The 230,686-nt window shown below is 65.2% G+C and carries 193 protein-coding genes, 2 tRNA genes and 7 pseudogenes (1 of these 202 only partly in view); 113 read left to right on the top strand and 89 right to left on the bottom strand.

All coding sequences use genetic code 11. The features are described 5' to 3' along the window. Nucleotides 1–30: 30 nt before the first annotated feature. Complete coding sequence (locus BLV92_RS00270) at nucleotides 31–234, top strand: DUF3185 family protein (RefSeq protein ID WP_090546711.1); 204 nt, start codon at nucleotides 31–33, stop codon at nucleotides 232–234. 123 nt (nucleotides 235–357) lie between these two features. On the opposite strand, the gene BLV92_RS00275 is transcribed toward BLV92_RS00270, so the two are convergent. Beyond that, entirely contained in the window at nucleotides 358–1,119 is a 762-nt protein-coding gene (locus tag BLV92_RS00275) for a phytanoyl-CoA dioxygenase family protein (protein ID WP_090541118.1), read from the bottom strand. A 624-nt stretch (nucleotides 1,120–1,743) separates the two neighbouring features. Here BLV92_RS00275 and BLV92_RS00280 point away from each other — a divergent pair. Then, the gene (locus BLV92_RS00280; RefSeq protein WP_090541121.1) at nucleotides 1,744–2,106 is read left to right on the top strand and encodes a hypothetical protein; all 363 of its coding nucleotides are present in this window, start codon (nucleotides 1,744–1,746) and stop codon (nucleotides 2,104–2,106) included. Between the two features lie 183 nt (nucleotides 2,107–2,289). Here BLV92_RS00280 and metK read toward each other — a convergent pair whose 3' ends face one another. After that, nucleotides 2,290–3,480, bottom strand: coding sequence for a methionine adenosyltransferase (gene metK / locus BLV92_RS00285; protein ID WP_090541123.1), 1,191 nt, complete (start codon nucleotides 3,478–3,480; stop codon nucleotides 2,290–2,292). 259 nt (nucleotides 3,481–3,739) lie between these two features. Here metK and BLV92_RS00290 point away from each other — a divergent pair, with 259 nt between their 5' ends. The 9 genes from BLV92_RS00290 (at nucleotide 3,740) to hslU (ending at nucleotide 13,158) form a co-directional block, all read left to right on the top strand. Continuing rightward, on the top strand, nucleotides 3,740–4,624 hold the full coding sequence (locus BLV92_RS00290) for a lipid A biosynthesis lauroyl acyltransferase (protein ID WP_090541126.1): 885 nt from the start codon (nucleotides 3,740–3,742) through the stop codon (nucleotides 4,622–4,624). A 150-nt stretch (nucleotides 4,625–4,774) separates the two neighbouring features. Next, complete coding sequence (dapF, locus tag BLV92_RS00295) at nucleotides 4,775–5,665, top strand: diaminopimelate epimerase (protein ID WP_090546713.1); 891 nt, start codon at nucleotides 4,775–4,777, stop codon at nucleotides 5,663–5,665. A gap of 91 nt (nucleotides 5,666–5,756) precedes the next feature. Further along, complete coding sequence (locus BLV92_RS00300; protein WP_090541129.1) at nucleotides 5,757–6,428, top strand: DUF484 family protein; 672 nt, start codon at nucleotides 5,757–5,759, stop codon at nucleotides 6,426–6,428. Nucleotides 6,429–6,456: 28 nt separating this feature from the next. Beyond that, the gene (xerC, locus tag BLV92_RS00305; protein WP_090541132.1) at nucleotides 6,457–7,380 is read left to right on the top strand and encodes a tyrosine recombinase XerC; all 924 of its coding nucleotides are present in this window, start codon (nucleotides 6,457–6,459) and stop codon (nucleotides 7,378–7,380) included. Nucleotides 7,381–7,450: 70 nt separating this feature from the next. Then, nucleotides 7,451–8,656, top strand: coding sequence for a class I SAM-dependent rRNA methyltransferase (locus BLV92_RS00310; protein ID WP_090541135.1), 1,206 nt, complete (start codon nucleotides 7,451–7,453; stop codon nucleotides 8,654–8,656). Nucleotides 8,657–8,884: 228 nt separating this feature from the next. Continuing rightward, nucleotides 8,885–9,964 carry a CobW family GTP-binding protein gene (locus BLV92_RS00315; protein WP_090541139.1) on the top strand — a complete coding sequence of 360 codons (1,080 nt, stop codon included), beginning with the start codon at nucleotides 8,885–8,887 and terminating at the stop codon, nucleotides 9,962–9,964. 541 nt (nucleotides 9,965–10,505) lie between these two features. Next, on the top strand, nucleotides 10,506–10,925 hold the full coding sequence (gene dksA, locus BLV92_RS00320; protein WP_090541141.1) for an RNA polymerase-binding protein DksA: 420 nt from the start codon (nucleotides 10,506–10,508) through the stop codon (nucleotides 10,923–10,925). A gap of 319 nt (nucleotides 10,926–11,244) precedes the next feature. Next, nucleotides 11,245–11,781: an ATP-dependent protease subunit HslV gene (gene hslV, locus BLV92_RS00325; RefSeq protein ID WP_090541144.1), complete on the top strand. Its 537-nt coding sequence runs from the start codon at nucleotides 11,245–11,247 to the stop codon at nucleotides 11,779–11,781. Between the two features lie 30 nt (nucleotides 11,782–11,811). After that, nucleotides 11,812–13,158 (top strand): ATP-dependent protease ATPase subunit HslU, encoded by a 1,347-nt coding sequence (gene hslU, locus BLV92_RS00330; RefSeq protein WP_090541147.1) that lies wholly within the window; start codon nucleotides 11,812–11,814, stop codon nucleotides 13,156–13,158. A gap of 185 nt (nucleotides 13,159–13,343) precedes the next feature. On the opposite strand, the gene BLV92_RS00335 is transcribed toward hslU, so the two are convergent. Next, nucleotides 13,344–13,886 carry a response regulator transcription factor gene (locus BLV92_RS00335; RefSeq protein WP_090541150.1) on the bottom strand — a complete coding sequence of 181 codons (543 nt, stop codon included), beginning with the start codon at nucleotides 13,884–13,886 and terminating at the stop codon, nucleotides 13,344–13,346. A 15-nt stretch (nucleotides 13,887–13,901) separates the two neighbouring features. Then, entirely contained in the window at nucleotides 13,902–15,278 is a 1,377-nt protein-coding gene (locus BLV92_RS00340; protein WP_090541153.1) for a sensor histidine kinase, read from the bottom strand. Between the two features lie 1,441 nt (nucleotides 15,279–16,719). Between BLV92_RS00340 and argB the strand changes: the two genes are divergently transcribed. From argB to BLV92_RS00385, 8 genes are all read left to right on the top strand, one after another. Then, nucleotides 16,720–17,619 (top strand): acetylglutamate kinase, encoded by a 900-nt coding sequence (gene argB / locus BLV92_RS00350; protein WP_090541158.1) that lies wholly within the window; start codon nucleotides 16,720–16,722, stop codon nucleotides 17,617–17,619. A gap of 124 nt (nucleotides 17,620–17,743) precedes the next feature. Continuing rightward, on the top strand, nucleotides 17,744–18,544 hold the full coding sequence (locus tag BLV92_RS00355; RefSeq protein WP_090541160.1) for a pyrimidine 5'-nucleotidase: 801 nt from the start codon (nucleotides 17,744–17,746) through the stop codon (nucleotides 18,542–18,544). Continuing rightward, nucleotides 18,511–19,179 (top strand): nucleoid occlusion factor SlmA, encoded by a 669-nt coding sequence (gene slmA / locus BLV92_RS00360; RefSeq protein WP_090541162.1) that lies wholly within the window; start codon nucleotides 18,511–18,513, stop codon nucleotides 19,177–19,179. Before BLV92_RS00355 ends, slmA begins: the two co-directional genes overlap by 34 nt. A gap of 154 nt (nucleotides 19,180–19,333) precedes the next feature. Next, nucleotides 19,334–19,912: an HdeD family acid-resistance protein gene (locus BLV92_RS00365; protein ID WP_090541164.1), complete on the top strand. Its 579-nt coding sequence runs from the start codon at nucleotides 19,334–19,336 to the stop codon at nucleotides 19,910–19,912. Between the two features lie 290 nt (nucleotides 19,913–20,202). Next, nucleotides 20,203–21,348 carry a homoserine O-succinyltransferase MetX gene (gene metX / locus BLV92_RS00370; protein ID WP_090541166.1) on the top strand — a complete coding sequence of 382 codons (1,146 nt, stop codon included), beginning with the start codon at nucleotides 20,203–20,205 and terminating at the stop codon, nucleotides 21,346–21,348. Further along, nucleotides 21,345–21,953 carry a methionine biosynthesis protein MetW gene (gene metW, locus BLV92_RS00375; RefSeq protein ID WP_090541168.1) on the top strand — a complete coding sequence of 203 codons (609 nt, stop codon included), beginning with the start codon at nucleotides 21,345–21,347 and terminating at the stop codon, nucleotides 21,951–21,953. Before metX ends, metW begins: the two co-directional genes overlap by 4 nt. A 56-nt stretch (nucleotides 21,954–22,009) precedes the next feature. Continuing rightward, nucleotides 22,010–23,404 (top strand): AmpG family muropeptide MFS transporter, encoded by a 1,395-nt coding sequence (locus BLV92_RS00380; RefSeq protein ID WP_090541170.1) that lies wholly within the window; start codon nucleotides 22,010–22,012, stop codon nucleotides 23,402–23,404. Further along, nucleotides 23,401–24,492 carry a M48 family metallopeptidase gene (locus tag BLV92_RS00385; RefSeq protein ID WP_244283722.1) on the top strand — a complete coding sequence of 364 codons (1,092 nt, stop codon included), beginning with the start codon at nucleotides 23,401–23,403 and terminating at the stop codon, nucleotides 24,490–24,492. The genes BLV92_RS00380 and BLV92_RS00385 overlap by 4 nt, the downstream gene beginning before the upstream one ends. Nucleotides 24,493–24,514: 22 nt before the next feature. Here BLV92_RS00385 and BLV92_RS00390 read toward each other — a convergent pair whose 3' ends face one another. The 5 genes from BLV92_RS00390 to gatC all read right to left on the bottom strand — a co-directional run bounded on the left by BLV92_RS00390 (nucleotide 24,515) and on the right by gatC (nucleotide 29,760). After that, on the bottom strand, nucleotides 24,515–25,294 hold the full coding sequence (locus BLV92_RS00390) for an exodeoxyribonuclease III (RefSeq protein WP_090541172.1): 780 nt from the start codon (nucleotides 25,292–25,294) through the stop codon (nucleotides 24,515–24,517). A gap of 46 nt (nucleotides 25,295–25,340) precedes the next feature. Further along, nucleotides 25,341–26,177, bottom strand: coding sequence for a PPK2 family polyphosphate kinase (locus BLV92_RS00395; protein ID WP_090541175.1), 837 nt, complete (start codon nucleotides 26,175–26,177; stop codon nucleotides 25,341–25,343). A gap of 113 nt (nucleotides 26,178–26,290) precedes the next feature. After that, on the bottom strand, nucleotides 26,291–27,763 hold the full coding sequence (gene gatB, locus BLV92_RS00400) for an Asp-tRNA(Asn)/Glu-tRNA(Gln) amidotransferase subunit GatB (protein ID WP_090546716.1): 1,473 nt from the start codon (nucleotides 27,761–27,763) through the stop codon (nucleotides 26,291–26,293). Then, nucleotides 27,763–29,331: an Asp-tRNA(Asn)/Glu-tRNA(Gln) amidotransferase subunit GatA gene (gene gatA / locus BLV92_RS00405; RefSeq protein ID WP_090541176.1), complete on the bottom strand. Its 1,569-nt coding sequence runs from the start codon at nucleotides 29,329–29,331 to the stop codon at nucleotides 27,763–27,765. Before gatA ends, gatB begins: the two co-directional genes overlap by 1 nt. Nucleotides 29,332–29,460: 129 nt before the next feature. Next, nucleotides 29,461–29,760, bottom strand: coding sequence for an Asp-tRNA(Asn)/Glu-tRNA(Gln) amidotransferase subunit GatC (gene gatC, locus BLV92_RS00410; protein ID WP_090541178.1), 300 nt, complete (start codon nucleotides 29,758–29,760; stop codon nucleotides 29,461–29,463). A gap of 365 nt (nucleotides 29,761–30,125) precedes the next feature. On the opposite strand from gatC, the gene BLV92_RS00415 reads away from it, so the two are divergent. From BLV92_RS00415 to rodA, 5 genes are all read left to right on the top strand, one after another. Then, nucleotides 30,126–31,169 (top strand): rod shape-determining protein, encoded by a 1,044-nt coding sequence (locus BLV92_RS00415; protein WP_004189550.1) that lies wholly within the window; start codon nucleotides 30,126–30,128, stop codon nucleotides 31,167–31,169. A gap of 122 nt (nucleotides 31,170–31,291) precedes the next feature. Continuing rightward, entirely contained in the window at nucleotides 31,292–32,434 is a 1,143-nt protein-coding gene (gene mreC / locus BLV92_RS00420; protein ID WP_090541180.1) for a rod shape-determining protein MreC, read from the top strand. Next, a complete protein-coding gene (gene mreD / locus BLV92_RS00425) occupies nucleotides 32,434–32,949 on the top strand; it encodes a rod shape-determining protein MreD (protein WP_090541183.1) in 516 nt (171 codons plus the stop codon). Before mreC ends, mreD begins: the two co-directional genes overlap by 1 nt. Nucleotides 32,950–33,030: 81 nt before the next feature. Next, complete coding sequence (mrdA, locus tag BLV92_RS00430; protein ID WP_090541185.1) at nucleotides 33,031–35,517, top strand: penicillin-binding protein 2; 2,487 nt, start codon at nucleotides 33,031–33,033, stop codon at nucleotides 35,515–35,517. A 9-nt stretch (nucleotides 35,518–35,526) separates the two neighbouring features. Then, nucleotides 35,527–36,693 (top strand): rod shape-determining protein RodA, encoded by a 1,167-nt coding sequence (gene rodA / locus BLV92_RS00435; protein ID WP_090541187.1) that lies wholly within the window; start codon nucleotides 35,527–35,529, stop codon nucleotides 36,691–36,693. A gap of 154 nt (nucleotides 36,694–36,847) precedes the next feature. Here rodA and BLV92_RS00440 read toward each other — a convergent pair whose 3' ends face one another. The 14 genes from BLV92_RS00440 to def form a co-directional block, all read right to left on the bottom strand. Beyond that, entirely contained in the window at nucleotides 36,848–37,549 is a 702-nt protein-coding gene (locus BLV92_RS00440; RefSeq protein ID WP_090541188.1) for a tetratricopeptide repeat protein, read from the bottom strand. After that, nucleotides 37,546–38,328, bottom strand: a complete 783-nt coding sequence (locus tag BLV92_RS00445; protein WP_090541189.1) for an HpcH/HpaI aldolase family protein — start codon at nucleotides 38,326–38,328, stop codon at nucleotides 37,546–37,548. The genes BLV92_RS00440 and BLV92_RS00445 overlap by 4 nt, the downstream gene beginning before the upstream one ends. 387 nt (nucleotides 38,329–38,715) lie before the next feature. Next, nucleotides 38,716–39,162 carry a 6-carboxytetrahydropterin synthase QueD gene (gene queD, locus BLV92_RS00450; RefSeq protein WP_090541191.1) on the bottom strand — a complete coding sequence of 149 codons (447 nt, stop codon included), beginning with the start codon at nucleotides 39,160–39,162 and terminating at the stop codon, nucleotides 38,716–38,718. Nucleotides 39,163–39,168: 6 nt separating this feature from the next. Continuing rightward, nucleotides 39,169–39,801, bottom strand: coding sequence for a 7-carboxy-7-deazaguanine synthase (queE, locus tag BLV92_RS00455; RefSeq protein WP_090541194.1), 633 nt, complete (start codon nucleotides 39,799–39,801; stop codon nucleotides 39,169–39,171). A 177-nt stretch (nucleotides 39,802–39,978) separates the two neighbouring features. Beyond that, entirely contained in the window at nucleotides 39,979–40,710 is a 732-nt protein-coding gene (gene queC / locus BLV92_RS00460; RefSeq protein WP_090541195.1) for a 7-cyano-7-deazaguanine synthase QueC, read from the bottom strand. Between the two features lie 356 nt (nucleotides 40,711–41,066). After that, nucleotides 41,067–41,142, bottom strand: a tRNA-Phe gene (locus BLV92_RS00465). Nucleotides 41,143–41,234: 92 nt separating this feature from the next. Next, entirely contained in the window at nucleotides 41,235–41,924 is a 690-nt protein-coding gene (esaR, locus tag BLV92_RS00470) for a response regulator transcription factor EsaR (RefSeq protein ID WP_090541197.1), read from the bottom strand. Next, on the bottom strand, nucleotides 41,925–44,339 hold the full coding sequence (locus BLV92_RS00475) for a sensor histidine kinase (protein ID WP_090541199.1): 2,415 nt from the start codon (nucleotides 44,337–44,339) through the stop codon (nucleotides 41,925–41,927). Further along, nucleotides 44,329–44,919, bottom strand: a complete 591-nt coding sequence (locus BLV92_RS00480) for a DUF4390 domain-containing protein (protein ID WP_090541201.1) — start codon at nucleotides 44,917–44,919, stop codon at nucleotides 44,329–44,331. The genes BLV92_RS00475 and BLV92_RS00480 overlap by 11 nt, the downstream gene beginning before the upstream one ends. After that, a complete protein-coding gene (gene rsmB, locus BLV92_RS00485) occupies nucleotides 44,916–46,409 on the bottom strand; it encodes a 16S rRNA (cytosine(967)-C(5))-methyltransferase RsmB (protein ID WP_090541203.1) in 1,494 nt (497 codons plus the stop codon). Before rsmB ends, BLV92_RS00480 begins: the two co-directional genes overlap by 4 nt. Nucleotides 46,410–46,561: 152 nt before the next feature. After that, nucleotides 46,562–47,419: a zinc metalloprotease HtpX gene (htpX, locus tag BLV92_RS00490; protein WP_090541205.1), complete on the bottom strand. Its 858-nt coding sequence runs from the start codon at nucleotides 47,417–47,419 to the stop codon at nucleotides 46,562–46,564. A 107-nt stretch (nucleotides 47,420–47,526) separates the two neighbouring features. After that, nucleotides 47,527–48,174 carry a LysE family translocator gene (locus BLV92_RS00495; protein ID WP_090541207.1) on the bottom strand — a complete coding sequence of 216 codons (648 nt, stop codon included), beginning with the start codon at nucleotides 48,172–48,174 and terminating at the stop codon, nucleotides 47,527–47,529. 104 nt (nucleotides 48,175–48,278) lie between these two features. After that, the gene (gene fmt / locus BLV92_RS00500) at nucleotides 48,279–49,283 is read right to left on the bottom strand and encodes a methionyl-tRNA formyltransferase (protein ID WP_090541210.1); all 1,005 of its coding nucleotides are present in this window, start codon (nucleotides 49,281–49,283) and stop codon (nucleotides 48,279–48,281) included. A 49-nt stretch (nucleotides 49,284–49,332) separates the two neighbouring features. Continuing rightward, nucleotides 49,333–49,836: a peptide deformylase gene (def, locus tag BLV92_RS00505; RefSeq protein ID WP_090541213.1), complete on the bottom strand. Its 504-nt coding sequence runs from the start codon at nucleotides 49,834–49,836 to the stop codon at nucleotides 49,333–49,335. Nucleotides 49,837–50,082: 246 nt separating this feature from the next. Here def and dprA point away from each other — a divergent pair, with 246 nt between their 5' ends. The 3 genes from dprA to BLV92_RS00520 all read left to right on the top strand — a co-directional run bounded on the left by dprA (nucleotide 50,083) and on the right by BLV92_RS00520 (nucleotide 54,680). Beyond that, nucleotides 50,083–51,291, top strand: a complete 1,209-nt coding sequence (dprA, locus tag BLV92_RS00510) for a DNA-processing protein DprA (RefSeq protein WP_090541217.1) — start codon at nucleotides 50,083–50,085, stop codon at nucleotides 51,289–51,291. Between the two features lie 64 nt (nucleotides 51,292–51,355). Next, entirely contained in the window at nucleotides 51,356–51,733 is a 378-nt protein-coding gene (locus tag BLV92_RS00515) for a thioredoxin family protein (protein ID WP_090541220.1), read from the top strand. A 289-nt stretch (nucleotides 51,734–52,022) separates the two neighbouring features. Continuing rightward, nucleotides 52,023–54,680, top strand: a complete 2,658-nt coding sequence (locus BLV92_RS00520; RefSeq protein WP_090541225.1) for a DNA topoisomerase III — start codon at nucleotides 52,023–52,025, stop codon at nucleotides 54,678–54,680. A gap of 111 nt (nucleotides 54,681–54,791) precedes the next feature. On the opposite strand, the gene BLV92_RS00525 is transcribed toward BLV92_RS00520, so the two are convergent. Next, nucleotides 54,792–55,892, bottom strand: a complete 1,101-nt coding sequence (locus tag BLV92_RS00525; protein WP_090541228.1) for a LysR family transcriptional regulator — start codon at nucleotides 55,890–55,892, stop codon at nucleotides 54,792–54,794. Between the two features lie 340 nt (nucleotides 55,893–56,232). Beyond that, nucleotides 56,233–58,089: a phosphoenolpyruvate carboxykinase (GTP) gene (locus tag BLV92_RS00530; protein ID WP_090541231.1), complete on the bottom strand. Its 1,857-nt coding sequence runs from the start codon at nucleotides 58,087–58,089 to the stop codon at nucleotides 56,233–56,235. 406 nt (nucleotides 58,090–58,495) lie between these two features. On the opposite strand from BLV92_RS00530, the gene BLV92_RS00535 reads away from it, so the two are divergent. Beyond that, nucleotides 58,496–59,509, top strand: a complete 1,014-nt coding sequence (locus BLV92_RS00535; protein WP_090541234.1) for a D-2-hydroxyacid dehydrogenase family protein — start codon at nucleotides 58,496–58,498, stop codon at nucleotides 59,507–59,509. Nucleotides 59,510–59,570: 61 nt separating this feature from the next. On the opposite strand, the gene BLV92_RS00540 is transcribed toward BLV92_RS00535, so the two are convergent. Together BLV92_RS00540 and BLV92_RS00545 are read right to left on the bottom strand one after the other, a co-directional pair. Continuing rightward, nucleotides 59,571–60,437: a patatin-like phospholipase family protein gene (locus tag BLV92_RS00540; protein ID WP_090541236.1), complete on the bottom strand. Its 867-nt coding sequence runs from the start codon at nucleotides 60,435–60,437 to the stop codon at nucleotides 59,571–59,573. Nucleotides 60,438–60,469: 32 nt separating this feature from the next. Beyond that, nucleotides 60,470–60,874: a PaaI family thioesterase gene (locus BLV92_RS00545; RefSeq protein ID WP_090541239.1), complete on the bottom strand. Its 405-nt coding sequence runs from the start codon at nucleotides 60,872–60,874 to the stop codon at nucleotides 60,470–60,472. 245 nt (nucleotides 60,875–61,119) lie between these two features. On the opposite strand from BLV92_RS00545, the gene BLV92_RS00550 reads away from it, so the two are divergent. Together BLV92_RS00550 and BLV92_RS31290 are read left to right on the top strand one after the other, a co-directional pair. Continuing rightward, a tRNA-Lys gene (locus BLV92_RS00550) sits at nucleotides 61,120–61,195 on the top strand. Between the two features lie 32 nt (nucleotides 61,196–61,227). After that, the gene (locus BLV92_RS31290) at nucleotides 61,228–62,175 is read left to right on the top strand and encodes a site-specific integrase (RefSeq protein WP_143040624.1); all 948 of its coding nucleotides are present in this window, start codon (nucleotides 61,228–61,230) and stop codon (nucleotides 62,173–62,175) included. On the opposite strand, the pseudogene BLV92_RS00555 reads toward BLV92_RS31290, so the two are convergent. Then, nucleotides 62,172–62,285 (bottom strand): annotated as a pseudogene (locus BLV92_RS00555) (integrase core domain-containing protein); the annotation flags it as partial. The gene BLV92_RS31290 and the pseudogene BLV92_RS00555 sit on opposite strands and share 4 nt — an antisense overlap. A 294-nt stretch (nucleotides 62,286–62,579) precedes the next feature. Here BLV92_RS00555 and BLV92_RS00560 point away from each other — a divergent pair. Continuing rightward, nucleotides 62,580–63,917 carry a CatB-related O-acetyltransferase gene (locus BLV92_RS00560; RefSeq protein ID WP_143040625.1) on the top strand — a complete coding sequence of 446 codons (1,338 nt, stop codon included), beginning with the start codon at nucleotides 62,580–62,582 and terminating at the stop codon, nucleotides 63,915–63,917. A gap of 134 nt (nucleotides 63,918–64,051) precedes the next feature. Here the strand turns inward: BLV92_RS00560 and BLV92_RS00565 are convergent. The 5 genes and pseudogenes from BLV92_RS00565 to BLV92_RS31940 form a co-directional block, all read right to left on the bottom strand. After that, nucleotides 64,052–64,348: pseudogene (locus BLV92_RS00565) on the bottom strand (integrase core domain-containing protein); the annotation flags it as partial. Continuing rightward, nucleotides 64,347–65,723 carry an IS30 family transposase gene (locus BLV92_RS00570; protein ID WP_090541247.1) on the bottom strand — a complete coding sequence of 459 codons (1,377 nt, stop codon included), beginning with the start codon at nucleotides 65,721–65,723 and terminating at the stop codon, nucleotides 64,347–64,349. The pseudogene BLV92_RS00565 and the gene BLV92_RS00570, both read right to left, overlap by 2 nt. A gap of 67 nt (nucleotides 65,724–65,790) precedes the next feature. Further along, nucleotides 65,791–66,187, bottom strand: a pseudogene (locus tag BLV92_RS32440) (transposase); the annotation flags it as partial. Between the two features lie 258 nt (nucleotides 66,188–66,445). Next, nucleotides 66,446–67,473, bottom strand: a pseudogene (locus BLV92_RS00580) (IS110 family RNA-guided transposase). A gap of 72 nt (nucleotides 67,474–67,545) precedes the next feature. Beyond that, a pseudogene (locus BLV92_RS31940) lies at nucleotides 67,546–67,731 on the bottom strand (IS3 family transposase); the annotation flags it as partial. An 11-nt stretch (nucleotides 67,732–67,742) separates the two neighbouring features. Between BLV92_RS31940 and BLV92_RS00585 the strand changes: the two are divergent. Next, a pseudogene (locus BLV92_RS00585) lies at nucleotides 67,743–67,955 on the top strand (IS110 family transposase); the annotation flags it as partial. 44 nt (nucleotides 67,956–67,999) lie between these two features. On the opposite strand, the gene BLV92_RS00590 reads toward BLV92_RS00585, so the two are convergent. The 6 genes from BLV92_RS00590 to BLV92_RS00615 form a co-directional block, all read right to left on the bottom strand. Continuing rightward, nucleotides 68,000–68,692, bottom strand: a complete 693-nt coding sequence (locus BLV92_RS00590; protein ID WP_090541253.1) for a GNAT family protein — start codon at nucleotides 68,690–68,692, stop codon at nucleotides 68,000–68,002. Nucleotides 68,693–68,708: 16 nt separating this feature from the next. After that, nucleotides 68,709–70,046: an aminotransferase class I/II-fold pyridoxal phosphate-dependent enzyme gene (locus tag BLV92_RS00595; RefSeq protein WP_090541256.1), complete on the bottom strand. Its 1,338-nt coding sequence runs from the start codon at nucleotides 70,044–70,046 to the stop codon at nucleotides 68,709–68,711. Between the two features lie 341 nt (nucleotides 70,047–70,387). Further along, nucleotides 70,388–78,007: a type I polyketide synthase gene (locus BLV92_RS00600; protein ID WP_090541259.1), complete on the bottom strand. Its 7,620-nt coding sequence runs from the start codon at nucleotides 78,005–78,007 to the stop codon at nucleotides 70,388–70,390. Further along, on the bottom strand, nucleotides 78,004–79,542 hold the full coding sequence (locus BLV92_RS00605) for an LTA synthase family protein (protein WP_090541262.1): 1,539 nt from the start codon (nucleotides 79,540–79,542) through the stop codon (nucleotides 78,004–78,006). Before BLV92_RS00605 ends, BLV92_RS00600 begins: the two co-directional genes overlap by 4 nt. 1 nt (nucleotide 79,543) lies before the next feature. Continuing rightward, complete coding sequence (locus BLV92_RS00610; protein WP_090541265.1) at nucleotides 79,544–80,329, bottom strand: SDR family NAD(P)-dependent oxidoreductase; 786 nt, start codon at nucleotides 80,327–80,329, stop codon at nucleotides 79,544–79,546. Between the two features lie 1,383 nt (nucleotides 80,330–81,712). Continuing rightward, complete coding sequence (locus BLV92_RS00615; RefSeq protein WP_090541268.1) at nucleotides 81,713–83,152, bottom strand: mannose-1-phosphate guanylyltransferase/mannose-6-phosphate isomerase; 1,440 nt, start codon at nucleotides 83,150–83,152, stop codon at nucleotides 81,713–81,715. A 419-nt stretch (nucleotides 83,153–83,571) separates the two neighbouring features. Between BLV92_RS00615 and BLV92_RS00620 the strand changes: the two genes are divergently transcribed. Continuing rightward, nucleotides 83,572–84,777: an IS110 family RNA-guided transposase gene (locus tag BLV92_RS00620; protein ID WP_110332448.1), complete on the top strand. Its 1,206-nt coding sequence runs from the start codon at nucleotides 83,572–83,574 to the stop codon at nucleotides 84,775–84,777. A gap of 236 nt (nucleotides 84,778–85,013) precedes the next feature. Here BLV92_RS00620 and BLV92_RS00625 read toward each other — a convergent pair whose 3' ends face one another. After that, on the bottom strand, nucleotides 85,014–86,219 hold the full coding sequence (locus tag BLV92_RS00625) for a capsule biosynthesis protein (protein WP_090541270.1): 1,206 nt from the start codon (nucleotides 86,217–86,219) through the stop codon (nucleotides 85,014–85,016). 816 nt (nucleotides 86,220–87,035) lie between these two features. Here BLV92_RS00625 and BLV92_RS00630 point away from each other — a divergent pair. The 4 genes from BLV92_RS00630 to BLV92_RS00645 are packed head-to-tail and all read left to right on the top strand — an operon-like array spanning nucleotide 87,036 to nucleotide 90,679. Next, nucleotides 87,036–88,178 carry a KpsE/RkpR family capsule polysaccharide export protein gene (locus BLV92_RS00630; protein ID WP_244283723.1) on the top strand — a complete coding sequence of 381 codons (1,143 nt, stop codon included), beginning with the start codon at nucleotides 87,036–87,038 and terminating at the stop codon, nucleotides 88,176–88,178. A gap of 13 nt (nucleotides 88,179–88,191) precedes the next feature. Then, nucleotides 88,192–88,980, top strand: coding sequence for an ABC transporter permease (locus BLV92_RS00635; protein WP_090546718.1), 789 nt, complete (start codon nucleotides 88,192–88,194; stop codon nucleotides 88,978–88,980). Further along, nucleotides 88,977–89,630 carry an ABC transporter ATP-binding protein gene (locus tag BLV92_RS00640; RefSeq protein WP_090541276.1) on the top strand — a complete coding sequence of 218 codons (654 nt, stop codon included), beginning with the start codon at nucleotides 88,977–88,979 and terminating at the stop codon, nucleotides 89,628–89,630. The genes BLV92_RS00635 and BLV92_RS00640 overlap by 4 nt, the downstream gene beginning before the upstream one ends. Then, nucleotides 89,627–90,679: a hypothetical protein gene (locus tag BLV92_RS00645; protein WP_143040627.1), complete on the top strand. Its 1,053-nt coding sequence runs from the start codon at nucleotides 89,627–89,629 to the stop codon at nucleotides 90,677–90,679. The genes BLV92_RS00640 and BLV92_RS00645 overlap by 4 nt, the downstream gene beginning before the upstream one ends. Before the next feature lie 75 nt (nucleotides 90,680–90,754). On the opposite strand, the gene BLV92_RS00650 is transcribed toward BLV92_RS00645, so the two are convergent. The 9 genes from BLV92_RS00650 to BLV92_RS00690 are packed head-to-tail and all read right to left on the bottom strand — an operon-like array spanning nucleotide 90,755 to nucleotide 98,583. After that, the gene (locus BLV92_RS00650; protein ID WP_090541282.1) at nucleotides 90,755–91,384 is read right to left on the bottom strand and encodes a hypothetical protein; all 630 of its coding nucleotides are present in this window, start codon (nucleotides 91,382–91,384) and stop codon (nucleotides 90,755–90,757) included. Next, nucleotides 91,381–93,174: a hypothetical protein gene (locus BLV92_RS00655; RefSeq protein WP_090541285.1), complete on the bottom strand. Its 1,794-nt coding sequence runs from the start codon at nucleotides 93,172–93,174 to the stop codon at nucleotides 91,381–91,383. The genes BLV92_RS00650 and BLV92_RS00655 overlap by 4 nt, the downstream gene beginning before the upstream one ends. After that, nucleotides 93,171–93,497: a cupin domain-containing protein gene (locus tag BLV92_RS00660; RefSeq protein ID WP_090541287.1), complete on the bottom strand. Its 327-nt coding sequence runs from the start codon at nucleotides 93,495–93,497 to the stop codon at nucleotides 93,171–93,173. Before BLV92_RS00660 ends, BLV92_RS00655 begins: the two co-directional genes overlap by 4 nt. A gap of 2 nt (nucleotides 93,498–93,499) precedes the next feature. After that, nucleotides 93,500–94,231 (bottom strand): glycosyltransferase family 2 protein, encoded by a 732-nt coding sequence (locus tag BLV92_RS00665; RefSeq protein ID WP_090541290.1) that lies wholly within the window; start codon nucleotides 94,229–94,231, stop codon nucleotides 93,500–93,502. Next, a complete protein-coding gene (locus BLV92_RS00670) occupies nucleotides 94,228–94,863 on the bottom strand; it encodes an HAD family hydrolase (RefSeq protein WP_090541293.1) in 636 nt (211 codons plus the stop codon). The genes BLV92_RS00665 and BLV92_RS00670 overlap by 4 nt, the downstream gene beginning before the upstream one ends. A gap of 22 nt (nucleotides 94,864–94,885) precedes the next feature. Beyond that, complete coding sequence (locus tag BLV92_RS00675) at nucleotides 94,886–95,527, bottom strand: PI-PLC domain-containing protein (protein ID WP_090541296.1); 642 nt, start codon at nucleotides 95,525–95,527, stop codon at nucleotides 94,886–94,888. Next, nucleotides 95,524–96,282 (bottom strand): glycosyltransferase family 2 protein, encoded by a 759-nt coding sequence (locus tag BLV92_RS00680; RefSeq protein ID WP_090546720.1) that lies wholly within the window; start codon nucleotides 96,280–96,282, stop codon nucleotides 95,524–95,526. The genes BLV92_RS00675 and BLV92_RS00680 overlap by 4 nt, the downstream gene beginning before the upstream one ends. 26 nt (nucleotides 96,283–96,308) lie before the next feature. Next, a complete protein-coding gene (locus tag BLV92_RS00685) occupies nucleotides 96,309–97,364 on the bottom strand; it encodes a WavE lipopolysaccharide synthesis family protein (RefSeq protein WP_090541299.1) in 1,056 nt (351 codons plus the stop codon). A 19-nt stretch (nucleotides 97,365–97,383) separates the two neighbouring features. Then, on the bottom strand, nucleotides 97,384–98,583 hold the full coding sequence (locus BLV92_RS00690; protein ID WP_090541302.1) for a polysaccharide biosynthesis/export family protein: 1,200 nt from the start codon (nucleotides 98,581–98,583) through the stop codon (nucleotides 97,384–97,386). Nucleotides 98,584–99,422: 839 nt separating this feature from the next. Between BLV92_RS00690 and BLV92_RS00695 the strand changes: the two genes are divergently transcribed. From BLV92_RS00695 to BLV92_RS00725, 6 genes are all read left to right on the top strand, one after another. After that, the gene (locus BLV92_RS00695) at nucleotides 99,423–100,520 is read left to right on the top strand and encodes a glycosyltransferase family 4 protein (RefSeq protein WP_243842638.1); all 1,098 of its coding nucleotides are present in this window, start codon (nucleotides 99,423–99,425) and stop codon (nucleotides 100,518–100,520) included. Nucleotides 100,521–100,607: 87 nt separating this feature from the next. Further along, nucleotides 100,608–102,530, top strand: coding sequence for a capsular polysaccharide biosynthesis protein (locus BLV92_RS00700; protein WP_167626989.1), 1,923 nt, complete (start codon nucleotides 100,608–100,610; stop codon nucleotides 102,528–102,530). A 116-nt stretch (nucleotides 102,531–102,646) separates the two neighbouring features. Then, complete coding sequence (locus tag BLV92_RS31300) at nucleotides 102,647–103,873, top strand: hypothetical protein (protein ID WP_143040628.1); 1,227 nt, start codon at nucleotides 102,647–102,649, stop codon at nucleotides 103,871–103,873. After that, complete coding sequence (locus BLV92_RS00715) at nucleotides 103,866–105,353, top strand: GMC oxidoreductase (protein ID WP_166676661.1); 1,488 nt, start codon at nucleotides 103,866–103,868, stop codon at nucleotides 105,351–105,353. Before BLV92_RS31300 ends, BLV92_RS00715 begins: the two co-directional genes overlap by 8 nt. Nucleotides 105,354–106,645: 1,292 nt before the next feature. Next, a complete protein-coding gene (locus BLV92_RS00720) occupies nucleotides 106,646–107,641 on the top strand; it encodes an SMP-30/gluconolactonase/LRE family protein (protein ID WP_090541322.1) in 996 nt (331 codons plus the stop codon). 71 nt (nucleotides 107,642–107,712) lie between these two features. After that, a complete protein-coding gene (locus tag BLV92_RS00725; RefSeq protein ID WP_090541325.1) occupies nucleotides 107,713–109,101 on the top strand; it encodes an MFS transporter in 1,389 nt (462 codons plus the stop codon). Between the two features lie 61 nt (nucleotides 109,102–109,162). Here BLV92_RS00725 and BLV92_RS00730 read toward each other — a convergent pair whose 3' ends face one another. Then, nucleotides 109,163–109,873, bottom strand: a complete 711-nt coding sequence (locus tag BLV92_RS00730; RefSeq protein ID WP_090541328.1) for a GntR family transcriptional regulator — start codon at nucleotides 109,871–109,873, stop codon at nucleotides 109,163–109,165. Nucleotides 109,874–110,340: 467 nt separating this feature from the next. Between BLV92_RS00730 and BLV92_RS00735 the strand changes: the two genes are divergently transcribed. From BLV92_RS00735 to BLV92_RS00755, 5 genes are read left to right on the top strand one after another with little or no spacing between them, the layout of a single operon-like run. Further along, a complete protein-coding gene (locus tag BLV92_RS00735) occupies nucleotides 110,341–112,965 on the top strand; it encodes a CaiB/BaiF CoA transferase family protein (RefSeq protein WP_244283724.1) in 2,625 nt (874 codons plus the stop codon). 58 nt (nucleotides 112,966–113,023) lie between these two features. Then, nucleotides 113,024–114,154, top strand: coding sequence for a thiolase family protein (locus BLV92_RS00740; RefSeq protein WP_166676662.1), 1,131 nt, complete (start codon nucleotides 113,024–113,026; stop codon nucleotides 114,152–114,154). Nucleotides 114,155–114,158: 4 nt separating this feature from the next. Further along, entirely contained in the window at nucleotides 114,159–114,569 is a 411-nt protein-coding gene (locus BLV92_RS00745) for a Zn-ribbon domain-containing OB-fold protein (protein WP_090541338.1), read from the top strand. A 35-nt stretch (nucleotides 114,570–114,604) separates the two neighbouring features. After that, nucleotides 114,605–115,606, top strand: a complete 1,002-nt coding sequence (locus BLV92_RS00750) for a dihydroxyacetone kinase subunit DhaK (RefSeq protein WP_090546722.1) — start codon at nucleotides 114,605–114,607, stop codon at nucleotides 115,604–115,606. Between the two features lie 2 nt (nucleotides 115,607–115,608). Then, on the top strand, nucleotides 115,609–116,229 hold the full coding sequence (locus BLV92_RS00755; protein ID WP_090541340.1) for a DAK2 domain-containing protein: 621 nt from the start codon (nucleotides 115,609–115,611) through the stop codon (nucleotides 116,227–116,229). Nucleotides 116,230–116,349: 120 nt separating this feature from the next. Here the strand turns inward: BLV92_RS00755 and aldA are convergent, their stop codons facing one another. Then, nucleotides 116,350–117,795, bottom strand: a complete 1,446-nt coding sequence (gene aldA, locus BLV92_RS00760; RefSeq protein WP_090541343.1) for an aldehyde dehydrogenase — start codon at nucleotides 117,793–117,795, stop codon at nucleotides 116,350–116,352. Nucleotides 117,796–117,976: 181 nt separating this feature from the next. Here aldA and BLV92_RS00765 point away from each other — a divergent pair, with 181 nt between their 5' ends. Both BLV92_RS00765 and BLV92_RS00775 read left to right on the top strand, forming a co-directional pair. Next, nucleotides 117,977–118,759, top strand: coding sequence for a FadR/GntR family transcriptional regulator (locus tag BLV92_RS00765; RefSeq protein ID WP_244283725.1), 783 nt, complete (start codon nucleotides 117,977–117,979; stop codon nucleotides 118,757–118,759). 425 nt (nucleotides 118,760–119,184) lie between these two features. Continuing rightward, complete coding sequence (locus BLV92_RS00775) at nucleotides 119,185–120,570, top strand: MFS transporter (RefSeq protein WP_090541352.1); 1,386 nt, start codon at nucleotides 119,185–119,187, stop codon at nucleotides 120,568–120,570. Nucleotides 120,571–120,631: 61 nt separating this feature from the next. Here the strand turns inward: BLV92_RS00775 and BLV92_RS00780 are convergent, their stop codons facing one another. The 4 genes from BLV92_RS00780 to BLV92_RS00795 form a co-directional block, all read right to left on the bottom strand. Beyond that, nucleotides 120,632–122,776, bottom strand: a complete 2,145-nt coding sequence (locus tag BLV92_RS00780) for a TonB-dependent copper receptor (protein ID WP_090541355.1) — start codon at nucleotides 122,774–122,776, stop codon at nucleotides 120,632–120,634. A gap of 87 nt (nucleotides 122,777–122,863) precedes the next feature. Continuing rightward, a complete protein-coding gene (locus BLV92_RS00785; protein WP_244283726.1) occupies nucleotides 122,864–123,238 on the bottom strand; it encodes a DUF2946 domain-containing protein in 375 nt (124 codons plus the stop codon). 374 nt (nucleotides 123,239–123,612) lie between these two features. Next, nucleotides 123,613–125,022 (bottom strand): ATP-dependent RNA helicase DbpA, encoded by a 1,410-nt coding sequence (gene dbpA / locus BLV92_RS00790; RefSeq protein WP_090546726.1) that lies wholly within the window; start codon nucleotides 125,020–125,022, stop codon nucleotides 123,613–123,615. A 17-nt stretch (nucleotides 125,023–125,039) separates the two neighbouring features. After that, complete coding sequence (locus tag BLV92_RS00795) at nucleotides 125,040–125,237, bottom strand: hypothetical protein (RefSeq protein WP_090541358.1); 198 nt, start codon at nucleotides 125,235–125,237, stop codon at nucleotides 125,040–125,042. Nucleotides 125,238–125,682: 445 nt separating this feature from the next. On the opposite strand from BLV92_RS00795, the gene adh reads away from it, so the two are divergent. The 4 genes from adh (at nucleotide 125,683) to BLV92_RS00815 (ending at nucleotide 131,766) form a co-directional block, all read left to right on the top strand. After that, nucleotides 125,683–127,203 carry an aldehyde dehydrogenase gene (gene adh / locus BLV92_RS00800; RefSeq protein ID WP_090541361.1) on the top strand — a complete coding sequence of 507 codons (1,521 nt, stop codon included), beginning with the start codon at nucleotides 125,683–125,685 and terminating at the stop codon, nucleotides 127,201–127,203. 85 nt (nucleotides 127,204–127,288) lie between these two features. After that, nucleotides 127,289–127,681 (top strand): DUF779 domain-containing protein, encoded by a 393-nt coding sequence (locus BLV92_RS00805; protein ID WP_090541363.1) that lies wholly within the window; start codon nucleotides 127,289–127,291, stop codon nucleotides 127,679–127,681. 356 nt (nucleotides 127,682–128,037) lie between these two features. Then, nucleotides 128,038–129,585 (top strand): methyl-accepting chemotaxis protein, encoded by a 1,548-nt coding sequence (locus tag BLV92_RS00810; protein WP_090541366.1) that lies wholly within the window; start codon nucleotides 128,038–128,040, stop codon nucleotides 129,583–129,585. Nucleotides 129,586–129,993: 408 nt separating this feature from the next. Continuing rightward, nucleotides 129,994–131,766 (top strand): SWIM zinc finger family protein, encoded by a 1,773-nt coding sequence (locus tag BLV92_RS00815; protein WP_090546728.1) that lies wholly within the window; start codon nucleotides 129,994–129,996, stop codon nucleotides 131,764–131,766. A gap of 124 nt (nucleotides 131,767–131,890) precedes the next feature. Here the strand turns inward: BLV92_RS00815 and BLV92_RS00820 are convergent, their stop codons facing one another. From BLV92_RS00820 to dnaA, 10 genes are all read right to left on the bottom strand, one after another. Then, nucleotides 131,891–132,106, bottom strand: a complete 216-nt coding sequence (locus BLV92_RS00820) for an NINE protein (RefSeq protein WP_090541369.1) — start codon at nucleotides 132,104–132,106, stop codon at nucleotides 131,891–131,893. A gap of 68 nt (nucleotides 132,107–132,174) precedes the next feature. Then, nucleotides 132,175–132,840 (bottom strand): hypothetical protein, encoded by a 666-nt coding sequence (locus BLV92_RS31945; protein ID WP_090541372.1) that lies wholly within the window; start codon nucleotides 132,838–132,840, stop codon nucleotides 132,175–132,177. Continuing rightward, complete coding sequence (locus BLV92_RS00830) at nucleotides 132,840–133,616, bottom strand: tetratricopeptide repeat protein (protein ID WP_090541374.1); 777 nt, start codon at nucleotides 133,614–133,616, stop codon at nucleotides 132,840–132,842. The genes BLV92_RS31945 and BLV92_RS00830 overlap by 1 nt, the downstream gene beginning before the upstream one ends. Before the next feature lie 67 nt (nucleotides 133,617–133,683). Further along, complete coding sequence (locus tag BLV92_RS00835) at nucleotides 133,684–136,680, bottom strand: tubulin-like doman-containing protein (protein ID WP_090541377.1); 2,997 nt, start codon at nucleotides 136,678–136,680, stop codon at nucleotides 133,684–133,686. A 23-nt stretch (nucleotides 136,681–136,703) separates the two neighbouring features. Next, complete coding sequence (locus tag BLV92_RS00840) at nucleotides 136,704–137,618, bottom strand: DUF4384 domain-containing protein (protein WP_167626990.1); 915 nt, start codon at nucleotides 137,616–137,618, stop codon at nucleotides 136,704–136,706. 170 nt (nucleotides 137,619–137,788) lie between these two features. Next, nucleotides 137,789–139,021: a caspase family protein gene (locus BLV92_RS00845; protein ID WP_167626991.1), complete on the bottom strand. Its 1,233-nt coding sequence runs from the start codon at nucleotides 139,019–139,021 to the stop codon at nucleotides 137,789–137,791. 225 nt (nucleotides 139,022–139,246) lie between these two features. Then, nucleotides 139,247–139,993 carry a glycine zipper family protein gene (locus BLV92_RS00850; RefSeq protein ID WP_090541385.1) on the bottom strand — a complete coding sequence of 249 codons (747 nt, stop codon included), beginning with the start codon at nucleotides 139,991–139,993 and terminating at the stop codon, nucleotides 139,247–139,249. Between the two features lie 901 nt (nucleotides 139,994–140,894). Continuing rightward, nucleotides 140,895–143,369: a DNA topoisomerase (ATP-hydrolyzing) subunit B gene (gene gyrB / locus BLV92_RS00855; protein WP_090541389.1), complete on the bottom strand. Its 2,475-nt coding sequence runs from the start codon at nucleotides 143,367–143,369 to the stop codon at nucleotides 140,895–140,897. A 124-nt stretch (nucleotides 143,370–143,493) separates the two neighbouring features. Further along, a complete protein-coding gene (gene dnaN, locus BLV92_RS00860) occupies nucleotides 143,494–144,597 on the bottom strand; it encodes a DNA polymerase III subunit beta (protein WP_090541392.1) in 1,104 nt (367 codons plus the stop codon). Between the two features lie 296 nt (nucleotides 144,598–144,893). After that, the gene (gene dnaA, locus BLV92_RS00865) at nucleotides 144,894–146,459 is read right to left on the bottom strand and encodes a chromosomal replication initiator protein DnaA (RefSeq protein ID WP_090541395.1); all 1,566 of its coding nucleotides are present in this window, start codon (nucleotides 146,457–146,459) and stop codon (nucleotides 144,894–144,896) included. A 399-nt stretch (nucleotides 146,460–146,858) separates the two neighbouring features. On the opposite strand from dnaA, the gene rpmH reads away from it, so the two are divergent. The 4 genes from rpmH (at nucleotide 146,859) to yidC (ending at nucleotide 149,554) form a co-directional block, all read left to right on the top strand. Further along, a complete protein-coding gene (gene rpmH / locus BLV92_RS00870; RefSeq protein WP_004198824.1) occupies nucleotides 146,859–146,993 on the top strand; it encodes a 50S ribosomal protein L34 in 135 nt (44 codons plus the stop codon). Nucleotides 146,994–147,067: 74 nt separating this feature from the next. Next, nucleotides 147,068–147,559 (top strand): ribonuclease P protein component, encoded by a 492-nt coding sequence (rnpA, locus tag BLV92_RS00875; protein WP_090541398.1) that lies wholly within the window; start codon nucleotides 147,068–147,070, stop codon nucleotides 147,557–147,559. A gap of 73 nt (nucleotides 147,560–147,632) precedes the next feature. Beyond that, on the top strand, nucleotides 147,633–147,884 hold the full coding sequence (yidD, locus tag BLV92_RS00880; protein WP_090541401.1) for a membrane protein insertion efficiency factor YidD: 252 nt from the start codon (nucleotides 147,633–147,635) through the stop codon (nucleotides 147,882–147,884). A gap of 8 nt (nucleotides 147,885–147,892) precedes the next feature. Continuing rightward, on the top strand, nucleotides 147,893–149,554 hold the full coding sequence (gene yidC, locus BLV92_RS00885) for a membrane protein insertase YidC (RefSeq protein WP_090541403.1): 1,662 nt from the start codon (nucleotides 147,893–147,895) through the stop codon (nucleotides 149,552–149,554). Nucleotides 149,555–149,655: 101 nt separating this feature from the next. Here yidC and BLV92_RS00890 read toward each other — a convergent pair whose 3' ends face one another. Continuing rightward, nucleotides 149,656–150,078, bottom strand: coding sequence for a transcriptional regulator (locus BLV92_RS00890; protein ID WP_090541406.1), 423 nt, complete (start codon nucleotides 150,076–150,078; stop codon nucleotides 149,656–149,658). A 363-nt stretch (nucleotides 150,079–150,441) separates the two neighbouring features. Here BLV92_RS00890 and mnmE point away from each other — a divergent pair, with 363 nt between their 5' ends. The 6 genes and pseudogenes from mnmE (at nucleotide 150,442) to BLV92_RS00915 (ending at nucleotide 154,961) form a co-directional block, all read left to right on the top strand. Beyond that, complete coding sequence (mnmE, locus tag BLV92_RS00895) at nucleotides 150,442–151,842, top strand: tRNA uridine-5-carboxymethylaminomethyl(34) synthesis GTPase MnmE (RefSeq protein ID WP_090541409.1); 1,401 nt, start codon at nucleotides 150,442–150,444, stop codon at nucleotides 151,840–151,842. Further along, on the top strand, nucleotides 151,839–152,099 hold the full coding sequence (locus tag BLV92_RS32845; RefSeq protein ID WP_256216024.1) for an aldehyde dehydrogenase family protein: 261 nt from the start codon (nucleotides 151,839–151,841) through the stop codon (nucleotides 152,097–152,099). Before mnmE ends, BLV92_RS32845 begins: the two co-directional genes overlap by 4 nt. Next, nucleotides 152,096–152,713 (top strand): LysE family translocator, encoded by a 618-nt coding sequence (locus BLV92_RS00900; RefSeq protein WP_090541412.1) that lies wholly within the window; start codon nucleotides 152,096–152,098, stop codon nucleotides 152,711–152,713. Before BLV92_RS32845 ends, BLV92_RS00900 begins: the two co-directional genes overlap by 4 nt. Before the next feature lie 206 nt (nucleotides 152,714–152,919). Then, a pseudogene (locus tag BLV92_RS32445) lies at nucleotides 152,920–153,096 on the top strand (Ada metal-binding domain-containing protein); the annotation flags it as partial. A gap of 323 nt (nucleotides 153,097–153,419) precedes the next feature. Continuing rightward, nucleotides 153,420–153,623, top strand: a complete 204-nt coding sequence (locus BLV92_RS00910) for a hypothetical protein (RefSeq protein WP_090541416.1) — start codon at nucleotides 153,420–153,422, stop codon at nucleotides 153,621–153,623. Between the two features lie 297 nt (nucleotides 153,624–153,920). Next, on the top strand, nucleotides 153,921–154,961 hold the full coding sequence (locus tag BLV92_RS00915; protein WP_090541418.1) for a S1C family serine protease: 1,041 nt from the start codon (nucleotides 153,921–153,923) through the stop codon (nucleotides 154,959–154,961). A 133-nt stretch (nucleotides 154,962–155,094) separates the two neighbouring features. Here BLV92_RS00915 and BLV92_RS00920 read toward each other — a convergent pair whose 3' ends face one another. Together BLV92_RS00920 and BLV92_RS31950 are read right to left on the bottom strand one after the other, a co-directional pair. Further along, on the bottom strand, nucleotides 155,095–155,412 hold the full coding sequence (locus BLV92_RS00920; RefSeq protein ID WP_090546730.1) for an ecotin precursor: 318 nt from the start codon (nucleotides 155,410–155,412) through the stop codon (nucleotides 155,095–155,097). 208 nt (nucleotides 155,413–155,620) lie between these two features. Beyond that, nucleotides 155,621–155,782: a hypothetical protein gene (locus BLV92_RS31950; protein WP_166676663.1), complete on the bottom strand. Its 162-nt coding sequence runs from the start codon at nucleotides 155,780–155,782 to the stop codon at nucleotides 155,621–155,623. A gap of 246 nt (nucleotides 155,783–156,028) precedes the next feature. Here BLV92_RS31950 and speG point away from each other — a divergent pair, with 246 nt between their 5' ends. Beyond that, the gene (speG, locus tag BLV92_RS00930; protein WP_090541422.1) at nucleotides 156,029–156,580 is read left to right on the top strand and encodes a spermidine N1-acetyltransferase; all 552 of its coding nucleotides are present in this window, start codon (nucleotides 156,029–156,031) and stop codon (nucleotides 156,578–156,580) included. Between the two features lie 25 nt (nucleotides 156,581–156,605). Here the strand turns inward: speG and BLV92_RS00935 are convergent, their stop codons facing one another. Continuing rightward, a complete protein-coding gene (locus tag BLV92_RS00935; RefSeq protein ID WP_090541424.1) occupies nucleotides 156,606–157,232 on the bottom strand; it encodes a LysE family translocator in 627 nt (208 codons plus the stop codon). Nucleotides 157,233–157,731: 499 nt separating this feature from the next. On the opposite strand from BLV92_RS00935, the gene sap1 reads away from it, so the two are divergent. Then, on the top strand, nucleotides 157,732–158,070 hold the full coding sequence (sap1, locus tag BLV92_RS00940; protein WP_090541426.1) for a surface attachment protein Sap1: 339 nt from the start codon (nucleotides 157,732–157,734) through the stop codon (nucleotides 158,068–158,070). A 310-nt stretch (nucleotides 158,071–158,380) separates the two neighbouring features. Beyond that, a complete protein-coding gene (locus tag BLV92_RS00945; protein ID WP_090541428.1) occupies nucleotides 158,381–158,935 on the top strand; it encodes a YaeQ family protein in 555 nt (184 codons plus the stop codon). 3 nt (nucleotides 158,936–158,938) lie between these two features. Here BLV92_RS00945 and BLV92_RS00950 read toward each other — a convergent pair whose 3' ends face one another. Beyond that, a complete protein-coding gene (locus tag BLV92_RS00950; RefSeq protein ID WP_090546731.1) occupies nucleotides 158,939–159,346 on the bottom strand; it encodes a VOC family protein in 408 nt (135 codons plus the stop codon). A gap of 389 nt (nucleotides 159,347–159,735) precedes the next feature. Between BLV92_RS00950 and ada the strand changes: the two genes are divergently transcribed. From ada to BLV92_RS00970, 4 genes are all read left to right on the top strand, one after another. After that, the gene (ada, locus tag BLV92_RS00955) at nucleotides 159,736–161,022 is read left to right on the top strand and encodes a bifunctional DNA-binding transcriptional regulator/O6-methylguanine-DNA methyltransferase Ada (protein WP_090541430.1); all 1,287 of its coding nucleotides are present in this window, start codon (nucleotides 159,736–159,738) and stop codon (nucleotides 161,020–161,022) included. Further along, complete coding sequence (locus BLV92_RS00960) at nucleotides 161,019–161,984, top strand: DNA-3-methyladenine glycosylase family protein (protein ID WP_090541432.1); 966 nt, start codon at nucleotides 161,019–161,021, stop codon at nucleotides 161,982–161,984. Before ada ends, BLV92_RS00960 begins: the two co-directional genes overlap by 4 nt. Before the next feature lie 223 nt (nucleotides 161,985–162,207). After that, nucleotides 162,208–163,830, top strand: a complete 1,623-nt coding sequence (gshA, locus tag BLV92_RS00965; protein WP_090541434.1) for a glutamate--cysteine ligase — start codon at nucleotides 162,208–162,210, stop codon at nucleotides 163,828–163,830. A 143-nt stretch (nucleotides 163,831–163,973) separates the two neighbouring features. Further along, nucleotides 163,974–164,447, top strand: a complete 474-nt coding sequence (locus BLV92_RS00970; RefSeq protein ID WP_244283727.1) for a hypothetical protein — start codon at nucleotides 163,974–163,976, stop codon at nucleotides 164,445–164,447. Nucleotides 164,448–164,526: 79 nt separating this feature from the next. Here the strand turns inward: BLV92_RS00970 and BLV92_RS00975 are convergent, their stop codons facing one another. Both BLV92_RS00975 and BLV92_RS00980 read right to left on the bottom strand, forming a co-directional pair. Beyond that, a complete protein-coding gene (locus BLV92_RS00975; RefSeq protein WP_090541436.1) occupies nucleotides 164,527–166,083 on the bottom strand; it encodes a DHA2 family efflux MFS transporter permease subunit in 1,557 nt (518 codons plus the stop codon). Nucleotides 166,084–166,257: 174 nt separating this feature from the next. Beyond that, nucleotides 166,258–166,776, bottom strand: a complete 519-nt coding sequence (locus BLV92_RS00980; protein WP_090541438.1) for a MarR family winged helix-turn-helix transcriptional regulator — start codon at nucleotides 166,774–166,776, stop codon at nucleotides 166,258–166,260. 206 nt (nucleotides 166,777–166,982) lie between these two features. On the opposite strand from BLV92_RS00980, the gene BLV92_RS00985 reads away from it, so the two are divergent. Beyond that, nucleotides 166,983–167,333 carry a hypothetical protein gene (locus BLV92_RS00985; protein ID WP_090541440.1) on the top strand — a complete coding sequence of 117 codons (351 nt, stop codon included), beginning with the start codon at nucleotides 166,983–166,985 and terminating at the stop codon, nucleotides 167,331–167,333. Between the two features lie 197 nt (nucleotides 167,334–167,530). Then, nucleotides 167,531–169,144, top strand: a complete 1,614-nt coding sequence (locus BLV92_RS00990; RefSeq protein WP_373681806.1) for an efflux transporter outer membrane subunit — start codon at nucleotides 167,531–167,533, stop codon at nucleotides 169,142–169,144. Nucleotides 169,145–169,510: 366 nt separating this feature from the next. On the opposite strand, the gene BLV92_RS00995 is transcribed toward BLV92_RS00990, so the two are convergent. From BLV92_RS00995 to gspG, 8 genes are all read right to left on the bottom strand, one after another. Next, nucleotides 169,511–170,290, bottom strand: a complete 780-nt coding sequence (locus BLV92_RS00995; RefSeq protein ID WP_090541444.1) for a type II secretion system protein N — start codon at nucleotides 170,288–170,290, stop codon at nucleotides 169,511–169,513. A 25-nt stretch (nucleotides 170,291–170,315) separates the two neighbouring features. After that, nucleotides 170,316–170,843, bottom strand: a complete 528-nt coding sequence (locus BLV92_RS01000; protein ID WP_373681800.1) for a type II secretion system protein M — start codon at nucleotides 170,841–170,843, stop codon at nucleotides 170,316–170,318. Then, nucleotides 170,819–172,207 carry a type II secretion system protein GspL gene (gene gspL, locus BLV92_RS01005; protein WP_090541446.1) on the bottom strand — a complete coding sequence of 463 codons (1,389 nt, stop codon included), beginning with the start codon at nucleotides 172,205–172,207 and terminating at the stop codon, nucleotides 170,819–170,821. The genes BLV92_RS01000 and gspL overlap by 25 nt, the downstream gene beginning before the upstream one ends. Before the next feature lie 31 nt (nucleotides 172,208–172,238). Further along, nucleotides 172,239–173,435, bottom strand: a complete 1,197-nt coding sequence (gspK, locus tag BLV92_RS01010) for a type II secretion system minor pseudopilin GspK (RefSeq protein WP_090546735.1) — start codon at nucleotides 173,433–173,435, stop codon at nucleotides 172,239–172,241. Between the two features lie 8 nt (nucleotides 173,436–173,443). Then, the gene (locus BLV92_RS01015; RefSeq protein WP_090541448.1) at nucleotides 173,444–174,127 is read right to left on the bottom strand and encodes a prepilin-type N-terminal cleavage/methylation domain-containing protein; all 684 of its coding nucleotides are present in this window, start codon (nucleotides 174,125–174,127) and stop codon (nucleotides 173,444–173,446) included. Continuing rightward, nucleotides 174,105–174,521 carry a type II secretion system minor pseudopilin GspI gene (gspI, locus tag BLV92_RS01020; RefSeq protein ID WP_090541450.1) on the bottom strand — a complete coding sequence of 139 codons (417 nt, stop codon included), beginning with the start codon at nucleotides 174,519–174,521 and terminating at the stop codon, nucleotides 174,105–174,107. The genes BLV92_RS01015 and gspI overlap by 23 nt, the downstream gene beginning before the upstream one ends. A gap of 1 nt (nucleotide 174,522) precedes the next feature. Continuing rightward, nucleotides 174,523–175,050 (bottom strand): GspH/FimT family pseudopilin, encoded by a 528-nt coding sequence (locus BLV92_RS01025; RefSeq protein ID WP_090541452.1) that lies wholly within the window; start codon nucleotides 175,048–175,050, stop codon nucleotides 174,523–174,525. 95 nt (nucleotides 175,051–175,145) lie between these two features. Next, nucleotides 175,146–175,622, bottom strand: a complete 477-nt coding sequence (gene gspG, locus BLV92_RS01030; RefSeq protein WP_373681801.1) for a type II secretion system major pseudopilin GspG — start codon at nucleotides 175,620–175,622, stop codon at nucleotides 175,146–175,148. Between the two features lie 158 nt (nucleotides 175,623–175,780). Between gspG and BLV92_RS01035 the strand changes: the two genes are divergently transcribed. Next, nucleotides 175,781–176,194, top strand: a complete 414-nt coding sequence (locus tag BLV92_RS01035) for a type II secretion system protein N (RefSeq protein WP_090541456.1) — start codon at nucleotides 175,781–175,783, stop codon at nucleotides 176,192–176,194. Between the two features lie 16 nt (nucleotides 176,195–176,210). Here BLV92_RS01035 and gspF read toward each other — a convergent pair whose 3' ends face one another. The 3 genes from gspF to gspD are packed head-to-tail and all read right to left on the bottom strand — an operon-like array spanning nucleotide 176,211 to nucleotide 181,384. After that, a complete protein-coding gene (gspF, locus tag BLV92_RS01040; protein WP_090541457.1) occupies nucleotides 176,211–177,428 on the bottom strand; it encodes a type II secretion system inner membrane protein GspF in 1,218 nt (405 codons plus the stop codon). A gap of 15 nt (nucleotides 177,429–177,443) precedes the next feature. Then, entirely contained in the window at nucleotides 177,444–178,979 is a 1,536-nt protein-coding gene (gspE, locus tag BLV92_RS01045) for a type II secretion system ATPase GspE (RefSeq protein WP_090541460.1), read from the bottom strand. Then, nucleotides 178,976–181,384, bottom strand: a complete 2,409-nt coding sequence (gspD, locus tag BLV92_RS01050) for a type II secretion system secretin GspD (RefSeq protein WP_090541461.1) — start codon at nucleotides 181,382–181,384, stop codon at nucleotides 178,976–178,978. Before gspD ends, gspE begins: the two co-directional genes overlap by 4 nt. A gap of 530 nt (nucleotides 181,385–181,914) precedes the next feature. On the opposite strand from gspD, the gene BLV92_RS01055 reads away from it, so the two are divergent. Further along, nucleotides 181,915–182,361 (top strand): lytic transglycosylase domain-containing protein, encoded by a 447-nt coding sequence (locus BLV92_RS01055; protein ID WP_090541463.1) that lies wholly within the window; start codon nucleotides 181,915–181,917, stop codon nucleotides 182,359–182,361. 168 nt (nucleotides 182,362–182,529) lie between these two features. Then, nucleotides 182,530–183,795 (top strand): zinc metallochaperone GTPase ZigA, encoded by a 1,266-nt coding sequence (zigA, locus tag BLV92_RS01060; RefSeq protein WP_090541465.1) that lies wholly within the window; start codon nucleotides 182,530–182,532, stop codon nucleotides 183,793–183,795. 251 nt (nucleotides 183,796–184,046) lie between these two features. Here zigA and BLV92_RS01065 read toward each other — a convergent pair whose 3' ends face one another. Further along, complete coding sequence (locus BLV92_RS01065) at nucleotides 184,047–184,460, bottom strand: HU family DNA-binding protein (RefSeq protein WP_166676665.1); 414 nt, start codon at nucleotides 184,458–184,460, stop codon at nucleotides 184,047–184,049. Between the two features lie 276 nt (nucleotides 184,461–184,736). On the opposite strand from BLV92_RS01065, the gene mnmC reads away from it, so the two are divergent. The 7 genes from mnmC (at nucleotide 184,737) to BLV92_RS01100 (ending at nucleotide 194,460) form a co-directional block, all read left to right on the top strand. After that, the gene (gene mnmC / locus BLV92_RS01070) at nucleotides 184,737–186,698 is read left to right on the top strand and encodes a bifunctional tRNA (5-methylaminomethyl-2-thiouridine)(34)-methyltransferase MnmC2/FAD-dependent 5-carboxymethylaminomethyl-2-thiouridine(34) oxidoreductase MnmC1 (RefSeq protein WP_090541469.1); all 1,962 of its coding nucleotides are present in this window, start codon (nucleotides 184,737–184,739) and stop codon (nucleotides 186,696–186,698) included. Nucleotides 186,699–187,544: 846 nt separating this feature from the next. After that, the gene (locus BLV92_RS01075) at nucleotides 187,545–188,750 is read left to right on the top strand and encodes a cation:proton antiporter (RefSeq protein WP_090541471.1); all 1,206 of its coding nucleotides are present in this window, start codon (nucleotides 187,545–187,547) and stop codon (nucleotides 188,748–188,750) included. 355 nt (nucleotides 188,751–189,105) lie between these two features. Beyond that, nucleotides 189,106–190,221, top strand: coding sequence for a YbdK family carboxylate-amine ligase (locus BLV92_RS01080; RefSeq protein WP_090541473.1), 1,116 nt, complete (start codon nucleotides 189,106–189,108; stop codon nucleotides 190,219–190,221). Nucleotides 190,222–190,939: 718 nt separating this feature from the next. Further along, a complete protein-coding gene (locus BLV92_RS01085) occupies nucleotides 190,940–191,584 on the top strand; it encodes a MarR family winged helix-turn-helix transcriptional regulator (protein ID WP_090541475.1) in 645 nt (214 codons plus the stop codon). Between the two features lie 129 nt (nucleotides 191,585–191,713). Then, nucleotides 191,714–192,439: a glutamine amidotransferase gene (locus tag BLV92_RS01090; protein WP_090541477.1), complete on the top strand. Its 726-nt coding sequence runs from the start codon at nucleotides 191,714–191,716 to the stop codon at nucleotides 192,437–192,439. A gap of 104 nt (nucleotides 192,440–192,543) precedes the next feature. Further along, nucleotides 192,544–193,656 carry an NADH:flavin oxidoreductase/NADH oxidase gene (locus BLV92_RS01095; protein WP_090541479.1) on the top strand — a complete coding sequence of 371 codons (1,113 nt, stop codon included), beginning with the start codon at nucleotides 192,544–192,546 and terminating at the stop codon, nucleotides 193,654–193,656. Nucleotides 193,657–193,914: 258 nt separating this feature from the next. Then, entirely contained in the window at nucleotides 193,915–194,460 is a 546-nt protein-coding gene (locus tag BLV92_RS01100; protein WP_090541481.1) for an SET domain-containing protein, read from the top strand. A gap of 86 nt (nucleotides 194,461–194,546) precedes the next feature. Here the strand turns inward: BLV92_RS01100 and BLV92_RS01105 are convergent, their stop codons facing one another. Both BLV92_RS01105 and BLV92_RS01110 read right to left on the bottom strand, forming a co-directional pair. Then, nucleotides 194,547–196,067, bottom strand: a complete 1,521-nt coding sequence (locus BLV92_RS01105) for a sensor histidine kinase (protein ID WP_090541483.1) — start codon at nucleotides 196,065–196,067, stop codon at nucleotides 194,547–194,549. 265 nt (nucleotides 196,068–196,332) lie between these two features. Then, entirely contained in the window at nucleotides 196,333–197,019 is a 687-nt protein-coding gene (locus BLV92_RS01110; protein ID WP_017772270.1) for a response regulator transcription factor, read from the bottom strand. A gap of 78 nt (nucleotides 197,020–197,097) precedes the next feature. Here BLV92_RS01110 and BLV92_RS01115 point away from each other — a divergent pair, with 78 nt between their 5' ends. After that, on the top strand, nucleotides 197,098–197,328 hold the full coding sequence (locus tag BLV92_RS01115) for a DUF3717 domain-containing protein (RefSeq protein ID WP_090541485.1): 231 nt from the start codon (nucleotides 197,098–197,100) through the stop codon (nucleotides 197,326–197,328). A gap of 70 nt (nucleotides 197,329–197,398) precedes the next feature. Here the strand turns inward: BLV92_RS01115 and BLV92_RS01120 are convergent, their stop codons facing one another. Further along, complete coding sequence (locus BLV92_RS01120) at nucleotides 197,399–197,743, bottom strand: 4a-hydroxytetrahydrobiopterin dehydratase (RefSeq protein WP_256216045.1); 345 nt, start codon at nucleotides 197,741–197,743, stop codon at nucleotides 197,399–197,401. Nucleotides 197,744–197,992: 249 nt separating this feature from the next. Between BLV92_RS01120 and BLV92_RS01125 the strand changes: the two genes are divergently transcribed. Next, a complete protein-coding gene (locus BLV92_RS01125) occupies nucleotides 197,993–198,484 on the top strand; it encodes an Lrp/AsnC family transcriptional regulator (protein WP_090541489.1) in 492 nt (163 codons plus the stop codon). Between the two features lie 16 nt (nucleotides 198,485–198,500). Here BLV92_RS01125 and BLV92_RS01130 read toward each other — a convergent pair whose 3' ends face one another. Both BLV92_RS01130 and BLV92_RS01135 read right to left on the bottom strand, forming a co-directional pair. Next, the gene (locus BLV92_RS01130) at nucleotides 198,501–199,022 is read right to left on the bottom strand and encodes a class IV adenylate cyclase (protein WP_090541491.1); all 522 of its coding nucleotides are present in this window, start codon (nucleotides 199,020–199,022) and stop codon (nucleotides 198,501–198,503) included. A gap of 149 nt (nucleotides 199,023–199,171) precedes the next feature. Further along, nucleotides 199,172–200,071, bottom strand: coding sequence for a LysR family transcriptional regulator (locus tag BLV92_RS01135; RefSeq protein ID WP_090541493.1), 900 nt, complete (start codon nucleotides 200,069–200,071; stop codon nucleotides 199,172–199,174). Nucleotides 200,072–200,242: 171 nt separating this feature from the next. Between BLV92_RS01135 and BLV92_RS01140 the strand changes: the two genes are divergently transcribed. The 28 genes from BLV92_RS01140 to BLV92_RS01270 all read left to right on the top strand — a co-directional run. Then, nucleotides 200,243–201,766, top strand: a complete 1,524-nt coding sequence (locus BLV92_RS01140; protein WP_090541495.1) for a CoA-acylating methylmalonate-semialdehyde dehydrogenase — start codon at nucleotides 200,243–200,245, stop codon at nucleotides 201,764–201,766. Nucleotides 201,767–202,156: 390 nt separating this feature from the next. After that, nucleotides 202,157–203,884, top strand: a complete 1,728-nt coding sequence (locus BLV92_RS01145; RefSeq protein WP_090541496.1) for a GMC family oxidoreductase — start codon at nucleotides 202,157–202,159, stop codon at nucleotides 203,882–203,884. 374 nt (nucleotides 203,885–204,258) lie between these two features. Further along, a complete protein-coding gene (locus tag BLV92_RS01150) occupies nucleotides 204,259–205,038 on the top strand; it encodes an ABC transporter ATP-binding protein (protein WP_090546736.1) in 780 nt (259 codons plus the stop codon). Further along, nucleotides 205,035–205,793 (top strand): ABC transporter ATP-binding protein, encoded by a 759-nt coding sequence (locus BLV92_RS01155; protein ID WP_090541498.1) that lies wholly within the window; start codon nucleotides 205,035–205,037, stop codon nucleotides 205,791–205,793. Before BLV92_RS01150 ends, BLV92_RS01155 begins: the two co-directional genes overlap by 4 nt. A gap of 91 nt (nucleotides 205,794–205,884) precedes the next feature. Next, the gene (locus BLV92_RS01160; protein WP_090541500.1) at nucleotides 205,885–207,099 is read left to right on the top strand and encodes an ABC transporter substrate-binding protein; all 1,215 of its coding nucleotides are present in this window, start codon (nucleotides 205,885–205,887) and stop codon (nucleotides 207,097–207,099) included. 84 nt (nucleotides 207,100–207,183) lie between these two features. Beyond that, nucleotides 207,184–208,068: a branched-chain amino acid ABC transporter permease gene (locus BLV92_RS01165; RefSeq protein ID WP_090541501.1), complete on the top strand. Its 885-nt coding sequence runs from the start codon at nucleotides 207,184–207,186 to the stop codon at nucleotides 208,066–208,068. Beyond that, entirely contained in the window at nucleotides 208,068–209,039 is a 972-nt protein-coding gene (locus BLV92_RS01170) for a branched-chain amino acid ABC transporter permease (RefSeq protein WP_090541503.1), read from the top strand. Before BLV92_RS01165 ends, BLV92_RS01170 begins: the two co-directional genes overlap by 1 nt. Before the next feature lie 161 nt (nucleotides 209,040–209,200). Continuing rightward, the gene (locus BLV92_RS31310; RefSeq protein ID WP_143040629.1) at nucleotides 209,201–209,533 is read left to right on the top strand and encodes a hypothetical protein; all 333 of its coding nucleotides are present in this window, start codon (nucleotides 209,201–209,203) and stop codon (nucleotides 209,531–209,533) included. Between the two features lie 142 nt (nucleotides 209,534–209,675). Next, nucleotides 209,676–210,842 (top strand): ABC transporter substrate-binding protein, encoded by a 1,167-nt coding sequence (locus BLV92_RS01175; protein ID WP_090541505.1) that lies wholly within the window; start codon nucleotides 209,676–209,678, stop codon nucleotides 210,840–210,842. Between the two features lie 300 nt (nucleotides 210,843–211,142). Continuing rightward, the gene (locus BLV92_RS01180) at nucleotides 211,143–212,303 is read left to right on the top strand and encodes an ABC transporter substrate-binding protein (protein ID WP_090541507.1); all 1,161 of its coding nucleotides are present in this window, start codon (nucleotides 211,143–211,145) and stop codon (nucleotides 212,301–212,303) included. A 160-nt stretch (nucleotides 212,304–212,463) separates the two neighbouring features. Continuing rightward, nucleotides 212,464–213,519 (top strand): branched-chain amino acid ABC transporter permease, encoded by a 1,056-nt coding sequence (locus BLV92_RS01185; RefSeq protein WP_090541511.1) that lies wholly within the window; start codon nucleotides 212,464–212,466, stop codon nucleotides 213,517–213,519. A 4-nt stretch (nucleotides 213,520–213,523) separates the two neighbouring features. After that, on the top strand, nucleotides 213,524–215,311 hold the full coding sequence (locus tag BLV92_RS01190; protein WP_090541513.1) for a branched-chain amino acid ABC transporter ATP-binding protein/permease: 1,788 nt from the start codon (nucleotides 213,524–213,526) through the stop codon (nucleotides 215,309–215,311). Beyond that, the gene (locus tag BLV92_RS01195; protein ID WP_090546739.1) at nucleotides 215,311–216,069 is read left to right on the top strand and encodes an ABC transporter ATP-binding protein; all 759 of its coding nucleotides are present in this window, start codon (nucleotides 215,311–215,313) and stop codon (nucleotides 216,067–216,069) included. Before BLV92_RS01190 ends, BLV92_RS01195 begins: the two co-directional genes overlap by 1 nt. Nucleotides 216,070–216,260: 191 nt before the next feature. Further along, on the top strand, nucleotides 216,261–218,222 hold the full coding sequence (mnmG, locus tag BLV92_RS01200) for a tRNA uridine-5-carboxymethylaminomethyl(34) synthesis enzyme MnmG (protein WP_090541515.1): 1,962 nt from the start codon (nucleotides 216,261–216,263) through the stop codon (nucleotides 218,220–218,222). Then, nucleotides 218,219–218,911: a 16S rRNA (guanine(527)-N(7))-methyltransferase RsmG gene (gene rsmG / locus BLV92_RS01205; RefSeq protein WP_090541517.1), complete on the top strand. Its 693-nt coding sequence runs from the start codon at nucleotides 218,219–218,221 to the stop codon at nucleotides 218,909–218,911. The genes mnmG and rsmG overlap by 4 nt, the downstream gene beginning before the upstream one ends. 97 nt (nucleotides 218,912–219,008) lie before the next feature. Further along, nucleotides 219,009–219,779, top strand: coding sequence for a ParA family protein (locus tag BLV92_RS01210; protein WP_090541519.1), 771 nt, complete (start codon nucleotides 219,009–219,011; stop codon nucleotides 219,777–219,779). Nucleotides 219,780–219,814: 35 nt separating this feature from the next. After that, nucleotides 219,815–220,702, top strand: coding sequence for a ParB/RepB/Spo0J family partition protein (locus BLV92_RS01215; RefSeq protein ID WP_090541522.1), 888 nt, complete (start codon nucleotides 219,815–219,817; stop codon nucleotides 220,700–220,702). Nucleotides 220,703–220,762: 60 nt separating this feature from the next. Then, nucleotides 220,763–221,878: an SLC13 family permease gene (locus BLV92_RS01220; protein ID WP_090546741.1), complete on the top strand. Its 1,116-nt coding sequence runs from the start codon at nucleotides 220,763–220,765 to the stop codon at nucleotides 221,876–221,878. Between the two features lie 279 nt (nucleotides 221,879–222,157). Continuing rightward, nucleotides 222,158–222,730, top strand: a complete 573-nt coding sequence (locus BLV92_RS01225; protein WP_090541525.1) for an ATP synthase subunit I — start codon at nucleotides 222,158–222,160, stop codon at nucleotides 222,728–222,730. 174 nt (nucleotides 222,731–222,904) lie between these two features. Next, the gene (gene atpB / locus BLV92_RS01230) at nucleotides 222,905–223,756 is read left to right on the top strand and encodes a F0F1 ATP synthase subunit A (RefSeq protein ID WP_090541527.1); all 852 of its coding nucleotides are present in this window, start codon (nucleotides 222,905–222,907) and stop codon (nucleotides 223,754–223,756) included. Between the two features lie 63 nt (nucleotides 223,757–223,819). Next, a complete protein-coding gene (atpE, locus tag BLV92_RS01235) occupies nucleotides 223,820–224,089 on the top strand; it encodes a F0F1 ATP synthase subunit C (RefSeq protein WP_007180033.1) in 270 nt (89 codons plus the stop codon). Between the two features lie 136 nt (nucleotides 224,090–224,225). Continuing rightward, complete coding sequence (locus tag BLV92_RS01240) at nucleotides 224,226–224,696, top strand: F0F1 ATP synthase subunit B (RefSeq protein ID WP_090541529.1); 471 nt, start codon at nucleotides 224,226–224,228, stop codon at nucleotides 224,694–224,696. Nucleotides 224,697–224,698: 2 nt separating this feature from the next. Next, entirely contained in the window at nucleotides 224,699–225,238 is a 540-nt protein-coding gene (locus BLV92_RS01245; RefSeq protein WP_090541530.1) for a F0F1 ATP synthase subunit delta, read from the top strand. 67 nt (nucleotides 225,239–225,305) lie between these two features. Further along, a complete protein-coding gene (atpA, locus tag BLV92_RS01250; protein WP_090541532.1) occupies nucleotides 225,306–226,847 on the top strand; it encodes a F0F1 ATP synthase subunit alpha in 1,542 nt (513 codons plus the stop codon). A 92-nt stretch (nucleotides 226,848–226,939) separates the two neighbouring features. Next, nucleotides 226,940–227,839 carry a F0F1 ATP synthase subunit gamma gene (gene atpG, locus BLV92_RS01255; RefSeq protein WP_090541534.1) on the top strand — a complete coding sequence of 300 codons (900 nt, stop codon included), beginning with the start codon at nucleotides 226,940–226,942 and terminating at the stop codon, nucleotides 227,837–227,839. A gap of 77 nt (nucleotides 227,840–227,916) precedes the next feature. After that, nucleotides 227,917–229,311: a F0F1 ATP synthase subunit beta gene (gene atpD / locus BLV92_RS01260; protein ID WP_090541535.1), complete on the top strand. Its 1,395-nt coding sequence runs from the start codon at nucleotides 227,917–227,919 to the stop codon at nucleotides 229,309–229,311. Between the two features lie 132 nt (nucleotides 229,312–229,443). Further along, nucleotides 229,444–229,869 carry a F0F1 ATP synthase subunit epsilon gene (locus BLV92_RS01265; RefSeq protein ID WP_090541537.1) on the top strand — a complete coding sequence of 142 codons (426 nt, stop codon included), beginning with the start codon at nucleotides 229,444–229,446 and terminating at the stop codon, nucleotides 229,867–229,869. 323 nt (nucleotides 229,870–230,192) lie between these two features. Next, nucleotides 230,193–230,686: the 5' end (the start) of an AMP-binding protein gene (locus BLV92_RS01270; protein WP_090541540.1), read on the top strand. 1,258 nt of this gene lie beyond the right edge of the window; only the first 494 of its 1,752 coding nucleotides appear in the window; its start codon is at nucleotides 230,193–230,195; the stop codon falls past the right edge of the window.

Consider the following 230,686-nt stretch of genomic DNA (forward strand, 5'->3'; position numbering starts at 1 on the left):
GCTCCGCATCAACAACAGACGGGTTATCGGATGATCAAGGCGATTTCGCTCGCGCTGATTGTCGGCGGCATCGTGCTGCTGTACTTCGGCGGCCAGTCGTTCCACTCGCTCGCGAACGACATGTCGCGCATGTTCACCGGCGCGCCCACCAACCGCACGATCCTGCTGATCGCAGGCGGCATCGCCGCGACGATCGCGGGGCTGATCGGGCTCGCGTCGTCGGGCAGGCGCTGACCCGGCGCGGTCGGCGGAAACGAGGCGCGCCGCGTGGCGGTGCGCAGCGCCGTTGCGCCGCGTCTCGCTGCGCCGTGACGGCGGGACGACCGGAGGCGGCGCATGGTGCGCCGCCCGCATCGTTCAGAGCGGCACTTCCGGCGTCGCCGCCGAGCGCGTGTTCGGCAGCGGCACGTTGCTCGCGCCGTGATAGGTGAACACGAGCGAGAACTTCACCTGGTCGCTCAGGTTCTTGCCCGCCGAATGCAGCGTGTTGCAGTGGAAGAACACGACGTCGCCGGCCGCGAGCGTCGGCGTCACCGCGTTGTCGATCCACAGCCGGTTTTCCGGCAGGTCCGCGCGGAAGAATTTCGCTTCGTCGAAGCGATCGGACGTGAACGCCGCGTCGTGCGACGCGGGCACGAGCCACAGCGCGCCGTTGTCCGCGGTCTCCGGTCCGAGCGCGAGCCACACCGATACGAGATCGTCGCGCTCGAACGACCAGTAGCGCACGTCGCGATGCCAGCCGGTCAGGCTGCCGTACGCGGGATGCTTCGTCATCATGCAGTTGTGATGCGCGCGCGACAGCACCGGCTGCTCGCCGAAGTACAGCTCCATCCAGCCGCGAATCTCCGGCGACGTCGCCCATTCGCGGAACAGCGCGTGGCGCGAATACGCGTCGAGCAGGCGGCGCACCGTATGGCCGCCGGGCGCGTCGCGCGAATCGGGCGCGCCCGGGTACTGCAGGTCGGCCTCGAATTCGACCGGCGCCGCGGCGGCGCGCAACTGTTCGGCCGCGACGGCCTTGATCTCCTCGCACCGCTGCGGCGACACGAGCCCCGGCACCACCACGAAACCGCGTTCGCGCAGCGTGCGGACCTGTTCCTTCTTCGACTGGACTGACATGGGACTTCCGTTATTCGATGTCTGGTTTGCGCGTTGCGTCCATGAAAACCACGGCTCGCGGCGCTGCGGCGCGGGCCATGATTTCGCCCCGCCGCGATCTGCTCGATTGTAAAGCGACTGCGCGTGCGTCGCGGCGCGGTCGTCGGCCGGACGGCGCTCCGCCGCCGGCCCGTGCGGACTCCGCGGCACACGCTCCGGACCGGGACGTTTGCGCACGCCGCGGCGATCCGGCCCCGATCTGCGCGCAACTGCCGCGATCGTCGCGAGCCGCACGGGATTGGGGCGGGCGCACCGCAATGGCATCAAAGGGCGGAATCGTCCGCGTCAAAAGCGCTCATGGACGCGTCCCGCCGGTGGCGAGCGCGGGTATTAACCGACTTCTCGCGGTCACGATTCGCGTGTAGCCTGCGTCGCATGTTGTTCGCTTTCTCCGACCTCCGTCTGCCCGAACAGGCCGTTCGCACGGCCTCCTGCCAGGCCGGCGCTCCGCTTGCCGCCTCCGCCTTCCGCCGGTTTCCGCCAGACCGCCTGCCGGCACGCTTACGTTTTGATTCAAACGGGCACGTTTGCTGCTGCGCCTGATCCACCGCGCGCGGCGCACTCGATCCCGGACCCGCTGACACCATGCACACTCTTTTGAATACCCGACTCACCCGCGCCGCATTGAAGGCCGCGCGTCCGGCGCGCCGTCATCTGGTTCGCGCGCTGCGCCATCATTCGGCGCGCACCCGCGCGCTTGCCGAACAGGTGCGCGACGTGCATCCCGTCGACGGAATGCGCGCGTGGTTCCATGCGTTCTTCTCGGTGCTGCGCGTGCGCACCGGCGCGCGGCACTTCTCGCTGCGCACGCTGCTGTATCGCCCGAACGCGCCGCTGCGCAAGCTGACGACCGCGCAGACGACGCCCACGCGCACCGCATCGGGCTCGCGCCGCCCGCGCCGGATGTCGGCGACGAGCGAGGGCTGGTTCGCGTTCGCGATGCGGTGACGCCGCGCGAGGTTCGCGGCGGCGGCACGCGGTAGCCACGCAACCGCTCGCCGCGAGCGACGCAGATGTGAAAAACCCCGCACGACCAACGTCGTGCGGGGTTTTTCTTATGCGCTTACTGCCAGCGGTGCGAGGGGCGCGGCCCGCTCGCCGAAACGACGGCGAGGGGCCGCGCGCAACGCGTTACGCCACCACCGCGCTGACCGGCTCGGTGCCGGCCGCTTCGGCCAGCACGAGCGCCTTGTCGGCCGCTTCCCACGAGAACTCCGGCTCTTCGCGGCCGAAGTGACCGTACGCGGCGGTCTTTTCGTAGACCGGGCGCAGCAGGTCGAGCATCTGGATGATGCCCTTCGGACGCAGGTCGAAGTGCTCGCGCACGAGCTTCGTGATCGTCGCGTCCGACACCTTGCCGGTGCCGAACGTGTTGACCATCACCGACGTCGGCTCGGCAACGCCGATCGCGTACGACACCTGGATCAGGCAGCGCGACGCGAGGCCGGCCGCGACGATGTTCTTCGCGACGTAACGGCCGGCATACGCGGCCGAGCGGTCCACCTTCGACGGGTCCTTGCCCGAGAACGCGCCGCCGCCGTGCGGAGCCGCGCCGCCGTACGTATCGACGATGATCTTGCGGCCGGTCAGGCCGCAGTCGCCCTGCGGGCCACCGATCACGAAACGGCCGGTCGGGTTCACGAGGTACTTGATTTCGCCCTTCACGAGGTCGGCCGGCAGCACCGGCTTGATCACCTCTTCGATCACCGCTTCGCGCAGCGTCGCGAGGTCGATGTCCGGCGAATGCTGCGTGGACAGCACGACCGTGTCGATCGAATGCGGCTTGCCGTCGACGTAGCGGACCGTGACCTGCGACTTCGCATCCGGACGCAGCCACGGCAGACGGCCGTCGCGGCGCAGGTTCGACTGGCGCTCGACCAGACGGTGCGACAGGTGGATCGGCAGCGGCATCAGTTCCGGCGTTTCGTCGCACGCGTAACCGAACATCAGGCCCTGGTCGCCCGCGCCCTGGTCGAGGTTGTTGTCGTGCGCGCGGTCCACGCCCTGCGCGATGTCCGGCGACTGCTTGTCGTACGCGACGAGCACCGCGCAGCCGCGGTAGTCGATGCCGTAGTCGGTGTTGTCGTAGCCGATGCGCTTGATCGTGTCGCGCGCGACCTGGATGTAGTCGACGTTCGCGGTGGTCGTGATTTCACCGGCGAGCACGACGAGACCGGTGTTGCACAGCGTTTCCGCTGCAACACGCGAGTACTTGTCCTGCGCGAGGATCGCATCGAGGATCGCATCCGAGATCTGGTCGGCGACCTTGTCCGGATGGCCTTCGGATACGGATTCGGAAGTAAAGAAATAGTCGTTTGCCACGTTGTGACTCCTGCCCCGGTTACGATTGATGTTCACGTAGCCAGCTCCGGGAGCCTGAAGTGGCGACGCTTTAGCGGATTACCTGTCCGGCTGCGCGACGCTGTCGCAGTCAACCGGCTTCGCCCCGCAAGTTGTCTATTAACTCGGCGAAGCCCGTATTATAACGACTTCGCTCATTTGTCACAGAGTCTTCGCGCGTGCAGTCTTTCGCATCCGTTCATCCCGCCTTTCCTTATTCCACGCCGTCCGGAGCCCACACATGCTAGGCAGGCTCGGCACCCGGCTCGGCATCACCGTCCTCAAACTGCTCGCGATCCTGCCGTACGGTTTCGTCGCCCGTCTCGGCGACGGCCTCGGCTGGCTGCTCTACCAGGTTCCGAGCCGCCGCAGACGCATCGTCCACATCAACCTGAGGCTGTGCTTCCCCGACTGGAGCGATGCGCGCCGCGAGGAAGTCGCGGGCCTGCATTTCCGTCACGCGATCCGCAGTTATCTGGAGCGCAGCGTCCAGTGGTTCGGCTCCGCGAAGAAACTCGAAAAGCTGATCGAACTCGACAGCGAAGTCGATCTCACCGATCCCGACCTGCCGCCGACGCTGTTCCTCGGCCTGCACTTCGTCGGCATCGAGGCCGGCTCGATGTTCCTCAACTACTCGCTGCACCGGCCGTGCGGGTCGCTGTATCAGCCGATGTCGAACCCGGAACTGGAAGCAGCCGCGAAGGCCGGCCGCAGCCGCTTCGGCGCCGAGATGGTGAGCCGCGCGGACAGCGCGCGGGTGGTGCTGCGCTGGCTGCGCGACCGCAAGCCGGTGATGCTTGGCGCGGACATGGACTACGGCGCGCGCAACTCGACGTTCGTGCCGTTCTTCGGCATCCCGACCTGCACGCTGACCGCCGTCGGCCGGCTCGCGAAGGTCGGCCGCGCGCAGGTGGTGCCGTTCATCGGCGAGGTGCTGCCGAACTACAAGGGCTATCGGCTGAAGGTGTTCAAGCCGTGGGAGAACTACCCGACCGGCGACGACGACGTCGATGCACGGCGGATGAACGCGTTCCTCGAAGAGCAGATTCCGAAGATGCCCGAGCAGTATTACTGGGTGCACAAGCGGTTCAAGACGCGGCCGCCGGGGGAGCCGGGGTTCTATTGAGCGTCGGCGCCGGGCGGCGGCTTGATCGAACGCGATGCGCGTGCGTCGCGCACAGACGATGCGCTGTCCGCCCGACCACACGGCCCGTTCGCGGGTTCGGAGCCCGTCCCGGAAACCGGCGAATCCCGCCGCGTCACTTACAATAGCGGCATGAAACTGAAATTCACCAAGATGCACGGCGCGGGCAACGACTTCGTCGTGCTCGACGGCTACACCGAGCCGCTCGACCTGACGCCCGAACGCGTGCGCGCGCTCGCCGACCGCCATTTCGGCGTCGGCGCCGACCAGTTGCTGCTGGTCGAGCGGCCGACCATCGACGGCGTCGATTTCCGCTACCGGATCTTCAATTGCGACGGCGGCGAAGTCGAGCATTGCGGCAACGGCGCGCGCTGCTTCGTGAAGTTCGTCCGCGACCGCAAGCTGACCGCCGCGCAGCGCATCCGCGTGCAGGTGCAGAACGGCATCATCACGCTCGCGATGCAGCCGGACGGCGAGGTCATCGTCGACATGGGTCGCCCGGTGTTCGAGCCGGCCAAGGTGCCGTTCGACGCGAGCGGCCTCGAAGGCCGCCGCGAAGGCAACGACACGCTATGGCCGCTCGACGTGAACGGCGCGACGCGCTGGATTTCGGTCGTGTCGATGGGCAATCCGCATGCGGTGCAGGTGGTCAACGACGTCGAGGCGTTCCCGGTGCTGGTCGACGGACCGATCGTCGAGGCGCATCCGCGTTTTCCGCGCAAGGTGAACGCCGGTTTCATGCAGATCGTGTCGCGCAGCGAAGTGCGGCTGCGCGTGTACGAGCGCGGCGCAGGCGAAACGCTCGCGTGCGGCACCGGCGCGTGCGCGGCGGTCGCGGCCGGCATCCGGCGCGGGCTGCTCGACTCGCCGGTGAAGGTGCATACGCACGGCGGCGTGCTGACGATCGCGTGGGACGGCGGCCCCAAGGGAGACCTGCTTTCGGGCGCGCCCGACGAGTCCGCCGCGCTGACGATGGCCGGCCCCGCGGTGACGGTGTTCGAAGGCGAGATCGAACTCGCGTGACGCCGCCGCGCGCCGAACCGAAACCTCCGGCCGTTGCGGCCGGCCCCGAATCACCGATGCGCGCGCCGCGCGCGTCTCTTCTGCCGAAACCATGAACGATCGCGAAGTCGCCGACTACCTGCTGGCCAACCCCGATTTCTTCGTCGAGCACGCCGAGCTGCTGTCGACGATCCGGCTCGGCAACCCGCACGGCAAGGCGGCCGTGTCGCTGCAGGAACGGCAGATGGAAATGCTGCGCGACAAGAACAAGCTGCTGGAGCGGCGGCTGTCCGAACTGCTGCGCTACGGTCACGAGAACGACAGCATCGCGACGAAGTTCGTCCGCTGGACGACGCGCATCGTCGCCGAGCGCGACCCGTACGCGCTGCCGCGCGCGGTCGCGCAGAATCTGCGCGACGTGTTCGACGTGCCGCAGGCGGCGCTGCGCGTGTGGGACGTCGCCGAAGCGTACTCGCAGGCGGACTTCGCGCGCAGCCCCGGCGAGGAAGTGCGGATCTTCGCGAACAGCCTCACCACGCCGTACTGCGGCGCGAACACCGGCTTCGAGGCCGCGCAGTGGCTCGACATCGCGGACGGCGCGCCGGAATCGGTCGCGCTCGTCGCGCTGCGCGCGCCGGACGGCGATCCGCTGGCGAACGCGTTCGGCCTGCTCGTGATGGGCTCGCCCGATCCGCGCCGTTTCCACGACGGCATGGCGACCGACTTCCTGATGCAGATCGGCGCGCTCGCGAGCGCGGCGCTCACGCGGCTGCTGCCGCACTGAGCGCGCCGACCGCTTTCGCCCGCCCATCGTGAACCCGACCGACCCGATCGCCGACTACCTGTCGAGCCTCGAACACGAGCGGCGGCTGTCCGCGCATACGCTGCGCGGCTACGCGCACGAACTCGAAGAGCTGGTGAAGCTCGCGAACGGCCGCCCGCTCGAACGGCTGAGCGCCGCCGACGTGCGCGGCGCGGTCGTGCGCGCGCACGCGGGGGGACTGTCGTCGCGGTCGATCGCGCATCGGCTGTCCGCGTGGCGCGCGTTCTACCGGTGGCTCGCTGGCCGCATCGAACTCGAAGCGAATCCGGTCGCCGCGGTGCGTGCGCCGAAGCGCGCGAAGACGCTGCCGAAGGCGCTGTCGGTGGACGACACGGCCGCGCTGATGAACGCGCCGACCGCCGACACCGCCGAGGCGCTGCGCGACCACGCGATGCTCGAACTGTTCTATTCGTCCGGGCTGCGGCTCGCGGAACTGGTCGGACTCGACGTGCATTACGTGAAGCGCGACGGCTACGAGTCGACCGGCTGGCTCAAGCGCGACGCGGCCGAAGTCGAAGTGCACGGCAAGGGCAACCGGCATCGGATGGTGCCGGTCGGCAGCAAGGCACTCGTCGCGCTCGACGCATGGCTCGCGGTGCGCGGCTCGCTCGTGAAGCACGACGACGCGCCGCTCTTCCTGTCCGTGCGCGGCAACCGGATGTCGCCCGGCGTCGTGCGCGAGCGCGTGAAGCGCGCAGCGCTCGCAGCTGGCATCCCGGCGAACGTCCATCCGCACGTGCTGCGCCACTCGTTCGCGACGCATCTGCTGCAATCGAGCGGCGACCTGCGCGCGGTGCAGGAACTGCTCGGCCACGCGAGCATCTCCGCGACGCAGGTCTATACGTCGCTCGACTTCCAGCATCTGGCGCGCGTGTACGACACCGCGCACCCGCGCGCGAAGAAGCGCGACTGATGCCATCCGGCGCGCGGCGGCGGGCTGTCCGGCCCGTCGCCGCGCGCCGCTTTTCCGTACCGAACACACGATGAATACCGTAACGCTCAAGCCGTCGAAGGAAAAATCCCTGCTGCGCCGTCACCCGTGGGTCTACGCGAACGCGATCGACCGCGTGGACGGCAAGCCCGCCCTTGGCGCGACCGTGATCGTGCGCGCGCACGACGGCCGCTTTCTCGCGCGCGCCGCGTACAGCCCGCATTCGCAGATCCGCGCGCGCGTGTGGAGCTTCGACGAGAACGAGCCCATCGACCACGCGTTCTTCAAGCGCCGCGTGCAGCGCGCGGTCGCGCATAGGCGCGCGATGGTTCGCGACACCGGCGCGGTGCGGCTGATCTTCGGCGAGGCCGATGGACTGCCGGGGTTGATCGTCGATCAGTACGACGCGGCTAACGACGCAAACGCGCACAGCCAGCTCGTCTGCCAGTTCATGGCCGCGGGCGTCGAGGCGTGGAAAGAAGCGATTGTCGCCGCGCTGATCGCGGCGACCGGCTGCCCGAACGTGTACGAGCGTTCGGACGTGTCGATCCGCGAAAAGGAAGGGCTTGAGCAGACGACCGGCGTGCTCGCCGGCGACCCGCCGGCCGACACGCTGGTCACCATCGAAAACGGCGTGCGTTATCACGTCGACGTGCGCAACGGCCACAAGACCGGCTTCTACATCGACCAGCGCGACAACCGCGCGCTCGTGCAGGCGTTCGCGGGCGAACGCGACGTGCTGAACTGCTTCTGCTACACCGGCGGCTTCTCGCTCGCCGCGTTGAAGGGCGGCGCGAAGCGCGTCGTGTCGATCGACTCGTCCGGCGAGGCGCTCGCGCTCGCGCAGCAGAACGTCGCGACGAACGGCTTCGACGCCGCGCGCGCGACATGGCTCGACGCCGACGCATTCAAGACGCTGCGGCGTCTGTACGACGACGGCGAACGCTTCGACCTCGTCGTGCTCGACCCGCCGAAGTTCGCGCCATCACGCGAGCACGTCGACCGCGCGGCGCGCGCGTACAAGGACATCAACCTGACCGGCTTGAAGCTGCTGCGTCCGGGCGGCCTGCTGTTCACGTACTCGTGCTCCGGCGCGATCGACGCCGAACTGTTCCAGAAGATCGTCGCGGGCGCTGCGGCCGACGCGCGCGTCGATGCGCGGATCCTGAAGCGGCTCGGCGCGGGCGTCGATCACCCGCTGTTGACCGCGTTCCCGGAAGGGGAATACCTGAAGGGCCTGCTGTTGCAAATCGCGTAGGCCTCCCCCATCTGCGGCGTTTTCCGGCCACGGCCGGCGCGCGCCGACCCGTCCCCGCTTTCGCCCCCCCCGTTCCGCCCGCCTCTACCGGCGGTCGGGCGACGCGGCCGCGCCGCAGTTATGGTTCAATAGGCGGTTATGTTGTAACACCGGTTGAAATCCGCGCGGCCGCAGCCGCCCGATGCGGCCGCTTAACGCAACCGATTCACGCACAGATAGGCACCCAGCATGATTCCCGTCACCATCCTGACCGGCTTCCTCGGCAGCGGCAAGACCACGCTGCTCAAGCGCATCCTGAACGAACAGCACGGCATGAAGATCGCCGTGATCGAAAACGAGTTCGGCGAAGAAAACATCGACAACGAGATCCTCGTGCAGGACTCGAACGAGCAGATCATCCAGATGAGCAACGGCTGCATCTGCTGCACGATCCGCGGCGACCTCGCGCGCGTGCTCGGCGATCTCGCGTCGCGCAAGCGCGCCGGCGAGTTCGATTTCGACCGCGTCGTGATCGAGACGACCGGCCTCGCGAACCCGGGTCCGGTCGCGCAGACGTTCTTCATGGATAACGAGATCGCCGACGAATTCCTGCTCGACGCGATCATCACGCTCGTCGACGCGAAGCACGGCAACCACCAGCTGGACGAGCACGAAGTCGTGCAGCGCCAGGTCGGCTTCGCGGACCGCCTGTTCATCACGAAGGCCGACCTCGTCGACGAAAAGGAACTCGAAGACCTGCGCCACCGCCTGCTGCACATGAACCCGAAAGCGCAGATCCGGGTCGTGAACTTCGGCGAAGCGAACATCAAGGAAGTGTTCGACCTGCGCGGCTTTAACCTGAACGCGAAGCTCGAAATCGACCCGGACTTCCTCGCGGAAGACGAGCACGATCATGCGCATCACGGTCACGACCATGACCACGACCACGCGAACTGCGACCACGATCACGGCCATTGCGACCACGAAGGCCACGATCACGGCCACCACCATCATCACCACGCGCACCACGACGACAAGATCAAGTCGTTCGTGTACCGAAGCGACCGACCGTTCGATCCGAACCGCCTCGAAGACTTCCTCGGCGGCATCCTGCAGATCTACGGCGAGCGGCTGCTGCGCTACAAGGGCGTGCTGTACATGAAGGGCGTGGACCGCAAGGTCGTGTTCCAGGGCGTGCACCAGATGATGGGCAGCGACCTCGCCGCGAAGTGGCTGCCGGTCGAGAAGAAGAACAGCAAGATGGTGTTCATCGGCATCGAGCTGCCGCAGGACCTGATCACCGACGGCCTCGACGCCTGCCTCGCGTGAGGCGCGGGAAAAGCGGTGTGCCGCGCACAATTCGTTTCGAAACCGTGCCGGACCATCGCTTTTTCACGATTAGCGGGTTATATTTTCCGGATGACGTATTTCGGTCGCCGACCGTGCTGCGACAGGGTTTTTCCGTTTGCCGGCACGGTTTGCGATTCGGTTACAATACGGCCCCACTGGAGCGGATGACCGCGTATGCGCCAGGCTGGAACGCCCGTCGGGCGCGCGCGCCGGCCTGACGAAGTTCGATGCGGCGTCCGCTACGCGACTGACGAACGGCCCCGGAAAACCTTGTCCGGAACGAGCCGATAAACCGCCGGCATAACGCGTCGCACCATGCCGCCGGTACGAAGAATGCCTCAGGAGCAGCTGAAAAACCGGTTTCCAGAGGAGTTCGGCCCCGCAGCGGCGCTTCGGCTTCACGGCAGCTCATCGTCCGTGCGTGCCGGCGCTGGCTGGCGCCATCCGAAGGCCATTGCGGGCAACACGAAAGTGCAGGCAAGATGTGCCCGTTTTGCCTCACATTGAAGAAGCAAGCCAGATGACGACGAAACGACTCTTGACCGAAGCCGAAATCCTGAAGATGAGCGACAAGGATTACATGAACGAGGATCAGCTCGCCTTCTTCAAGAACCGGCTCGAACAGTTGCAGGCGGAAATCCTGCGCAATGCGGGCCAGACCACCGAGAATCTGCGCGAGACGGTGATCGTCCCGGATCCGGCCGACCGCGCGACGATCGAGGAAGAGCATGCGCTGGAACTGCGCACGCGCGACCGCGAGCGCAAGCTGCTGAAGAAGGTGCAGCAGTCACTCGCGCGGATCGATGCGGGCGACTACGGCTGGTGCGAAGAGACCGGCGAGCCGATCGGCATCCCGCGCCTGCTCGCGCGGCCGACCGCGACGCTGTCGCTCGAAGCCCAGGAGCGCCGCGAACTGCGCCAGAAGCTGTTCGGCGACTGACCGGCCGTTTCGGCGCGCCGCCACGCCGCGCCGGACTTCCCGCCTTCGCAAGAAGCGCACGGTAAACCGTGCGCTTTTTTATTTGGCGCGCCGCGTGCGCGGCCTTCCTGGCGCCCGGACCCGGCAGCCCGCAAGCCGTTTTCTGCGCGCCGGATCTTGATAAGCCCCCGGCCGCCCTAAAATGCTTTCGACATGCGCCCGCCGCGGCCCACGCGCCGCGACAGACAGGGCGCCGCACCGGACCCGGAGCGGCGGCGCACCGCGCCGCCGCGCTCTTCCCAGTCAGCACCACCAGGCATCAACGGTAAAAGGAAAGCACATGGAGCAATTTCACGGCACGACGATCGTTTCCGTGCGACGCGGCGACAAGGTCGCGCTCGGCGGCGACGGCCAGGTCACGCTCGGCAACATCGTCATGAAAGGCGGCGCGAAAAAAGTCCGGCGCATCTACGGCGGCAAGGTGATGGTCGGCTTCGCGGGCGGCACCGCCGACGCCTTCTCGCTGCTGGACCGCTTCGAGGCGAAACTCGAAAAGCATCAGGGCAACCTCACTCGCGCGGCCGTCGAACTGGCGAAGGACTGGCGCACCGACCGCATGCTGCGCCGCCTCGAAGCGATGCTGATCGCGGCCGACGCGCAAACGACGCTCGTCATCACCGGCAACGGCGACGTGCTCGATCCGGAAGGCGGCATCTGCGCGATCGGCTCCGGCGGCTCGTACGCGCAGGCCGCGGCGCGCGCGCTGATCGAGAACACCGACCTCGAACCGCGCGAGATCGTCGAGAAGGCGCTCGGCATCGCCGGCGACATGTGCATCTACACGAACCACAACCGCGTGATCGAAACGATCGAGTAAGCGACCGGCAACCGACGAGAAGGAACCAGGATGAGCACCATGACCCCCGCCGAGATCGTCTCGGAACTCGACAAGCACATCATCGGGCAGGCGCGCGCGAAAAAGGCCGTCGCCGTCGCGCTGCGCAACCGCTGGCGCCGCCAGCAGGTCGCCGAGCCGCTGCGCCAGGAAATCACGCCGAAGAACATCCTGATGATCGGACCGACCGGCGTCGGCAAGACCGAGATCGCGCGGCGTCTCGCGAAACTCGCCGACGCGCCGTTCATCAAGATCGAAGCGACGAAGTTCACCGAGGTCGGCTACGTCGGCCGCGACGTGGACAGCATCGTGCGCGACCTGATCGAAATCTCGGTCAAGCAGACGCGCGAAGCCGAGATGCGCAAGGTCCGCTCGAAGGCGACCGACCAGGCCGAGGACCGCATTCTCGACATCCTGCTGCCGGGCGCGCGTCCGGTCGGTTTCGGCACCGCGTCGGAGAGCCACGCCGAGGGTGAGAACGCGACCCGCCAGACGTTCCGCAAGCGCCTGCGCGAAGGCCAGCTCGACGACAAGGAGATCGAACTGGACGTCGAGCTGCCGCAGGCCGGCATGGACATCATGGGGCCACCCGGAATGGAGGACATGACCGAGCAGATCCGCTCGATGTTCGCGAATCTCGGCGGCGGCAAGAAAACCCGCCGCAAGCTGAAGGTGAAGGAGGCGCTGAAAGTCCTCACCGACGAGGAAGCGGGCAAGATGCTGAACGACGAGGAGGTCAAGACGAAGGCCGTCCAGAACGTCGAGCAGAACGGCATCGTGTTCCTCGACGAGATCGACAAGATCGCGTCGCGCAACAACGAAGGCAGCGGCGGCGGTGAAGTCTCTCGCCAGGGCGTGCAGCGCGATCTGCTGCCGCTCGTCGAAGGCACGACGATCAACACGAAGTACGGGATGATCAAGACCGATCACATCCTGTTCATCGCGAGCGGCGCGTTCCATCTCGCGAAGCCGAGCGACCTGATCCCCGAACTGCAAGGGCGCTTCCCGATCCGCGTCGAACTCGACTCGCTGTCGGTGAAGGACTTCGAATCGATCCTCGTCGCGACCGACGCGAGCCTCGTGAAGCAGTATCAGGCGCTGCTCGCGACCGAGGACGTGCAGCTCGAATTCGCCGACGACGGCATTCGCCGTCTCGCGGAGATCGCGTTCTCGGTCAACGAAAAGACCGAGAACATCGGCGCGCGCCGCCTGTACACGGTGATCGAAAAACTGCTGGAGGACGTGTCGTTCGCGGCCGGCAATCACGCGGGCCAGAACGTGGTCGTCGACGCCGCGTATGTCGACAGCGCGCTCGGCGAAGTCGCGCAGGACGAGGATCTGTCGCGCTACGTGCTGTAACGTCGTGTGAACGTGCGTCGCGCGCGATGCACGTCGGCACGAAAAGAAGGGTCCCGCGTGGGACCCTTTTCTTTTGCTTCGAAAGAACGAATGGCCCGGCGTGCCGCAAGCCGGGCTGCATCATGCCGAGGCGGAACGCCGGCCGGCGGCTTCCCGTGTCGCCGCCGGTCGATGCCCGCCATCCGTCACTGACGGACCGGCCGCTTCGCGAGCTTGCGTTGCAGCGTGCGGCGGTGCATGTTCAACGCGCGCGCGGTCGCCGAGATGTTGCCGCCGTGCTCGGCCAGCACGCGTTGAATGTGCTCCCATTCGAGCCGCGCAACGGACAGCGGCATCGGATGCTCGATCGCTTCCTCGGCCTGCAGCGAACTCGCGTCGCGCTGCAAGGCGGCCAGGATGGTTTCGACGTTGGCCGGTTTCGCGAGGTAGTTGTCCGCGCCGTCCTTCACCGCCTGAACCGCGGTCGCGATGCTCGCATAGCCGGTCAGCACCAGCATCCGCGCATCGGGCTGCAGTTCGCGCAGCGGCGCGACGAGGCCCAATCCCGAGTCCTTGCCAAGGTGTAGATCCACGGTGATCTGCGAGAATTTCTGCTGGTTCGCGAAGCGAATCGCTTCCTCGCCGTTGTGAGCCTGCTGCACCTGATAACCGCGGCGCGCGAGCCCGCGGGTCAGAATGTCGGAGAACACCTCGTCGTCGTCGATCACCAGAAAATTCAAATCGCTCATGCCTGTTTCTCCGTGTTAGTGGGCGGCACCGGGCTTTGGATCGCCCGCGCCCGAACTGTTGGCCGAATCGCTGCTGCCGTCCGGACCGGCATCCGGGCGCATGCCAGGCGCGCCCGCCGATGCCGCAACGGCCCTCGCCGGCACGCGCAATACCGCGCGGGTGCCGCGCGGAACACGTTCTGCGCCCGCGGACGGAGGATTCACGTCGGACAACTCAATGGAGCCGCCGAGCCGGGCCGCCGACGAAAACGCCAGATACAGCCCGACACCATGGCCGCCCTGGGTACTGTCGACCGGCGCAGCACCAAGCGACGCCCTCAGCGATGCGGGGATGCCAGGCCCCGCGTCGCAAACTTCGAACTCCACCAAATCGTCGTGCTCCGCGCGCTGCGAGCGCAACGTCACGTGATCGCGGCTCGCGCGCGCGGCGTTGTCGAGCAGGATCGTCAGGATCTGGCTGACCGCGACGGTGTCGTCGAGGCTCGCGTCGGCCGGCGCATCGCCGACCTGCTCGAACGTCACGTGCGGATGGCGCAGCCGCCACTGCTCGACGAACGGCCCGAGCCATTCGCCGACCGCCTGCCGGCTGCCCGACGACGCGCGGCTGCGCAGCCGCGCGAGCGCCGACGTGCAGAGCGACATCTGCTGGTCGAGCAGGTCGAGGTCGGCGACGTACGGCGCAAGGCCCCTGTCGGTACGCGCCGCGTCGCGCAGTTCCTCGGTCAGCATCGCGATCGTCGACAGCGGCGTGCCGATCTCGTGCGTGACGGTGGCCGCCTGCACGCCGAGCGCGACCGCCCGCTCGTCGCGCAGCAGGCGCTGCTGCGCGTCGGCGAGCGCGTTTTCGCGCTGGCGCAGCGCGCGCGACATCCGCGCGACGAACCACACGATCAGCGCGACGCTCACCATGAAGTTCACCCACATGCCCGCGCGGTAGTAGTCGAACAGGTTCGCGGGGTTGTCCATGTTGAGCGGCACGGAATCGAAGCCGAGCAGCACGTAGCAGGTGACCGCGAACGCGGCGAGCCACGCGGCCAGATACCAGGGCAGCACGGCGGCCGCGATCGCGATCGAAGGCAGATACAGCGACACGAACGGATTGGTGGTGCCGCCCGACAGGAACAGCAGCGCGGACAACGCGCCGATGTCGACCCAGATCTGGCCGAACAGTTCGAGATTCGACTCGGGACGATCCTGGGACACGCGCAGCCACGTGACGCCGTTGAACAGCACTTCCATCGCGATCACGAACAGCATCGCCGGCAACGGCAGACGCACGCCCATGAAGAACTGCACGAACGCGATCGTGCAGAGCTGGCCGATGATGGCGAGACTGCGCAGCCAGAAAAGATGGCCGAGATTGACACTAGCGCTAACGGTTATCCGATGCATGCTGCCAGTTTACCGGTTGATGGGTTTCTTACCGATTATCTTAAATACATTTGTTTCGATCAGCTTAATTCATCGACGTTAATTGAATGTTGAACTTAGAATTCATGCGCCTTCGATACACCCCATTGCACGACATCCGAATCCGCTGTCACCGCAGTCAGGCCGCGCATTCGCCGCTATCGCGAAGCCCAACTGCGGACGCGTCATTCTAAGGTGTCCGCTGCGACGTGTCGCACCCGGATGCGCAGGCAAACTCGACATATCGCGGAGGTGCGTCACACCTGCGGCCAATTTCCGAAGCCTGCGGAATAATCCGGCCATCATGTTGACGTAAATCAGATTATGACGCGTTGAATCCGTCTTTTCTCAAAAAATTGAAAATTCAAACTTGTGCTGACAGCGAAATGTGAATCCAGTCCTGCGCGCTGTTCAGCAATGCGACTGAATCGGAACGGCGGGTTTATCGCGTACAGCGCCGTCCCGCATTGTGACCAACCTCGATCGATCCGTTGAACGCGAAACCACCGACGCCCCGCTAAAACGGCCGTCGCTCATCGCGCGCCAGTATGCGCCGGTCAGGTTCGTTGGACACCTAAATTGATGATCGCAACGCTCGCGTGTAGCGGTGCGCATACAGTGCGTCCGCACGATAGCTGCATCAGGTGGAATGGGATAGCGTGGGTACGCTGAAAGCACGTCCACTGACCGAAGTGCAACGGCGTGACGGAGGAGCAGGGTCGCGCGGCAGGCGAACTCGCGCCGCCTCGTTATGCCGATGTAGCCGCTAGCCGTAAAAACATCGTCCCGACCCGCAGCGACCTGGCGCACAAGATCGGCGGCCGACGACGCGAACTGTCAAATCCCCCCGGCGGATTCCGGACTCGTCGCCGGTCCGGCGGCGACAGCGGCAGCAAGACATTCCGGACACACGCAGCGCCCGCGCGGATCCACCTGACTCGCCGGCAGCGCGGGCAGCGTCTTGCACCAGCAGTCGAACGGCTCCGCGTGCCGGCCGCAGTCGAACATCCGTGCGCAGCGCGGGCAGCGCACGCTTTTCACATCGGGGTGAACGGGGGAAACGGAGGCGGTCATCGCACGCGCTCCTTCTAAGGCCGGAATCCGGCGGTAAGCCCATGATGCCACACGCCGCGCAGGTGACCAGCGCGTGCCGACGGGCGATCGCCGGAGCCGGCGCGCGGTCGCCGTCCCGGCCATCCGCGCCGCCTCGCCCAACCGCCGCCGCGCTTCGCCCCCGCGCGCCGCCAGCCTTCCGCCAACGACCCGGTAGCGGGCCGGGAAACCCCGAAAAGACGCTGCAAACCACCCGGCCCAGCCCGTCACCGTCGGCCATCCGGCCGTCATCTGTTCTTCGCTGTTGCGGCGCGACAGTCCTGTACAATTCGCCGTTGTTTCAACCGTTTTCGCCCATTTTTCCGCCGCCATGTCCGATCATCCCGACCTCTCCCAGATCGCGCCTACGCTGAAAGCCGAAATCCTGGCCGAAGCGCTGCCCTACATCCGCCAGTACCACGGCAAGACCGTGGTCATCAAGTACGGCGGCAACGCCATGACCGAGGAGCGGCTCAAGCAGGGTTTCGCACGCGACGTGATCCTGCTGAAGCTGGTCGGCATCAATCCGGTCATCGTGCACGGCGGCGGCCCGCAGATCGACCAGGCGCTGAAGAAAATCGGCAAGCAGGGCACCTTCATCCAGGGGATGCGCGTCACCGACGAGGAAACGATGGAAGTCGTCGAGTGGGTGCTCGGCGGCGAGGTGCAGCAGGACATCGTCACGCTGATCAACCACTTCGGCGGCCACGCGGTCGGCCTGACCGGCAAGGACGGCGGCCTGATCCACGCGCGCAAGCTGATGATGCCGGACCGCGACAATCCGGGCCAGTACGTGGACATCGGCCAGGTCGGCGAGGTCGAGGCGATCAACCCGGCGGTCGTGAAGGCGTTGCAGGACGACGCGTTCATCCCGGTCATCTCGCCGATCGGCTTCGGCGAGGACGGCCTGTCGTACAACATCAACGCGGACCTCGTCGCGGGCAAGCTGGCGGTCGTGCTGAACGCCGAAAAGCTCGTGATGATGACCAACATCCCCGGCGTGATGGACAAGGCGGGCACCCTGCTGACCGACCTGTCCGCGCGCGAGATCGACGCCCTCTTCGAGGACGGCACGATCTCCGGCGGCATGCTGCCGAAGATCTCGTCGGCGCTCGACGCGGCGAAGAGCGGCGTGCGCTCGGTCCACATCATCGACGGCCGGATCGAGCATTCGGTGCTGCTCGAAATCCTGACCGAGCAGCCGTTCGGCACTATGATCCGTTCGCATTGATGCCCCCGGCGGCGGCCGCTCCGGCGCGGTCCGCCGCGCCGTTCGCCGCCAATGCGAACGGGCGGACGGCCCGACATCCTGCCGTCCGCGCACGGCCCCGCCACCCGATCCGCCTTCCCGCCCGATGAATCCTTCCCGCCCGCGCCGACGCCGGCCGCAACACGCGGCGGGCACCCCCGTCTGGCTGTTCGATCTCGACAACACGCTGCACGGCGCATCGCGCGCGATCTTCCCGCAGATCAACCGCGCGATGACGCAGTACATCGTCGACACGCTCGCCGTGGACGTCACCGAGGCGAACCGGCTGCGGGTCGGCTACACGGTGCGCTACGGCGCGACGCTGCTCGGGCTTGCGCGGCACCATCCGGTCGATCCGCACGACTTCCTGAAGGCGGTCCACACGTTTTCGGATCTCGGCTCGATGGTTCACGCGGAGCGCGGCCTCGCGCGCACGCTCGCCGCGCTGCCGGGCCGCCGGATCCTGCTGACGAACGGCCCGGAGGCCTATGCGCGCGCGGTCCTCGCGGAACTCGGCATCGAGCGGCTGTTCGAGCGCGTCGTCGCGATCGAGCAGATGCGCGAGCGCGACCGCTGGCGCGCGAAGCCGGACCGCGCGATGCTGCGGCAGACGCTGCGCCGGGCCGGCGCCACGCTCGCGGACGCGATCCTCATCGAAGACACGCGCGGCCATCTGAAACGCTACCGGCGGCTCGGCATCCGGACCGTCTGGATCACCGGCCATCTGCCGCCGCTGCCCGCACCATCCGCGCGCCGTCAGGGAAGCGGCAAGCCGCACTATGTCGACCAGCGCATTCGTTCGCTAAAATCGCTACAACTGGGCATCCGGTCGGGGCGACTGGGGCAGTCGATGCGATTCAAGGGGCGACCTTCATGCAGCCGACCGACACGCGTGACGCAACCGTAGAACGAGAACCGCAAGGCACCGTGCGCCGCGCCGCGCGGCCGAAGCCGGGCGAGCGGCGCATCCACATCCTGCAGACGCTGGCCGCGATGCTGGAAACGCCGAAGGGCGAAAAGATCACGACGGCCGCGCTCGCCGCGCGCCTCGGCGTATCGGAGGCGGCGCTGTACCGCCACTTCGCGAGCAAGGCCCAGATGTTCGAAGGGCTGATCGACTTCATCGAGCAGACGCTGTTCGCGCTCATCAACCAGATCGTCGCGAAGGAACCGAACGGCATCCTCCAGGCGCGCGCGATCGCGCTGATGCTCATCAACTTCTCGACGAAGAACGCCGGCATGACGCGGGTGCTGACCTGCGAGGCGCTGGTCGGCGAGCACGCGCGCCTCGCCGAGCGCGTGAACCAGATGCTCGACCGGATCGAGGCGTCGCTGCGCCAGTGCCTGCGCGTCGCGCTCGCCGAATCCGAAGGGCCGGCCACCGCCGCGACGGTCGTTCTGCCGCCGGGTTACGATCCTGCTGTGCGCGCGAGCCTCGTCGTCCGCTATGTGATCGGCTGCTGGCATCGCTACGCGCAAAGCGGCTTCGTGCGCGAGCCCGGCGAGTACGCGGACGAGCAGCTTCGCATCATCCTCCAGTAGCAGCCACAGCGCGTCCGGCCGCCATGGCGGCTGTCGCGCCGGCTCCAGGGCAGCGGCCCGAACCCGCCGCCGGCGTTCCTTTTCCCGTGGTGCCGCGCCCCGCGCGGCCGCCTGCAACCGTGCGTCGCAGCATCACCTGAAGGAGAAGACCCGCATGAACCGTCCCATCAGTTCGTCTCCGCTGCCGGACCTTCCCGGCCTGTCCGCCCACTGGGGCTGGCTGATCGCGCGCGGCCTCGCGGCGATCGTGTTCGGCATCCTCGCGTTCGCGATGCCCGGCATCACCGTGGTCACGCTCGCGCTCGTGTGGGGCGCGTATGCGATCGTCGACGGCGCGTTCGCGCTGATGTACGGCGTCCGCGGCAAGGGCTCGCGGCGCTGGACGTACATCCTGATCGGCGTGATCGGCGTGCTGGCCGGGCTCGTCGCGTTCTTCTGGCCGAACGAGACGGCGCTGATCCTCGTGCTGATCATCGGCTTCTGGATGCTCGGCACCGGCATCTTCGAGATCGTCTATGCGATCCAGTATCGACGCGCGATCGCGCATCCATGGGCGGTCGGCATCTCGGGGCTGCTGTCCGCGCTGGTCGGCCTCTTCATCGTCGTGTTTCCGGGCGCGGGCGCGCTGTCGCTGATCTGGGTGATCGCCGCCTACGCCATCATCTACGGGATCTTGATGATCGTCGCCGCGTTCCAGTTGCGGCGCTGGCGCAACGCGCATCCGACGCCGTAGCGCGGCCGCGCTGCGTTGCCCACGCCCGCGTTCCCGATGGCCCCGGCGGCCGCTGCCGCCGTTTCTTCGCCGGATTTTCCGCTATACTCTGCGTTCTTCGCAGTACATGGCGCGCCGATTTGCTGACTCGATTGCGGGCGCGCGAACCCGACCGGCCCGGTCCGCCCATCATGGCGCCGGGGCTCGGGTTCATTACAAATGCGGCTAAAGAGGTCGTCAGCCGCGCAGCCCTCATTCTTCCCGCGCATCGCCGACACCCGTTTAGCCGCCCTGCAACCAAGGCGGAATGAATGGAATCGATCGGGATCGTCGCTCCACAAAAACTGCATTTCGACGAGCCGCTGCCACTGCAGAACGGCACGGCGCTCGCCGGTTACGACCTGATGGTCGAGACCTACGGCACCCTGAACGCCGCGCGCAGCAATGCGGTGCTCGTCTGTCACGCGCTCAACGCGTCGCACCACGTCGCCGGCGTGTATGCCGACAACCCGAAGGACGTCGGCTGGTGGGACAACATGGTCGGCCCCGGCAAGCCGCTCGACACCAACCGCTTCTTCGTGATCGGCGTGAACAACCTCGGCTCGTGCTTCGGCTCGACCGGCCCGATGAGCATGGACCCGGCGACGCAACGCCCCTATGGCGCGCGGTTTCCGGTCGTCACCGTCGAGGACTGGGTGAACGCGCAGGCGCGCGTCGCGGACCGCTTCGGCATCGAACGCTTCGCGGCGGTGATGGGCGGCAGCCTCGGCGGGATGCAGGCGCTCGCGTGGAGCCTGATGTATCCGGACCGGCTCGGCCACTGCATCGTGATCGCATCGACGCCGAAGCTGTCCGCGCAGAACATCGCGTTCAACGAGGTCGCGCGCTCGTCGATCCTGTCGGACCCGGACTTCCACGGCGGCGACTATTACGCGCACGGCGTGAAGCCGAAGCGCGGCCTGCGCGTCGCGCGGATGATCGGCCACATCACCTATCTGTCCGACGACGACATGGCCGAGAAATTCGGCCGCGCGCTGCGCCGCGCGGAAGGGGCGGTCGATGCGTACAACTTCAGCTTCGACGTCGAGTTCGAGGTGGAGTCGTACCTGCGCCACCAGGGCGACAAGTTCGCCGACTACTTCGACGCGAACACGTATCTGCTCATCACGCGCGCGCTCGACTACTTCGATCCGGCGAAGGCGTTCGACGGCGATCTGACGAAGGCGCTCGCGCACACGAAGGCGAAGTATCTGGTCGCGAGCTTCTCGACCGACTGGCGCTTCGCGCCCGCGCGCTCGCGCGAACTGGTGAAGGCGCTGCTCGACCACAAGCGCCAGGTCACCTACGCGGAGATCGACGCGCCGCACGGCCACGACGCTTTCCTGCTCGACGACGCGCGTTATCACAACCTGATGCGCGCGTATTACGAACGCATTGCCATCGAGGTGGGCGCATGAACCAGAGTGCTTTCGACAGCCTGTCCACGCGTTCGGACTTCCGCGCGATCGCGCGCTGGGTCGAGCCGCGCTCGACCGTGCTCGATCTCGGCTGCGGCGACGGCGCGCTGCTGTCGCTGCTGTCCGAGGAACTGGAAGTGTCGGGTTACGGCATCGAGATCAACGACGCGGGCGTGCTCGCCGCGACGAAGAACGGCGTCAACGTGATCCAGCAGAACCTGGAGGACGGCCTGCGCCTCTTCGAGGACGCGAGCTTCGACTTCGCGATCCTGTCGCAGACGCTGCAGACGATCCACCAGACCGCGGCGATCCTGCGCGAGACCGCGCGGGTCGGCAAGGAGTGCATCGTGTCGTTCCCGAACTTCGGCTACTGGCCGCACCGGCTGTCGGTGCTGCGCGGCCGGATGCCGGTGTCGAAGTCGCTGCCGTACCAGTGGCACAACACGCCGAACGTGCGCGTGCTGACGGTGAAGGACTTCGAAGCATTGGCGCCCGAAGTGGGCGTCGAGATTCTGGATCGCGTCGTGCTGCACGAGGGCCAGGTGGTGCGTTGGGGCGTGAACTGGCGTGGTAGTCTTGCGGTCTATCGCGTGAAGAAAAGCTGACGCCGCTGGCGGCGCCGGCGCCCACGCAATCCGACTCCGCCGCCGCTATCGCCGACATGCCGAACCAGCCTCACGAGGTGCCCGCCCTAACCGCTCACGAAGAACATCCCGGCTGGCGTGCGTATCTGAATATGCACATGCTGATCTGCGTGTTTCTCGGCTTCACGTCCGGGCTGCCGCTTTTCACGCTCGTGTATCTCGTGCAGGCGTGGTTGCGTTCGGAAGGCGTGAACCTGAAGGAAATCGGCCTCTTCGCGCTGATCCAGTTTCCGTACACGTGGAAGTTCGTGTGGGCGCCGCTGATGGACCGTTACGTGCCGCGCCTGCCGGGCTGGCGGCCGGGCAGGCGGCGCGGCTGGATGCTCGTCACGCAGTTGCTGGTCGGCGTCGCGATCGGCACGCTCGGTTTCGTGTCGCCGCGCGACTCGATCTGGACCGTCGCCGCGCTGACCGCGCTCGTCGCGTTCTTCGGCGCGAGCCAGGACATCGCGGTCGACGCCTACCGGCGCGAGTTGCTGACCGACACGCAGCAGGGCCTCGGCAATGCGGTCCATGTGAACGCGTACAAGATCGCCGCGCTGGTGCCCGGCTCGCTCGCGCTGATCCTGTCCGACCATCTGCCGTGGACGACGGTGTTCATCGTGACCGCCGCGTTCATGTTGCCCGGCGTCGCGATGACGCTCGTGGTCCGCGAACCCGAAGTACACGGCACGCCGCCGAAGAACCTGCGCGACGCGGTGCTGCAGCCGTTCGCGGAGTTCGTGAACCGCGACGGCTGGCGCGCCGCGCTGTTCGTGCTCGCGTTCATCTTCCTGTACAAGCTCGGCGACACGATGGCGACCACGCTGTCGACGTCGTTTTTCCTCGACATCGGTTTCTCGCGCACCGAGATCGGCGTGATCGCGAAAACAACCGCGTTCGGCGCGAGCCTCGCGGGCGGCATCGTCGGCGGCGTCGCGCTGATGAAGATCGGCATCGGCCGCGGGCTATGGATCTTCGGCTTCCTGCAAATGGTGTCGACGCTCGGCTTCGCGTGGCTTGCCCAGCTCGGCGCGGATTCGCCGTCGCTCGCCGCGATCCACGACTTCGTCATTGCGTGCGGCGACGCAGTCACGAAGGGCGCGGCGGCCGTCGGCGTCGATGCGAACCTGCGGCTCGATCCACGCGCGCTCGCCCTCGCACTCGTGTACGGCTTCGAGACGTTCGCGACCGGCCTCACGCTTGCCGCGTTCACCGCGTACATCGCGAGCACGACCGACCCGCGCTACACCGCGACGCAGTTCGCCCTGTTCACGAGCCTCGCGGCGGTGCCGCGCACGCTTGCGTCGGCGGCGAGCGGCTTCCTCGTCACGCGGATCGGCTGGTTCGACTACTTCATCGTCTGCACCGTGCTCGCGGTACCGGGTATGCTGCTGCTCATCCGCATCGCCCCGTGGAGAACCCGGTCGTGACGACGACACGCAACGCCGCGCCCCGCTCGCGCCGCCGCATGCGAGCCGTGTTCGCGCTGGCGCTCGCGGCGGCGTTGCAGGCGGCCCACGCGCACGCGGAAGGGGCACCGGCGGCAGCCGGCAGCGGCACTACGTCGGGCGGCAATCCGACGCCGAACGCGGCAGCGGACAATGCGCCGCCGGCCGCGCAACCGGCCCAACCCGCTCAACCGGCACAGCCCGAACCGCCAGCCGCGAACAGCGGCGCGGCGGCGGCGAACAACCCGTCGTCGGGCGCCGGCAAGGAAGTCCGCTTCGGCGATGCGGCGTTGTTCCGCAGCCTGATCCCGTCACCGATGCTCGAAGCCCAGGCCACCGCCGAATATGCGGAAATCGTGCGCGGCGCGGCGCACTCGGACCGTCTGTATCCGGACACCGATCCTCGCGTGCAGCGCGTGCGGGCGCTGGTCGATCAGCTTCAGCCGTATTCGCTGAAGTGGAGCGACCGCGTGAAGAGCTGGAAGTGGGAAGTCGCGGTGATCCGCTCGCCGGACATTCGCATGTACTGCCTGCCGGGCGGCAAGATCGTCGTGTACGGCGGGCTGCTCGACCGGATCAGGCCGAACGACAACGAACTCGGAATGCTGCTCGGCCACGAGATCGCGCACGCGGTGCGCGAGCACGTGCGCGAGCGGCTCGGCGAGCAGCAGGCCGCGCAACTGGCGCAGGGCACGGTGCCGCAACTGTTCGGGCTCGCGGACCTCGGCGTGTTTCCGCTCGGCATCGGCTCGCAACTGTTCGAGATGCACTACGGACGCGCGGACGAAACCGAGGCCGACGTGATCGGCAGCGATATCGCGTCGCGCGCGGGCTTCGATCCGCGCGCGGCGATCACGCTATGGGACAAGCTCGCGGCCGCGACGCGCAACGACCGCGACCAGGGGTTCATCTACGTGCACCCTTATACGCCGGCGCGCCGCCAGGACATCATGAAACGGCTGCCCGACATGCTGCCGCTCTATGCGAAGGCGATCGGCAAGCCGCTGAACGCGCTGCCCGACTATGCGGGCATCGGCGTGCCGCAGCGGCGCAAGGCCACGGAGCGTTGAGCGGCCGCGCCGCCCGGTTCACTCAGCCGGCGACCGTGTAGTCGTAGTCGATGGTCAGCGGCGCATGGTCGCTGAACTTGATGTCCCGGAAGATCGACGTGGTCTTCGCGGTCGATGCGATGCCCGGCGTCGCGATCTGGTAGTCGATCCGCCACCCGACGTTCTTCGCATACGCCTGGCCGCGATTGCTCCACCACGTGTACTGCTCGGGCCGCTGGTCGAGCGTGCGGAACACGTCCACGTAACCGACGTCGTCGAACAGCTTCGTGAGCCACGCGCGCTCTTCGGGCAGGCAGCCGGAGTTCTTCTGGTTGCCCTTCCAGTTCTTGATGTCGATTTCCTTGTGCACGATGTTCACGTCGCCGCAGACGATCACCTGGCGCTCGCGCTTCAGTTCCGCGAGATGCGGCATGAACGCGTCCATGAAGCGATACTTCGCCGCCTGGCGCTCGTCGCCGCTCGATCCCGACGGCACGTACACCGACACGACCGACAGCTTGCCGAAACGCGCCTCGACGTAACGCCCTTCCGGATCGAACTCGTCGCTGCCGAAGCCGATCAGCACGTCGTCCGGCTCGTGGCACGTGTACACGCCCGCGCCGCTGTAGCCCTTCTTCACCGCATGCTGGAAGTAGCCCTTGAAGTGATGCGGCGCGAGGAATTCCGGCGTCATGTCGTCCTGCGAGCATTTGATTTCCTGCACGCACAGCACGTCGGCGTTCTGTGCGCCGAACCAGTCGAAAAAGCCCTTCTTCGCCGCGGAGCGGATGCCGTTGAGGTTCGCGGTGATCACACGCAGCATGTCGTCGTTTCCTTGTTGTCGGCGCCGGGGTCGAGGCCCGGCGCGGTCATTCGATCTTCAGGCCAGCCAGCTCTTCCTTCGCCGGCGGGTATTCGAGCTTCAGGCTTTCCAGCAGGCGCAGCAGCAGCATCCCGACCATCACGTTGCGATGCGACTTCGAGTCGGCCGGAATCACGTACCACGGCGCGTATTCGGTCGAGGTCGCCGCGAGCGCGCCGCGATACGCGTCCTGATACGCGTCCCAGTGCTTGCGTGCATCGAGGTCGGAAATGTCGAACTTCCAGTGCTTCGTCGGATCGTCGATGCGCGCCTGGATGCGGCGGCGCTGCTCGTCCTTCGAGATGTGCAGCATGCACTTGATGATCGACGTGCCGGTCTGCGACAGCATCAGTTCGAAGTCGCGGATCTGCCGGTAGCGGCGCTCGCATTCGGCGCTGTCGATGCCGCCCATCACGAACGGCACCAGCACGTCCTCGTAATGGCTGCGGTTGAAGATCGCGAGTTCGCCGGCGGCCGGCACCTGCGCATGCACGCGCCACAGGAAGTCGCGCGACGCCTCGATCGGCGTCGGCGCGCGAAACGGCACGATGCGCAGGCCGAGCGGATCGACCTCGTGGAACACGCCGCGGATCGTGCCGTCCTTGCCGCTCGTGTCCATCCCCTGCAGTACGACCAGCACGCGCTGCCGGCGCTGCGCGTGCAGCCGTTCCTGCTGTACGTCGAGCTTCGTGCCGATCTCGGACAGCCGCCCGCGATCGGCGTCCTTGCTGCCGGCCGAGAACGGCTTCGCGGCGGTGTCGAGCGCGCCGAGAGAGAACTTGTCCGCTTTCTTGTCGCCGAAATACGGCACGCGATAATCGTCGAGGCTCGGGCCTTTTGTCATGCGTCGCTCTCCTGTGTCGGGCCACGTTATTCGCGCCGCTCCGACGCTCACGAAGCGGTGCCGCGCGTTCGTCGCGAGCCGCCGCGCACGGACGGCGGCGGCTCGCAACGCGCTCAGGATAGCTTTTTCTTCAGCAGCTCGTTCACCTGCTGCGGATTCGCCTTACCCTTCGTCGCTTTCATCGCCTGGCCGATCAGCGCGTTGAACGCCTTCTCCTTGCCCGCGCGGAACTCGTCGACGGACTTCGGGTTCGCGGCGAGCACCTCGTCGATGATCGCTTCGAGCGCGCCGGTGTCCGAAATCTGCCGCAGCCCCTTCGCGTCGATGATGCGGTCGGCCGCGCCTTCGTCGCGGGCCTGCTCGTCCCACATCGCGACGAACACTTCCTTCGCGATCTTGTTCGAGACCGTGCCGTCCGCGATCCGTTGCAGCAGCAGCGCGAGCTGCGCGGCGGAGACCGGCGAGGCGTCGATGTCGAGGCCGTCGCGATTCAGTTGCGACGACACCTCGCCCATCAGCCAGTTCGCCGCGACCTTCGCGTGCGCCGCGCCGACCTTGCCGACCACCGCCTCGTAATACGCGGCCATCGCCTTGCCGGACGTCAGCACGCCGGCGTCGTACGGCGTGAGCCCGTACTGCTCGACGAAGCGCGTCTGGATCGCCGCCGGCAGTTCCGGCATCTCGCCCTTCACGCGCTCGACCCATGCCGCGTCGATCGCGAGCGGCATCAGGTCCGGGTCCGGGAAATAGCGGTAGTCGTGCGCGTCTTCCTTGCTGCGCATCGAGCGCGTCTCGCGCTTGTCCGGGTCGTACAGGCGCGTCTCCTGCACGACGGTGCCGCCGTCCTCGATCAGTTCGATCTGGCGGCGCACCTCGTACTGGATCGCCTCTTCGAGGAAGCGGAACGAGTTCAGGTTCTTGATCTCCGCGCGCGTGCCGAACTCCTTCTGGCCGACCGGGCGCACCGACACGTTCGCGTCGCAGCGGAACGAGCCTTCCTGCATGTTGCCGTCGCAGATGCCGAGCCACACGACGAGCGTATGCAGCGTCTTCGCATACGCGACCGCCTCGGCCGCGCTGCGCATCTCCGGCTCGGTGACGATTTCCAGCAGCGGCGTGCCGGCGCGGTTCAGGTCGATGCCGGTCATCCCCGCGAAGTCCTCGTGCAGCGACTTGCCGGCGTCCTCTTCGAGGTGCGCGCGCGTCAGGTTGATCGTCTTTTCGTACGCGGCGGCGCCGGACTTCTCGTTCGCCGGCACCTGGATCGTGACCTGGCCGCCCTGCACGACCGGGATCTCGTACTGGCTGATCTGGTAGCCCTTCGGCAGATCGGGGTAGAAGTAGTTCTTGCGCGCGAACACGCTGCGCGGCGCGACGCTCGCGCCGATCGCGAGGCCGAAACGGATCGCGCGCTCGACCGCGCCGCGGTTCATCACCGGCAGCACGCCGGGCAGCGCGAGATCGACCGGACAGGCCTGCGTGTTCGGCGCGGCGCCGAACTGCGTCGAGGCGCCGGAAAAGATTTTCGACGCCGTCGACAACTGCGCGTGCGTCTCAAGACCGATAACGACTTCCCACTGATTCATCATGCCTCCCGCCGAGCCGCCTCAAGGGAGGCATGCGCCCCCGCGGGGGGCAGCGAACGAAGTGAACGTGGGGGCTCCCCACCCTCTGCCGGGGCCCGGCGATGCCAGTCGGTCGCGCGCTGGAACGCGTCGGCGACCTGCAGCATGCGGGCCTCGTTGAAATAGTTGCCGACGATCTGCAGACCGACCGGGCGCTGCGCGTTCGCGCCGGCGCCGAAACCGCACGGCACGCTCATGCCGGGCAGGCCGGCGAGGCTCGTCGACAGCGTGTACACGTCCGCGAGATACATCTGCAGCGGATCGTCGCCCTTCGCGCCGATGTCCCACGCGACGCTCGGCGCGACCGGCCCCATGATGACGTCGCACTGCTCGAACGCCTGCTGGAAGTCCTGCGCGATGATGCGGCGGATCTTCTGCGCCTGCAGGTAGTACGCGTCGTAGTAGCCGTGCGACAGCACGTACGTGCCGACCAGAATCCGACGCTTCACTTCCGCGCCGAAGCCTTCCGCGCGCGACTTCTTGTACATGTCGAGCAGGTCGCCGTACCCGGCCGCGCGATGGCCGTAGCGCACGCCGTCGAAACGCGACAGGTTCGACGACGCCTCGGCCGGCGCGATCACGTAATAAACCGGGATCGACAGTTCGGTCTTCGGCAGCGACACCTCGACGAGCGTCGCGCCGAGCACCTCGTACTGCCTGAGCGCCGCGTCGATCGCCGCGCGCACGTCGGCCGCGAGGCCGTCGCCGAAGTATTCCTTCGGCAAGCCGATGCGCAGGCCCGCGAGCGGCTTGTCCGCGTCCGCGCCGGCGCGCCACGGCGCGCCGAGATAACGCGTGTAGTCTTCGTCCGCGCGTTCGAGGCTGGTCGAGTCGCGCGTATCGAAGCCGGCCATCGCGTTCAGCAGCAGCGCGCAGTCGGCGGCGCTTTGCGCGAGCGGGCCGCCCTGGTCGAGCGACGACGCGAACGCGATCATCCCGTAGCGCGACACCCGGCCGTACGTCGGCTTGATGCCGGTCACGCCGGAGAACGACGCCGGCTGGCGGATCGAGCCGCCGGTGTCGGTGCCGGTCGCGGCGGGCGCGAGGCGCGCAGCGACCGCCGCCGCCGAGCCGCCGGACGAGCCGCCCGGCACCGCCTTCGGGTCCCACGGGTTGCGGACCGCGCCGAAATACGAGTTTTCGTTCGACGAGCCCATCGCGAACTCGTCCATGTTGGTCTTGCCGACGCACACCATGCCCGCGCGTTCGAGCCGCTCGACGACGGTGGCGTCGAACGGGCTCACGTAGTTTTCGAGCATCTTCGAGCCGGCCGTCGAGCGCCAGCCGCGCGTGACGAACACGTCCTTGTGCGCGAGCGGCAGGCCCGTCAGCGGCCCCGCGTCGCCGGCCGCGAGCCGCGCGTCCGCCGCCTTCGCCTGCGCGAGCGTCAGTTCCGGATTGACGTCGATGAACGCGTTCAGCCCCTGGTGCGCTTCGATCCGGCCGAGGTAGAGCTGGGCCAGCTCGACTGCGGAACAGTCTTTCGCCGCCAGCGCGGCGCGCAGTTCGGTCAAGCTTTTTTCATGCATTGCGTGGTTCCTGGATGGACACGGCGCGCGCAGGCGGCGCCGTCTGGAACGCGGCCCGCCCGCCGGCGGGCCGCGCCCCGAAATTCGGGAAAACCCGGTGCGGCGCGCGCAGCGGGCCGGTTCGCGGGCTTATTCGATCACCTTCGGCACGAGGTACAGGCCGTCCTGGACGGCCGGCGCCGGGCGTTGCAGCGCGTCGCGGTCGACCGTTTCGGTCACGGCGTCCGCGCGCAGGCGCAGCGCGACGTCCTCGATCTGTTCGATCGGGTGCGCGAGCGGCGCGATGCCGGACGTGTCGACGGCCTGCATCTGCTCGACGAGGCCGAAAAAGTCGTTCAGGCGGTCGAGCGTGTTGCCGGCTTCGGCGTCGGCCAGTTCGAGGCGCGCGAGGTGCGCGATGCGCTTCACATCGTTCAGGGTCAGGGCCATGCGGTCACCGGAAAATTCGGGCTGCGGCAGCGCGGGAAAACAGTGCTGCAACAGCGGGTTATCGCTTCGGATCAGGGGCTGCGGGAAAGCGGTGACGGCATCAAAAAGTGCCGTCCTGATCCTGTAAAACAGGCAAAATTATAAGGTATCATTACGCGTTCGACCCAAACCCGGACTGCCTTGCCCGCACCTTTCAACGCCGCCCCGGCTGGCAGACAGGCGGCCGGGCTGCCTCCGGTAACCATCCCCGCAGTTTCAAGCTCATCGCGGCGCCGCTCCCGCCCGGCCTGAAGCTGTTGTTTATTTCCGCTGCCGTCCTTGCCCGCATGAACAAAAAGGCCGGCCCCAGCGAGACAGGATTTTGAATGTTCGGTTTTTTGCGTAGCTACTTCTCCAACGATCTGGCCATCGACCTCGGCACCGCCAACACGCTCATCTACATGCGGGGCAAGGGCATCGTCCTCGACGAACCGTCTGTCGTCTCGATTCGCCAGGAAGGCGGCCCGAACGGCAAGAAAACGATCCAGGCGGTCGGCAAGGAAGCCAAGCAGATGCTCGGCAAGGTGCCGGGCAACATCGAGGCGATCCGCCCGATGAAGGACGGCGTGATCGCCGACTTCACCGTCACCGAGCAGATGATCAAGCAGTTCATCAAGACCGCGCACGAATCGCGGATGTTCTCGCCGTCGCCGCGCATCATCATCTGCGTGCCGTGCGGGTCCACCCAGGTCGAGCGCCGCGCGATCAAGGAAGCCGCGCACGGCGCGGGCGCGTCGCAGGTGTACCTGATCGAGGAGCCGATGGCCGCCGCGATCGGCGCGGGCCTGCCGGTGTCGGAAGCGACCGGCTCGATGGTCGTCGACATCGGCGGCGGCACGACCGAAGTCGGCGTGATCTCGCTCGGCGGCATCGTGTACAAGGGTTCGGTGCGCGTCGGCGGCGACAAGTTCGACGAGGCGATCGTCAACTACATCCGCCGCAACTACGGGATGCTGATCGGCGAGCAGACCGCCGAAGCGATCAAGAAGGAAATCGGCTCCGCGTTCCCGGGTTCCGAAGTGAAGGAAATGGAAGTCAAGGGCCGCAATCTGTCGGAAGGCATCCCGCGCAGCTTCACGATTTCCAGCAACGAAATTCTCGAAGCACTGACGGACCCGCTGAACCAGATCGTGTCGTCGGTGAAGATCGCGCTCGAACAGACGCCGCCGGAACTCGGCGCGGACATCGCCGAGCGCGGCATGATGCTGACCGGCGGCGGCGCGCTGCTGCGCGACCTCGACCGGCTGCTCGCCGAGGAAACCGGCCTGCCGGTGCTGGTCGCCGAAGACCCGCTCACCTGCGTCGTGCGCGGATCGGGCATGGCGCTTGAGCGGATGGACAAGCTCGGCAGCATCTTCTCGTACGAGTAAGCCGTCTCATGTTGATGTCAGCGGCGCGGCTCATCCGGCACCCTCGTCGGGCCGCCCGCTGAAGGCACCCCCAGCGGCGCCGCCGTCGTTTCACCCACTCGCTCACGCCCCCGGCGCCGACCATGGAATACAGTCCGCCGCCCCTCTTCAAGCAAGGCCCGTCGGCACTCGCACGGCTGATCTTCTTCGTCGTGCTGTCGCTCGTGCTCCTGATCTCCGACGCGCGCTTCAACACGCTCGAAATCGTGCGCGGCGTGCTCGGCGCGGGCCTCTATCCGCTGCAGCGCGCGGCGCTCGTGCCGCGCGACCTGTTCATGGGCGCGGCCGACCTCGCGGTGACGAGCGCGACGCTGCGCGCGGACAACGCGCAACTGCGCTCGAAAAACCTCCAGTTGTCGCAGCAGGCGAACCAGGCGGTCGCGCTGGACGCGGAGAACGCGCATCTGCGCGCGCTGCTGCAACTGTCGCAGCGGATCGCCGCGCAGGCGATGCCCGCCGAGATCGAATACGACACCCGCGACCCATTCACGCAGAAGGTCGTGATCGGCCGCGGCGCGCAGCAGGGCATCGCGAACGGCTCGCCGGTCGTCGACGAAAACGGCGTGATCGGCCAGATCACGCGGGTGTTCCCGTTGCAGGCGGAAGTCACGCTGATCACCGACAAGGACCAGGCGGTGCCGGTCGAGATCGTGCGCACCGGGCTGCGCAGCGTGATCTACGGCACGCCGAAGGGCGATCTGCTCGATCTGCGCTTCGTGCCGATCAGCGCCGACGTGCAGGTCGGCGACGAACTCGTGACGAGCGGCCTCGACGGCATCTATCCGCAGGGGCTGCCGGTCGCGAAGGTGCTGCGCGTGGACAAGCTCGCGGACACCGCGTTCGCGCGCGTCGTCTGCGTGCCGCTCGCGGCGGTGCGCGGCGCGCGCCAGATGCTGGTGCTGCACTACGAGGCGAAACTGCCGCCGCGTCCGGCCGACGAGGAAACGGCCGCCGACGCGAAGAAAAAAGCGGTAAAAGCCGCGGACAAGGCAAAGGCCGCCGATGCGAACGCGAAGCCGGCTGACGCGAAAGCCGCCGATGCGAAGGCGGCGGACGGCAACGCGAAGCCGGCCGACACGGGCTCCGCCGCGAAACCGGCGTCGGGCGCGCAGCCTGCCGCGACGCCCGCGCAGCCCGCGGCGAAACCCGCCACGGCAAAGCCGGCCGCACCGAAGCCGGCCGCACCGAAGCGCACGCCGCCCCCCGCCGCGCAGGAGGGCCAGTGATGAACAGCCGTCCGCAATACATCCTGCAGCCGGTCAACCCGTACTTCATCGCGTTCAGCCTCGCGGCCGCGTTCCTGCTGAACCTGCTGCCGTGGGGCAAGCTGATCGGCGTGCCGGACTTCGTCGCGCTCGTGCTGCTGTTCTGGAACGTGCACCAGCCGCGCAAGGTCGGCATGGGCATCGCGTTTTTCCTCGGCCTGCTGATGGACGTGCACAGCGCGAACCTGCTCGGCGAACACGCGCTGGCGTACACGCTGCTGTCGTACGGCGCAATCACGATCCACCGCCGCGTGCTGTGGATGTCGCTTGGCGTGCAGACGTTCACGGTAATGCCGATGCTCGTCGGCGCGCAGCTCGTGCCGTTCGTGATCCGCCTGCTGATGGGCGCGGCGTTCCCCGGCTGGGGTTATCTCGTGAGCGGCTTCGTCGCGGCGGCGCTGTGGCCGGTCGCGACGATCCTGCTGCTGCTGCCGCAACGCCGCCCCGTCGATCCCGACGACACGCGGCCGATCTGACGCGCCGCGCACCCGGACCCGCTTTGACCACCTCTTTCGTACCCGGCCCGCCGCGCGGTTCACGCACGCGGGCCTGATCGCATGACCGAATTCAAGGACACCCAGCAGCAGCTCACGAAGTTCCGCCTGCGCGTCGCGGCGGCGGGGCTGTTCGTGTTCGTCTGCTTCGGGCTGATCGCGTTCCGCTTCGTGTACCTGCAGGTGTGGAACCACAGCAAATACTCGTTGCAGGCGGACGAGAACCGCATCTCGGTCGCGCCGATCGTGCCGAACCGCGGCATCATCACGGACCGCAACGGCGTCGTGCTCGCGAAGAACTATTCCGCGTACACGCTCGAAATCACGCCGTCGAAGCTGAACGACACGCTCGACAACGTGATCGACCAGCTGTCGACGGTGATCCCGATCGACGCGCGCGACCGCCGCCGCTTCAAGAAGCTGCAGGAAGACTCGAAAAACTTCGAAAGCCTGCCGATCCGCACGCGCTTGACCGACGACGAAGTCGCGCGCTTCACCGCGCAACGCTTCCGCTTCCCGGGCGTCGAGGTGCGCGCGCGCCTGTTCCGCCAGTACCCGCTCGGCCCGACCGCCGCGCACGTGATCGGCTATATCGGCCGCATCTCGCAGCGCGACCAGGACCGCCTCGACGATCAGAGCGACCGCAACGCGAGCGACCCGGACCACTACGATCCGCGCCTCGACGCGAACAACTACAACGGCACCGACTACATCGGCAAGATCGGCGTCGAGCAGAGCTACGAAACCGAGCTGCATGGACTGACCGGTTTCGAGGAAGTCGAGGTGACGGCCGGCGGCCGGCCGGTGCGCACGCTGTCGCGCACCCAGGCGACGCCGGGCAACAACCTCGTGCTGTCGATCGACATCGGCTTGCAGCAGGTCGCCGAGGAGGCGTTCGCCGGCAGACGCGGCGCGCTCGTCGCGATCGAACCTTCGACCGGCGACATCCTCGCGTTCGTGTCCGCGCCGAGCTTCGATCCGAATTCGTTCGTCGACGGGATCGACCAGCAGACGTGGGACGAGCTGAATAACTCGCCGGACCATCCGCTGCTGAACCGCCCGCTGCACGGCACCTATCCGCCGGGCTCGACGTACAAGCCGTTCATGGCGCTCGCCGCGCTGACGCTGCACAAGCGCACGCCGAACTGGGGTTTCCAGGATCCGGGCTCGTACACGTTCGGCGGCCACACGTTCCACAACGACGTGCGCTCGGGCCAGGGCTGGATCGACATGAACCGCGCGATCATGGTGTCGAACGACACGTACTTCTTCATGCTCGCGCACGACCTCGGCGTCGACAACATCGCGAACTTCATGCGGCCGTTCGGCTTCGGCCAGTTGACCGGGATCGACATCGCCGGCGAGGCGCGCGGCATCCTGCCGTCGACCGACTGGAAACGCAAGGCGTACCGCAAACCCGAGCAGCAGCGCTGGTACGAAGGCGAAACGATCAGCCTCGGGATCGGCCAGGGCTACAACTCGTTCACGATCCTGCAGCTCGCGCACGCGACCGCGACGCTCGCGAACGACGGCGTGCTGATGAAGCCGCACCTCGTGAAGGAAATCGAGAATCCGATCACGCACGACGAGCATCTGACGGTGCCGCGCGAAAGCGGCCGCGTCGACGTGAAGCAGGCGGACATCGACGTCGTGAAGCGCGGGATGGAAAACGTGACGATGAATCAGTCCGGCACCGCGTTCAAAGTGTTCCAGAACGCGCCGTACACGTCGGCGGGCAAGACCGGCACCGCGCAGGTGTTTTCGCTGCAGGGCGCGAAGTATCAGGCGCACGCGCTCGCGGAGCATCTGCGCGACCACGCGCTTTTCATCGCGTTCGCGCCGGTCGAGCATCCGCAGATCGCGCTCGCGCTGATCGTCGAGAACGGCGGCTGGGGTGCGCAGGCGGCCGGCCCGATCGCGCGGCGCGTGCTCGACTACTATCTGATCGACCGGCTGAAGCCGGGCGCCGAACAGGCGGCGGTGGCCGCCGCGGCGTCCGCGACCCAGGACGCGTCCGCGCCGGTGATCGGCGTGCCGCAACAGCAGGGGAACACGGGCGATACGGGCGGCACGCAGCCGGTCCGCGTCGCGGCGGGCTTCACGCCACTGCCGGTTCCGGCCGCGCCGGCCGACGCGGCGTCGGCGGCGTCCGCGCCGGCCGGCGCGTCGAGTCCGGCAGCGGCATCGGCTGCCGCCGCCGGCCCCATTAACAGCGCATCCGTCGCAGACGCCGCGTCGGCGCTGCCGTCGACGTCGGCCGCGCACGTGCACGGTGCGCCGCTCAGCGGCAAGCCGGACGTGCGCCGCGCGCTCACGCCGCGGCCGAAGCCGGCCGTGCCTGTCGCGCCGGACGCGGGCGACAACCTCGATGCAGTCGACGGCGGCACGCGACCGGCCGGCGACGGCGCGCAGTCCGCCGACACCGCCGCATCCGCGCCGCGCCGCAACGGCCCGCGCCGTCCGCGCGCGCCGGCAGGCGATCCGGGCACGGCCGCGATCGCGCCGCCGCCGAAGCCGGCCGCGCCGGCTGCCGGCGGCATCGACGAGTAAGGAGAACCCATGCCTTTCCTCCAGTTCGACAAACTCGACCGACGCGCGGTGCTCGACCGCATCGGCAAGATGTTCCTCGGCTTCGACCGGCCGCTCGCGCTGATCGTGTTCCTGCTGCTGTGCGTCGGCATCGTCACGCTGTACAGCGCGAGCCTCGACATGCCGGGCCGCGTCGAGGACCAGTTGCGCAACATCATGCTGACGTTCGTGCTGATGTGGGCGCTCGCGAACGTGCCGCCGACCACGCTGATGCGCTTCGCGTTGCCGATCTACACGTTCGGCATCGCGCTGCTGGTCGCGGTCGCGATGTTCGGCCTGACGCGCAAGGGCGCGAAGCGCTGGATCAACGTCGGCGTCGTGATCCAGCCGTCCGAGATCATGAAGATCGCGACCCCGCTGATGCTCGCGTGGTATTACCAGCGGCGCGAAGGCGTGATGCGCTGGTACGACTACGTGGTCGGCTTCGTGATCCTCGCGGTGCCGGTCGGACTGATCGCGAAGCAGCCGGACCTCGGCACCGCGGTGCTGGTGTTCGCGGCCGGGATCTTCGTGATCTACTTCGCGGGGCTGTCGTTCAAGCTGATCGTGCCGGTGCTGGCTGCGGCGGTGATCGCGATCGCGTCGGTCGCCGCGTTCCAGGACCGCATCTGCCAGCCTCAGGTGAACTGGCCGCTGATGCACGACTACCAGAAGCACCGGATCTGCACGCTGCTCGACCCGACGTCCGATCCGCTCGGCAAGGGTTTCCACACGATCCAGGCGGTGATCGCGATCGGCTCGGGCGGGCCGCTCGGCAAGGGCTGGCTGAAGGGCACGCAGTCGCACCTCGAATTCATCCCCGAGAAGCACACCGACTTCATCTTCGCGGTGTTCTCCGAGGAGTTCGGGCTCGTCGGCGGCATCGTGCTGCTGACGCTCTACATGGCGCTGATCGCGCGCGGGCTCTACATCGCGGCGAACGGCGCGACGCTGTTCGGCCGGCTGCTCGCCGGGTCGCTGACGATGGCGTTCTTCACCTATGCGTTCGTGAACATCGGGATGGTGAGCGGCATCCTGCCGGTCGTCGGCGTGCCGCTGCCGTTCATGAGCTACGGCGGCACCGCGCTGACGACGCTCGGCATCGCGATCGGGCTGATCATGAGCGTCGGGCGGCAGAAGCGGTTGATGCAGAGTTAGGGGCGGCCGCCGCACGGGATGGATTCGCGGGAGACGCGGCGGTTGGGCCGCCGCGCTCCCCGCGCATGGCCCGATGATCTCCGACGGAATTGCATCGCGGCGCCATTGCGCCGGGTTCGATCCGGCTGGCCCGCGCGGCCTCGTTCCCGCGTGACTACTGCGCGCGCGGCGCGTTCTTCATCAACTGCGCGGTCAACTGTTCGTATTTGAGCCGCGCAGCCGGGTCGCCCTGCGCAGCCGCCGCCGCGTAGTACGCTCGCGCGACGTTCAGGTTCTTCTGCACGCCGTCGCCGCCGCGCTCGTAGAACGAGCCGGCTACGTACTGCGCAGTCATGTCGCCGCCTTCGGCCGCTTTCTTGTACCAGTAGAACGCCTTGCGGTTGTCGCGCGACGTGCCGCGCCCGTCGAGGAACTGGTTCGCGAGCGCGAGCTGCGCCTGCACATGACCCTGCTGCGCGGCCTTCAGAAACCACTGGTGCGCCTCGGCCGGATCGCGCGCGACGAAATCGCCGTCGTCGTACATCTTCCCGTACACGTACTGCGCGTGCGACATGTTCGCGTCCGCCGCCTTGCGCAGCCACTTGCGACCCTCGCCGACGTCGGTCGCGCCGCCTTCGCCGTTCAGCAGCATCATCGCGTAGTCGAATTCCGCGAGACGGTTGCCGCGCTGCGCGGCCCCGCGAAACTTCGCGAGCGCGCCGCTCAGGTTGCCCGCGTTGTAGTCGGCGACCGCCGATTCCGTCTGCGGGTCCGAGTCCGCCGACAACCCCTGCTGCGCGGCCGCTGCGCCCGCCATCAGCAGCGCCGTGGCGAAGGCCGCCGCCGTCCGCGCGAATGCCGTTTGCACCGCGCTCATGAGCGCGCCTCCTGCAATGCCTGACGCGTCGCGCGCACGAGCCAGATCACGTCGGCCGCGAGCGCGATGAAGCTGAAGCCCATTTCGCGATACTGCTTCGCGCTTGCAGCGTCCATCGCGAAGATGCCGGTCGCGACGCCGGCGCTGCGTCCGGCCGACACGATCCGCAGCATCGCGTCCTGCACCTGGGGGTGCTTCGAGTCGCCCAGGTGGCCGAGGCTCGCCGCGAGATCGGCCGGGCCGACGAACAGGCAATCGACGCCCGGCGTCGCCGCGATCTGCTCGACTTCCGCGAGCGCCTCCGCGGACTCGATCTGCACGATCGTCGCGATCTGCGCGTTCGCCCCGTGCAGATAGTCGCGCCGCATCCCGTACGCGGCCGCGCGCACGACGCCCGCGACGCCGCGTTGGCCGTCGGGCGACTGCTCGTCCGGATAGCGGGTGAGGCTGACGGCCCGCGCCGCCTCGGCGGCCGAGCCGACATTCGGGAACATCAGCGTGCGCGCGCCGGCGTCGAGCACGCGCTTGACGAGCCACGGCTCGCTCGCGGGCAGCCGCACGACCGGCTCGGTCGGCAGATGTGCGGCGGCGATCGCGCGCAGTTGCGCGGTGGTGTCGGCGCTGTCGTTCGGCGCGTGTTCCATGTCGATCAGCAGCCAGTCGAAACCGGCGTGCGCGAGCGCCTCGGCGGCGGTTTCGCAGCCCATCGACAGCCACAGCCCGAACAGCGGCTCCGACTCTTTCAGGCGTTCCTTGAGGGGATTCGTGAAGGTGCTCATTGTCAGGGACTCCTGTCGGTCGCCCTTGGCGCTTTAGCGCCTAGGGCGACCCCATGCAAAGCTGTCGGTCGCCCTTGGCGCTTTAGCGCCTAGGGCGACCCCATGCAAGGCTGTCGGTCGCCCTTGGCGCTTTAGCGCTTAGGGCGACCCCATGCAAAGCTGTCGGTCGCCCTTGGCGCTTTAGCGCATAGGTGGGACCCCATGCAAAACCGTCAAGAATGCGCGGCACATGCGCCAGTCACAGCTGGGCTTCGCGGCCGGCATGTCTCGCTCCGTTACATTGTTAAAGCCGTTATCGGAGCGATCATACCGCGACAATATAAGGCGGCCACTGGCGCGGCCCCCTTCGGACCCGGGCAACGCGGGCGCAGCGGCCCGCCCCATCCGCTAGTCGCGGATAACGTCGGCCCAGCAATTCGGCGTCTCGTACAACCGCACGCGATGCAGCCGCAGATTCACGCCGTAATGCGCGTCGTACACGCTCGCGAGGATGTCGAACGCGACCGCCGCGAGGTTCTCGACGGTCGGGATGCGATCGAGCACGACCGTCTTGTGGCCCGGCAGCGTTTCGAGGAAACCGCGCACCTGGGTGTCGCCTTCGTACACGAGGAACGCGTGATCCCAGCGATCGATCAGGTGCTGGTTCGCGAGCGCCTTCACGTCCGCGAAGTCCATCACCATGCCGCGGTCCGGCGCGCCTTCGGTGTCGACGAGATCGCCTTGCAGCGTGATTTCGAGCACGTAGCGATGCCCGTGCAGGTTGCGGCACTGGCTGCGGTGATCGGGAATGCGGTGGCCCGCGTCGAATTCGAGTTTTCGGGTAATCGTCAGCACGGCGGCTCAGGGAATGTTCAGATACTTGTGGGTCTGCATCGACAGACGCCACTGCGGATGGCGCTTGCACCAGTCGATCGCGAGCTTCGTGTTCAGATCGCGCGACGGGCCGTCCATCGGCTGCACGAGGAAATACTGGAAGTCGAGTTTCGCGTAGTCCGCGAGGCGCTGGTTGTCCTGCGGCACGACGACCTTCAGTTCGTTGCCCTTCGTGACGACGAGCGGCGCGTCGGCTTTCGGGCTCACGCAGATCCAGTCGATGGTGTCCAGCACCGGCAGCGAGCCGTTCGTCTCGATCGCGATCTCGAAGCCGGCCGCGTGCAGCGCATCGACGAACGGCGGATCGATCTGCAGCATCGGCTCGCCGCCGGTGCAGACGACGAAGCGGTTGCCTTCGCCTTCCGGCCACAGCGATGCGATCTTCGCGACCAGTTCCTCGGCGCTGCGGTACTTGCCGCCGTTCTCGCCGTCGGTGCCGACGAAGTCGGTGTCGCAGAAGCGGCAGACCGCGTCAGAGCGATCTTCCTCGCGGCCCGACCACAGATTGCAGCCGGCGAACCGGCAGAACACGGCCGGGCGGCCGGCGTTCGCGCCTTCGCCCTGCAACGTGTAGAAGATTTCCTTTACCGCGTAGGTCATGCTGCTGTCTGTGATGGTTCTACCGGGCGCCGGAGCGCGGGGTTGTCGTATTCGGGGTGCGCCGGATTCGGCGGCGCGCGGGGTCCGCAACGCCGGAACGTGAGCGGATCGTAGTAGTGCTTGCGACGCGCGGCGCGTGCCTGCACGCGCTTTTCCGCGCGCGCGTCGCGGGCGGGCTCAGACCGGTTCGCTGACCTGCTCGCCGGCGAGAAACGCGTCGTAGCCGCGCCTGCGCAACCGGCAGGCCGGGCATTCGCCGCAGCCGAAGCCCCACGGATGCAGTTCCGAACGCTCGCCGACGTAACACGTGTGCGTCTCGACGCGAACCAGTTCGACCAGTTCATCGCCGCCCAACTGCTGCGCGAGCCGCCACGTGTCGGCCTTGTCGAGCCACATCAGCGGCGTCTCCAGCACGAAGCGGCTGTCCATTCCGAGGTTCAGCGCGACCTGCAAGGCCTTGATCGTGTCGTCGCGGCAGTCCGGATAACCGGAGAAGTCGGTTTCGCACATCCCTCCGACCAGCACCTTCAGCCCGCGCCGATACGCGATCGCCGCGGCGATCGTCATGAACATCAGATTGCGGCCCGGCACGAACGTGTTCGGCAGTCCGCTCGCGGCGGTTTCGATCTGAATCTCGCGCGTCATCGCAGTGTCGCTGATCGCGCCGAGCACCGACAGATCGACCATGTGGTCGTCGCCGAGGCGCTTGCCCCAGTCGGGGAACGCGTGCGCGACCGCGCTGCGGAATCCTTCACGGCATTCGAGTTCGACGCGATGGCGCTGGCCGTAGTCGAAGCCGAGCGTCTCGACGGTGTCGTACCGGTCGAGCGCCCATGCGAGACACGTGGCCGAATCCTGGCCGCCGGAAAACAGCACGAGCGCGCCGTTTTTACCGCCTGTTCGAGTCACCGTGACACTCCGTGAAAATGAGATTCCCGCGCTGCGGGCCGCGCCGGACGGCGTTGCCGCCATACGAGCCGGGCGCGAAACCGGCTCATGCAGTATAGGTCGCGACCTTCCGCGCCATGGCCATCGGGCGCTTATACCGTCGATCCGTGCAGTCCGCGCGATGGACACCGCGGGACACTGCGGACCCGGCCGGATCGCCGCGCGGAAGACCACGCGCGCTCCACGCACAAGCGCCCCGAAAAAGGAGCGTTATGTTATCACGCACCGCAACGACGGCCTGGACACCCGGCCCGACGCCCGACAGCGCCGCCAACGAAAAAGCCCCAGGAATCGAATGATCTCCTGGGGCTGCATTCTGGTGGCCTGGGACGGAATCGAACCATCGACACGCGGATTTTCAATCCGCTGCTCTACCAACTGAGCTACCGGGCCAACGAAGAAAAAAGATTATAGACAGTTCGAACCGATACCTCAAGTCCCTTCGCGAAAAAAATCGGACCGGACGGCGGTGCGCGCTTCGCGCGTCATTCGCCCTTGCTCTTGCCGAGGTCCACGCCGAGCTGCTTGAGCTTGCGATACAGGTGCGTCCGTTCGAGGCCGGTCTTTTCCGCGACGCGCGTCATGCTGCCGTTCTCGCGCGCAAGGTGATACTCGAAATATGCGCGCTCGAACGCATCGCGCGCGTCGCGCAGCGGAATGTCGAACGAGATCGACGCGGTCTGCGCGGCCAGCACGCCGCCCGGCACGCCATCCGCGTTCAGCATCGGCAGCGCGGCCGCCGATGCGATCACCGACGGCCCGCCCGCGCTCGCCGGCTTGCCCGCCGCCGCATTGACCGGCGCCGCGGCGGTACCGCGCGCAAGCCCCTGCTCGACCGCCTTCAGCAGCTTCTGCAACGCGATCGGCTTTTCGAGAAAATTCAGCGCGCCGATCTTCGTCGCCTCGACGGCCGTGTCGATCGTCGCATGCCCCGACATCATGATCACCGGCATCGTCAACTGGCCTTGCGCCGCCCATTCCTTCAACAGCGTGACGCCGTCGGTGTCCGGCATCCAGATGTCGAGCAGCACCAGGTCGGGCACCTGACGCACCCGGTAGTCCCGTGCCTCCTGCGCATTCTCTGCGACTTCGACAACGTGCCCTTCGTCGCTCAGGATCTCCGAGAGCAGTTCCCGGATGCCCATTTCATCGTCTACCACCAGGATGGTTGCCATTTACGCTGCCCTTGTCTGCACTGTTGCTTTTGTCGTTCCCTGCGACGCGGCGGCACCCGCCGACGTCGCGCCGGAACCCGGCGTGGCGGCGTCGTCCGCCAGTTGGAGGAAGAGTATCGAGATCTGCGCGCCTTCGGTCACGTCGCCCGCCTTCGTCCGGTTGCGAATGTCGATGCGCGCGCCATGCTCGTCGACGATCTTCTTGACCATCGCAAGCCCCAGACCTGTCCCTTTGGTCTTGGTCGTCACGTAAGGTTCGAATGCGCGCGTGAGGATGCGCGCCGGAAAGCCCGGACCATTGTCCGATACCGTCAGCCTCACGGCAACGCGGGTGCGGCCTTGCGCGTCGGGATCGCCATATTCTACGGTGCGCGTTTCGAGCAGCACGCGCGGCTGGTCAACCTCGGCGACCGCATCCTGCGCGTTCTGCAGCAGGTTGTGAATCACCTGCCGCAGTTGCGTCGCGTCGCCGCGAATCACCGGCAGCGCGGACAGTTCGACCTTGATCGCGCTCTTGCCTTCCTCGATGCCGTACAGCGTCAGCACTTCGGTCACGAGGTCGTTCAGCTGCAGGCTCGCGAGCACCGCCGGCGGCGTGCGCGCGTAGTCGCGGAAGTTGTCGACCATCTGCTTCATCGCGGCGACCTGGTTCACGATCGTCGTCGCGCCGCGCTTCAGCACTTCCGCGTCGGCCGGCGCGAGCTTGTCCGACAGCTTCATCTGCAGACGCTCGGCCGACAACTGGATCGGCGTCAGCGGATTCTTGATCTCGTGCGCGAGACGCCGCGCGACCTCGCCCCACGCAACCGAACGCTGCGCTGAGATCACGTCCGAAATGTCGTCGAACACGACGACGTAGCCGGACGTCTGACGCTCGCCCGCGTCGCTGCCGGTGTCCGACACGAGGCGCGCGCCGCGCACGAGCAGCGTCAGCGGATCGGTCTCGCCGGGCACCGGCACCGAAAACTGCTGCTGCCAGTGGCCCCGGTCCCCTTCGCCGGCCCCGCTCGCCGCCTCGCGGTCGGCGAACGCCTTGCGCACCATCGCGCCGAAGTCCGACAGCACCGCGATCTGGTCGAGCGACACGCCGAGCTGGGTCTGGAACGGCTGGCGGAAGATCCGCTCGGCGCCGCGGTTCGCGGTCGTCAGCCGGAACTGGCGGTCGAACACGAACACGCCCGCGGTCAGGTTCGCGAGAATGCTTTCGAGGTACGCCTTCGAATGTTCGAGCGCGATGCGGTTCTTCTCGACCGCGAGCCGCGCCTCCGAAAGCTGGCGCGTCATCGCGTTGAAAGACTGTGTGAGGAAGCCGAGTTCGTCGCGCGACTTCACTTCGCGCTTCGGCGTGTAGTCGCCCTCGGTCACTTCCTTCGTGCCCTGCGCGAGCAGGAACAGCGGCCGCGCAAGCTGGTTGCCGAGCGCGAGCGCGAGCATCATCGCGATGAACGTCGCAAGGAACAGCGCGAGCGTCAGCGTGCCGATGTACATCTTGCGCAGCCCGGTGCGGCCGAGCGCCTTTTCCTGATACTCGCGATACGCCCGCTGCACCGCATCCGCATTGCGCGCGAGCGTCGGCGGCACCGGCAGCGTCAATTGCAGGAACCGCTCGGCCGGCTGCAGCAGAGACGCGTTCGAATCCGGAATCCGCTGCACGACGCGCAGCCGCAGCGCCCCTTTCGAGCCGTGCTCGCGCGGGTCGCCGTCCACCTCGCCTTCGATCGCCGCGTAACCCCGGCCGCGCGCCTGCTCGATCATCATCGGCGTCGGCATGTCGGGCGGCACGAGCGACGAGAAGTTGCTCGACGCCTGCGCGACGACGTGCATGTCCGGCGACGCGCCGGACATGCTGCGGCCCGGCTCGACGATCATCGCATCCTGCACGCCGAACTGGTCGCGCAGCCGCAGCAGCGTCAGCGTCGTGCCGGCCGCGTCGCCGCTCGCGATCTGCTCGGACATCAGCCGGCCCTTCGTCTGCAGGTCCGACAGCGACGCGTCCAGCATCCCGCGCCCGAGGTTCAGGCCGGCGGTCAGCGCGGTTTCGACGTTCACGTCGAACCATGACTCGATGCTGCGCGACACGAACTGGTACGACACGATGTAGATGATCCCGCCCGGCACCACGCCGACGAGCGCGAAGAAGAACGCGAGTTTCGCGAGCAGCCGCGTGCCGAACTTGCCGCGCCGCAATCGCACGGCGATCACGACGACGAGCGCCGCGACGACGAGCAGGAAGATCAGCGCGACCGCGATGTTCGCGACGTACAGCCAGCCGTAATAGCGGTCGAAGAATTCGGTGTTCGCGCTCGCGGCCGCGAGCAGCACGAGCAGCAGCGTCGCGGTGAGCGCGACGGTCGATACGAGCAGCTTCACGACGAAGCCGCTGAAGCTGGCGGCGCGGCGCACTTTACCTCGCACGTTCGGTCACCGTGAAGTTGAAACGCTTCCAGTCGGAAGAGAGATTCCAGTCGCGGTTGTTCACCGCGTCGATCTGGAACAGCTTGGGCATCAGCGCGACGTCGAGCTGCATGCGCACCGACGCGGCGTACGTCTCGCCGGGGCTCACCTGGTTGTGGTCGATCACGTGCCACGACGTCACATGGCGGATCACCGACAGCGCCTCGTCGAGTGTCGGAAAGCCGAGCTGCAGGCCGCCGCTCGACACGCGATATTCGCGCGTGAGCGGCTGGAACGACAGGCGAATGCTTTGCGATACGTTCACGGGCTGTTCATCGAACCAGTACCAGCGCGGGCGCGTCAGTTCGAAGTCGGTGGTGAAGTAGAGCGGAATGCCCTTGTTGACCGCATCCTCCAGACTGCTGTTCAGTTCGAAGTCGAAGCGGGCGTCGAGGCTCCAGCCGCTCGCGTCCGCCTGTAGCGACGCGCGCTGGACCGAAATCGAATCGGCGCGCGCCGGGCCGGCCGCAACGAAGCCGAAAACCAGCGCGATCCAGATCAGCGCCGCGAGCCGCAGCGGGAAGAAGCGTTTGATGATCACCGTTTCTGAAAGCGCGCGTAGAAGAATCCGTCGTGATCTGCGGCGCAATCCGAATCCGGGCTGGCGTCCGCGTCGGCGTCGTGCCGGGCGTCAGCGGCCGCGCCGCTGTCTGTGTCCCCGGCCGGCGCACCGCCTGACGTGGGCAGCAATTGTCCGGGCGCGTCCAATCGTACCGCATCCGGATGACTGCTTTCAAACCAGCGCGCCTGTGCGTCACCCTCTTCGGGGAAGATCGAGCACGTGACGTACAGCAGTTCGCCGCCCGGTTTCAGCAGCGGCCACAGCGCGTCGACAATGCGCCGCTGCTCGTTGACGAGCGCGCCGATGTCCGCGGGCCTACGCAGCCAGCGGATGTCCGGATGGCGGCGCACGATGCCCGACGCCGAGCACGGCACGTCCGCGAGGATCCGGTCGAACGGCTGGCCGTCGTGCCACGCGGACGGCGTCGCGGCATCGCCGACGACCACCTGCGCGGACAGGCCGAGCCGCGCGAGGTTGTCGCCGATCCGCGCGGCGCGCGCCGGATCGCTTTCGAGCGCGACGAGGTCGACGTCCGCGCGTTCGAGCAGATGGCCGGTCTTGCCGCCGGGCGCCGCGCACGCGTCGAGCACGCGCATGCCGTCGCGCGCGCCGAGCAGTTGCGCGGCGAGTTGCGCGCCGGCGTCCTGCACCGACACGTCGCCGGCCGCGAAACCCGGAATACGATCGACCGGCAGCGCGGTCGCGAGCCGCACCGCGCGTTCGCCGACGCGTGTCGCGCCGATCCCGGCCGCGCGCAGCCGTTCGAGATACGCATCGACGGTCGAACGGCGCGCGTTCACGCGCAACGTCAGCGGTCCCTGGCGATTGCCGGCGTCGAGGATCGACTGCCACGCGTCGGGCCATGCGGCGCGCGTCGCGTCGATCCACCATTGCGGGTAGCTCCAGCGCGCGACGTCGTCTTTCGCAGCGGCCGCCAGCAATGCGTCGCGCTCGCGCAGAAAACCGCGCAGCACCGCGTTGACGAGCCCCTTCGCGAACGCGACCTCGCGGCGCGCGCCAATCGCGCGGACCGCCTGATCGACCACGGTGAACGGCGCATACGCGGCGTTCGCCTCGTCGTCGAGCAGCAGCGCGAGCGCGCACGCGAGCAGATTGCCGACGTGCTCGGGCGGCGCCTTGCTGACGCGCGTGCGCAGCAGCCAGTCGACGGTCCCGAGCCGGCGCATCGTTCGGTAGGCGATGTCCTGCACCGCGCCGCGCGACTGCGCGACGCTCGCGGCGGGCAACGCGGCGAACGCCGCCGCGAGCGCCGCGGGCAGCGCCGCGCCGCCGCGCACGTCGCCGACTACCTGCGCCGCCTGGTCGAGCGAGAAGCCGAGCGAGTCCGGAATCAGAGACACGACGGAGCCCGCCGGCGCGTGCGCAGCCGGCTGCGCACCGCGCGCGGCCTGCGAGCGGCGGGACGACGCGTGCTGGGCGGCTGGCCGCCTGGAAGAACTGGATGTCATGGAAATGCGGAAAACGGGGCGCGCACGGCGCGTGGCCCAAACGCTGCATTGTAGCGTGGCGTGTCCGCAACGCCGTCTGCGCAAACGCGGCGTCCGCGCAAATGAAAAGGGCAGGCGCACGGCCTGCCCTCGTTCAGCGGTCGGTCACGCGTTCAGTCGAAACGGCCGGTCCGCGCCATCTCCATCAGCCGCGCGATGCGCTCCTCGGTGGACGGGTGCGTCGAGAACAGGTTCCGCAGGCCGCCGCCGGACAGCGGATTCATGATCATCATCTGCGCGGTCGCCGGATTCGCCTCGGCGGTCGGGAACGGAATGCCCTGCGCGTAGCGATGGATCTTGTCGAGCGCCGATGCGAGCGCCTGCGGATCGCCGGAAATCTGCGCGCCGCGACGGTCCGCCTCGAACTCGCGGGCGCGCGAGATCGCCATCTGGATCAGCGCGCCGGCGATCGGCGCGAGCAGCGCGACTGCAATGCTCGCGATCGGATTCGCCGGGCGGCCGTTCTCGTCGCGGCCGCCGAAGATCATCGCGAAGTTCGCGAGCGCGGAGATCGCGCCGGCCATCGTCGCGGAGATCGTCGAGATCAGGATGTCGCGGTGCTTTACGTGCGCGAGTTCGTGAGCCATCACGCCGCGCATCTCGCGCTCGGACAGCACGCGCAGGATGCCGGTCGTCGCCGCGACCGCCGCGTGCTCCGGATTGCGGCCCGTCGCGAACGCGTTCGGCGCGTCCTCGTTGATCAGATACACGCGCGGCATCGGCAGGCCGGCGCGCGTGGACAACTCGCGGATCATCCGGTAGAACTGCGGCGCGGAACTTTCGTCGACTTCCTGCGCGTTGTACATGCGCAGAACCATCTTGTCCGAGAACCAGTACGAGAAGAAATTCATGCCGACCGCGATCACCAGCGCCAGCACCATCCCGCGCTGACCGCCGATCATCCCGCCGATCACGATAAAGAGGGCCGTAATCGCGGCCATCAGAATCGCGGTTTTGACCCAGTTGAACATGTGTGTGCTCCTTGCCCCAGGGGTTCGAATCGTTGAATCGCCCGCCATCGAGGCGGCCGGTCATTGTAAGCGATCTGTTAGATTAAGGCAGGCAGAGGAAATTCAACTCAGCGCGTGGCCGTGGCGAGCCGGATGCCGAGGCCGACGAACGCGCTGCCGACGGTGCGGTCGAGCCACTTCCTGACGCCCGGCTTGCCGGAGAAGCGGCGCGTGACGCTGCCCGCGATCCACGCGACGAAGCTGTTCCACACCGTGCTCATCCCGACGAACACGGCGCCGAGCGTGAGGAACGCGAGCGTCTTGTGCGGGCTGCCGGCCGCGACGAACTGCGGGAAGAACGACACGAAGAACAGCACGACCTTCGGGTTCAGCACGTTCGTCCAGAAGCCCTGCAGGAACAACTGGCGCAGCGGGCGGGCCGCGCCGGCCGGTTGCTGGTCGGCTTCGGGCTGCGAGGCGGCGGCCGTCGTCTTCGTGAAGATGAGCCGCACGCCCAGATAAACGAGATAGACCGCGCCGACGACCTTGATCACCGCGAACGCGGTCGCGGATGCGGCGAGCAGCGCGGTCAGCCCGAACGCGCACGCGAGCGAATGCACGCAGCAGCCCGCGGAGATGCCGAGCGCCGACGTCAGCCCGGCGCCACGCCCCTGCGCGACGCTGCGGCCGACGATGTACGCGGTGTCAGGACCGGGCGTCACGTTCAGCAGGAAAACGGCGACGAGGAAAAAACCGAAATGGGTGATGCCGAACATGATGCTCTCAGGAAATCCGAAGCGGGTTGCAGCGATTCTAACTTGCCCGGATGACGGCGCGTCGCTGGCGTGACGACCGTCAGCGGACGGTTCCGCCGCCCGTTTTACCGCGATGCGGCCGGCTCGAAACGCTGCCCCGCCGCGAGCGGCAATCCGGCCAGAAACTCCCGCGCGGGCAGACGTTTGCCGCCCGGCTTTTGCAGTTGCGTGACACGCAGCGCGCTGCGCTCGCCGCCTTCGCCGCACGCGACGACGACGCCCGCCGGCGACACGTCGAGGATTTCGCCCGGCACCGCCGTGTCGCGCACGGCGACGTCCGCAGCCGGTTCGGCGGCCCACAGCTTCAACTGCGCGCCGTCCAGCGTCGCGAAGCCGCCCGGAAACGGATCGAACGCGCGGATCTGGCGGGCGAGCACGTCCGCCGAACGCCGCCAGTCGAGCGCCGCCTCCTGCTTGCCGATCTTCTCCGCGTAAGTGGCGCCGTCCGCCGACTGCGGCGTCGCCGGCAGCGTGCCGCTGCGCTCCAGTTCGACCAGCGCGTCGACGATCAGCTTCGCGCCGATCTGCGCGAGACGGTCGTGCAGCGTCGCGGTCGTGTCGGCCGGCGCGATCGGCGTGCGCGCCTCGACGATCATCGGGCCGGTGTCGAGGCCCGCATCCATCTGCATCAGCGTGATGCCGGTTTCGGCGTCGCCGGCCTCGATCGCGCGGTGAATCGGCGCCGCGCCGCGCCAGCGCGGCAGCAGCGACGCATGGATGTTGATGCAGCCGTGCGACGGGATGTCGAGCACTTCCTGCGGCAGCAGCAGCCCGTAAGCGGCGACCACCATCACGTCGTGCGGCGTCGCGCGCAGCAGGTCGAGCGCCGCGGCGGCCTCGGCCGGGTACTTGCCGGTGCGGCGCAGCGACGGCGGCTGCGCGACCGCGAGGCCGTGCTCCAGCGCGTAACGCTTGACGGGACTCGCCTGCAGCTTCATCCCGCGGCCGGCGGGCCGATCGGGCTGGGTCAGCACGAGCGGCACCGGGAAACCCGCTTCGTGGATCGCGGCCAGCGCCGCGGCGGCGAATTCCGGCGTGCCGGCGAAGATGACGCGAAGGGTATGGCTCATGAACGCGGCGCTCAGAACGAGGAAAGAACCGGGAGGCTGACGACGCGCATCACATCGCGCGTTCGAGCTTCTTCATCTTCGACTTGATGCGCGTCTGCTTGAGCGACGACAGGTATTCGACGAACACGCGCCCCATCAGGTGATCCATCTCGTGCTGGATGCAGACCGCGAGCAACCCCTCGCAATCCACTTCGTACGTTTCACCCTTCTCGTTCAGCGCGCGCACCCGGACCTTCTCTGCGCGCTCGACGTCGTCGTAGATGCCCGGCACCGACAGGCAGCCTTCCTCCGACAGTTTCCGTTCGTCGCTCGACCAGACGATTTCCGGATTGATGAACACGCGCAGTTCGTCGTGCGCATCGGACACGTCGATCACGATCACGCGTTCGTGCACGTCCACCTGGGTCGCCGCGAGGCCGACGCCAGGCGCCGCGTACATCGTCTCGGCCATGTCGGCGACGAGCTTGCGAATGCGATCGTTGACGACTTCGACCGGCTTCGCGACCTTGTGCAGGCGCTTGTCCGGGTAATGGAGAATGTTCAGTAGAGCCATGATCTAAAAGCGTTTTATCGGGCGCCGCGGGCCTGGAGCATCGCCTGGCCTGGCCATCCGGCCAGCTTGTCGGCCCGTTGCAGGACGGAGAGGATATACGGACTGAACGACCGGATTCAACGCGCGGTCATCCGCTCCCCGAGTGTCTGCGCGACGCTCCGGGCGGGACCGCGCACTGTAATTTCGGATGGTGAAAATTTTATCACGGCATGCGGACGGCCGCCCGCCGTCAACCGGAGCCGACCGATGCTCACGCCGTTGCCGCTGACCGACGACGAACTGGCCGCATGGCTGCGGCTGTCGATCGCGCGCGGCCTAAAGCCGGCCGCGCTGCGCGCGATGCTCGCGGCATTCGGGCTGCCGCAGCACGTGCTGGCGCAGTCGTTCGACGCGCTGGCGTCGGTCGCCGGAACCGACGCGGCGCATGCGGCGCTCGCGCCGGCGGCTCCGGACTTCGCCGCGCAACTGGCCGCGTTGCGCGAATGGTGCGCACAGCCAGGCAACACGCTGCTGACGCTCGGCGATCCTGCCTATCCACCCCGGCTGCTCACGATGCCCGATCCGCCCCCTCTGCTATATATAAGAGGCCGCCTGGAGCCGCTGCACGCGCGGAGCGTCGCGATCGTCGGCAGCCGCAACGCGACGCCGCAGGGACTAGAAGACGCCGGGCATTTCGCGCACGCGTTATCGGACGCCGGCGTGACGGTGGTGTCCGGGCTCGCGCTCGGCATCGATGGCGCGGCCCATCGCGGCGCGCTGGACTGGGCGGGCGGCACGGTCGCGGTAATCGGCACCGGAGCCGACCGCGTCTATCCGGCGAGCCATTACGCGCTCGCCACGCGGATTGCGCACGAAGGCGCGATCCTGTCCGAATGGCCGCTCGGCACGCCCGCCCGATCGTCCAACTTCCCGCAACGCAACCGGTTGATCGCCGGACTGGTCGAAGGCGTGCTCGTCGTGGAAGCGGCGATGCGCTCCGGCTCACTGATCACCGCGCGGCTCGCGAACGAAATGGGACGGGATGTTTTCGCACTGCCCGGCTCGATCCACGCGCCGCTGTCGCGCGGCTGCCATCGGCTCATCAAGCAGGGCGCGCAACTGGTCGAAACGCCGGAAGAGATTCTCGAAACGCTCAGGATGGCGATACAACAGCCGCCCGGAACGACGACGCGGGATGCCGCCGCCGCACGGCGCGGCACGCCGCCGAGAGAACCACCGGCGGCCGCTTCGACAGGCGGCGATGACGCTCCCCCGCCGAACCATGGCGTGGAACCGGACACCGACGCGTCCCAGCTCCTCGCCGCGCTCGGCTACTCGCCGGCCACGCTTGAAATCCTCGCGGAGCGCACCGACATGCCGGAATCCCGCTTGCAGGGAACGCTGCTCCGGCTCGAACTGGCCGGCCACGTAACCGCACTGCCGGGCGGCCGCTTCGTCCGGGCCGCCCACCGGTAGTTCGCGCTCATGTTACATTCGCGCCAAATGTCTCGCTCAATATAAGAGATCGCAAGGAACCGCCATGCCCGCGCTTGACCTCGACACCGACGCCGACCTGATCGCCGGGCGCATCGGCGACCACGACACGCTGTTCGTCGCGTGTCTGTGCGCGGAGTGGTGCGGCACCTGTCGCGACTACCGGGCGACGTTCGACCGGATCGCCGATGCGCACCCGGGCATCTGTTTCGCGTGGATCGACATCGAGACGCACGCGGATCGCTTCGACGACCTCGACGTCGAGAATTTCCCGACCATCCTGATCGAAGACGGCGCCACGACCCGGTTTTTCGGCACGGTGCTGCCGCACGGCGCGGTGGTCGAACGGATGCTCGCGGACCTGAGCGCGCTGCCCGGCGTGTCCGGCGCGCCGAAGCTCCGGCCGTCGCTGGTGGCCGCATGACGCGTCGCATGCGCTCCGCGAATGGCGCGGCGCCCGTCGGCGGCGACGCGGCCGAACGCTGATCGCGCTCCGGCCAGGCGCGAACCCTGCTTGCCCGCCGGCTGGGGCCGCGCTTATGATTGGGCGCCTTTCGGGCCGCGCCACGGCGCAAAAATCGCCGTCCACGCGTCCTGTGCTATAAAGCGGTCGTTAAAGAGACGTCAGGAACGCCGCCCTGAGAGGGCTGGCCGGGAAATCGAGCCCGCCCGCCGCCCGGGACGCAAACCGGATTACCCACTTACCACCAGTCATGTCCAAAGCACTGATCATCGCCGAGAAGCCATCCGTCGCGAACGACATCGCGCGCGCTCTGGGCGGCTTTACCAAGCATGACGAATACTACGAAAGCGACGAGTACGTCCTTTCGTCGGCCGTCGGCCACCTCGTGGAAATCGCCGCGCCGGAAGAATATGAAGTCAAACGCGGCAAATGGAGCTTCGCGCATCTGCCCGTCATCCCGCCGCATTTCGACCTGAATCCGATCGCAAAAAGCGAGTCGCGGCTGAAGCTGCTCACGAAGTTGATCAAGCGCAAGGATGTGGAACGCCTGATCAATGCATGTGACGCGGGGCGCGAGGGCGAGCTGATCTTCCGCCTGATCGCGCAGCACGCGAAGGCGAAACAGCCGGTCCAGCGCCTGTGGCTGCAATCGATGACGCCCGCGGCAATCCGCGACGGCTTCGCGCGCCTGCGCAGCGACGAGGACATGCAGCCGCTCGCGGACGCGGCCCGTTGCCGCTCGGAAGCAGACTGGCTCGTCGGCATCAACGGCACGCGCGCGATGACCGCCTTCAACAGCAAGGGCGGCGGCTTCTTCCTGACCACCGTCGGCCGGGTGCAGACGCCGACGCTGTCGATCGTCGTCGAGCGCGAGGAAAAGATCCGCCGCTTCGTGCCGCGCGACTACTGGGAAGTGCGCGCCGAGTTCGTGTGCGCGGGCGGCTTCTACGAAGGCCGCTGGTACGACCCGAAATTCAAGCGCGACGAATTCGACCCCGAAAAGCGCGACTCGCGGCTGTGGAGCCTGCCGGCCGCCGAGACGATCGTCGCCGCGTGCCACGGCCGCGAAGGCACGGTCAGCGAGGAATCGAAGCCGTCCACGCAACTGTCGCCGGCGCTGTTCGACCTGACGAGCCTCCAGCGCGAAGCCAACGGGCGCTTCGGCTTTTCGGCCAAGAACACGCTCGCGCTCGCGCAGGCGCTGTACGAGCGGCACAAGGTGCTCACGTATCCGCGTACCGACGCACGCGCGCTGCCGGAGGACTACCTCGGCACGGTGAAGGACACGCTCGAAATGCTCAAGGAGAGCAACAACTACCTGCCGCACGCGAAGCAGGTGCTCGACAAGGGCTGGGTGAAGCCGAACAAGCGGATCTTCGACAACTCGAAGATCAGCGACCACTTCGCGATCATCCCGACGCTGCAGGCGCCGAAGGCGTTGTCCGAGCCGGAACAGAAGCTGTACGACCTCGTCGTGAAACGCTTCCTCGCGGTGTTCTTCCCGGCCGCCGAGTATCGCGTGACCACGCGGATCACCGAAGTCGCCGGCCATCACTTCAAGACCGAAGGCAAGGTGCTCGTCGAGCCGGGCTGGCTGCAGGTGTACGGCCGCGACGCGGCCGGCGACGACGCGAATCTCGTGCCGGTCAAGAAGGACGAGAAGGTCAAGACCGACAAGATCGCCGCGCATCAACTGACGACGAAACCGCCGGCGCGCTACAACGAAGCGACGCTGCTCTCGGCGATGGAAGGCGCGGGCAAGCTCGTCGACGACGAGGATCTGCGCGAGGCGATGGCCGCGAAGGGCCTCGGCACGCCGGCGACGCGCGCGGCGATCATCGAAGGGCTGCTCGGCGAGAAGTATCTGGTGCGCGAGGGCCGCGAGCTGATCCCGACCGCGAAGGCGTTCCAGTTGATGACGCTGCTGCGCGGCCTCGGCGTCGAGGAACTGACCGCGCCGGAACTCACCGGCGAGTGGGAATACAAGCTGTCGCAGATGGAGCGGGGCAACCTGCCGCGCGACGCGTTCATGCAGCAGATCGCGCGCATGACGCAGACCATCGTGAAGCGCGCGAAGGAATACGACTCCGACACGATCCCCGGCGACTATGCGACGCTGGAAACGCCGTGTCCGAACTGCGGCGGGCAGGTGAAAGAGAACTACCGCCGCTTCGCGTGCACGAAGTGCGAGTTCTCGATCTCGAAGATTCCGGGCGGCCGGCAGTTCGAAATCGCCGAAGTCGAAGAACTGCTGCAGAAGAAGCAGATCGGCCCGCTGTCGGGCTTCCGCAGCAAGATGGGGCGGCCGTTCTCGGCGATCCTGAAGCTGTCGTTCGACGACGAAACGAAGAACTACAAGCTCGAATTCGACTTCGGCCAGGACCAGGGCGGCGAGGACGGCGAAGCGCCGGACTTCTCGGCGCAGGAACCGGTCGGCGCGTGTCCGAAGTGCGGCGGCCGCGTGTACGAGCACGGGATGAGCTACGTGTGCGAGCACACGGTCGCGAATCCGAAGTCGTGCGACTTCCGCTCGGGCAAGGTGATCCTTCAACAGGAGATCGGACGTGACCAGATGGCGAAGCTGCTCGCCGAAGGGCGCACCGACCTGCTGACGAACTTCAAGTCGTCGCGCACCGGCCGCAACTTCAAGGCGTTCCTCGTGAAGCAAAGCGACGGCAAGATCGGCTTCGAGTTCGAAAAGAAGGAGCCGTCGGCCAAAACGGCCGCGAAGACGGCGGCCAAAAAGACCGCTGCGACGGCCGTTGCGGGCGACGCGCCGGAAGCCGCTGCCGACAACGACTCGACGGAAGAAATCGCGAAGCCGGCACGCAAGACCGCCGCCGCCAAGACCGTTCCGGCGCGCAAGACGGCAGCGAAAAAGACGCCGGCGCGCAAGACCGGATCGTGATCGCTCCGGGCGGACTGAAGTCCGCCCGGAGACGGCATGTCCACAAAAAAAGGCGCAACCCACAGGATGGGTTGCGCCTTTTTTATCGCCTATACCACCGGCGATAATCGATCAGAGCGGCGAGATAGCCGACGTTCGCGTACGCGGCGCCGACGCCCGCGCGGCCTTCGGCGCGCGTTCGGCCTCCCCCGCGCCGGCTGGCGGCTCGACGCCGTCGGGTGCTTCCGGCGCCTTCGGATGCGCGCCGCTCGCGCGCGGCAGCGCGGCCGGCGCCGGACGGCTCATTCCGTCCTTCACCCATTGCTCGCCGAGCTGACTGTTCGGCGTCTGGCTGAAATGCTCGACCAGATGGTCGATGAACGTGCGCACCTTCGCCGGCAGATGGCGGCGGCTCGGATACGCGATGTTGATCTCGACCTGCGGCAACCGGTAGTCGCCGAGCAGGCGCACGAGACGCCCGCGCGTCATGTCCCGGCCGATCAGGTAACTCGGCAGGATCGCGATGCCCATGCCGAGCAGCGCGAACTGGCGCAGCATCTCCGTGTTGTTCGCGACGATCACGTTGCTCGGGCGCACGCGGATTTCGCCGTCCGGGCCGGTGAACACGCGCTCGTCACCCCAGTATTCGGACGGCAGCGACAGGCACGGATGCTCCATCAACTGCTCGGGCCGCGTCGGCGTGCCGTGTTTTTCGAGGTACGCGGGCGTCGCGCAGACCGTCATGCAGCCGGTCGTCAGACGCCGCGTGACGATGCTCGCGCTGCGCATCTGGCGCGCAGCGACGACGCCGAGGTCGAAGCCCTCTTCGACCAGGTCGACCTGGCGATCCACCAGCGTCACGTCGGGAATGACCTGCGGATAACGCTCGGTATAGGTCTGAAGCACCGGCGCGAGGTTGTGCAGACCGAACACGACCGGCGCGACGATGCGCAGCGTGCCGACCGGCTCGTGATTGCGCGCGACGACCATCTGCTCGACGTCTTCCAGTTCGTCGAGGATCTGCCTTGCGCGTTCGAGATAAACCTGACCGGATTCGGTGAGGGAGAGGCTGCGGGTCGTGCGGTTGAGCAGACGCGTACCGAGCCGGCTTTCCAGGTCGGCGATATGGCGCGTCGCGACCGCGTTCGAGATATCCATCGCGCTGGCGGCGCGTGCAAAACTGCCGAGATCCGCCACTTTGACGAATACTCGCATCGACTGCAAATGATCCATGAGACAACTCCTGCCTTGTTACGGCTTTCTGAATACCAGCAAAGCGAACCGCGAATTCTCCTACGACACGCAAATTCGTGCAGAAGTTGCCCACGAACCATCAAATTTGATTCAAATTTCTGCCACTGTAGCGTCGCACGCATTAGCGATCGTCTAATTGTTCCCATGTCAGAAACAATTGGTGCGATGCAACCGGATAGCGCGGCAGGTAGCGAACAGCGAAAGTCCGCGTAATGGGGACGTAACCGCATCGGCAGCCGCTACGCGTCGCACCTCCGGATGTGAAGAATATAAAAAAGCCGCCCAAGGGCGGCTTTACTGTTAGCGATGACTCACTTCGCTACGCGGCGAGACGTTTTTCCAGCGTGTCGCGCGCGCTCTGCAACGCCGCCGGCAGCCGGTGCGCAAGCTTGCCGAACAGTTCGGCGTGCAGTTCGAGTTCCTTTGCCCACGCGTCGGCATCGACCGACATCGCGTGCTCGAACTGCTCGCGCGTGAAGTCGAGGCCGCTCCAGTCGATGTCCTCGTAGCGCGGCGACGTGCCGAACGGATGGCCGTCACCGGCCGCGGTGCCCGCGATGCGGCCGACCATCCATTCGAGCACCCGCATGTTCTCGCCGAAACCCGGCCACACGAACTTGCCATCCGGCCCCTTGCGGAACCAGTTCACGCAGAAGATGCGCGGCAGCGTCGTGCCGGTCGCCGCGAGGCGCTCGCCCACCTTGAGCCAGTGGCCGAAGTAGTCGCTCATGTTGTAGCCGCAGAACGGCAGCATCGCGAACGGGTCGCGCCGCACGACGCCCTGCTGGCCGGCCGCGGCCGCGGTCGTTTCCGAGCCCATCGTCGCGGCCATGTACACGCCCTCGATCCAGTCGCGCGCCTCGGTGACGAGCGGCACCGTCGTCGAGCGGCGGCCGCCGAACACGAACGCGTCGATCGGCACGCCGGCCGGGTTCTCCCATTCCGGATCGATCGACGGACACTGCGACGCCGGCGCGGTGAAACGCGCGTTCGGGTGCGCGGCCTTGCGGCCGGTTTCCTTCGCGATCTCCGGCGTCCAGTCGTTGCCCTGCCAGTCGATCAGGTGCGCGGGCGGCTCGTCGGTCATGCCTTCCCACCAGACGTCGCCGTCGTCGGTCAGCGCGACGTTCGTGAAGATCACGTTCGCCTTCAGCGTCGCCATCGCGTTGTAGTTGGTCTTTTCGCTCGTGCCCGGCGCGACGCCGAAGTAACCCGCTTCCGGATTGATCGCGTGCAGGCGTCCGTCCGGACCCGGCTTGATCCACGCGATGTCGTCGCCGATCGTCGTCACCTGCCAGCCGTCCATCGACTGCGGCGGGATCAGCATCGCGAAGTTGGTCTTGCCGCACGCGGACGGAAACGCCGCCGCGACGTGATACTTGCGCCCTTCGGGCGAGCGCACGCCGACGATCAGCATGTGCTCCGCGAGCCAGCCTTCGTCGCGTCCCATCGTCGAAGCGATCCGCAGCGCAAAGCACTTCTTGCCGAGCAGTGCGTTGCCGCCGTAACCCGACCCGTAACTCCAGATCTCGCGCGTATCCGGAAAGTGGACGATGTACTTCGTGTCGTTGCACGGCCACGGCACGTCCTTGTCGCCGGCCGCGAGCGGCGCGCCGACCGAATGCACGCACGGCACGAAATCGCCGTTCTCCCCTAGCACGTCGTACACCGCGCGGCCCATCCGCGTCATGATCCGCATGTTCACGACCACATACGGACTGTCCGACAACTCGACGCCGATATGCGCGATCGGCGAGCCGAGCGGCCCCATCGAAAACGGCACCACGTACATCGTGCGGCCGCGCATCGCGCCCTCGAACAGGCCGTCGAGCGTTGCGCGCATCTCGTCCGGCGCGATCCAGTTGTTGGTCGGCCCCGCGTCCTCCTCGTGCTGCGAGCAGATGAACGTGCGGTCCTCGACGCGCGCGACATCGGACGGGTCCGACCACGCCAGATACGAATCCGGCCGCTTCTGCGGATCGAGTCGCCGCATCGTGCCGGCTTCGACCATCTGCTCGCACAGACGGTCGTACTCCTCCTGCGAGCCGTCGCACCAGACAATGCGATCCGGCTGCGTATGCGCGGCGACGCGCTGAACCCATTCGATCAGCTTGCGGTGCCGGACCCATGCGGGAACGCCGGCGGCGGCGTGGACGTTGAAGTCGGGGTGATTCATCGAGTGTCTCCTGAGGCAGGGCTGAAAATTGGGGCCGGCCTGCCGACGTTGCGCGAGAGGCACAGCGGCCGCCGTTTGCGTCGCGACGCACATCGGCGAATCCGCATAAGTCGTCAAGGCCTTGCAGCGTCGGGTTCGAAACCGTCTGTAAAGCGGCTTGCGTCGTCACCCGACAAGCTGTTAAAAAAGCGTGAAATCGCGGCTCGCCCGCGTTTGTGCGTTTACGTTTGGGTGCGTCTACGCGCGCAAGCAACTGCGATGCCTGCCGACAATCCGGCACGCGGCGGACTCGCTTTCACGCCTTTCGAGCATTGATACCAGCCTGTTCGCCGCTGCATAGTGGGATAACCCCCAGATCAGCCCAAGGCGCGCACCGGAAACCGTGCGCCACCCGACTCTTAGTGCCATGAAAATTGCCATCCTTGACGATTACCAGGACGCCGTCCGCAAGCTCGACTGCTTTCAACTGCTAGCCGACCACGAGGTCAAGGTCTTCAACAACAGCGTGCGCGGACTCGGCCAGCTCGCCAGCCGCCTGACCGAAGTCGATGCGCTCGTGCTGATCCGCGAGCGCACCCGCATCAACTCGCAGCTGCTCGACAAGCTCCCGCATCTGCGCATGATCAGCCAGACCGGCAAGGTCGGCAGCCACATCGACCTCGGCGCGTGCAGCGAGCGCGGCATCGCCGTGCTCGAAGGCGTCGGCTCGCCGGTCGCGCCGGCCGAACTGACGTGGGCGCTGATCATGGCCGCGCAGCGGCGCATTCCGCAGTACGTCGCGAACCTGAAGCAGGGCGCATGGCAGCAGTCCGGCCTGAAGACGTCCGCGATGCCGCCGAACTTCGGCCTCGGCCAGGTGCTGCGCGGGCAGACGCTCGGCATCTGGGGCTACGGCAAGATCGGCCGGCTGCTCGCCGGCTACGGCAAGGCGTTCGGGATGCGCGTGCTGATCTGGGGCCGCGAGCACTCGCTCGAAGCCGCGCGCGCGGACGGCTACGAAGCCGCCGAAAGCCGCGAGGCGCTGTTCGAGCAAAGCGACGTGCTGTCGCTGCACCTGCGGCTGCACGACGATACGCGCGGCATCGTCAAGCAGGAGGACCTGCTGCGGATGAAGCCGACCTCGCTGTTCGTGAACACGAGCCGCGCCGAACTGCTCGAAGAAAACGCGCTGCTTGGCGCGCTGGCGCACAACCGGCCCGGGATGGTCGCGATCGACGTGTACGAAAGCGAGCCGATCCTGCAGGGCTACAGCCTGCTGCGGATGGAGAACGTGATCTGCACGCCGCACATCGGGTATGTCGAGCGCGAAAGCTACGAGCTGTATTTCAGCGCGGCGTTCAGGAACATCCTGGCGTTCGATGCGGGCGATACGTCGAGCGTCGTGAATCCGCAGGCGTTGCAGGGCGGCCGCCGCCGCTGACGCACTCGCGCTGCTGTTTTTCGCGCCTGGCGCGCCGGATCGACGTGTCCGGCGCTCCTCGTCATGCGGGCTCCGCGGTGTGCAATAGCGTGGGCAGTCTCGCGAGAAACTGCTCGCCGTCCGCGCGGCCGAGATCGTATGCGTGCCGCATCTGCGACGGACTCGTGTAGTCCCAGCTCGAAATCGGCACCTTGACCGACGGCTGCACATAAATGCGCTGCTGCTCGCCGTGCGCGACGACGAAGGTCTGCGGACGCGGATAGAGCCGCGTGACCATCACGAGCACGCGGCCCGGCGACGGATCGAGCGCGCCGACCGGCACGTTGTCGACCATGCCGCCGTCGAGCACCGGCCGCCCGTTGCGGCGCAGCACCGGCGTGAACGGCGGCGTACACGACGACTGCAGGATCAGGTCGGCCAGTTCCCCGACATTCGCGCACGCCTGCGCGACGACGAATTCCGGATGAAAACCGAGCTTGCGGCCAAGCGTCGGATGCAGCGTCTTGCGCACGTACTTCTCGATGTTGTACGCGATCAGCCCCGCCGCCACCGCGCTGCGCGCGCCGAGCCAGCGCGGCAGATGCGACACGCCGATACGGATCTCGGGCGCGTTCGCAAGCTGGCCGAACGGCTCGCCGTAGATGTCGAGCAGTGCCTGCCGGTAGATCCGGTAGTGCGGAAACACCGATTCGCCGCGCAGCAGATTGCCCCAGTACGCGTTGCGTGTGTTGTGCCGCAGCGCGTCCTCGTAATAGCGCATCACCCACGCGGCGTCGCGCGTGTACAGCATGCAGGCCGTGGCGGCGCCCGCCGAGATGCCGGTGATGATCCGCGGCGAGATGTCGAGCGCCGGCTGCACGACGTTCCAGAAACCAGCCTGCCACCAGCAGCGATTGCCGCCGCCCGCGAATACGACCTGATCGAACATGCGTTGTGCGTCCTTCGAAACGATCGCGCGGCTCAGTCGAGCAGCGCGTAGGTGGTGGTCGCGTGGGCGGCCAGCCGGCCTTGGTCGTCGAGCAGTTCGACTTCGCCGAACACGAGATTGCGGCCCTTTCGGAGCACGCGCGCGGTGACGAGCACGTCGCCGTTGCGGACCGCGCGCATGAAACTGGTGTTCAGGGAAACCGTGGTCATCGGCCGGAAGCCGCCGAGCGCCGACGAGATCGCGACGACCATTGCGGTGTCCGCGGCGGCCATGAACACCTGGCCGCAGATCACGCCGCCCGCATGTCGCAATTCGTCGGAGAACGGCAGGCGCAGCGTCGCGCTGTCTTCGGTCACTTCGACTGCCTTGAGCGCGAGCGCGCGCACCCACGGCGCCAATACGCGCTCAAGCAGCGCGTCGATTGCCTTCTCGTCCATCGGTTTTGTCGTTTGCCTTTCGTTCTGGGCCGAAACGGGCTGCGCGGTGCGGGCGCGGTGGCTTTGGCAGCGCGGGTTTCGGGTGGAGACATGATACCGGGCGGGCGCGTGGGGTTGGGATTCCGGGTTGCGGCTGCGGTCCCCGCTGCTGGTTACGAGGCGAACGGACCACAGGATTTTTCATCTGCACACGAAGAAAAGGCTTGGCAAACCACAAAAATTCTTGCATAATTTCGCTTCTGTTGGGGGCGTTAGCTCAGTTGGTAGAGCAGCGGACTCTTAATCCGTAGGTCGAGTGTTCGAGTCACTCACGCCCCACCACCGAATTCTGTAGTTGAAAATCAAGCACTTACGTGAAAGCGTCGGTGCTTTTTTTCGTCCATCGGTCGGGCGCGAGGCGTCAAAAACTGGCCTTTGCCGGAAATCTGCCGGAACGGAAAAATCCAGACCAAGCGATCTCAATCTTTCGCATGGAGTCTGGAATGGCATACATCAGTCAGCGCGGGGAGTTCTGGCGCGCAGAAGTCCGTCGGCGCGGGTACAAACCGGTCTATCACACGTTCGACACGAAGCAGCAAGCTCAAAAATGGGCGCGCCGCGTTGAAGGCGAAATGGACGCCGGGTCGTTCGTGGATCGCACGGAAGCCGAACGCACGACATTAGCCGAGGCGCTGAAACGCTACCGTCAAGAGATCGTTCCCGAAAAACGCCATCCCTACCAGGAGCAACGGCGCATCGCCAGATGGCTGGTTAACGACCTGTCGTATAGGACCCTCGCCAACCTCCGAGGCACTGACTTTGCCAGGTATCGAGATAATCGACGCGCGGCTGGTCGGGCTGAGAATACGATCCGCCTAGAGCTTCAACTCATCCGCCATTTTTTCGAGATAGAGCGCAAGGAATGGGGCATGGAGGGACTTCCGAACCCGCTCGACAATATCCGCAAGCCGTCGGGCAGTCGAGCACGCGACAGGCGTTTGCGGCCGGGCGAGTTTGAGAAGCTCATCGCCCTATTGTCGTCCAGTCGCAATCGGTGGATAGCTCCAGCCTTCGAGCTGGCAATCGAGACAAGCCTGCGTCAAGGGGCGCTATTCAGCCTGCGATGGGAATGGATTGATCTTGACCCGAGTGATCCGCATCCCCGTAGGAGCACGTGGCGCGGACAACAAGGGCGTTCCGCCGGTGCTGCCGCTATCGACACGTGCAGTCAATGTCTTCCGCAATCTGGCCGCCATATCGGAAGGTGCCGACGCTCGCCTGGTAATGCCCCGTTTTCCACGGCAGGCAGAAGTAGAAACTAAGCGGCCATGAGCAGCCGCTGCTTCGGTGTAAAACCGCCCAATGCCATATTCGGGCGCTCGTGATTGTAAGTCCACATCCAGTCGGCCGCCGCTTTGCGAACCTGCTCCAGGTGACCTGCGGCGGGTTAACAGCCCCCAACTCTCATTTTGTTAGAGTTTTTTACGCCGAGCACGCAGGATGCCAATTTCCTAGCTGTTCAGATATGATCCGATCGAGGCGAATCTGCGGGCAAGCGGTTAGTCGCCACCCACCCCGGGATTTCATTCCCGAGTTAGCAAAATGAAAGAATTGAGAAGCGCGGCCGCCATCGAACAGGAAGCATCAGTGGCTCGGTAACAATTCCGCAGTGGTCTTTAACGAAACTGCGGGACTGAGACAACGTGAAGCGCGGACTCCCACTACGGTGGCAATCCGCCTGGTTCACTCGCCAGTGATCGCGACGTGTAACTACATCTGTCAAACACCTATAAAATCCATGCTCATAAATATAAAACTAACCAGCACGATTCTGAATGCCCTTCAGGACCTCAGAATCTACTCTACTCACCGGGGAAACGGACGTCGCTTCTCAATTGATCAAACAATTAGTTTTGACAGCAAAGCACGTATTGAACCGTACGTTGGATTCTGCGTCGGCCAAAAATTATTCAGCGCAGGGGCGTTTTCATACGCCCATAGCGAGCTCGACCCACTCCAAAGAATTGGTCGTTACTGTTCCATCGCATCCAGCATCAAGAATTTTTCAGCCAAACATCCACTTGAATTTCTATCGACGAGTCACTTCAATTTTTGCGACATAGAGTTCTATCGCCAGGCACTAGAAGATCTGAACAAGGAAAAATACACCGAGTTCAATGTCTTTCCATATAAGACGTACGACGCACCGGCCCAAATTGGGCATGACGTATGGATTGGAGACAATGTACTGCTGGGCCGAAATATCAATATCGGCACAGGATCCGTTATCGGCGCAAATTCAGTGGTAACCCATGATGTCCCGCCATATGCAATCGTCGCTGGCGTTCCAGCCCGAATCATCCGCTATCGCTTCCCCGATAATTTGATTGCAAAATTACTTGGGTTGGAGTGGTGGGACTATTCATTTACCGATTTTTACAACCTACCCTATCCCGAACCTGAAAAATTTGTAGATCATCTGCAGAATCTAATAGATTCTGGCAAGATCAGCAAATTCCAGCCGGATAATCGTCCATTTGCAGAACGCCTTATATCAAAACTCGACGAGCTTGGCGAGCCGGTACCGGACAGCCTGTCAAAAGCGCTAATTTTCGAAAAGGAAAGAGAAGCGCTGAACGACCGCTTTCCTGTCCCAGAGTCTTGCACCAATTGGCATCGCGCAGAGCTCGATCCTCGCGACGGCGCATTAATGCGCTTTTTTGCATATCAAGCATGGACAGAAATCGATGTCACAGAAGATACCAGCGCAATAGAGTTCCTAGTCAATTTCCATGTTAGCACTGAAGCAATCGATAAATTCGAAGTTAGCGTCTCCGGATATAAATTAACTAAAATACTCGCCGGGCAGGATTCTCTTGGTCGCCATCGAGTCAGATTTGAAATACCGTTTCATTCGAACACTGGCAAGCGCGTTGTGCGACTTGATCTGTTTTGCCCCATCTCGCGCAGGCCATCGCTACAATATGCGAACTCAAAAGACTCAAGAATATTGTCCCTCGCCATATCAAAGCCTAAGCTAATCAACACAACGAGATCACAATAGCATCCGCTCACAGCGGACAGAGGTGGCCGCGCAAAATCGGACAGCGGGATAAGTGGAGCGGCCGGGGCCTGAGAGAGATGGCGCCGCTTGTTCGGACAGGGTCCCGAGATTTTTAATAGGAACGTCCGGGGCGATCATGCTGCCGATTTGATCGCTGGCAGCGTCGGGAAGTATCCCTCATCGGGCGTCTGATCCGCTAGGCTCGAATGGGGACGTTTGCGGTTGTACAGCTCAATGCATTGGCCAATGGAACGCCGGGCGTGGTTGACCGACTCGTAGGCTCTCAAATAAATCTCTTCGTACTTGATGCTGCGCCACACCCGTTCGACGAACACGTTGTCGCGCCAGGCCCCTTTGCCGTCCATCGACAGCCGCACGCCCCGGCTCAGCACGGCCTGGGTGAACGCGCCCGCCGTGAACTGGGCGGATTCAACCGGTCGTCGCAACACGAGATTGTTGAACAGATTTTAGGTGCTCGTCCAGAGCTTCGGCCGGTGTCTTCCAGCCAAGCGTCTTCCGGGGCCTGGTATTCAGTGCAGTGGCGACAGCCTGGATCTCTCGAGCACTCCAACGGGATAAGTCTGTGCCCTTTGGAAAGTATTGCCGTAGAAGGCCGTTCGTATTCTCGTTTGTGCCACGCTGCCATGGACTGTGCGGGTCGGCGAAGAATACCTTCACGCCGGACTCGACCGTGAAGCGGGCGTGATCGGATAGTTCCTTGCCACGATCCCAGGTCAATGACCTCCACAGTTGGGCAGGCATGTCAGCCACGGTCTTCTTGAGTGCATTGGCCATCGTGATAGCTCCGTAGCCAGCCAGCGCAGGACCATTCTTTGTCCTGGGAATCAACCCATAGCCTTCCTCGCGAGGCAGGTGGACAAGCATGGTGAATCGGCTTGCGCGCTCGACCAGCGTACCGATCGCGGAGCGGTTCAGGCCGATGATCAGGTCACCTTCCCAATGCCCCGGCACAGCACGATCTTCTGCCTCCGCAGGGCGGCTGGAGATCATTACATCCTCGCTAACGTGCGCCCATGCCTTGGCTTGTGCCCTGGCCCTTGGCACGCGCAACGCCCGCCCAGTGCGCAGACAGCTGACCAGCTCGCGCTTGAGAGCACCTCGGCCCTGGATATAGAGAGCCTGATAAATGGCCTCGTGAGAGATGCGCATGGATTCGTCATCCGGGAAGTCGATCTGCAACCGGTTGGAAATCTGTTCGGGTGACCAGCCATTGACCCATTTACGATCACCGCGATGCGGTTTGTTTCTCCCTATGAACGGCGCTGGACGCGGCCCGGAAATCTCACGGCCATCTGCGGCGCGAACCTTGCCCTCCAGACGGTCTTGCACGTAGTGGTGCAGCCGTGGGTTAGTCACCAGTTTCGAAGGTTTGGGTCGTTTGGCAACCATTTCCGCTTTCCACTGCGCAACCGAAGCTCGATACTCAAGCCGGCCGCGACCAGTTGCAGCGTTACGGGTCAGTTCCCGGGAGACCGTTGATGGGCTGCGTCCGATACGGCGAGCAATCTCGCGTATCCCAACGCCCTGGAACGAAAGTAGCCCAATCTCTTGTCGCTCCGCAAACGACAAGTACCTTCCGGATACCGGGCTCGACATGGAAAGTGGCATGCCACCATTATGACGAAACCAGCGAGTGCCTACTGCCTGCGACACGCCAACCGCCTCTGCAGCCTTCTCGCTTGTAATGCCTGTTGCGATTTGCTTCCAGAATCGCCGCTCAATCTCACGCCGATGCGACGGCGCACCCGGCGATCGCATCGCTCCTCGCCCTGTCAACTTCTGCATCCACCCCGCTGGTCGCCCCATAAACACCTCCTCGATTAAGGTGTTGCGACGACCGGTTGAATCCGCCCTGGCTGCCCTGATCGGTGTTCACGATGTCGGGGTTTCCATAGCGGGCGAACGCTTCTTCCAGCGCTTCAACGGCATGCACGGCCTCCAACGTGATCGCCACGCGGTGCGCGAGGACTTGCGGCTGGCCCAGTCCACCACCGCCGTCAGATACACGAATCCGCGTGCCATGGGAACGTAGGTCGTGTCGAGTGCCCAGGCCTGGTGCCCGCTCGATCTTCATGCCGCAGCAGATACGGCCAGACCTTGTGCTGCGCGTGGCGTCGACTCGTGCCCGGCTTGCAGTACAGCGCCTCCACGCCCATGCGCTTCATGAGCGTGCGCACGCGGCGGCGGCCGACCTCGTGGCCTTCCCGGCGCAACAGTCGCGCCAGCATCCGTGCACCGGCAAACGGAAACTATGGTCACCCCCGTTTTTGCAACCTTGATTTTTGACGGTGTGGTTGGCTTGCCTAAATCTATCCGGCGTCGTTGTAGGGATAGCTCCCCGTGCCACGATGAGAATCGCGCCTGACGGTCCTAAAACTCCATCGGCTTCAAGAGCCATTTCCGTTTTCGGGTTTTCCGTCAGGCCGGTGTACCGTTCACATCATCAAATTTCAGCGATCGCAAAACCTGGTGGGGGTACTCCGGTAAATCGTGTGGGTCGTCGGTGTTCAAGCCGCCATAGTACCTGCTGCCGCATCAAAGGTCATGCGATGCGCAGCGAGCGCCCAGGCTGTTCGCGCCAGTTTGTTCGCCATGCACAGGCCACTACGTTCGAATGTCGGCGGGTCAGCATGACCCGCACCCACTCGGCTAGGCGGCCGCTCTGCCGGTCGAGTCGCTGCATGTAGGCTCTGGCGCATTGCACCAACAAACGTCGGATATTCTTGTCGCCTTGCTTACTGATCCCCAGCAGGTTGGTTCGCCCACCCGTGCTGTACTGGCGGGGAACCAGCCCAAGCGAAGCCGCAAAATCCCGGCTGCAGCCGTACTGCGCGGCATCGCCCATCTCGGCGGCGAGCACGCTTGCCGTGACGGGGCCGACGCCGGGAATTGAGAGCAGACACTGGCCGAGATCGTCGTCGGCGAGCTGCCGGGCCATTTCTTTGTCGAGCTCGATGATCTGTTCGCTGAGATATTTGAAATGGGCATGGAGCCGTTCGAGAATCGCGATCAGGGGCGGGGGTAGTTCAGCGTGCTCGGCCAGTACCGCCGGCAAGCGGGTGATAACGGCTTGACCGATCGGTAGGCTGATACCGAACTCGAGCAGGAAGCCCTGCATCTGGTTGGTGGTCTTGGTGCGATCACGAATCAGCGATTCGCGCACCCTATGCAGGGCCGATAGCGTCTGCTGCGATTTTGTCTTTGGCGTCACGAATCGCATGACGGGGCGGGATGCCGCCTCGCAGATCGCTTCGGCGTCCACGAAGTCGTTTTTGTTACTCTTGACGAAGGGCCGCACGAACTGCGGTGAGATCAGCTTGACCTGGTGGCCGAAGCTAGCCAGCTTGCGCGCCATACAGTGCGCTCCGGCGCAAGCTTCCATGACCACCGTACAGGTGTGAAACGTGGCCAGGAACTCGATCAACTGCTTGCGGCTCACTTTCTTGCGAAATACGGCTTTGCCGTGCTGATCCTGACCATGGTGATGGAACGCATGCTTGCCCAGATCGATCACAACCAGCGTGACGCTTTGCATGATGACCTCCCGAAAATGAAAACACCCTACAAAGCGTAACCCGCTCGTAGGGTGGGGGTGACCATCTCATTACTCCAGATGCAGTTCGTCGATCCGGCGCATCAGCCGTTGATCGACCTCGTTGACGGGCCGCGCCCGGTAATACGCGCTCGATCTCGCGATACCAACAAGCCGGACCTGCTGCGAAACAGGCAACGCATGACCACAGTCAATCATCGCTTTGCGCTCAGCAATCCCGCCTTGGTGAGCGCGCCGCTTAAGACATGATGAGGATCAAGACTGACCGTCGCGACGCCTTGCCGCTTGCCAGACTTCACCGTGCTGGGGACCTTGTACCGGTTGTGGTTCCCGAACCGCAGGACGAAGCCATCCGCGATCTGGTTCGCGCACGCGAAGATGCCGTGAACGACCAACGTCGGGTGAGGCAGAGGCTCAAATCGTTCCTGCTTCGTCACGGACATTCCTATACCGGCACGCGCTGGGGGATATGGTTATTTCTGCACCGAACGACAAGCTTTTTCGATGGTCACCTTTCGCCATCCCCACGACGTAGGTCGAGCACCATACGAATCGACGCCAGTTCTGATGGCAAGCGCGGTGACCGGTCGCGACTCCGGGACGTGTCAGCGAACCCTAATCGCCGGTATAACGCTTGAGCACGCGTATTGCTCACAAGTACGTCGAGAATGAGTTGACGTCCGTCGACAACATCGAGCAATTTCGGCCGAAGCACGTTCCTGAACAACGCACTAAAAATCCCGGTAGCGCGTAAATGCTCATTAGTTGCGCAGTGCGCAATCAGCGTTTGATGGCGCCGCGGTTTCGGCAATTCGCCCTCCAGCGTAACGCCCCTGCTCAAAGCTTGCAGCGTACGCGACGTCACTCCCAGGTACCGCACTAGCAGCCATGCAATATGCAGATCGTCGAACAATAGTGTGCGCCCGTCGAGCACGGCAAGCACTGCGCAGACAGTCCCGTCGTCGGCCACCGCAACCCAATGACGTCGCCAGGAAAAGCGTCCGAACGTCTGTACAAATGCAAAGCGCAGAAATTCAATGCATTCGGCCGCTGGCATCCCGAGAAAAAAGCCAAATTCACGTGCTCCTGACGCGAAAATGAGCGAGGCACATGTGGCAGCATCGGATGCAACCGCGGGCCGAAAAACCAGCTTCTGGCTTTCCCCAGTGGAGGCCTGGTCGCTTCGCATCGCATCAAGCATTCACCCTCCCAGAGGCCTAACGAGCTTTGACGCGGATAAGCGCCAAGACAGTGTCACTGATCTGCTGCTGCGTGTGAGTTGAGCAGATGAAGAACCGCAAACGTGCCGCGCGCTCCTCCACAGCCGGATAGAAGATCGGCTGTACGTTGATACCTTCATCGAACAGCGCGTTCGCCCACTGCGCGGCTTTGAGCGAACTGCCGGTGATGACCGGCACTATGGCATAGCCTTCACTTTTTCCCGTGTCGAATCCGGCCGCTCGCGCCTCCTCGACAAATTGATGACCGCGCTCGCGCAACATTGCGACGCGCCACGGCTCCGCCTGCATACGCCTGAGCGCAGCAAGCGATGCAGCTGCAAGCGACGGCGCAAGGCCCACACTGTAAAGAAAGCCGGGGGCAAGATGTCGTAGCATATCGATCAGCGGCTGGCAGCCGGCGATAAACCCACCACAACCAGCAAGCGTCTTGCTCAGCGTACCCATCCACAGGTCGACATCGCTGGATGCAACGCCGCAGCGTTCGCGAATGCCCTTCCCGGTCTCGCCAAGCACCCCGAGCGAATGTGCCTCGTCCACCATAAGGAACGCGTCGTGTCGGTTGCGAATTTCAACGAAACGCGCAAGTTCGGGTGCGTCGCCGTCCATGCTATACAACCCCTCGATCGCAATCAGCACGCGACGGTAATCGCGTCGAACGCGTTCCAGCAGTTCATCGAGCGCCCGCCAGTCGTTGTGTGGAAAGCTCAGGCGCTTTGCTCCGCTCAACTGTGCGCCCTGCAGGATGCTGTTGTGCGCCAGCGCATCGTGGACAATCAGATCGCCGGGACCCAATAGAAACCCGATTACGGTTACGTTGGTTGCGTGGCCGCTTACGAACACGAGGCAGTCATCGACCTCGTATAGCGATGCGAGTTCGCGCTCAAGCTCGCGCTGCACTGGCCGCTCGCCGGCCACGATCCTGCTCGCAGATGTAGAGGTGCCGTAACGGTCAATCGCGCTTTTCGCGCTCGCCGCTACGTCGGGATCACCCGCCAAGCCCAGATAATTGTAGTTTGCATAGTTCAGATACTCGCGTCCGCCAATCTGCGTAGTCGAGCCAGCGATACCATCATGCACCCGGAAGAACGGCGACTGCACGCGCAGCGTTTCGCCCATCTGCTGAATGATCTTCACCTGCTGATACTGGGGCATCGCCTCGAAGCGACTGCGCGCGTCAAACATCGCGTCGCCCGCCCCCGGCAAGCCCGTGCGGGAAGGAACGAACGGGGTCGCCGCTTCGTCCGAAACACGCTCAAGCTGCCGTTTTAATGCCTTCGCAGCAAGCTGCTGGCGAATCTGATCGCCTAGTCCCATCTTTGATCTCTTCGGTTTTTGCAAGCGCCGACGCAGCCCTATGCCGCAAGCCCAGCCCACCATCCCATATATCCCGGCTTCTCGATAAACCAGGAATTCCATATCGTGGCTGCAAGGTACAAAGCAAACACGCAAGCCAGCATTAAAGCGCCAACAGATACAGGATTTCCCAGTATCGAATACCCCATGCTGGAAAAATCCGACTGGCTGTTACTCTCGCCGGTTTTCGATAGCCGACACCGTATACGGCGACGGTCGCGCGCGATCGATATTCCTCCCACAGTCATCCGACACACGCGCGGGAAATACAGCCCCCCTAGCCAGCCAACCGGCCAAAGCGTTCATTCGAGTGCTTCCGACAGCACAACCGCATGTGCAGATCCAGCGTCAATTAACGCGCGCGCCTCCCCGTCCACTGCATGTTGAGCCGCAAGCATCGCCATCTGTTCCTGCGCAACATCGGATTGCAGCAGTCCGCCATCGTCTGCGCCGACGATCGTCCCCGTGATCCGTGCGGCGAGCGAACGCACAGTAGCGCCCTCGGCGATCGCCATCACGGAAAGCTTGACCTCGAACGTTTCCTCAACAGCCATCCCCAGTTCCATTCCCATCAGGGAATCCATACCCATGTCGCTCACCGATTTTTCGAGTTCGATTCGATCCGGCGGCATATGCAGGATTCGCGCAATCTGCGCCTGCAGCGTTTCTTCGACCAGTTGCACCGCCTGGTCGTATCGCAGCGAGCGAATCTGCCCACGCAACTGAACACCGCTGTCACGCAACGGCTCGCTTATGTTTCGTGTCCGCAGCGATACGTAGCGACGCGCCCCCGCCGCAGGCATTCCACGCGCAATGGCCTGCCAGTCGAGACGTACCACCGCTTCGCCGGCGCGGCCGTCCAGCAATACGCGTTCGAGTGCGGCGAGCGCCTCAGCGGACGTGATCGATGCCCCCCCGATTCGCGCCTGCAACGCCTCGCGTGTTTGCGCATGACGGGCGAGAAAGCCAACATCATCAAGCGGCCCCCACGCCATGAAGGTTCCCGGGAGGCCAGCCGCACGACGCTGTTCGACGAGAGCCTCAAGGAAGCTGTTCGCGGCCACATAACTCGCCTGCCCGGGATTTCCGAGAAAGGTCGTGGCCGAAGAGTAGACAACAAAAAAATCCAGCGCACACCCGCGCGTCGCCCGATGCAGATTCCATGCACCAGCGACCTTTGGTGCAAGCACAGCAGCAAAACGATCGTCATCGAGGTTCCGCACCAGACTATCGTCGATCTGCATCGCCGAGTGCACGATCCCTTTTAGCGGCATGCCACGCGCCTCTATTCCACCGATCAAACGCCCGACAGCGGCTGCATCAGTCACATCGCACGTCACCACGTCGACCCGGACGCCACGCTCTTCGCGCCAGCGCCCGACCTCGGCTTGCATCGCTTCAGGCAAACTGCCGCCGCGGCTTGCGAGTGTCAGGTGCATGGCGCCTCGCTCCACGAACCTGCGCGTCGTCGCGAATCCTAGCCCGCCCGTTCCGCCGACGACCAGATAGGTCCCCAACGGATCGAGCCTCCATTCGGCACGCAAAAGCGTGTCGTGCGAAGGCGCGGGGATACCGGCTTGATAGGTAACCAGCACCTTGCCGATCTGGCGCGCCTGCTGCATGTAACGGAAAGCCTCTTCGACACGCGCCGCTGGAAATGCACGATACGGTAGTGGATGCAGCACTCCGCTCTCGAACAGTTGCATCACCTCGCCAAAGAGCCGTGCTGTCAGTTCCGGCAGCGCCCCCATCAACTGGTCGGCATCAATGCCGAAATAGCTGATGTTGTTGCGGAACGGCCTAAGCCCGATGAAACTGTTCTCGTAGAAGTCGCGCTTACCCAATTCGATAAATCGGCCGAATGGCCGCAGCGTATCGATGCTGCGTACCATCGCTTCGCCGGCCAGCGAGTTGACCACGACATCGACGCCTGTGCCGCCTGTAAGCGCACGGATGTCGTCAGCGAAGGCCAGGCTGCGCGAGTCAAGCACATGATCGGCTCCCAGCAACCGCACGAATTCACGCTTTTCCCGGCTGCCAGCCGTTGCGAATACTTCCGCGCCGAAATGGCGCGCCAACTGGATTGCGGCAATGCCCACACCTCCAGCCCCGCCGTGAACGAGCACCCGCTCCCCGTGACGCAACCGGGCGAGTTCGAACAGGGCGTAATAGGCCGTAAAAAACGTGGTGGGGATCGTCGCAGCCTCTTCAAACGTCAACCGCCCCGGCTTGTGAGCGATCGCCGCGACGCACGTCCGCACGCGCGTCGCGAATGACGCGGGCGCGAAACCCAAGACTGCATCACCTGGAACGAAACCGCTGACGTCTCTCCCGGTCCGAACGACCCGCCCCGACAGTTCCATCCCGATTGTCGCCCCCGCAAAGCCGGACTCCACCGCCTCGTCGGACAACAACCCCATGGCGTACATCACGTCGCGGAAGTTCAGTCCAGTCGCAACAGGCTCGATCTCGATTTCGTCCGGCCCGAGTTCGCGTTCGGGTAGCGCAAACCATTCAAGGTTGCGCAGCGACCCCGGTGCTGCAAATGCAAGCATCGACGCTGGAGGCAACGCGCCGGCACCCTCCGGCGCGCGGGCCAGCGCCTCGGCTACGGTCAGCATGCGGGGGACAAAACGGCCTTGAGACGAGAGCAGCACATCTTCTTCGCCGTCACTGGCGAGGAGCTCGTGCGCCAGAGCGGCAAAGCGCTCTGGACATGCCGGATGCACATCAATGAGACGGCAACCCAGCTCAGGATGCTCGTTGGCCAGCACCCGCCCTAGTCCCCAGAGGGTGGCCTGCTCAGGGCGCAGCGCAGCATCACTACGCGTCACGCCAGGGTATGGCGCGCCCCCGTACGTCACAATCACCAGTTGCAACGCCGCCGTCGGGGCCGCAATGCCGAGTTCCCGCACCAGCCGCGCCAAAGCGATCGATGTGTCGTGCTGGCTCGACATGACAACAGCGCCGTCCACGTCAGCCGGCAACGCGTGGTCCGGCGCGATGAACACGAGCCGATGCTTCACGCCTGAAGACCTTGCAGCGACGAGACGCGGCGCGTCCTGCGGAGTGGCGCTCGACACGTCGCAACCCGCCTGTCGCAGCACCGAGGCAAGCTCGGCACCATCAGCCTGATCGCCCAACGCCGGCAGCAAGAGCCACCGCTCCTCGCGCCGGGCAGCGACCAGCGCGGGGGCGGGGACTCCGCGCTGCGGCCGTCCGTCCGCCGCGGGCACTCGCGCCACGATGAAAAGAGGTGCGCCTTCCAGTTCGAGACCTCGCTCCACGTAGCGCACCGCATTTTCGAAGCCCGCCTGCTCCAGCAGCCGCATCACTTCCGGCGGCGTCAGGGGCACCCTCGCCCCGGCCTCCGACGACGCGGCAGATTGCAGGCCAAACACGATGTCGGCAAACCGGCTGCCACGCCCTTCGGCAATCACGATCAGGCCGCCCGGGGCGAGCCACCCGCGCATGGCCGATAGTGCAGCAAGCGCATCGTCGCGGCCCGCGAGCACCCGATTGGCCAGGACCATGTCGTATGGTGCGCCGTCATCGGCATCGAGCTTCAGACGTTCGCCCGACTCCAGCACGACCGTACGCACGGTCGCGAGCGAATCGATATCGAATCCGCTTTGCTGCTGCGGCGTACATGCAATCGCATGATCACAGCGCGCCACGGGTAGCCGCACGTCAAGCGGGCGCAATATGTCTCCGTTGGAAGTTGGAACTTCCAGCACACGGAGCCGGCGCGACTCGCCCCACCCGTCCACCGCCTGCTCCACGCCCACCGCCATCATGGAGAGAACGTGCGCCCACGTTGGCGACGCCTCAAAGAAATGCTCGACGAGACTACCGCTCGCCAGCGAGATAACCTCTCGGGCCTCAAGCTCACCGCGCAACACAGCCGGCAACGCGGCGCCGCAATGGGCCATCAGCGTCAGCTCCGCCACGTGTGCGGGCGACTGCGCAAGCAGTGCACGCCACAACTCGTCCGGTCCCGGCATCGCATCGCAGGCCGCCATGTCGCGTACGAGCCGAGTCCCATCCCAAGTCGCGAAACCATCCTCCACCACCATTCCTGCCAGACGCGAAACAAGCTCCGCGTGCTCGCCTCGAGGCAACGCCAACCAGGAGAATGCATCGATTGCATCGAGCGCGCGCAACGCGTACGCGCTTGCCAGCACGTCGATGAGCGGCAGTATCTCGGTCAAGTGCCCTTCGCGCCTCGCCGGATCTTCCCGTGTCGCCAAGGTAGTCGCAGCGGCCTCAACCAGCTGCGCGGGCGACGGTAACGCCGTCGCATCGAACCCGTCCGGGAGCGGCTTCGCATCGAGCACATAGGCGTAGCGGGCTGGCGGCGTCAGCCGTCGTCCGAGCAGATCGATCCGGCGGAATCGACATGCAGCAAGACGCGCGACGATCTTCCCGCACGCATCGATAAACTCGAACGATGCCGTCACCGAATGCGGATTGCGTCGCTCAATACGCGCAAGCACCCGATGTACCGTATCGCCACGCAGGAAATCAATACGGCCGAGTTGCACCGGCACGTAGGCGGCGTGATCACCGACCGACGGCGAATCGGGCGACGACAGCAACGCAAAAAGCGGATGGAACCCGCTGTCCATCAATGCCGGATGCAATAGCCACGCACCGCTGCCGGTCGTGTCCGTCAACCCTTGCGGCTGAGTGACGTCCGCCAGCGCCTCGTCGCCTGCAACGCGCACCGAACTGATCCAGCGGAAGGCCGGACCGTACGCCAAGCCGATTGCCGCGGTACTCGCGTACAGGTCATCGCCATTCAGGGCTGGCTGGGCGAGTAGCTGGGAGAGCGTCGCGGCGGGTACCTCGCATGATGCGTCAAGCGTACTTCCACTCGCGAGCATGCGCCCCGTCACGTTGAGTGCCCAAGGTTCGGCGCTCATGCGATCGCGCGTCTCAATCGTGAACGCGGCTGTGCGCGGATCGATCATCAGCCGAAACAGTTTTGCGTGCTGTGACTGAAAAACGACGGGCGAGCGGATCTCGACGTTCTCAAGCGCACAGGTCTGCGTACCCAAAAACACGCGGGCGGCCGCAAGCGCCATTTCGACATAGCCAGCCCCAGGAAATGCAGCGGCGCCGTCGACCACATGGTCCGCCAGCAACGGCAGACCGATTGGATCCAGTTGGTTTTCCCACCCGAACGCATGCTCATGCAAACGATAGCCGAGCAGCGGATGCTCACGGCGACGATTGACGAGGTTGTATGCCTCGGCACTTGGTTCGAGCCAATAACGCTCACGCTGCCACGGATACGAGGGCAATGCGACACGCGGCGCGTCAGGCGCGAATCGGTCTGGATCGACTCGTGCTCCATTCGCGACCACCGCTACGATCGCATGGTGCAACATCGAGGCGCTGTCCTGATGACGCTTGAGCGTCGGCAGCGTATGGCCAGCAACGCCAAGCGATTCGAGCGTCTGCTTCACATATGTACGCAGGATCGAATGCGGCCCGACTTCGACGAAAACGCGCACGCCATCGCGAACCAGTTGAGCAACGGCGTCGCCAAAACGAACGGGCTTGCGAATATTCCACCACCAGTAGCCCGCGTCTAGCGCTGTACCGCTCAATGGCGCACCAGTCACCGTGGACACGAACAGGCGGTCACCGTGCCGCGGCACGATGTCAGCAAGCTTTTCGCGCACCGTTGCCTCGATACCATCCATACGGCTGCTATGGAACGCATAGTCGAGCTCCAGCATCTGGAAGAAGCGACCACTGTCACGCAGGTGCGAACCCACCACCTGCAGACCATCAAACGATCCGGCCAACGTAACCGACTGCGGGCTGTTCGAACCCGCCACCTCGACGGCTCCTGCCAGGCCGAGTTGTGTGATGAGTTCGCTCGCGGCAGTTTCGCCCACACCGGCCGCCGCCATGCGCCCAGTCCCCCGGGTCTGAGCCTGCGCCCGACTACGAATCTTGATCACATGCACGGCTTCGGAAAGTGTCAAGGCGCCGGCAGCCCATGCTGCGGCCACCTCGCCAACGCTATGGCCCACGCATGCATCGAAAGCGACGCCGCGCGCTTCGATCGCGCGGACAATCCCTACCTGAATGGCGAAGAGAACCGGTTGCGCGTACTCGGTCGCGGCAAGTTGCGCATCATCGATGCCGGTAATCAGCATATCGACAAGCGGCGCGCTTCCGTCAGCGCACCACAGTGTATCGACCTCCACGAGCGCGGCACGAAACACCGCATCGCTGGCGATCAACTGCTTACCCATGCCTGCCCACTGCGATCCGTTTCCGGAGAACACCAGCGCCACGCGTGCGCCGTCTTCGGCCGCTTCGCCCTGCACGACCGCCGCAGGCAGCGGCTCATCGGTCGGCGTTGCGAGCGCCGCCAGCGCCGCACGTGCTTCCTCGGAATTCATCGGTGCCACGATCGCCCGATGTTCGAACCACTGCCGCCGACGCGCGGCGCCTGCGGCAAGCGCATGCCATGATGCACCATCATCGAGCAGGCGCAGATACTGTCCCGCGAGAATATTAAGCGCCCGTGGTACCCGCGCACTTATCACGAGCGGCGCCAACGACCTGTTCATGCTGTCTGCGCCGGACGCCTTGACCGGGGATGCTTCCGCAGGAGCTTCGATTAGCACGACATGCGCATTGGTGCCGCCGAAACCGAATGAATTCACACCGACGGTAAGCGGCTTGCCGCTTACCGTCAACGGCGTGAAGCGGTCGACGACACGCAGTCGCCCACCATGGAAATCGATGTTCGGATTAGGATATTCGAAGTGCAATGACCGCGGCACCGCGCGATGCTTGAGACACAGCACCGCCTTGATCAGGCCCGCCATCCCAGATGCAGTTTCCAGATGGCCGATATTGGTTTTCACCGAACCAATTAGCAACGGATCGTCGGCTTCGCGTCCGCGCGCGACGACGTCGATCAACGCCCGCGCCTCGATCGGATCGCCGACGGCCGTGCCTGTGCCGTGCGCCTCAAGATACGCGAGCGATTGGGGCGCAACCCCCGCGCGTTCATATACGCTGCGCAGCAGCGCCGCTTGCGTGGCTGCGCCAGGCACGCTGATACCGCCTTGCGAGTATCCGTCTGAGTTTACGCCGGAACCGGCGATTACCGCATGGATCGTGTCGCCATCGGCGAGCGCGCGCTCCAGCGGCTTTAACAGCACTAGCGCGCCGCCTTCTGCACGAACGTAGCCATCACCGGAAGCGTCGAACGCCCGGCAGCGCCCGCGTGGCGAAAGCATTGAGGCCTTCGAAAAAGACACGAAGCCGAACGGATGCGTCAACAGGTTGACCCCGCCCGCGAGCGCGCATTCCGCCTCTCCCGACTGTAACGCCAGCACCGCCTGGTGCAACGCGACGAGCGACGACGAGCATGCTGTGTCAACAGACATGCTGGGCCCGCGCAAATCGAAGAGATATGACAGCCGGTTCGACGCGATGCTCAGCGTATTGCCGGTCGCCGAGTACGGGTCGACCGAGTTGAGGTCGTCCATGCTGCGATTGCCGTAGTCCGGACTGGCCACTCCAACGTATACCGCGCAATGGCGTCCCCGCATATCGCGGGGACGCACACCGGCGTCCTCGAACGCTTCCCATGCAAGCTCCAGCAACAGACGTTGCTGCGGATCCATCTGCGCCGCCTCGCGCGGCGAAATACCAAAGAACGTCGCATCGAAGCCCGCCACATCGTCCAGCACGCCTGCCGCAAACGTATAGCTCTTGCCCGGCTCTCGCTTCGACGGATGCCGGTAGAACTCCGTGCCGAATCGATCGGCCGGCACTTCGGTGACCGCGTCACGCTCGTCGCGCAGCAGACGCCAGAATTCCTCCGCTCCCGTGACCCCACCAGGAAAGCGGCATGCCATCCCCACTATCGCAATCTTCTTGTTCATCTTTTCATCATGTTTTGCTGTGCGTCCGCCGGGATTCCTTTTATCGGTCCGGCATCGATTGCCTGAAGCAATGCGGCACCCAGGTCCTCGACCTGCAAGTCGCGCCGCCCAGCGGCTCCATCGCCGAAGTTACGCCAAATAAAATAGTCGCTGCTGGCAGGCTCCGCGCCCAGCCCGTCGAATACGTGCGGCAGCGCCGGCACGTGATCGCCGTAAAAGCAGAGTACCGTATCGCGCCGACGGGCGCGCAGATACTCGATCAGTCTGCCAATCATGATATCGGCGTTCGCGACGTGACGGAGATAGACCGTGAGGTCGCGCCATCTGGGATCCTCTCCAAGTGCATGCACCGACGCCGATTCACCCTCGCTCACGGTCTCCAGATGCAGCGGACCGTGATTTTCCATCGTCATCGCGAATAAGAATACCGGCTGATCACGCGGCGCATCGAGCGCCTCGACGATGGCATGCCCGACCGCGGCGTCCGCCACATAAGGTCCCGCACGCGGAGCATCGGTGAAGTGCGCGAGATCGAGAAATCTGTCGAACTGGAGCAGCGGAAACACTCGGTCGCGACCGAAGAAGTCCGCATGATACGGGTGAATAGCCAGCGTCGAATAGCCAATACGTCGGAACCAACCTGCAAGCGAAGCGCATGTGCGCCGAACGAATGCATACGGATAGAAGCGCGCATAGCCAAGTTTCTGCGGCTGCAAGCCGGTCAGCATCGCAAACTCTGTGCGCATCGTGTTCGCCCCCCAAGCCGGCACTGCCAGTTCGCCATGGGCAAACGACTCCCGCCGAGCCGCGTCGAAATTGACGAGAACCGACGCCCCGATCGCGGTGCCGAGGCGCCGGACGTCGAAGAACGATTCGCTCTGGATCACAACCACATCAGGACGACGAACCGGCACTCCGCCTGACGAATACGGACCGGACTGCGTTGCATGCTCGAACGCATGCAACGTGCGCGGACGCAGGCCATTCAGCAGATATGCGACGAACGTGGTAAAGAAGCCGTGGCGCTTCTGATCTTGCTTTGGGTCCAGCGTAAGCGTCAACTGCGCGGCGATCAGATAGCCAGCGACCAGACACATGCAGGCCGCGACGGCCGCAGCCGCTCCAGGACGATGGACGGCGGGCCTGTCAGCGAGGAACCCCCCGACGAGCACCACTCCCCCCACAGCAATCGCCGCGACCTTACCGACGCTCAGGAACGGCAGGTACAACCGCGGGTGCGTAAATAGCTGACTGAAAAGACTAAGATCCGTGAACACGAACGGCTCACGCAGCGACTCGTACTTAGCGTTACTGACCGCAGCAACAAGACCCACCAGTGCGACGACAATGCCTACGGAAAACAGCGGCCGCGCGGTAATCAGCAAAACGACACTGCCAACGAACACAACGCTTGCAACGTGCAGCGCGAACGCAGCTGGCGCGCGGCGCAGCGGCGCACGCGGCGCGGCCAGCGCGTCGACGCCGAGCGACAGGACCACGGCAAGCACGACGCAAAGAATGAGAACGCTCACCACGCTAGCACTCCTCGCGCGGCAGATAAGACAGCTTGTCAAGGATGGCGTCGGCTAGCGTGGCCGGAAGCAGCGAGAGCACCCGCATGCCGATCGCCAACAGGCCTGGAAACGCGATTTCCGCCCGGCGCAAGGCAAGCTTGCGACGGATATGCGACGCGGCCCGGTCAGCGGACCATAAACACGGCTTGTCACCGGGAAACACGGCACTCATCGCGGTTTTAACAAAACCGGGCATGACGATCGATACCCCGATGCCATCACGCGCGAGCACCGGACGCACAGATTCACCATAGGCTTTAAGCGCCGCCTTGCTGGCGCAATATGCCGGCGAGATCGCCATGCCGCGCAATGCCGCAAGCGAGCTTATTAGCGCGACCTGGCCTCGGCGGCGCAATCGCATGCGAACCACCACAGGCAAAACGGCATGCATTGCACCGTAGAAATTCGTGTCAACAACCGTGACGGTGCGATCAAGTTCTTCCCAGTCTTGCGCTGATTTGAGCGTGCTCGCAGCACCCGCGTTCGCGATCAGCAGATCGATCGGATGCGCATCATCGAACGCCCATAACCATGCCTGCATCGCGCGAGCGTCCCGGACATCCATCTGACCTGTGATGACGTCTGCTCCCTGGCTACGACATGCGTCCGCACAGGCTTCGAGCCGCTCGGCGTCACGCCCCATCAACCCGAGCACGACACCGTCCGCCGCATATGCCAGTGCGAGTGCCCTGCCAAGTCCCGCGCTCGCACCGGTAATGACGACATGGCGCGGCACCATGCTAACCATGCGTTACCTCGATATGCTGGACCGTATCGGCCACCGGCATCGGAATAAGGACATCAGCACGGAAAGCGCTATCCGGCGTCAAACGTCGAATCGTACGCGATGAAACCGCAAAGCCACTCACCAGCCCGGAGCAGGAACAACATAAGGAATGAAACCGGCACGGCGCAATCGGACACACCACGAAATCGTGTGCGGGTTCCCGGCCGATATCAGTCGAATTCCTGCGGCCAGCCCTGCTCGCTCGCTGCGCGAAAGTCCACGCGCAATCACGGCCTATGCGCCTTGCACCGCCGGATTTTCCGTACCCCACTGCCTGCCCCCGCTCGCGCGGCTTTATCGCCAGCCCGCAAGAAAATGGATATGCCGGTCTTCGCCAAAATAGTGAAGACCGTCGTATTTCGACTACAGTTGAATCAGTTGATTTGCCTTCGCTGCCAAAGACCAATTGCTATTGGCCCCAAGCATCTGAATCCTGCGACGAATCGTTATTTTTCAACCCAATTTACCTCTGCATATTGTATTGGCATCGCCAGATGGACACAACGCGAGGCTGCCAGCCCACCGGAGACAACAAACGACTACCGTCGAATTGCCCCCTCATCGATCCGTTCCAGCATATTTCGGTTAGCCCCCCATGCAGCACGGCAAAGCAAGCTTGCGCTGGCTCGGCAAAGTCATCAAACTGCGGCGGTCGATTATAGAGCCACCAGATATCACCAATATGTTGCACGTGTGCGCCGCGTAGCCGACCGAATTCGTGTATTCTTGGTCGGTTCGGAGAACATCTCGTATCGCAGCTCCGTCTTGAATATCACCCGACAGCTCTAGCCTTATCGTGACGTTGGTGCTTCGGCACCGAAATCCCCCAGCGCTCGTGGGTGACGGTTCCGTAGGACATGCTCGAACCACACCATACACGGGATTGCCAGCGACATACCATGGCGGGTTCTTTTCCCGGTGCTGTCCGAAGTGAAGGTGCTGCGCGGCGTCCCCACCTCGCGTCCGACCAGCCCGATTCCGTCGACATAGCAAGTCCGCCCTGCGGGATACCCGGCGAACTCAATTCACCTTCGGCCAACCCGCTCCGGCAGCAGGGTTTCCGCCCCTCCCCCACTCACGCCAGACTGCGCATCGCGTCGGCGACTGCCCAGCCGCCAGAGTGAAATAGGGAAAGCCCTCGCGGATCATAGTGCCGCAATCAAATTGCCTCGTGTGCGGGGAAATGGGGCAACTTAAACCGTCTATTCCCGATTTCAATCAGCTGGCACGTAGAATACAAACGGCGCCCACGATACTAGCCCCACCGTCTACGCTATTTTCCCCGCCAGCCATTGGGTCCCCCAGGAACAACGGGCAAACCGCACAACGAGGGAGAAACTCTAGTCAAGAGCCCAACCTTGCGCCGCTTCGCCCGTACGTATCGTCGAACCGGACGATATCGTCCTCTCCCAGGTACGCACCCGACTGCACTTCGATCAGTTCAAGCGGAATCTTGCCGGGGTTCGCCAGCCGGTGAACGACCCCAAGCGGAACGTACGTCGACTGATTTTCCGTCAGAATCGTTTCCTGATCTCCGTTTGTGACGCGCGCAGTGCCTTTGACCACCACCCAGTGTTCAGCCCGATGATGATGCACCTGCAGACTGAGTTGCGCGCCCGGCTCCACGACGATGCGCTTGACCTGGAAACGCTCACCACTATCGATGGTTTCATAAGATCCCCAAGGACGCACGACCCGGCGATGCGCTCTCGCCTCCTGGCGGCCCGACGCATTCAACCTCTCGACGATCTTCCTGACATCCTGCACTTTGTCTCGATGCGCGACCAGCACGGCATCCACCGTCTCAACGATCACTACGTCGTCGACGCCAAGCGCCGCCACCATCCGGTGCTCGGCGCGGATATAGGCATTCGACACATCCTCTGCGACTACGTCGCCGAGGAGCGTGTTACGCTGGCCATCCACGTCAACCATCGCCGCAAGCGTGCTCCATGAGCCGACGTCCCTCCAGCCAAGACCCGGCGCTTCGACTACCACCGCCCGCTTCGTCCTTTCCATCACGGCGTAGTCGATCGACACGTTGGCGCAAGCAGCAAATTCGGAAGCGTCGAGCCACATGAAATCGTGATCTTGCGCCGCCCCCCGCAGCGCACGCTCAGCCCGATCGACGATGGATGGTTCGAAGTAGCGCAGTTCGTCCAGGTATGCGATCGCATTCAGCATGAACATCCCGCTATTCCAGTAGTAGCCTCCGTCCTCGACGAAACAACGCGCGGTGTCCCGGTCAGGTTTTTCGACGAACGCGTCAACGACATAGGCACCGGCGTGCCCAGCGATGGCCTTACCCGCGCGGATATAGCCGTAGCCAATATTAGGCTCGACCGCCTCGACGCCGAAAGTGACCAGCGCGCCGCCCTCTGCAACGCCCGCCGCCCGCTCGGCCACCTCCGCGAACGCCTGTTCGTTCAGCACCACCTGATCAGATGGCAACACGAGCAGCAACGCATCGGGATTTTCTCGCGATGCGAGCAGTGCTGCGACAGCAATAGCTGGCGCAGTGTTACGGCCAACCGGCTCAAGAATGATTGCCGACGGATCAACGCCGATCTGCCTCATCTGCTCCGCAGCAATGAATCGCTGCTCGCCGCTTGTGACGACCAGCGGCGAAACCGCACCCGCCACTCGAGCCGCACGCAGCACCGCCTGTTGAACGAGGGTCCGCTCACCAGCAAGCTTCAGGTACTGCTTCGGATAACCACTACGCGACATCGGCCAAAGACGAGTGCCGCTGCCACCGCAAAGAATCACTGGATGAATCTGCATCGACTGGCCTTACGCCTGGACTTGTTGTCATCATGACGACACTGTGCCGACCTGATCGACTGCAGTCGATCAGGTCGGTTTAACAATCACATCATCGTTTCCGGTTAGTCAGGATGGTTTCGCCAAAAAATTCGGCTAGCGCCAGCCGCATCACCCGGAAGCTCTTAAGTTTAGCCGATAGTATGCCGCCCCGTTACTATCTTCACGCCCCGATAATTGGGGCTTTGGCCAGCCAGGCCCGGCATGATTCCCGCCCCCAGTCGCAGTCATGATCCGGGGGGTGTTGTCACCGGGTCTGGTGGGTGGCTGGTGATCGCTGATAGGGGTTTGGCCGGAATATTCCGACGCCGTCCGTAACGTGGATGCCGAGACTTGCCACCGTTGTTGCAGGCCAATCCGTTCACTCCGCATAAACAGCAATGCAAGAAACCCAACAAGATGACGCCGTCGAGGTCTTCGTTGGCGTCGATGTCGGCAAAGGCCAGCATCACGCCGTGGCACTCGATCGGAACGGCAAGCGTCTGTACAACAAGGCGCTCCCGAACGACGAGGCCAAGCTACGCACCCTCATCGCCGAACTCAAGACTCACGGCCGACTCCTGTTCGTCGTCGACCAACCATCCACCATCGGTGCGCTTCCTGTAGCCGTCGCCCGCGCTGGGGGCGTACTCGTTGCCTATCTGCCGGGACTGGCCATGCGCCGCATCGCCGACCTGCATGCCGGTGAAGCCAAGACCGATGCCCGTGATGCCGCAATCATTGCCGAAGCTGCCCGCTCGATGCCGCACACGCTGCGCTCGCTTCGACTGGCCGACGAGCAGCTCGCCGAACTCACCATGCTGTGCGGCTTCGACGACGATCTCGCCGCCCAGGTCACTCAGACCAGCAATCGCATTCGCGGCCTGCTCACCCAGATCCATCCGGCGCTTGAACGTGTTCTCGGCCCACGCCTCGACCATCCAGCGGTACTCGATCTGCTTGAGCGCTATCCGTCGCCCGCCGCACTTGCCGGCACCAGCGAGAAGACGCTCGCCAATCGCCTGACCAGGCTCGCTCCTCGCATGGGCAAAATCCTGGCGACCGAGATCGTTCAGGCGCTGAGCGAACAAGCCGTAATCGTGCCCGGTACGCAAGCCGCCACCATCGTCATGCCCCGTTTAGCCCAACAGCTTGCGGCCTTGCGCAAGCAACGCGACGAGATCGCTGCCGAAGTTGAGCGACTGGTGCTTGCTCACCCTCTTTGGCCGGTCCTGACCAGCATGCCGGGAGTCGGCATCAGGACCGCCGCCAGACTCCTGACCGAAGTTGCCCATAAAGCGTTCGCTTCGGCTGCGCACCTGGCGGCTTACGCCGGCCTCGCGCCAGTCACCCGGCGCTCAGGTTCATCGATACGCGGCGAACATCCATCCAGACGCGGCAACAAGGTGCTCAAGCGCGCCTTGTTCCTATCCGCCTTCGCGGCTTTGCGAGACCCCGTCTCGCGGGCTTACGACGCCCGCAGGATCCAACAGGGCAAGCGTCACAACCAGGCGCTCATCGCGCTCGCACGGCGACGCTGTGACGTTCTGTTCGCCATGCTGCGAGACGGCACCATTTACCAACCCAAGTCAGCACCTAATGCTTGACGAAGGACATAGCCCCCCGCGTACATCGCTGCCGCAAATCCAGACGGAATCGACTGCACCGCCCCATCCTCCACGCCACGCGGAACCGAACGAATTGCCGGATCGTTCGTGGACTGGCCCTGCCGCTTATCGTACCCGCGACCGTTGCGCCCGCAAATCGACCGTCTCCGCCCGCTCCGGCATTCGGCTGGCGTTGCACGAACATAACCTTCAAGGGGCCCGGCTATAGCTGGAAACTATCCGTCGGCCTTTTCAAACCGTTTCACCACCGCGTCAATTGCCATCCTGATGCCCGATTTCGTGTAGAAATCCCCATTAATCTGGGTGTGATGCACTACGTAGTCGAGGAATGCACTATACAAAATCATGTCCGGCGCATGCGAATAGCGCCAGAAATCATCGAGATCATGTTGCCACGTCAGGCCGGCCATGCTGTATATGGCGTCGCCCAATGCAATCAGCGGACGACCATGGTGAAGCGCGGACAAACCCACGGTACTGTTCACGACCACCACGCCGAGCGCATGATCGAGCAACGTCGGCAAGTGGCCGCCGTCCAGAAACCTCACACGCTCCAGCACGCCCCACTCGCGCGCGGCCTTCAGCGCATGGCGCCGATGATCGACAAGGCCGCTATCGAGCGGATGGTTCTTGACCACGAGCAGCGTGTCGGCTGGCGCATGCGCAGCGAACGACGCAAAAACCCGCTCGACAACCTGCGCGATGGTATCGAAAGGCGAATGAACGACAATTTGCGAGTCTGAATTGAGCTGAAGCGGAAGCAGGTAATAACGCGCGTTCGCCGCGAGCAGTTCATGCATTTTTTGCTCGGCGTCAGCATGGTAGGCACGCTGCCTCAATTGCCGCGACGCAAGCCCCGTGTACTCCAATAGTCCGTTGCAAGGCCGATGGCTTTTGTAATGTGGAAAACGAACGGCCAGCAATCCGTTGGCCAGCCTGTAACGAATATCGTGATAGGCGCGTTCGCGGAGGTTGTAGCCGGTCTCAAGGCCCAGTGGACTCGGAGGCGTAACGTTGCGCTGTTCGCGATACCAGTCCGGATCACGCGACAACAACGACCTTCCATTCACGCCATATCGCTCAAGCGTGATCCAGTGCGGCCGGACATATCCCTCCTCGAAAACATGAACTCGTATTCCGTTCGCTGCAGCAAGCGGATGCATATGCCGATGTACTTCGCGGCAATCTCCGAACATGATGACGTCGGTAGCCGCACTACGCGCAATCCGCTGCTCATACCAAAGGGGCAAATCCGAACTGCGCCCGCCAAAATTGTGGGTCGTTTCGCGCCCGCCATAGATCAGATCGCCGCCGCAGAAATTGACCCGCTCGAAGGTGTGACCTCGATCGATCAGCTTCGATGCAAGCTGACGAAAAAACGGCGATGCCGTTCCCTGCAATGCCAAAAACGAACGCCGCATAGAATGTTAGACAGTAGGAACGCGATTCGACCTCTGCAAGCAGCGGGACCGCACGGAGGAGCATTGGTGGGCGCGCCACCCCAGTCCCAGGCAAGGGACGAAGCATACAACACTGCAAGCGAAATAAATATTAACGGAGGCTAAGCTCCGATTACTTTTTTTTGAAGGGCGATGGCAATATGGTCGGTAGAAGGCTATAATCGCTCGCGAAAATTCGCCCGATCTGGGCGGTATGCAGCTTATCTTCAGGTCGACGCAGGAAACCGTGCTGACATCAGGGCGCACGGCTTCATAAAGAGCCCCAAAGTGCCGTTAACTTTTCCGGGAGGCTGCGTGGTCCGTGCCGTCGCGTCCACTACGCGTGAACGAAAGAAACGGGCCGATCGATCATTAACGACGGACTATGGGGATGAATCGAGTCGCTGGTAACGGCGCCCAGGCCACGGCGCACAAACGACCTCGGGTGCGAGTCGGCGCTGCGCCGTACAACACTGGCAACCCATCCTTTCCTGGTACGCAAGACCTGACTCCGCTGGGTGGACCACGGCTCAAGCATGGCCAGCGCATGCGCCAACGACAGTCGCCGGGCATTCGCGCCCCGCGTTTTCGCCCTCTGGCCGGAGCATATCCAAGTTCAAACGTAGCCCTCGACAGAGCCGTGTCCAGCATAAAGCCGGCTGGATCTGATCAATCCAGGCCTGGATCGCTCCCGCCATGCCGTTGCTTTCATCTAACATCCTGCCGCCGAGGCGCCGACAAGACGCCGCCCGTCAACTTTGACGACTCATCTGTTTGGGAACAACGTTGGAAACAGAATTGAATACCCGCCCGGCACAGTCCGGCACGGAAAAGCAGTCCCTTCTTGGCCGCCTGAAAGGAATTAACAAGCTATTCGCAGCTACGGTCCTCGCTCCCACGCTCCTCGCAACGGTATATTTCACCCTCTTTGCGTCCGACATCTACGTGTCGGAATCCCGGTTCGTGGTACGTAGCCCACAGCGCCAAAATCAGACCAGCATTGTAGGAGCGTTACTGCAGGGTACCGGGTTTACGCGTGCGCAGGATGACACCTATCCGGTGATCGATTACATCGAGTCGCGCGATGCGCTTGACGAACTGAACCGTGACGACGCTATTGTCAAAACGTACCTGCGACACGGCGATCTTCTGGGACGCTATGCGTCAATGGGCTTCAGACACAGCTTCGAGGCACTGCTCAAGTATTACCAGTCGCGAATCGTCTCGATTGACCTCGACACGACATCTTCCATCGCGACGCTTCAGGTGCGAGCCTTTTCTGCCAGGCAGGCAGCACAAATCAACGAACAACTCCTCGATATGAGTGAGCGCCTGGTCAATCGCATGAACGATCGGGCCGCAAACGACACGGTACGCTTCGCGCAGCAGCAGGTGGATATTGCATCAGCGAAGGCGCGCGAAGCGGTCGCCGCTGTTGCCTACTATCGAAACGCCAATTCGGTTTTCGATCCCGACCGCCAGTCGGCTCTGCAGCTCGAGCAGACCACCGCACTACAAGCTCAACTGCTGGCGGCTCGCACACGCCTTGCACAGTTGGAATCAATCGCTCCCAATAACCCCCAAATCAACGCGTTGAAGATCGAAATCACCGGCCTCGAAGGTCAGATCCACGCCAACACCGGAAGGGTTATGGGCGGCAAGGACTCGTTCGCGGCGAAAGCAGCACAATACGAACGCTTGCAGGTCGATGCCCAGTTTGCCGACAAGCAACTCACCGAGTCGATGGCGCTACTGGAAACCTCGCGCGCCGAGGCGGCTCGCAAGCAACTGTATCTAGAACGGCTCGTCCAACCGAATACACCCGATGAAGCGACCGAGCCGCATCGATTGAAATCCGTCTTCGTGGTTTTCATACTCGGCATGATCATCTGGGGCGTATCGAGCCTCCTGATCGCCGGCATGCGTGAACACCGTGACTGACTGTCCGGCTACCATGTACTCGAATTCGCTGACCCATTCGTTCCGCATCCAGTGCCGCGTCGTAGGCGCGCTACTCATGCGCGAAATCATCACGCGCTACGGGCGCCACAATATCGGCTTTCTTTGGGTATTCTTCGAGCCGATGATGTTCACATTGGGCATCACGGCCCTCTGGACAGCGACCAAGGCGACACACGGCTCGAATCTCCCCATTACCGCGTTCGCCGTAACAGGCTATTCGACCGTGCTTCTGTGGCGCAACTGCGTGAATCGCTGTGCGCTGGCGATTTTGCCCAACCAAAGCCTCTTGTATCACCGCAACGTACGCGTGCTCGATATTTTTATTGCACGCATTCTGCTTGAGGTTTCCGGCGCGACGATGTCGCTGATTTTCCTGTCGTCGTTGTTCATCATGTTCGGCATGATGGAACCACCCGACGATATTGCGTTGATGTTCGGCGGATGGATCTATCTCGCGCTGCTCGGAACCGGCCTTGGGTTCACTATCGGCGCGTTGACAGAGCGAAGTGAAACAGTCGACCGCATCTGGCACACCGTCGCCTATCTGCTATTCCCGCTGTCAGGCGCAATCTATCTCGTCGACTGGCTTCCGCCGGCTGCACAGAAATTCGTCCTGCTGCTGCCAATGGTGCATGGGGTCGAGATGTTGCGTTCGGGTTACTTTGGGCCGCTGATCAAGCCACATTACGATGTCTCGTACATGATAGCGTCCGATCTCGTGCTATTGCTCGTCGGATTGCTGCTCGTGCGTGAAACGAGTCAGCGTGTGGAGCCGGAATGATCGAACTTGAAGATGTCACTAAAGTCTATCGTACGCGGCAAGGCCGTCGCACGGTCCTTGACAAAGTGAACCTGAAGGTTCCCCCTCAGCAGAAGATCGGTATTCTCGGCCGTAACGGCGCAGGCAAGTCGACCATGATCCGCATGATCAGTGGCGCCGAGTTACCGACCCGCGGATATATTCGGAGAGGTATGAGCGTGTCCTGGCCGCTAGCGTTCGGCGGAGCGTTCCAGAGCAGCCTGACCGGCATGGACAACTTGCGGTTTATCTGTCGTGTATATGGTGCTGACGCGATCGCCGCTGAGCCGTTCGTGCAAGAGTTTTCTGAACTCGGGTATTACCTGCGCGAACCGGTCAAAAGTTACTCGGCCGGGATGCGCGCTCGACTCGCGTTCGCGATCTCGATGGCAATCGAGTTCGACTGCTTCCTGATCGACGAGATCATCGCAGTCGGCGACAGCCGCTTCCACGAAAAATGTCACCGCGAATTGTTCGAGCGTCGCAAGGATCGCTCACTGATCATCGTCAGCCACGACGCTGGGTACATCCGGGAGCATTGCGATACGGCCGCCGTGCTGGCAGCTGGCAAGCTACATACATTCCCTGACATCGAAAATGCATACCACTTCTATCGGGAAAGCGCCGGATGACCGGATATCGGAACAAGCCGGTACCAGATACTGAAATGCACCGATCGCTCACCGCGCAGGCGGCATCCGCCACTACACAGCCAGGACGCAGACATTTCGTCGGCGCACTCGCCGGTTCAGCAGCACTAGCGATTGCAGGCATTCCGCTGCGCGTATTCGCGTACCCATTTCATCAGTCGTGGCGCGTACCCGAGCAATCGACGGTGGAAATCTGGCCGTCGCGCGAGAACATGGACCTGGTGACATGTGTTGCCGCAGTCGAAGATTGGGATGTGCCGGCATCATCTGCGCTTGTGATGCGGCTTGCGGACGAAACATACCGGCTGTCGTCCACGCTCAAGATTCGCCACAACGCCGGCGACCGGTTCAGGATTGTCGGCAACATCAATGCGCCGCAACGCTGCCAGCTTCTATGGAGCGGCGACGCCGACGCGATTTATGTCGGTGCAGGCTCGATACTCTACATCGACGGTGTAACGATCTGTCACGACACCACCACCCAACGGGGGCTCGCCAGCGGCGTGCTGGCCGACGAAGGCGGAGTCGTCGAGTGCGGCCGCAGCGTGCGGGTCACCGATTTCTATTACGGTTTTCAGGCTCGGCGAGGTGGCATCATCCGCTGCGAATACTCGCAAAGCTCAGGAGCCGGAGACGCAAATTACTTCGCGTTCATGAGCGGACACATTTCAGCGCGTGGCGCCGTGGCATCGGGCGCTGCCGACCGCGATAAACAACTCGGCAGTGGTTTCGTTGCGGAATATGGCGGCTCGATCGATGCGATCGAAGCAACCGCACGTGGCAACGCGTTAGCGGGATTCACCGCCTTATCAAACGGCTCGATCCGCGCCGATCGCGGCCTCGCTGAACACAATGGTCGCGGCGGCTTTTATACCGATACCGGCGGCGAAATCGTGGCTCACGGGGCAACCGCCCGGGCAAACTGCGGCCCCGCCATCTGGATTCCCAATCAGCGCGGCGCTGTGGTTGGAAACAAAATGCAATCGCGCGACAACAATCTGTCTGCCGAAATGTGTAAAGCGTCCGGCTGACCTCCAGAAGGCAACCACACCTCCGATGTCGACGCACTGTGGACACCGGAGGGAAGGTCCCCGCCCAAGGAAGGTCTATGTCGCTTTCGGCTTACGCGACTGTTTGCCGAAAAGCGATGTAATAATACGGATATGCTGGAACCACCGACGTTGCCAACGCCCTGCACCCGGACCGAGCCAACGTTGTGTCGACGCGTTACGCATGATGTTCTTGACGCGCAGATTCAGTTGCCGCTCGCTCAGCACACGTGGCTGGCAGTAGAACGTCGTCGCCAGCATCGACGAAATGGTCGTCAGATCGAGGTCATCACAAATAAGGACAAACGCCGGATGCCACTCGTCTAGTGGAAACCAGGCGTAGCGTACATGTGTCAAGGCATCGCGCACCAGATCCAACCGACGCCCACGAACGTCAACGACCACGGTCCTGTCCGGACTCAGTGTCTGCGCACAGAGTTTGATCGCGTGAACGTCAAGCACACCGTCCTCTTCGAACCCGTCCTTAAGCCATGAGTTGAAGTCCACATAATGCGCGGCAAGCTCGCACCGGGAGGCATCGGGAAAAAGCCGCGCCTCACGCTCGACAGCCGATGCATCCACCACCAGGACGGCATCGAAGCCTGTTTCGATTGCGCGCAACACGAGGTTGCAGGCTGCGCCAGGATGCTCCTGCCAGCCGTGCGCGCTGATTGCCAACGGAATCATAAGGCCTCGCGCGAATAGTCAACGAACGGCGTCGTATCGCGAATCGCGCGATAACGACTCATCAAACCACCGGGGAAATAAAACACTTCCTTGTTGTATTTCCGCAGCATTAGCGCGGAGAAGAAGCTGCCGAGGCAGACACCGAGGCCGCGTTCCGGCAGATAGTCTTTAAGCGTCTTTGCGAATACTTCACCTTTCGGGCGCTGACTCAGATGGTTTACTAGTTGGAGGTCGTTGCCTACGAGATCGTCGAGCGCATCGCGGCCATTCAACAGAATCTCCCGCGCCGCCCACTCCTTCCAGTTATACGGTGCCTGGTCGAATACCAGTTGCTTTTCATAACCGGTCAAAAACCTCTCGACATCTTTTTGCCGTATCGGCAAACGCGAGCCTTCGATAGTGCGCAGCAGAGCGCGTACGCGCAACCGCGACGTCAACACCGCGTTCGACGGGATGGTCGCGCGAATCGACTCGGGAACGAATGCCATCGAAAACCTCGCGAGATGCTGCTGCCCTTGCTCCTGAGTAACCTTGAGCAAAGGCTTCCGGGCAATCGACCACGCCTCCATCATCGCGCGGTACATCTTCGTGCCACCGCGTAACGTTTCATAGTGAATGGCACCCGATATCGACAACAGCGGACGCGAAATGAGCGACTGCGTGATCGCATAGGGATTTACCCGAGATGGAATACCGAGTGCATCGGCACGAAGCCCCTGGTCAATATCCTCGAACTCCGTCCAGTAAAGATTTTCGTCCTGCGGGCACAGCTTCCAGACTGAACGCTTTGCCAGATAGAGGCTGCCGGTTGGATAGTTCGTGCGCGAATGCCGTAGGGCGTTTGCATAGTAGAACCCTGCCTGTTCTGTGATAGACAGCACAGCCGGCGAAAAGGCGGACGTCGTCGTGAGGTCATTGCTGCGCATGATGCCTCGCTCCGACTGGGCAACGACGTTCGGCGCCGTATTGAAATCGGAATAACGCCTCGGAATCGCGTTGTACTTGTCGTCGAAATAAATACTCTGAAACGCAACCAGCGGATAGTGGTCCCCGAATCGCTGGACAGCCCGATGGAAGTCTTTAGGCAGAAACACGCGGTCGTGGATGATGCAGAGATTCTCGAAACGGGCCTCGTCTGCAAGCCGATTCTTCTTCGCGCAGATACGCACCGGCGGCGCCGTAATATCTTCCCCAACGATTCTCACGTGATCCATGTACTTGAACCCCGGCCCCGGGCGCCCGCACAAAAGGATCTCTTTCTCTGGGATATCGAGCTCTAGAATCCGCTTGACAGTTACGTTGAGCAGCGTTGAATCCTCGGGGCCGACCGGAATGCCAAAACTCCAGCGGTCGAGCCCCGCGTCGACCTCTACTGGCAACGGTTTAACCTTGCGCAGCACGATCCTCGTCTCGTCGCGCACCTCCACAGCAAACGAGTCGCTGTAGTAAGCCTGCAGGAGGTAACGTGTATGGCCGCTCTCGCCAAGGAGCGTGATCGCCCTGCCGACCTCCAGCGCATGCGCTGCATCCCAGAAGATCAGTGGTGCAAGCGGAGAGTCCGCTTCGATGCCCACAAACACAAGATCAGTCTTGGGCAGATCAAGCAATCGTACGCACGCGTGCATATCACGGCGAATCTCGTCGGGTTTCCCCGATTCGAGCGGCCGGAACGAAACGATCGTCGCATCCGCGTAGCGTTCGACAATTTCCTCTTGCAAGATCGGCAAACTGCGCGGCGTGCTTGCGGGATAACGCAGCTTCTTGTAATGCCTAAGCTGAATGACACTCATACGCCGGTCAGGAATTTATCGTTAGGCACGCTCGGCGTCTTGACCACGACATTGACAGCGTCAGTCAATGCTTCGAAATCCGTTATGTCGCCCGGCTCAAGCACGACGATATCCCCCGCCCCCCATTCCTTCCCGGCCATGCGAACGGTACCTTCGAGAATCAGTGTCACCTCTGTCGCAACGCGATGATAGTGAGATGCCTCGCGGTCGCCCGCCTTGTATCGCTTGACAGCGACTTCGCAAGCGTCCGATATAAGCGCCGTCGGACTGAAAGCCCCCACAAACCAGCCCTTGATCATATCGTCGAGATGTGCCGTTTTCATCGTCAGGCCCGTGATTCGAGAGTTGCGTCAAATTGACGGAAATGCCGTTCGCTCTTCAACGGATGATATTGCTGCGGTCGAATGGGAAACGTCGCAATACGCTTTTGCTCAAGAATGAGCTGGTTGAAAACCGGACAAACATAAAACAGTCCGTCCACATCCGCACCCTTCCGGATCATCGTCTTTGCTCCACGGACGAAATCACTGCCCTTTCGGAACCAGTAAAGGCCTGCGGTGGCGTGGTTACTGATCGGGTTCTTCTCCGCCGCTTCGATAACAAACCCGTCCGCGTCCACACGAACGAACGAGTAGCGCGGATGGATCGAATGGAATACGACCGCGCCGGCATCTACAGCCGCTGCGCGGAACGCACTCACGACGCCAACGAGGTCTACATCGATCAGTTCGTTCGCGCTGACGATCAGCAGTTCGTCATCGTTGTCGATGTGTTCGGCCGCGAGCAGCGCCGTGCAAGCCGCGCCGCGCGTGGTCTGCGAAACACGCACCGTATGGGCGTCATCCGCAAGCTGCCGGACTGCGTTGTCCAGATGGTAGCGGCTGACTTCCGCATCTCGGAGTGCAACGATCAGTTTCCCGGCATTAATCGCCGCACAATTGTTGATCAACCGCTGGATCAACGGCGTGCCATCGAACTCCGTCAAGCAGAGCGGGTAGTCCCCGTCACTGGTTTCGAATGCTGGTGACCCTGCCGCGAGAATCACGATATTGGTCATAGGGCCTCCAGCGCCGATTGCGCCTCTGCGATACGTTTCATGATGTTGGCGAAATTCGTGTCCGACGTTTCCTTGACGACGAGCACGTGCGCTCCCGACGCCCGCGCTGCACGGATGCCATTTTCATTATCTTCGACAATAAGACACTCGTCCGGACTCACTCCAAGTCTGGCCATCGCCGTCTGATAAATTTCCGGATCCGGTTTCGCCTTCTTCACGTCTTCGTTCGACAACTGCAAGTCAAGATACGGCGCGAGTGCGGCGCGCTCCATCATGACCTCGACGGTATTGCGGATCGAGTTCGACGCGACGGCCAGCTTGTAACCCGCGCTCTTTAGGCGCGCCAAGGCGTATTCGTGGACGAAGTTCGGTTTGCAGTGGGTGTACACGATGTCCATCGTATACACCTGTTTCATTTCGTTGATGAAACTATGCAGGCTTTCGGGCAGACCGCGTTCAAGGGTCAGCATTTCAAGCTTCTTTCTCGTCGGCAAACCATCGTAACTCGTCAAATGCTCATGCCGCTTGATATGGTAGCCAAACAGTTCGAGAGCCTGATTGAGTGCATCGTAGTGCCACTCCTTTGCCTCGATCAGCACGCCGTCCATATCGAAAATTACTGCTTTGATCATTTTCTCTCTCCTCACCCCTTAGTCATATTGCATCGGCTCGCCGGTTCAAGCCGAATGCAGCTTCGGCTTCCTCCGGCAGGTCCGTACAAAGCATCAAATTCTGATGCAGGCGCAATGACTGCAGATTCGCCCAGGTTGCGCGATGAGAACGCCCATGGAGTTCGGGGGAAACAATGCATACCCGCTTGCCTCGCGCGAGCAGATCCTCGATCATCCCGATGCTGTACCACTGGTCGTCCTCGAACGCATCAAGCCAGACACCCTCCGAGTCGTCAACCCATCCTGTGATGGATTCGACTTCGCTTAATCTCGCGTACACTGGATTTCCGCAACGCAAATGCATGCGCATATCGGGTATAGACATGTCGAAGACAAACCATGATGCACGATCAAAATCGCTCATGCTTCTGGCCAGATTTTCGGCTATGCCATCGGCCTTGATGTTCAAAGCGAGCGGCACCGGCCGTTGCCCGATGATATCCAGGAAATCTGCCAGCGTCATCGTTGCTGCGTCCGGCATATCGTGGGAAATCACGAGCTCGCCGGCTCGATCGCGCACGTCCGTCTCCGTACCGAATCCCAAATCGAATGAGCGATGAAACGCGACGGGTTGATTTTTTTCAGCAGCACTTTTCCAGTAGCCGCGGTGGGAAAGGACAATCATCCGACCACCTCCACGGCCTTGTGCGACAGATCCAACGCAAGAAACGCGTCCAGATCCGCGGGAATTCCCAGTCCGTACATGCCGGCTCCTTCCGATCCGATGTTGAAGATGCCAATGCGCGCCCCGCCGGCGATCATCGGGTTATAGGCCGGCGCGACGTAAAACTCATTGTTCACGCGTTCGTTCGCCTGAATCATCCGCTGGGTCGCAGAAATGAAATCGCGCCCGCGGCGGAAGTTGTAGATACCGACCGTTGCCTCGTCGGATATCACTTTCTTTTCAACGACCTGCGTGACATTGCTTGCCGCATCGAGCCCGACGAACGACCACTTCGGATCGTCTGCCTTCATCGTCATGATGAGACCATCGAGTTCCCGTTGATCCATATCGTCGAGATAGGAGCCGATTCCACAATCGATGTACTGATCGCTATTTGCAATCATCAACGGATCGTCATTATCGATCAGGTCCTTAGCCGCAAGCACCGTACACGCCGCGCCGTCAGTCAGACCGTCGAGCAAGATGAGTTCTGCACCCGGGGCCCAGGAGGTCAGCTTGTCTCGCAGACCATATTGCCTGTCATGCTCCCGTTGGCAGATAAAAATGAAGCGATGTTCGCGTGCCGGCGTAAGATTATTGATCACCACGCGGATCATCGGCACACCGTGAATGGGAATCAGCGGCTTGGGATCGGCGTAACCCGCGCGCGCAAAGCGGCTGCCCGCACCAGCCATCGGAATAACGATATTGAGCATGTGGCAAGTACCTTTAAAGGAGATATCTAATACTGAGCCGTGCGGGCTGACCATGCATCCACACCCTTCAGGAACCGGCTGACCAGCGGCTTCATCAGTGGCAACGTCAGCATCGGCGCCAACGGCTCTGTGCACGATGCAAGCGCACTCAGAAACCGTTTTGCCCGCAAGCGGCGAAAACCCGTCATCTGCGTCCCGGCATCCGTCGTGCGCCCCGACAGATGAGCTTCGAGAAAACTCCAGTCGTGGGCATTCAGGCAGTTAAACCTCTGAAAACCCGAACGGAGCGCCCAGCCATAGCGGGGCAGTACGAATCCGGAATGAGCAACATCGACGACCTGCACTTCGCGACTCAAGAAGCGGTCGTGCGAATTGAGCACGGTATAGCTTACGTCGTTATGAAAGCCCGGGCAGACGTATCCGGCCCGACCTGCATAATGCGTCCACACGTGCTGCTCCGGCGCAAAACGCGCGCGATAGCGACGGTCGAACCGCGATGACCAGGACGCATGAGCATGCGTATCGTAATAGGTTGCATCCTCATAGGCCATCGGAGGTGCACACCACAGGTCCCGCAGCTTTCCCGTCTCACCGAACTGAAACCAGTCAGACAGATGAAACGGCATTTGTTCGAATACGCGCGGGTCCACGCTAAACAGATGCGGAACGACAATCCGGTTGTTCGCCGTCTCTCCATTATCTCGCGCAAGAAATGCGTCGAGAAAACCAGTCCCGTCGAAACGGCAGTCGGTGCGCATCTTGATCGCATAGCGCGTCTTCACAGACTCAAGCCCTGCTCGCGAAGACACGATCTGTCGATTGACGTTATTCATGACGCCTGGACTGTTGTACTTGAAATTGGGCAATTCCCCCGGATCATCCGATTCGACGACATGGTCGACGGGCCAATCGATCTGTGCTCCAGATCCAACCCACGTGCTAAGGATCAACGTCGCGCCGGGCAACGCCCGTCGTGTAGCAGCGATATTCCCGATCAGTTCCGACCGGGACGCCGAGTCAGTTCCGACTGCCCCCTGCATCACGACGGTCAGATCTGACAGGTTGAAATTTCGGCTGAGCATACCGAAGTTTGCGTAAACTTTACTTGAAAGCGTTGACCGAATTCACGACCGGATATGCAACCGAGAACACCAGATTCAGGAATTTCTGGAGTTCAGCAACAGGCGCGTTCGACACGTAAAGCACGTCGTTATTGTTCATCATGAAACTCTGCGCAACAAAAAACGTATTGGGATCGCGCAGGTTGATCCGATAAACGACGGGCACCTTGCCGTCCGGCGTGGTACGCACCGGCGAATCGGGCCACGTCAGCGCATCAGGTTTTTCGAACCGGAAGACGAATACGCCTTGGGCATCGGCGCGGGAATCCTGCAGGCCGCCCGCTCTCGCGATTGCCTGCGCGAGCGTAATCCCCTGTGCTTCGAAATTAACCTCCTGATTCTTGCCTGCTGCCCCGAGCGCGGTGAAGCTATACGGCTGAAACAGCGCGGTTACGACATCTCCCGCATGAAGCGGCACGTTCTGGCTCGTGTCCCGAATGACGTTTTCGAGCGGAAGAGAAGCGACGACGTTATTACGCGTCAACTGGATTGTCACCTTATCGACAGCTTCGCGAACCCCACCGGCACTCGCGAGCGCATCGAGAAGGCGTTCGCCATGCGGTGTCAACGGAACACGAGTACTCGACACGACATCGCCAACGACAGTCACATAGGATGTCGCGTTCTTCGACAATCGCACCAACACCTGAGGGTCGTGTGCGATACCACGAAGCTTCGTCGCAATATCGCGCTGAAGTTCGTCGGGAGTTCGGCCGGCAGCACGCACCGGGCCCGCAAACGGCACAGTGATATTGCCGCTGGAATCGACGACCTGGTCGGGCAATGTCATGCCGCGCCCGTTGCCGATTTCGGCGACACCGCCCGGTGTACCAAAAAGTGCTGCAGGCGGCGCCTCCCAAATCGTCACCTCCACCGCGTCTCCGAGCCCAAATTGCTGCCGGTAGGTCGAATCCTGGCCAAACTTCACGGAAAAATCCGCGGATCGGCGTTCGTCCAGTAATTTCTTCGCAACGTCGTAATTTACGTCGACGATCTGCACTCCACCTTCCGTCTCAGCCGAATTCGCCGCCGAATTCACAATGGCCCTTGTGCTGGGCCCCGACGTCGGAATAGCACTACAAGCCGCAACAAGCAGTGGGCAAATCAAAGATGCGAATAATGAAACGGGTCTCGCGACCCGATACGTCTGGATGATGGAATGCCTTGCAAACGATTTCATAGAGGCTGTTGCCTGAATTGAAGCATGCTTAAAGACCGCGCAGCAGCCGGACGCAGAAATGCCTCGCATGCCATTACGACGCCCAAAGCAAAGGAAACGATGGCGGCGCGGACTCAATCAGGCCCGAACGCAATCGATCAGATGGAATTTTTTCGGTGCAAACTCCGCCACGCGCAGGTCGCGCAATCACGGATCTACCGGGACGCCAAGGGAAGGAGCGACGTCGCGCAATAGAGGCCCGACTCGGAACCTGGAACGTCGGCAGGTAGCGGCCACCGACTGCCGGGGGCAGGGAGACTGCCGCGCCCCCCATGCCATCAACCAGGCAAAGTGAAATGCCGAGCCGCGCCGGCACCTGCTGGCGTCGCACAGGCCCGAATGCATACTGACGAGCGAATCGCACCGGTAAAACTCGACCTGATGCGCTTTGGCGACGCCCATCGGCACCGCACGGCCCACCACTACCCCGCACCCCTGAATTTGTTTGCACCACCGTCCTGACGGCAGCAGCGGCTTGATCCATCCCCATAGCCCATCTTGGTAATCGCTCGGCCATTTACTGCGTCAACCCAAAGACCGGCGAAGTTCGATAATCCTCCAACGCAGTTGACGGCATTCCCGGCCTTTATGAACCCATCCCCCTGCGGAGGATGGATTATGGCACGACATCAGCTAGAATCTGCCACATATATTTGCACCTCGCCGAGCTTTGCTGCGTGGTCGCCCCGAAGGGCAGTGCATTACACCACGCTCTACGCCTAACCTGGTACAACAACGTGTCAAAAAGAAACCTGCTGCTGGACGTCACGCGCCTGCTGGAACGCTTGCATAATGGTCTCATGCCGACAGGCATCGATAGAGTAAGCCTTGCATACGTCCAGCATTACGGTGTCCGTGCAAGAGCAGTGCTTAGCTTCCGGGGTCACTGGACCGTCTTGAAGCAAACGGACTCGGAGCGCCTTTTCGGGTGGCTCAACGGCGCTTCGCATACCCGCTCGCTGATCCGCCGCACGTTTGCTCAAGCTTTTTTTTCGAGTTGGCAAGCAACCAATATTGAAAATAGCGTCCTGTTGCACACGAGCCACAGCGGTATGGAATATTCGCGTTACACGCAAAGCTTTTTGCGCAAGGCTGTTCGCCCCGTTTTTATGGTGCATGATTTAATTCCAATGACACACCCGGAATATTGCCGCCCCGGGATCGCAGAACAGCACCGCCGACGAATTCACTTTGCGCTGCAGCACGCGTCCGGACTGATCGCCAACTCGGAGGCAACGCTCGAATCCCTCGCCGCCGAATCGCGCAGGGCCGACATTCCAATGCCCCAGAACGTGGTAGCGCGACTGGCTCCGGCGAAGATCGTCGGGCGCCCCGATACTGCCAGCCCCATTAGCGCGCCATTTTTCGTCGTACTCGGAACGATCGAAGCCCGCAAAAATCATTGGTTTTTGCTGCACGTCTGGCGCAGCCTCGTCGAGCAACTTGGCGAAAAAACACCCCGGCTCATCATCGTCGGTCGCCGCGGCTGGGAGTGTGAGAACGCGATAGACATGCTCGAACGTTGCGATAAGCTACGCGGGTATATCGTCGAAGAATCGCAATGCAGCGACGAACGGCTGTTCTCGTATCTGCAACATGCACGCGCGCTACTCTTCCCGTCGTTTGCCGAAGGATATGGCATGCCGCTCGTCGAGGCGCTTGCGCAGCGCGTGCCAGTCATCGCAAGCGATTTATCGGTGTTCCGCGAAATAGCGAATCAGACGCCGAGCTATCTTGATCCGCTGGACGGACCGGGCTGGATCGCCGCCATCAAGCGTTATATGGATGCCGACGACCCGGTGAGAAACGCACAGATCAACCGGATTGAAAAATATCAGGTACCCACATGGGCGGAGCATTTTGAAATCGTTGACCGCTTTATCGAGGAACTTGATTAAATGCACACCCTAGGGCACCCGGATACCGAACGGCATGTGCGCACTCGTGCCGGGAGGCGAATGGTTCGGGGCCGACGCACAATCGCCGTGTTCACCGGCTTCCGCAGCCGCGCCTTCTGGGGGCATCGCGCGCTGGGGCGCATTGCACACGCCATCGCGCGCTGGAGCGGACGCCCCGCCGATCTGCTGTATGCCGGTCCCGTATGGTCGCATTGCGCCGTGGGGGAACCGCTGCTATCCTGGATCCAGCTCCAAGCCAAAGGCCCATATCACGCCGCAATGAGCGACGCGCTTCAATCGCTCTTGAAGCAGGACGCGACACTGGGCACTACGCCGGAAATCTCGTCGCTCATGCGACGCGTCGTTGCGAGCGGCGCCGGACGCAACCGAACGAACTACCGCCCCGCATTCGACGACTCCGTGCGACTGTCAACCAACAGGAAGATCCTGTTGATCGACGAGCGCCGCCTCCCACTCGCCGATGACCGCGCGTCATTTGCCCGTATGTTGGCGAGCGCGCGCGACATGCATCCCAATGCCGACATCCTGTTGTGGCAAACGACGGACGAGCGTTGCGGCACATGGCAACTGGGCTCACTCGATGATTTGCCAGAGACAACCTGCATTGTCGATCGGCACGCGAATTTTTTCGCTGTGCTCAATGCCGTCGATGCGGTCTATACAGTCGAAGCGCCGGAAGGCCTGGAAGCGATCATCGCCGGCGTTCGACCGCATGTGTTCGGCCGCCCCTACTATGCAGGACTCGGGCATACCTATGACCAGCACCGGCCAGTGCAGTCGCTCTCTCGCCCGACGATCGAAGCTCTGTTCGATGCCGTCTACCTGAAGCTCGCACGATACATTGATCCCGACACAGGGGGCCCAGCGACGTTCGAGCGCGTGCTCGAATGTATCGAACTGCAGCGCAGCATGCACAACCGGTTCCGCGACCTGCAAATTGTCGAGGCGCACGGATTCCAGATATGGAAGCGCCGATTCGCGGCGCCATTTCTCGGAATCGGCGGCGGACGCCTTTACTGGCACAGGCACGCTCAGGCATCCCGTGCCGACAGCACGGTCGCCCTATGGGGCGCACGGAGTGCAGACCACGTTCGTGCGGGAACCCGGATCGTTCGCATCGAAGATGGTTTTTTCCATTCTCTCGGCCTCGGCTCCGACATGAGCGCGCCACTGAGTCAGGTAATCGACCGGAATGGGATTTATTTTGATGCGCAAAAACCAAGCGACCTGACTCATATTCTGAACGAAGGGACATTCGACAGCACGGAAGTTGCTCGCGCGGAGAAACTGCGGCGTCTGATCGTCGAGTCTGGCGTAACCAAATATAATCTGGGCAGAAAGGCGCCGCAGTGGCAAGCACCTGCAGGAAGTACAGTAATATTGGTGGTCGGCCAGGTCGCCGACGACGCGTCAATACGGCTCGGGGCAGGCGATTTCCGCACGGCGGAGCAGGTACTTCAACACGCCCGAGCTAACAACCCAGACGCATTTATCGTCTACAAGCCGCACCCGGACGTGCTTTCCGGGAATCGCACAGGGCTTGTCGATGCACGTCGTTACGCCAATGTGGTCGATGCCGAAGCCGACCTGCTGTCGCTGCTGGAGCATACCGACGAAGTGCATACGATCTCGTCGCTCGCCGGATTCGAGGGGCTGCTCAGGCAAAAGAAAGTCCATGCGTATGGTTACCCGTTCTATGCAGGCTGGGGACTTACTCACGATGAAATGAAGTCCGTCCCGTGGCGACAGCGATCCTTGAAGCTTGACGAACTGGTCGCGGGGGCGCTAATCCGGTATCCGATCTACTGGAATTGGCAAGCCCGGCTGTTCTCGACACCCGAGGCTGTCGTTCGCACACTGGCTGTCAACGCTGCCCGGCCGATGGGCAACGTCAGCGCCGATCCATCGAGGCCATGGAGAAAAGCGGTCCGGTGGGTCAAAAATCTGGCGTGGTATGTGTTATGGGAAATACGTCGCGGCATCGAATAGGCACGCGCCTCCGCCGCTGCCGCCTGCAATCCAGCGACGAATATCTGAGCCGGTTTTTGCAGTTTTTGGAGCAGTCTCAATCCATGTTTGCGCTTCGCCCCTGATAGCACCGTCTTATGCATAACAGCGATAACGTACAACCTTTGACGAGCTGTCGCCACGAATCGGACCACTGCGTAGCCGATTCCCAGTTCGACTATCCGGGCAGCGAGTCAGGCTGGCAGTATCAAACGCTAGATTCGGACAACTGCTTTGGCGCGTGGCGAAAGCGGGCCGAATCGGCTGAAACCGCCACGCCGACTGCTTTTCTAGTCTGCGACGACCCTCACTGCATGATCGGTCGCGACTTTGTCCATCCCGGCCACACACATCGACCGTCGATGCAGTGGAATGCAGACCGGGCGGGCGCATATCGGGTGGACGGCGAATTCGCACTCGTTCGCGCTGCCGCAAGCGGGAAGTTGCTGATCCAGCTGTACGTCGATGACGTGCGCGAGATCGAGCAGACACTTGATTTCCCCGACACCCTGAGATTCTCCGTTACCTGCCATCTTGCAGAGGGCAGCTTCGTGCGTCTCGTCGTCGGCCGAGCAGGCATCATCGACAATAATCACTGCCTGTTCTACGCGCGCATCACGCGTCTCGGTACGGACCATGGCTTTGACCTGATGTCGCGTACGATCAGGAAGGGGCGGCACGGTTCGTGGCGCGTGCTCGAACTCACGCTACGCGACTCGCTCGGCTACGACGTTCCGGCCCGTGGCCTTGCCGAACTCTCGCACAACCTGTTCGTCGGCGAATCCCGCCCGAACGTAACCGCGATGCAGGTTGCCCGCTCGGTGCATGCAGCTCATTTCGCCGCTCACGATCAAAACTTCAGGCTGCCCCGCTCGTTCAAGATACGCCGGGACAATGATGGCCACGCAGCCGCGACGGCTGGGAAGCATCCCGGCGGTCCGGTCACCGGATCGACAGATGGTGCGAAAGCCGCATCGGCCCCCGCGCCAACGGATGCATCGGTTCCCGGCGCAGAGGCTGAAAGCCTGACCTCGTTTACGCCCGAACCCCACACGCTCCCTGGAGGTTTGCCGGTCACGGAAGTCGTTAATAGCCCTGTTGCCTCCCCTACGCATCAGAACCAAACACACAATCAACCGCTCATAGCCGGCAATCAGCATGTCGAGGACGTAGAGGAAACACCTGGCGGCGATGCCGGCCGACCGACCGTCGTCACTGCGACCGATCTGCACACAACACGCGACGGCAATCCGCTCGCCCCTCCGGTACACACTGATGTCCCGGTATCCGGGCAGCCAAACGCAAAGAGCAACTCCGATGAGTAGTTCCGATTTCCATACCCTGATCATAGGTGCCGGCTTCGCCGGCATGTCAGTCGCTTACATGCTGGACGCATCTGGAACTGCGGTGATCGACCGCGGCGAGCCCTTCGATCCTGGTCAGGCTTCAGCAAACTTCAGCTACAAGGGGCGAGACTACTTGCCCGGCCATTTCGAGCCTTTAATTGACGCAGAGGCATGCGTGATGCAGAGCTCCGATATCGCCAATCGCGCCGAGCTGCCGCTGTCGATGATGTCGACCAACGTCACAACGTTCGTGCAGGGCGGGATTTCTAACTGGTGGGGCGGGTATAGCGCGCGAATTACGCGTAAGACTTTCGAAGTGCCGGGCGAAGTTGCGTGGCCGATAGGCTACGACGAGCTTGTACCGTACTACGAGCAGGCCGAACGTCTGATGCACGTGCACGGCGATCCAACTGCGGGCGATTACAGCATCTTCGGTGAACTTCCCGGTTGGGATTACTGGAGATCTTATTTCCAGTCGATGTTTCCGCTCGCACGTGTCACGCCGCAGGCGAAGAACGTTTCGGATCACGATACGCACAATTTTGGCCTGTGCATTGGAAATGGTCATTGCGGCCTGTGTGTCAACGACGCGAAAGCGCGTCCGGCGAACGTCTTTCCGTATATCGACGTACATGGCAATTCGATCGCCGAAGAAATCCTTTTCGAGGGCGACCGCGCGGTCGCCGCGCGTGTGCGATCGGATGGCGAATTGCTGGAGATCTCGTTCGATCGACTCGTGGTGGCGGCCGGCGGCATAGAGAACGTCACGTTGCTGAAGCGCAGCAAGCTTCCACAGGGCGTTCGCACTGCACGCATCGGCAGCAGTTACCAGGATCATACCGCGTGTGAAGTACTTGGAATTTTGCCTGAGGCCTTCAGGCATTTTCATCTAGGCGCGGAAGGCGCGGTGGAAATTCCAGAACTCTCTGGTTATTTCCACGGCATTGAAGTCAAGACGCTGATGCTGACAGTCCCACCATCAGCAGAACAAACCGCGGCACTCGTGCAGAGCGGCGACAGTCCGGTCAGCCGTACGATCCATCTGAACAAGCTACTCCCCAGGATTGCCCGCTTTTACCTGCAGATGGAAGTCCCGCCCGAGTGGGGAGTGGAACTCCGGTCCCGCGGACAGCGATCGTTCATCTATTCTTTGCCGTACCTTGAACACTGCCCGATTCTCGACGCTGTCGTCATGGAGGTGACGCGGAAGATGATCGACGCAGGCATCATGATTGCGAAGATCGTTCCGCATCACCGGAACGGCTTCGGCGGTCACCACTACAGCGGTACGACGGCGATGGCAAGCGGCCCGCATGCGGTCGTCACAAGCAACCAGAGGCTCATCGGCACCAGCAACGTCTATTTAAACGGCGGCAGCGTAATTCCCCGCTGCGGCGGGGCAGGACCTACGCTTTCAATCGTTGCACTAGGGTTGCGACTCGGCGAGCATCTGCGTTGACGTTTGCCTTCGCGAAGCATACTCACAAGGCGCTGTCTGCGCCACTGCGGCAACGCAGGATCGTGGCGGCAAATAGGTAGTGCCTGCTCAAGCCGGAAAACGGGTTTGATTCCAGGGGTAGGCGCTATCTGCAAAAATATGCACGGCAAGGATTCGAGGTGCTCGTCCCGACGGTTGGAGCGACGGTAGACTTTGATCCGCTCCAACACCGTTGCCCGGTCGTACCCGGACAATCGGTGAGGCCTTTCGCGTTACCACTGCATTTGACCGTGCCGAATACTGCCACCTTGCCCGCTTCGCCCCGACCCATTTGCTGTGCCAGGCCCGCTGAACGCGGTTTCGCGGCATCCGGGCGAACCAGCGAACGACTCGCGCGAATTTGCACTAATTGACGCGTCGAAGTATGTCCGATAGACGATAGACCGGAACATCAGGCACGAATCGTTCCGGCAGACCTATCTGCTCACCGCCGCTCAAACGTACAGAATCCCACGCCGATATCTGGCTAGGCCGCTTGCACACGCGCTGCATTTGAATCGTCCGTCAGACAACGGCTATGGCGTACTCGTCCAGGTTGGGCAGGAATTATATTTCTTAATTTTCGGCATCTTTCCTGCCTTGGCAAACTCGCACGTGCCGCCGGCAAACCGAACGGCGGGAGACTTTGCCCTCTGTCGCTCGGAATCTTCGGTCCGCGGGTCGCGCTCGATCTTCCCCCGCTAACGGCATTCGCGCAGCTATCTCAGACGCGGCACCTCCCAGCAATTAGCAAACCACTCAGGTGCGACCCTCCTCCAGCGGCTTGAGCATGTAATTCGCCACCCGGCGGTTCGATTCCTCGCAGCAACACGCTTTGTGTGCGATAGCCCCCACGCAGGGTCATTCAACAGCAATTTCCCGGCATGATAGACTTTCTGTGCCGATGCAAAATATAATTTATAGAAATAGAAGCCGGGCTGCGTTGCGGAACTTGTCTCTGCCCGTCCGCCTCGACGACCTGGCGTTGCTGACGGGCCGCTAACCAACGGCGCAACCGCCCAAAGACCGACATAGATGCAGAAGGAAACCTGCGGAAATGCATTCAATCGCAAAGAGATCAACGGCATCAGCCAGATCGTCGCCACTGCTATACCCCGGTTCTCGCACCGCGCGCCGCAACGTAAGCGTTAATGGCTATCGGCCTGCCTCACGGCGATGAAACTCCGTCACACGCTATGCGGAAAAATCTGGTTTTTGGCCTCAGCAATGCCTCCAATCTGTCACATGTCCGTTGCCCCGAACCGAGTCCTCCCATGCCCTACCCCCTCCCCCCCGACTTCAAACTCACCTACTCCGACCTGCGCATCTCCGCTTCCGGCCTCACCCGCCCCGAATGCGTCCTCGCGCTCCACACCGGCGACCTGATCGCCGCCCACGGCAAGGGCGGCTACACGCACTGGCGCGCCGGCGCCGAACCGCGCCACGTGCTGCCTGCCGACGGCAACCCGCGCAAATACGTGCCGAACGGCATCGCGCTGTCGAAGCGCGGCACCGTGCTGTTCGCGAACCTCGGCAGTGAGCTGGGCGGCATCTTCAGCATCGCCGGCGACGGCACGATCGAACCTGTAGTCGAAACCGTCGACGGCGCACCGCTCCCGCCAACGAACTTCGTCGTCGAGGACAACGCCGGCGCGATCTGGTTCACCGTGAGCACGCGGATGCGTCCGCGCGCGCAGGCGTGGACGCGCCGCGTCACCGACGGCTTCATCGGCGTCAGCGACACGAAAGGCTCGCGCATCCTCGCGGACGGTCTCGGCTACACGAACGAAATCGCGTTCTCGCCGGACCGCAAATGGGTGTACGTGAACGAGACCTACGCGCAGAAGGTCAGCCGCTTCGAATTGCTGCCGGGGCCGGCGCTGGGTCCGAAGGAAGTCGTCTGCCAACTCGGCGGCGCGGACTTCCCGGACGGCCTGTGCTTCGACGCGTTCGGCGGCGTGTGGATCACCTGTGTCGGCAGCAACCGCGTGATCGTCGTGCGCCCGGACGGCACCACGCAGATCGTGCTCGAAGACCTCGACGCGGAATACACCGACTACCTCGCGTCGCGCTACGCGGCGCACGCGCTGTCGGTCGAGGACATGGCGACGACCGGCAAGTCGCGGCTGAAAAGCGTGTCGAGCCTCGTGTTCGGCGGCCCGGACATGAAGACCGCGTATCTCGGCTGCCTGCTCGGCGACGCGGTGCTGTCGTTCGACAGCCCGATCGCCGGCGCGCCGACGACCAACTCGAACCGCTCGCTGCGCTAGCGGCGCCGACGACGCGCGGCGCGACGAAAGACGCGGCGCGAACCGCATAACAAACACAAACGGAGACTCACTTGAATCAGACGACCAACGGCGGCAAGCCGGAAGACACACCCGCTTTCGCGGCCCGCAGAAAACGCGCGGTCATCGCGACGCTGATCGGCAATTTCATGGAGTGGTTCGATTTCGCGGTGTACGGCTTCGTCGCCGTCAACATCGGCCACGCGTTCTTTCCGGCCGGCAACACGACGGCGGCGCTGCTGTCGTCGCTCGCGGTGTTCGGCATCGCGTTCCTGCTGCGGCCGATCGGCGGCATGGTGCTCGGCGTGATCGGCGACCGCGTGGGCCGCCGCGAGTCGCTCGCGATCGCGATCATCATCATGAGCACGTCGACGTTCGTGCTCGCGATCCTGCCGACCTACCAGCACATCGGCATGTGGGCGACGGTCGCGCTGGTGCTCACGCGCTGCGTGCAAGGGATGTCGGTCGGCGGCGAGTGGATGGGCGCGGGCACGTTCATCGTCGAATACTCGCCGGCGAACCGGCGCGGGCTGTCGGCGAGCGTGATCTCGGCGACGGCGGCGTTCGGCGTCGCGGCGGGCAGTCTCGTGGTGTTCGCGATCTCCAGCTATCTCGACGCGCCGACGTTCGACGCCTGGGGCTGGCGCATTCCGTTCGTGCTCGCGGTGCCGGTCGGCCTCGTCGGGCTGTACATGCGGCTGAAGCTCGAAGACACGCCGGTGTTCGAGGAAATCAAGGCGCGCTCGGCGGGCAACGTGCAGAAAGCGCCGTTCCTCGCGTCGCTGAAGGAGGACATCCGGATGATCGGCATCGCGTTCTCGTTCGCGAGCATCACGGGCCTCGGCTTCTATTACTTCGTCACCTACATGGTGAATTACCTGCCGGTCACCGGCCATCTCGGCCGCACGGAGTCGGTGATGGTGAGCGGCGCGAGCCTCGTGCTGTACGGGCTCTTCTGTCCGCTCGCGGGCTGGCTGTCCGACCTGATCGGCCGCCGCAAGACGTTCCTGATCGGCATCTTCGGGCACATGGCGTTCGGCATTCCGGTGTTCTTCATGCTGTCGTCGGGCAGCATCGGCATCGCGTTCGTCGGCCTCGTGATCTTCGCGTCGTTCCAAGCGCTGATCAACGTGATGAACACGGTCGTGGTCGTCGAACTGTTCCCGCCGCGCACGCGGATGACGAGCGGCGCGCTCGCGCTGAACCTCGGCGCGGGGCCGGTCGCCGGCACGGGGCCGCTGATCGCGGCGGCGCTGGTCGCGAGCACGGGCATCGCGATTTCACCGGCGTTCTACCTGTGCGCGATCGCGCTGGTCACGTTCGTGATCCTGTATTTCGCGCTGCCGGAAACGTCGCGACGCTCGCTCGTCGAAGAAGAGCCGCTTGCGCCGCTGCGAGGCGAAGAGGACAACGGGCTGGAGGCGGCGCGCGCGACGCGCTGACCGTCGCCGCGACGTGGCAAGGCCATGCTGACGACCGCATGCCCCAGGCCCCGCCGCTGGCTTACTTCCGCGCGACCTTCGCCGCCGCGGGCTTCGCGGGCGCGGCCTTCGACGCGGCGCTTTTAGCGGGCGCGGCCTTCGGCGCCACGTTCTTTTCGAGCCGGGTCCAGCCCGCGTCGATGTGCTCGACCATCGCGTCCGCGACGCCCTGCGCGTCGCGCGCTTCCAGCCTGCGGATGATCTCGACGTGCTCGTGCGGCAACTGCTTGAAGCGGCCGGCCTGGTCGTCGTGGAAGTTGAACGGGAATTTCGCCCACAGCACGCGCACGAACTGCAGGGTCTGCTGGCAGTCCGCGATTTCGTACAGGCGGAAGTGGAAGCGCACGTTCGCGGAGCGGATCGGATACGGATCGCCGGCCTTGATCAGCGCGATGAACTCCTTGTGCATCGTGCGCAGCTCGGCGATGTCCTCCTTCGTCACGCGCTCGGCGGCGCGGTACGCGAGCATCCGTTCGAGCACGACGCGCAGTTCGAAAATCTCGCGCACGCGCTGCGGATCGATGTTCGGCACGGACAGGCCGCGATGCGGCTCGCTGACGACGAAACCCTCCATTTCCAGAGCTTTCAGCGCCTCGCGCACCGGCGTGATCGACACGCCGAGTTCGGCGGCGATGTCGGCCTGCTTGAGCTTGTGGCCTCGCGGGTATTCGCCCGAGATGATCCGTTCGCGCAAACGCTCTGCCACTTGATCGAGTTTTGTCAGGAAAGCCATGGTCATCCAGAAGTGGGGCCGCCGTGATCCGGCCTTGCCGGTTGGAGTGGCACGCATGCGGACGACCGGCGAAATGGCCGCCGGCCCCCGGCCGCATGCTGCGCTGCGGCCCTATTGTACGACGCCGCGCGAGCCGTCCCGCCGCCGATGCATTTTGTGTGCTCGCGTCCTCACGCTTCGCGCGGCGCTCACGCACGCATCGGCTTATGGGCGCCTGCGCCGCGTCCGGCCCCCGTTTGCCGCATCTTTTTCCGCGCATGCGTGGCATGCAGTCTCGAAGTCCGCGCCGCACGGCCGCCGTTTTTTTGCGTTCGACTCCCGCCATCTGCGTTTGGCCTGCGCATAGAATATATTTTATAATTTGCATCGATCAGGATTCGGCGGCATGGCCTGGAGGGATCGGGTTCGCAGTCGGTCCGCCGTTTCCGTCTCATGCCGCTCCCGGCTTTTCTCGACACAGGAGAACCATGTCGCATCCCAACGCTACCGGGCCGACGATGCCCGATCCCAGCCATCTGCCTGGCATGCTGGCCGGCCTGAGGGTCATCGAAGTCGCCGACGAATCCGGCGAATACTGCGGGCTGCTGCTCGCGGGGCTGGGTGCGGAGGTAATCAAGATCGAGCCGCCGCAGGGCAGTCCGACACGCCGGATCGGGCCGTTCTACGAGGACGTCGAAGACCCCGAGCGTTCGCTGCATTTCTGGGCCTATAACCGCGGCAAGAAGTCGGTTGCGCTCGACACCGCGAGCGCCGCCGGCCGCGCGCGCCTCCTCGGCATGCTCGAACACGCGGACATCCTGCTCGACAGCAGCTGCGGCCAGCTCGTGCGCGACCTGAAGCTCGGCGCGCCGCTGACGCAACGCTTCCCGTCGCTGATCCACGCGCGGATCACGCCGTTCGGCGACTCCGGCCCGTGGAAGGACTATCGCGCATCGGACCTGATCCACCTCGCGCTCGGCGGCGTGATGATGAACTGCGGCTACGACCCGAATCCGGACCTCACCTACTCGACGCCGCCGATCGCGCCGCAGGCGTGGCACGCGTATCACATCGCCGGCGACCAGACGGCGGCCGCGATCGTCGCGGCGCTGCTGCACCGGCAGCGGACCGGCGAAGGGCAGGACGTGTCGTGCGCGATCCATCAGGCGGTGTCGATCAACACCGAACTCGACCTGATGTCGTGGGTGATGCGCCACGCGCCGCTCTACCGGCAGACCGCGCGGCACGCGGCCGAGACGCCGAGCGACGTGCCGAACATCAGCCGCACGTCCGACGGCCGCTGGAACATGACGTGGGGCGTGTCCGCACGCGACAAGGCGCGGCTCGTGCCGTTCCTGCAACAGTTCGACAAGGCGGAGGACCTTCAGCCGCCGTCGAACGACATCGACATGACCGCGCGCAACACGCCGGGCTCGACCGAGGTGGACGCAGAAACACGCCACATGCTCGAAGTGATCCAGCGTTTCGTCGGGTCGTACGACTACGAGCATCTGCCGTGGCGCGAGGCGCAGGAAGCCGGGCTGCTGTGGGCGCCGGTGCGCAAGCCGCACGAGAACGCGGTGGACGAGCACTGGCTCGCGCGTTCGTCGTTCAGCGACATCGCGCATCCGGAACTGGGCCGCCGCTTCCGCTATCCGACCAGCAAGTGGCTCAGCACCGCGACTGCGTGGCAGCCGGGCCGGCGCGCGCCGTTTGTCGGCGAGCACAACGACGATCCGTCGCTCGCGAAGCCGCTGCCGGGCAACACGCGCGGCGAGGCCTCGAACAAACTGCCCGCCACGCCGCGCGACGCGTCGCCGGTCACGCTGTCGAAGCACGGCAAGCCATTCCCGCTGCAAGGCGTGCGCATCTTCGACTTCTCGTGGTTCCTCGCATCCGCCGGCGGCACGCGCTTTTTGAACGCGCTCGGCGCGGAAAGCATCAAGGTCGAATGGAAGACCAACCCGGACACGCGGCTCGCCGCGATGGCGCCGGTCGGCGGCCGCGAAGCGCGCGAGAAGGCGACCGGTCCGCTGCCGGGCGTCACCGATCCGGACATGGGCGGCCAGTTCAACAACAAGAACGCGGGCAAGCGCGGCATGTCGCTGAACATTCGCCATCCGAAGGGTCTCGCGATCGCGAAGGATCTGATCCGGATGTCCGACATCGTCGCGGAAGGGTTCTCGCCGGGCGTGCTGGACCGGCTCGGCCTCGGCTACGACGTGCTGAAGTCGATCCGGCCGGACATCATCTACGTGCAGCAGTCCGGCATGGGCGCGATCGGCCGTTACGGGCGGTTCCGCACGGTCGGCCCGGTCGCGGCGTCGTTCTCCGGCACGACCGAGATGTCCGGCCTGCCCGATCCGGCGATGCCGGCCGGCTGGGGTTATTCGTATCTCGACTGGATCGGCGCCTACGGCTTCGCGCTCGCGGCGCTCGGCGCGCTGTATCACCGCGACCGCACGGGCGAAGGCCAGTGGATCGACTCGTCGCAGTGCGAGTCCGGCATCTACCAGACCGCGACGGCGGTGCTCGACTGGTCCGCGAACGGCCGCGTGTGGTCGCGCTACGGCAACCGCTCGCCGTACAAGCCGGCCGCGCCGCACGGCGCGTATCGCTGCAACGGCCGCGACGCGTGGATCGCGATCGCGTGCTTCGACGACGCGCAATGGCGCGCGTTCGTGGACGTCGCGCAACTGCCGGCGCTCGCGTCCGACCCGCGTTTCGCGACCCTCGCAGACCGGCTCGCGCATCAGGACGAACTCGACGCCTTGGTCAACGCATGGACGTCGACGCAGGACCCGTATGCGTGCATGACGCGGCTGCAACGCGCGGGCGTGCCGGCCGGCGTCTGCCAGACGGCGGCCGACCGTTGCGACATCGATCCGCAACTTGCCGAACTCGGCTGGCTGACCGAAGTGACCGGCACGCGCATCGGCCGCTGGCCGGTCGTCGAGTTTCCGGTGAAGCTCGGCGCGACGCCCGCGTACAGCGGCGGCGTGATCGATCGCGGCGCGCCGTGTTACGGCGAGGACAACGAACACGTGCTCGGCCAGTGGCTCGGTTATTCCGCGTCGGAGATCGACGCGTTGCGCGAAGAAGGCGTGATCTGAGCGCGGCCGCGCGCTCGACGCCGCCCCTTTCTCACACGATATCGAACGGAGACAACGTATGAATCCGATGCAGGGCCTGAGTAACCGGATCGCCGTCGTCGGCGTCGGCAACACGCCGTACGGCGACTTCCCGGCGGTCAGCGACTACGCGCTCGGCGCGCACGCGTTCAAGCTCGCAATCGACGATTGCGGGCTCGACAAGAACGAGATCGACGGCCTGCTGTGCTGCCGCGTGCCGTTCTACGCGCGGATGGGCGAGATCCTCGGCCTCAATCCGCGCTGGACGATGACGCTGCCGGGCCACGGCCGCATGTCCGGCATCGCGATCACCGAGGCGATGCTCGCGCTGGAGACCGGCGCGGCGAAGTACGTCGCGCTGGTCTACACGAACATCGGCCGCTCGCGCCGGATGAACTACGGCGGCGACGAGTCCGCGTCGTTCTGGGACCCGTGGGGCCTCACGTCGCCGGGTGCATCGCACGCGCTGATGTTCCGCATGCACATGGAGCGCTACGGCACGACGACGCGCCAGCTCGCGGAGGTGTCGGTCGCGTTCCGCAACAACGCGATCCTGAATCCCGACGCGGTGATGCGCAAGCCGATCACGATCGACGACCACGAGAGCATCCGCCGCATCGTCGAGCCGCTCGGCCTGCTCGACTACTGCCTCATCAACGACGGCGCGGTGTGCCTGATCCTGACGACGCGCGAGCGCGCGGCCGACCTGAAAAAACCGCCGGTGCTGATCTCCGGCGTCGGCTCGCGCGACGCGTTCGAGCGGTCGGCGATCGGCAACTTCGACTCGGAGTTCTGGTACGACGAGATCCGCGAGGCTGGCTCGCAGGCGTACGAGATGGCGGGCGTCACGAAGGACGACGTCGATGCGCTGATGTGCTACGACAACTTCTCGCCGACGGTGCTGTTCAGCCTCGAAGGCCTCGGCTTCTGCGGGCGCGGCGAAGCGGGCTCGTTCGTCGAGAACGGCGCGCTCGGCGTGCACGGCCGCCTGCCGACCAACACCGACGGCGGCCATCTGTCGAATTCGTACATGCAGGGCTGGGCGCTGAACGTCGAAGCGATCCGCCAGTTGCGCGGCGAATGCGGCGAACGCCAGGTGAAGGACTGCGACGTCGTGCAGTACATCGCGGCGACGCCGTGCACGCGCTCGATCATCTATACGAAGGGGTAAGCCAATGACGAACACCTATGACAAGCCGTTGCCGACCATCGACGAGTATTCGAAGGGCTACTGGGCGCTCGCGCGCCAGCATCAGTTGTCGGTGCAGGTGTGCCGGCACTGCGGGCATCGTCACTTCCCGGCGTCGCCGGTGTGTCCGTCGTGCCTGTCCGACGTGCAGACGTGGGAGCCGGTCAGCGGGCGCGGCACGCTGGTTTCGTGGGCCACGTTCCATCGCGCGTACTGGAATGCGTTCCGCGACGACCTGCCGTATCACGTGTGCCTGATCCAGCTCGACGACGGGCCGATCGTGGTCGGCAACTTCGGCAACGGCATTCCGGACAACGTGAAGATGGGCATGCCGATGAAGGTGCAGTTCGAGGACGTGACGCCGGACGTTTCGCTCGCGCGTTTCGTTCCCGCCTGATGCAACGTGCAGCGACGCTGGACTGGAGGATGACGATGAAAAAACTGATGAACGAACCGGACGCGTACGTCGACGAGATGCTCGACGGACTGTGCGCCGCGCACCCGGACACGTACCGCCGCGCGGGCGAAAGCGGCCGCGTGATCGCGCGCGCGAAGCCGGGTTTCGAAGGGAAGGTCGGCGTCGTGTCCGGCGGCGGCTCGGGCCATCTGCCGCTCTTCACCGGCTATGTCGGCGAAGGGCTGCTCGACGCGTGCGCGATCGGCAACGTGTTCGCGGGGCCAACCGTCGGCGACTGCATCGACGCGATGCACGCGGCCGATCGCGGCGCGGGCGTCTTGCGCCTCTACGGCAACTACGGCGGCGACCGGATGAACTTCGACATGGCCGGCGAGCTGACCGAACTCGACGGGCTGCGCAGCGACACGGTGCTCGTGACTGACGACGTCGCGAGCGCGTCGCCGGAAGAGGCGGGCAAGCGCCGCGGCGTCGCGGGCATCGTGTACGCGTACAAGATCGCCGGCGCGCGCGCCGAACAGCGCGGCGCGTCGCTCGACGACGTGGCCGCGACCGCGCGCAAGGCCGTCGCCGCATGCCGCACCATCGGCGTCGCGCTGACGCCGTGCATCGTGCCGGAAGTCGGCACGCCGAGCTTCACGATCGGCGAAGGCGAGATCGAGATGGGAATGGGCATCCACGGCGAGCCGGGCATCTGGCGCGGCAGCCTGAAGCCCGCCGACGCGCTCGCGGACGAGATGCTCGAACGGCTGCTCGCGGACCTCGACGTCGGCGCGGGCGAGCGCGTGTCGGTGCTGCTGAACTCGCTCGGCGCGACGCCGCACGAGGAGCTGTACATCCTGTATCGCGCGGTCGCGCGGCGGCTCGAAGCGAAGCGCGTGAGCATCGTCGCGCCGCTCGTCGGCCGTTATGCGACGTCGATGGAAATGACCGGCGCGTCGCTGACGATCCAGCGGCTCGACGCCGAACTCGAAGCGCTGCTGCGCGCGCCCGCGCACTGCCCGTTCTGGAGCCACTGACGATGCCGCTCACCACTCCGCAGATGGAAGCCGCGTTGCGCCGCTGGGCCGACCGGCTCGACGAAGCCGCGCCGGAACTGAATCGCCTCGACGGCCAGTTAGGCGACGGCGACCTCGGCGCGACGCTCGAAAAGTGCGCGGCGCGCGTGCGCGCGGCGCTCGACGCCGGCCCGTATCCGGACCTCGGCCTGCTGTTCAAGGCGTGCGCGCAGGGTTGCGCGCGCGCGTCGGGATCGAGCTTCGGCACGCTGCTGACCGTCGCGTTCCTGACGCTCGCGCGCCGGCTCGAAAACCAGGCGGCGCTCGCATGGCGCGACGTGCCTGAGATGCTGCAGGCGGCGCTCGACGCGATGGCGCAGCGCGGCGGCGCGACGCTCGGCGACAAGACGGTGCTCGACGCGCTCGCGGCCGCGCAGGCGGCGATCGTGGGCCTCGACGAGCCGCACGCGCAGCATGCGGCCGCAAGCGCGGCCGTCGAAGCGACGATCGCATCGTTCCGCGAGAAGCCGAACCGGATCGGCCGCGCGCGGATGTTCGCGGAACGTTCGATCGGGCTCGACGACCCGGGAATGATCGCGTTCAGGCATATGCTCGCGGGCATCGCGCCGCGCGCGGACGCCTGACTCGCGAAGCCCGTTCGACGACTATCGGACCCGTGCACACCGCGTAAAACGAAAAAGGCCGCCGGCAGCAACCGGCGGCCTTTCGCGCGGGCCTTCGAAGCCCGCGGCATGACACGGCTGTTACGCGTTCAGATAGATCGTCTTCGTGCGGACGTACGCTTCGAGGCCGTACTTGCCGTCCTCGCCGCCGAGCCCGCTGTCACCGTAACCATGATGGAAACCTTGAGGCGCCTCGCCGAGCGAACGGTTCACGTAGATTTCGCCGAAGTTCAGTTCGGCCGACGTGCGCATCAGCACGCCGAGATCCTTCGTGAACAGATACGCGGAAAGCCCGTAGCTCGAATCGTTCGCGAGCTTCAGCGCCTCGTCGAAGTCGCGCACCTTCAGCACCGACATGACCGGACCGAACACTTCGCCATGCACGATGTCCATTTCATGCGTCACGTCCGTCAACAGCGTCGGAGCATAAAAATGGCCCTGATCGTACAACCCGCCCTTCAGCCGGCCGCCGCCGGTCTGCACGCGCGCGCCCTGCTGCACGGCCTTCGTCACCATCGCGTCGACCTTGTCGAGTTCGGCCGCGCTGATCTTCGGCCCCATCACCGTGTCCTCCTGCGACGGGTCGCCGACCTTGATCCTGCCGATTTTCTCGCTCACCAGCGCGAGGAAGCGGTCGTACACCGCCTCGTGCACGTAGGTGCGCTCGTTGCACGTGCAGACCTGGCCCGCGTTCAGGAAGCGCGCCTCGACGGCCGCGTTCGCGGCCGCTTCGAGGTCCGCGTCCGCGAGCACGATGAACGGCGCCTTGCCGCCGAGTTCGAGCCGGACTTCCTTCAGCGTCGGCGCGGCGGCCGCCATGATCTTCTTGCCGGCCGCGGTGCTGCCGGTCATCGTCACGAGCTTCACGGCCGGATGCGCGACGAGACGCTGCCCGGTCGGAATCGCGCCGCTGACGATGTTCACGACGCCGGCCGGAATCCCGGCTTCCGCGACCAGCTTCGCGATTTCGAGCGACGTGACCGGCGTGAGTTCGTGCGGCTTCAGCACGATCGTGTTGCCGGCCGCGAGCGCGGGCGCGACCTTGCGCGCGAGCAGGCCCGCCGGGAAATTCCATGCGGAGATGCCGGCGATCACGCCGTGCGGCAGCTTCTCGATCAGGATCTTCTCGCCCGGACGGCTGCCCGGCACGATGTCGCCTTCGAGGCGGCGCGCGTTCTCCGCCGCGAAGCGGATCAGCGAGATCGCGAAATCGATTTCACCGCGCGCCTCGCGGATCGGCTTGCCGACCTCCTGGGTCAGCAGCCGCGCGAGCCGTTCGTGATCGCGCTGGATCAGCACGTTCAGCCGCAGCAGGAAGTCCGCGCGCTCGACCGCCGTGCGGCGGCTCCATGCGGGGAACGCGGCGGCGGCGGCGGCGACCGCGCGGTCCACGTCGGCCTCGGTCGCATCGACGACGCTCGCGATGGCCTTGCCCGTCGCCGGGCTGCGCACCGTGAGGCGCGCGGCGCCGCTCGACGGCACCCAGTCGCCGTTGATGAACAGGGAATACTGATCGATCTGGTCCATTCGTTGTCACCTGTAAGCGGGCGCGCGAGGCGCGCCGAAATCCGTGGGGGAGCGTCGCAGGCGTCGCGCAGCCTGTCCGCCGCCGGTCCTGCTGCCGGGGCCGACCCTGTCCGTGACGCGCGATGGTGAACGCCCGAAGCGCGGCTCCGTCATGTTCAAACACTCTACCTCAGGCACCAAGATGGTCGGACCACTGATGCACCACACGCCCGCCGTCGAGCACGCGGCCGGCCGCCGCGAAACGCTCGCGCGGGTCACGCGGCAACTCGAAACCACGATCGGGGAGGCCGGGCTGCGCAATCCGCCGCGCCTGCCGTCCGAGCGCGAACTCGCGACGACCTTCGGCGTGTCGCGCTCGACGGTGCGCGAGGCGATCCAGCGGCTGATCGCGAAAGGATTGCTCGAAGCGCGCCAGGGGCGCGGGCTGTTCGTGCGCGGCGCGTCGCCGACGGCCGCGCTCGAAGAACTGGCGCTGTTCGCGGAGAACCCGGCCGCGCGCAGCGACACGCTCGAATTCCGCCTCGTCGTCGAATGCGCGGCGGCGCGGCTCGCGGCCGAACGCGCGTCGGACTGCGAGTTGCAGGAGATGGACGCGCTGCTGCAACGGATGAGCGACGCGGTGAGGGCAGGGGACGTGAAAGCCGAGGCGCTCGCGGACACGCAGTTCCACGCGGCGCTCGTGCGCGCGTCGCACAACCGGATGCTCGGCTGGTTCTACACGGACGCGGCGTCGATGCTGAACGGCCACATCGTGAAGAACACGCTCGAAGCGTCGGGCATCGACACCGCGCTGCACCGGCTCGCGTCGGCGCGGCTCGCGCAGCATCGCGCGATTTGCGACGCGGTGCGCGCGCGGCGGCCGGATGCGGCGTCCGAAGCGATGCGCGCGCACATCGAGTTCGTCGGGCGGCAGTTCGAGCACGACGCGGATGCGGCCGCGGCCGCCGACCCCGACGCCATGTAACGCCCGCCGGGCGGCCTTCCGCGCGCATATCAGGAGAAACCCCTGGCTTGTGCGTCGTTCGTCGTCCGTGCTATTTTGATACCGGTAACAATTTTCGCCGCCTGGTTTGCGCACCGAAATGTTACCGGTATCAAATACGACCGAATTGTTCGGACGATCCGAACAAGCGCGCCCCGAGCCTGTCCGATGCCGCCGTGCCGCGCGAGAGCGCATGCGCGGCCCACGCCGAAACGCGAAACCGGAAACGCCCGTCGCCATCGAGCGGCGGCGCTCGCGGATCGCGCACGGCTCGGCGGCCCGGATCGCGCACGAATGGCATGAGCGGCGCGAGCGGCCTTCGCCGTCCGCACGCCGGGATGACCGCAGAACAGCGCCGCACAACACGCAGCCGAAACACCGCACGCATCACGATAGGAGACCTGCCGATGCCCACTCTCACCCATACGCCGGTCGCGCCGGCCGCCGCGACCGACGCCGACGAGCGCGTGTATCGCAAGGTCATGCGGCGCATCCTGCCGCTGCTTCTGCTGTGCTACGTCGTCGCGTACCTGGACCGGGTGAACGTCGGTTTCGCGAAGCTGCAGATGCTCGACGACCTCGGCATGAGCGACGCCGTCTACGCGGTCGGCGCGAGCATCTTCTTCTGGGGTTACTTCCTGTTCGAGATGCCGAGCAACCTGATGCTCCACCGCTTCGGCGCGCGCCTGTGGATCGCGCGGATCATGGTGACGTGGGGCATCGTGTCGTCGTCGCTCGCGTTCATCCAGCCGCTCGCGGGCTTCTTCCACGTGCAGACGTCGACGATGTTCTACGCGCTGCGCTTCCTGCTCGGCCTGTGCGAAGCGGGCTTCTTTCCCGGCGTGATCCTGTACCTGAACTACTGGTTCCCCGCGCGCCGCCAGAGCCTCGCGATGTCCGGCTTCCTCGTCGCGATTCCGTTGAGCCTCACGATGGGCAGCGTCGTGTCCGGCTGGCTGATGGAGAACACGCACGGCCTGCTCGGCCTGTCCGGCTGGCAGTGGATGCTGCTGCTCGAAGGCATTCCGTCGATTGTCGTCGCGTTCGTCGTGCTCGCGTGGCTCGGCAACGGCATCCAGTCCGCGAAGTGGCTGACCGCGAGCGAGAAGGCGATGCTCGAAAGCAATCTCGAACGCGAGAGCGGCAAGAAGGACCACCGCATCGGCGCGGCGCTGAAGAGCCCGCGCGTATGGCTGCTGACGTTCATCCTGCTGACGTTCAACACCGACTTCTACGGACTCGCGTTCTGGCTGCCGTCGATCATCAAGGCGTCCGGCGTGCAGAGCACGTTCCACATCGGCCTGCTGACCGCGATCCCGTACCTGACCGCGATCGTCGCGATGGTGTGGAACGCGTCGCACTCGCGCAAGACCGGCGAGCGCCGGCTGCACGCGGCGATTCCGTCCGCGATCGGCGGCGTGTTCCTGATCCTGAGCGCGCTGTTCGCGAACAACGTGCCGGTCGCGATCGTGTGCCTGACGATCGCGACGTGCGGCATCCTCGGCCTGATGCCGATCTACTGGACGTTCCCCGGCCAGATCCTGTCCGGCACCGCGGCGGCGGCCGGCATCGCGCTGATCAACTCGGTCGGCAACCTGTCGGGCTTCACCGGCTCGATGATCACCGGCGTCGCGAAGGAGATCACCGGCAACATCAACAACGGCACGTATGCGCTCGGCGCGTGCCTGCTGGTCAGCTGCGCGCTGATCCTCGCGATCCCGAAGTCGATGCTGGAACACGACACCGACGACGAAAACGCGACGGCGCTCGAACCGTCGTCGGTCGGGGACTGAGGGGCGCTGTTCACCACGCGATCCCATGCGACGCGGCGTGCGAGCCGCGTCGCGCTCCCGCCTAGAGTTTGAACCTCACCCGCGCCCACACCGTTCTGCCCGGCTCCATCACCGGCGCGTTCGCCGGATAACCGAACGCGGCATTGCCCGCGAGGTTCAGGTGCTCGCTGTAGGCCTTGTCGAACAGGTTGTCGACGCCGATGGTCAGTTGCGTATGCCGGTCGACGTCGTACTGCGCATGCAGCGACACGACGCCGAAACCCGCGCTCGGCCCGAAGTCCTGGCCGACCACGTTGCCCTCGTGCAGCGCATAACGCCGCTGCGGCGCGACCACCCGCCATAACCCGCCGACCGACCACGCGCCGCGCGAATAGTCGAGCGTGAAGCGCGCGTCGAGCGGCGGCATCTGCGGCAGCGGCTCGCCGCTGTCCGCATTGCGGCCCCACGCATATGCGGCCGACGCGCCGATCCGCCAGCGCGAATCCGGCTTCCACGTCGCGCCGAATTCGCCGCCCATGATCTGCGCGTTCACGTTCGTCGCCTGCGAAGTCGCCGCGCCCATCGCCGATCCATACGTGAACAGGATGAAGTCGTCGACGCGGCCCGCATACGCGGACACCCACGCATCGACCGACGCGCTGCGGTAGCGCGCGCCGACGTCGAGCTGCGTGGTCTTTTCCGGCCGCACGCCGGTGAACGCGTTGACCGCGCCGGCCGGCCCGCTCGTCGGCGAAAACAGTTCCCAGTAGTCCGGAAAGCGTTCGGTGTGGCCGAGCCCCGCGTACCACGTGACCGGCAGCGCGCGCAGCGTCTGCTCATAGCGGACGAAGCCGCCCGGCAGCAGCCGCGTGCGTTCGTCGTCGTGTGTCGGGTTCGGCATCGCGCCCATCCCCATCCGGCCGCCGGCGGTCTCCCGCTCGTCGGTCGCGGCCGCGCGGTCGAGCCGCGCGCCGGCGATCACCTGCTGCGCGTCCGTCGCGAACCACGTCAGTTCGCTGAAGAGGCCGTAGTTCGACAGCGTCGCGGACGGCGTCCACGGCAGATCCGACGGGCTTTGCCGTCCCATCGCCGCACGCGAGTCGAGCCGGTTCGCCTGCCAGTCCGCGCCGGCGATCCACTGCACGCGGTCGGTGAGATCGAGCGTCGCCGCGACCCGCCCGCCGACGGTGCGCCGCCTGACGTCCGACGCCATCGGCATGCTGCCGGCGGGCGGCTCGCGCAGCGTGTAGTTGTCCATCCGGTGCGCGGCTTCGTTGTAGTACAACTGCGCGTCGAGGCTGCGCAGCGTGCGGCCGAGGTGCTGTTTCTCGAACCGCAGCGCGACGCTGTCGCGTTTGAAACGCACGCCGTCCATCCCGCGGCCCGCATAACGCGCGTTGCCGTCGCCGGTGCCGGCGCTCAGTTCGAGCTTCGTGTCGGCGTCCGGCGTCACGCCGAGCGCGACGTCCGCGTTCCACTTGTCCCAGCCGGACGGCACCGCATTGCCGTTGCCGTCGCGGTAGTCCTGCGCGTGCGCGTGATTCGCGGTCACGCGCGCATAGACGTCCGGCGTGCCGGCCGCGAGATCGACGTTCTGGTCGTTGCGGCCGGATTGCCCGCCGACGACGCTGCCCTCGGCGCGCACGCCGGGCGTGTCGAAGCGCGCCGTGTCGCGCTCGAACAGCACGGTGCCGGCCGATGCGCCGGGGCCGTACAGCACGGTCTGCGGCCCCTTCACGACGGTGACCTTGTCGAAGCTCTCGGGCGCGACGTACGACGTCGGCGCGTCCATCCGGCCCGGACACGCGCCCGCGACCGGCGCGCCGTTCGCGACGATGTTCAGCCGCGAGCCGAACATTCCGCGCAGCACCGGGTCGCCGTTCGTGCCGCCGCTGCGGATCGACGAGAAGCCGGGCACGGTTTGCAGGTAGTCCGCGCCGTCGCTCGCGGGCAGCGGCTGGCGCGGCGTCTTCGGGTCGGTGACGGAGACGAGCGGGTTCGCGAACGGACCCGCAAGCGGGCTGGCGACGACCTCGATCGGCGGCAGCATGACGTCCGGCGCGTCGGGCGCGCGGTCTTCGGCGGCGTCCGCATACGCGGCGGGAACGGCAAACAGCGACGAGACGGAGAACACCGCGCACGCGACGCGGCAGCGGCGGGGCGGGGCGATTGCGCGGGACGACGCGTGCCGTCCGTCCGCGCGGGGCGATTCGATGAACCTGGGCATAAGCAAATCCAATGACGCCCGCCCGCGCGGCGCGAGAGCGCCGCACGGAAAGGCAGAGTCGATGACGAAAGTCGATTGGGGTGCGGCTCAGGCGATCGGGGGCGGCGCGCGCGGCGGACGCCGCAGGTAGCGGATCTGCCGCGCGCAGTGACGAACCGGCGCGGCGGCTTGTCCGTCACTCGCGACGGACAGAACGGCATCGACATGCGACGCGCCGTTCAGCGCGGGGAAATGCGCGAGCAGGCTGCAATAGCCGCACGCGTCGAAGTGGTGGAGCGCCTTCGCGGGGCCGTCGGCGGGCCGCGCCGCATGATGGTCGTCCGCGCCGCAGATGACCGCTTCCGGCGGCATCTCGCGCGCCAGCCATTGCGAGCCGAGCGGCACGAGCACCGTCAGCCAGATCGCGAAGATGCCGAGCCAGGCGGCGAATCGTTGCGGGCGACGGAGCGGGTTGGACGGCATTCGGGCAGTGCGGGGGGCGGCCAGTCCGGCGGCGGCGCGAAGGAAGGTTGGTCGGAAACGAAGCGGGACCACGGGCGCGGCGCAAAGAACGCGCATTCACGGGCGCGCCCATTCTGGCTGACGAGGCAGGCCGGCAAAACCGCGAATCCGCGATTTCCTGATCCTGGCCAGACCGCGCAGCGAATGCGCGGGTCCTGGAGGGGTGTGCGCCGCGCGGCGGCGGCGCGACGAGAAGGGCGGACCGGAAAGGCGGACCGGAAGGGCGAACGACGGGCGGTACGATCACGCCCGACGGACTCGACCGGGCGCTGTTAGCCGGTATCGGGCGCGGGGCAGCGCAGGCGGAACGGCCGCCGCGACCGCGGCAAACCGCGTCAGTCGTCCATCAACCGGGCCTTCACCTTCTTGCCCTTCAGCTTGCCGAGGTTCAGCCGCCGCACGGCCTCGCGCGCGATCCCGCGCTGCACCGCGACGTAGGTCGAGAACTCGGTCACGTTGATCTTGCCGATCTGCGCGCCGTCGAAACCCGCGTCGCCGGTCAGCGCGCCGAGCACGTCGCCCGGCCGGATCTTCTCCTTGCGGCCGCCGAGGATCTGCAAGGTTTCCATCGGCGGCAGCAGCGGCCCGTCGCCGGCCGGCGTCAGTTCCGACAACGGAAACCACGGCACCTCGCGGCCGAGCGCCTGCTCGATCGCGCCGACGCGCCCCATCTCGTCCATGCTCGCGAGCGTGAACGCCCAGCCGTCCTCGCCGGCGCGGCCGGTGCGGCCGATCCGGTGCACGTGGACTTCGGGGTCCGGCGTCACGTCGACGTTGATTACCGCTTCCAGTTGCGCGACGTCGAGCCCGCGCGCGGCGACGTCGGTTGCGACCAGCACCGAGCAGCTGCGGTTCGCGAACTGGATCAGCACCTGGTCGCGGTCGCGCTGGTCCAGTTCGCCGTGCAGCGCGAGCGCATGGAAGCCCTGCGCGCGCAGCACGTCGAGCAGGTCGCGGCACTGCTGCTTCGTGTTGCAGAACGCGATCGCGCTGACCGGCCGGAAGTGGTCGAGCAACTGGCCGACCGCGTGCAGCCGCGTCGTGTCGTCCACTTCGTAGAAGCGCTGGCGAATCCGCTCCGTGTCGTGCTGCACGTCCAGCTTCACCTGCTGCGGATTGCGCAGGAACTGCTGCGCGAGTTTGGCGATGCCGTCCGGGTAGGTCGCGGAGAACAGCAGCGTCTGACGCTCGACCGGGCATTCGCGCGCGACCGCCGCGATGTCGTCGAAGAAGCCCATGTCGAGCATCCGGTCCGCCTCGTCGAGCACCAGCGTGTTCAGCGCGCCGAGCTTCAGGTTGCCGCGCAGCACGTGGTCCAGAATCCGGCCCGGCGTGCCGACCACGACGTGCGCGCCGTGTTCGAGGCTCGCCGCCTGCGGACGCAGCGCGGTGCCGCCGCACAGCGTCAGCACCTTCACGTTTTCCTCGGCGCGCGCGAGCCGGCGGATTTCCTGCGCGACCTGATCGGCCAGTTCGCGGGTCGGGCACAGCACCATCGCCTGCACGTCGAAACGCTTCGCGTCGAGGCGCGCGAGCAGCGCGAGCCCGAACGCGGCGGTCTTGCCGCTGCCGGTTTTCGCCTGCGCGATCAGATCGTGGCCGGCGAGCGCGAGCGGCAGGCTCGCGGCCTGGATCGGCGTCATCTCGACGTAACCGAGCTGCGCGAGGTTCGCGAGCGTTGCGGCGGGCAGCGCGAGCTGCGAGAACGGGGCGGGCGGAGCGGCCGGAACGGGCGTGTTTTTCATCGGTGGGTCCGCGCGGCTCACAGGAACGGGCGGCCTTCGATCTGCTCGTAGACCACCGAGCCGTCTTCCGCCTCGAAACGCTCGACGTAGTTGCGCGCGCCGCACAGCGGGCAGCGGAACAGCAACCCCTGGCCCTCGTTGCGGATCACGACTTCGTTCGGTTCCCAAGGCGTGCCGCACGACTGGTTGCGGCAGACGAATGTACTACTGGACATGCGAATTCTCCTGTCGATCGGCGTTGCGCTTCAGCGCTTACTCCGATCCCATGCAAGATGGCTGCTGTCGATGGGAATGGGCCTTCAGCGCCCCTCCCGTCTCATGCAAAGCTGACTTCCTGACTGTTACGGGTGCCAAGACTACAGCATGCGCGGCCGTCGGTCCCGAAAAAACGCCGCGCGGGCCGGACGAGGCCGACTGTTCAGTTATTGAGCAGTGTGCCAGCCGGCCCTGTTCACCGGTTGCGCAGCCGGATGGAACCGCCGCGTGCGCGCCGCGGCGCACGAGGTCGCCCAGACGCGGCCCCGGCGTTCCCCGCCGCGCGGACTAGCGACTGGCACGGATCTGGCGTACGCGGCTCCGCGGACCCGCGCGCAAATGCAGGGCGAACACAGACGACGCGCGGACGCCCATATCGATCCCAAGACTGTGAGGAGCACACAGATGAATCATGCGGACATGCAGTTCCTGAACACCGGGTTCCCGTACAAGAAGCAGTACGGCAACTTCATCGGCGGCGAGTGGGTCGCGCCGGTCGGCGGCGAGTATTTCGACAACATCTCGCCGATCACCGGGCATCCGTTCACGTCGGTGCCGCGCTCGCGCGAGGCCGACGTCGAACTGGCGCTCGACGCCGCGCACAAGGCGAAGGCCGCGTGGGGCAGCACGTCGCCGACCGACCGCGCGAACATCCTGAACCGGATCGCCGACCGCCTCGAAGCGAACCTGCAAACGCTCGCGGTCGCCGAGACGATCGACAACGGCAAGCCGCTGCGCGAAACGATGGCCGCCGACATCCCGCTCGCGATCGACCATTTCCGCTACTTCGCCGGCTGCATCCGCGCGCAGGAAGGCGGCATCTCCGAGATCGACCACGACACGGTCGCGTATCACTTCCACGAGCCGCTCGGCGTCGTCGGGCAGATCATCCCGTGGAACTTCCCGATCCTGATGGCCGCGTGGAAGGTCGCGCCCGCGCTCGCGGCGGGCAACTGCGTGGTGCTGAAGCCCGCCGAACAGACGCCCGCGTCGCTGCTCGTGCTCGTCGAACTGATCCAGGACCTGCTGCCGGCCGGCGTGCTGAACGTCGTCAACGGCTTCGGGCTCGAAGCGGGCAAGCCGCTCGCGTCGAACCGCCGGATCGCGAAGATCGCGTTCACCGGCGAAACGACGACCGGCCGTCTCATCATGCAGTACGCGAGCCAGAACATCATCCCGGTCACGCTCGAACTGGGCGGCAAGAGCCCGAACATCTTCTTCGCGGACGTGCTCGATCGCGACGACGGTTTTTTCGACAAGGCGCTCGAAGGCTTCACGATGTTCGCGCTGAACCAGGGCGAGGTGTGCACGTGCCCGTCGCGCGTGCTGATCGACGAGAAGATCTACGACCGCTTCATGGAGCGCGCGCTCAAGCGCGTCGCGGCGATCCAGCAGGGCCACCCGCTCGACCCGAAGACGATGATCGGCGCGCAGGCGTCGCAGGAGCAGCTCGAAAAGATCCTTTCGTACATCAAGCTCGGCAAGGAAGAGGGCGCGGAGTGCCTGACCGGCGGCGACCGCAACGCGCTGGCCGGCGAACTGGCCGACGGTTATTACGTGAAGCCGACCGTGTTCCGCGGGCATAACAAGATGCGGATCTTCCAGGAAGAGATCTTCGGGCCGGTCGTCTCCGTGACGACGTTCAAGACCGAGGACGAGGCGCTCGAAATCGCGAACGACTCGCTGTACGGGCTCGGCGCCGGCGTGTGGACGCGCGACGGCACGCGCGCGTACCGCTTCGGCCGCGCGATCCAGGCCGGGCGCGTGTGGACCAACTGCTACCACGCGTACCCGGCGCACGCGGCGTTCGGCGGCTACAAGCAGTCGGGCATCGGGCGCGAAAACCACCGGATGATGCTGAACCACTACCAGCAGACGAAGAACCTGCTCGTCAGCTACAGCGAAAAGCCGCTCGGCTTCTTCTGACCGGCGGCCGCCTCCGTGGAGCCGCGCGCGGGTTCGCCCCGTGCGCGGCGTTTCTTTCCCTTCCCGCCAATGGACGCTTCCCAACATGGCTGACGCCCCCGTCCTGCGCGTGACCGCGACGCCCGCCGCGCTCGCGCTGATCGAACGGCTCGCCGGCGAGCACGGGCCGCTGCTGTTCCACCAGTCCGGCGGCTGCTGCGACGGCAGCGCGCCGATGTGCTTTCCCGCGTCGGAGTTCATGGTCGGACAGGCGGACGTGCAACTCGGCACGATCGGCGGCATGCCCTTCTACATGACCGAAGCACAGTTCGAATATTGGCAGCACACGCAACTGATCATCGACGTGGTGCCCGGCAACGGCGGCATGTTCTCGCTCGAACGGCCGACCGGTCTGCGCTTCCTGACCCGCTCGCGCCTGTTCGACGACACGGAAAACGCGTGGCTCGAAGCGCATCCCGCGCCGCGCGCCGAAACCTGATCCTCCTGCTCCACGGCGAACCTTGCGGAATCGATTTCGCATGCCGCGAGGTTCGCCTTCCTCTGACGCAGTCAGTCATGTCGCCCGGCTCGGCGCGGCCGCTGCCCCTCTGTACCGAACGCTGATTCGAAGCCCGTCGCGATTCGCGCCGAACGCAGAAGCGGCATGGGTTGCGCGCGATTTAATTGAGTGCGAAACGATCAGCCTGCTTAAAGGTTCGCGGCTATGTTACCGATATACACGGGCAAAGCCGCCGCACGGGTGCATTCCTCGGCACCCGATGCCGCAAGGCGCAACAAGGAAAACATGACTCGCGTCCGGAGACGCGAACGGCTTTTTTACCGAGGGGGCCACACATGCGCAACAACCAGCCAGTTACGCAACAGGAGTTCGAGTTCCCCGACAACGCGACGCTGATGTCCACGACCGACGTCGACAGCCACATCACGTACGCGAACGCTGCGTTCATCCAGATCAGCGGCTTCACGAGCGAAGAGATCACCGGACAGCCGCACAACCTCGTCCGCCATCCGGACATGCCGAAGGAAGCGTTCGCCGACATGTGGGCGACGCTGAAGGGCGGCGAGCCGTGGACCGGGCTCGTCAAGAACCGCCGCAAGAACGGCGACCACTACTGGGTGCGCGCGAACGCGACGCCCGTGATCCGCAACGGCCGGCCGGTCGGTTATATGTCGGTGCGCACGAAGGCGTCGCGCGACGAGATCGCGGCCGCCGACGCGCTGTACCGGGACTTCCGCGAAGGCCGCGCGCGCGGCCTTCGCATCCACAAGGGCCTCGTCGTGCGCGGCGGCGCGCTGCGCTGGTTGTCCGCGTTCAAGACGATGCCGGTGCGCTGGCGCATCCGCGGCGCGCTGCTGGTCGCCGCGCCGGCGCTGGTGGCGGCCGGATGGCTCGCGGGCCTCGGCGGCGCCGGGCTCGCCGGGTTCGCGGGCACGACCGTCGCGATCTCGATCGCCGCGTCGCTGTGGCTGGAAGCGCAGATTTCGCGGCCGCTGGAGGCGATGCTGAAACAGGCGCTGAGCGTCGCGAGCGGCGAGACGCAGAAGGTCGATCACATGGATCGCGTCGACGAGATCGGGATGACGCTGCGCACCATCAGCCAGCTCGGGCTGATGTTCCGCTGGCTGATCGACGACGTCAGCGAACAGGTGATGAACGTGCGCACCGCGATCGACGAGATCGCGCAGGGCAACAACGACCTGAGCCGCCGCACCGAGCAGGCCGCGTCGAATGTGCAGCAGACGGCCGCGTCGATGGCGCAGATGACCGCGTCCGTGAAGAGCAACGCGGAGACCGCGATGCAGGCGAACACGCTGTCCGGCACCGCAAGCGATGCCGCCGCGCGCGGCGGCGAGGCGGTCTCCGAGGTCGTCACCACGATGAGCGACATCACCGAAAGCTCGCGCAAGATCGCCGACATCATCGGCGTGATCGACGGGATCGCGTTCCAGACGAACATCCTTGCGTTGAACGCGGCCGTCGAGGCGGCGCGGGCGGGCGAGCAGGGGCGCGGCTTCGCGGTGGTCGCGGGCGAGGTGCGCGCGCTCGCGCAGCGCAGCGCGAATTCGGCGCGCGAGATCAAGGCGCTGATCGGCGCGAGCGTCGAGAAGGTCGAATCGGGCTCGAAGCTCGTGAACGACGCGGGCAAGACGATGGACGATATCGTGACGCAGGTGAAGCGCGTGTCGGACCTGATCGCGGAGATCCGGTCGGCGACCGACGAGCAGAGCAGCGGCGTCACGCAGGTCGATCGCGCGGTCGGGGATCTGGACAACATCACGCAGCAGAACGCGGCGCTGGTGGAGGAGAGCACGGCCGCGTCGGAGAGCTTGCGGCAGCAGGCGCGGAGTCTTGTCGAGGCGGTTAGTGTGTTTCGGCGGTGAGGGCGAGACGATGCGCCGTGCCCGCTTCGGTCGCGTTCAACGGGCGGCTGCTCCGCCCGTCGGCATCCGCCTGATCGCGCCGGCGCCGCTGCGCCATCGCGGCATACCGGCCCGGCGGCAACGTTCGCCGCGATAGTCGGGTCGTGCCGCCGCCGACCGGGGCTCGGCACGCGTGCTGGAACGCGGCGCGTCGAGTCGTTCTCCGGCACGTCGAAGAGGGGAACCGCGCACCGGTAGCCCTGAACGGCGCCGCCTCGCCACAGCATGTCTCGATGCGAAGCTTCAGGATCGCAAGGCTTGTTCACCCTCAAGGCCGGAACGACAGCGGACAGCGTGGCCGGCATGTTCAAACCGGTATCATCGTCGCTATCCGCCGACCGCCATTGCTTCATTGCCTGCGTCCGTTCCATGTCCGAATCAGCAAAGCTTGCGAAGCTGCTCACCCTCGCCGAAGTTCAGTCGCGCGCCGACCCGAAGACATTCGCGCGCGGCAAAGCCTATTTCCATGATGGCGCCGTGTCTCGTCTGGAAGAACATCACGGGGCCATTCGCGCCACCGTACGCGGCACGCACCGTTACCGGGTCGAACTCGCCGCCGGGGACGGCGAACTCGCTTACGACTGCAGTTGCCCGGTCGGCGACGACGGCATTTTCTGCAAGCACGCGGTCGCCGTTGCGCTGTCCTGGCTGGAAAATTCCGGCGAGGAGGTGTTCCACGCCGACGAGCCCGATCGCGACAAACCGCGGAAGAAGCGGAAGACCAACGCGGAAACAATCCGCGAATACGTGGCGACGCTGGACAAGAATGCGCTTGAGGGTTTGTTGCTGGACGCGGTCGAGCGGGACCGGGCCCTGCGTGACAGGCTGCTGTTCGCCGCGCGCGCGGCCGGCGCATCCGACCTGTCCGGCATGAAAGCCGCCGTCAGGCAGGCCACGCGGATTGCCCGGCCGCTGGACTGGCGGGAGGCGGACGCATACGGCGACGGCCTGATGTCGCTGGCCGACATGTTGCGCCAACGGCTGGCCGGACCGACCGCGGCACAGGTCGTCGAGTTGTCGGAGCTGGCGATTGCCGGCGCGGAAAAGAGCCTTGAGCAGATCGACGACTCCAGTGGCAACGTGATGCCCGCCATCGTCGAGCTGGCATCGGTCCACCTCGATGCGTGCAGGCTGACCAGGCCAGACCCCGTGAAGCTTGCGGAGCGGCTCTTCCGGCTACAGACAGAAAGCGTGTGGGACACGTTCTACGACGTGTTGCCGGCGTACGTGGAGCCGCTCGGCGAGGGCGGATTACGCCGCTATCGCCAGTTGGTCCTCGAAGCCTGGGAGGCGCTTCCTGCGCTTGCGCCGGACAAACCGCTTCGCCGCTCATATGACTCCCGGCGCATGAGACTTGAGCACGCCATGGAAGCCCTCGCGGAACAGGATGGCGATATTGACGCGCTTATCCGCATTCACGCGAAAGACCTGTCGAGTGCATCCCGCTTCCTGGAGTTGGCTGAGCTTTGCGTGCGGCACGGCCGCCCTGACGAGGGCCTCGCGTGGGCGGAGCGCGGCCTGCATGAGTCGGGCGAAAAGTTCGACCCGCGCCTGCTCGGCTTCTGCATCGATGGCTATCTGCATCGACGCGAGTTCGATCGGGCCGATGCGTTTGCGTGGCGACGTTTCGAAGCTCACCCTGCGGCGAATGCGTTTGCCGCATTGATGAACGTTGCGACAGCCACGGGTCGATATGACGAAACCCGCGAGCGCGCACTGCAGCACCTTTGGTCGCTGGTCAGGGAGGACGAGTCATCCGGTAAAGCGAAGCGAAACGTCTGGCGCGCCCATGCGCGGACCGAACTGGTCAGGATTTTTCTCGCCGAAAACGAGAACGACGCCGCGTGGGATGCTTTCACAGGTGGCCCGGTTGCACGACATCTAGGGGCAGACATGGCTGCCGTGCGCGGCAGGACGCATCCACGTGATGCAATCGCGCTCTATCACCGGATGCTGCCTGTCGCGGTGGAAAACGGCGCGCGCAACGCACGTTATGACGAAGCATTTGATGTTGTACGTGCCATCGGCGGGTTGCGGGTGCAACTCGGTGAACACGCGGAATTCACCGAAGAGCTGGACGTGATTCGCTCGACATATCGCGCGAAGCGCAACTTTATCAAGCTGCTCGCCACATTTATCTGAGGACCCCTTGTTTCAAGGGTTTTTCCATCGAGCGACCTCGCACGAAAGCAGGTTGTCCCACCCGATTGCATCGGTAGATCAGCGGGAAAAGCCGCCCGCCTGCCCCGGAGCGGCTACCTCGAACTCAGGTCCATTGGGTGATTTTGTTGCCGTTGCGATCCTTGAATGCGCCACACACCAGCATGATCAGATCGATCAGCGTCCAGATGCCGAGGCCGCCCAGCGTCAGCAGCATCAGAACGCCCGTACCGATCTTGCCGGCATAAAATCGATGCAATCCAAGGCTGCCCAAAAACAGGCAAAGCAAAAACGCTGGCAATAAGCGCTTGTCCGTATTCATCTCGTCGTCTATTTCGTTTCGTTCGGGTTGAATTCGCCGATCCGCCAAGCTCGCCATTACGCAAGCGACTATCGGTATCGGGCCACGAGCGCCTGATAACGCACGTCCGGGCGTAGCGCGTCGAAATTCCGGTCGGCATCCAGACGGTCGAACTGGCGGAAGCCTTCCCTGAAGGCATCGTTCAGGTGGGCAAGCGCTGCATCCCCGTCGGCGTCGTGTGCCGCACGCTCGGCCAGCACATAAGCCGCTTCGAAACCCGCCTGTGCCGCAGGTTGCGGTTGCGGTTGCGGTTGCGGTTGCGGTTGCGGTTGCGGTTGCGGTTGCGGTTGCGGTTGCGGTTGCGGTTGCGGTTGCGGTTGCGCAGTCAGCGTAGCCGGCGCGGGGGCCGGAGCATCATCCTTGACCCGCCGGTAGTAGATCTTGTCGAGAAACGGCACCTTGAAATACATCCGGTCCGGCCCGTCGAAATAGAACGACAAACCAACGCCATACGGCAGGTCGACAATCACTTCGTCACCCTTGGTTTCGATCGACTTAACCGGAATGGCCAGATGCGTATCGGGATTCTCGATCCCGTCCGCCCTGATCTCGACGTCAGGACCGATCGGCAAGCTCGCGCTGAACAACTGCAAGCGCTCCGCGTGCCAGTGGCCGATGATCGAGGGGGGCGCTTTCTTCGCGCACCCCGCCGCCAGCAACAACGCCGCCAGTGCGGCCAGGACCCGGTATCGCATCAGACCGCCGGTGCGCGATATTTCTTCACGAGCGCCGTGAAGCGCGGATCGTTGCGGATGCCGTTCAGGTCCGGATCCTTGTCCATCGCGTCGAAATAGTTGAAGCCGTTCAGGAAGCTGGCCTCGAACTGCTTGAGCGCCTCATCGGTGTTCCCCTGCCGCAGACGCAGCACGCCGAGATTGTAGTAAGCGAGCGACTGCTTCGGGTCCTGGGCCAACGCGTCATTCAGCGCGTGCTCCGCCTCGTCCAGTTTGCCCTGCTTCATGTCGGCGACGGCGACCTTGATCATCTCCTTCGCGGCTGCGCCCTTGCTATCCGCCAGAGCGTCCGACGCACTGCCGCTCGCCAACTGACCCGCAGCGGCCTGGCTTTGCCGGGCAATCTCGGCGTCGTCGGGTGCCAGCCCGGTCGCCGGAGCAGTCGCCGGCGCCGACGCGGCCGCCACCACCACGGGGGCCGAAGCCGAAACCGGCGCCGGAGCGGATTCGGACGCGACAGGCGGCACGACGGTCGCAGACCGATGCGCATGCAGATAGAAATAAGCGCCGCCGCCCACGACGATCACCACCGCCGCCGCGATCGCGGCAATGACGGGCGTACCGATGCCCTTCCCGCCGTCATCCCCCGGATTTTTCTTCGTACCGGGCCGAGCCACCGCTTCCAGCGTGGTTCCGCAAGTCGGGCAGCGCAGTTCTTCGCCCGGCGTGCGTTCGAATATCTCGCCCTTGTTCGCGCGCTCGCAATCGCCTAGCGCCGGGCACTTGTAATTTGCCATAGTGGTCCTTGTTCTCGTAACAGCAGCAGCCCCGGCGGACCAACCGCCAGGGCATCTGGCGGCGTCCTCAATCCTTCAAACCGATGATGTCGCGCACCAGCGGTTTCATCTCCACCAACGACCGGTACGCGGGATCGTCGTCCGATCCCGCCTCTTCGTAGATGGTCCGGGCGAACGCGTTGAACTTGTCGAGCAATGCGTTTTTGTCATCGCGGTGCCTGTAATCCGCTTCGATGCGGCGCGACACTTCCCGCTCGATCAGTTGCTGGGCCTCTTCGGGCTGCTCGCCTTCGAATACGGTCGGCCAGTCCCGGCCCTCCAGCACCTTCGACGTCGGCAAACCATCGGCTTCGTACATCAGCACCCACTCCGTCTCGCCGCTGGTGCGGTTCTGACGCGACTTCACCATCTCCAGCAGACGCGCTACCAGCCGGTAAGGCCGGCGCTTCTGCTGTGCCTGGACCTGCGCGCCGGTCAGCGCGTAGAGCGGGGGCAAGCGCTTGCCGTTGCCTTCGCCATGCAGCAAATACGACTCGTTGTGGTCGCCGAGCAAACCGTCGTAGTGCTTCTTGAGCATGGCGAGCGACTCGACATAGCGCGCCGGCATCAACGAGGCAATCTTCATGATGACGATTTCGTTTTCGAGCCGCCCGGTCTGCACCACCGTGTCCGACGCCGGGTCCTTCTGCTGGGCGAAAGCACTCGCCAGTTGCTCCCGGAACTCTTTCCGGCTCTCGCATTCCGGCAGGAACACGCAGACCGTCGTCACCCGGCCCGTACGGCCGCCCATCTTGTCCGACTCCAGGCCCCGGTCGACTTCCGACTTGTTGTATTGAAGCATCGTGCCCGACTTCCGGTAGAGCCCGAGCACGAAATCCTTCAAACCACTCTCGTTTGCGCCGTATTGCGCCTGCAGGCGCTCAACGATATTGACGTCGAGCACGCGCTGCTCTTTCGCCATTTCGTTGTGCACCCCCTGGACGATCTCGTCCGACTTCCGCGAAAGCGTAACGATGATGTCGGCGAGCGACAGGCCGCGGCTCAACGGTTCGAACGAATCGACCCCGGTGCCGACCTTGTCGATCAGAGCCTGGCGCACCTGCTGCGTGCGCACGATCTGCCCCGGCTCGTCGACCAGCATGGTCTTCATGACCTTCTTGATCGCGTCCAGGTCGAAGATGCGCTGCTGGTAGACCGAATCGGCATTGCCGAGACGCGCTGCCTGCTCCTGATGCACCTTCTCGGTGGCGGCGGCCAGGTTTTGCTGAAGCCGATCGATGGTGCCGCGCAGCGATCCCAGTTCCTCCTTGACGAACGGAATCAGGCTGCCCGCGAAACGTTCGCCTTCCAGCCGCGTGCGCAGCACGAAAAGCTCGCGATATTTCTTGCCGATCTCGTCGAACAGACTGCTGCGCTTGTCGGTCAGATGCTTGCCGAAGAAACCCACCTTGTTGAACTGGGCGGTGATCTCCGCGATCTCCTGCAAGATTGCCTGCTCGATGGCCGGCCCCTTCGTCAACTCGGCCTCGAACACCTTGTGCCGTTCGTCGAGCACGCTGGTCAGCGCATCGACCAGTTGGCGCAGCTGGATCAACGAGTGCGTGCCGGTCTTCCACTGACTGAACAGCTCCTTGTCGACCTGACGGCTGATGTGCCGCGCCATCTCTGGACGCGCCTTGCCCTTGATCTCGTAGAACTTGCGCACCCCGCCCATGGTCCGATAGGTCTCGTCGAACACCTTGGTCAGACGCTCGATCAGGCGGTTGGTCCAGTCGGCCTGCTCGATCGTCTGGTCGCTCTTGATCTGCGGCGACTGGCTGCTCACCACCGATTCCCAGTATTCCTGGGCTGGCTTCCACATGGCGTTGTTCGCGTCGTCGTCCAGGATACCCTTCTCAAGCATCAGGTGCGCGTCGCTGAGCAGCAGGCGCTGCACCACTTCGGGCTTGCGCACCTCCGACCCCCAGTCTTTCTGCACGGGTTCGTCGGCATACCCCTCGCCCTGGCGATAGTTGTTGTACATCAACTGCCGGGTCGCCTGCTCGGCGAACCCATAGGCCAGATACTCCTTGATTTCCTGCTCGGGCACCACGATGCGCTCGATGCCGAGCGAAAGGAACAGCTTGGCGCGCGCCTTGATGCTCCCTTCCATCTCGAAGTTCTTGATGTCGTTCTCGCCCTTCTCGGCGCGCCCCAGGCCATCCCACTGCTTGTTGAGGATCTTCTGGTAGATGAATTCGGCGACGATGCGCGGAATCTCGTTGTCACCGTCGAACTGGATACCGTTCTCGTTGACGTTGCCGATGAGATAACAGCCGTTGAAATAGACGTCGTGCTTCATCCGCGAACCATCGAGCACGTTCACCGGATGGTACTGGCCGACCGCCATTGCATTGAGTTCCGACAGCGCCGCATACGCATTCGCGTAATACGGCGCAAAGCCGGCAGCGGTGTGGACATGCTTGAAATCGCGTTCGGGCAGCAACGCATAGACCAGGATCCGGCACTCTTCGGACTTTTCGTACTTGTTGCGGATCTGCGCGATCGCGTCGACCACGGAGCCGCTGCCGGTCCCGCCGGCCAGACCGCAGACGATGTGCACGACCACGCCGCCGCCTTGCTGGTCCCTTCCGAGTTCGCGCACGCGGTCTTCGATCGCTTTCACGAAATGCCCGGCGTTCTGCGCGAACACCACCCGCCCCAGCTTGCGGCGCTGCGCGGCGCCCGCCGTGCTCGGCGTGACGAAGTCGAAGATCGACTTCGGCTCGATCCAGTCGCGCAGCCCCGGGAACGAGGTCGGATCGTCAAGCACCGGGCGCACGCTGCCGGCCTGGTTGACGATGTACTGGCTACGGTCCAGCGCCACGTCCTTGCCGAGCACTTTCCATTCGTCGTGCCTGTCGAGTTCGTCAGTGGACGTATCGACGTACAGATATTCGAAGCGCGCGGACGGGCGGCCGCTGCTCTGCGCATGATTGCGTTCGATGGTCTTGCGAAGGTGACGAATGATTTTGCCGCCGGAGCCGCCGAGGCCGACGATCAGGTGATTTTGCGGATCTGCCATGTGCTTGCCTATAACGGTTCGGATTACTCGTGTGCGAGATTGATCTTCAGATAAAGATGACCGCCTGACTTCGGCGCCTGCTTCACGACATACGAGGCCACCTGGCCGCCCGCCGCCGGCGCAGCGTCATCGCTGAACGCGATGCCCTTCGCGGAATAGTCTTGCGTCTGCGTATTGCCGCAACCCGAAGCCGGACCCTGCTCGGGCGAAAATGCGATTCCTTTCGCTGCATAACCGGTCGAGGCATCCGCCATTTGCATCGGGGCGGGGTTCGCCTGGCTGTCCGGCATGGGCATCTGCATCGGGGCAGCGCCATTCGATGCGTCGGCCGTCTGCATCGGCGCGACGCCGCCCGACGCCGCCATGGCCGGCATGACGTCACCCGACGCGGCATCGGCCGTCGCCAGCCCCGGCGTCGTGCAGGTCGCGGCTGCCGTGTTCATCGCGGCCGGCGTCGAAACCAGATCGGGGGCGACGTGGCGCAGGCGCTGCGTCACGTCCTGATGCTCGCGCTCGGGTGTGAGGAACACCATCAGTTTCTCCATGCCCGGCTTGTCGTCGAACACGAACGAACCCCTGGCCGGGAAAAACACCGTGCCCATTGCGTCGACAAAATTGTCCTGCGCGGGTTGCGGATAGATCTGCGTCACCGTCCCGTCCGGCGCTTCGTTGAGGATATAGACATAGGACGGCCGGTTGACCTTCACGCCCAACTGGAAATGCTCGCCACTCTTGAATACGCGCCGGGCGAGCACGTCGTGCGTCGTGCCGTCGGCATCCTTGAGGCGGATGAAATAGCTCACGCCGATCTGGGCAGGTTTCTTCTGCGCCACCTTGACGATCTTGCCCGCGGGCTTGCCCTCGCCCGGCGCGGCGGCAACCGCGGTTGCCGAAGTTGCCGCGGTTGCGGAAGGCTGCTCCGTTCCCACCGCCACCACCGAGTTGTCCTGGCCGAAGAACAGGGACTTCGCGGTGTACTGCTGCTCCTGCGCAAACGCATGGCTCGCGAGTGCCGCTAGCGCGAGAGTGGCAAGGGGGTAACGCATGTCGATTCTCCAGATAGGCAGAGTATTTTTTCGGTTGGAAGCGATCGCTCCCGGAAGCGGACCTATTGAAACAGATCGTTTTGCTGAGCCGGGATCGTCGAGAACTGGCGCGGCACCTGGTGTGCATTGCCATGCGACACCTCGACCGCCGTACTGGAAGTAAAGCGCTGCGCGTCGCGGAAAGCCGGGTCGAGCTGACCGTTGTCGTGCGCCAGATAGTCGAACAGCGACTGCGTGAAATACGAGCCCCTCAGCGTGCGGCCCGGATCGAGCGGGCTGGCGAAATGGCCGGACTTCGGCCCGAGCGACTCCTCGTTCGTGCTCGTCGCGGTGATGATCTGGTAGCCGCTGCGGTTGCGGTCGACGGCCGTGTGCGCGGCCGCCCCACCAACCTGGCCGCCGCTGGCGCCGGCACCGGCGCCGTCGTCAGAGAAACGGATGCCCTTTGCGGTATAGGCCGGACCGGTCCACGAAGCCAGCGAAATACCCTCCCGCTCGCTGCGGCCGCCATTGGTTTGCAGGATATAGGTCGTGCTGTCGTCGCTGATGTCGTCGAGCATGTCGCCGCTATAGCAGGTGTCGATCACGACACGCGTCATCGCACTCGGCTTGCGCGCGAGATCCTGCACCAGCGTGTCGGGCACGGCATGGTTCTGGAAATGCAGCAGGATTTCGGTGCGGTCGTTCGACTTGACCGTATTCTGGTCGCCCGAGTCGTAGGCCATGATCGACATCTTGCGCTGGTCCTGGCCGGCCGGCGTCGGCACCGGGACATTGCCGTGGCTCGAAATGTAGATGAATACCTGGTCGTTCGGACCGATCTCGCCGCCGAGCCTCGCGATGGCCGCCTCGATGTTGGCCTTCGTCGCGCGTTCGTTCAGCAGCGCCGTCACCGTATAGCCCGCCTGCTTCAGGTACGCCTGCACGACCACAGCATCGTCGGCCCCCTGGATGTCGGGCAAGTGGTAAGGGTCGGCGAAATGATTGATGCCGACCACCAGCGCACGCTTCACCGGCATGGCCGACGCGTGGCGAGCGCCATGCGCATAGGCGTCGAGCGCCTGGCCCGCTGCGCGCTCCCAGCGCTTTTGCAGAATATGCGTGGGATAGAACGGCGACGTCGATTTGATCCCGACGATCGACTGCACGATCGTGAATGCCTGGTCGACTTCGTCCTCGTTGCGGTAAGTGCCGGTCAACTGAATCCGGCCCGTGCTGTCGCGGGCGACGCTCGCCTGGTCCAGCCCGTGCGCCTGAAACTTCGCCTTGATCCGCTCGACCAGCGGCTGCGGCACGTCATAAGCCCGATACGCATTCTGGAAACCGGGCAGGTCGCTGGCTGCGCAGGCCGAAAGCAGCAGAGCGCATGCAACGATCGAAATACGCGCAAAAAACGTTTTCATTTGAATTCAGCACGGCAATCGTGATTGCGCGCTTGCCGCGCAGACCACCGCACGTCCCCGAAGAAAAACAGAACATCCGCCATCCGGCCAGGCCTCGCGGCCGGACGGCGTCCATTGTTATTGCGTTACGGCAAATTGCTGGGTCATATCGACGGGCGGCTTATCGCCGGCCGCCACGCTGAATCGCATGCTATAGAGACTGCCGGGCTTCGCGTCATGCGGAATGGGAATACGCACGGTATCCTGCTGCTCGCCGGGTTCGAACGTATGCTGCTCGGACGTAGCATGGCCCGGGAAAGGCACTTCGGTCTGCTCGCCCTTGTCATCCACGACGAACAGCTTGCGCTCGATCGTCACGGGAATTTCCGCACCATCGGGTGTCATCACGATGAACGCGCTGTCGACCTCGGCAAAATCGCCGGCCTTGACCGGTTGAGCCACCTTGACGGATTCGACTCGCAGCAACACACCCTGCTTCGGTTTGTAGTGCGTTTCCCGCTTGACCTTGTTGTAATCCTTGGTGCGCTGGAGATTGGACTCGGGAATCCAGGACGGGTTTTCCTTGTAACAGCTATCGATCGCGGTGTAATAGGCGGTAGCGAAGCCTGCAATCCCGCCGACCACGGCGCCGATCGCCGCGCCGGTCACGGCATCCTTCTTGTTGTTACCGCCGAACAGCCCACCCGCCACACCGGCCAACGCCCCGACGACGGAGCCCTTGACGGTGGTGATGACCTGCTTCTGCCTGACACAGCTATCCAGATCACTGTTCGCCGACTCCTGCGCGAACAGCGCTGTCGATGAAAACAGCAACCCCATTGCCGTGACCACGCTGGCCACTTTTGCTTTTTTATTGCTCGCCATGATCCCCGTCTCTTGTTCGTATGCGCACTGTAATGTTGTTTCCCCGCTTGCTGCGCTTTGCGGTGTTTACTGCCGTAACCTCGATAGTAAACACCGGGTAATACTGTAACACCGCAAGTGCGGCAAACCAATTACCATGGCATAAAGTTTCAATGCTTCGGTTTCACGAGGAATTGCGTCCACGGTAATCGCCCGAAGAGCCGGCTGGATCAAAAGTAGACTTTTCTCATTGACGGGATGCTACGGAATGGGGAAGTCGAGACTCGCCGATAGCCCGAGCAGGCGGTATCGGATCTGTGCCGGGAGCGGTGTGTCAGCACGGCGACATGGACGTCTCGCTGATCGTGCGGATAAGCGGTGAACCACGCGGCTGCGCAGGATGTCCGTTACGGAAAAGATCAAGGCGAAGATGGTCGCAGAGATGCTCGCCAGAAAAGAGGACTGCGGCCATCCTGCCGGCGCGGGATGGCCATAGCGGCTGTGCCGGATCTATGATGGCAGCGGTGCGTTTCCCGGCGCGCAAAGACCATCAACTGAAAAGACCTGTCTGATGCGCTGCCCGACTGCTACGCTCGGGAACAAACGTCTAGCCGGTAACTCCGGACGTATAACGTCTTCGATAATTTACTGCTTTACGTATTCTCAGCCGCATTAAATGGCTGGTCTCAATCGGCTTTGCATAGCGAAGTGGGCGCGCGTAAAGCGCAGCGATGTGTTCACAGGTGATCCTGGATGTCCAGCTTGTGAAGGTTGTAATCGCAACCACGATATTGCGCTTCGGCGTTTCGAAAAGCGTGCGCCGACGCATCGCCCAGCAATCTGTCTGTCGAAAAAAAGACCCATAAGCTTCTCAACTTATGGGTCCTCGTTTCTCAGGTTATGCGGCTACCTACACCCAGCCTCACACATCAATATTCCCCGCCCGCAACGCATTACTCTCGATGAACGCTCGCCGCGGCTCCACATCGTCGCCCATCAGCGTCGTGAAGATCCCATCCGCCGCAATCGCATCCTCGATCTGCACGCGCAGCAGACGCCGCACCGCCGGGTCCATCGTCGTCTCCCACAGCTGCCCGGGGTTCATCTCGCCAAGCCCCTTGTAACGCTGCTTCGAAACGTTGCGCTCCGCGTCCGCGATCAGCCACTTCATCGCGCTCTTGAAGTCGTTCACCGCCATGCTGCGCTCGCCGCGCTTGATCATCGCATCCTTGCCGATCAACCCCTTGAACGTATTCGCGGTATTCAGGAGCTGCTGGTAGTCGGCGGTCAACAGGAAATCCTCGTCGATCACCGATACCTTCACGTTGCCATGATGCCGGCGCTCGACGCGCAATGAGCGCAGTTCGCGCACCGGGTCGTACATCGCCGACACCGCCACCTCCGGCTTCAGCGGATCGTCGCGCAGCGACGCCTGAAGCGCGCGCGCCGACGCTTCCGTCGACTCCTCGCTCGACAGGTCGATCACGACGCCGTCCATCACCGCTTCCAGCGCCCGCTCGTCGTACAGACGGCTCAGCCGGTCCACAACGCCGCGCGCGAGTTGATACGAGCGCGCCAGTTCGCCAAGCGCATCGCCGGCGATCGGTGTGGCGTCCGCGGCGGGAATGAGTTCGGAGCCGTTCAGCGCGAGCCGCAGCATGTGCGCGTTCAGGTCCGCGTCGTCCTTCAGGTAGCGTTCGTCCTTGCCGGCCTTCAGCTTGTACAGCGGCGGCTGCGCGATGTACACGTAGCCGCGCTCGATCATCTCCGGCATCTGCCGGTAGAAGAACGTGAGCAGCAGCGTGCGGATGTGCGCGCCGTCCACGTCCGCGTCGGTCATGATGATGATGCGGTGGTAGCGCAGCTTGTCGAGGTTGTAGTCGTCCTTGCCGATCCCGCAGCCGAGCGCGGTAATCAGCGTGACGATCTGCTCGGACGACAGCAGCTTGTCATAGCGCGCCTTCTCGACGTTCAGCACCTTGCCGCGCAGCGGCAGAATCGCCTGGAACTTGCGGTCGCGGCCCTGCTTCGCGGAGCCGCCCGCCGAGTCGCCCTCGACGATGTAGATCTCGGACTTCGCCGGATCCTTCTCCTGGCAGTCCGCGAGCTTGCCCGGCAGCCCGACGCCGTCGAGCACGCCCTTGCGGCGCGTCATCTCGCGCGCCTTGCGCGCGGCGTCGCGCGCGCGCGCGGCATCGACGATCTTGCCGCAGATGATCTTCGCGTCGTTCGGCGTCTCCAGCAGGAACTCTTCGAGCGCCTTCGCGACGACGTCCTCGACCGGCGCGCGCACTTCGGACGACACCAGCTTGTCCTTCGTCTGCGAACTGAACTTCGGCTCGGGCACCTTCACCGACAGCACGCACGACAGCCCTTCGCGCATGTCGTCGCCGGACGTCTCGACCTTCGCCTTCTTCGCGATCTCGTTGTCCGCGATGTACTTGTTCATCACGCGCGTCATCGCCGCGCGCAGGCCGGTCAGGTGAGTGCCGCCGTCGCGCTGCGGAATGTTGTTCGTGAAGCACAGCACGCTTTCGTTGTAGCTGTCGTTCCACTGCATCGCGACTTCGACGCCAACGTTGTCCTTCTCGCTCGACACATAAAAGATGGTCGGATGCAGCACGCTTTTCGTCTTGTTGATGAACTCGACGAAACCCTTCACGCCGCCCGCGAGCGCGAAGTCGTCTTCCTTGCCGGAACGCTGGTCGGTCAGGCGGATGCGCACGCCGTTGTTCAGGAACGAGAGTTCGCGGATGCGCTTCGCGAGGATGTCGTAGTGATACTCGACGCTGCCGAAGATCGACTCGTCGGCCATGAAGTGCACTTCGGTGCCGCGATTCTCGGTGTCGCCGAGCAGTTGCATCGGCGATACCGTCACGCCGTCGCGCTCTTCGAGCACGCGATTCTGCGCGACGCCGCGATGGAACTCCATGAAGTGCTTCTTGCCGTTGCGGCGCACGGTGAGGCGCAGCCAGCTGGACAGCGCGTTCACGCACGACACGCCGACGCCGTGCAGGCCGCCGGACACCTTGTAGCTGTTCTGGTCGAACTTGCCGCCCGCGTGCAGCTCGGTCATCACGATCTCGGCGGCGCTGCGCTTCGGATCGTGCTTGTCGTCCATCTTCACGTCGGTCGGGATGCCGCGGCCGTTGTCGGTGATCGAGATCGAGTTGTCCGCGTGGATGGTGACGTGGATGTCGTTGCAATAGCCGGCGAGGGCTTCGTCGATCGAATTGTCGAGCACTTCGAACACGAGATGGTGCAGACCGGTGCCGTCCGACGTATCGCCGATGTACATCCCGGGGCGCTTGCGCACCGCTTCCAGACCTTCGAGGATCTGGATGGACGATGCGCCATAGCTGCTGTTGTCGGGTTGCGAATGGTTCAGTTCAGTCATGGAATTTTTCCGGTTCTGCGATGCTGCTGCGTTACTGCCCGAGTTGCTGCTGATGCTTTTCAAAAAGCCATAAAAACGCCAAAGGGGCTTCTGCGCCCCCTGGTGTTTTCGATTCGTCGCTTTTTTAGATGCGCATTGGCATCACCACGTACTTGAATTCCTCGTTCTCGGGAATCGTGATGAGCGCGCTGGAGCTGGCGTCACCCAGGCTCACCTGCAACGTGTCGACCTTCAGGTTCGCGAGGACGTCGAGCAGATACGTGACGTTGAACCCGATGTCGACGGTATCGCCCTGGTAGGCGATTTCCAGTTCCTCCTGCGCCTCTTCCTGGTCGGCGTTGGTGGACATGATCTTCAACTGGCCCGGCTCGATGATGCAGCGCACGCCCTTGAACTTGTCGGACGTGAGAATCGCCGCGCGCTGCAGCGAGCGTTGCAGTTCCTCGCGGCCGATCTCGAAGGTGTTCTTGTGCGCCTTCGGGATCACGCGCTGGAAGTCGGGGAACTTGCCTTCGACGAGCTTCGACACGAGTTCGACCTGGCCGAACGTGAACTTCACCTGGGTCGAGCCGATGTCGATCTTCAGCGTGTCGTCGATGTCTTCGAGCAGGCGCTGCAGTTCGAGGATCGTCTTGCGCGGGATGATCACTTCCTGGCGCGCGAACGAACCTTCGATCTTCATCGACGAGAACGCGAGGCGGTGGCCGTCGGTCGCGACCGCCATCAACTGGTCGCCGTCGACGACCAGCAGCATCCCGTTCAGGTAGTAGCGGATGTCCTGCTGCGCCATCGCGAAATACACCATGCCGAGCAACTGGCGGAACGTCTTCTGCGGAACCGCGAGGTTCGCGCCGAAGTCTTTCGCCTCGGCGACCGTCGGGAACTCGTCGGCGGCCAGCGTCTGCAGCGCGAAGCGGCTCTTGCCGGACTGCACGGTGAGGCGCTTGTCCGCGAGCGACAGCGTCACCTGGCCGTCGGGCATCGCGCGCAGGATGTCGAGCAGCTTGCGCGCGGCGACGGTCGTCGCGACCTGGTCGTCGCCGACGCCGAAGTCGGCGCGGGTCGTGATCTGCAGCTCCAGATCCGTTGACAGGAACGAAACGTCGGAACCGTTTTTGGTAATCAGCAGATTGGCGAGGATCGGCAACGTGTGGCGGCGTTCGACAATGCCGCTCACCGTTTGCAGCGGCCTGAGGAGGTTATCGCGTTCGGTCTTGACCAGTTGCATAGAGTTCCTTCGTTGATGTGACGGTCTGCTCGCCCCGCGCCGGGGCCGCCGCTGCCGCCGCGCGCCCCCGGCGCCGCCCTGCTGCGGGTGGCCGCGGCGTGGAATCCCGCCCCGGACCGCCGGGCGGTTAAACCCATATTGTGCCTTAAAACGGACCGCTTCCCTAAATTGGGGACTCGCTGCGAAATAAACAGAGCGCGCCGCCTGCCGGCGTGCAGCTTCCTGTCCCTGTTTGGGCCGCCGCCGCAACAACGTTGCGTCGCGACGCGCGACATGCGCAGCAATGCCGTTTCGGGTCAGCCCTTCAACGTCTGTTCGAGCACGTGCAGTTCGTGATTGAGCTGCGCATCCTTGCCGCGCTCGTCCGCGATCTTGCGCACCGCGTGCAGCACCGTCGTGTGATCGCGCCCGCCGAATAGCTCGCCGATTTCCGGCAGGCTCTTCTGCGTCAGTTCCTTCGCGAGATACATCGCGATCTGGCGCGGCCGCGCGATGTTCGCCGGACGCTTCTTCGAATACATGTCGGCGACCTTGATGCTGTAAAAATCGGCGACCGTCTTCTGGATGTTCTCGACGGAGATCTGCCGGTTCTGCACGGTCAGCAGATCCTTCAGCGCCTCCTTCGTCAGTTCGATCGAAATCTCGCGGCCGTGGAACTTCGAGTACGCGAGGATCTTGCGCAGCGCGCCTTCGAGTTCGCGCACGTTCGAGCGCAGATGCTTCGCGACGAAAAACGCGACGTCCTCGTTCAGGCTCACGCCTTCGGACTGCGCCTTGCGCATCAGGATCGCGACGCGCATCTCCAGCTCCGGCGGCTCGATCGCGACGGTCAGGCCGGAGTCGAAACGCGAGATCAGCCGGTCGTCGATGCCGGAGATTTCCTTCGGATACGTGTCGCTGGTGATGATGACCTGCGCCTTGTTCGCGACGAGCGCCTCGAACGCGTAGAAGAACTCCTCCTGCGTGCGCGACTTGCCCGAGAAGAACTGGATGTCGTCGATCAGCAGCAGGTCGAGCGAGTGGTAGTAGCGCTTGAAGTCGTCGAACGCCTTGCGCTGATACGCCTTCACGACGTCGGACACGTATTGTTCCGCGTGGATGTAGCGGATTCGCGCGCCGGGCTTGTCCATCAGCAGCTGGTTGCCGATCGCGTGGATCAGGTGGGTCTTGCCGAGGCCGACGCCGCCGTACAAGAACAGCGGGTTGTACGAGATGCCGGGGTTGTCGGCCACCTGGATCGCCGCCGCGCGCGCAAGCTGGTTCGCCTTGCCGGTGACGAAGTTGTCGAACGTGAGCACCGGGTTCAGCTTCGAGCGCTCGTACATCGGATCAGAATCGCCGCCGTTCGCGGCGGCGCCCTGGCCCGGGCGCCACGTGCGGCGGCCGGCGGCGGCCTCGTTCGCGTCGAGGCCCGGCAGGTCGAGGTCGGCGGCGTCTTCGCCGAGGTGCTGCGCGATCTGCGCCGCGTGCGCGGCCGCCGACGGCGCGGCGTGGGCAATATGCGCGGACTGCGCCGCCTGCACGGCGCCGACGGCCGCATCGACCGCGGCGGCGTGCGCGGACTGGCCGCCGAGCGGCATGCGCGGCGCGACGGCAGCTGGCGCGCGCGCGCCGGCCTTCGGATCGAGAACGAACTGGACGTCGATCGGCGCCTGCCAGAAATCGCGTGCCAGATCGGCAATGCGGCCCGAGAACTGGCTCTTCACCCAGTCGAGCTTGAAACGGTTCGGAGCGGCTATCTGCAGCGTGTTCGCAGCGGCATCGAAGGCGACCGGGGCCAACGGTTTAATCCACGTCACGTACTGCTGGGGCGTCAACTCGCGCTCCAGCAGTGCGGAACAGTGTTGCCAGAAATCGTTCATCGAGTAGCTGTGTTCATTTTGTCTGCACGCGAATGCCGCGGCGCGGCCCCTGTCGCGCTGCGACGAGGCCCGAGGCCGGCGACGGCAAATGCCCCGGAGGCCCGGTGCGCAAGGATTTGCGGCGGAGCGGGCGGGCCGGAGCGGCGTACAGGATTCTTGGGATGACCGAGATTCTACCGCCAAATCGAAGCCGCCAGTAAGTTATCCACAGGGACCGATCAGCGCACGAACTCGCCTGTGGACAGAATCGCCCAGCGCCCGGCGGCCCTCTAAGCTATTGACGGCCAACGAAAAACCGGCTTAAATAGCGGGTTCCGCGAAAACCAATCCTGTACCACCGGCCACTGCAACGTTGCTCGATGCCCGCCGCGGTCCATATTCTCAACAAGTGAGAGCAAAATGAAACGTACTTACCAACCTTCCGTTACGCGCCGCAAGCGCACCCATGGTTTCCGCGTGCGCATGAAGACCGCCGGTGGCCGCAAAGTGATCAACGCACGCCGTGCGAAGGGTCGCAAGCGTCTCGCGATCTAACAACGGTTGCGGGCGGATTGCGCGTCTTGACCGACGCCGTGGCGGCCGGATCGCCGGCTGCATCGCCTGACGTCATGTCGCCGCAAACGCAGGCCGCTTTCCCGAAGGCCGCAAGGCTGCTGAAAACGGATGAATTCTCATCCGTTTTTCGTTTGCGCCCCTGGCGCCGCTCCGCGCATTTCGTGATGTACGGGCGGGAAACCGGCGGCGAAGCGCGGCTCGGTCTGGTGATCGGCAAGAAGTACGCGCCGCGCGCCGTCACACGCAACCTGGTGCGCCGGATCGCGCGCGAGGCGTTTCGCGTGCGCCGCGCGCAGTTCGACGGCTTCGACCTGCTGCTGCGGCTGCATACGCGCTTCGACCGCAAGACGCTGCCGTCCGGCTCATCCCTGCCGCTGAAGACGCTGTGCCGCGACGAGATCGCGATGCTGCTCGACAAGGCCGAACGCGAAGTCGCGAAACGCGGCCCGCGCGCGAAAGCGGAGCCGTCGGGCAGCACGGACACGACGGGTACGGCCGGCGCGGCGGACACGACGACGGAACCCGGCTCGCCGGCCGGATCATGAGTCTGCTCACGCCGTTCCATCCGGCGCAATCCGGCGCCCGGTTCCATCAGCGGCGCTGCAAGGCCGCATTGCCATGCAAACGGTACTGATCGCACTACTGCGTTTCTACAAGCTTGCCGTGAGTCCCCTGCTCGGCAACCGGTGCCGTTTTTATCCTTCCTGTTCGGATTACGCGCGCGAGGCAATCCAGTATCATGGCGCCGCGCGCGGAACTTACCTCGCCGCACGGCGCCTGTGCCGCTGCCACCCGTTTTCCGCGGGCGGCATCGATCTCGTCCCGCCCGCAACTCCGAAAGGCGCTGAAGCGCCACCCCATCGACACTGAGACAACGCATGGATATCAAACGCACCGTCCTATGGGTCATCTTTTTCATGTCGGCGGTCATGCTGTTCGACAACTGGCAGCGCGACCACGGACGCCCGTCGATGTTCTTCCCGAGCGCGACGCAGCAGACGCAGAACGCAGCGGGCACGTCGCCTGACGCGAACGCGCCGGCCGGTGCCGGCTCGCAGCTGCCGGCCCCGGCCGGCGGCGCCGCGCCCGGCAACGCGGCGCAGCCCGCCGCCGCGCAGGCGCAACTGGTCCATTTCCGCACCGACGTCTACGACGGCGTGATCGACACGCGCGGCGGCACGCTCGAACGGCTGTCGCTGCTGAAGGAAAGCGACGGCAAGCCGGACACGTACGTCACGCTGTTCGATCGCACGAACGATCACACGTATCTGGCGCGCACGGGCCTGCTCGGCGGCGACTTCCCGAACCACAACGACGTGTTCACGCCGGCCGAAGGCCCGCGCGAGCTGACGGGCGACGCGCAGTCGTTCCAGATCAGCCTCGAATCGCCAGTGCGCGGCGGCGTGAAGGTCGTGAAGACCTACACGTTCACGCGCGGCAGCTACGTGATCGGTGTCGACACCAAGGTCGTCAACGTCGGCACCCAGCCGGTGTCGCCGACGGTCTACATGGAACTCGTGCGCGACAGCAACCCGGTCGAGACGCCGCGTTTCTCGCACACGTTCATCGGACCGGCGGTGTACTCGAACGAGCATCACTTCCAGAAGATCAGCTTCAGCGACATCGACAAGAACAAGGCCGACTACACGAACCAGTCGGACAGCGGCTGGATCGCGATGGTGCAGCATTATTTCGCGACCGCGTGGATTCCGCAGACGGGCGTGAAGCGTGACATCTACGTCGAGAAGTTCGATGCGAACCTGTACCGCGTCGGCCTGAAGGAGCCGCTCGGCACGATCGCGCCGGGACAGACGCAGACCGTGTCCGCGCGCCTCTTCGCCGGCCCGCAGGAAGAGCGGATGCTCGAAGGCATCGCGCCGGGCCTCGAACTGGTGAAGGACTACGGCTGGGTGACGATCATCGCGAAGCCGCTGTTCTGGCTGCTCGAAAAGATCCACAGCTACGTCGGCAACTGGGGCTGGTCGATCGTGCTGCTGACGCTGCTCATCAAGGCGGTGTTCTTCCCGCTGTCCGCGGCCAGCTACAAGTCGATGGCGCGGATGAAGGAGATCACGCCGCGCATGCAGGCGCTGCGCGAGCGCTTCAAGGGCGACCCGCAGAAGATGAACGCGGCGCTGATGGAGCTGTACAAGACCGAGAAGGTGAATCCGTTCGGCGGCTGTCTGCCGGTCGTGATCCAGATTCCGGTGTTCATCTCGCTGTACTGGGTGCTGCTGTCGTCGGTCGAGATGCGCGGCGCGCCGTGGATCCTGTGGATTCACGACCTGTCGCAGCAGGATCCGCTGTTCATCCTGCCGGTGCTGATGGCCGTGTCGATGTTCGTGCAGACCCGCCTGAACCCGACGCCGCCGGACCCGGTCCAGGCAAAGATGATGATGTTCATGCCGATCGCGTTCTCGGTGATGTTCTTCTTCTTCCCGGCCGGCCTCGTGCTGTACTACGTGGTGAACAACGTGCTGTCGATCGCGCAGCAGTACTACATCACGCGGATGATGGGCCAGAAGAAAAAGAAGGACTGACGCTCCGCTTCATCAAGCGCGAATGCAAAGCCGCCCGGTGCGAACCGGGCGGTTTTTTTCATTCATGGACGCTTTGTGCGGGAAGCACGGGGCAGGGCGGTTCAACGCTTGTTCGAGTCGCCGTAGAACTGCTCGATCAATTCCTGCACGAGGTAACGGTGATGCGGCGTCAGCGCCTCGATCTTCGACGCAAGTTCGAGCGTCTCCTGCGACGGCGGATAACGGTCGTCGCGCGGGACCGGCTTCGGCACGCTCACCGACGTGCCAGCCGGCGACGGTCCGTAATGCAGCCAGTGCTTGTCGACGTTGAACCATTCGGCGAGGGTGGCCAGCTTGTCGTCCGTCGGAATGGTGCGGCCGCTCAGCCACTTGTGCGCGGTCTGAGGCGAAACCGGATGGCCGTCGCGGTGACGCAGGTTGAAGTGCATCGCGAGATCCGTGCCGCCCCGCAGCTTTTCCGGGGCGCGCTTCATCGCGAACTTCAGGCGTTCGGCAAAGGCGATTTTTTCTTCGACGGTTGGCATGGGCCAGATTGTGCAATCCGGCTTCTACGTCGACGACAACCTGTCAGGCAATATTTAGCTTATCCAGGAATTAATTAGCCTTGTGTTGCGCGCCCCGAAACGCCTGACTATACCGTTTGACGCGGTGAAATTCCTTGTATTGAAAAGCGTTTTGCTGCGCCAGTGTGCCGCAGCCCGGCCCTACGATGACGGGAACTTTCTTATCCAACTCAGGATAAGTCTCCGCCTGTTTCGTCCCAATCCGACAGGCAGGCCCGCGCCGGTTGACGGCGTTACAATGCCGGGCACTCGCCGATGCCAGCCGGGCATGCCGCCCACCGCATCCGCAAACGCCATTTCGCTCCCCGTCTGCCCGATTCCACCATGCTCGCCAACGACTCCGATCCGATCGTCGCCATCGCCACCGCCCCCGGACGCGGCGGGATCGGCGTCGTCCGGGTGTCGGCCGGCCGCGCCGGCGCGGCCGGCGCCGAGACGCTGATGCGCGCGCTGACCGGCCAGCAGCTCGCGCCGCGTCATGCGAGCTACGTGCCGTTCGTCGACGGCGAAGGCAACGTGCTCGATCGCGGCATCGCGCTGTACTTTCCCGCGCCGCATTCGTACACCGGCGAGCACGTCGTCGAACTGCAGGGCCACGGCGGCCCGATCGTGCTGCAACTGGTGCTGCAACGCTGCGTCGATGCGGGCCGCGCGTTCGGGCTGCGGCTCGCGGAGCCGGGCGAATTCACGCGGCGCGCGTTCCTGAACGACAAACTCGACCTCGCGCAGGCAGAGGCCGTCGCGGACCTGATCGAGGCGAGCACCGAGGCCGCCGCGCGTTCGGCGGGCCGCTCGCTCGACGGCGCGTTCTCGCGCGACATCCACGCGATCGTCGACGACGTCGTCACGCTGCGGATGCTCGTCGAAGCGACGCTCGATTTCCCGGAAGAGGAGATCGACTTCCTCGAAGCCGCCGACGCGCGCGGCAAGCTGGCGGCGATCCGCGCGCGGCTCGCGCACGTGCTGGCCGACGCGCGCCAGGGCGCGCTGCTGCGCGAGGGGCTGTCGGTCGTGCTGGCCGGGCAGCCGAACGTCGGCAAGTCGTCGCTGCTGAACGCGCTGGCCGGCGCCGAACTCGCGATCGTGACGCCGGTGGCCGGCACGACGCGGGACAAGATTTCGCAGACGATCCAGATCGAAGGGATTCCGCTGCACGTGATCGACACCGCCGGCCTGCGCGACACCGACGACGAGGTCGAGAAGATCGGCATCGAGCGCACGTGGAGCGAGATCGGCCGGGCGGACGTGGTGCTGCATCTGCTCGATGCGCGCGCCGGCGTGACCGAAGAGGACCGCGCGATCGCCGCGCGTTTTCCGGCGAACGTGCCGGTGGTCCGCGTGTACAACAAGACCGATCTGGCCGGTGTGCCGGCTTCGGTTTGCGCGGGTGCGGAAGCGGACGGCGTGGCGGACTGCGAAGTCCGGCTGTCCGCGAAAAGCGGCGACGGCATCGCGCTGCTGCGCGCGGAACTGCTGCGGATCGCCGGCTGGCAGGCGGACGCGCAGAGCGTCTACCTCGCGCGCGAACGCCATCTGATCGCGCTGCGCGCGGCGCGCGACCATCTCGACCAGGCGGCCGCGCACGCAGACCAGAACGCGCAGGCGCTCGATCTGTTCGCGGAGGAGTTGCGGCTCGCGCAGGAAGAGCTGAATTCGATCACCGGGGAATTCACGTCGGATGATCTGCTGGGGGTGATTTTCAGCCGGTTTTGTATTGGGAAGTGACGCGGCGTCCGTCGCGATTCCTCCCGTTTCCCCCGCGTCAGCGCCGCTCGCACGACATCTCCGACACACTCCGTATCGCGAACGACAGCATGTACGGATTATCCGGATCGATCTGGACCGCGAACCGCGAGCGGGATCTCGACGCCGCGTCGCGGATCCGCGCCGGCAGGCTGTCGGTGCGCAGCGGACAGGCCGGCTTTTCGCCGCTCGTTCGATTAAACTGGACCGCCTTCCTCTCCCGCCGGGCCTTCGCATGATCGACTCGTCCGCTGTCGCCGCCGTCTTTTCCGTCTATGTCGCCGGCGTCGTGATCCCCGGGCCGAATTTCGTCGCCGTCGCGCACAAGGCGGCGTCCGGCAACCGGTCCGAATCGCTCGCGCTCGTCGCCGGCATCGTGACGGTCAGCCTGTTCTGGGCGAGCTGCGCGATCCTCGGCATCGGAATCGTCTTCGCGGTGTTCCCGTGGCTCGCCACGGTCGTGAAGATCGCCGGCGCCGGTTATCTCGTCTGGTTCGGGCTGCGGCTCATCCTGTCGTCGCGCACCGTCGCCGGCGCGGGCGCGCCGGCCGACCGGCAAGGCGGCCTGAGTCCCGCCTATCTGCAAGGCGTCGCGACGAACATCTCGAACCCGAAGTCGATCGCATTCTTCGCCGCGGTGTTTTCGTCGGCGACGCCCGCGCACGTGTCGGCGGGGACCTTCTCCGCGATGTTCGCGACGGTCGGCGTCGTCGCGGCCGGCTGGTACGGGTTCGTCGCGCTCGCGCTATCCCATCCGGCGATTTCGTCCGCGTATCGGCGCGCGAAGAAGTGGGTCGATCGGGTATGCGGCTCGTTGATCATCGCGCTCGGCGTGAGGCAGATGATTCGTTGAGCGGGGCGGGGCGGGCGCTTGCCCGGCTCGCAGCGGGTGAAAGTCCGCGCGGTCCGGCGACCAGCGGTTAAACGCAGCGCAAAAACGCGTGCAACGCGGCAGCTACGCGTTTTCCGGGAGCACGTCGGCTAGCCGGCAATCGGCGGCGCGCGCCACGTCCGCATCCCGATACTCATGTCCGAAAGCGGCCAAAAGCCCGGGTCCGGATGGGCTACAGTCGCGCCATGAACATCGACCCGGACACCTGCTACGCCGCGATACTCGCAAAAGACCGCCGCTTCGACGGCTGGTTCTTCGTCGGCGTGTCGTCCACCGGGGTCTATTGCCGGCCGGTCTGCCCGGTGCGGCCGCCGAAGCGGCGCAACTGCCACTTCTATGCGACGCACGTTTTTCTCGGCGAGACGATCACGCCGACGATGCTCGCGGGCTGCGCGATCGTGCTGTTCGGCACGGCGCTCGCGAGCGGAAAGATACGGCTGTGGACGGCGCGGCAGGCGTGACGCGGCGGAGTGTGGGCGCGCGTCGAAAGTACGGATAAGTGCTTCGAAAATGCTTCAACGCGGAAAGGTAGCTTGTCTTTTCATTACGCCATTCCCCGCACCGTGGCGCGCCGATGCCTACAGATCGAAAGAAAAAAAGACCGGCACACAGTGCACGAACTTCATGGGATGATGGTCTCCCTTAGCTATTTTTTCGGGAGCGTACGATGGGAATTCTGGACAAGGTGGGCGAGGTCGTCGGAGCGGTGGCCGCGGTCGAGGCGCTTGAAAAAGTCGATTCCGATGCGGGTCTGCTCGCGAAGGCCGCCGCCGCGGTAGCCGGCTTCGAAGGCGCAGGCAAACTGGAAGAGACGCTCGAAAAGAAAGACGACGACACGCAGGCAACCGACGGCGCGGATTCCCAGGCGTAATTGTCTGTGCATATGCAGTGCGGGCGACGCTTCGTCCGCACCGCGCTAGCGGCGCAACGCTGCGCCGCTCAGGCACCGACGTAGTTCCTCTGCTGAAATCGCTTCACCCCTCCGCATCGGCCCCGCGCGAACCTTCTTCGCCCCCTTGGGGGACGCCCGCAAAATCCGCTTCCGCACGCCGGCAAGCCCTGGCCGCCGCCCGATCGCGAGCCGGCTCGGCGGCCCGCCAGCGCAGCTCTTGAAAAACCCCGCCTGGTCCCCGCAACTGCTGGCCTTCTTTTTCGGAGGTTTCTGATCGTGGGTAGCCGTCCTTCTTTCATCGACGACCTCGCGCGCGGTCCGTCCGGCGACCACTCCGGCCCCGCTCCGCTCGCAGGCGGCAACGACGACATCCTGCTCGACGCGTACTCGCGCACCGTGATCGGCGCGCTCGAACGCGTTCAGCAGGCAGTCGCATTCGTCTCCGTAGATCGTGGTTCGCCCACTGACGCCGCAACGCGCGGCGCACGCGGCGGCACCGGCTCGGGTTTCCTGTTCACCCCCGACGGTTATCTGCTGACGAACAGTCACGTCGTGCACGGCGCGAGCGCGCTGCGCGTGACGCTCGGCGACGGCTCGACCTACGACGCGAGCATTGTCGGCGACGATCCGAGCACCGACCTCGCGGTCGTGCGGATCGGCTCCGCCGAGCCGCTGCCGCACGCGGAACTCGGCGAATCGGCGAAGCTGCGCGTCGGGCAGATCGCGATCGCGGTCGGCAATCCGCTCGGGCTCGCGCAGACGGTGACGACCGGCGTCGTGTCCGCGCTCGGCCGCTCGCTGCGTTCGACGTCGGGCCGGATGATCTACGACGTGATCCAGACCGACGCGGCGCTGAACCCCGGCAACTCCGGCGGCCCGCTCGTCAATTCGGCCGGACAGGTCATCGGCGTCAACACGGCGATCATTCCTGGCGCGCAGGCAATCTGCTTCGCGACCGCGATCGACACCGCGAAGTGGGTGATCATGCAGTTGTTCGCGCATGGCCGCGTGCGGCGTGCGCATATCGGCGTCGCGGGTACGACGGTGCCGGTCGCGCGCAAGACGCAGCGCTATTTCGAGCTTTCGACGACGAGCGGCGTGCGCGTGATGGAAGTGGTCAAGGGCAGCCCGGCCGCGCAGGGCGGCCTGCGCGTCGACGACACGATCGTCGCGATCGACGCAATTGCGGTGGACGGCGTCGATACGTTGCAGCGCGTGCTCGACGGATCGCGAATCGACCGCGTCGTCGAGGTGACGGTGCTGCGTTTGACGCAGAAGCTCGTGCTGCGGGTCACGCCGGTCGAACTGGCAGGCTAGGCGGGGGGGGTTATCGCACCGGTTGCGTCCGGAACCGCAAGGCATCCGGGCGCGCCCCAAAAAAGAAGCCGGACACGCGTGTGCGTGCCCGGCTTCGATCTTTTCAGGCCGCCGGATTCAAAGCCGGCGGATCTCACCAGCCCGCAGGCTGGCCGTATCTGTAGCCGTACTGCGGCACCGGCGCCGGCGCGCACGGCACATAGCCGTTCTGATACGGGTTGTAGCAATATCCGCCCTGTTGCTGTGCATAGACCGGAGCCGGCGCGGCATAAACGGGCGGCGCCTGGTACGCAACCGCCGGCGCGCTGTTCAACGCGCCCGCGACCACCGCGCCGATCAGCGCACCGCCGACCAGCGCGCCGACCACGTCACCGCCGCGACCGTGGGCGTCCGCCTGGCTCGCCACACCGAGACATCCCACCATCACCATTACGGCCGCCATCTTTCGCATGTTGTTCTCCACCAGGACTCAATGTCCGAAACGCATGCGACAGATTGTGGGCCGGATTCGCGGAAATAGATGCTGCAAGAGGTAACGATGAATTACGCGCGACCTGACAGCGCGCGGCGCGCCATTGCGCGTCGGCGTCGGTCTGGAACGAATGGTCGGGTCAGTTGGCGGCGCCAGGCGCAGCGCCGCCATGGCGACGCGCATCGCGTCAGTGATGCATCAAGCTGCGCAGCGGATGACGCCAGTCGATGTGATGTTCGCCCGCTTGTGCACGCTGCCGGTGTTCCTCGATGATCTCGTCGGAAAACAGGAAAACCACCAGAACGAGGGGGATCACCAGAAACGCGCCCAGTATTACGTGTTCGATCACGATAAACTCCTGGCTGTCAAGCGGTTGTCCATCCATTGTAGTCGCCACGCGACAGATTGCACCGTGCGCGAATACTCACTAACGTCGGCTGGCCCACATTCGCCGGCGCCGTTGACCAAGCATCAACCGTACCCGTGCGGCGCACGCGCGATCCGACGCTCCCGCGTCCACAATCGGACGCTGCCCTATGATGGAGACGGACCGGACCCGGCGCCGGCCGCGCGAACGAAGAAAAGGGGATTTGCGATGACCGTCGAACAGGACAGCCGGCTGACGTTACGCCCGCTCGAACGCCACGATCTGAAGTTCGTCCACGAACTGAACAACGACGCGAAGATCATGCGCTACTGGTTCGAGGAGCCGTATGAGACGTTCACCGAACTGTCGCAGCTTTACGATCGCCACGTGCACGACCAGCGCGAGCGCCGCTTCGTCGCGATCGACAACACCGGTGAAGTGGTGGGGCTCGTCGAACTGATCGAACTCGATTACATCCACCGTCGCGGCGAATTCCAGATCATCATCGCGCCGGGCGCGCAGGGACACGGCTACGCGACCAGCGCGACGCGGCTCGCGATCGACTACGCGTTCTCGGTGCTGAATCTGCGCAAGCTGTATCTGATCGTCGACCGCTCGAATACCGCCGCGATCCATGTCTATGAGAAGTGCGGTTTTCAGCACGAAGCCGAACTGATCGAGGAGTTTTTCAGCAACGGCGACTATCACAACGCGTTGCGCATGTGCCTGTTCCAGCGCGACTTCTTCGCGCGCCGCCAGCCGGACGGACCGGCGGCCTGAACGCCGCCGGCTCCGCGCGGACCGCTTACGCGGCCGACTTCTTCCACGCCGCCGCAAACAGGCCGGCGCCGATCAGCAGCGAGCCGCCCGTGCGGTTCACGATCCGCTGGACGCGCGCGTTGCGGACCGCCTTGCGCGCCGCCGCGGCGAGCATCGCATACGCGAACGCGTTCAGCGCCGCGAACACGATGAACGTCGTTTCGAACACGACGATCTGCGGCAGCGCGCGCGCATGCGGATCGATGAACTGCGGCACGAACGCGACGAAGAAGATGATGCTCTTCGGGTTCAGCGCGGTCACCGCGTATGCGTGCGCGACGATACGGCTGGTGCGCGTCTCGGACGTGTCCGGCGTTTCGGCCGCCTGGACCGGCGCGCGCCACAGCTTGATGCCGAGATAGATCAGATACGCGGCGCCGACCCACTTCAGCGCGGCGAACAGCGTCGCGGACGCCGCGAGAATCACGCCGAGGCCGAGCATCGACGCGGTCATCGCGGTGAAATCGCCGAGCGCGACGCCGGCCGTCGTCGCGAGCGCGTAGCGGCGGCCGTGGCCAAGCGCATACGACACGACGAGCAGCACGGTCGGGCCGGGAATGGCAACGAGGATGGCCGACGCGATCGCGAACGGCAGCCAGTGGGCAAGGGTCATCGGGGGCTCCGGAAAGGTTCGAATCTGCCGATTTATCCATGAAGTCGATGCCCGTGCAAGCAGCGGGTGGCGATTCCGCGTGCCGCCGCCACACGCACCGGCCTGCCGGGTTCGAATCGGGCTGGCATCTTTTTTATTCGCCAGCCGCATCTTTAATGAACGCCCTTTAATCCGCCGCGCAAATTACTTTATGTGCGGCGCAATATTAATTTTGCGATGTAGCGGCCTGCTTAAAATGGCCCGCTTTTTATGAGGCGATTTTTCGCCGCGGCTTGCCGGATAAGGCTGAGAGGATAGAAATACCGCTCAGAACGGAGACAGATCGTGGCATTCGGCCGGCCGCCAGCGCTCGCAGCACCCCGCGACAATTCGCCGCTACCGCAATCGCACACAAGTCCTGCTTGCGGTAACAGCCAGTTTTTCTACATTGAAACTTGCGGGTAAGCGATGGAAGTTAAATACATAGCTAAACCTCACTATTTACCCGCAGGAGACAGACATGAAAATGCTATCCGGCATTGTCGTCGCACTGGCGGGTGTCGTTTGCGCCGCCGCTTATGCGCAGGACGCCGCGGTCAAACCGCAGCAAACCGTGCAACTGAAACCCGGCTCGTATGGCTGCCTGTCGAAAGACAAGCTCGACGCGGTCAGCCTGCACGAAAAAGCCGGCGAAGCGCAGCAGATGCAGGAATACTTCACCGGCTTCCAGTGCCTGTCCACGCCGGCGAACCAGTCGTTCCGGGTCGTGCGGGTCGAAGGCCACGACATCGAGTTCGTGAACGCAGCAAACGCCGACCAGCAAGGCCTCTGGACGTCGGACCGCTTCATCAAGCAGTAGGTCCGCCGGCGGCGCTTCGTCCGGCGACGGCGCGAAGCGCGCGGGCATGCGACGTAAAAACCGTCCGCGCGAGCGTGCAGGGACGGGTTTGCGCGTCGCGCTTCAGCTTCACGCGTGCGCGACCCACGCGAGCGCCATTCGTTGGCGGTCCAAACCAGCTTCATCCCCCTGTCGCCCTCTCAAACAGCCGTCATCGCGGCAGCCGACCATCGGCGTTGCAGCGGGGCGCGAACGCCCGCGGCCTCCGCACGGCACATGAATTGCGGCGAACTCCGCTATCATTTGCAGCTTTGCTGCGCGCGGACCCGGGATGGCTCTCAAATCGACGATATACAAGGCTGAACTGCAGATCGCGGACATGGACCGGCACTACTATGCGGACCATGCGCTGACGATCGCACGCCATCCGTCCGAAACCGACGAGCGGATGATGGTCCGCATCGCCGCGTTCGCGCTGTTCGCCGGCGAGCGCCTCGAATTCTGCAAGGGGCTGTCCGACACCGACGAGCCCGACCTGTGGGCGAAAGACCTGACCGGCGCGATCGAAACGTGGATCGAAGTCGGCCAGCCCGACGAGCGGCGCATCGCGAAAGCGAGCGGCCGCTCGAACGAAGTGATCGTGATCGCATACGGCGGCCGCGCGTCGGACATCTGGTGGCAGGGGGTGCGGAGCAAGGTCGAGCGGCTGCGCAACGTGACCGTCTGGTCGCTCGGCGAGAACGTCGCCGCCGCGCTCGGCGCGCTCGCGGAGCGCACGATGCGGCTGCAATGCACGATCCAGGACGGCGCCGCGTGGATCGGCAATGCAAGCACGGAGCCGGTCGCGGTCGAGTGGAGCGTGTTCAAGGCACCCGAAAAGGTCTGAGCGTCACGCGTCCGGCGGCCCCTTCAGCTCGATCATGTTGCCTTCCGGATCGAACAGATACAGCGACGGGCCGTAACCTTCGGCGCCGTACCGCCGTGCTTCTTCGCCCAGCGTCGAGCAACGATCCGCGAGATGCGCGCGCAGCGCGGCGGCGTCGAACGGCTCGACGCGCAGACACAGATGGTCCATGTTCCGCCCGGCGCCCGCCGGGCCGCTGTCGGCCCTGTCGATCGGCGCACCCACCGCAATCAGGTCGATCAGCGAACGCCCCGCGCGCAACTGCACGAGGCCGAGTTCGCGCTGCTCGCGCTCGACGCGGCAGCCCAGCACATCGCAATAGAAGCGCACCATCGCCGGCAGGTCGGCGGCGCGGATCACCACGTGGTCGATTTCGCGGATCCGGAACGGCATCATCGAACGCTCCTTCGCGGCTGAATCGCCGGTAATGGTCAGATGCCGAGTGTAGGCCGGCGCACGCTGGCGGAAAATCGGGAAAGACGCACGACCGTGCTGGAAGCGCGCAAAAACGCTGGACGAAAAAAAGCCCGCTTCAGTGAGCGGGCTTAATCCATATCAGGAGGAGACATGGAGGAGACAGGAACCACTATACACAGCGCCCTGCCGCGATGCAACAACTTTTTAAGGGAAAACCCGCAAATCGTGTCGTTTCACCGTGACCAGCCCGGCTGGGCGCGCGCCGGCCGGCCATCGCCGCGAATGACACCGCAAGATCCGGCGCGTACGACAGCGGCCGCGCGGCTACAGTGGAGCCCTTACCAGCCGTATTCGGGAGTCCCGACATGAACGCCGCCCCGTCTCAAACCGACCCAGCCGACCCAGCCGACCAGAGCCGCCCGTCCGGCTGGTCCGGCGACGCCGCCCGCTGGCGCGCGGTGGCGTCGCGCGACTCACGCGCCGACGGCGCGTTCTTCTACGGCGTGCGCACGACCCGCATCTTCTGCCGGCCGTCGTGCGCATCGAGGATGCCCTTGCGGGAGAACGTCGAGTACTTCGACACCGCCGACGACGCGCGCGCGGCCGGCTACCGCGAATGCAAACGCTGCCGCCCCGGCGGCCTGCCGCGGGAACTGGACGTCGTGCAGCGCGCGTGCGCGGCGCTCGACGCCGATCCGCAGCAGCGCCTGACGCTCGCGCAGCTCGGCGACGCGGTCCACATGAGCCCGTTCCATTTGCAGCGCCTCTTCAAGCGCGTGCTGGGCGTGTCGCCGCGCCAGTACCAGGCCGCGAAACGGGGCGCCGCGCTGCGCGGCGCGCTGGAGCAGGGCGCGGCCGTCACCCGCGCAAGCGTCGATGCGGGGTTCGGCTCGTCGTCGCGGCTCTATCACAGCGCGCCGGGCGAACTCGGGATGGCGCCGTCCGCGTATCGCCGCAAGGGCGCGGGGCGCGCGATCCGCTACGCGTATGCGCCGACGCCGCTCGGCGTCGCGCTCGTCGCCGCGACCGACAAGGGCATCTGCCGGATCGCGTTCGGCGACGACACGGCGACGCTGATCGCGAGCCTGCGCGCCGATTTCGTGAACGCCGCGCGAATCGACGAGGACATGCCGACGATCGCGCCATTCCTCGCGCAGATCGATGCGTATCTGCGCGGCGGCCGCGAACGTTTCGACCTGCCGCTCGACGTCGCGGCCACCGCGTTCCAGCAGCGCGTGTGGGACGCGTTGCAGCGGATTCCATACGGCGAAACACGCAGCTACACGCAGATCGCCGAGACGCTCGGCGTGCCGCGCGCGGTGCGGGCGGTCGCGAGCGCATGCGCGTCGAATCCGGTCGCGCTCGCGATTCCGTGTCACCGCGTCGTGCAGAAGGGCGGGTCGCTTGCCGGCTATCGCTGGGGCCTCGCGCGCAAGGCCGCGCTGCTCGACACGGAAGCGCACGGATTCGCCGGCGCGCAGTCGGACAACACGGACGACGGCGCAGACGCGAAGGACACCCTGAATCCGGCACGCGACGACGACCGCCGGACACGTCCGAGCCGCACCCGCGCGAAAACCGCCGACCGTCATGGCGACAAGCAGAGCGATAGGGAAACGGACACAGCACGATCCCAGGAGCCCGCCGTTTGAGCACCGTTCAGCCTGACCGCGACACGACCGCCGTCGCGACACTCGAACTCCCGTTTCGCGCGCCCTACGACTGGCCGCGCGTGCTGCGTTTCTTCGCCGGCCGCGCGACGCCCGGCGTCGAAACCGTCGAGGACGGCAGCTATCGCCGCGCAATCGAATGGAACGGTGCAAGCGGCACGCTCTGCGTGAGCCGGCCTCCGCGCCGCCGCTGCCTCGTCGCGACGATCGAAGGGCCGGTCAGCGCGCACGCGCAGCAACTCGCCGCGCCGGTCGCGCGCATGTTCGACCTGAACGCCAACCCCGCCGCGATCGACGCGCATCTCGCGGACGATGCGTGGCTCGCGCCGCTCGTCGCCGCGGCGCCGGGGCTGCGCGTCCCCGGCGCGTGGTCCGCGTTCGAACTGGTCGTGCGCGCGATCGTCGGCCAGCAGGTCAGCGTGAAGGCCGCGACGACGATCATCGGCCGGCTCGTGCAGCGCGTCGGCGAACGCATCGATGGTCATCCCCATGCGTCCACCGCATGGCGCTTTCCGACACCGGCCGCGCTCGCGTCGGCGGACCTCGCGGCGATCGGCATGCCCGGCAAGCGCGTCGCCGCATTGCAGGGTTTCGCGGCGGCCGTCGCGAGCGGCGCGGTCGCGATCGAACTGACCGACGACGCAAACGCAACGGCATCGTCACGCGCAAACGATTTCGACGCAATGCGCGCGGCGTTGCTCGCGTTGCCCGGCATCGGACCATGGACCGTCGAATATGTCGCGATGCGCGCATGGCGCGACGCGAACGCATGGCCCGCGACCGATCTCGTGTTGATGCAGGCGATCGCCGCGCGCGATCCCGCGCTCGTGCGCGCCACGCAGCAGCGCACGCGCACCGACGCGTGGCGTCCGTGGCGCGCGTATGCGGCGATGCATCTGTGGAACGAAATCGCGGATCGCGCGGGCGCCGCGCGAGGCGGATGACAACGCACGTCGCGAAGCACTTCATCCACGCGCGCGGCACCGTGCCGCATCGCGCAAAGCCTTATCCATCAAGGCCCGGAAGCAGGCCGGAAAGCGCGCAAAAGCACAGCGCAGGCAGCCCCAAGCAGGTCTCGTGGCGAGATGTTAAAGTGCCCGCTACCGAAAAAATCCCGCCGGCCGGCGCGCGTTGCACCAGACGGCCGGTTTCGCCCGACCTGCTTCAATGCCACATACGACTTCCAGCAGCACGAACGACGTTCTTCAGCAGCGCCTTTCCGTGCTGAGCGCCGGGCCGCAGCGCGATGCGCTGACGCGCGGTCTGCGCGGCATCGAAAAAGAAAGCCTGCGCGTGACGCGCGACGGTCGTCTCGCGACGACGTCGCATCCGGTCGCGCTCGGCTCCGCGCTCACGCATCCGTCGCTGACGACGGACTATTCGGAAGCGCTGCTCGAAATCATTACGTCCGCAGAGCCCGACGCGTCGATCACGCTCGACCGTCTCGACGAACTGCATCGCTACGTGTACGCGGTGCTCGACAGGCAGAACGAGTTTCTGTGGAACCAGTCGATGCCGGGCCTGCTGCCCGACACCGACGAAGGCATTCCGATCGCGCATTACGGCACGTCGAACATCGGGCGTCTGAAGTACGTGTACCGCGTCGGCCTCGCGCTGCGCTACGGCCGCACGATGCAGTGCATCGCGGGCATCCACTACAACTACTCGCTCGACGACGAAGTGTGGCGCGTGCTGCACGCGGACCAGCAATCGACCGCGACGCAGACCGACTACCGGTCCGAGCGCTACCTCGCGCTGATCCGCAATTTCCGCCGCACGAACTGGCTGCTGATGTACCTGTTCGGCGCGTCGCCGGCGCTCGACGCGCGCTTCCTGCGCGGCCGGCCGAACACGCTCGATACGTTCGACGCCGACACGCTGTATCTGCCGTATGCAACGAGCCTGCGGATGAGCGATCTCGGCTACTCGAACACGACCGGCCAGTCCGCGCTGCATGCGGACTACGACACGCTGCCCGGCTATCTCGATGCGCTCGCGCAGGCAGTGAGCCAGCCGTATCCGCCGTACGAGGCGATCGGCACGCATCGCGACGGCGAGTGGGTGCAGATCAACACGAACGTGCTGCAGATCGAAAACGAGTTCTACTCGACAATCCGTCCGAAGCGCGTCACGTATCCGGGCGAACGTCCGCTGCATGCGCTCGGGGCGCGCGGCGTGCAGTACGTCGAAGTGCGCTGCATGGACATCGATCCGTTCGAGCCGATCGGCCTCTCGCTCGAAACCGCGCGTTTTCTCGACGCGTACCTGCTCGCCTGCGCGCTCGACGACAGCCCGTCGCTGCCCGCGCCGGCCTATGCGGAAGCAAACGAGAACTTCTCGGTCGTCACGAAAGAAGGCCGTCGTCCCGGACTCGAACTGAAGCGCGACGGCCGCAGCGTGCCGATGCACGAATGGGCCGACGAACTGTTCGGCAAGATCGATCGCACCGCCGCCGCGCTCGACACGCTGCGCGGCGACGACGTGCATACGCGCGCGGTCGCCGCGCAACGCGCGAAGCTCGCGGACGCATCGTTGACGCCGTCCGCGCGCGTGCTGCAAACGATGCGCGACAACGGGCAGAGCTTCCTCCAGTTCGGCCTCGCGCAAAGCGAGCGGCATGCAGCGGACTTCCTGTCGCGTCCGCTCGACGCCGAAACGACGCAGCACTTCGAGGCGCTCGCGCGCCAGTCGCTCGACGAACAGGCGAAACTCGAACGCGACGAAGTCGGCTCGTTCGACGCGTTCGTCGCCGCGTACCGCGCATATACGCTGAACCGCTTCAGCGTCTGAACGCGGCCGCAGACCCGCGCAGCGCGGCGGCGGGCGTCGAAATTGCCCGCAACGGAGTCGTCCGCGCGCGGTCCAACTGCGATCGAACCATCAAAAAAGACAGGGCGCGTCTACGCGCCCGATCCTCTGGAGATCACCTCGCGATGAAACGAACCCTGCTGACTCTTCTGTGCGTGCTCGCGGCCGGTTGCGCGACGCGCGGCCAGGTCAATCCGGACGTGATGCAGATCGCGACCGCGCCGCTCACGTGCTCGAACGCGGACCAATGCGCCGCGTGGTGGCAACGCGCGCAGCAATGGGTGCGCAGCCACTCGACGTACGAGCTGCAAACCGCGACCGACACGCTGATCCAGACGTCCGGCCCCGGCGGCGGCAAACGCGCGCTCGCCTATCAGATCACGAAGACGCCGAACAACGACGGCACCGCGACGATCGGTTTCGCCGCCCACTGCGACAGTTCCCTCGGCTGCAAGCCGAACCCGTGGGAAGCGGGCGCGGCGTTCAAGCAGTTCGTTCGGACCGGCGTGGACCACTCGCCGGCCGCCGACACCGGCGACGATGCCGCGCCAGCCACGGCGGGAGCCGCGAGCGGCGCGCAGACGGGCAGCGCGCGCTGACGCGTCGCCAGTCCTGAAGCGAAGCCCGCGTTCCACGTCGAACGCGGGCCGCCGCAACCGCTCATGCGCGCCCGCTTCGTCAATGGCCGAGCGACATCCCCGCGCCTTTCTTCGGCTTCGTGATCCACACGAGCGCCGCGAGCACGACGAACGCAATCGCCGAGATTCGGAAGAAATCGTTGGTCGCCATCATGTAACCCTGGGTCGTGACGACCTCGTTCAACTGCGCGGTCAACGCGTGTCCGGCGATGCCGAGACTCGACAACGCGTCGCTGTACGCGGACGTGCTCTGCGACGCCTGCGTGACCGACTCCGCGAGGATCGCATGATGGCGGATCGCGTCGTCCTCCCAGAACGTCGTGCTGATCGCGGTGCCGATCGCGCCGGACAGCGTGCGCAGGAAGTTCGACAGCCCCGATGCGCTCGCGAGCCGTTCGTCCGGCACGCTCGACAGCGTGATCGTCGTCATCGGCACGAAGAAGCACGCGACGCCGATCCCCTGCACGAGACGCGGCAGGATCACGTGATCGAACGGCACGTCCAGCGTGAACGTCGAATTCCAGATCGACACGACCGCGAACACGACGAACGCGAAACTCGCGACCATCCGCAGATCGAGCTTGTGCATGTTGCGGCCGATCAGCGGCGACAGCACCAGCGCGAGGATCCCGACCGGCGCGGTCGCGAGGCCGGCGAGGCCCGGCGTGTAGCCCATCACGGTTTGCAGCCATAACGGGAAGATCACGACCGAACCGAAAAACACCATGAAGCCGAACGAGATAATCAACGCGCCGAGCGCGAAGTTGCGGTCGCGGAACAGCGACAGATCGACGACCGGCTCCTTCTCGGTCGCCTCCCACACGAGCATGAACGCAAGCGACACCGCGGCGATGATCGCGAGCGCGACGATGAAGTTCGAATTGAACCAGTCGCGGTCCTTGCCGAGGTCGAGCATCATCTGCAGGCACGACACGCCGATGACGAGCAGCGCGAGGCCGATCGCGTCGATGCGCTGCTTCGTCGTCTTCGTCTCGCGGCCGCGCAGCAGCAGATACGCGCACACGCCGGAGAAGATGCCGATCGGCACGTTGATGTAGAAGATCCACGGCCACGTGTAGTTGTCGGTGATCCAGCCGCCCATCACCGGGCCGAAGATCGGCGCGACGATCACCGTCATCGCCCATAAGCCGAGCGCGAGGCCGCGTTTCGCGGGCGGATACGAGCGCATCAGGATCGTCTGCGACAGCGGCACCATCGGGCCGGATACGAGCCCCTGGATCAGCCGGAACGCGATCAGCGTCTCGAAGTTCGCCGCGAACCCGCAGGCGGCCGACGCGAGCGTGAACAGCAGCACGGACAGCGTGAAAAGCCGCACCTCGCCGACGCGCCGCGCGAGCCAGCCGGTCAGCGGCACCGCGATCGCTGACGCGACCGAATACGACGAGATCACCCACGTCCCCTCGCTCGTCGCGACGCCGAGGCTGCCGGAGATCGTCGGCACCGCGACGTTCGCGATCGACGTGTCGAGCACTTCCATGAACGTGCCGAGCGCGAGGCCGACGGTCAGCAACGCGAGGGTGCCGCCGGACAACTGGGCGGGTTCGGCGGCGGGGGACGCTGCAACGGTGGCGGCCATGATGGTTATTCCTTGTTCGGATGATCTTGTCGCGGCAGAGAAAGGCGCAAGGTGGAGCGCCGGCCATCCCATGCTTCGACACTTTCTGCCCAGACAGATAAATTCCGGCAATACGGCCCGGCCGGGGTAAGCGCAAGCCGCGTATTTCTGCGGCTGCGCGGGTCCGTCGTTCGGTCAGGGGCTTCCGTTATTCCCAGGCTGCGCCTGCGGGCAGCCGCCGGCGCCGGTGCAGATCGCGTCGGTCGCCGGGTCGTTCGCGATAAAGCGTTGCAGCAGCCGCACCAGCGTCGCGACGTCATCGGCCGAGAAGCCGTGCAACTGCTCGCGCAACACCGCGTCGATCAGCGCCGGCAGTTGCCGCGCGGCGTCCTGGCCTTGCGCCGTCAGCGCGAGTTCGACGACGCGACGGTCCGCGCTGCTGCGCTGCCGGTCCACGAAGCCTTTCTTTTCAAGGCGGTCGAGCATCCGCGTCATCGAGCCGGTGTCGTACGACAGCGCGCGCGACATCTCGAACGGCGTGCGCGCGCGGCCGAACCACAGCAGCAGGATCACGCCGATCTGCGACGACGTGAGCCCGAGCGGCGCCACCGCGCGATCCATCCGCGCGGCCAGCACGTTGCGCGCCGTCGACAGGAAATATCCGAGGCTCGATTCGACCCCGATGGCGCCCGAAACCGGCGAACCTTCGCTCATCCGTCACCCTTTGTTCCGCGATTCATGCCGCGCATCTTATCTGCCTGGGCAGACAAATCCAAGTGGGACGTTTTCGACGCAAGAAAACAACACCCTTCCCACGATGGCGCAAAGTATCTTGAAAAGTAATTGCACAGTCAATATTATGATCGACAACCATTCTCATTCTCCCGCGCCTAATCCGACGCCCTGACGACACCATCACGATGCTGTACCTGAAAAACGCTCTCGGCGGCCTCGGCCGCTCCGTCACCGATACCGCCCGCCACGCGTTCGCCGGCGCGGACGGCGCGGCGCGCTGGCGCAAGCTCGCGCTGTACGCGGTGATGCTCGCGTTGCCGGGCGGCTCGCTGGCGGTGCTGATCTACGCATGGGCCGACCGCCGCCGCGCCCAGCGCGCCGCCGCACGGGCGAGCGCCGAAGCGGCCGCCGCCGCCGGCGCGCAGCCGTGCACCGGCGGCCAGCCCGCGTGCCGCGCCGCCTGCCCGGCACCGCGCGAGCGCAGCCGCCGGCCCGCGCTTCCGGCGCCGCGCCGTCCGCGCGGTAACGACGCGTAACCGGAAACACAGGTCCGGTAACACACCGGACATCGGCCCCGCATTAACCTTTCGGATTCCGCGCGGCGCAACCCGCCTGCGCTACCATTGCCGCATCGCGATATCCGCCTGCCAGCCCGCCGCGCGCCGTTCTGCGCCGGGCTCGCGGGCGGCTCGCATCGACAGGAATCCCTTGCATGCCTTGCCGTTTCGTCCGTCTGCCGAAGTCCCCGACACGTCGCGTCGCCGCGCTCGCCGCAGCCGCACTCGCGCTCCAGCTTGCCGGCTGCGCCGTCGGCCCCGACTATCGGCGTCCGGCCACGTCCGTCCCCGCGTCGTACAAGGAAGCGCCCGAAGGCTGGAAAGTCGCGCAGCCGGCCGACACCGCGGACCGCGGCGACTGGTGGTCGATCTACGGCGACCCGCAGCTGAACGCGCTGATCGATCAGTTGAACCATAGCAACCAGACCGTCGCCGAATTCGCGGCGGCCTACCGCCAGGCGCGCGCACTCGTCGGCGAGGCGCGCGCCGCGTATTTCCCGGTGATCAGCGCGTCGGGCGACGGAAGCCGCTCGCGCACGCCGCTGCGCTCCAGCAACTCGAACTCGAACTTCGGCAACAGCACGATCAGCAACAGCTTCAGCGCGTCGCTCGACGCGTCGTGGGAGCCCGACCTGTGGGGCAAGGTCAGCCGCTCGGTCAGCGCGCAGGAGGCGGGGCAGCAGGGCGCGGCGGCGGATCTCGCGAACGCGCGGCTGTCCGCGCAGGCGACGCTCGCGCAGACCTACTTCACGCTGCGCTCGCTCGACGCGCAGCAGCGTCTGCTCGACGACACGGTCGTCGCATACCAGCAGTCGCTGAAACTCACGCAGAACCGCTATGCACAGGGCGTCGCGGGCCGCGCGGACGTCGTGCAGGCGCAGACGCAGCTTCAGTCCGCGCAGGCGGCTGCGATCGACAACGGTATCGCGCGCGCGCAGAACGAACACGCGATCGCGGTGCTGGTCGGCCAGCCGGCGTCGACGTTCTCGGTGCCGCCGACTCCGCTCGACGCCACGCCGCCGACGGTGCCGCTGCAAATGCCGTCCGCGCTGCTCGAACGGCGGCCGGACATCGCGTCGGCCGAGCGCAAGGCCGCCGCCGCGAACGAGCAGATCGGCATCGCGATCGCCGCGTATTTCCCGTCGCTGACGCTGTCCGCGAGCGGCGGGTTCGAAAGCTCGGTGTTCTCGCGGCTGCTGTCGATGCCGTCGCGCTTCTGGACGCTCGGGCCGTCGCTCGCCGGCACGGTCTTCGACGCGGGGCTGCGCCACGCGCAGACCGACGCCGCGCGCGCCGCGTACGACCAGCAGGTCGCGACCTACCGGCAGACGGTGCTCGCCGCGTTCCAGGACGTCGAGGACAACCTCGCGTCGCAGCGCATCCTCGCGCAGGAAATCGTGGTGCAGCAGCAGGCGGTCGAATCCGCGCAGCACGCGCTCGCGATCGTCACGAACGAATACAAGGCCGGCACGACCGACTTCCTGAACGTGCTGACCGCGCAGACGACCGCGTTCACCGCAGAGCAGCGGCTCGCGAACCTGGCCGGGCAGCGGATGGTGTCGTCGGTCGGACTCGTGAAGGCGCTCGGCGGCGGCTGGGACGCGTCGCAGATGAATCGCGAGACCGGCGACGTCGCCGCGCCGGCGCCGGCTTCCGGCGCGCAACCGGGCAACGGCCCTGCGAACGACGATGCGTCGGCGGGAAGCGCGAAGCAAGGCACGACGGAAACCGCGGCGGGTCAGCCGGCGACGACGGCCGCGACGCGCAGCACGAACGCAGCCGTTCAGTAGGCAGCTGGCCACATCGAGTACGGCCGCCGCCCGGCGGTAGCGCGTCGTACTTCGTACTCAGTACGCGCACGTCAAAGCTCGGCGGAAACGGTAGCGACCCAGCCGGCGACAACGGCTGCCGCACGCAGCACGAATGCGGCCGTTCAGCAAGCAGCCAGTCAGGCCATACATCGCAGACTGCCGCCGCCCAACGGCGGCGGCGTACTTCATACTCGGTGCGCAAACATCGAAGCGTGACGAAAGGCACGACGAAAAGCACGACGGCCCAGTCCGCAACGACGGCTGCGACGCGCGGAACGCCGCCGTCCACAGGCAGAGCCGGTCCCCATCACGCGCAGCGAAGGGCTGCCCCCGCGCCGCGCCCGCTCAGTGCGCGAACGTCAGCGCGACAGTCCCCGGCCCGACCGGACGCCCGAGCAGGTTCAGCAGCCCCGCGAGATTGTCGCGCTGGTCCGGCGACGCGCTCGCGGTCCCCTGGAACGACGACGACCGGCGCGACAGCGTGCCCTGGCCGTTCAGCATCAGCGGCCCCTTCAGCGTCGTCAGGTCGAGCGTCGACGACGCGCCCTGCGCCTGCAACACCACCTGATACGAGCCGAGCGGCTTGACCGGCGACGCGCGCGAACTCATGTCGGTCAGCGTCACGCTGAGCCGGCCGTACGCGTTGTTGCCAAGCACGCGCCACGGGCTCCAGCTGACCCGCACCGCGCCGTCGAGCGCGAGCGTGTTGAACGGCGCGCCGAGGCCGCTCAGCAGCGACGCCGGCACCGCGATCGCGCCGGCCGACACCGTCGCGCCGCGCAGCGTCGCTTCGAGCGCGACCGAATCCGGCATCGCATCGGTCTGCCGCATCTCCATCCGCACGCGCCCCGCGAACAGCGGCCAGAACGCGGTCCGCCATTCGATGCGGCCCGGCAGCAGCGTCGCGCCGCCCGCCTCCTGGCCGGCCGCGAGCATCAGCGACGCGGAACCTCGCCACAGCGATCCGGACGGTTCGATCAGGTTCACGTGCCCCTGCGTCGCTTTCGCGAACTGCGGCGCGATCCACGCGGCCGGCAGCCGCGCGAGCAGCACCGCGCCGCTCGCCAGCACCCCGACGGCGAGCCACGGCAACGCGGCGCGCACGCGCCGCATCCAGTACGTCATCTGTTGGTCTCCTGGGCGGTCGCGGTCAACGCGCGTTCGCCGGTTGCAGCGATGCGGTCAGATCGACCTGGCCGTCGGCCTTCAGCGCGCTCACGTGCGCCTCGACCACCTGCACCTTGAACTGCCGCCGCACGTCGTCGAGCCAGCCGGTCCAGGCGGCGAACGACGCGCTCTTCAACTGCACCTGCACCGCCGTGCCGATCGTCTGCACCTGCGCGCCCGCGAGGCCGTGATCGTTCAGCGACGCGACGAGCGCATCCCGCAGCGCCGCGCCGCCCGGCACGACGCTCGCGGCCGCGCCCGACAGCGAACGCGCCTCGTCGGCCCCGGCGGTCATCTGCGCAAGCTGCCGCTGCAACGCCGGCAGGCTTTCGCGCAACTGTGCACGGCCGTCCGCCGCCGGCTGCCACAGCACCGACCAGCCGATCGCGATCGCGACCAGCGCGCCGCCCCACGTGAGCAGCAGCTTTTCGCGCGCGTTGCGCGCATCCCAGAACTCGGCCCACACTTCGCCCAATGCCGTCGCCTTCACGATGCGCTCCTGATCGTCCACTTGCCCGTGCTGTTGTCCGCGGCGCCCGCGAGGCCGTTGCGCGCGAGCCGCTTCGCCAGATCCGCGTCGACGGTCACGTCCGGCTTGAACGTGACTTCGATGTGCCGGTCCCGATAATCGAGCGTCGCGATCCCGTTTGCCGGCAGCGGCCCGAGCGAGCGGGCGAGGCCGTCCGCGAGCGCGAGGAAATCGTCCGGCGACGGTTCGCCGGCGGCGACGCGCAACTGCTGCAGCTGCCGCGCCATCTGGCCCGGCGGATCGAGCACGACGGTCGTCTTCGGGAACGCGTTCAGCAGCAGCTCGGTCATCTGCGCGTTGATCGCATCGCGCTGGCGCGCCATCATCAGCCACTCGACGTTCGCGCCGATCACCGCGACCACCAGCGACGCCGCCACCAGCAGCATCGGCACGCGCAACTGCCGCAGCGTCGCGCGGTCGAGCTTCCACGGCTGCACGACGAACTCGAACTGGCACAGGTCGAAGCGGCTCGCGAGCGCGTTGCGCGCGAGCGTTTCGAACGTCAGCGGCTGCGCGCCGGGCAGCGCGGCCGACGCGTTCGGCGCGCTGCGGCCGGACGGCTCGCCCGGCACGGCGGTCAGCGCATACAGCGCGACCGGCGCGTCGCCGGCGAGCGCGGCGACGGTCGCCGCGACGCCGGACGCCGGCACCGCGAGCCCTTCGGCCGACGCGCCGCGCACGACCGCGAGTTCGACCAGCGTGCCGACCGGCACGCTCGCCTGATCGCCGGCGAGCAACGCGGGCGCGGTCTGCATCGCAGGACCGAGCACGCACGCGATCACCGGCTCGGCCGACGCAAGCGACGCAAGCGGCGCGGCTTCGGCCCGCGTTCCGATCGCCGCTTCCGCCGCCGCTTTGGCCACGGTTTCACCGGCGACCGCTTCAGCAGGCACGGACGCCGTCACCGGCTGCGGCAGACCGCGCGTGACCGGCACCGCGCGCAGGTTGCGGTGCCCGGCCGCGGTGAACCCTTCGACGAGGAACCGGAACCAGCCGCGATCGATCGCGGCGACCAGTTGCCGGCCGTCCGCGAGCGGCTTCGGATCGAGCGCGAGATGGCAGGTCTGCGCGTCCTGGATCAGGTGATCCTCGACGACGTTCGGCAGCGCCTGGCGCAGCCGCGGCCCTTTCAGCGGCGGCACCGCCGTCGCGATCATCAGCAGGTCGCGCGCGGCGATCAGCAGCACGGTCGCCGACGCGCGCGGCAGCAGCGCGAGCGCGGAGCGGCCCGCGCGCTGCGTGCGCCCGGCCTTGTCGAGCAGCAGGAACGGCAGTTCGGGCAACTGCCACTCCTGCGAATGAACCGCCGGGTCGCGCGGCGGCATCAGGACGATCAGCGTGCTCAAACGCACCTCTTCGCGATGGGGGAGTCGTTCATCATTGGTCGTTCACGCGCACGATGCGCGTCGTGTGGGTCAGCGGATCGCGCCAGACCAGCGTGGTCCGGTCCACTTCCGCGCGCTCGTGCTGCACGCGCGAGTGAATCAGAAAATAGCTCGTGTTCACGTCGAACTGCGTCGAATCGACGGTCACCTGCTGCGGCAGCCCCGCGCCATGCAGCGCGAGCTGCACGTCGCCGAGATTGCGGAAGAACACCGTCTGCCGCCGCGCGACGAACGCCTGCGCGCTCGACAGGTTCATGCCGGCGACGGTCGCCGCGATCACCTCGGCGCTCGCGGTGTTCATGTTGATCGGCGTGACGGTCGGCAGCACGGTCACGAACGGGCGCAGCCGCGCGACGGCGTCCGCCGTGAAACCCGGCACGTCGAGCAGCGAATCGACGCCGGTCATCAGCAGCGGCGCGCCGGCGGTGTCGGTGCCGCCGTCCGCGATACCCGGCTTGTCGGTGAACGCCGCGCCGCCCGTCACGTTGCCGCCCGGCAGCGCCTGATCGGTCGTCGCCGCCGCGCCCGGCAGGTTCGGCGTCTGGAACCGCGTCGCCGAATACGACAGCGACGAACGGATGGACACGGCCGCGTTCTTCGCCAACTGGCCGTCGATGCCGAACATCTGCAACAGGCGCGCGAACGCCTGGATCTGCGTGAGGTCCAGTTGCAGCGCGCCCGGCGCGGCGTTCGTCACGAGGTTGCGCAGGTTGAAGCGCGACTGCGCGTCCTCGATCGAGCCGGACAGCCACGTCGCCGCGCCCTGGTCGGCGCGCGCCTCGCCGATCTGGCCGAGGAAGTCGGACAGCCGCGTTTTCGCGACCGGCATCGCCCACACGCCGCCGAGATACGTGACGCCGGCCGACGTGTCGGCCTCCGAGCGCAGCACGAGGCGGGTCCAGTCGAGCGTGCCGCGCTCGACCCACTGCGCCTGCGCGATCAGCCGCTGGTTCTCGATGCGGCGCAACTGCACCTGCTGACGCCACAGCATCCCGGACACGAGGATCGCCGACAGCGCAACGACGAGCAGCGCGCTGATGATCGCCGCGCCGCGCTGCGATGGGCGGCGGCGCGGACGGTCGCCATGCGGCGGGAGGCACGCATCGGCAGGCGCTATGGCGCGGGGAAAACCACCCGGCGCAAGCAGGCGGCAGCGCGCGCGCGTCGACCCGTCGGCGGAAAAACGCATGCGCATCGTCATTCCCCCACCAGAAACACGCGGGTGATCGGCCGGTGCAGCGACGCCGCGCCGACGCTCACTTCGAGCCCGGTCACCGAACGCGGCAGCGGCGCGTTGCCGAGCTGCGGCGTCTTCAGCGCGTTCACGTTGCTCTGGATCTGCGCGCGCACGTCGGCCATGTCCGACGTCCAGCCGGCGGCCGGCACGAAAAAGCGCGCGCTGATGCGGCCGACGCCGCCCATCAGCGACACCGAGGTCCAGCCGTCGGTGTCGCCGCCGAGCGCGCCGCGCAACTGGCCGCGATTCGCGAGCGGCGGCGACGCGTAACGGATCACGCGGCCGTCCGACACGCGGTAGCGCACCACCTGCAGACGCGGCGCCGCGCCCGGCGCGACCGGAAACGCGCGGACGATCTGCAGCAGGCCGCCGTCGAGCGAGATCGCCGGCACGCCGGCTTCGTCGTCGGTCGCGGCGAGCCGCGTGTCGATCCGCATCTGGTCGAACATCTGCGCGAATACGCGCTCGTCGGCCATCGCGCGCGAGATCGTGTCGCGGCCGCGCACGATCTGGTCGAGCCCGCGCCACGACAGGATCGCGACGACCGCGAGGATCGCGATCGCGACCAGCAGCTCGATCAGCGTGAAGCCGCGCGCCGGCCGGCGCGGCGCGGGCGCGCGCTCACAGCGAACGGTTCGTTTCATTGCCGATCACCGTGACGAGTTGCGCGAGCGAGCCGCTTTGGCCGGGCGTCGATACCGACACCTCGACGCGGCGGAACACCGGATTCGGCGTCGCGCTGACGCGCTCGACGCAGACAAGCGGCAGGTTGCCCTGCGAACAGTCGAACTCGCGCTCGCCGACGTCCGGCCACGCGTGCGCGAGCCTCAATTGTGCAAGCGCGTTGTCCGCGCTCCAGCCGGCGAGCAGCCGGCGATGCAGGTCGGCTTCGCTGGTCGCGAGACTGCCGACCGCGCGCAGCGACGCCGCCAGCGCGATCGCGACGATCGCGAGCGCGACCAGCACTTCGATCATCGTGAAGCCGCGCGCGCGGAGGGCGCGACGGCCGCACGCGCCGCGACGAACCGGGACGCGCATCTCAACGCACCTCGAACCGGCCGCTGCCGGTGCCGACGATCGTCGCGCGCCCGGCCGCCGAGAACAGCGTGATCTGCACCGGCGTATCGACCGCCTCGGTGCCGAACACGATGCGCGACGCCTGGGTGTCGTCGCCCGCGCCCGGATACGCGATCGCCACGCCGGTCACGCCGCCTTCCCAGCGGCGCGGGCCGAGCAGGTCGTCGCGCAGCGGACGCCAGCCGTCGTCGGTGCGCACGTCGAAACGAAAGCCGCCGTCGAGCGGCTGCCATGCGATCGGCCGCGCGCGCACCTGCGCCTCGTCGCCGGCCGACTCGAACAGCAGCGCAAGCCGCTGTGCTTCCTCGTTCAGATCGGTGCGCGGATTGCGCGACAGCGTCAGCGACGCGAGCGAGATCAACAGCCCGGCGATCATCAGCACCACGAGCATTTCGAGCAGCGTGAAGCCCGCCGCGCGCGAACGCGCGGACCGGCACGACCGCGCGAACGGCGCGGCGTGGAGCGGAACAGGGTGGCGGGACTGGCGCATGGTGCGAAAGGGGGGAGGGGAAGAGGGCGGGCCGGGCGTTGCGCGAAACGGCGCCGACCGGCGCGCCGTCCGCGTTCAGCGGATCCGGTTCGTTGCTACTGCCACGACCCCACGTCTCCGTCGTTGCCCTCGCCGCCGGCCTTGCCGTCGGCGCCGTAGCTGAACACGTCGATCTCGCCGTGCACGCCCGGATTCAGATACTGGTACGCGTTGCCCCACGGATCGTTCGGCAGGCGTTCGAGATAACCGCCGTCCTTCCAGTTGTTCGGCACCGGGTCGGTGGACGGCTTTTGCACCAGCGCCTGCAGGCCCTGGTCCTGGGTCGGATAACGGCCGTTGTCGAGGCGGTAGAGCTTCAGCGCCTGCATGATCGTGCCGATGTCCTGGTGCGCGGCGACGCGGCGCGCTTCGTCCGGACGGCTCATGATCTTCGGCACGATCAGCGCGGCGAGAATGCCGAGGATCGCGATCACGACCATGATTTCGATCAGCGTGAACCCGCGCTGACGACGGCTGCGCGCGCGTTCGCCCGTTTGTTGGGGTTCGGCACGGCGTATGGCCCACATTTGCATGACTTCTCTACCTCCTCGCAATGAAACTGTCCGGCGGGCGTTGCCCGCCGCCTTCGCCGGCTCCGCTTGTCGCGCGTCCGGCCGCCTATTCTAAGGTTCCGCGATGACCGCCCGGGGACGATCGCAAATTTCACAATACTTTCCGTACAATGGCCCGCATGAATCCGCTGCCGACCCGCCTCCTGTCCCTCGCCGCGTTCGCGGTGTTCTGCGCCACCGCAACGTGGTGGGGCATCACGCTCGCGGCGCACCGCTCGTCGCCGGTCGAGGCCGCCGCCGCGCGCGCGCCGGTGTCGCAGGACGAGGCCGCGACGCTGTTCGGCGGCAAGCCGACGCAGAACGCCGCGCAGAACATCCAGCTGTCCGGCATCCTCGCGCTGTCGCAGGGCGCGGCGGCGATCGTCAGCGTCGACGGCGAGCCGCCGCAGGCGGTGTCGCTCGGCGGCCCGATCGGCCCCAATGCGAAGCTGGCCGAAGTGCGCGCGCGCTCGATCGTGATCGACCGCCACGGCGCGCACGCCGAAATCTTCCTGCCCGCCAACGCGCCCGGCCCGACCATCTACATGCGCTGACCCGCGCCCGGCCTCGTCACTGCACGAGGTTGTTCAGCTCGATGATCGGCATCATCACCGCGAGCACGATCACGAGCACCACGCCGCCCATCGCGAGAATCAGCAGCGGCTCCAGCAGACTCGTCAGGAACATCGTGCGCCGCTCCAGTTCGCGCGCCTCGCCTTCGGCCGCGCGGTCGAGCATCGTCGTCACGTCGCCGGTCGCCTCGCCCGAGCGGATCAGGTGCACCAGCACCGGCGGAAAGGTCCGCGTGTTGCCGAGCGCGCGCGACAGCGACGTGCCTTCGCGCACGCGCACGATCGCATCGTCGACGTTCGCGCGCATCGCGCGGTTGGACAGCGTTTCGCCCGCCGCCTGCAACGCGCGCAGAATCGGCACGCCGGCCGCCGTCAGGATGCCGAGCGTGCTCGCGAAGCGCACCGTGTTGTAGCCGCGCACGAGCTTGCCCGCGAGCGGCGCGGTCAGCAGCCAGCGGTCGAACGCGAGCCGCGGCCCCGGCTGCCTCAGCACCGCGCGCACGATCCACACGACCCCCGCGACGACCAGCAGAATCGCCCACCAGCCTTTGCGCACGAAGCCGGACAGCGCCATCATCATTACGGTCAGAAACGGCAGTTGCTGCTTCGTGCTCGCGAACACGTTGACGACCTGCGGCACCACGTAGCTCAACAGGAACGTGACGATGCCGAACGCGATGATCGTGACGATCGTCGGGTACGTGAATGCGAGCACGATCTTCTGCTTCAGCGCGTTGCGCTGCTCGATGTAGTCCGCGAGCCGCGACAGCACGATGCCTAGCTTGCCGGTGTGCTCGCCGGCTGCGACGAGCGCGCGGTAGATGTCCGGGAAGTCGCGCGGATGCTGCGTGAGCGCGTTCGCGAGCGAATGGCCGCCGAGCACTTCCGCGCGGATCGCGGCCATCAGTTCGCGGATGTAGTCGCGCTCGGCCTGCTCGGTCAGCACTGCGAGCGCCTCGCCGAGCGGCAACCCGGCGATCAGCAGGCTCGCGAGCTGGCGCGTGAGGATCGCCTGCTCGCGCTGCGACAGCCGGCGTCCCAGCGCGAGCCGCTGCTGGCGCGCGCCGCGCGCGCGGCTGCCGGCCGGCTCGACGACGAGCGGCGTCAGCCCCTGGTTGCGCAGCAGCGCCCGCGCGCCGCGCGCGCTGTCCGCGTCGAGCACGCCTTTTTGCGCCTTGCCCGCTGCGTCGATCGCTTCGAAACGGAATGCCGGCATCGGTCGTTATGCTCCTTACACTCCGCCCGTCACGCGCAGCACTTCTTCGAGCGACGTCGTGCCGGCCGCGAGCCAGCGGTTGCCGTCCTCGCGCAGCGTGCGCATGCCCTGCGCGCGGCCGGCCGCGAGAATCTCCGCGTCGGCCGCGTTGCGATGGATCAGCGCGCGAATCGGCTCGTCGACGGTCAGCAGTTCGTACACGCCGCGCCGGCCCGCGTAGCCCGAATTCCCGCAGCGGTCGCAACCGACCGGATGCCAGCGGCGCTGGCCGTCGTCCTCGACGCGTTCTTCCTTGCAGTGCGGGCAGAGCTGCCGCACGAGCCGCTGCGCGAGCACGCCGAGCAGCGACGACGCGAGCAGATACGGCTCGACGCCCATGTCGGTGAGCCGCGTGACCGCCGACGCCGCGTCGTTCGTGTGCAGCGTCGCGAGCACGAGGTGGCCGGTCAGCGATGCCTGCACCGCGATCTGCGCGGTTTCGAGGTCGCGGATTTCGCCGATCATGATGATGTCCGGGTCTTGCCGCAGGATCGAGCGCAGCGCGCGCGCGAACGTCATCCCGATCCGCTCGTTCACCTGGGTCTGGCCGATGCCGGACAGGTCGTATTCGATCGGGTCCTCGACGGTCATGATGTTCGTCGTCGCGGTTTCGAGCCGCGACATCGACGCGTACAGCGTCGTCGTCTTGCCGGAGCCGGTCGGGCCGGTCACGAGCACGATGCCGTGCGGCTTGCCGATCAGCTGGTCGAACTGGCCGAGCGTGTCGGACGCCATGCCGAGCGCTTCGAGGTTCAGGCGCTGCGCGTCCTTTTCGAGCAGACGCAGCACCGCGCGCTCGCCGTGGCCGGTCGGCAGCGTCGACACGCGCACGTCGACCGGCCGGCCGCCGACGCGCAGCGTGATGCGGCCGTCCTGCGGCAGACGTTTTTCCGCGATGTCGAGCTGCGCCATGATCTTGATCCGCGAGATCAGCGCACCGTGCAGCGCCTTCTTCGGGCGCACGACGTCGCGCAGCGTGCCGTCCACCCGAAAGCGCACGACCGACGCGTTCTCGAACGGCTCGATGTGGATGTCCGACGCCTGTTCGCGCGCGGCCTGGGTAAGCAGCGCGTTGATCATCCGGATGATCGGCGCGTCGTCCTCGGACTCCAGCAGGTCCTCGACTTCGGGAATGTCCTGCATCAGCCGCGACAGGTCCACTTCGCCTTCGACCTCGCCGACCACCTGCGCGGCGCTGCCGTCCTGGCGCGCGTAGGCCTGGTTGATCGCCTGCGCGAGTTCGTCGGCCGGCATCCGCACGATCGACAGCGCGCCGAAATTGCGCGCGACCTCCGCGAGCGCGGCGTTCGTCGTGCGCTCGCTGATCCACACTTCGAGGCCTTCCGGACGCTGATGCGCGACGAGGATCTGGCCGCTTCTCGCAAAGCTGTACGGCACGAGACGGGCGGCGAGCGGCGACGGCGCTTCGCGCGGCGCGGCAGCGGCGCCTGCCGCGGGCGCGGCCGAAGCGGGTCCGGCGGCAGGCCGGGGCTCCGTTCGCGGCGTGTTCACTGTTGCGCTCCCGGCGCGATCGGCACCGGCTGGGTCGGCTGGATCGTCTGCACGGGCGGGACCATTTGCGCAGGCGGGATCGTCTGCACCGGCACATCCGGCTGTGCGGACTGCGGCTGCGCCGTGCCGCTGCTGCCGCCAGGCACCGCATACGCGTTCACGCCGGCCGCGTTGCTCGCGGCAGCGGGCGCCGTGGGCGGCACTCCCACCACCTGCTGACGCCGCATCCGGTCGAGATCGAACAGGTTCAGCGCCGAGCCGCCCTGGCTCGGGCCGAGCGGCATCGGCGGCACCACCGGGTCGTCCCGGTCCTTGATCAGGTTGTTGTCGGAGCGGTACGCACCCGTCACGCCCTGAATGTAGTCGTAGCGGTTCGCCGTCACCGCCTGCGCGGTGTCGCGATCGTTGACGATCACCGGACGCAGAAACACCATCAGGTTGGTCTTCGAGCGCGTCTTGTTCTCCGAGCGGAACAACTGGCCGAGCCACGGAATGTCGCCGAGCAGCGGCACCTTGCTGTTGCTGACCTGGTAGTTATCCTGCATCAGCCCGCCGAGCACGATGATCTCGCCGTTGTCGGCGAGCACGGTCGACTGGATCGAACGCTTGGTGAACTCGGGGCCGGACGGATTGGTCGCCACGTTGGTCGTGCCGTTCACGATCGCGGAGTCCTCCGTGTAGAGCGTCAGCTTCAGGATGCCGCCGGCCGTGATCTGCGGCTTGATGTGCAGCGTCAGGCCGACGTCGACGCGGTCGAACGTGTTGAACGCCGTGCTCGCGGTGCTGCTCGTCAGGTTCGAATACGAGCCGGTCTGGATCGGCACGTTCGTGCCGACGACGATCTTCGCTTCCTGGTTGTCGAGCGTGATGAGGTTAGGCGTGGACAGCACGTTCGCGTCGCTCGTCTGCGACAGCGCCTGCAGCAGCGCGCCGAGCCCCTGCACGCCGAAGATATTGTGCACCCAGCCGAGATTCAGGCCTTGCTGGAGTCCGCCCTGGGTGCCGGCGAGCGCCCCCGCGAGGCCGCCGCCGGCCGCTGCCGCCGCCGTCAGGTTGACGATGCTGTTGCCGCCGCCGGTGGCAAGATTGGTCCCGCCCAGCACCGCGCCGGTGCCGATCTGCCACTGGATGCCGAGATTGGCGTTGGTGTCCGAGTTCAGCTCGACGATCAGCGCCTCGATGTAGACCTGCGCGCGCCGCGCGTCGAGCTGGTCGATCACGGCCCGCAGGTTGCGGTACACCGCCTCCGGCGCGGTGATGATCAGCGAGTTGGTCGGCGGGTCCGCCTGGATCATGCCGCCCGCCGGGTTCGAGTCGTCGCTGTCGCTCTTGTCGCCGAGGAACGGCGCGTCGCCGCTGCCGCCGCTACCGCTACCGCTTCCATACGACGAGCCGCCCGACGTCGAACTGCTGCCGAGCGACGAGCCCGTCGAACCGCCCGGCAGCGGCGGCGTGCCGGCCGTCCCGGTCGACGAGCTGCTGCTGCCGGAGCCTTCGCTGAACGAGTTCGCCTTGCCCGAACCGGACGACGACGTGTCGCTGCCGCCCTTGCCGAGCATCCCGCGCAGCGTCTTCGCGAGCTGCACGGCGTCGGCGTTGCGCAGCGGCACGACGTGGATGTTGCCCGGCATCTCGGTCGGCAGGTCGAGCTGCTTCGCGAGCTGCTTCGCGGCCGCGAGCCGCTGGGCGTTCGACGCGCGCAGCATCAGCGAGTTGGTGCGCGGATCGGCGACGACCGACACCTTCAGCGTCGGGTCGGAGCCGCCGATCGAACCCGGGTCGAGCATCTTCGACAGCGTCGGCGCGATGTCGAGCGCGTTCGCGTTGCGCAGCGGCACGACCTGCACCTGCTGGCCGGCGGCCGAATCGACGCCCGCGATGATCGACGCGATGCGGCGCACGTTGTCCGCGTAATCGGTGACGACGAGCGTGTTGTTCGACGGATAGGCCGCGATCGTGTTGTTCGGCGAGATCAGCGGGCGCAGCACCGGCAGCAGGTTGTTCGCGGATTCGTTCCTGAGCGCGAACACCTGCGTGATCACCTGGTCGCCGCGCGCGGTCGGCGCGTTGCCGACGTAGGTCGGCACGCCTTGCAGCTTCGCGTCCGCCTCGGGGACGACCTTCAGCACGCCATGATCCTGCACGAGCGAGAAACCCTGCATCCGCAGCGCGGATTGCAGCGTCTTCAGCGCCTGGTCTTCGGGGACGGGGTTCTCCGATACCAGGTTCAGCTGGCCCTTCACGCGCGGATCGACGATGATCGTCTTGCCGGTCGCCGCGCCGATCGCCTTGGCGACCTGGTCGATGTCGGCGTTCACGAAGTTGAGCGTCACCTGCGCGTGGGCGACCTGCACCGAAAGGAGTCCGCCCACCAGCAGCGCCGTCACGATGCGGCGCAAAGCCAAACGATTTCTTCTCATGGATCTCATATCGAAGCCGGTGCCGGACGCCGCTCATGCGCGCTCCGGTGATCCGGCAAGCCGTCGTCTCGGCGCGTCGCCGGCCGTTGGCGGGCGCCGGCTTCCGCCTGCCGGCCACCCCCCGGTCAAAAGAACGGAACAGTAGCAGCTTTTCGTGTCGAAATTGTCACAAACCAGAATTGTCACAAACCGCGGGGGGCGCGGCTGGTCGTTCCCGTGGTCGTCCTCCTCGTCGTCTCCGTCATCGTCCCGTGGATCGGCGCCTTCCAAGCTGAATGTAAGCTCGGCGCAGGCGCCGGTCGTCCACGATGGTTGCCCGCGCATGGGGCCTTTCCGCCACATCGATCACACGGCCAGCTTTGACGCGTCACGGTCTGCCGGTATGATACGGGCGGTTCGATGCGCCGGTGCTGCGTTGCGGGAGAGGGTTTTCCCGGGTTCCCGATGCCGTGCCGGCGAGCGCGACCTGGCCATTGTCGTTCCCGCTTCCTTCGTTAGTGATCTTGATGATCCGGATGAAACCGTTCCGAGCCGTTGCGTTAGCCGTCGCCGCGTTGAGCGCGGCGGGTGCGGCCGCGCCGGCGCACGCGGACTGTTTCGACGAAGCCGCGCGCTACCAGAAGGTGAATCCGCTGATCCTGCGCGCGATCGCATGGCAGGAGTCGCACAATCACCCGGACGCGCTTCACAGGAATGCGAACGGCTCGACCGACTACGGCGTCATGCAGATCAACTCGGTCCATCTGCCGACGCTGTCCCAGTACGGGATCTCGTCGTCCACGCTGATGGAGCCGTGCAAGAACGTGTACATCGCCGCGTGGCATCTGCGCCAGAAGATGAACAAGTACGGCAACACATGGGCGGCGGTCGGCGCGTATCACTCCGAGACGCCGCCGCTGCGCGACCGCTACGCGCAGCAGATCGCCGACATCCTGCGCAAGTGGAACCTGCTGACGCGCTAGCCGCGCCAGCCGCGTTCATGTGTTCCGTTTTTCCAGCCTGATTTCCGGCCGCTTTCCTGGCCGAAGCGCCGCACGGCCGGCGAGCGCCCCGCGCATGATGCACAATGCTGACTCGCGCGCGGACCACGCGCATTCCGTCCTTTCCGTCTTTTCCGTGTGCACACTGCGATGAATCCGCCGCCCCTGCCCGTCACCGTGCTCGCCGGTTTCCTCGGCGCCGGCAAGACCACGCTGCTCAACCATATTCTCGCGAACCGCGCCGGACTGCGCGTCGCGGTGATCGTCAACGACCTCGCGTCCGTGAACATCGACGCGGCGCTGGTGCGCGACGCGTCCGCGCTGTCGCACGTCGAGGAACGGCTCGTCGAGATGTCGAACGGCTGCATCTGCTGCACGCTGCGCGACGATCTGCTGACCGAGATCCGCCGGCTCGCGGACGAAAAACGCTTCGACGCGATCCTGATCGAATCGACCGGCATCGCGGAGCCGATGCCGATCGCCGAGACGTTCACGTTCGTCGACGACGACGGCGTGTCGCTCGCGGACGTCGCGCGGCTCGACACGATGGTCACTGTCGTCGACGCGTTCAATTTCCTGCGCGACTACGCGAGCGCCGACGCGCTCGCCGAACGCGGGATCGCGGCGACTGAAGAAGACGACCGCACGCTGGTCGAACTGCTGATCGAGCAGGTCGAATTCTGCGACGTGCTCGTCGTGAACAAGGCGGACCTCGTCGGCGCGGACGAACTCGCGAAGCTGCAACGCATCCTCGCGCGGATCAATCCGCGCGCGGTGCAGATCGTCAGCCGCTTCGGCGCGGTGCCGCTCGGCGAGGTGCTGAACACGGGCCGCTTCGACTTCGACGCGGCCGCCGCGGCGCCCGGCTGGCTCGCGTCGCTGCACGATCACGACCACGGACATCACGGCGAAGCGGACGAGTTCGGCATCGGCCACTTCGTGTATCGCGCGCGGCGGCCGTTCCATCCGGAACGTCTGTGGGCGCTGCTGCACGAAGAATGGAAAGGCGTGCTGCGCAGCAAGGGTTTCTTCTGGCTCGCGACGCGCAACGACGTCGCCGGGTCGCTTTCGCAGGCGGGCGGCGCGTGCCGGCACGGACCGGCCGGCATGTGGTGGGCCGCGCAACCACGCGACACGTGGCCGCAAGACGACGAACTCGCGAAGGAAATCGCCGCGGACTGGCATGGCGACCCGGATGACATGCGCATCGGCGACCGTCGCCAGGAACTGGTGATGATCGGCGTCGATCTGGATCATGCCGCGTGGCAGGCGAAACTCGACGCCTGCCTGTTGACCGATGCCGAGTTCGCGGCCGGCCCCGACGCATGGCGGCATTACGCGGACCCGTTCCCGTCGTGGGATGTCGATGACGACGATCACGACGGCGAAGGCGAGATCGTCCATCGCGACGACTGACTCAACGCTGGACGATGATGCCGTGCAACGCGGCATCCGCTCGATTGCATTCGTCCGCATCGATTCGCATGCTGCATGGCAAACACAGCAATGCGAATCAATGGCTGGAACAGCTAAAGGGCAAGCTCGCGATCCGTGTCGTCGTCAACGAATCGATGGCGCGCGAACCTCGCGAACGGCAGCGCGCACCAAAGCGCACGAACGAAAAAAAACCCGCCAGCGGCGGGTGTCAACTCAAAGCAGCGAATCGCTCAGCGCTTGTTGACGGCGTCCTTGAACGCCTTGCCAGCCGTGAACTTGACGGTCTTCGCAGCCGGAATCTTGATGGTTTCACCCGTCTTCGGGTTACGGCCCGTACGTGCCGCGCGCTTGCCCGAACCAAAGCTGCCGAAGCCGATCAGTTGCACCGCATCACCCTTCGACACGGACTTCTTGATCACTTCGAGGAGCGTGTCCAGCGTTTCGCCGGTTTGCGCCTTGCTGGCGCCCGTCTGTGAAGCGACGGCGTCGATCAGTTCCTGTTTGTTCATTAAGGTTCCTTTCTGGTTTAGGTTGACACGAACAGCGCGAACGCGCCGATTATACGTGCGCGTGCCGCGCCGTCGAGCAGCGCCGGTTCCGGTACGCCCCGGAGATTCGCGTCGCGACGCGGGTTGTCCACGCAATCGCGACGTCCGTGCTGCCGCTACCCTGTGCGGCGCTTGCTATGATAGCGCAGCGCAAACCCAATAACGACAAGGGTTTCGAAGATTTACAGCGGGTTTCGCCCCGAACGGCGGAGAAAGTGCGCGACGTCATGAACGAGGCTCCGTTCCGACCTCCGGATTGACAATCTCTTACAGAAGCGCGTTGGTTTTTGCCAACGCCAGCCGGCCGCAAAGCCACGCCGGGCGGGGCTTTCAGGCTACCGGTAGCGATCCGCCCATGCCATTCCCTTCCTCATGACCACCACCCTGATCCCCGCCGAACTCGCGTTTCGCGACGACGGCACACCGTTTTCGCCGGTGTACGGCGACATCTATCACAGCGCATCGGGCGCGTTCGCGCAGTCGCACTACGTGTTTTTGCACGGCAACGGACTGCCCGAACGCTGGCACGGCCGCCGGATTTTCACCGTGATGGAAACCGGCTTCGGAATAGGCGTGAACTTCCTCGCGACGTGGTCCGCATGGCGCGACGATCCCGCTCGCTGCGAGCGGCTGCATTTCGTGTCGATCGAAAAACATCCGTTCGCGCGCGACGATCTGCGCGCGGTGCTCGATGCGGTGACGGCCGATTCGCCGCTGACGCCGCTCGCGCGCGAACTCGTCGATCGCTGGCCGATGCTCGTGCCCGGCACGCATCGGCTCGAATTCGACGGCGGCCGCGTGACGTTGACGCTCGCGTTCGGCGACGCGCCCGATCTGCTGCCGAAGCTGTGGCTGCGCGCGGATGCGTTTTATCTGGACGGCTTCGCGCCATCGAAGAATCCGGACCTGTGGTCGCCCGCGGTGTTCAAGGCGCTCGCGCGCGTCGCCGGCGAGCACGCGACGTTCGCGACGTGGAGCAGTTCCGGCGACGTGAAGCGCGCGCTCGAACAGAACGGCTTCGAATACCGGAAGGTCGACGGCTTCGGCACGAAGCACACGATGCTCGTCGGCCGCTTCGCGCCGCGCTGGCGCGTGCGCCGCTACGAGCCGCCGCTGCCGTTCGCGGCGGACGACCGCCATGCGATCGTGATCGGCGCGGGCCTCGCCGGCTGCGCGATCGTCGAGCGGCTCGCCGCGCGCGGCTGGCGCACGACGTTGATCGAACGTCATGCTGCGCCCGCGCGCGAAGCGTCCGGCAATCCGGCCGGCGTGTTCCATCCGCTGATCTCGCGCGACGACAGCAGCGCATCGCGGATCGCGCGCGCCGGGTTCCTGTACGCGCTGCAAAGCTGGGCCGCGCTCGAAGCGCGCGGTCACGCGCCGGTGCGCGGCAGCGGCGGCCTGCTGCATCTCGCGACCGACGACGAAGCGCGCGCGGTCGCGGCCGCACTTCGTTCGTTCGGCTATCCATCGGATTATGTGCAGCCGGTCACGCGCGAACACGCGCGGCAGATCGCCGGCGTCGACGTCGCTCACGACGGCTGGTTCTATCCGCACGGCGGCTGGATCGAACCGGCATCGTTGTGCCGCGCATCGTGCGCCGCGGCCGGCGACGCGCTCGATGCGCGCTTCGGCGTGCGCGTCGAACGGCTCGAACGAAGCGGCGACGAATGGGTCGCGTTCGACGAACACGCGCGCGAAATCGCGCGTGCGCCAGTGGTCGTGTTCGCGAACGCGCACGACGCGGCGCGCGTGGGCGCATTCGCATTCGCGCCGACGCGCATCGTGCGCGGCCAGTTGACGCTCGTGGCGAACAGTCCGCTCGCGAACCTGCGCGTGCCGGTAATCGGCGACGGTTACGCGGTGCCGCGACCGCACGGCGTCACGCTCGCCGGCGCGACCTACGAAGTCGACGACGCGGACGACGCGGTGCGCGATGCCGGTCATGTCGAGAACATCGAACGCGTGGCGTCGATGCTGCCGGACCTGCGCGACGCATTAAACGCGACGCGCAGCGAAGCGCCCGCCGGCCGCGTCGCGTTTCGCTGCGTGACGAGCGACCGGCTGCCGATGCTCGGCGCGCTCGCCGACGAGCAGGCGGCCGCACGCGACGCCGAACGGCTTCGCGGCGCGTGGCCGCTCGACCTGCCGCGCGCGCCCGGTCTTTATGGCGCGTTCGCGTATGGATCGCGCGGGCTGGTCTGGTCCGCGCTCGGCGCGGAACTGGTCGCGTCGCAGATCGAAGGCGAGCCGTGGCCGCTGGAACGCGAACTGGCCGACCACGTCGATCCCGCGCGTTTCCTGCAACGCGCGCTGCGCCAGCGCACCATCTAACCCCGTGTAAAAACCGCGCGAGGTTATCCACGCGAACCTGTGAATAACCGGCGGAATTGCGGGTGAAACCCGTGTGGAATCGATGTGGACGTAAACGGGGTAACCCCTCGCGCCGCACAGGCGACCCAAAAGTTACCAGGAGAAGCGGGTTCGTCCCGCACACGCTTTGCGCGCGGTTGTGCGTTTCGTAAACAGCTGATCTGCTTCGGTAAACCGGGGTTATCCACAGAAAATGGCCCCCTTTGTTAACTCTTACTACGTATACATACGGTAAACCGTAAACCCGAGGCTAACGCTATCGCCATTGGCCGAAGAAGAAGCCGAAAAGGACAAACAGGAGCGAAGCGACGAAGCGCGCTTCGTCCGTCGAAGCGGTCACATCCAGCTCGCATCGGACGTACCCGGATCAGGCCCGTCGCGATGCGGCGGTCATTTTTTCCGTCCGTCTGGGCGTCGCCGGGCGCATTTACCGGATCGCCGAAACCGCCCGACAACTGTAAAAAAGCTGTGGCACAATCCCTGCTCTTCCCGCGTCACGTGCCGCAACAGACGGCCGACGCATCCATGGAACGGTTGTCGTTCGTCCCGAATCTGAATACTCGGGAGCCGGCGAGACCCGTTCATCCATCGCGGGTCTCGCGCTTGCATACGCAGGCGCACCCGCACCGGCTGTCCGCCGCAATGCAAGAGCCGGCGCAGTTGTTTCCCGTCGTTGTGTTCCGGCCGGACGGCTGAAGGCCGTCCCCGACCCGGCCGCCGCCGAACGCGGCGCGCCCGGCCCGCGCAACGACGCAGCGCCGCCGCGGCTGGATCGCCGACGCCAAGGACCAAGGAGAAGCCACCACGATGAAGTCGGCGTTTTCGTTCTTTCCCGCCTGGCCGTTGCACCCGGACGGCATTTTCTGGGTGGGCCTCGCGCTGCTCGCGGCCGGTCTGTGCGGCGAGCTGTGTTATCGGGCGTGGCGCGTGCCGCGCATTTCCGGTTATGCGGTGATCGGGCTCATCGCCGGCTCGGCCGGCTTCGGTGTAATCAACGGCGACATCGCGGTCGCCGCCCGCCCGCTGCTCGACGTCGCGCTCGGCCTGCTGCTGTTCGAGCTCGGCAGCCGGCTCGACCTGCGCTGGATCCGGCGTAACCCCTGGTTGATCCTGTCAAGCATCGCGGAGGCGACGCTCACGTTCGTGCTCGTGCTCGCGGTGCTGCTGTTCCTGAACGTGTCGGTGATGGTGTCGCTCGTCGTCGCGTCGATCGCGATGGCCACGTCGCCGGCCATGGTGATCCAGCTGAAGACCGAACTGCGCGCGGAAGGCCAGGTCACGCAGCGTCTGTTGACGCTCACCGCGCTGAACAGCATGTACGCGGTCGTCGTCGTGAAGCTCGCGTCCGGCTGGCTGCACCAGGAGATCTACGGCAACGTGTTCGCGACGATCCTGCAGCCGCTGTATCTGCTCGTCGGCTCGCTGGTGCTCGCGTATCTGCTCGCGCGCGCATGCGTGCTGTTCTATCGCCGGCTCAGTCCGCAGGACGAGCATTCGTTCGTCGCGCTGTTCGGCCTCGTGCTGCTCGCGATCGCGCTCGCGCATCTGCTGAAGCTGTCGACGATCCTGAGCCTGCTGGCCGCCGGCATCATCGTGAAGAATCTCGAAGCGAAGCCGCAGTTATGGCCGCAGCATTTCGGCACCGCCGGCTGGCTGCTCACCGTGATGCTGTTCGTGCTGACGATGACCGTGTTCGAATGGCGCGACGTCGTGACGGGCGGCGTCGCGGCGGCCGGGCTGATCGTCGCGCGGCTCGTCGCGAAGCTGGTCGGCGTGCTCGCGTTCGCGAAGCCGAGCGGGCTGCACTGGAAGCAGGGGGTTGCGCTCGGGCTGTCGCTGTCGCCGATGTCGGCGCTCGCGCTGCTGCTCGTCGACGATACCTACGACCTTTATCCGAACTTCGATCCGCAACTGAGCGCGATCGTGATGTGCTCGATCGTCGTGCTGCAGGTCGTCGGGCCGTGGCTCGTGTACCGGTCGCTCGCGCTCGTCGGTGAGCGGAGGGAGGGGTAGTGGGCGTTGGCGGATGCGCGGCGGTGCTGCGTGGCGCTTTTGCCTGCGTGCCGAGGTAGGGCGCGTGGGGCTGAATTGAAACGATGGGCTGCGCTGTGCGCGTGTCGATGCGCGCGGCGTGGCTGGTACAGCAACCATCTTGCTTCTTGCATATGGGATCGGAGTAAGCGCTGAAGCGCTAACTCCGATCGACCGCTTTGCATGGGATCGGAGTAGGCGCTGAAGCGCCAACTCCGATCGACCGCTTTGCATGGGACCGGAGTAGGCGCTAAAGCGCCAACTCCGGTCGACCGCTTTGCATGGGACCGGAGTAGGCGCTAAAGCGCCAACTCCGGTCGACACACAGGAAACCGACATGTCACTCGAACCGTTTGTCGATTCGAAACCGTTTACATTCGGAATCGAACTCGAAATGCAGATCGTGAACACGCACGACTACGATCTGACCAAGGCCGGCAGCGACCTGATGCGGCTCGTAAAGGACCAGGAGATACCCGGCAACATCACGCCGGAAATCACCGAAAGCATGATCGAGCTGTCCACCGGCATCTGCACGACACACGAGCAGGCGGTCGCCGACCTGCGCAAGATCCGCGACACGCTGGTCGCCGCAGCGGACCGGCTGAACGTGGGGCTGTGCGGCGGCGGCACGCACGCGTTCCAGCAGTGGAGCGAGCGGCGCATCGTCGATACGCCGCGCTTCCAGTACCTCTCCGAACTGTACGGCTACCTCGCGAAGCAGTTCACCGTGTTCGGCCAGCACGTGCACATCGGCTGCCCGGACCCGGACAGCGCACTGTTCCTGCTGCATTCGCTGTCGCGCTTCATTCCGCACTTCATCGCGCTGTCGGCGTCGTCGCCGTACGTGCAGGGCGTCGACACCGGCTTCCATTCGGCGCGCCTGAACTCGGTGTTCGCGTTTCCGCTGTCGGGCCGCGCGCCGTTCGTGCTCACGTGGGACGGCTTCAAGGACTATTTCTCGAAGATGGTCCACACCGGCGTCGTCAACAGCATGAAAGACTTCTACTGGGACATCCGGCCGAAGCCCGGCTTCGGCACGATCGAGGTGCGCGTGATGGACACGCCGCTGTCGGTCGAACGCGCGGCGGCGATCGCGTGCTACATCCAGACGCTCGCGCGTCATTTGCTGATCGACCGGCCGGTCACTCCACTGGAGGACGACTACCTCGTGTACACGTTCAACCGGTTCCAGGCGTGCCGCTTCGGACTCGCGGGCACCTGCGTGAATCCGCAGACGAATGAGCGCCGCACGATTTCCGAGGACATCCTCGACACGCTCGAACAGATCGCGCCGCACGGCGACGCACTCGGCTCGACGCGCGCGTTGACCGAGATCGGCACGATCGCGCGCAATCAGATGAACGACGCGACATGGCTACGGGAAGTGGTCACGGAGGAGCGTTCGCTGCATGAAGCCGTTCGCCAGCAGTGCCTGCGCTGGCGCGCCTGATGTGCATGAAAGCTAAATGATTGGATGCGCGCGAAACTGACTGACTGCGCGTTCGGGTTTTCGATAATTCGTATGGTGATCGAAGGCGGCTTGAGGCCGCCTTCTGTATTTTTGGCCGGGTGATTCGATCGCACGAATGCAACACATCGCACGATCGTCAAAAATTTTTTCTTTGTCGCTCGGGTGACAAAGGTTTCATGGGTTTGATGTTTACGTATACATACGTGGTAGTAGTTAACAAGCATTGACGGAAACTGTGGGTAACCTTGTTTTTCGTAGCAAAGTCAACGCACTGCGAAAACGGCAACCCTGCGCACCGATTCGGTAAAACGATTGCGTTCCCGGGATAAAACCAAAATAGGACGTGTCCGGATTGCGCGTTATCAAGAATCCACCCACATACCATTAGCGTCCTTATCAACGGGTTATCCACAATTCGAGCTGGATAAGTTAGCTGTGCGATTCGGCGCTCTCGCATAGAATGTCGGTTCGTCGCGTCGGCTTACCGGCTGAAACAATGCTATCGACCATTGCGGTGGGCAAAGCAGCGACTACGCGAAGCGTGCAATCGGGCTAAAAACCTGGGCGCGCAAAGCCGATATATTTCGAGAGACGACAGGGCATTCGGAAAACCGAAGCGGAATATTCATACAGGCTGTCGGCCGGACCGGCGGCTGACGACGATGCAGCGAGAGCTGTCAATAACCAGCGAAAGACTATGAGCGAAGGCGTATACGGAGAGCAGGCGGCCGGGCGGGTGACCCATAGCCTGCTGCGGCTGAGCACGGCAATGCGAAGCCAGGCGTGGGATTGGGCCGAGGGGGCAGGGCTCACGCCGACCCAGGGAGAAATCCTGGTGCTGCTGATGCAGCGTAAAGGGCCGATGCGTCTAGGGGAAATCGCGCGGGAAACTGCGTTGACTGCGGCAACGACGAGCGATGCGGTGAGCACGCTCGAAACCAAAGGACTCGTCGAAAAGCGCCGTGCGCTCGACGACGGTCGCGCACTCGCAGTCCGGCTGACCGCACGCGGTCGCACCGCGGCGAAGCGCGCCGCGCAATGGCCGGACTTTCTCGCGAAGGCGGTCGGCACGCTGCGCGGCGAAGAACAATCGGTGTTCTATCGCACGCTGCTGAAGACCGTCTATCAGCTCGAAGTGCAGGAGCAGATTCCGGCGCACCGGATGTGCCTCACGTGCACGCACTTCGAGGCGAGCAAGACGCCGAAGAAAACGCCGCATCGCTGCGAACTGCTCGGCATCACGATGGCCGACACCGACGTGCGGCTCGACTGCTCGGTGTACGAACGGGCGGATGCCGCGACGCAGAAGAAGAACTGGAAGATCTTCTCGCAGCAAGGCTGAAAGCGGGGCTGAAGCATCCGGCGGCCGCGATGATCGCGGCCCCGGCGCCGACGAACGTCGCGCCGCCTGGCGGCGCGCTTTTTTTGCCGCGTTAGCCTTTGCCGTGTTAGCCGGCCCGGGAAATTGCCGATGAATCGTGAAGTCCTGGCCATCCGCCACGTGCATTTCGAAGACCTGGGCAGCCTGGAGAAGGTGCTCGGCGAGCGCGGTCGCCCGGTGCGTTATCTCGATGTCGGCTTCGCGCGGATCGATGCGCCGAATCCGGTGTCCGCGTCGCTGCTGGTGATTCTCGGCGGCCCGATCAACGCATGCGACGACGCGCGTTATCCGACGCTCGCGCCGCTGGCCGCGATGATCGAGAAGCGCATCGCGGCCGGACTGCCGACGCTCGGCATCTGTCTCGGCGCACAACTGATCGCGCGCGTGCTCGGCGCGCGCGTGTTTCCCGCCGCGCAACGCGAGATCGGCTGGACGCCGCTCACGCTGACCCCCGCCGGGCATGTTTCGCCGTTGCGGCATCTGGACGGCGCGCACACGTCGATGCTGCACTGGCACGGCGACACGTTCGATCTGCCGCAAGGCGCGACGCGGCTCGCATCAACGCCGGTCTGCGAGAACCAGGCGTTTGCGTGGGGCGATCATGTGCTCGCGCTGCAATGTCATCCCGAGATTCGTGCGGATCGTTTCGAACCATGGTTAATCGGCCATGCGTCCGAAATCGATTCGGCCGGCGTGGACGTCAATGCGCTGCGCGCCGATACCGCGCGCTTCGGTCCCGCGCTCGAAGCGGCCGCGAGCCGCGCGTTCGGCGACTGGCTCGACGCTGTCGATGCGAAGGGCGCCGCGCAGCCCTGAAGCCCCGCGTATCGCGTGCGTAACGATGCACGCGATGCGCGCAGCAACGGTAAAAGTCGCGTGCTATTCTCGAACGCTCCGTTGATCTGCTGGGGATTCCTCCGATGAGCAAGCTATTCACACCACTCGCGCTGCGTGGGCTGACGCTCGCCAATCGCATCGTCGTGTCGCCGATGTGCCAGTATTCCGCGCAACGCGGCGAAGCGACCGACTGGCACATGATCCATCTCGGCCATCTCGCGCTGTCGGGCGCGGGGATGCTGTGCATCGAGGCAACCGCCGTCGAGCCCGACGGCCGCATCACGCCAGGCGACCTCGGCCTGTGGGACGACGTGACCGAGAACGCGTTGAAGCCGGTGCTCGAAACGATCCGCCGTTATTCGCCGATCCGCGTCGCGATGCAGATCTCGCATGCGGGCCGCAAGGCGTCGAGCCACGTGCCGTGGGAAGGCGGCCAGTTGATTCCGGTATCCGAAGGCGGATGGTTGCCGCACGCGCCGTCGGCACTGCCGCACAAGGACGACGAAACGCCGCCGCTCGCGCTCGACGCGGCCGGCCTCAACCGGATCCGCGAAGCGTTCGCGGCGACCACGCGGCGGGCGGCGCGGCTCGGCATCGACGCGATCGAAGTGCATGCGGCGCACGGTTATCTGCTGCACGAGTTCCTGTCGCCGGTCGCGAATCAGCGCACCGACGAATACGGCGGCTCGCGTGAAAACCGCATGCGCTTTCCGCTCGAAATTTTCGACATCGTGCGCGCGGCGTTTCCCGCTGACCGGCCGGTCGGCGTGCGCGTATCCGCGACCGACTGGGTCGAAGGCGGCTGGACGCCGGACGACACCGTCGCGTTCGCGCACGAGTTGAAGCGGCGCGGCGCGGACTGGATCGACGTGTCGTCGGGCGGCGTGTCGCCGTTGCAGAAGATCCCGGTCGAGCCCGCCTATCAGGTGCCGTTCGCGCGCAAGGTGAAGCAGGAGACCGGTCTCACGACGATCGCGGTCGGCCTGATCACCGATCCGTTGCAGGCAAACCAGATCGTCGACGACGGCGATGCGGACATGATCGCGATGGCGCGCGCGATGCTGTACGACCCGCGCTGGCCGTGGCACGCGGCCGCGCAACTGGGCGCGAGCGTCAGCGCGCCGCCGCAGTATTGGCGCTCGCAGCCGCGCGAGCAGAAGGCGCTGTTCGGCGACATCACGATCGGTCAACGCTGAAGCGAGGCGTCGCGCGTTTCGATCTGCGTCGTTCATTCTGATAACGGGTTGAACGAAGCGGCTGCGAGCGTGTACGATGCCGGTTGTGGCGCGGTTGGCGTCACATGAAGCGCGGCGCCGTAGAGGCGCCGCGCTTTTGCCATGGGGCATGGCGATACCGGCCGGCGCGATGCCGGGCGTGTCGAGCGAAACCATCGGCGGGCATCATCCATCCGTGGTCGGGATGTTCTCCCCAGGTACTACACAAGGATTCATTCAATGAGTGGACGCAGGATCGTCGTGCGCCAGTCGGGCGTGCACGGTAAGGGCGTGTTCGCGGCGGCACCCATCGAGGCCGGCGCACGCCTGATCGAATACAAGGGCGAGCGGATCTCGTGGAAGGAAGCCTTGCGGCGTCATCCGCACAACCCGGACGAGCCGAATCACACGTTCTATTTCGCGCTCGACAGCGGCAAGGTGATCGACGGCAAGGTGAACGGCAACAGCGCGCGCTGGATCAACCATTCGTGCGCGCCGAACTGCGAGGCCGAGGAGATCGACGGCCACGTGTACGTGCACGCGCTGCGCGACATCGCGGAAGGCGAGGAGCTGTTCTACGACTACGGCCTTGTGATCGACGCGAAGCAGACCGCGAAACTGAAGCGCGAATACGAATGCCGGTGCGGCGCCCGCAAATGCCGCGGCACGATGCTCGCGCCGCCGGAGAAGAAGAAGCCGGGTGCCGCCGCGAAGACGAAAGCGAAGGCCGACGGCAAGAGCAGCAAGAGCAGCAAGAGCAGCAAGAGCAGCAAGAAGAAAAAATGAACGTGCAGTAACGACAAAGGGCCGCGTGTTGCGGCCCTTTCGTCATGAGTCGGCGCGATTCGCGATCGTGCCGCGCTATCCGTCGATCACAGATCGACCGGCGCGTTGTGCAGGTTCTTTTTCGCTTCGGCGTCGGCGTTTGCGCTGACCGGCGGCTGTCCGACGACGACCCGCACCTTCTGCCGGCTCGCGAGCGGCACGCGGACGATGAAGCGCGCGCCGCCTTCCGGCGCATCCTCGTAATGCACGCTGCCGCGATGCAGCGCCATGATGTCGTGGACGATCGCGAGGCCGAGGCCCGCGCCGCCGTCCACGCTCGCATCGCTCTGGCCGTCGCCGCGGAAGAAGCGCTTGAACAGGTCCGCCTGCTGCGCGGGCGGCACGCCGCTGCCGTTGTCCTCGACGATGATTTCCGCCATCCGCTCGTTGTCCACGTCGACCTGCGAAACCGTCACCGTGATCCGGCCGCCGTCGAGCCGCGCGGGCGGCAGATACTTCAACGCGTTGTCGAGCAGGTTCGCGATTACCTCGTGCAGCAGCACCGGGTTGCCGCGCACCGTCAGCGGCCGGTCGTTTTCCGGCGCGTCGAGCCGCTGGAAACCGAGATCGACGTGACTCGCGAGCGCACGCGGCACCCATTCGGCGCCGGTCTCGAACGCGAGCGTAGCCATGTCGATGTCCGTGAAGCGGGCCGCCTGCTCGCCCGGCTCCGCGCGCGCGAGCGACAGCAACTGGTTCGATAGACGGACCGCGCGATCGGCGGCCGCGCGCAGTTCGCGCACCGCCGCGCTCACCTTTTGCGGGTCGCGCGCGCTCGCCGCCTGCTCCGCGTGCAGCTTCACCGCGGTCAGCGGCGTGCGAAGCTGATGCGCGGCATCGGCGATGAACTTGCGCTGCCCGTCCAGCGCCGTCTTCAGGCGGCCGAGCAGCGCGTTCAGCGCGCCGGTCAGCGGCCGGATCTCGACCGGCACATAGGTTTCGTCGACCGGCTCCAGCGACGTGTGCGTCTGCCGGTTCAGCGAATCCGCGAGATGCGTGAGCGGATTCAGCTGCTGGTTCACGACGCGCCACACGATCACCCATCCGGCGAGCAGCAATAACAACAGCGGCATCATGATCGCGACCAGGAATTCGGCCGCGATGCGGAACCGGTGATGCACCGGCTGGCCGACCTCGACGACGATCGGATTGCCGGTCGGCTGCGGCACGCGCACCTGCGCGACGCGCACGCCGACGCCCTGGTGCGTGGTCTCGAACACGTAGGCGTAGTGCATCCGGCGCACGTTCGTGCCTTGCAGCGGCAGCGTGTGATCGCCGGCGATCTCGTCCTCGCCGTTGCTGATCCGGTAGACGAGGTGCTCGACCGGATCGGAGAACATCGCCTGCGCGAGCGGCGGCACGGTGATCGGCGCATCGGGGCCGGCAATCTGGATCTGCTTCGAGATCGCGGTCGCGAGGTCCGCGAGGGAGCGATCGACGACGTGCTGCGTGTACTGCCATGCAAGCCAGTACGCGATCAGCCCGCTCATCAGCGCGAGCAGCGAAAGCGGGGCGGCCAGCCGACGCAGCAGCGTGCGGCGCAGACTGTTTGCGGCCGGGTAGGACATGGTGTGTGAACGAAGAATGAGCCGTCGGAGGCGCGCCGCGCGGGGACCGGGGCGCGAACGCTTACCTTCGGTGCATTGTACGCGCGTGCGTCGCAGTGCGGCAGCGACGGCGAATCGACGGACAATCGGCGGGGGACGTTGCGGGGAGGGCCTGCAGAGAGGGCCTGCGTGGTGAGGCGGCGAACCCGACCGTCGACCGGGCGTGGGGGTCGGGTTCGCCCGCACGGACCGCCGGGGAAGCGGTCCGCGTTCGTTCACGCCGGCGTTACGACGCCTGGCGGATTTCTTGCAGCAGATAACCGAAACCGCGCACCGTGACGATCTCGACGCGGCAGTTTTCGAGCTTCTTGCGCACGCGGTGCACGTAGACTTCGATCGCGGTGTCGCCGAGATCGCCGCCGAAGTGCGTCAGGTGATCCTGCAACTGCGCCTTGCTGACGACGCGCCCATGGCGCAGCAGCAGCATTTCGAGCACCGCGAATTCGCGCGGCGACAGTTCGAGCGGCTTGTCGTCGTTGAAGATGCGGCGATCGACGCCCGACAGCCGCACGCCGCCGAGCGACACCTCGGGACGCGGCACGTCGCCATGTGGGCCGCTGCGGCGCATCACGGCGCGAATCCGCGCTTCGAGTTCGGCCGGTTCGAACGGCTTCAGCATGTAGTCGTCGGCGCCGGAATTCAGGCCCTGCACGCGATCGTTCAGCTCGTCGCGCGCGGTGAGCACGATCACCGGCGTATGGCGGTTGCTCTGACGGAACCGCGACAGCAGCGTCATCCCGTCGATGCCCGGCAGGCCGAGGTCGAGGATCACGAGTTCATGGCGGTTCTGCGTGAGAGCCTGTTCGGCGAAGATGCCGTCGTGGACCATGTCGACCGTGAAGCCGGCTTGTTCGAGGCTGGACTGGATGCCGCGTGCGATGGGGCGGTCGTCTTCGATCAGAAGGAGTCGCATGGTTTCGCTCAAGTACAATGGGTTTAGCGTTTCAGGCAAGCAGCTCGCACACGCGCGCGTTGCACGACCACGATCCACATGTCCGATATTTCGATCACCGAACTCGAAGCCGCGATCAATTTCTGGCGCAACCGCTCGCCTTCGAGCGGCGACGAACTCACGTTGTGCAGGGAGGCGAATGCGCTCTCCAAGCCGTATGCGCTGATGATTGTACAGCGTCGGCACTCCATGTCGCCGGAAGGTTTGGAGCCGATTGCCCGCGTCGCGTGGGAGTCTTACGTGTCCCTTAAGAACAGCCTCAAGAACTGAAGGTTTGCAGCCGTTCAGCCCTGCATTCCGCTTTCACCAGCCGTTTTAAGCACGCTTTTCATGGTTTCGCTCAGACGCTGAGCAGGGCCGGCGCGATCGAATCGATGAAGCGCGCCAGTTCGATGTCGCGCCCGGTGAGTCCGTCGGCCTCGTGCGTCGACAGCGTGATCTCCACGCGGTTGTACACGTTGAACCACTGCGGGTGGTGATCCATTTCCTGCGCCTTGATCGCGACGCGCGTCATGAAGCCGAACGCCTCGTTGAAGTCCGCGAACACGAAGTGACGCTGGATCGCGTCGCGGCCCGCGACGGCCTGCCAGCCATGCAGTTGCGCGAGTTGCGTCGCGCGCGCTTCGGAAGCCAGTCGGGTAATCATCGTTGCACCTTTTCGTCTGTCCGGCGCCCGCGTTGCCAGTCGGCGCGCGTGTCGAATCCCTGTCTGTGGATAGCGGCAACACGTTGGGCGCCGCGGCGACGGCGGGAGTCAATCGGCCATTGTTCCACGGATGGCGCGGCCGTGCGAAGCGGCGGCTGCGCGCAGCGAACGGGCGCGATGCGACGCAGTTCTCGCGCGCGCGTACGTGAACCTGCGGCAATCCGGAACCGGGCGCGCGGCTGTGAAATAATCGTGCGTCCCTACCGCCCCCTTCTACTAAGATCGTTCATGCTCGAACTCGATCACTTCGATCTTGCGCTTCTCGACGTGCTGCAGCGTTTCGGCCGCGCCACCCATCAGCAACTCGGCGAGCAGGTGCCGCTGTCGCCGTCGCAGATCGGGCGGCGGCTGCAGCGGCTCGAAGCATCGGGCGTGATCGACGGTTATCGCGTCGTGCTGCGGCCCGAGAAGCTCGGCCTTGGCGTGACCGCGTTCACGAGCCTGAAGCTCAAGCATCACGGCGATTCGGTGATCGAGCAGTTCCAGCAGCAGATCGACGCGTTGCCCGAAGTGCTGGAATGCCATGCGGTCGTCGGCGACGCCGACTACATGCTGCGGATCGTCGCGCCGGACCTGAACGCGCTGTCGTCGTTCGTGATGAAGCGGCTGATGCGCGTGCCGGGCGTCGACAGCGTGCGCTCGAACATCGTGCTGACCACGTTCAAGCGCAACGGCCCGCTGCCGCTCGATCATCTGAAGCCGGACGCGCCGCAGCCGTGACGCGTCCGCGCCGCGTTCACACCGTCGCGGCGTTCAGCAGGTCCACATAGGCGACCGCGACGAGATCCGCCTCGTCCACGCCGAGCTTTGCGAACACCGCATGCGCTTCGGCTTCGCCGCCCGCTTCGTCGTCGTCCGGGCCGAGCACCACTTCCAGTTCCACGAAGTCGCCCAAGCCGTCCACGCGGTCGAGGTGGATCCGCGTGCGTCCGGTCAGATACACGTGCCGTTCCTTCGAGACGATGCCGCGCGTCGTCAGCGCGGTCGCGAGCAGCGAGTGCATCGCCTCCGCGTTGCTGACCGGGCTGCGCGTGTAGTACGACGCCTTCGGGCCGTCGCGGTCGTCGCGCTGATAGAAGATCAGCTCGGGCGGCGTGCCGTCGTCGAACTGGCGCAGCTTCAGCCGGCCGCGCGGCACGTCGTAGAAGAAGTCCTGCTGGCGGAAGATCAGCGGCGCGTCCGGCGCGAGTTGCGCGGCGCGTTCGCGCAGCGCATCGAACTGGCGCGCACGGGCTTTGATTTCGATGTTACGGGCCATGCGGGTCTCCTCGGGATCGGTGGAACGAAACGCCGTGCCGCATCGGCGCGCACGGCGAACCCCGAATCTAGCAAAACCTGCATGACCGTGACGTTACGCGGGGTGCGCAAACCGTTGTGCAAACCGTCGCGCGGCTTCATCAGCGATGCTCATATCGCCCATTGCAGATCGATCGCCTTCAGCGCGGCGGCGATCGTCGGCTCGTCCTGGCGCGCGGCGAGCGTGACGAACGTCAGTTCGGTCGGCACCGTCACGCCTTCGACGATCGTCAGCGCGTGCGCGTGCGCCTCCGCGATCGCGGTCGCGTCGCGCGCGAGCGTGAGGCCCACGCCGGACTTCACGAGGTCGAGCATCGACGGCTCCTGATCGACCTCCGCGACCTTCACCGGCTTCACGTTCGCCGCCTCGAACTCGTGCGACAGCAGCCGGTTGTGCGCGGACGCGGGCGGCGTCCAGATCCACGGCAGCGCGGCGAGCGACTTCCAGTCGCGCGCGCCCTTCACGCGGTCTTTCCAGCCGGCCGGCGCGAGCACGCGGTACTGGAACTGCGTGAGCGTCAGCGTGTGGAACGCCGCGCCGTCGCGGGTGCCGTCGAGCGCCGGCTGGCCGATGTAGTAACCGACGTCCAGTTCGCGCGCGCGCACCTGTTCGAGCACCCAGCCGGACATCCCGTGCCGCAGCGCGGTCTCGATCTGCGGCCACGTCTCGACCATCTGCCGCAGGAAGCCGCCGAGCCGCAGGAACGCGGGGTCGAGGATCGTGCCGATCCGCAGCCGGCCGCGCACCTCGTGCCGCAGCGTCGCCGCCGCGCGCTGCACGTCGGTCGCCGCCGCGAGCGCGCGTTCCGCGTGCGGCAGCAGCGCCTGGCCGTCGCGGGTCAGCACGAGCCCGTGGGACGTGCGCGTGAACAGCGTCACGCCGAGCGTCTCGTGCAGATGCTTGATCTGCAGGCTCACGGCGGGCTGCGTCAGATGCAGTTGCGCGGCCGCGCGCGTCAGATTCCCTTCGTGCGCGACCGTGACGAAAGCGCGGAGCAAGGTCAGGTCCATTCGCTGATATTAACTCGCCTTATATCTCAGTTCAGCATTAATCATTGGATCGCGCCGCGCGTTGGAGATTACGCTAGCCTGTATTCAGGCCGGTGCGGCGGGCGGCGCGCGTCGTCGCGACGACGCCGGCGCATCGATCGATCCAATCCAGTTAAACGACGAGGCTGAAACATGGGCGAGACACATCGGAGCGAAGCGGGCGTTGGCACGCTCACGCATTACATCAACGGCAAGCCGCTCGACGGCACCAGCGACCGTTACGGCGACGTGTTCAACCCGGCGCTCGGCAGCGTGACCGCGCGCGTGCCGCTCGCGACGGTCGCGGAAGTCGATGCGGCGGTTGCCGCCGCGAACGCCGCATTTCCCGCGTGGAGCGAGATGGCGCCGCTCAAGCGCGCGCGCATCCTGTTCAAGTTCAAGGACCTGCTCGACCAGCATCACGACGAACTTGCCGAACTGATCACGCGCGAACACGGCAAGGTGTTCTCCGACGCGAAGGGCGAGGTGATGCGCGGGATCGAGGTGGTCGAGTTCGCGTGCGGGATTCCGAACCTGCTGAAGACCGACTTCACCGACCAGATCGGCGGCGGCATCGACAACTGGAACCTGCGGCAGCCGCTCGGCGTCGTCGCGGGCATCACGCCGTTCAACTTCCCGATGATGGTGCCGTGCTGGATGTTCCCGGTCGCGCTCGCGTGCGGGAACACGTTCGTGCTGAAGCCGTCGGAGCGCGATCCGTCCGCGTCGCTGCGGGTCGCGGAACTGCTGAAGGAAGCGGGCCTGCCGGACGGCGTGTTCAACGTCGTGCACGGCGACAAGGTCGCGGTCGATGCGCTGCTCGTGCATCCGGACGTGGCGGCGCTGTCGTTCGTCGGCTCGACGCCGATCGCCGAATACATCTACACGGAAGGCACGAAACACGGCAAGCGCGTGCAGGCGCTGGGCGGCGCGAAGAATCATCTGGTCGTGATGCCGGACGCCGATCTCGACCAGGCGGTCGATGCGCTGATCGGCGCGGCATACGGCTCGGCCGGCGAGCGCTGCATGGCGATCTCGGTCGCGGTCGCGGTCGGCCACGTCGCGGACGAACTGATCGAGCGCCTGACGCCGCGCGTGAAGGCGCTGAAGATCGGCAACGGGATGGACGACGAATCGGAGATGGGTCCGCTCGTGACGGCCGCGCATCGCGCGAAGGTGACGGGCTACATCGACGCGGGCATCGCGGCGGGTGCGAAGCTGGTCGTCGATGGCCGCTCGCATCGCGTCGAAGGACACGAGGATGGGTTCTTCATCGGCGGCACGCTGTTCGACGACGTGCAGACCGACATGACGATCTACCGCGAAGAGATTTTCGGGCCGGTGTTGTGCGTCGTGCGCGTGCCGGACTTCGCGAGCGCGGTCGAACTGATCAACGCGCACGAGTTCGCGAACGGCGTGTCGTGCTTCACGTCGGACGGCGGCGTCGCGCGCGCGTTCTCGCGGCAGATCAAGGTCGGCATGGTCGGCATCAACGTGCCGATTCCGGTGCCGATGGCGTGGCATTCGTTCGGCGGCTGGAAGCGGTCGCTGTTCGGCGACCATCATGCTTATGGTGAGGAAGGCGTGCGTTTCTATACGCGCTACAAGAGCATCATGCAGCGCTGGCCGGACAGCATCGCGAAGGGCGCGGAGTTTACGATGCCGGTGGCGAAGTAGGCGCGCTTGCTCAACGCAAACGGATCACAACGAAAAGAAAACGGATTCGGCATTGCATGGGATGGGAGTAAGCGCTGAAGCGACAGTTTTGCATGGGATCAGAGTAAGCGCTGAAGCGCCAACTCTGATCGACAGCTTTGCATGGGGCCGGAGTAAGTGCTAAAGCACTAACTCCGACCGACAGCTTTGCATGGGATCAGAGTAGGCGCTGAAGCGCTAACTCCGACCGACAGCTTTGCATGGGATCAGAGTAAGCGCTGAAGCGCCAACTCTGATCGACAGCTTTGCATGGGGCCGGAGTAAGCGCTGAAGCGCTAACTCCGACCGACAGCTTTGCATGGGGTCGGAGTAAGTGCTGAAGCACTAACTCCGACCGACAGGAGACAAATCATGCCTGCAACGGAACCCCCCGGAGGCCGCGCGTCCGCGCGCCGCGTCGAAGGCGAATTCGATTACGTGATCGTCGGCGCAGGCACCGCGGGCTGCGTGCTCGCGGACCGGCTCACCGAAGACCCCGACGTGTCCGTGCTGCTGCTCGAAGCCGGCGGCAAGGACGACTACCACTGGATCCACGTACCGGTCGGCTACCTGTACTGCATCGGCAACCCGCGCACCGACTGGCTGTACAAGACCGTCCCCGAGGCCGGGCTGAACGGCCGCGCGCTCGCCTACCCGCGCGGCCGCGTGCTCGGCGGCTCGTCGTCGATCAACGGAATGATCTATATGCGCGGTCAGCGCGGCGACTACGACGAGTGGGCGCGCGCGACCGGCGACCCGTCGTGGTCGTGGGACGCCGTGCTGCCAGTATTTCGCCGCAGCGAGGACTATCACGGCGGCGAAAACGAATGGCACGGCGCGGGCGGCGAATGGCGCGTCGAGAAACAGCGCCTCAAGTGGAAGATCCTCGAAGCGTTTGCCGAGGCCGCGCAGCAGCAGGGCATTCCCGCGACCGACGACTTCAATCGCGGCGACAACGGCGGCGTCGGCTACTTCGACGTGAACCAGAAGCGCGGCGTGCGCTGGAACGCGTCGAAGGCATTCCTGCGGCCCGCGATGAAGCGGCCGAACCTCACGGTCATCACCGGCGCGCACACGCAGCGCGTGATCTTCGAAGGACGCCGCTGCGTCGGCGTCGAATATCGCGGCGACGTCGATTACGTCGCGCGCGCACGCTGCGAAGTGATCCTCAGCGCGGGCGCGGTGAATTCGCCGCAACTGCTCGAACTGTCCGGCGTCGGCGACGGCGCGCGGCTCCGGCCACTCGGCATCGATGTCGTGCACGACCTGCGCGGCGTCGGCGAGAACCTGCAGGACCATCTGCAACTGCGGATGGCTTTCCGCGTGGACGGCGTGCGCACGCTGAACACGGCATCCGCGCACTGGTGGGGCAAGCTGATGATCGGCATCGAATACGCGCTGTTCCAGAGCGGGCCGATGTCGATGGCGCCGTCGCAACTGGGCGCGTTCGCGAAGTCCGATCCCGACGATCCGGCGCTCACGCGGCCGGACCTCGAATATCACGTGCAGCCGCTGTCGCTCGACCGCTTCGGCGAACCGCTGCATCGCTTCAATGCGTTCACCGCGTCGGTGTGCAATCTGCGGCCGACGTCGCGCGGCAGCGTGCACGTGGTCTCGGCGGACCCGGCCGCGCCGCCGTCGATCGCGCCGAACTATCTGTCCACCGACCACGACCGGCGCGTCGCCGCGAACGCACTGCGGCTCACGCGCCGCATCGCCGCGTCCTCGGCGCTCGCGCGCTACCAGCCGCACGAAATCCTGCCCGGCCTCGCGTTCCAGACCGAGGAGGAATTGCAGGAAGCGGCCGGCGCCGTCGGCACGACGATCTTCCATCCGGTCGGCACCTGCCGGATGGGCCGCGCGGACGACGACGACGCGGTCGTCGACAGCCGTCTGCGCGTGCGCGGCATCGACGGGCTGCGCGTCGTCGATGCGTCGGTGATGCCGACCATCACGTCCGGCAACACGAATTCGCCGACGCTGATGATCGCGGAACGCGCCGCGCAGATGCTGCGCGAGGATCGCCGCGCCGGTGCCTCCGCATCGACGGTGCGCGAGCCCGGCACGACGTCAGCGAACGTGCCGGCGTCCGTGTCCTGACGCACGTTATTTGCTGCATCCGCGCGATGCGCATCGGGCGGCGTTCCGACGCGCATCGCACGTGTGCGCACATCGCCGCGCGCGCATCGGCGCGGCGCGTTGCGGATTCGCGCGCAACGGCTGCGACCGTTTCGCCCTGGCGTGCCTCCGTAAGTGCAAATCCCAATGATTGCGCTGCATCATTGGCGCGACAATGGGTCGAGATCGGGGGGCGTGTACAGCGACGGCGCGACGGATGCGCTACGCCATCCGCGGATGCGGTTCACTACGGACTTCGAGCGGTTCAGGCTCGCGCGCGCTGCCATCATCAGCGTGTGTGCGGCGGACCGCGCGAACGGTCGAAGCGTTAGGCGTCATTTCGCGTGGAAACGGACATGATTCTCGGCGACACGATTCTCGAAACGCGTGGACTCACCCGGCAGTTCAAGGGCTTCACCGCCGTCAACGGCGTGAACCTGCGCGTCGCCCGCGGTTCGATCCATGCGCTGATCGGACCGAACGGCGCGGGCAAGACCACCTGCTTCAACCTGCTGACGAAGTTCCTGGAGCCGAGCGCCGGGCGCATCTTCTTCAACGGCATCGACATCACGCACGAGCGCCCCGCGCAGATCGCGCGGCGCGGCATCATCCGTTCGTTCCAGATTTCGGCGGTGTTCCCGCATCTGAGCGCGTTGCAGAACGTGCGGATCGGCCTGCAACGTTCGCTCGGCACCGCGTTTCATTTCTGGAAGAGCGAACGCAGCCTGAGCGAACTCGACGACCGCGCGATGGACCTGCTCACGCAGGTGGGCCTGAACGACTTCTCGGACGTGCCGACCGTCGAACTCGCCTATGGCCGCAAGCGCGCGCTCGAAATCGCGACGACCCTCGCGATGGAACCCGAACTGATGCTGCTCGACGAGCCGACCCAGGGGATGGGCCACGAGGACGTCGATCGCGTGACCGCGCTGATCAAGAAGGTGTCGAGCGGCCGCACGATCCTGATGGTCGAGCACAACATGAACGTGATCGCCGGCATCTCGGACACGATCACGGTCCTGCAACGCGGCGAGGTGCTCGCCGAAGGCAGTTACGCGGAAGTGTCGAAAAATCCGCAGGTGATGGAAGCGTACATGGGCAGCGCCGATGCGGCCCTCGCCGGAGCGCACGCATGAGCGCGGTGACGGAGCACGAGCGCGTCGCGCAGACCGATGCGGCGAACGGCGCATTTGCGCTCGAAATCGCGGGCCTTCAGGCGTGGTACGGCGAATCCCATATCCTGCACGGCGTCGATCTGGCGGTGAAGCGCGGCGAGGTCGTCACGCTGCTCGGCCGCAACGGCGCGGGCCGCACGACGACGCTGCGCGCGATCATGGGCCTGACCGGCCGGCGCACCGGCTCGATCCGCATCGGCGGCCGCGAGACGATCCAGTTGCCCACGCACAGGATCGCGCATTGCGGCGTCGGGTATTGCCCCGAGGAGCGCGGCATCTTCGCGAGCCTGTCGTGCGAGGAAAACCTGCTGCTGCCGCCGGCGGTCGTGAAGGGCGCGCAGGGGATGTCGATCGACGAAATCTATTCGATGTTTCCGAATCTCGCGGAGCGCCGTCACAGCCAGGGCACGCGGCTCTCCGGCGGCGAGCAGCAGATGCTCGCGGTCGCGCGCATTCTTCGCACCGGCGCGAACCTGCTGCTGCTCGACGAGATTTCCGAAGGGCTCGCGCCTGTCATCGTGCAGGCGCTCGCGCGGATGATCGTCACGCTGAAGGCGCGCGGCTACACGATCGTGATGGTCGAGCAGAACTTCCGCTTCGCCGCGCCGCTCGCGGACCGCTTCTACGTGATGGAGCACGGGCGCATCGTCGAGCACTTCGGCACCGCCGAACTCGAAGGGAAGATGCCGGTGCTGCACGACCTGCTCGGCGTCTAGCCGTTTCTTCGCGAATCCGGCGCGCGATCCGTCGCGCGCCGCGCGAATTGCCTTGCCTCTGATAACGACACGACCAACGAAGGAGACTGCAATGAAGAAAACGACATTCGCGCGGCTATCGACGCTGTCCGTTGCCGCCGCCGCGTGCGCGGCGTTCGGCGCGACGGGGGCGAGGGCGGCCGACGATGCCGTGAAGATCGGCTTCATCACCGACATGTCGGGCCTCTACGCGGACATCGACGGCCAGGGCGGCCTCGAAGCGATCCGGATGGCGGTCGCGGATTTCGGCGGCAAGGTGAACGGCAAGCCGATCCAGATCCTGTACGCGGACCATCAGAACAAGGCGGACATCGCGGCGTCGCGCGCGCGCGAATGGTTCGACCGCGACGGCGTCGAGATGCTGATCGGCGGCACGAACTCCGCGACCGGCCTGTCGATGAACCAGGTCGCGGGCGAGAAGCACAAGGTCTACATCAACATCGGCGCGGGCGCCGACACGATGACGAACGAGCAGTGCACGCCGTACACGGTCCACTACGCGTACGACACCGTCGCGCTCGCGAAGGGGACCGGCTCCGCGGTGACGAAGCAGGGCGGCAAGACGTGGTACTTCCTGACCGCCGACTACGCGTTCGGCAAGGCGCTCGAAAAAGCGACGTCGGACGTCGTGAAGGCGAACGGCGGCCAGGTGCTCGGCGAAGTGCGGCATCCGCTGTCCGCGTCGGACTTCTCGTCGTTCCTGTTGCAGGCGCAGGGCTCGAAGGCGCAGATTCTCGGCCTCGCGAACGCGGGCGGCGACACGATCAATTCGATCAAGGCAGCGAAGGAGTTCGGCGTCACGAAGACGATGAAGCTCGCGGCGCTGCTGATGTTCATCGACGACGTGCACAGCCTCGGACTCGACACGACCCAGGGCCTCGTGCTGACCGACAGCTGGTACTGGAACAAGAACGCGGACACCCGCAAGTGGGCGCAGCGCTATTTCGACAAGATGAAGAAGATGCCGTCGAGCCTGCAGGCCGCCGACTATTCGGCGACGACCAACTACCTGAAGGCGGTCCAGGCAGTCGGCACGACCGACCCGGACAAGGTGATGGCGCAACTGAAGAAGCAGAAGATCGACGACTTCTACGCGACGGGTTATGTGCGCCAGGACGGCAGCATGATCCACGACATGTATCTGATGCAGGTGAAGACGCCGGCGGAGTCGAAGGAGCCGTGGGACTACTACAAGATCGTCGCGACGATCCCCGGCGAGCAGGCGTTCACGACGAAGCAGGAGTCGCGCTGCGCGCTGTGGAAGTGACGCCAGGCGGGGACGGTGCCGCGTGCGTCGTGTGACGCGCGCGGCTTCGCGCGGGTTCGATCGCGAGGGAGATGACCGCTTCAAATGAATATCTTTGGCATTCCGTTGCCGGCGATGTTGAGCCAGTTGCTGCTGGGGCTCGTGAACGGGTCGTTCTACGCGATCCTGAGCCTCGGGCTGGCGGTGATCTTCGGCATGCTGAACGTGATCAACTTCGCGCACGGCGCGTTGTTCATGCTCGGCGCGATGCTCACGTGGATGGGGCTCGCGTATTTCAATCTGCCGTACTGGGTGATGATCTTCGTCGCGCCGCTCGTCGTCGGCGCGTTCGGCATGCTGGTCGAACGCTCGATGCTGCGCTGGATCTACCGGCTCGATCACCTGTACGGGCTCTTGCTGACGTTCGGGCTCACGCTCGTCGTCGAGGGCGTGTTCCGTTCGATCTACGGATCGTCCGGGCAGCCGTACGACGTGCCGGACCTGCTCGCCGGCGCGACGAATCTCGGTTTCATGTACCTGCCGAACTATCGCGCGTGGGTGGTCGTCGCGTCGCTCGCGGTGTGCTTTGCGACGTGGTTCGTGATCGAGAAGACGCGGCTTGGCGCCTATCTGCGCGCGGGCACCGAGAACCCGAAGCTCGTCGAGGCGTTCGGCGTGAACGTGCCGCTGATGATTACGCTGACCTACGGTTTCGGCGTCGCGCTCGCCGCGTTCGCGGGCGTGCTCGCCGCGCCGGTGATCCAGGTGTCGCCGCTGATGGGGCAGCCGATGATCATCACCGTGTTCGCCGTCGTCGTGATCGGCGGGATGGGGTCGATCATGGGCTCGATCCTGACCGGCCTGCTGCTCGGCGTGATCGAGGGCTTCACGCGCGTGTTCTGGCCGGAGGCGTCCGCGACGGTCGTGTTCGTCATCATGGCGATCGTGCTGCTGGTTCGTCCGGCGGGTCTTTTCGGCAAGGAACGGTGATGCAAAGAAAAGCGCTGTACGCCCTATTGCTGATCTGTCTGATTCTTGCGCCGCTCGTCGGCGTGTATCCGCTGTTCGTGATGAAGGTGCTGTGCTTCGCGCTGTTCGCGGCCGCGTTCAATCTGCTGATCGGCTACACCGGGCTGCTGTCGTTCGGCCATGCGATGTTCCTCGCGACGGCGGGTTACGTGACCGGCTACGCGATCCAGTCGATGAACTTCACGCCGGAACTCGGCGTGCTCGCCGGCACCGCGGCCGCGACGGCGCTCGGTCTGATCGTCGGGCTGTTCGCGATCCGGCGGCAGGGCATCTACTTCGCGATGGTCACGCTCGCGCTCGCGCAGATGGTTTATTTCGTGTTCCTGCAGGCGCCGTTCACGCACGGCGAGGACGGTTTGCAGGGCGTGCCGCGCGGCAGCCTGTTCGGGTTCCTGTCGCTGTCGTCGGACACGGTGCTGTATTACGTCGTGCTCGTCGTGATGGTGCTCGCGTTCGCGCTGATCGTGCGGGTCGTGCATTCGCCGTTCGGCCAGGTGCTCGTCGCGATCAAGGAGAACGAGCCGCGCGCGGTGTCGCTCGGCTACGATACCGACCGCTTCAAGCTGCTCGCGTTCGTGCTGTCCGCCGGGCTCGCGGGGCTGGCGGGCTCGCTGAAGGTGCTGGTGCTCGGCTTCGAGACGCTCGGCGACGCGTACTGGACGATGTCGGGCCTCGTCGTGCTGATGACGCTGGTCGGCGGGATGGGCACGCTGTTCGGCCCGCTGCTCGGCGCGGCGCTGATCGTCGCGCTCGAAGACCGGCTCGGCGACATCGGCACGGCGCTCGCGTCGGCGACCGGCGTCGACTGGTTCCGGTCGCTCGGCGAATCGACGACGATCGTGACCGGGCTGATCTTCATTGCGTGCGTGCTCGCGTTCCGGCGCGGGATCGTCGGCGAGATTGTCGCGCGCGTGCGGCCGCTGCGCGCGTGAACGCTCCGGGCGGAGCGCGTGTCGCGCGTTCCATGGGAGTGCGATGAAAGGGGCTGCCGGCAAGCGCGCGGCTTGCGGTGCGGCTGTGCGAGAATGGCGCTTCAACCCGCCTCAAGCCGCCCCAATTCAGTGCCGCACTGCACCACTAGGGTAAATGCTAGTTGTTGCAACCCGGCCCGATCGTTAATCTTGCAACAGTTCTGATGCACCCGAATTTGCAGGTGGAGAACGAGGAGACAACGAGGCACAAAGTGCCCGGCCAGAAAGCGCTGTTGGATGGGAATCCAACAGCGCTTTTTATTTTTTATTCGACCGATTTTCACGGCGATTATCTTTTCCTTTCGCGGCCGATTATTTTTTCCGCGCCGCGCGCCTTCCTCCTTTTACGCAAACTGCGGCCCGTTACGCGCGATCCCAATGCCCGCGCGCGTTCCGGCGTTACGCGTCGCGCGCGGCGTCCACGCGCTCCGTTAATTGCTTGCCGTTGCGCATAACCGTCGCTACACTCGCCTTTCCCCGACCATGCGGTCGGTGTATTGCCCGACGTCAAGTGGACGGCAATTACGCGGATAAAATCGTCGCAGCCGGACAAACTCCGGCGCAATAAAGAAAGAAGCGATTGAACAAGGAGTGGAGATGCGGTTGGCTTTGCGTTGGATAAGTGCGGCATGCGTCGCGACGGGGATGTGCGCGGCGACCGCCGGGGCGGCCTGGGCAGACGTGAAGATCGGCGTGACCGTGTCGGCGACCGGGCCGGCGGCGTCGCTCGGCATCCCGGAGAAGAACACCATCGCACTGTTGCCGAAGGAGATCGCGGGCCAGAAGGTCGATTACCTCGTGCTCGACGACGCGACCGACTCGACCCAGGCCGTGAAGAACGCACGCAAGCTGACAAGCGAGGACCACGTCGACGCGCTGATCGGCTCGACCGTCGTGCCGAACTCGCTCGCGATGATCGACGTCGCCGCCGAAACCGGCACGCCGATGATCTCGATGGCGGCGGCCGCGTCGATCGTCGAACCGATGGACGCGAAGCGCGCGTGGGTGTTCAAGACGCCGCAGAACGACATGCTGATGGCCGGCGCGATCGCGCAGCACATGGCCGCGCACGGCGTGAAGACGGTCGCGTTCATCGGCTTCTCGGACGCGTATGGCGAAAGCTGGTTCAAGGAGTTCAGCAAGGCCGCGGAGGAACGGAAGATCCGCATCGTCGCGAACGAGCGCTTCGCGCGCAACGACGCGTCGGTGACGGGCCAGGTGCTGAAGGCGATGTCGCAGCATCCGGACGCGGTGCTGATCGCCGGCGCGGGCACGCCGGCCGCGCTGCCGCAGAAGACGCTGAAGGAGCGCGGTTATACGGGCAGGTACTACCAGACCCACGGCGTCGCGAACAACGACTTCCTGCGCGTGTGCGGCAAGGATTGCGAAGGCACGTATCTGCCGGCCGGTCCGCTGCTCGTTGCCGACCAGCTGCCCGACGCGAATCCGGTGAAGAAGACCGCGCTCGCGTACAAGGCCGCCTATGAAGGCGCGTACGGCGTCGGCACGATCTCGACGTTCGGCGGCCACGCGTGGGACGCGAGCCTGCTGCTTCAGCATGCGATTCCGGTCGCGCTGAAGGCGGGGCAGCCCGGCACGAAGGCGTTCCGGGACGCGCTGCGCGCGGCGCTCGAAAACTCGCGCGACGTCGCCGGCTCGCACGGCATCTTCAACATGAGCGCGACCGATCATGCGGGCCTCGACGAACGCGCGCGCGTGATGGTGCAGATCGTCGGCGGCAAGTGGAAGCTGGCCGGCGACTGAGCGAAGGAACGAGGCACGCGAACGGATCGACACGAACAGGGCACGGGCAGACGACGTGCCCTTTTTGTTGCACGCGCAAGCGCGGCGCGTGTTTCGCCCAGGGCGCGTGGTGACGGCGCGCGACGGACCGGCGGCGAATGTGCGGTGGCAGGCGAAGGCGCGCAGCGGGCAGGGAAAACCATGCATCACACCGGTTGACCCGGTCACTACACTCAAAGGCCGGCCGTCGGCCCACGATGCCTCGGACCGGATCATCAGATACGCAGACAAAGCGCAGACGAAGCGTTTGGAGACACGCAAATGAAAACGACAAAGTGGGTAGTACGTGCCAGCCTCGCAGCGGCATTGATGGGCAGCGCCGGCCTCGCGGCCGCGCAGGTGAAGATCGGCGTCACGCTGTCCGCGACGGGGCCGGCCGCATCGCTCGGGATTCCCGAAAAGAACACGATCGCGCTGCTGCCGAAGGAGATCGGCGGCAAGAGCGTGGAGTACATCGTGCTCGACGACGCGTCCGACACGAGCAAGGCGGTGCAGAACACGCACAAGCTGATCGACGAGGATCACGTCGACGCGATCATCGGGTCGTCGGTCACGCCGAACTCGCTCGCGATGCTCGACGTGGTGTCGCAGGGCAAGACGCCGATGATCTCGCTCGCGGCGTCGGCGGCGATCATCGAGCCGATGGACCCGAAGCGTCAGTGGGCGTTCAAGACGCCGCAGAACGACAGTCTGATGGCCGATGCGATCGCCGGGTACATGGAGAAGCACGGCGTGAAGACGGTCGCGTTCATCGGCTTCACCGACGCCTATGGCGACAGCTGGTACAAGGAGTTCAGCGCGGTCGCCGCGAAGCACAACCTGAAGCTGGTCGCGAACGAGCGTTATAACCGCACCGATTCGTCGGTGACCGGCCAGGCGCTGAAGCTGATGGCCGCGAACCCGGACGCGGTGCTGATCGCCGGTTCCGGCACGCCGTCCGCGTTGCCCGCGAAGACGCTGAAGGACCGCGGCTACAAGGGCAAGATCTATCAGACGCACGGCGTCGCGAACAACGACTTCCTGCGCGTGTGCGGCAAGGACTGCGAAGGCGAACTGCTGCCGGCCGGTCCGATTCTCGTCGCGGACCAGTTGCCCGATTCGAACCCGGTGAAGAAGTCGTCGCTTGCGTACAAGACCGCGTATGAAAAGGCGTATGGGGCAGGGTCGGTCGCGACGTTCGGCGGTCATGCGTGGGATGCCGGCCAGATGCTTGCGCGCGCGATTCCCGACGCGTTGAAGAAAGGGCAGCCGGGCACCGAAGCGTTCCGCGTGGCGCTGCGCGACGCGCTCGAAAACGTGAAGGAGCTGCCGCTCGCGCACGGCATCATGAACACGACGGCCAGCGATCACAACGGTCTCGACGACCGTGCGCGCGTGATCGTGCAGATCGTCGACAGCAAGTGGAAGCTGCAGGGCGACTGATCCGCCCGCGTGCCGCGGTCCGCGTCTTTATTGCGCGCGGATCGCGTCGTCATTCTGGTCACCGACAATGAGCGGCGCGCCGCGCGGGTCGGCTCGACCCCGCAGTTAGCAATCCCGATTGCTTCGTTTTCCGATTTTCGACGTTTCAGGACGAGGGTGTATGGATTTATCAATCGCCGCGATCCTCGCGCAGGACGGCATCACCACCGGCGCGATCTACGCGTTGCTCGCGCTCGCGCTGGTGCTCGTGTTCTCCGTCACGCGCGTGATCTTCATTCCGCAGGGCGAGTTCGTGTCGTACGGCGCGCTCACGCTGGCCGCGTTGCAGTCGCAGAAGTTTCCGGCCACGTGCTGGCTGCTGGTCGCGCTCGGCGCCGCGTGTTTCGTCGTCGAGGCCGCGGGCATCGCGCGGCATGCGGAACGCCGCCGGCATGCCGCGCGCACGCTCGTCACGCTCGCGGGCAGGTACCTGCTGTTTCCGATCGCGCTTTATGCGCTGACGCGCGGCATCGCGAGCCAGCCGCTGCCGATGCTCGCGCAGATCGCGCTGACGCTCGCGATCGTCGTGCCGATGGGGCCGTTCGTGTACCGGCTCGCGTATCAGCCGATCGCGGAAGCGTCGACGCTGCTGCTGCTGATCGTCGCGGTCGCGGTGCACTTCGCGATGGTCGGCCTGGGGCTGGTGATGTTCGGCGCGGAAGGCTCGCGCACGAACGCGTTCACCGACGCGACGTTCGACATCGGCAGCCTGTCGATCTCCGGGCAGAGCCTGTGGGTCGTCGGCACGGCCGCGGTGCTGATCGTCGCGCTGTACTTCTATTTCGACCGGACGATCTCTGGCAAGGCGCTGCGCGCGACGTCGGTGAACCGGCTCGGCGCGCGGCTCGTCGGCATCGGCACCACCCAGGCGGGGCGGCTCGCGTTCACGCTCGCGGCCGGGCTCGGCGTGCTGTGCGGGATTCTCGTCGCGCCGCTGACGACCATCTACTACGACTCCGGTTTCCTGATCGGGCTGAAGGGGTTCGTCGGCGCGATCATCGGCGGCCTCGTCAGTTATCCGCTCGCGGCGGCCGGTTCGGTGCTCGTCGGGCTGCTCGAATCGTATTCGTCGTTCTGGGCGAGCGCCTACAAGGAAGTGATCGTGTTCACGCTGATCATCCCGGTGCTGCTGTGGCGGAGTCTTTCCACGCCGCACGCCGAAGAGGAAGAGGAGTGACGCGATGAAACGGATCATCATGCACAACCGCTTTTTCTGGCTGTTCCTCGTCGTGATGTTCGCGCTGCCGGTGCTGCCGCAGCCGCTGCGCGTGCCGGAGTACTGGGTCACGCTGCTGAACTACATCGGCCTTTATTCGATCGTCGCGATCGGCCTCGTGCTGCTGACCGGCATCGGCGGGATGACGAGCTTCGGGCAGGCCGCGTTCGTCGGCATCGGCGCGTACTCGACCGCGTATCTGACCACGCAGTTCGGCTTGTCGCCGTGGCTCGGACTCGTCGTCGGCGTGATCGTGACCGGCCTCGTCGCGCTCGTGCTCGGCCTCGTGACGATGCGGCTGTCCGGCCACTTCCTGCCGCTCGGCACGATCGCGTGGGGGCTCGCGCTGTTCTTCCTGTTCGGCAACCTCGACATGCTCGGCAAGTACGACGGCATCAACGGCATTCCGGTGCTGAACGTGCTCGGCATCGAGCTGGAGTCGGGGCGGCACATCTACTACCTGATCTGGGTCGTCGTGCTTGCGTCGGTGCTGTCTGTTCAGAACCTGCTTAACAGCCGCGCCGGCCGCGCGATCCGCGCGCTGCGCGGCGGCGGGCTGATGGCCGAGGCGATGGGCGTCAACACCGCGTGGATGCGCGTCGTGATCTTCGTGTACGCGGCGGTGCTCGCGGCGGTGTCCGGGTTCCTGTACGCGCATCTGCAACGCGCGGTGAACCCGACGCCGTTCGGGCTCAACCACGGTATCGAGTATCTGTTCATGGCAGTCGTCGGCGGCGTCGCGCACGTGTGGGGCGCGGTGCTCGGCGCGGCGATTCTGACGATCCTGCAGGACTGGCTTCAGACGCTGCTGCCGAAGCTGCTCGGCGAGAACGGCAACTTCGAGGTGATCGTGTTCGGCGTGCTGATGGTGCTGCTGCTGCAATACGCACGCCGCGGCGTCTGGCCGTTCGTCGCGCGGTTTTTCCCGCGCGGCCCGCAGGCGCACGTGCCGGAGAACGCCGAGCCTTTGCCGCAGCGCAGCAAGCCGGCGGCCGGTGAACTGCTGCTGACGGTGGACAAGGCGCGCAAGCAGTTCGGCGGTCTGGTCGCGGTGAACGACGTGAGTTTCGAGGTGCGCGCGGGGCAGATCATCGGGTTGATCGGCCCGAACGGCGCGGGCAAGTCGACCACGTTCAACCTCGTGACCGGCGTGCTGCAGGCGACGAGCGGCGAGATCACGTTTCGCGGCGAGCGGATCGACCGGCTGGGCGCGCGCGACATCGTGCGCCGCGGGATCGGCCGCACGTTCCAGCACGTGAAGCTGCTGCCGGGGATGACGGTGCTGGAGAACGTCGCGATTGGCGCGCATCTGCGCGGCCGCGCCGGCGTGCTGCGCAGCATCGCGAAGCTGAACGCGACGGAGGAAGGGCGGCTGATGAGCGAGGCCGCGAAGCAGATTCGCCGCGTCGGGCTCGAACAGTACATGTACGACGACGCGGGCAGTCTCGCGCTCGGCCAGCAACGGATTCTGGAGATCGCCCGCGCGCTGTGCTGCGATCCGACGCTGCTGCTGCTCGACGAACCGGCGGCCGGTCTGCGGTATCAGGAGAAGCAGCAACTGGCGTCGCTGCTGCGCAAGCTGAGGGAAGAGGGGATGAGCGTGCTGCTGGTCGAACACGACATGGATTTCGTGATGAATCTGACGGATCGGCTGGTCGTGATGGAATTCGGCACGCGGATCGCAGAAGGGTTGCCGGAGGATGTGCAGAAGGACCCGGCGGTGCTCGAAGCGTATCTGGGTGGGGTGGAATGATGACGAATACGTCCATCCAACCGGTACTCGAAGTGTCGGGCCTCGCGGTGCGCTACGGGAAGATCGAGGCGCTTCATCAGGCGGCGATCAAAGTCGGCGCGGGGCAGATCGTGTCGGTGATCGGGCCGAACGGCGCCGGCAAATCGACGCTGCTGAACGCGATCATGGGCGCGCTGCCGGCGACCGGCCATGCGAGCGGCCGCATTGCGTATCTCGGCGACGACGTCGGGCGGGTGCCGATTGAGCGGCGCGTCGCGCGTGGCATGTGCCTCGTGCCGGAGAAGCGGGAGTTGTTCGCGTCGATGTCGGTCGAGGACAACCTCGTGCTCGGCGCGTACCGGCGCAAGCGGGCCGGCGAGCGCAACTTCCTCGATCAACTCGACCACGTGTTCGAACTGTTTCCGCGCCTGAAGGAGCGGCGCGCGCAGGCGGCTGGCACGCTGTCCGGCGGCGAACGCCAGATGCTCGCGGTCGGCCGCGCGCTGATGGGCAAGCCGGATCTGCTGATGCTCGATGAACCAAGCCTTGGCCTCGCGCCGCTGATCGTGAAGGAGATTTTCCACATCATCAGCGCGCTGCGGCAGACCGGCGTCGCGACGCTGCTGATCGAGCAGAACGCGCGCGCCGCGTTGCAGATTTCCGACTATGGCTATGTGCTGGAGACCGGCGATCTGGCGCTGGAAGGGCCGGCGCAGGAATTGGCGCAGAATCCGCGCGTGATCGAGACGTACCTTGGGCTGGCGAAGAAGACGGCTTGAGCGTTTTACGTCAGCGGCTGGCTAAGCGGCGAACCAAGCGGGGTGTTTCACGTGAAACACCCCGCTTTTTTATTCGGCAAGGCGTGGAACCAAAATCGGGCGGGAACGGCCCAAAACGCGAACCCGTTATAATCCGCGCATACCATTTTTCTGAGAAAGCTCACGCGGGTCGGTCATGCGTGAGGTCCACCATGCTTTATCCCACTGAGTTTGACGTAATCGTCGTCGGCGGCGGTCACGCCGGCACCGAGGCCGCGCTTGCCGCCGCCCGCATGGGCGTGAAAACGCTGCTGCTCACGCACAACATCGAGACGCTTGGCCAGATGAGTTGCAATCCGTCGATCGGCGGCATTGGCAAGGGCCATCTGGTGAAGGAAGTCGATGCGCTCGGCGGCGCGATGGCCGCAGCGACCGATGAAGGCGGCATCCAGTTCCGCATTCTGAACTCGTCGAAAGGGCCGGCGGTCCGTGCGACCCGCGCGCAGGCCGATCGTCTGCTGTACAAGCAGGCAATCCGGCATCGGCTCGAAAACCAGCCGAATCTGTGGCTGTTCCAGCAGGCGGTCGAAGACCTGATGGTCGAAGGCGATCGCGTCGTCGGCGCAGTCACGCAGGTCGGCATCCGTTTTCGCAGCCGTGCGGTGGTGCTGACGGCCGGCACGTTCCTCGACGGCAAGATCCACGTCGGACTGAACAACTACACCGGCGGTCGCGCGGGCGACCCGGCGGCGGTCACGCTGTCCGCGCGGCTCAAGGAACTGAAGCTGCCACAAGGCCGGCTGAAGACCGGCACGCCGCCGCGCATCGACGGCCGGAGCATCGACTTTTCGCAACTGGAAGAGCAGCCGGGTGATCTCGATCCGGTGCCGGTGTTCTCGTTCCTGGGTCGTGCCGAACAGCATCCGCGGCAGATTCCGTGCTGGGTCACGCACACGAATGCGCGGACGCACGACATCATCCGCAGCGGCCTCGACCGCTCGCCGATGTACACCGGCGTGATCGAAGGGGTGGGGCCTCGGTACTGCCCGTCGATCGAGGACAAGATTCACCGGTTCGCGTCGAAAGAATCGCATCAGATCTTCCTGGAGCCGGAAGGGCTGACCACGAACGAGTTCTACCCGAACGGAATCTCGACGAGTTTGCCGTTTGACGTGCAACTCGAACTCGTGCGATCGATGCGCGGACTGGAGAACGCGCATATCCTCCGGCCCGGTTATGCGATCGAGTACGATTATTTCGATCCGCGCGGGCTGAAATCGTCGCTGGAAACGAAGGTGATCAATGGCCTGTTTTTCGCGGGTCAGATCAACGGGACGACCGGCTACGAAGAGGCGGCGGCGCAAGGGCTGCTCGCCGGCATTAACGCCGGGTTGCAGGTGCAGGGCAAGGACGCGTGGTGTCCGCGTCGCGATCAGGCGTACCTCGGCGTGCTGGTCGATGACCTGGTGACGCGGGGCGTGTCGGAGCCCTACCGGATGTTCACGAGCCGCGCCGAGTACCGGCTGAGCCTGCGCGAAGACAACGCCGACATGCGGCTCACCGAGATCGGCCGGGAGCTGGGCGTCGTTGACGACGTCCGGTGGGGCGCATTCAGCCGCAAGCGTGATGCTGTTTCACGTGAAACAGAGCGGCTTCGTACCACGTGGGTCAATCCGAAGACGCTGTCCGCCGACGAAGCGACTGCGCTGCTCGGCAAGCCGATCGACCGCGAGTACAACCTTGCCGACCTGCTGCGCCGCCCTGGTGTCGGCTACGACGGCGTGTGCGGTTTGCTCGAAGGCGCATGCGGGCCGGCGACACCGCTGATCGAAGGCGACGACGTGCTGCTCGCCCAGGTCAAGGAACAGATCGAGATCGGCATCAAATATCAGGGGTATATCGACCGCCAGGCCGACGAGATCGAGCGCAACGAAGCGCATGAAAACACGCGTTTGCCGGAGGGCATCGACTATACGGAAGTCCGCGGACTGTCGTTCGAAGCGCGCCAGAAGCTGAACCAGTTCCGTCCGGAAACGATCGGACAGGCATCGCGCATCTCCGGGATCACGCCGGCGGCAATCTCGCTGCTGATGGTGCACCTGAAGCGCGGCCTCGGCCGGCGCCAGCAGGGCGCGGTGGGTACGGGCAACGATTCGCTGCCGGTGGCTCAATGACCGTTCGCGGACGTTTATCCGGCGCGGCGGATCGCGAGAAACTGTCGGCGCTGCTCGCAGACGGCGCGCACGAACTGGGGATCGAACTCACCGACAAGCAGCACGGACAACTGCTGGACTACGTGGCGCTGCTCGCGAAGTGGAATGCGGTCTACAACCTGACCGCGATCCGCGATCCGCGCCAGATGCTGATCCAGCACGTACTCGATTCGCTGTCGATTGTTCCGCATCTGCCGTCGCGCGAGACCGCGTCGGTGTTGGACGTCGGATCGGGCGGCGGTTTGCCCGGCATCGTGCTCGCGATCGTGCGGCCCGGCTGGCAGGTCACGCTGAACGACATCGTGCACAAAAAGACCGCGTTCCAGGCGCAGGCGAAGGCCGAACTCGGACTCGCGAACCTCGCGGTCGTCACCGGCCGTGTCGAATCGCTGCGGCCGGGCGTCGAAGTGCCGTCGGAATTCGACATCATCGTTTCCCGCGCATTCGCGGAACTCGCCGATTTCGTTACACTGGCCCGTCATCTGGTGGCGGATGGCGGCGCGATCTGGGCGATGAAGGGCGTGCGTCCGGAGGGTGAGATCGAGCGTCTGCCGGCCGACGCCCGCGCGGTTCAGGTGATCCGGCTCGGCGTGCCGATGCTCGACGCCGAGCGGCATCTGGTCGAAGTCGCGGTCGCGGCGGATGCGTGACAGCGGCGCCGGCCGAAAGGCCGGCTGGCGCTGCGGCGATCCGCGGTGCACGATAAAGAAAGCAAACTTCTCAGGCAGTAAAAGGGACACTTAGACGATGGCAAAAATCTTCTGCGTTGCGAACCAGAAGGGCGGCGTCGGCAAGACGACGACAACGGTCAATCTCGCCGCGAGCCTCGCATCGCAGGGACAGCGTGTCCTCCTCATCGACCTCGACCCGCAAGGCAATGCGACGATGGGCAGCGGCATCGACAAGGCCGCGTGCGAATACACCGTCTACGAGGTGCTGGTGGATGGCGTCGCGATCGCGGACGCGCGCGTGCGGCCCGAGCCGGTCGGCTACGACGTGCTGCCGGCGAACCGCGAACTGGCCGGCGCGGAGATCGAACTGGTGTCGGTCGAGCATCGCGAGCGGCGCCTGAAGACCGCGCTCGCGCAGGTCGATGCCGACTACGACTTCGTGCTGATCGATTGCCCGCCGGCGCTGTCGCTGTTGACGCTGAACGGTCTGTGCGCGGCCCATGGCGTCGTGATCCCGATGCAGTGCGAATACTTCGCGCTCGAAGGGCTGTCGGACCTCGTCAACACGATCAAGCAGGTGCACGCGAACATGAACCGCGACCTGAAGGTGATCGGCCTGCTGCGCGTGATGTTCGATCCGCGGATCACGTTGCAGCAGCAGGTGTCGGAGCAACTGAAAGAGCATTTCGGCGACAAGGTGTTCGACGCGGTGATTCCGCGCAACGTCCGGCTTGCCGAGGCGCCGAGTTACGGACTGCCGGGCGTGGTGTTCGACCGCGCGTCGCGCGGCGCGCAGGCGTACGTGCAGTTCGGCGCGGAGATGATCGAACGGGTGCGTGCGCTCTGACGCGCGCGGTGGCCAACGCGGACTGGGATGGCACTATGAACGCAGTAGCAAGGAAGAAGGGACTCGGTCGCGGGCTGGAGGCGCTGCTCGGCGGCAGCGCCGACATCACCGAGGCGGTGAAGATCGACAGCGCGCCGAACACGCTGCCGCTCACGAAGCTGCAGGCCGGCAAGTATCAGCCGCGCACGCGGATGGACGAGGGCGCGTTGCAGGAACTGGCTGCGAGCATCCGCGCGCAGGGTCTGATGCAGCCGATCCTCGTGCGGCCGGTCGGCCCGGATCGCTACGAGATCATCGCCGGCGAGCGTCGTTTTCGCGCGGCGAACCTGGCCGGGCTGACCGAGGTGCCGGTGCTGGTGAAGGACGTGCCGGACCAGGCGGCGGCCGCGATGGCGCTGATCGAGAACATCCAGCGCGAAGACCTGAATCCGCTCGAAGAAGCGCAGGGCATCCAGCGGCTGCTCGATGAATTCCACTTCACGCACGAGCAGGCGGCGGAGTCGGTCGGCCGCTCGCGCAGCGCGGTGTCGAACCTGCTGCGGCTGTTGAACCTCGCCGCGCCGGTGCAGACGATGCTGCTCGCCGGCGACCTCGACATGGGCCACGCGCGCGCGCTGCTCGCCGTCGACGCGGCGACGCAGATCGCGCTCGCGAACCAGGTCGTCAACAAGCGGATGTCGGTGCGGGAGACGGAGAAGCTGGTCGCCGCGACGGCGAAGGCCGCGCCGGCGGTGAAGGCGAAGCCGGCTTACGACGGCGGGCGCGACACGCGCCGGCTCGAAGATGAACTGTCGGATCTGCTCGCCGCGACGGTGAAAATCAAGCTCGGCCGCCGCGGCCGCGGTCAGTTGACCGTCGATTTCGGCGACCTCGACGCGCTCGACGGCATCCTGCTGCGACTGCGCGGCGAAACGGCCGCTTAAGCGGCGATCCATCCGCTGCGTTTTCCCGTGACGGAATCCTCCGCATCCGCCAGTGCGCCGCTGCGCGCACTGCGCCGGGTAGTCGCGTTCGTCGCGGGCGAACCGGTGCTCGCGATCCTGATCGTCGCGCTCGCGCTGCTGCAAGCGTTCGCGCCGCGCCGCTGGTCGTCGCTGCCCGGGCTCGTGGACTGGCAGACGGTGATGACGCTTGCCGGCCTGCTGATCCTGACGAAAGCGATCGAATACTCCGGCTTGCTGACGTGGTTCGCGCATCGCGTCGTGCATCACATCCGTTCGGAGCGCGGGCTCGCTTTTCTGCTGATCGGACTCGCGGCCGCGCTATCGACCGTCGTCACCAACGACGTCGCGCTGTTTGTGATCGTGCCGCTCGCGCTGTCACTGAATGAACTGACGCCGCTGCCGCTCAGGCGGCTCGTGATCGTGATCGCGCTCGCGGTCAACGCCGGCTCGGTGCTGACGCCGATCGGCAATCCGCAGAACCTGTTTCTGTGGCAGGTGAGCGGCGTATCGTTCGGCGCGTTCATGTGGGCGCTCGCGCCGCTGTGCGCGGTATTGACCGCGATGTTGTTCGCGGTCACCGCGTGCCTGTTCAAGGGCAAGTCGCTCGATCTGTCGACCGACACCGATCCGCATCCGGTCGATCGTTCGCTCGCCGGCGTCGCCGCGCTGCTGTTCGCCGCGTTCGTGGCGCTCGCGGACGCGCATCACGCCGGCGTCGCGCTCGCGGGCGTCGGGTTCGGCTTCCTGGTGTGGCGTCCGCGCATCGTGCTGAAGATCGACTGGCTGCTGCTGCTGATTTTCGCGCTGATGTTCATCGTGCTGCGCAGCGTCGCAGCACTCGGGTGGGTTCACGACGTACTCGCGCATCTCGGCTTGCAGACGCCGCTGCGCGCGTATGCGGCCGGTTCCGTGCTGTCGCAGGCCATCAGCAACGTGCCGGCCGCGATCCTGCTCGCCGAATTCACACACGACTGGCGCGCGCTTGCGTTCGGCGTGAGCGTCGGCGGCTTCGGCATCGCGATCGGTTCGCTCGCGAACCTGATCGCCGTCAGACTTTCGAAAGAGAAGGGCATCTGGGGACCGTTTCATCTCGTGTCGGTGCCGTTCTGGATCGTCGCGACGATCGCGGGCGGCTGGCTGCTGCAGCGTTTCTAATGCTGTAACGCATTGAAATATCAGCGTCTATTGACCTCTCTGCCTTCCGGCTTTTCCTGGTTTTCCTAAACGAATTCCCGCGCCTTACAGTTTCCATCCCGAAGTCGCCCGAGCGCGGTTTTCCGTATCATGAAGTCGTATCTCACGGGTGTTATTGAGCGGGCTAAAGTCTTGAATTGGCTGCAACTATCGCTTACAATCGCCCGGATTTATTTGGTTGGCAACGCCGTAAGCGCGCTGTAATAAACGGGCGTGAACCGAACTTTGCGAAATACTGCGATGGTGGATCAGAGGCCGGATCAGGCGCCTTCGGCGCAACAGGGGCCCAACGGTCCGCAACGCGGACAGCGGACCCCGAACGGTTCGCGTGACGAAACGCAAAAGGCTTTCACGTCAGTGGACTACAACGCGCAATGGGATGCCGACCAGCAAGATAACAACGACGTCGTTCCGCTGACCCGGGCCGAGGCGGAAAAGCTCTTCGGTCCACAGGTGAGCCGTCCCGCGCGCGTCACGCCGTTTCGGGTCGTGGCGGCGCAAATAGCTTTGTCCCTGGTTGCTACGCTGGTGTGGTGGCTGTTCTACAAGCCGCCGGGTGCCGCTGCGCTGTCGGCATTCCTCGGCGGAGCGATCTGCTGGCTGCCGGGCGCGCTGTTCGCCGCGCGGCTGAGGCAGTTGACGGGCGCCGGCACGGTGCTGAACTGGATGCTCGGCGAGGCGTTCAAGATGGGGGCGACGATTGCGATGTTCGTCGCCATTGCGTTCTGGTATCGCGACGTGCTGTGGTTGCCGCTGCTCGTCACCTACCTGATCGCACTGAAGACTTACTGGATCGCGCTCGCGTGGCGCTGAGCGCCGCTGGCTTCGCGCCGCCGCGGGCCGCCATGGGCGGTCGCGCAGGCAGGGCGCGGCCGGCGCTCAGGAGACGCGCGGGTTTGAACTGATCCGCGAAGGCGCGTTCCCGCACACGGTTGCGGCGGGATCGGCCCGAAAACGATTTTCGACAATTTGGGTGGCATTAACGATATGGCAGCTAGCGAAGGAACGCGCGCTCTGGATCCGTCCGAGTACATTGCGCACCACTTGCAGAACTTTTCCACCTCGCACCAGACGTCGATCATCGACTTCAGCGTCTGGAATATCGATACGCTGTTCTGGTCGATACTCTGCGGCCTCGTGACCATCTTCGTGCTGCGCCTTGCCGCGCGCAACGCGACTTCCGGCGTGCCGGGCCGCTTCCAGTGCGCGGTCGAGATGCTCGTCGAACTGGTCGAAGACCAGTCGAAGTCGATCATCCACGGCAACCGCAAGTTCATCGCGCCGCTCGCGCTGACCGTGTTCGTCTGGGTCGCGCTGATGAACTCGCTCGACTTCATTCCGGTCGACCTGCCGGGCCGCGTGATCGGCTGGCTGGGCCTGTCGAACGCGATCCCGCATCATCGCATCGTCCCGACCGCCGACCTGAACGGCACGTTTGGCATCGCGCTCGGCGTGTTCGTCCTGATGATCTATTACAACTTCAAGATCAAGGGCGCAGGCGGCTTCACGCACGAACTGCTGTCCGCGCCGTTCGGCGCACATCCGCTGCTGTGGATCCCGAACCTCGCACTGAACATTATCGAGTTCGTCGCCAAGACGGTTTCGCTCGCACTGCGGCTCTTCGGCAACATGTACGCGGGTGAGCTGCTGTTCCTGCTGATTGCCCTGCTGGGCAGCCTGTGGAGCTTCGGCGCGGACACGACGGTGCTTGGCTTCATCGGCCATGTGATCGCGGGCAGCGTGTGGTCGATCTTCCACATCCTGATCGTGCTGCTGCAGGCGTTCATTTTCATGATGCTGACGCTGGTGTACATCGGCCAGGCACACGACACCCACTAAGGGCGTCGAACGGTTTCGTTTTTCCAATCCCCAGTTCCAGAGATTTTTCACAAAGGAGTGATCATGCAAGCTTTCATCGCCAACATCCAGGGTCTGACCGCCATCGGTATCGGCATCATCATCGGCCTGGGTGCGATCGGCGCCTGTATCGGTATCGGTCTGATGGGCGGCAAGTACATCGAAGCCTGCGCCCGTCAGCCTGAACTGATGAACCCGCTGCAAACCAAGATGTTCCTGCTCGCGGGTCTGATCGATGCGGCGTTCCTGATCGGCGTCGGTGTGGCCATGCTGTTCGCGTTCGCTAACCCGCTGCTGTCGAAGCTCGCGGGCTAAGTTCCCAGGAAGGTTGCGCCTGACCTATAACAGGTAACGGGCGCAGGGCGGAACGGGTGCCGGGGCGCTGATCGACTGGATCGATGGGCGCCTTGCCGTTTCAATTCCCGGAAATAGCAACGTTTAAGGAAACACCGTGAATCTCAACGCAACCCTGTTTGCGCAAATGGTCGTGTTCCTGATCCTCGCGTGGTTCACGATGAAGTTCGTGTGGCCGCCGTTGATCAACGCCCTCGACGAGCGCTCGAAGAAGATCGCCGACGGCCTCGCCGCTGCCGAAAAGGGCAAGACGGAACTCGAAGCCGCGCACAAGCGCGTCGGCGAGGAACTCGCGCAGGCCCGCAACGAAGGCCAGCATCGCATCGCAGAAGCCGAGAAGCGCGCGCAGGCGGTGGCCGACGAAATCAAGGCTCAGGCTCACGCGGAAGCCGGCCGCATCGTCGCGCAGGCGAAGGCGGACGCCGACCAGCAGGTCGTCAAGGCACGCGAGGCACTGCGCGCCGAAGTCGCCGCGCTCGCGGTGAAGGGCGCCGAGCAGATCCTGAAGCGCGAAGTCGACCAGACGGCCCACGCCGAACTGCTGAATCAACTGAAAGCCGAGCTCTGATCATGGCCGAACTTGCAACCATCGCCCGCCCGTACGCAGAAGCGCTGTTCGGCGTGGCCGAAGCTGGTGACATCGCCGCCTGGTCCACGCTCGTCGCGGAGCTGGCACAGGTTGCGGCCGTGCCTGAAGTGCTGTCCGTCGCGACGAGCCCGAAGGTCGCGCCGGAGCAGGTCATCGACCTGCTGCTGTCGGCGGCGAAGTCGCCGCTGAAGGACAGCCCGGAGGCGAAAAACTTCGTGCAGATGCTGGTCGACAATCACCGTCTGCAACTGCTGCCCCAGATCCACGAGCAGTTCGAGGCGCTGAGGAACGCGAACGAAGGCGCGGCCGACGCGCTGATCGTCAGCGCGTTCCCGATCGACGGCGCGCAACTGAACGATCTCATCGCCAGCCTCGAACGCAAGTTCAAATGCAAGCTGAAACCGACCGTCGAAGTCGATCCGTCGTTGATCGGCGGGGTGCGCGTCACGGTCGGCGACGAAGTGCTCGATACCTCGGTCCGCGCGCGGCTCGCCGGCATGCAGGCGGCATTGACCGCCTGAGCGCCCCGATTTCGAAAATCGGGCGCCACGGCTGGCACGCAACAGAATTGAACATCAGGAGCGAATAATGCAACTCAATCCCTCTGAGATCAGCGAGCTGATCAAGAGCCGGATCCAGGGCCTTGAAGCGAGCGCGGACGTTCGCAACCAGGGCACCGTGATCTCCGTGACCGACGGTATCGTGCGCATTCACGGCCTGTCGGACGTGATGCAGGGCGAAATGCTCGAATTCGCGGACAACACGTTCGGCCTCGCGCTGAACCTCGAACGCGATTCGGTCGGCGCGGTTATCCTGGGCGAGTACGAGCACATCTCGGAAGGCGACATCGTCAAGACGACGGGCCGCATTCTCGAAGTGCCGGTCGGCCCGGAGCTGATCGGCCGCGTGGTCGATCCGCTCGGCAACCCGATCGACGGCAAGGGTCCGGTCAACGCGAAGCTGACCGACGCGATCGAAAAGATCGCGCCGGGCGTGATCTGGCGTGAAGGCGTGTCGCAGCCGGTGCAGACCGGCCTGAAGTCGATCGACGCGATGGTGCCGATCGGCCGCGGCCAGCGCGAGCTGATCATCGGCGACCGTCAGTGCGGCAAGACCGCCGTCGCCGTCGACACGATCATCAACCAGAAGGGCAAGAACCTCTTCTGCATCTACGTCGCGATCGGCCAGAAGGCTTCGTCGATCCAGAACGTGGTCCGCAAGCTCGAAGAAACCGGCGCGATGGAGTACACGATCGTCGTCGCCGCATCGGCTTCGGAATCGGCCGCGCTGCAATACCTCGCGCCGTATGCGGGCTGCACGATGGGCGAATACTTCCGCGACCGCGGGCAAGACGCGCTGATCATCTATGACGACTTGACCAAGCAGGCGTGGGCATACCGTCAGATCTCGCTGCTGCTGCGCCGTCCGCCGGGCCGCGAAGCGTACCCGGGCGACGTGTTCTATCTGCACTCGCGTCTCCTGGAGCGCGCGGCGCGCGTGTCGGCCGACTATGTCGAGAAGTTCACGAACGGCGAAGTGAAGGGCAAGACCGGTTCGCTGACGGCGCTGCCGATCATCGAAACGCAGGCGGGCGACGTCACGGCATTCGTTCCGACGAACGTGATCTCGATCACCGACGGCCAGATCTTCCTCGAAACCGACCTGTTCAACGCGGGCATCCGTCCGGCAATCAACGCGGGCGTGTCGGTGTCGCGCGTCGGCGGCGCCGCGCAGACGAAGGTCGTCAAGAAGCTGTCGGGCGGCATCCGTACCGACCTCGCGCAGTACCGCGAGCTGGCTGCGTTCGCGCAGTTCGCCTCGGACCTCGACGAAGCGACCCGCAAGCAGCTCGAACGCGGCCGCCGCGTGACCGAACTGCTGAAGCAGCCGCAGTACCAGCCGCTGCAGGTGTGGGAGCTGGCCGTCGCGCTGTTCTCGGCGAACAACGGCTACCTCGACGACCTCGACGTGAAGGACGTGCTGCCGTTCGAAAAGGGCCTGCGCGAATACCTGAAGACGAGCCACGCCGACCTCGTGAAGCGCATCGAGGACACGAAGGACCTGTCGAAGGACGACGAGAACGCGCTGCACGCGGCTCTGAAGGACTTCAAGAAGTCCGGCGCTTACTGATCCGTCCGGGAATCATCAACGATAAACGGACTGGGACCCGGGTAGGCGTGTCGCACAGATAGTGCCGACCCGGGTCGACAAAGGAGCAAGCAATGGCTGGAATGAAGGAAATTCGCGGCAAGATCAAGAGCGTGCAGAACACGCGCAAGATCACGAAGGCGATGGAGATGGTCGCGGCGTCGAAGATGCGCCGCGCCCAGGAGCGTATGCGCGCTGCCCGTCCGTATGCGGACAAGGTTCGCGACATCGCCGCGCACATGAGCCGTGCGAATCCCGAGTATCGCCATCCGTTCATGACGGAGAACCGCGACGTGAAGGCGGCCGGCGTGATCCTGGTCACGACGGACAAGGGCCTGTGCGGCGGCATGAACACGAACGTGATGCGTGCGACGCTGCAGAAGCTGAAGGAACTCGAAGCCGCCGGCCAGACGGTCGAGGCCACCGCGATCGGCAGCAAGGGTCTCGGTTTCCTGAATCGCCTGCGCGCGAAGGTCGTGTCGAACGTCGTGCAGCTCGGCGACACGCCGCACCTCGAAAAGCTGATCGGCGCGGTGAAGGTGCAGCTCGACCAGTACTCGGAAGGCAAGCTGTCCGCTGTGTATCTCGGCTACACGCGCTTCGTCAACACGATGAAGCAGGAGCCGGTGATCGAGCAGCTGCTGCCGCTGTCCGCCGAGCGTTTTTCGGGCGAAGACGGTGACAGGCACGGCGACGACGGCGTGACGCCGAAGTCCGCGTGGGACTACATCTACGAGCCGGATGCGCAGACCGTCATCGACGAACTGCTGGTCCGTTATGTCGAGGCGCTGGTCTATCAGGCCGTCGCGGAGAACATGGCGTCGGAGCAGTCGGCACGGATGGTCGCGATGAAGGCGGCGTCGGACAACGCGAAGACGGTCATCAACGAACTGCAGCTCTCGTACAACAAGAGCCGCCAGGCCGCGATCACGAAGGAACTGTCCGAGATCGTCGGCGGCGCCGCGGCGGTTTGACCGGGTGAGTCCCGTTTGCCGCGCCCCGCATTGTCCGGTCTGGCGAGTGAAGAATTCAGGTATCTAAAGGAAAAGCGATGAGTACAACTGCTTTGGTAGAAGGCAAGATCGTACAGTGCATCGGCGCGGTGATCGACGTGGAATTCCCGCGTGAGCACATGCCGAAGATCTACGACGCGCTGATTCTCGACGGGTCCGAGCTGACCCTCGAAGTGCAGCAACAGCTCGGCGACGGCGTCGTGCGCACCATCTGTCTCGGTGCGTCGGACGGCCTGCGCCGCGGCCTCGCGGTGAAGAACACCGGCAAGCCGATCAGCGTGCCGGTCGGCAAGCCGACGCTCGGCCGCATCATGGACGTGCTCGGCCGTCCGATCGACGAAGCCGGCCCGATCGTCAGCGAACACACGCGCTCGATCCACCAGAAGGCGCCGGCGTTCGACGAACTGTCGCCGTCGACCGAACTGCTCGAAACGGGCATCAAGGTCATCGACCTGATCTGTCCGTTCGCGAAGGGCGGCAAGGTCGGTCTGTTCGGCGGCGCCGGCGTCGGCAAGACCGTCAACATGATGGAGCTGATCAACAACATCGCGAAGGAGCACGGCGGTTACTCCGTGTTCGCGGGCGTGGGCGAGCGGACCCGTGAAGGGAACGACTTCTACCACGAAATGAAGGACTCGAACGTGCTCGACAAGGTCGCGCTCGTGTACGGCCAGATGAACGAGCCGCCGGGCAACCGTCTGCGCGTCGCGCTGACCGGTCTCACGATGGCCGAGCACTTCCGTGACGAAGGCCTCGACGTGCTGTTCTTCGTCGACAACATCTACCGCTTCACGCTGGCCGGCACCGAAGTGTCGGCGCTGCTCGGCCGGATGCCGTCGGCGGTGGGTTATCAGCCGACGCTGGCTGAAGAAATGGGCAAGCTGCAGGAGCGCATCACGTCGACCAAGACCGGCTCGATCACGTCCGTGCAGGCCGTGTACGTTCCGGCGGATGACTTGACCGACCCGTCGCCGGCGACCACCTTCGGCCACCTGGACGCGACCGTCGTGCTGTCGCGTGACATCGCTTCGCTCGGCATCTACCCGGCGGTGGATCCGCTCGACTCGACGTCGCGCCAGATCGACCCGAACGTGATCGGCGAAGAGCACTACTCGATCACGCGCCGCGTGCAGCAGACGCTGCAGCGCTACAAGGAACTGCGCGACATCATCGCGATTCTGGGCATGGACGAACTGGCGCCGGAAGACAAGCTGGCCGTCGCGCGCGCGCGGAAGATCCAGCGTTTCCTGTCACAGCCGTTCCACGTCGCCGAAGTGTTCACGGGTTCGCCGGGCAAGTACGTGCCGCTGAAGGAAACGATCCGCGGCTTCAAGATGATCGTCGACGGCGAGTGCGATCACCTGCCGGAGCAGGCGTTCTACATGGTCGGCACGATCGACGAAGCCTTCGAGAAGGCCAAGAAGATCCAGTAACGGTTGAGTGACCGCAACGGGGCGGGCGGCGCGTCACGCGCTTTCCGCCGCACGCATCACGCTCAACCCGCGGTGCATGGGATCGGGGCGAGGCGCTGACGTGCCCGCCCCGATCGACAGGAGTCGACATATATGGCAACCACCATCAAGGTAGACGTCGTCAGCGCCGAAGAGAACATCTTCGACGGCGTGGCGAAGTTCGTCGCGCTTCCGGGCGAGGCGGGCGAACTGGGCATTCTGCCCGGCCACACGCCGCTCATCACGCGGATTCGTCCGGGTGCGGTGCGCATCGTCGCGGAGGATGGCAACGAAGAGTTCGTGTTCGTCGCCGGCGGGATTCTCGAAGTGCAGCCGGGCGCCGTGACGGTGCTCGCCGACACGGCGATCCGCGGCAAGGATCTCGACGAAGCGAAGGCCGCCGACGCGCGCAAGCGTGCGGAAGAGGCGTTGCAGAATGCGGGCTCGAATCTGGAGTACGCGACCGCGCAGGCCGAACTGGCCTATGCGGTTGCGCAACTCACGGCGATTCAGCGGCTGCGCAAGATGAACCAGCATTGATGCAGCGGTCCTGCGCCTTCGGGCGCAGTGGCCGGCCGCAGTGAAACGGGCTTCCGGCTAATGCCGGAAGCCCGTTTTTTTTATGCCGTTCGCGTGCGCCGCAGCGGGTGGGTTGCGCGAGGTCAGCGACGCGTCGTGACGGGTTCGTTTTTGCTGATTGACGTTTACGGAAAGGTAATGCGAAATCATGCATTCGCGGCGCGGCTGCGCTGCGGGTAAAACTTGATGCCGTCCGATATCGGCACGGCGCACAATCGGCGTCAAAGTACGGTTTCAAATTCATTTCAGTCGGGGGCACGCACCCCCGCAGGAGACAGCTCACCATGGCAATCGACGCAGCAGGCGCCGCGCCGACGCGCGAAGCGATCATCGCACCGAAGGACGGCCTCTCGTACGTGCGCGGCACGACGGACATCCCGCTCAGCGACGCGACCATCGGCGAGTTCCTGCGCGACACCGCGCGCCGCTTCCCGGACCGGCCGGCCGTCGTGTTCCGCGAGCAGGACATCCGCTGGACGTGGCGCGAGTTCGCGCAGGAGGTCGACGTGCTCGCGGCGGGTTTCGTCGCGCTCGGCATCGGCCAGGGCGAGCGGGTCGGCATCTGGTCGCCGAATCGCGTCGAATGGCTGCTCACGCAGTTCGCGACCGCGCGGATGGGCGCGATCCTCGTGAACATCAACCCGGCGTACCGGCTCGCGGAACTCGAATACGCGCTGAACAAGGTCGGCTGCACGGCGATCGTGGCCGCGCATAGCTTCAAGACGTCGATGTACGTGGAGATGCTTCAGACGCTCGCGCCGGAACTCCCGGACGCGAC

Source organism: Paraburkholderia caballeronis, from assembly GCF_900104845.1.
Classification (GTDB): Bacteria; Pseudomonadota; Gammaproteobacteria; order Burkholderiales; family Burkholderiaceae; genus Paraburkholderia; species Paraburkholderia caballeronis.

Coding starts and splice junctions, on each gene's coding strand:
- BLV92_RS00850 (WP_090541385.1), bottom strand. CDS start 139,993: ATGGCGAGCAATAAAAAAGCAAAAGTGGCCAGCGTGGTCACGGCAATG.
- BLV92_RS00655 (WP_090541285.1), bottom strand. CDS start 93,174: ATGAGTGTCATTCAGCTTAGGCATTACAAGAAGCTGCGTTATCCCGCA.
- BLV92_RS00680 (WP_090546720.1), bottom strand. CDS start 96,282: ATGCTCAATATCGTTATTCCGATGGCTGGTGCGGGCAGCCGCTTTGCG.
- BLV92_RS01105 (WP_090541483.1), bottom strand. CDS start 196,067: ATGTCCTACCCGGCCGCAAACAGTCTGCGCCGCACGCTGCTGCGTCGG.
- speG (WP_090541422.1), top strand. CDS start 156,029: ATGACCGTCGAACAGGACAGCCGGCTGACGTTACGCCCGCTCGAACGC.
- esaR (WP_090541197.1), bottom strand. CDS start 41,924: ATGGCAACCATCCTGGTGGTAGACGATGAAATGGGCATCCGGGAACTG.
- BLV92_RS00495 (WP_090541207.1), bottom strand. CDS start 48,174: ATGTTCGGCATCACCCATTTCGGTTTTTTCCTCGTCGCCGTTTTCCTG.
- BLV92_RS00645 (WP_143040627.1), top strand. CDS start 89,627: ATGACCGGATATCGGAACAAGCCGGTACCAGATACTGAAATGCACCGA.
- BLV92_RS00335 (WP_090541150.1), bottom strand. CDS start 13,886: ATGAGCGATTTGAATTTTCTGGTGATCGACGACGACGAGGTGTTCTCC.
- BLV92_RS00715 (WP_166676661.1), top strand. CDS start 103,866: ATGAGTAGTTCCGATTTCCATACCCTGATCATAGGTGCCGGCTTCGCC.
- mreD (WP_090541183.1), top strand. CDS start 32,434: ATGAACAGCCGTCCGCAATACATCCTGCAGCCGGTCAACCCGTACTTC.
- rpmH (WP_004198824.1), top strand. CDS start 146,859: ATGAAACGTACTTACCAACCTTCCGTTACGCGCCGCAAGCGCACCCAT.
- zigA (WP_090541465.1), top strand. CDS start 182,530: ATGAATCCGCCGCCCCTGCCCGTCACCGTGCTCGCCGGTTTCCTCGGC.
- BLV92_RS00615 (WP_090541268.1), bottom strand. CDS start 83,152: ATGCAGATTCATCCAGTGATTCTTTGCGGTGGCAGCGGCACTCGTCTT.
- BLV92_RS31945 (WP_090541372.1), bottom strand. CDS start 132,840: ATGCGATACCGGGTCCTGGCCGCACTGGCGGCGTTGTTGCTGGCGGCG.
- BLV92_RS00985 (WP_090541440.1), top strand. CDS start 166,983: ATGCTGTACCTGAAAAACGCTCTCGGCGGCCTCGGCCGCTCCGTCACC.
- BLV92_RS01125 (WP_090541489.1), top strand. CDS start 197,993: ATGCTCGAACTCGATCACTTCGATCTTGCGCTTCTCGACGTGCTGCAG.
- BLV92_RS00685 (WP_090541299.1), bottom strand. CDS start 97,364: ATGCTCAGCCGAAATTTCAACCTGTCAGATCTGACCGTCGTGATGCAG.
- BLV92_RS00525 (WP_090541228.1), bottom strand. CDS start 55,892: ATGGATCATTTGCAGTCGATGCGAGTATTCGTCAAAGTGGCGGATCTC.
- BLV92_RS00805 (WP_090541363.1), top strand. CDS start 127,289: ATGGCTGACGCCCCCGTCCTGCGCGTGACCGCGACGCCCGCCGCGCTC.
- atpG (WP_090541534.1), top strand. CDS start 226,940: ATGGCTGGAATGAAGGAAATTCGCGGCAAGATCAAGAGCGTGCAGAAC.
- BLV92_RS00635 (WP_090546718.1), top strand. CDS start 88,192: ATGTACTCGAATTCGCTGACCCATTCGTTCCGCATCCAGTGCCGCGTC.
- BLV92_RS00290 (WP_090541126.1), top strand. CDS start 3,740: ATGCTAGGCAGGCTCGGCACCCGGCTCGGCATCACCGTCCTCAAACTG.
- atpB (WP_090541527.1), top strand. CDS start 222,905: ATGGCAGCTAGCGAAGGAACGCGCGCTCTGGATCCGTCCGAGTACATT.
- BLV92_RS00835 (WP_090541377.1), bottom strand. CDS start 136,680: ATGGCAGATCCGCAAAATCACCTGATCGTCGGCCTCGGCGGCTCCGGC.
- BLV92_RS00310 (WP_090541135.1), top strand. CDS start 7,451: ATGAATACCGTAACGCTCAAGCCGTCGAAGGAAAAATCCCTGCTGCGC.
- BLV92_RS01080 (WP_090541473.1), top strand. CDS start 189,106: ATGTCACTCGAACCGTTTGTCGATTCGAAACCGTTTACATTCGGAATC.
- gatB (WP_090546716.1), bottom strand. CDS start 27,763: ATGAATCAGTGGGAAGTCGTTATCGGTCTTGAGACGCACGCGCAGTTG.
- BLV92_RS00650 (WP_090541282.1), bottom strand. CDS start 91,384: ATGATTCCGTTGGCAATCAGCGCGCACGGCTGGCAGGAGCATCCTGGC.
- adh (WP_090541361.1), top strand. CDS start 125,683: ATGAATCATGCGGACATGCAGTTCCTGAACACCGGGTTCCCGTACAAG.
- gatA (WP_090541176.1), bottom strand. CDS start 29,331: ATGCATGAAAAAAGCTTGACCGAACTGCGCGCCGCGCTGGCGGCGAAA.
- dnaN (WP_090541392.1), bottom strand. CDS start 144,597: ATGCAACTGGTCAAGACCGAACGCGATAACCTCCTCAGGCCGCTGCAA.
- mnmC (WP_090541469.1), top strand. CDS start 184,737: ATGACCACCACCCTGATCCCCGCCGAACTCGCGTTTCGCGACGACGGC.
- gatC (WP_090541178.1), bottom strand. CDS start 29,760: ATGGCCCTGACCCTGAACGATGTGAAGCGCATCGCGCACCTCGCGCGC.
- BLV92_RS00660 (WP_090541287.1), bottom strand. CDS start 93,497: ATGAAAACGGCACATCTCGACGATATGATCAAGGGCTGGTTTGTGGGG.
- BLV92_RS00980 (WP_090541438.1), bottom strand. CDS start 166,776: ATGAGCGAAGGTTCGCCGGTTTCGGGCGCCATCGGGGTCGAATCGAGC.
- rsmB (WP_090541203.1), bottom strand. CDS start 46,409: ATGACATCCAGTTCTTCCAGGCGGCCAGCCGCCCAGCACGCGTCGTCC.
- BLV92_RS00950 (WP_090546731.1), bottom strand. CDS start 159,346: ATGCCGTTCCGGATCCGCGAAATCGACCACGTGGTGATCCGCGCCGCC.
- gspI (WP_090541450.1), bottom strand. CDS start 174,521: ATGCGCGTCCCGGTTCGTCGCGGCGCGTGCGGCCGTCGCGCCCTCCGC.
- BLV92_RS01185 (WP_090541511.1), top strand. CDS start 212,464: ATGGATTTATCAATCGCCGCGATCCTCGCGCAGGACGGCATCACCACC.
- BLV92_RS01180 (WP_090541507.1), top strand. CDS start 211,143: ATGAAAACGACAAAGTGGGTAGTACGTGCCAGCCTCGCAGCGGCATTG.
- BLV92_RS00670 (WP_090541293.1), bottom strand. CDS start 94,863: ATGATCAAAGCAGTAATTTTCGATATGGACGGCGTGCTGATCGAGGCA.
- BLV92_RS00515 (WP_090541220.1), top strand. CDS start 51,356: ATGCCCGCGCTTGACCTCGACACCGACGCCGACCTGATCGCCGGGCGC.
- BLV92_RS00380 (WP_090541170.1), top strand. CDS start 22,010: ATGCCGAACCAGCCTCACGAGGTGCCCGCCCTAACCGCTCACGAAGAA.
- BLV92_RS00570 (WP_090541247.1), bottom strand. CDS start 65,723: ATGCAGAAGTTGACAGGGCGAGGAGCGATGCGATCGCCGGGTGCGCCG.
- BLV92_RS00520 (WP_090541225.1), top strand. CDS start 52,023: ATGTCCAAAGCACTGATCATCGCCGAGAAGCCATCCGTCGCGAACGAC.
- BLV92_RS00690 (WP_090541302.1), bottom strand. CDS start 98,583: ATGAAATCGTTTGCAAGGCATTCCATCATCCAGACGTATCGGGTCGCG.
- BLV92_RS01055 (WP_090541463.1), top strand. CDS start 181,915: ATGAAACCGTTCCGAGCCGTTGCGTTAGCCGTCGCCGCGTTGAGCGCG.
- dksA (WP_090541141.1), top strand. CDS start 10,506: ATGACGACGAAACGACTCTTGACCGAAGCCGAAATCCTGAAGATGAGC.
- BLV92_RS01215 (WP_090541522.1), top strand. CDS start 219,815: ATGAACGCAGTAGCAAGGAAGAAGGGACTCGGTCGCGGGCTGGAGGCG.
- BLV92_RS01115 (WP_090541485.1), top strand. CDS start 197,098: ATGTCCGATATTTCGATCACCGAACTCGAAGCCGCGATCAATTTCTGG.
- hslU (WP_090541147.1), top strand. CDS start 11,812: ATGAGCACCATGACCCCCGCCGAGATCGTCTCGGAACTCGACAAGCAC.
- BLV92_RS01035 (WP_090541456.1), top strand. CDS start 175,781: ATGAATCCGCTGCCGACCCGCCTCCTGTCCCTCGCCGCGTTCGCGGTG.
- BLV92_RS00415 (WP_004189550.1), top strand. CDS start 30,126: ATGTTCGGTTTTTTGCGTAGCTACTTCTCCAACGATCTGGCCATCGAC.
- gspF (WP_090541457.1), bottom strand. CDS start 177,428: ATGCCGGCATTCCGTTTCGAAGCGATCGACGCAGCGGGCAAGGCGCAA.
- BLV92_RS00740 (WP_166676662.1), top strand. CDS start 113,024: ATGAATCCGATGCAGGGCCTGAGTAACCGGATCGCCGTCGTCGGCGTC.
- BLV92_RS00315 (WP_090541139.1), top strand. CDS start 8,885: ATGATTCCCGTCACCATCCTGACCGGCTTCCTCGGCAGCGGCAAGACC.
- BLV92_RS00600 (WP_090541259.1), bottom strand. CDS start 78,007: ATGAACAAGAAGATTGCGATAGTGGGGATGGCATGCCGCTTTCCTGGT.
- BLV92_RS01095 (WP_090541479.1), top strand. CDS start 192,544: ATGAGCAAGCTATTCACACCACTCGCGCTGCGTGGGCTGACGCTCGCC.
- atpE (WP_007180033.1), top strand. CDS start 223,820: ATGCAAGCTTTCATCGCCAACATCCAGGGTCTGACCGCCATCGGTATC.
- gspK (WP_090546735.1), bottom strand. CDS start 173,435: ATGCGTTTTTCCGCCGACGGGTCGACGCGCGCGCGCTGCCGCCTGCTT.
- BLV92_RS01245 (WP_090541530.1), top strand. CDS start 224,699: ATGGCCGAACTTGCAACCATCGCCCGCCCGTACGCAGAAGCGCTGTTC.
- BLV92_RS01100 (WP_090541481.1), top strand. CDS start 193,915: ATGAGTGGACGCAGGATCGTCGTGCGCCAGTCGGGCGTGCACGGTAAG.
- BLV92_RS00730 (WP_090541328.1), bottom strand. CDS start 109,873: ATGGCTTTCCTGACAAAACTCGATCAAGTGGCAGAGCGTTTGCGCGAA.
- yidD (WP_090541401.1), top strand. CDS start 147,633: ATGCAAACGGTACTGATCGCACTACTGCGTTTCTACAAGCTTGCCGTG.
- htpX (WP_090541205.1), bottom strand. CDS start 47,419: ATGTTCAACTGGGTCAAAACCGCGATTCTGATGGCCGCGATTACGGCC.
- BLV92_RS00640 (WP_090541276.1), top strand. CDS start 88,977: ATGATCGAACTTGAAGATGTCACTAAAGTCTATCGTACGCGGCAAGGC.
- BLV92_RS01225 (WP_090541525.1), top strand. CDS start 222,158: ATGGTGGATCAGAGGCCGGATCAGGCGCCTTCGGCGCAACAGGGGCCC.
- sap1 (WP_090541426.1), top strand. CDS start 157,732: ATGAAAATGCTATCCGGCATTGTCGTCGCACTGGCGGGTGTCGTTTGC.
- hslV (WP_090541144.1), top strand. CDS start 11,245: ATGGAGCAATTTCACGGCACGACGATCGTTTCCGTGCGACGCGGCGAC.
- atpD (WP_090541535.1), top strand. CDS start 227,917: ATGAGTACAACTGCTTTGGTAGAAGGCAAGATCGTACAGTGCATCGGC.
- argB (WP_090541158.1), top strand. CDS start 16,720: ATGTCCGATCATCCCGACCTCTCCCAGATCGCGCCTACGCTGAAAGCC.
- mnmG (WP_090541515.1), top strand. CDS start 216,261: ATGCTTTATCCCACTGAGTTTGACGTAATCGTCGTCGGCGGCGGTCAC.
- BLV92_RS00830 (WP_090541374.1), bottom strand. CDS start 133,616: ATGGCAAATTACAAGTGCCCGGCGCTAGGCGATTGCGAGCGCGCGAAC.
- gshA (WP_090541434.1), top strand. CDS start 162,208: ATGCCACATACGACTTCCAGCAGCACGAACGACGTTCTTCAGCAGCGC.
- BLV92_RS00440 (WP_090541188.1), bottom strand. CDS start 37,549: ATGAGCGCGGTGCAAACGGCATTCGCGCGGACGGCGGCGGCCTTCGCC.
- BLV92_RS00750 (WP_090546722.1), top strand. CDS start 114,605: ATGAAAAAACTGATGAACGAACCGGACGCGTACGTCGACGAGATGCTC.
- BLV92_RS00270 (WP_090546711.1), top strand. CDS start 31: ATGATCAAGGCGATTTCGCTCGCGCTGATTGTCGGCGGCATCGTGCTG.
- BLV92_RS00535 (WP_090541234.1), top strand. CDS start 58,496: ATGAAAATTGCCATCCTTGACGATTACCAGGACGCCGTCCGCAAGCTC.
- BLV92_RS00395 (WP_090541175.1), bottom strand. CDS start 26,177: ATGACAAAAGGCCCGAGCCTCGACGATTATCGCGTGCCGTATTTCGGC.
- BLV92_RS01160 (WP_090541500.1), top strand. CDS start 205,885: ATGAAGAAAACGACATTCGCGCGGCTATCGACGCTGTCCGTTGCCGCC.
- BLV92_RS01195 (WP_090546739.1), top strand. CDS start 215,311: ATGACGAATACGTCCATCCAACCGGTACTCGAAGTGTCGGGCCTCGCG.
- mreC (WP_090541180.1), top strand. CDS start 31,292: ATGGAATACAGTCCGCCGCCCCTCTTCAAGCAAGGCCCGTCGGCACTC.
- BLV92_RS01170 (WP_090541503.1), top strand. CDS start 208,068: ATGCAAAGAAAAGCGCTGTACGCCCTATTGCTGATCTGTCTGATTCTT.
- BLV92_RS00445 (WP_090541189.1), bottom strand. CDS start 38,328: ATGAGCACCTTCACGAATCCCCTCAAGGAACGCCTGAAAGAGTCGGAG.
- yidC (WP_090541403.1), top strand. CDS start 147,893: ATGGATATCAAACGCACCGTCCTATGGGTCATCTTTTTCATGTCGGCG.
- BLV92_RS01155 (WP_090541498.1), top strand. CDS start 205,035: ATGAGCGCGGTGACGGAGCACGAGCGCGTCGCGCAGACCGATGCGGCG.
- BLV92_RS00300 (WP_090541129.1), top strand. CDS start 5,757: ATGAACGATCGCGAAGTCGCCGACTACCTGCTGGCCAACCCCGATTTC.
- BLV92_RS00995 (WP_090541444.1), bottom strand. CDS start 170,290: ATGACGTACTGGATGCGGCGCGTGCGCGCCGCGTTGCCGTGGCTCGCC.
- BLV92_RS00900 (WP_090541412.1), top strand. CDS start 152,096: ATGATCGACTCGTCCGCTGTCGCCGCCGTCTTTTCCGTCTATGTCGCC.
- BLV92_RS00365 (WP_090541164.1), top strand. CDS start 19,334: ATGAACCGTCCCATCAGTTCGTCTCCGCTGCCGGACCTTCCCGGCCTG.
- def (WP_090541213.1), bottom strand. CDS start 49,836: ATGGCTCTACTGAACATTCTCCATTACCCGGACAAGCGCCTGCACAAG.
- BLV92_RS00340 (WP_090541153.1), bottom strand. CDS start 15,278: ATGCATCGGATAACCGTTAGCGCTAGTGTCAATCTCGGCCATCTTTTC.
- BLV92_RS00975 (WP_090541436.1), bottom strand. CDS start 166,083: ATGGCCGCCACCGTTGCAGCGTCCCCCGCCGCCGAACCCGCCCAGTTG.
- BLV92_RS00920 (WP_090546730.1), bottom strand. CDS start 155,412: ATGCGAAAGATGGCGGCCGTAATGGTGATGGTGGGATGTCTCGGTGTG.
- BLV92_RS00675 (WP_090541296.1), bottom strand. CDS start 95,527: ATGATTGTCCTTTCCCACCGCGGCTACTGGAAAAGTGCTGCTGAAAAA.
- BLV92_RS00610 (WP_090541265.1), bottom strand. CDS start 80,329: ATGGTTAGCATGGTGCCGCGCCATGTCGTCATTACCGGTGCGAGCGCG.
- BLV92_RS01165 (WP_090541501.1), top strand. CDS start 207,184: ATGAATATCTTTGGCATTCCGTTGCCGGCGATGTTGAGCCAGTTGCTG.
- gyrB (WP_090541389.1), bottom strand. CDS start 143,369: ATGACTGAACTGAACCATTCGCAACCCGACAACAGCAGCTATGGCGCA.
- BLV92_RS01175 (WP_090541505.1), top strand. CDS start 209,676: ATGCGGTTGGCTTTGCGTTGGATAAGTGCGGCATGCGTCGCGACGGGG.
- BLV92_RS00665 (WP_090541290.1), bottom strand. CDS start 94,231: ATGACCAATATCGTGATTCTCGCGGCAGGGTCACCAGCATTCGAAACC.
- BLV92_RS00795 (WP_090541358.1), bottom strand. CDS start 125,237: ATGTCCAGTAGTACATTCGTCTGCCGCAACCAGTCGTGCGGCACGCCT.
- dnaA (WP_090541395.1), bottom strand. CDS start 146,459: ATGAACGATTTCTGGCAACACTGTTCCGCACTGCTGGAGCGCGAGTTG.
- BLV92_RS00890 (WP_090541406.1), bottom strand. CDS start 150,078: ATGCCAACCGTCGAAGAAAAAATCGCCTTTGCCGAACGCCTGAAGTTC.
- BLV92_RS01140 (WP_090541495.1), top strand. CDS start 200,243: ATGGGCGAGACACATCGGAGCGAAGCGGGCGTTGGCACGCTCACGCAT.
- BLV92_RS01130 (WP_090541491.1), bottom strand. CDS start 199,022: ATGGCCCGTAACATCGAAATCAAAGCCCGTGCGCGCCAGTTCGATGCG.
- dprA (WP_090541217.1), top strand. CDS start 50,083: ATGCTCACGCCGTTGCCGCTGACCGACGACGAACTGGCCGCATGGCTG.
- rsmG (WP_090541517.1), top strand. CDS start 218,219: ATGACCGTTCGCGGACGTTTATCCGGCGCGGCGGATCGCGAGAAACTG.
- gspG (WP_373681801.1), bottom strand. CDS start 175,622: ATGCAAATGTGGGCCATACGCCGTGCCGAACCCCAACAAACGGGCGAA.
- BLV92_RS01085 (WP_090541475.1), top strand. CDS start 190,940: ATGAGCGAAGGCGTATACGGAGAGCAGGCGGCCGGGCGGGTGACCCAT.
- BLV92_RS00545 (WP_090541239.1), bottom strand. CDS start 60,874: ATGGACGAGAAGGCAATCGACGCGCTGCTTGAGCGCGTATTGGCGCCG.
- rnpA (WP_090541398.1), top strand. CDS start 147,068: ATGTCGCCGCAAACGCAGGCCGCTTTCCCGAAGGCCGCAAGGCTGCTG.
- BLV92_RS00355 (WP_090541160.1), top strand. CDS start 17,744: ATGAATCCTTCCCGCCCGCGCCGACGCCGGCCGCAACACGCGGCGGGC.
- BLV92_RS00280 (WP_090541121.1), top strand. CDS start 1,744: ATGCACACTCTTTTGAATACCCGACTCACCCGCGCCGCATTGAAGGCC.
- BLV92_RS00530 (WP_090541231.1), bottom strand. CDS start 58,089: ATGAATCACCCCGACTTCAACGTCCACGCCGCCGCCGGCGTTCCCGCA.
- metW (WP_090541168.1), top strand. CDS start 21,345: ATGAACCAGAGTGCTTTCGACAGCCTGTCCACGCGTTCGGACTTCCGC.
- BLV92_RS00390 (WP_090541172.1), bottom strand. CDS start 25,294: ATGCTGCGTGTGATCACCGCGAACCTCAACGGCATCCGCTCCGCGGCG.
- BLV92_RS00910 (WP_090541416.1), top strand. CDS start 153,420: ATGGGAATTCTGGACAAGGTGGGCGAGGTCGTCGGAGCGGTGGCCGCG.
- BLV92_RS00815 (WP_090546728.1), top strand. CDS start 129,994: ATGTCCGAATCAGCAAAGCTTGCGAAGCTGCTCACCCTCGCCGAAGTT.
- metX (WP_090541166.1), top strand. CDS start 20,203: ATGGAATCGATCGGGATCGTCGCTCCACAAAAACTGCATTTCGACGAG.
- BLV92_RS00780 (WP_090541355.1), bottom strand. CDS start 122,776: ATGCCCAGGTTCATCGAATCGCCCCGCGCGGACGGACGGCACGCGTCG.
- BLV92_RS00775 (WP_090541352.1), top strand. CDS start 119,185: ATGCCCACTCTCACCCATACGCCGGTCGCGCCGGCCGCCGCGACCGAC.
- BLV92_RS01265 (WP_090541537.1), top strand. CDS start 229,444: ATGGCAACCACCATCAAGGTAGACGTCGTCAGCGCCGAAGAGAACATC.
- fmt (WP_090541210.1), bottom strand. CDS start 49,283: ATGAGCCATACCCTTCGCGTCATCTTCGCCGGCACGCCGGAATTCGCC.
- BLV92_RS00970 (WP_244283727.1), top strand. CDS start 163,974: ATGAAACGAACCCTGCTGACTCTTCTGTGCGTGCTCGCGGCCGGTTGC.
- BLV92_RS01135 (WP_090541493.1), bottom strand. CDS start 200,071: ATGGACCTGACCTTGCTCCGCGCTTTCGTCACGGTCGCGCACGAAGGG.
- dbpA (WP_090546726.1), bottom strand. CDS start 125,022: ATGAAAAACACGCCCGTTCCGGCCGCTCCGCCCGCCCCGTTCTCGCAG.
- BLV92_RS00820 (WP_090541369.1), bottom strand. CDS start 132,106: ATGAATACGGACAAGCGCTTATTGCCAGCGTTTTTGCTTTGCCTGTTT.
- BLV92_RS01075 (WP_090541471.1), top strand. CDS start 187,545: ATGAAGTCGGCGTTTTCGTTCTTTCCCGCCTGGCCGTTGCACCCGGAC.
- BLV92_RS01210 (WP_090541519.1), top strand. CDS start 219,009: ATGGCAAAAATCTTCTGCGTTGCGAACCAGAAGGGCGGCGTCGGCAAG.
- BLV92_RS01015 (WP_090541448.1), bottom strand. CDS start 174,127: ATGAAACGAACCGTTCGCTGTGAGCGCGCGCCCGCGCCGCGCCGGCCG.
- slmA (WP_090541162.1), top strand. CDS start 18,511: ATGCAGCCGACCGACACGCGTGACGCAACCGTAGAACGAGAACCGCAA.
- BLV92_RS00695 (WP_243842638.1), top strand. CDS start 99,423: ATGCCGACAGGCATCGATAGAGTAAGCCTTGCATACGTCCAGCATTAC.
- BLV92_RS00765 (WP_244283725.1), top strand. CDS start 117,977: ATGGTCGGACCACTGATGCACCACACGCCCGCCGTCGAGCACGCGGCC.
- ada (WP_090541430.1), top strand. CDS start 159,736: ATGAACGCCGCCCCGTCTCAAACCGACCCAGCCGACCCAGCCGACCAG.
- BLV92_RS00735 (WP_244283724.1), top strand. CDS start 110,341: ATGTCGCATCCCAACGCTACCGGGCCGACGATGCCCGATCCCAGCCAT.
- BLV92_RS00620 (WP_110332448.1), top strand. CDS start 83,572: ATGCAAGAAACCCAACAAGATGACGCCGTCGAGGTCTTCGTTGGCGTC.
- BLV92_RS00810 (WP_090541366.1), top strand. CDS start 128,038: ATGCGCAACAACCAGCCAGTTACGCAACAGGAGTTCGAGTTCCCCGAC.
- BLV92_RS00540 (WP_090541236.1), bottom strand. CDS start 60,437: ATGTTCGATCAGGTCGTATTCGCGGGCGGCGGCAATCGCTGCTGGTGG.
- dapF (WP_090546713.1), top strand. CDS start 4,775: ATGAAACTGAAATTCACCAAGATGCACGGCGCGGGCAACGACTTCGTC.
- BLV92_RS00935 (WP_090541424.1), bottom strand. CDS start 157,232: ATGACCCTTGCCCACTGGCTGCCGTTCGCGATCGCGTCGGCCATCCTC.
- BLV92_RS00595 (WP_090541256.1), bottom strand. CDS start 70,046: ATGGGACTAGGCGATCAGATTCGCCAGCAGCTTGCTGCGAAGGCATTA.
- atpA (WP_090541532.1), top strand. CDS start 225,306: ATGCAACTCAATCCCTCTGAGATCAGCGAGCTGATCAAGAGCCGGATC.
- BLV92_RS00785 (WP_244283726.1), bottom strand. CDS start 123,238: ATGCCGTCCAACCCGCTCCGTCGCCCGCAACGATTCGCCGCCTGGCTC.
- BLV92_RS00745 (WP_090541338.1), top strand. CDS start 114,159: ATGACGAACACCTATGACAAGCCGTTGCCGACCATCGACGAGTATTCG.
- BLV92_RS31300 (WP_143040628.1), top strand. CDS start 102,647: ATGCATAACAGCGATAACGTACAACCTTTGACGAGCTGTCGCCACGAA.
- BLV92_RS01145 (WP_090541496.1), top strand. CDS start 202,157: ATGCCTGCAACGGAACCCCCCGGAGGCCGCGCGTCCGCGCGCCGCGTC.
- BLV92_RS00945 (WP_090541428.1), top strand. CDS start 158,381: ATGGCTCTCAAATCGACGATATACAAGGCTGAACTGCAGATCGCGGAC.
- BLV92_RS01150 (WP_090546736.1), top strand. CDS start 204,259: ATGATTCTCGGCGACACGATTCTCGAAACGCGTGGACTCACCCGGCAG.
- mnmE (WP_090541409.1), top strand. CDS start 150,442: ATGCTCGCCAACGACTCCGATCCGATCGTCGCCATCGCCACCGCCCCC.
- rodA (WP_090541187.1), top strand. CDS start 35,527: ATGCCTTTCCTCCAGTTCGACAAACTCGACCGACGCGCGGTGCTCGAC.
- BLV92_RS00275 (WP_090541118.1), bottom strand. CDS start 1,119: ATGTCAGTCCAGTCGAAGAAGGAACAGGTCCGCACGCTGCGCGAACGC.
- mrdA (WP_090541185.1), top strand. CDS start 33,031: ATGACCGAATTCAAGGACACCCAGCAGCAGCTCACGAAGTTCCGCCTG.
- BLV92_RS00590 (WP_090541253.1), bottom strand. CDS start 68,692: ATGCTTGATGCGATGCGAAGCGACCAGGCCTCCACTGGGGAAAGCCAG.
- BLV92_RS01110 (WP_017772270.1), bottom strand. CDS start 197,019: ATGCGACTCCTTCTGATCGAAGACGACCGCCCCATCGCACGCGGCATC.
- BLV92_RS01190 (WP_090541513.1), top strand. CDS start 213,524: ATGAAACGGATCATCATGCACAACCGCTTTTTCTGGCTGTTCCTCGTC.
- aldA (WP_090541343.1), bottom strand. CDS start 117,795: ATGGACCAGATCGATCAGTATTCCCTGTTCATCAACGGCGACTGGGTG.
- BLV92_RS01090 (WP_090541477.1), top strand. CDS start 191,714: ATGAATCGTGAAGTCCTGGCCATCCGCCACGTGCATTTCGAAGACCTG.
- BLV92_RS00625 (WP_090541270.1), bottom strand. CDS start 86,219: ATGCGGCGTTCGTTTTTGGCATTGCAGGGAACGGCATCGCCGTTTTTT.
- queE (WP_090541194.1), bottom strand. CDS start 39,801: ATGACCTACGCGGTAAAGGAAATCTTCTACACGTTGCAGGGCGAAGGC.
- BLV92_RS01025 (WP_090541452.1), bottom strand. CDS start 175,050: ATGCGCCAGTCCCGCCACCCTGTTCCGCTCCACGCCGCGCCGTTCGCG.
- BLV92_RS00755 (WP_090541340.1), top strand. CDS start 115,609: ATGCCGCTCACCACTCCGCAGATGGAAGCCGCGTTGCGCCGCTGGGCC.
- BLV92_RS00720 (WP_090541322.1), top strand. CDS start 106,646: ATGCCCTACCCCCTCCCCCCCGACTTCAAACTCACCTACTCCGACCTG.